Raw genomic sequence first — 226,020 nt, 5'->3', positions numbered from 1 at the left:
GACGATGGCACGTTCAGCGTGGTGCTGGACGAGCCCCAGCTCGACGGCGAGGCCCTTGGCGTCACGCAAACCGACACCTCGGATAACGAATCCGCGCCGGCAAATGCCACGGCACCCGATGCTACCGCCCCGGCAGTGGGGCTTGAACCGATCACCACTAACGATGCTACCCCCGAGCTCACTGGCACCGTCGATGATCCCGACGCGACCATTACGATCAGGGCGGACGGCGTTGATTATGACGCGACCAACAATGGCGATGGCACCTGGACACTGGCGGACGACACGCTGGAGCCGCTAGTGGAAGGTGCGAACAACGTCACGATCACGGCCACGGATCCAGCGAATAACGTCACTAGTATCGATGCAGTTGTGAATGTCGATCTTACTGGCCCAGCCGACGGCGATGGCCTCAATAGCGTGGCTTTTGAGGATGGTGGCGATAATCAACTGAGCGCCGCTGAAGCAACCAGCGTCACCCTGAGCGGTGTGATCGAAGTGGGCAGCAGCATCGACAGCATCACCATCAGTGATGGTTCGACGCCGCTGGCCGTGAATTCGGCGGATATCACGGTGGGTCCGGACGGTGCTGTCACGGTCGTGGGCCAAGACCTCAGTGGTCTGGTCGACGGCGAGCTGACGGTGACCACCACGGTGACCGATGCCGCGGGTAACACCGGCACGATTACTGATACCACCACGCTGGATGCAACGGCCCCGACCGTGGCTTTGGACTCGGCCATCACCAACGACACCAGGCCGGCTCTGAGCGGTACCGTCGATGACCCCGGCGCGACCATTGTGGTCACGGTGGACGACGTTGATTACGACGCGACCAATAACGGCGATGGCACCTGGACGCTGGCGGATGACGCGGTGCCAGCGCTGGGAGAAGGTGATACCACCATTACAGTCCTGGCCACCGATGCGGCGGGGAATAGCCGCACTGTTACAGGTGTCATTGTTATTGATACCGTGCCTCCGGCGACAGATGACGGCTTCAATAGCATTTCCTTCAACGATGGCAATGGTGTTATCGACGGTACGGAAGCAGGAAGTGTTTCTCTCACCGGGAAGGTGGAGGCAGGGAGTTCCGTCGACAGTATTGTCATCAGCGACAGCGACGACGGCACTGCGGATATCGCGCTAGACCCGGCTGATATCACGATTGGTGCGGATGGCACCGTAACCGTGGGCGAGCAGGATCTTGGCAGTCTGACCGATGGCCCCATCACCGTCACTATGGGTGTAACGGACGAGGCTGGGAACTCGGGTAGCGTATCCGATACCACGACACTGAACGCTGTCGCCGATGATCCGATCGCTGTGTCGGCGGGTAGCTCGCTATTAGGCCTTGTTGGCCTGGAGGCCCTGGGGGTAATCGACCTGAATGATCAGGATCTGGCGGCCTATGATCAGGATGGCGATCTTCGCCAGGTCGTCGTGACCAATAGAGCACTCTTGGGTGTATCCCTCAGCGCTATTGGACTCGATTATTCGCAAGCCTTGGCTGGCGAATTGGGTCTCTCTGTTGTGCCTGGCTCAGACTCAGGGGGACTCGGATTACTTGGCCCTCGTTCTTGGTTGACCATTACGGCGACCGATGAAGGGGACATCGACAACCTGGCTATCAACGAATTCCTGGCCACGGTTCATTACGCTGACAGTGCTATCGACCTCTCTTTACTGGGAAGCACTACTGTAGAGGTGGAAGATAGCCGTGGGGCTGGAGATTCTGACAGCTCAGGAAACCTGTTAGGCCTATCGTTGTTGAGCCTGGACAATACGCCTGATTATATTCAGGAGGGTACTACTGGCGACGATACCCTGATCGGTGATGCAGGGCACGATCGGATCTATGGCTATGACGGCAATGATACTCTGATCGGCGGTGGGGGAAGTGACATCCTTCGTGGCGGTGCCGGTGATGACTTTATCCAGATCGGGGACGACGGCTTCGCTATGGTCGACGGGGGAGATGGCTTCGATACCCTGGAGCTCGATGGCGGCTTCGATCTAGATGTCACCCAGGTTCAAGGAGAGTTACGGAACCTGGAGAGTATTGACTTGGGTGACGGTGATGGAGGCTCAATGTTGACCCTTGATGAGTCCGAAATAATCGAGTTGACGGATAGCGATAACGAACTTCAGATTACGGGCGATGAGGCTGATACTCTGAACGTATCGGGAGCCGTCTCTACGGGAAATCAGCAGACCATAGATGGCTCCGTCTATGCTGAATATCAAATTGGTGATACGGCCTTTATGGTCGATGACTCAATTAAAGTGGAGGTTTCCTGATTCGCATTGTCCGGGCGTCGGTAAGGGCTAATGAATGCTCAATTAGCCGAATCGGCTTCCGGATTTTTACGGCACCATCACAAAAGGTCTTGGCGAGAATTAAAGTATTTACAGTGGCCTTGTGGATGCTGCCAGGAGTGTCATGTGCAATGACGTTGGCTGAGGCCGTTGGTCAAGGATTATCCGTCAGTCCAACCGTACTGGGCGCGGAAGCTGAGGTGCGTACATATGCCACAGAAGTGGAGATAGCAGAAGATAGCTACTGGCCGTCAGTCAGTATGTCTGCTGGGCCGGAAAACCAACTTTTTGGGGAACTTGGTTATGATATTACCGCTGCCCAGGTGTTGTATGATTGGGGCCGAATTGCCGCCCAGATAGATACATCATCGGCCGAGTATCGTCAAAGCCTTGCCGATCTAAAAGTGACAATTGATGAGGTGTCTCTCGAAATTATAGAGCTATACCTGGATGTGATTGCGGCACAGAGAAGAGTAGCTGTCGTAGAGGGTTATCTCGCCCGATTGGACGCTCTCACGGCGATGACGAAAGATCGGGATCTCAGCGGATACAGCGATCGCAGTGAGAGTGAACGCGCTAATCTTGACCTGGCTCGGGCGAAGGAGCAGTTATCCATCGAGCGGGGTGCGTTGAGTGATGCGCAGAGTCAGCTGACACTGCTATTGCAACGCGAGTTCTTGTCGATGCAAGAACCGTCACCACACGACTTTCTGTCGACGATTGCTTCGCCAGATGTTCTCAAGGGTGCTATCGATGAGGCTCCTGTGTTCGATAAGAGCCAAGCCGGGGTTGTAGCTGCCAAGGCACACCTGGATGAATCTCGTGCGGCGCTTCGACCCCAACTCAACCTGGAAGGGTCGTTGTTGCGACGTGAAATTGGTGGGCGGATTGAGGATGACCAGGTCATTGCACTGCGGCTGAGCATGGACCCGATACAAGGCCTGTCTAACTGGCGGCGGAGCAAGGCCGCATCACAGCGGTTGGAAGCCTCTCAGTCACGCCGAAGAGCCACACACCAGGAGCTGGAGCGATCGCTCAAGGGGTTGCTGGATCAGCGAGAGGTAACGGCGTGGCGCCTGGATGATCTGGAGCAGCAACTGCTCAGCGCCAGCGGCGTAGTGGAAACCTATCGAGAGCAGTTCGATGCCGGGTTACGCGATATTGCGGATCTGTTGAGTATCGAGAGAGAGCGGTTCGAGGTAGATCGTCGGCGGGTTGATATGAGAATTCAGCTGTACCGTTTTCAGTACCAGGCGGCTTCGCAGTTAGGCAGGCTCGACGCGGTGCTGTCTGGCCACTACTCGGGGCGCTATGCCATGGAGAACGATGATGGCCGCCCATAAGACGACCGCCAGAGATCCGCTTCGCGAAGGGCTAGTGTTGCTTTGTGAGCAATTGGGCCACCCCACCAACGTTGCCGAGTTGGGAGACGGCCTTCCTCTTCAGCACGGTCGGCTGCCCCTGACTCATATCCCACGTGCCATGCTTCGTGCTGAGATGAAGGCGCGCTTGATAGAGGCGTCGGTCGATACGCTGATCGATGACCTGCTGCCGATATTGGTGGAACTTGACGATGGGCGCTGGATAGTCGTCGCTTCTCGTACGAACGATCAATTTCTGATGTTAACTGTTGAAAGTGGTGGAGGGTCAGAGACATGGTCGGTCGCCAACCTTCTACGGCGCCATACCGGCCAAGTTGTGGTGGCACGCCCTCAATATAAGCCTGACGACCGCGCTGAGGGTTACGCTAGAGAGGCGAGTGAGCATTGGTTGAAAGGCCCAGTGAGGCAGCGCTGGGGGGCCTATACGGAAGTCGGAATAGCCGCGCTCATGGCCAATTTTCTGGCCATCTCTACGGCAATTTTTGCGATGCAAGTCTACGATCGTGTCGTTCCCAATGAAGCGTTCTCTACGTTGTGGATACTGGCCAGCGGCGTAGGCCTGGCGATTCTCATGGAGTTCTTGCTACGCAGTCTACGCGCGCACCTCCTCGATGCTACCGGGAAAGGATTGGATCTCGAGCTCTCGTCACGACTCTTTGACCAAGTTATGCAGCTCCGGCTCGCTGCCAAGCCAGGGTCTACTGGCGCTTTCAGCAGCCAGATTCGTGAGTTTGAGTCAGTCAGGGAATTCCTGACGTCCTCTACCATAGGAGCCATCAGTGACCTGCCCTTTGTCGTGCTTTTCCTGGGCGTCATCTTCTACATCGGCGGCCCGATGGTCTGGGTGCCCATCGTCGCCATTGCGCTGATGGTTGTTCCAGGACTCTTGGCCCAGCGGCGGCTGGCGACACTATCGCGCCAGAACTTGCGAGAAGGCGCCGTGCGCCAGGGCGTACTGCTGGAGACCATTGAGCATTTGGAAACCGTCAAGGCAACGCGCGCCGAAGGCCGCCATCTAAAGCTCTGGGACGACCTTTCTCGAAACCTTGCAGAAACCAGTGTGCGCCAACGCAGCTTATCGGCACGGCTCTCGTTCGGCGCCGCTAGCGTGAACCAGCTGGCGTACATTGGCGTGGTGATTGTCGGGGTCTACTTGATCGCGGCGGGCGAGCTTACCGTAGGCGCCCTGATTGCCTGTACGATCCTGACGTCGCGCACTGTCGCTCCCATGGCCCAGATAGCCAACCTGTTGGCCCGCTGGCAACACGTCAAGGTCGCCCTGGAAGGCCTGGACGCGTTGATGAAAGCGCCCGTGGAGCGACCGCCTGGACGCCACTTTGTGCGGAAACCGAGGCTTCAGGGAAATTATCGGCTGGAAGGCGTCTCGTTGTCGTATCACCAGGACTCGCCTGCTGCTCTGTCGCTTGACCGCCTGGAGGTTGAGGCCGGAGAACGCGTGGCGCTGCTTGGCGGTAATGGCTCAGGCAAGTCTTCTTTGCTACGCCTGATGGCTGGGCTGCTTGAACCTGGCGCAGGCAGTGTGATGATCGATGGCATTCGCATGGAGCAAGTTGACCCGACCGACCGTCGCAATGCTATCGGCTACCTGCCACAGGATATCGCTCTTTTTCATGGCACACTGCGGGATAACCTCACCCTGGATGGCGCCGCCCATGACGATGATGAATTACTCGAGGCACTTGGCAGTGTGGGCCTAGGAAGCTTCGTGGAGCGTCACGCCCTCGGCCTCGATATGCCCATCGCCGGAAGTGGGAGTCTGTCCGGCGGTCAGCGACAGGCCGTCGGGCTGGCTCGCTTGATCCTTCAGGACCCCCGAGTCGTCCTTATGGATGAGCCCACTTCTGCCTTTGATCAAACCAATGAGCAGCGGGTGGTGAGCTTCCTTGGGGCATGGCTCGCAGGACGAACCCTTGTTGTATCAACACATAAAAAATCGCTACTGGCGCTGGTAAGCCGAGCGGTGGTTCTAAGAGATGGGAAGCGGGTCATGGATGGCCCATTGGATTCGGTGGTTAGCGGAAATCGCGTGAAAGCACCTGTTCGACGCAACCATGGAGATCAAGCGGATGGCATCGAGAGTCGCACAGCAACGCCAAATTCTTGAACAACTGCGGACCAATGCCCGCCCGCACCGTGCGACCCACCCGGTACTTTGGGTCTGCGTACTGGTGATTATTGGCTTTCTCTTCTGGGCATCCTGGGCAACCATTGACGAGGTAACTCGTGGTGATGGAAAAGTGGTTCCAATGTCACGAATGCAAACCATCCAAAGCCTGGAGGGAGGGATACTCCATGAACTATTGGTTCGCCGGGGCGACCGAGTCGAGCAGGGGCAGGTGCTGCTACGTCTTGATGATACACGGTTTCGTAGCGCCTATTGGGAGACACAGAGTCAGATTCAGGTGTTGCGGGCAGCCATCGCCAGGTTGGAAGCCGAGGTGCTAGAAAAAGAAACTATCGAATATCCTGAAAGCATCGACGTTGAAGGAGAGCTAGCGCGGTCTGAACGCCGGCTATTCGATGCCAGGCGGAATCGATTGGTAGAGGCGGAAAATTCCATCGAGAGAGAAATGGCCATTACACGGCGCCAGATCGACATACTGGAACCGTTGGTTAAGCGTCGTTCAGTCAGCGAGATGGAGTCGCTAAAACTGCAGCAGAGCATTGCGTCACTGGCGGGAAAGTTGGCAGAAATGCGTAACACATATGTTCAGGATTCCTATGCCGAGCTCGCGGATAAGCAGGCAGAACTATCGACACTAGAGAAGACACTGTTGCAGCGCACTGATCAGTTGGATCGCACCGAGATCGTGTCGCCTGTCCATGGGAGAATCAACGACATAATGATAAACACAGTTGGTGGGGTTGTGCAGCCAGGTGAGCCTATAATGGACATTACTCCACTGGGCGACCAATTGCTGATTGAAGCCCGTATACGCCCAGAGGACGTGGCATTTGTTGCCCCTGGGATGTCGGCAAGTGTGAAACTTACAGCCTATGATTATACGATCTACGGCGATCTATCTGGCACCGTAGAACAGATAAGTGAGGACACTATCGAAGAAGACACGCCACAAGGAAAGAAGTCCTTCTACGAAGTGTTGATACGCACAGGCCAAGCACATCTCGAACGCCACGGCGAGCAGTTGGCGATACGCCCCGGGATGGTGGCACAAGTGGATATCCAGACTGGTGAACGGTCACTGCTTAGTTATCTGTTGAAGCCTCTTGTGAAGGCGAAGTTGTATTGAGCTGAAAAGGCGAGATGCCGGGAGAAAGGAAACGGCCCAATCGTGGCGATGATGGGCGAGAGGCTGATCTCTCCACGTAGCCGGTTCGTTGGCCGCGCCGGGCGAGATGAAACTGACCGGCGCACTGTTTTGGGGCAGCCTGGCCGAACAGGCCGAGACGCCTGATCGCTGAGCGTTGGATTAGACTAATTCAATGGAGGTAGTTTGCACCGACTTTTCAACGACAAACGTTGGGGGCTATTTTCTTATGCTTTTAATAGTCCCTTTTGCCATTCGTCCGCCTCAAGTTTGCCTAAACTGTGTCGATAAGACATATATTGATTACCGATACCTACCTCTTTGGATGTACACGATGGCAAAAGACGGTTCAGGTTCTGGCGCGCCGCCGACGCTGTCAGCGGCTTTGGGAATCGGCAAGGTCGCTCCGCACCCCGCCGTCGTGGCGGGACTGCTGCTCGACCGTGCGCCGGTGGGCCTGGCGTTGCTCGATAGCAACGATCGCATCCTGTGGTCCAATGAGGCCCTGACCTCGCTTGCCTGCCCTACTCGGGGCGATCTCGGCGGGCGTCGCGTGAACGAGCTGTTGCGCCCCTTCGGCCACATTCTCGGCGAGCGGGTGGGGTATAACACCTTGACCCTCGGGCCCGAGTGGCAGCAGGCCTGGCTGCTGGTGGACGATCGCGTCGGTTCGCGTCTGGGACTCGTTTCCCTGGTTCCCTTTGAGCCCGACCGGGATGCCGGAAAGACGTTGCTCACCTTCGTCGATCTCAATGCCGATTCCGAGGCGGTGGTGGACGGCCGCCAGTCCGATGTCGGGGGTATCGCCAGCGCCTGGATCTTCGAGGATCGCTTAAGCCACGCCTTCGAGCGTGCCGAGCGCCTCGGCCAGGGCCTGGCGGTGATGATGATTCAGTTGCATGGGCTCGCGCCGGTGGTCGCCGCCAGCGGCGCCGAGATCGCCAGTCGAGTGTCGCGTCGGGCCGGGCGTCGCCTGGCCAACACCCTGCGTCGGGAAGACAGCCTGATCCAGCTCGATCGCGACCGCTGGGGGGTGCTGCTCGAACACCCGATGAGCCCCGAGAACCTGCACGTGATCGCCGAGCGCTGTCAGGAAGCCCTGGAACCGCCCTTCACCTTAGCCGGCCATGCTCCGGTATTGATCGAACCACGCATTGGCATCGCCCTGTGTCCGGAAGACGGAGACGAGCCGGAGGTGCTGTTGATGCACGCCGAGCATGCGCTCGAAGAGGCCGCACCCGGCACCCATGCCTTCTTCGATGGCAGTCTGCAGCGCTGGATCACGGAGAAGCAGACGTTTCGTCATAGCCTGCAGGAAGCGCTGCTGTTTCCCGCTCAGCACTTTTCGCTGGTCTTCCAGCCCCAGTTCGACTTGGTATCGGGGCGCTGCTGTGGCCTCGAGGCCCTGGTGCGTTGGCGCCACCCCGAGCGCGGTGAGCTGGGGCCGGATGTGTTTCTGGCCTTGGCCGCGGAGATGCAACTGGCGGATCGGCTGGATCGCTGGGTGATTCAGCAGGTCATCGCCCAGCGCAGGCTTTGGGCCACGTCGGGATCCAGCCTTGCCGAGGTTGATATCGCGGTGAACGTGCATGTTCAGTTGCTGGATCAGGAGGCCTTCGACCGCCGAGCGCTCGACCTGTTCCTGCGCCAGCAGGGCGATGAGTCACTCAACTGGCTGAGCCTGGAGATACAGAGCTCCGGCCTGAGCGCGATCGGCGAACGTCACTCCCATTTGTTGCGACGCATCGTCGGCCTCGGTGTGCGGCTGACGGTCGATGGACTGGGGCGCTCACCGGTCGACCTGTTCGGCATGGCGGTGTTGCCGGTGTCGCTTGGCAAGATCGGTCGCGAACTGGTGCATGCGCTGAGCGAGGCGCGGCCTTCGTCACGCCAGAGTCTGGCGGCGCTGACGCAGTCGCTGCTGGCCCTGGAGCTCGACAGCGTGGTGGTGGGGGTGGAAACCGTCGAACAGCTGTCGACGGTGCGCGAGGTCGGGTTGCTGCGCGCCCAGGGCAACTTGCTTAGCCAGCCGCTGGCGCTCGATGCCCTGGAGGCCTGGGCCGCCGCCGGGAGTCATCCGTTCTCGCCGCTCTAATGTTTGGCAGGGCGTGCGTTTGACAGGGTCCTCCAGTGAAAAGACCGCGACGCGATGCCCTGGCATCGCGTCGCGGTCTTTTCGTTCGCTGCTAGGGTTTTGCGCCAGGGTTTGCGCCCTTGTGCTTCGCGGCGAGTCGGCGCCCGGTGGTGCCCTCAGGCCGAGGTGCTCAGGCGCGGCGATTGCAGCCGGGTCAGCCCATCGGCGCGATAGACGCCGGCGTCGGCGATCTTGTGGATATGGTCCAGCATGCGCTGGTTGTGGGCCATGCGCAGGCTCAGCAGCTCGCCGCAGCGCAGGTTGGCGCGGGCCACTTCTCGGGCAACAGCGAGGGTCGCCTGCCAGCGCTCTTCACAGCCCGCATCGATGGCGGCTTGGCGTGCGCCTTCGCGGGTGTCGCCGTAACCCAGCCGACACTGGACCTCGTGGCGACGCTCTTCGGTCTGGGCCAGCATGCGCTGCAACAGGGTCTTGTCGTTGGCGAGCGTGGTCAGCTTGTCGCCGTCGACCTGGCCCTTGATCAGGCACTCCTGTTCCTCGCCCAACAGCGCGAGCAACTGCATCAGCCGCTCGTGCTGTTCATCCAGCAGCTTTGTCAGACTCACGCCTTGCCTTCCTCATCGAGCATCTCGCGGACGCTCTTGAGCAGTCCCTCGGCGATGCGCTCGGGGTGAACTTCCAGGCGTCCATCGCGAATCGCATCGCGGATCTCGGCCACGCGAGCGGTGTCGATGTCGTGGCTGGCATCGCTGGCCGGCCGGCTCAGCTGGGTGGTGCTGGAGGGGCCGTCGCCCCCAGCCGCCGCCTTGTCAGCGGCGGCCTTGTCGCCGGCGGGCTTGGGGCCTTGCGCCGGGTCCGCGGTGGTGGGGCGTGTCAGCGGATGTTGGGAGTCGATTTTCATGGTCGGGGCCTCGTGACCAATGACGGTGTGACCAGGATGTGACCAAAAACGTTGTCACCAGGTGCGTTGTTCTCAGTATCGGCCAATGTCGGGTGGACTTTAATGCCGAGTCGCGGCCTTGTCTCGTCGATAGCGCTTTCAGTCTAGCGGATTCCACCTACCGGTTCAGAAGGTCACCGACAGCAGTCCCGGCCCGGCTACCCGGGCTTCCTGCACGTCGCGGTTGGCGAAGCGCACCCGCACGGTGTCCCCGGCGCCGCCTTCATCCAAGGCTTCACCCTGGCGGCGAATACGAAAGCCCTTGCCCTGCGCCTGGACGCTGACGGCCTGGCCGCGCTGTACCAGCCGCGGTGTTTCAAGGTGGTAGGCCGATAAGCTCTGGCCTTGGCGCATGCGTCGCTTCGCCTGCTGTCCGATGGCCGCCTGCAGGTCGGTCAGCGATTGGGGCGGCAGGCGGCCGAGGTCGACCCTTTCGCGGACCAGCATATCGGCGCTGATGCGCTCGCCTGGTTCGATGTCCCGGGCGGCGACCAGGTGGGTGCCGTAGACCGTGACCTCGGCCTGAAGGTAGCGCACGCGGCGGCCGTCGAGACCACAGCGCACGCCCACCGACACTCGACCGAGGGGGCGTGCATCGGGGCGCGGCAGAAACACCTCGGCGTCTTCGCAGGCCGGGAAGTGCGCGGCCGGCGGGAAGACCTCTATCTGGACGTCATCGCCGAAGGGCAGCGCATGCTGGTACAGGAAGCCTTGTACCTGCTGGATCAGGCTGTCTTGGGTGGCGGCGCCCGGATCGCGGGGGCTGGTGTGCTGACCTTGCGCCGGGGGCTGTGCCTGGGCGGCCGCGGCAAGCGTCGGCAGGGCCAGCAGGGTCAGCCACACCAGCCACACCGGCAGAACCCTCGCCATCGATCGTGTCGGCCGCGCTCTGGGGCCGGCCATGGACAAGACAGATCGTTGCGAAACACAAGGCACCATCGACGGCCTCACAGGCAGAAGGAACAAGGGCGCTCTGCCCCGAGTGTCCCACGAGTCTAGCGTCCAGGGCGGGTGGGCATCGCCCGAATTGGCGATGGGAAAGGGGGTTGTTCATGCCTTTGGCCTGACAACGCTGTCGCTATTCTCCATCGTCGACACCTTCCCTTCTGTGAAGGCGACCCGGATTGAGGAGTCAGCGGGATGATCGATCAGCTCGAGGCGTCGCTCGCCTTTCATCAGCAGGCCCTGTCGCTGCGTAACGAGCGCCAGAAGGTGTTGGCGAGCAATATCGCCAATGCCGACACGCCGGGCTACAAGGCGCGTGATCTGGACTTTGCCAAGGCGCTGGAAAGCGCCCAGCGCCAGTCGGGCAGCGATGGGCTTGCGCTTTCGCGCACCTCGGCCCACCACCTGTCAGGCCAGGGGCACGCCTCGCCCGCCGCCCGGGAGCTTTTGTATCGCGTGCCCGATCAGCCGAGCCTCGATGGCAACACCGTGGACATGGACCGTGAACGCAGCGCCTTCGCCGACAACACGGTGCGCTACCAGACGGCCTTGACCCTGATCAACAGTCGCATTCAAGGCCTCAAGCAGGCCATGCAGCCAGAACGCTAAGCCTTTCTCCCACAAGGAGCGTGACCGATGTCGATGTTCTCCGTGTTTGATATCGCCTCGTCGGCGATGAGCGCCCAGTCCCAGCGCATGAACGCCACCGCCAGCAACCTGGCCAACGCCGACAGCGTCAGCGGCCCCAACGGCGAGGCCTATCGCGCCCGCCAGGTGATGTTCGAATCCCAGACCGCCGGCGCCGCCGGTATCGGTGGCGTGCGGGTCAGCGAGGTCATCGAGGATCCCTCGCCGATGCGTCAGGAGTATCGGCCGGAGCATCCGCTGGCCGATGACGAGGGCTATGTGGCCATGCCCAACGTCGACCCGGTGGGCGAGATGGTCAACATGATCTCTGCCTCACGTTCCTATCAGGCCAACGTCGAGGTCATGAACACCAGCAAACAGCTGATGCTCAAGACGCTGACCCTGGGTGAGGGCTAAGACCGTGGCCAATACCATCGATGCAAGCATCTATAACGGCGTCAACGCCGCCGCGGCCAGCGCCAGTTCCAGCAAGGCCTCCGAAGAGCTCGGTGACAACTTCATGACCATGCTGGTCACCCAGCTGCAGAATCAGGACCCGCTCAACCCCATGGACAACAGCGAGATGACCTCGCAGTTGGCCCAGATCAACACCGTGTCGGGGATCGAGGATCTCAATGCGTCGCTCGCGGCCATCACCGGGCAGATCAACGCCGGCCAGGCGATGCAGGCGACCTCGCTGATCGGCAAGGGCGTGCTGGTCCCCGGCGATCGCTTGCTGCTGACCCAGGCCGAGGATGGCAGTCAGATCACCACGCCATTTGGCATCGAGCTCAATCAGCCCGCCGCCAACGTCAAGGTGACCATTACCAACCAGTCCGGGGAAGTCATCAACAGCTACGACATCGGCCCGGCATCCTCGGGCGTCGAGTCGTTCCAGTGGGATGGCCTGACCGATGACGGTGCGGCCACCGTAGAGGGCGCCTACCACGTTGCCGTGGAGGCGACCGGAGCCGATGGCGAAGCGCTCGAGGTCGGCACCCTGAACTACGCCATCGTCGGCGGTGTGACGCCGGCCGATGAAAACGGCCGGGTGGCTCTCGATCTGGGTGCCGTCTATGGCCAGGTGGGTCTTGGCGATGTTCGCCAGATCCTGTGACCGCGCCGAGCGATCGACGCTAGCAACGACGCCGAAAAAACGACGCTGGATGAGGTCGAGAACAGCGCAACCTACGCAGAGGAATGACCAATGGGATTTTCACAAGCGCTCAGCGGCCTGAATGCCGCCGCCAACAGCCTCGATGTGCTGGGTAACAACATCGCCAACTCGCAGACCGTGGGCTACAAGAGCGGCAGCGCCCAGTTTGCCGACGTCTTCGCCAACTCGCAGATCGGCCTCGGTACCCAGATGTCGGCCGTGCTGCAGGACTTCAGTGGCGGCAACCTGGAGTCCACCAACCGCCCGCTCGATCTTGGCATCAGCGGCGACGGCTTCTTTCGCATGGAGCAAAACGGCCAGGTCGTCTACTCGCGTAACGGCCAGCTGACCCTGACTCCGGAGGGCTATCTGCAGAACGCCCAGGGCGCTCGTATCATGGGGTACGGCGTCAATGCCGCGGGGGCGGTCCAGGTCGGCGGCCAGCCGGACATTCTGCAGGTCGGTGCCGAAGAGATGCCGGCCAGCGCTACCAACCGGGTGTCCTCGACCTTCAACCTCGATTCGCGCAAGGAGGCCGGCGTCGACCTGAATCAGGTCAGCCTGACGGACCCGGCCGGCAACAAGGTCGACGTGGATTATCACTACTCGAACAATTTCACCGCCTATGACTCGCTGGGCAATCCGCGCAACGTCACCGTCTACTACGAGAAGACCGGTGCCAATAGCTGGTCGGCCAAGACCGCCATGGACGGTAAGGTGCTGATGGACGGCGCCGCCCCCCAGAGCCTCGACATGACGTTTACCCAGAACGGCCAGCTGGCTACGCCCGACCCCGCCCAGTTCGCCATGACCTTTGCCAGCGACGACTTCCTCGATGGCGCCGCGGCAGACATGAACCTGACCTTCGACGTCGCCGGCTCCACCCAGTTCGGCAACGAATCGAGCACCACCGCGCTCAACCAGAACGGCTACACCTCCGGCGCCCTGGTCGGCATCACGATCCAGGACGATGGCACCGTGGTGCGCAACTACGCCAACGAGCAGTCCCGGGCCGCCGGCCAGATCGCCCTGGCCAACTTCCGCAACCCCGAGGGCCTGAAGCCCATGGGTGACAACGCCTGGGCGGCCACGGACGCCTCGGGTCAGGAGCTGGTGGGGGCCCCGGGCACGGGCCTGCTGGGCGGCATTCAGTCCGGTGCGGTGGAGACATCCAACGTCGACATGGCCCGCGAGCTGGTCAACATGATCGTCACCCAGCGCGCCTACCAGGCCAACTCCCAGACCATCAAGACCCAGGACGAGGTCCTGCAGACCGCCATCAACCTGCGCTAAGGAGCCCTGAGCCATGGATCGACTTCTGTATACCGCCATGAGCGGCGCCCGCCAGAGCATGGAACAGCAGGCGGTGGTCAGCCACAACCTGGCCAACGCCTCGACCACGGGCTTCCGGGCCCAGCTGCAGGCCATGCGAGCGGTGCCGGTGGAAGGCGACGGGCGCCTGGCGACCCGCGTCTCGGTGGCGGCTTCGACCCCTGGCTCGGACTTTTCCCCCGGCGCGATCACCCGTACCGGCCGGACCCTGGACGTGGCCATCGACGGCAGCGGTTTTCTGGCCGTGCAGGCCGCCGATGGCAGCGAAGCCTATACCCGACAGGGCGACCTGCAGGTCGACGGCAACGGCCTGTTGATGAGCATGGGACGCCCGGTGATCGGCGAGGGTGGCCCGATTCAGGTGCCGCTGGAAGCGGAGGTGTTTATCGGCGCCGACGGCACCCTCAGTGGCATCGGCATGGGCCAGGATCCTGACTCCCTGGCCGAGATGGGGCGCCTGAAGCTGGTCGATCCGGGCGAGGCGGGGCTTTTGCGTGGCGCCGATGGCCTGTTTCGTGCGCCCCCCGACGCCGCCGGCAATTCGGCGCCGTTGCCGGCCTCCGACGCCGTGACGGTGGTCAGCGGGGCGCTCGAGGGCAGCAACGTCAACCCGGTGGAATCCATGGTGGCGATGATCGATGTGGCGCGGCGCTATGAGCTGCAGACCAAGATGATCAGCACCGCCGACGAAAGCGCCCAGCGCGCCAATAGCCTGCTGTCGCTCAACGGCTGATGCCGATGAGCCACGCCAGGCCCGAGTGAATAGCCCCTCAAGGAACCCCCGATGATCAAGTCACTGTGGACGGCCAAGACCGGCCTCGAGTCTCAGCAGGTCAAGCTCGACGTCATCTCCAACAACCTGGCCAACGTCTCGACCAACGGCTTCAAGCAGTCCCGTGCCGTGTTCGAGGACCTGTTGTATCAGAACCTGCGCCAGCCCGGCGCCCAGAACAACGTTCAGGATCGCCTGCCCTCCGGCATGCAGGTGGGCAGCGGTGTGCGCCCCGTGGCCACGGAGCGGCTGCACACCCAGGGCGGCCTGGAGGCGACTCAGAACTCTCGCGATCTGGCCATCAACGGCAAGGGCTTCTTCCAGGTGCTGATGCCCGATGGCACCACCGCCTTTACCCGGGACGGCAGCTTCCAGCTCGACGAAAACGGCCAGATGGTGTCGGCCAATGGCTATCCGGTAGAGCCGGCGATCATCATCCCCGACAACGCCCTGTCGGTGTCGATCGGCGAGGACGGCATCGTCTCGGTGACTCAGCCCGGCACCAGCGAGTCCGACGAGATCGGCCAGATCACCCTGTCGACCTTCGTCAACGCCACCGGGCTGCAGTCGCTGGGCGGCAACCTCTACGCCGAGACCTCGTCCTCCGGGCCGCGCAACGAAGGCATCCCCGGCATGAACGGCGCCGGCCGCCTGCTGCAAGGCTATGTCGAGACCTCCAACGTCAACGTGGTCGAGGAAATGGTCAGCATGATCGAGACCCAGCGCGCCTATGAGATCAACAGCAAGGCCGTGCAGACCAGCGATGAAATGCTGGCGCGCCTGGCTCAGCTGTAAACCCGGGCGCACCTCGGCCCGCTAGCCATCACGTCAACCAGCCCCATCAATCGTCTCGCCCGGAGTTCGCCATGCGCCCCCGCTTCGTTTCCGCCACTTGCCTCACGCGCCCCTTGCTGGCGCTTGTCGCACTGGCCCTGCTCGTGCTGTCGGGCTGCGCCCAGATTCCCCATGCCTCGGTGGTAGGCGAGCAGGAACAGATCACCATTCCCGACCGGCCGCTGCCGGTGGCCAATGGTTCGATCTTCCAGAAGGCCCGGGGCTACCAGCCGCTGTTCGAAGATCGGCGTCCGCGCGCCATGGGTGACATTCTCACCATCGTGCTCGATGAAGAGGTCAGTGCGAGCAAGAATGCGCGCTCCAACGCCGACCGAGACGGCAGCTCCAACCTGACGTTCACGGCCGTGCCCGAGGGCCTCGAGGAGCTGATGGATTACGGCTTCGAGATCGATGGCAATTCGGATTTCGAGGGCGGCGGCGGGTCCGAGGCCAACAACTCCTTCACCGGCACCATCACCGTCTCGGTGGTCGAGGTGATGAACAACGGCAACCTCAGGGTGCGCGGCGAGAAGCAGATCGCGATCAACCAGGGCACCGAGTTCATCCGTTTCGGCGGGGTGGTCAATCCGCGCACGATCACCGCCCAGAACACCGTGCCGTCGACTGCCGTCGCCGATGCGCGCATCGAGTACGTCGGCAACGGCTACATCAACGAGGCGCAGTACATGGGCTGGATGCAGCGCTTCTTCCTCAACGTTTCGCCGTTCTAGGGGCTCGTCATGCGTAATCCTGTGACACGTCGCCCGACCCTGGTGCTGGGCTCGGTGATGCTGGTGCTGCTGGGGGGCCTGATGATGTTCTCCGCCGTGGCCAAGGCCGAGCGCATCCGCGAGCTGGCGTCCTTCGCCGGCGTGCGCGACAACCAGCTGGTCGGCTATGGCCTGGTGGTGGGGCTCGACGGCACCGGCGATCAGACCATGCAGGCGCCGTTTACCGGCCAGAGCCTGAACAACATGCTGTCTCAGCTTGGCATTACCGTGCCGCCGGGCACCAACATGCAGCTGCGCAACGTCGCCGCCGTCATGGTCACCGCCGACCTGCCACCGTTTGCGCGGCCCGGTCAGCGCCTCGATGTGGTGGCATCATCGGTCGGCAACGCCCGCAGCCTGCGCGGCGGCACCCTGCTGATGACCCCGCTCAAGGGCGCCGACGGCGACGTCTATGCGCTGGCCCAGGGTAACCTGCTGATCAACGGTGCCGGCGCCGAAGCCGCCGGCAGCAGCGTGCAGATCAGCCACCAGGCCGCCGGCCGCATCGCCGGCGGCGCCATGGTCGAGCAGGAAGTGCCACTGGCCCTCGGCGGCGCCGATGGCGTGCTGGAGCTGCACCTCAACGAGGCCGATTTCGGCACCGTGGAGCGCATGGTGACGGCCATCAACGGCGCCTTCGACTATCCGGTGGCCTCGGCCCGCAATGGGGGCGTGATTTCCCTCAATGGCCCCACCAACGCCAACTCGCGGGTCAACTTCATGGCCCGGGTCGAGAACGTGGAGGTCAACCCGATGCCGGCACCGGCCCGGGTGGTGTTGAATTCACGCACCGGCTCCATCGTGCTCAACGGTGCCGTGACGCTCAATCGTGCCGCCGTGGCTCACGGCAACCTGTCGATTGTCATCGACACCGCCTTCGGCGTCAGCCAGCCGGCGCCCTTCAGCGATGGTGGACAGACCGTGGTGGTGCCGGATGCCGACATCTCCATCGAGCAGGAGCCGGGCACCCTCAAGGTGGTCGAAGGCGCCAACCTGCTCGACGTGGTGGACGCCCTGAACGCCCTCGGCGCGACTCCCAATGACCTGATGGCGATTCTCGAAGCGCTGAAGGCGGCGGGCTCGCTCAGGGCCGAGCTGGAGATTATCTGATGAGTCTGTATTCGGCAGTCAACCCCCCGGCGGGTCTGGGCGGCGCAGGAGCGACCGGTGGCCTGTCGGCCTCGGGGCTGAGCGGCGCCAGCTTCGCCACCGGCGCTTCCGGCCAGGCCGGCTTCGCCCTGGACCTTCAGGGGCTGGAGCGGCTCAAGACCAGCGCACGCAACAACGAAGGCGCGGCCGCCGGTGAGGCGGCGCGTCAGTTCGAGGCGCTGTTCATCGACATGATGATGAAGAGCATGCGCGAGGCGATGCCGAGCTCGGGCCTGACCGATTCCAAGGAAACCGAGTTCTACCAGACGCTGCTCGACAAGCAGTGGTCCCAGACCATGGCCCGGCGCGGCATTGGCCTGGCCGATCAGCTGCTGTCGCAGTTGGGTGCGCCCCAGGCCAGTGAGCGCGGCGACCAGATCGAGCAGTTGATCGCCGGTATTCCCCGCGGTACGCCGCGGCCGCTGTCCAACGCCCTGCGCGAGGACGCCGTGGCAAGCGTGGAGGAAGTGCCGCAGCCACAGAGCTTCCTCGACGAGCTGGGCGCGGTGGAACAAGGCATGAGTGCGCCTCAGGCCCAGGCCAGCATCGCCGGGGTCGAGGCCCGCGACACCCCCGACCACGTGCAGGCCTTCCTCGACAAGCTGGCTGCTCCCGCCCAGGCCGCGAGCCGCGCCTCCGGGGTGCCTGCCGAGCTGATCCTGGCCCAGGCGGCGCTGGAAACCGGCTGGGGCCGCCACGAGATCGCGACCGGTAGTGGCGCCAACAGCTACAACCTGTTCGGCATCAAGGCCGGGTCGTCGTGGAACGGCGCCACCACGCGTATTACCACCCATGAGGTCGAGGGCGGCGAACGCCTCAAGATCCGCGACGACTTTCGCGTCTATGGCTCCTTCGAAGAAGCCTTCACCGACTACGCCAGGTTGATTTCGACCAACCCGCGCTACGCCGCCGTGGTCGATGCCCCGGACGCTGCCGGCGCGGCGATGGCGCTGCAACAGGGCGGCTACGCCACCGACCCGGCCTATGGCGCCAAGCTGATCGCCGTGATGCACAGCATGGGGCCGCTGGAAGCCGCACCGGGCGGCGGTGACAACATCCGCCTGGCGCGCTGGGCCGAGCGTGCACCTGAGCCCGCTCCAGCGCCTGCCAGGAGCCAGGCCGAGAGTGCCATTGCAGCCGCCGTTGGCGCCTCCCAGGGCACGTCGAACGGCTCTTCGACGAGCCCGTCCGGCAGTTCGGCTAGCACCCAGAGCGCCGATAGTGTCGATAGCGCGACCACCAGCGGCGCCGATGACTGGCTCGCCCAGGCCGATCTGATGACTCCGACGGCGGTGTTCTGAGGGAGCGGGGCACAATGACATTGGCGGTGCCGCCGACGGCGGCAGCGACGCTGGATTTTCCCTCAAGGATTGTCGGCCGCGGCCGATAACCGAGGCATAGGCGCAAGGAACCCAATCATGAGCATGTTCTCCATCGGCCTGAGTGGTCTCAATGCCGCTCAGAATGCCCTCGGCACCACCAGCAATAACATCAGCAACGTCTTCACGCCGGGCTACAATCGCGAGATCACCGTGCTTGGGCAAGGCGGAGCCACCAGTGGCGTTCAGGTCAACGATATTCAGCGCCAGTTCAATCAGTACGTGGCCGACCAGTTGAACGCCGCCAAGAGCGCCACCTCGGCGCTGGATGCCTACCAGACCCAGATCAACCAGATCGATAGCCTGCTGGCGGATCAGGACGCCGGCCTGGCGCCGCTGATGCAGGGCTTCTTCTCGTCCATGGAAGACCTGGCCGGTGCGCCATCCGACCCCGCCGCGCGCCAGGGCGTGCTGGGCGCGGCGGATACGCTCTCGGCTCAGTTTCGCGCCTTCGACGGCTATCTGCAGGACATGCAGCAGGGCATCAACGGCCAGATTCGTGACGAAGTCGGCCAGATCAACAACACCACCGAGCAGCTCGCCGGGCTCAACCGCGAGATAGCGCTGGCCCGTGCCAGGAGCGGTGAGGCGCCCAATGCCCTGCTCAACCAGCGTGATCAACTGGTCAGCGAGCTCAGCGAGCGGTTGGACGTGGAGCTGACGGTGCAGGACGGCAAGTCCTACCAGATCAGCCTGCCCGGTGGCCAGCCGCTGGTCTCCGGCACCCAGTCCTACAAGCTCGAGGCGGTGGCGTCGCCGAATGACCCGCAGCGTATCGTGGTCGGCTATCACGACCCGGGCGGCGGCACCCAGGCCCTCGATGAAGACGCGATTCAGGGCGGCAGCCTCGGCGGTTTGATGGCGTTTCGCGCCGAGACCCTCGACCGCACCCAGAACCAGATCGGCCAATTGGCGGTGTCCTTCGCCGTGGCCTTCAACGAGCAGCACGCCCAGGGCATGAACCTGGACGGCGAGCCGGGTGGCGATCTGTTCGACATCGGCTCCCCGCGGGTATTCTCCGATGCGGCCAACGCCGGTGGCGCCGAGATCACGGCGGTCTTTGACAACGCCAATATCGCTGCCCTCGAAGCCAACGACTTCACGGTCCGGGTGGTCGACGCCGCCGCCACGCCGCCGACCTTCGAGATCACGCGCAACGGCTCCGGCACGCCATTGGATGCCAGCGAAGTGAGCTATGACGCCGCCACCGGGGAGCTGGGCTTCGGCGGCGTGACGCTTACCATCGATGATCCGGCCAAGCTCGCCGATGGTGACAGCTTCGAGGTGCAGCCGGTGCGTCGCGCCGCCTCGGAGTTTGCCAACGCCATCGACGACCCCGACAAGATCGCGGCTGGCCTGTCTGACGCCAGCGGTGACAACGAGAACGCTCTGGCGATGCAGAAGTTGCAGGACCAGCTGCTGGTGGGCGGCAGCGCCACCTTCAGCCAGTCCTATGCCTCCATGGTCAGCGACGTGGGCAACCGTACCAATATCGTCCAGGTCAACCTGGCCGCCCAGCAGGGCCTGAGTGAGCAGCTCAGTGCGGTGCAGCAGTCCGAGTCCGGGGTCAACCTGGATGAAGAGGCCGCCAACCTGATCCGCTACCAGCAGTACTACCAGGCCAACGCCAAGGTCATCGACACGGCGACCTCGGTGGTGGACACCATCCTTGGCCTGCGGCCCTGATTTCGGAGATAGCCCATGCGCATCAGCACCGTGACCATGTACGAGCAGAGCGTCGGCTCGATGAATCGCCAGCAAGCGGACTTCATGCATCTGAGCCAGCAGCTGGCCTCGGGGCGTCGGGTGGTCAATCCGTCAGACGACCCTCAGGCGGCTTCGCGGGCCGTGGCCGTGGGCCAGTCCCAGGCGGTCAACCAGCAGTTCAGCGATGCCAGAGTCAGCGCGCGCAACGCCCTGTCTCAGGAAGAAAGCGTGCTCAACAGCGTCAGCGACGCCGTGGCCAGCGCCAAGGCGCTGGTCATCCAGGCCGCCAACGGGACCCTGAGCGACGCCGACCGTCAGTCGGTGGCAAGCGAGCTGCGCGGCATCTATGAAACCGTGCTCGGTCAGGCCAACGCCACCGATGGCAACGGTCACTACCTGTTCGGCGGCTACCAGGATTCCAGCGCGCCCTTCGTCTCCTCCGGCGGTAGTGTCGGCTATGAAGGGGCCGACCAGGTGCGCAAGCAGCGCGTCGATGCCTCTCGCGACATGCCGGTGGGCGATACCGGTCGCGATATCTTTCTTTCGGTACCGAGCGGATCTGGCTTCGTGGCGAGCCAGGGCGGCCCGGATAGCACCAGCGTCGACGGTGGCAACACCGGCAGCGTGACCTTCAAGGGCCCCGATGTGATCGATAGCGCCGTGGCTTCGGCCAGCGGCCGCTATCAGGTGGTGTTCTCGGAGTCTGGCGGTGACACCACCTACAGCGTGCTTGAGCAGGACGACAGCGGCACCTGGGTCAGCGCCGGCATCGATGGTGAGCCCTATGATGCCGCAGGCACCACCGTGGAAGTCGGTGGTCTGCGCATGGAGCTCAAGGGCCAGCCCGCGGATGGCGACAAGATCACCCTGGGCCCCGCCGATGAAATGAACACCGACCTGTTCAAGACCTTCGAGAAGGTCCTGTCGGTGCTCGAAAGCCCGGCCGAGACCGACGCCGAGCAGGCCACGCTGAGCAACACCCTGAACGTGGCCATGCGCGAGTTCGACGCCAGCCTCGACAACGTTCTGACCAAGCGTGCCTCCGTCGGTGCCCGCCTCAACGAGCTCGACGTCATCGACTCGGTCAGCGGCAATCGTGAGCTGAACTACGCCCAGACCATGTCGGACCTGGTGGACCTTGACTACAACCAGGCGATTGCCGAGTACAGCCTGCGCCAGGTAGGCATGCAGGCGGCCCAGCAGGCCTTTGTCGGCATGCGCGATTTGTCGTTGTTCAAGTATCTTTGAGTACGGCTTGACGCCGTATGATGCTCTCGCCGCCAGCCACTACCACGCCGTAATCTAGGCTGAAGGATTTGCCGTTTGGGCTTGGACGACAAGACTCGACGCCTAGGCAACTCGTAAGGCGGCGCCTCGTTATCGGGGCGCCGCCTTGTTGTTCCTGCCGGTGGGGGCCTTGTCTGGCTGGCCGCTTGATCAGAAGTGCAGGTCGACTCGGGCCCAGAACATGCGGCCCGGTTCATTGACCCGTTCGTTGGCGTCGAAGCCGAAGCCACCGTCGCCGGCGACGTTCAGGTGCTCGCTGTAGGTCTTGTCGAAGACGTTGTCGACGCCGGCGCTTAGCGTAAGCGCTTCGCTGACGTCGTAGGCGCCGTTGAACGCCAGGGTGCCGAAGCCGCTGGCGTCGCCAAAATCCTTGCCGGCGACGTTGCCCTTGCCCTCATCGGTGCGGTGCTGGGCCGCCACGACGCGCCACAGCGCACCCAGCGAGTAGTTGTCGCGGGCGTAGGTCAGGCCGAAGCGGGTTTCCAGCGGCGGTATCTGCGGCAGCGGCTCGTGATCCTCGACGTTGCGGGCCCAGGCGTAGGCCAGGTTGGCGTCGCCCGTCCAATGGTCGCTGATGGCGTAGCTGACGCCCATCTCGGCGCCGGCCAGCTGGGCATCGACGTTGTTGACCCGGGTGTCGTCGCCCATGGCGCCGCCGTTGTAGTCGAACAGGATGAAGTCTTCGACGTAGCCTGCGTAGGCGTTGGCCCAGGCATCGAAGCGCGCGCCCCGGTACTGGATGCCGAGATCGAGCTGGGTGGTCTTTTCCGGCTCGACGCCTTCGAAGGCGTTCTCGTCGCCGTTAGGGCCCAGGTTGTCGGGGTTGAGTTCCCACATGTCGGGGAACCGCTCGACGTGGCCGAGGCCGGCGTAGATCGTGGCCGGCATGGCCGACACGTCGTGCTCGTAGCGTAGGAAGCCACTCGGCAGGCGGTCGTGGCGCACGTCACCGGCGCTGTCGCTTTGCCCTTGGTCGTTCTCGTCCTCCACCCGGTAGTAGTCGTAGCGGGCGCCACCGATCAGGCGTTGCGCGTCTGTTGCGTACCAGGTCAGCTCGCTGAAGGCGCCGACCTGATCGCGAGTGTAGTCCTCGTCCCAGGCGAACCGACCGACACCCTGATAGTTACCGTGCATGTCGTAGCGTGAATCGCGGCGGCGATGGTCCTCGGTACGGCCGTCGACGCCGGCGATCCAGGTGACCGAATCCCAGTCCCAGGTCGAGGCGATGCGCCCACCACGAGCCCGACGGTCCAGCTCCTGAGCCATCTTGTCGCCCATGTTCATGGCGGTGGGCATAGCGTTCATGGCGCTCATGTTCATGGCCGAGCCCATGCCACCCATGTTCATGGCCGAGCCCATGCCGCCCATGCCACCCATGCCGCCCATGCCGCCCATGCCACCCATGCCGCCCATGCCGCCCATGCCGCCCATGCCGCCCATGCCGCCCATGCCGCCCATGCCGCCCATGCCGCCCATGCCGCCCATGCCGCCCATGCCACCCATGCCACCCATGTCCATGGGTGCCGGCTCGCGCAGGCTGAAGTTGTCCATCACGTGGTCGGTGTAGGCGTAGTTGAGCTGGGCCTCGAACTTGCGCCAGTGCTCCGTCATGTTGCGCTTCTCGAAGCGCAGGTCGATGGTTTCACGCAGGAACCTGGTGCCATCCATGCCGCGACCCGGAAAGGCCGCTTCACCGTCGCCGCGCCCCACCGAAAGCTCCAGCCAGGTATCGTCATCGGGCGTCCAGCCAAGCGCCACGTCGGCGTTCCACTTGTCGTCCCACTCCGAGTGGACGGTGTCGCCGTTGCCGTCCTGGTAGTCGTTGGCTTCGGATTCGTTGGCGATCACCCGCAGGTAGCCTTGCTCACCGCCAATGGCGCCATCGACCCGACGGTCGAAGCGCCCGTAAGTGCCGACGGTCGCGCCGGCATCCAGGCGCATGCCGTCATCGCCCAGCTGCTCCGGGCCGCGCTCGAAGCGCACTACGCCAGCGGAGGCACCGGGGCCGTAGAGTACCGACTGAGGCCCCTTGATCACGGTCAGCTCGTCATAGCTCTCCGGGGAGATGTACGAGGTCGGCGTATCCATCCGTCCGGAGCCTGCGCCCAACAGCCGGTTGCCATTGCTCAGGATCGCCAGGCGCGAGCCGAACATGCCACGAAATACCGTATCGCCATTGGTGCCGCCGGTGCGAACGGTGGCAAAGCCGGGGATGGTCTTCAGGTAGTCGGCGCCGTCGCTGGCCGGCACCGGCTGGCGCGGTACCCGCGGATCGGTGACCACGGTGACGGGGGAGCTCGGGGCGATGGCGGTGATGACCATGGTCGGCTCGCTTTGCGACGTCGCTTGCGTGGCGAAGGTCGTGTTGGGCGCGAAGGCCTCCGCGGCCCCGGGGCTTGGGGGGGTATCCTGGGCCAGGGTCGGGCTTGTCAATGCGGCCGATACCAGCGCGATGGCCAGAGGCAAAGGCTGTCGAGCCCGGAGCCGAGGCGACTGACTGGTGAGCGCTCGGGTCGCCGTCTCGGTGGCGAAGGGTGCGAGCGTGGGCAAGCTTGCCGAACAGACGAAAGGATTAGCGCGTGACAGCGGGGCATAAAGGCCGCGCGGTGAAAGATGACAGAAGGTCATGGGGTGCCTTGAACGCAAGGGAATGGTGCAACGGCTCCGTGGCCGTCCCGAGGTGGACGGCGGGCAGGTCGCGGTTGGCAGGTGGCGTGCAGCTAGCGTTCAAACGCGCGGGGGGGCTCGGGTCTGGGCGTTGGGGAAAACGGCGGGATCGCCGTGGCCGACCAACTGGCGCCGAGGCGTCGGAGCGCTGGTACGATCACGCACCGGCGCGACTCCGGGGAGCAGCGCGTATAGCACCGGTACCAGCTTGAACAGCGAGCAGTAGCCGCAGGCGTCGTGCAGACCCTGCGCTGCGTGGTCACTGCTACTGGTGCTGCCACGGTTGGCGGCATGGGGATGGATGTAGGGCGTGCCGGTGGGGGCGACTGATGACGCCGATATCGTCCGCGGGAGATCCTTGTGGGCCGCGTGAGGGTGGGAATGGCTCCCGAGTAGAGCCTCGCTCGCCTGGCCCGCCAGTGGCCCAAGCACCACCAAGAGCATCGCCATCAGCGCCCAGTGGTAGGCTCGGTTCGAGAATCGGCGACGAAGGGTGTAGGGCATCGAGAAGGCGAATCGGTGGCGGTCAGGAAACGGACCGCGCCAGTTTAGTCATTGGGAATGCACCTTGGGGCATGGCCAACGCGGTGCGATGTCGCAGTGACGTAACAACCGCAGCATTTCTTGCCCCCGGACAGGTAGCGTGGCACTCCCCGCTCATAACGGAGGACTATCGGCCGTCACGAACAAGGTGGCGTGTCTGGCGCTTGACGCCGGGCGATATATGTCTATATTCTCCGACATATGGAAATAAAGGTCGATACGATGCCTCATTTGCCCGCTGATCCCGCCGTCGATGCCTCGCTGGGTACCCAGGCGAGCCTCGATACCTTCGCGGCGCTGTCCCAGGCCACTCGCCTCGAGGCGTTTCGGCTATTGGTGCGCCATGAGCCCGAGGGCCTGGCGGCGGGTGAGATCGCCCGGCGCCTGGCGGTGCCTCACAACACCCTGTCTGCTCACCTCGGCGTGCTTAGCCGAGCCGGCCTGGTCAGCCAGCGTCGTGAGAGTCGTTCGCTGATCTACCGTGCCAACCTCGAGCACATGGTCGCCACCGTGGAGTTTTTGGTGCGTGATTGCTGCGGTGGCAACGCCGAGGTCTGTGACCCGCTGTTGAACGCGTTGCGAACGGCCTGCCCTTGAGCCTGTCTACGACTCACAGTTCGCTGCGTTGATGTTCGAATCCCGTTGTCCTTACGCCGACCCCGGAGTGCCCATGAAGCCGACGATCTATCACAATCCCGACTGCGGAACCTCGCGTAATACCCTGGCCATGCTCAAGGCCTCCGGCGAGGAGCCCGAGGTCATCGAGTACCTCCAGACGCCGCCGACCCGCGAACGCCTGGTCGAGCTGATCGCCACCATGGCGGTCGCGCCGCGGGACCTGTTGCGGCGCAAGGATACGCCCTACGATGATCTGGGACTCGATGATGCCTCGCTGAGCGACGAGGCTCTGATCGACGCCATGATGGCTAACCCCCTGCTGATCAACCGCCCGATCGTGGTCTCCGCCAAGGGGGCATGCCTGTGTCGCCCGTCGGAACGGGTGCTGGATCTGTTGGATGCGCCGCTATCGACGCTGGAGAGCGAGTATTTCATCAAGGAAGACGGTGAGGTCGTTGTGGTTCCACCGCGGGCAGGATCATGAATCGACTCGAGGTGTTGAAGGACCTGCCCAATATCGATCCAGAACACTGGCGGCCGATCGCCGTGGATGACCTGGTCGCCCCCAGTGTCCCCCGCCATCCGCTGCGCCTGCTGGTGCTGTATGGCTCGTTGCGCGAGCGTTCCTATTCGCGGTTTGCCGCACAAGAGGCGACGCGTCTGCTCCAGGCCTTCGGCGCCGAGGTGCGCACCTTCGATCCCACCGGCCTGCCGCTGCCCGATGGCGCCGATGCCGAGCACCCCAAGATCGCCGAGCTGCGTAAGCTAGCCGCCTGGAGCGAGGGCATGATGTGGGTCAGCCCCGAACGCCATGGGGCCATGAGCGCGGTGATGAAGGCTCAGATCGACTGGTTGCCGCTGTCGCTGGGTGGGGTGCGGCCGACCCAGGGCAAGACCCTGGCGCTGATCCAGGTCTGCGGTGGCAGCCAGAGCTTCAACGCGGTCAACCAGATGCGCCTACTCGGCCGCTGGATGCGCATGGCCACCATTCCCAATCAATCCTCGGTGCCCAAGGCCTTCAATGAGTTCGACGCCGCCGGCCGTATGCGCCTGTCGCCGCTGTATCTGCGCATCGTTGACGTCTGTGAAGAGCTTGCGAAGTTCACCTGGTTGATGCGCGGGCGCAGCGGCTATCTCACCCAGCGCTATTCCGAGCGGGTCGAGAGCGCCGCGGCACTGTCGCAGCGCGTCAATCAAGACGCGATCTAGCGTTGCGACGCGAGCCGCCTCAGTCGATACCGCAGCAACGCCCGAGGCGGCTAGTGATGCCTGCCATGGGCACGCTTTAGCTCGTCGTGGGGCTCGCTACCTCGCCATCTTCGTCGCGCTTGTGCGACCCCTGAAACAGGAGGCCTGACATGCTGGCCCTGGCCATCTTCGTTGTCACCCTGGTGCTGGTGATCTGGCAGCCCCGCGGGCTGGGCATCGGTTACAGCGCCCTCGGCGGTGCCCTGGTGGCGTTGATCACCGGGGTCGTTCATCTGGCCGATGTCGTGGTGGTGTGGGACATCGTCTGGGACGCCACCTTCACCTTCGTCGCGCTGATCATCATCTCGCTGATCCTCGATGAGGCGGGCTTCTTCGCCTGGGCGGCGCTGCACGTGGCGCGCTGGGGCGGCGGCAACGGCCGCCGGCTGTTTCCGCTGGTGGTGGTGCTGGGCGCGGTGATCGCGGCGTTCTTTGCCAACGACGGGGCGGCGCTACTGCTGACGCCCATCGTGATGGCCATCCTGATGCGGCTGGACTTCTCCCCGGCGGCGTCGCTGGCGTTTATCATCGCCACCGGCTTCGTCGCCGACACCACCAGCCTGCCGCTGATCATCTCCAACCTGGTCAATATCGTCAGCGCCAACTTCTTCGATGTGTCTTTCACCCGCTACGCCGCGGTCATGGTGCCGGTCAACCTGGTCTCCCTCGCCGCGACGCTCCTGGTGCTGTGGTTCGTCTATCGGCGTGCACTGCCCGAGCGCTATGACCTTACGCGTCTCGAGAAGCCGGAGTCGGCGATCCGCGACCGCCAGGTCTTCCGAGCGGCCTTCCCGTTGCTTGCCGTGCTGCTGGTGGCCTTCTTCGTGACCGCGCCGCTGGGCGTGCCGGTGGCCGCAGTGACCGGCAGCGGCGCCCTGGTGCTGCTCGCCGTGGCGGGGCGCTGGTACCGTGCGGGCGGCAGCACCGTGATCTCGATTCCCAGGGTGTTAAAGGGCGCACCCTGGCAGATCGTGCTGTTCTCCATCGGCATGTACCTGGTGGTCTACGGACTTGGCAACGCCGGCCTGACGCCGCGCGCGGCAGCGATACTCAGCTGGCTCGGCCAGCAGGGTACGCTGGTGGCGACGCTCGGCACCGGCGTGCTATCGGCGGCGCTGGCCTCGGTGATGAACAACATGCCGGCGACCCTGGTCGGGGCCTTGGCCATCGATCAAGCCCAGGTGCCTGAGCTGACCCGGGAACTGATGGTCTACGCCAACGTCATCGGTAACGACCTGGGGCCGAAGTTCACCCCGATCGGCAGCCTGGCGACGCTGTTGTGGCTACACGTCCTGGCCGCCAAGGGCACCCGCATCGGCTGGGGGCAGTACATGAAGGTCGGCCTGCTGCTGACGCCGCCGGTGCTGCTGGCGGCCTTGCTCGCCCTGTGGGTGTGGTTGCCGCTGGTGTCCCCGTGAGCCAGGGCGGGGCTTTGCCGTTGTCGCTCGCGGCGGAGCTTCCTCCTTCCTTGCTCGCCCGGTTGATCAGGACACGTTCATATGCAACCACGAAGAACCTAGTAAAGCGCTCTGTTTTCCTGCCCCTTGAGTCCAAAAGCCTCTCGACGCAGCGCTCACGGCTGCCACTGATGTTATCAACAAGACGGCGGAAGGCGGCGTTCAGCCACCGTTGTGCCAGGGCGTACAGGACATGATCCCGTCACCTTGACACCCTGATTATTGCTTGCGCCAACATGAAGGTTGCTGCGAGTGCATCGCTGGGATGGCTACTGCGCACTTGTCGGCTATGTGCCAGTCGAGTTTTCTAGTGGATGACAGGTTCCCCGTTACCAGAAGGGGAGTGAACGAACGGCCTGAGAGTCATCTCCGTCGCGGACATGGGGCGTGGTGATCGCGATTGAGTTTCCGTTGGTCAGACGTGCTGGGCTTCGCTTGTCTGAAGACTAAAGGCGACGCCCCTCGGGCGTCGTCTTCGATCACTTTTCCGGCTGTTGTCAGCGGTTGGATGCCTTAGAAGTTGTAGGACATGGTCGCATTGATAGAGTCGTATTCTGTGCTGCTGGAGCCCAGAGTGGTACGGCCGGCGATGGCGAAGTCCATGTGGGTACCGAGGCGGTGCGCGGCACCGAGTTCCAGCACGGTACGGTCGTCTTCCTCGTCGTCCAGGAAATCGGCGTCGCTGTCCACGTCGCTGGAGACGTCGTAGTGGTAGAGCAGGCTGCCGAATACTTCGCCGCTCAGGAAGTCTGCGCCGAACTTCACGCCACCGAACACTTCGCCTAGCTCGACGCCGTAGTCGTTGGTGCTGCCGAGGTACTTGCCGTCGAGGTCGTCTTCCATGTAGGTCCCGCCAGCAGTCAGGCCGGCGCGCAGGGAGCGATACTCGGGCAGAAAGTAGGTGCCGGAGCCTCGTGCGGCCCAGCGATCACCGTCGAGATCGATAGGCTCTGCCAGGTACCGGCCGCGAATGGAGCCGTCCAGCTCCTGGTACATGACGATGGTGTCCAGGACGATGGTGTTGTCGAGGAAGGACACGGCGCCATACGCGGAGATCATCTCGCCGTCGAGGTCCGTGCGGCCACCGCCGCCATGGTCCAGATCAATCTTGCTGTTTCCGGCGGCGATGCCGACCAGTAGATTCTCCTGCGTGAAGTCGATACCGAGCAGCGCCACCTTGCCATCGCCGGAGTAGCTGGAGTTGGCGACGTCGCCGTCGAAGTCGCTGACCTCGGTCGAGGCCCAGAGGTTGGTGCCGGACGGCCGGCCGTATTCGCCTTCGCCGCGCGGGAACATGGCCGAGTCTACCTGACGAATGATCGGGTTGAAGTTTTGTGCCAGCGCCTGCTTCTGGGCACCGCGCAGGGTCTGGTCGATATCCAGTGCGCCGATGCTGGCGGCCAGCGTCAGCGCCTCATCCCGGGTCAGTGAGTCGAAGCGGCCCGCGAACAGGACCTTGCCATCACCATCGCGCAGGGTGATGGGCGTGGTGCCACTGAAGTCGGCGAGGGTGGTACCGGCGGGGAGCTGCAGGGTGACCGGCTTGCCGTTCAGGCTGGCGTTCAGCGTGCTGGAGGTATTGATGGCATTCAGCGGGCCTTCCCACTGCAATGTCACCGGGCGACCTTCAACCAGGGCCGCCACGGTAAAGGTGGTGGCTTGGCCACTGTTGTCGTAGGCAGAATCCAGGCTCGAGGCGCTGGTGGATACCTTCACCGGGCTGCCGTTGACAAGCACCGTGCCGCTGTTGCCGGACAGTGCCTGCCTCAGGGTTGGGGTGCCGTTGGGGGCACTGAAGACCAGCGTGGACCCATCGTTCAGGGTGGCGGCACCACTCTTGCGATTCAGGGCGGACGGTCCACCGTCGAGGATGGTGCCGACCTGAGGTAGCGTGTGTCCGGTCTGGATCAGCTGATCCAGGCTGAGGCCGTTGGCGGCCGCAGTAATACTGCTGCCCAGCAGTCCCGCTGCGCTCACGACGGCAAGTAGTCCCTTCTTCATGATGTTACCTTTGCTCAATTGGGTGGTTCTGACCGGCGCTATTGCCGATGCAGTGGTTTGCCAGCGGCTGTTCCAGAGCCGCTGTGGACCTCGGCCGATCTTCTCAAGCCAACATCGTCGAAGGCTCCGCCCCCGCACAGTGGCGAGGCGCGCGATGGTTGCCGGCCTTTGAGGTGGTCATTTTCAATAGAGAGTGGCGGGTTCTATTACTGTATTCGTAATAACGGAGACTAATCGGTTCATCTCGATATGATGACGAATCCTCAGTCGTAGGTGTGATGCATCTTTGTAGAAGAGGGATGACCCTTTTTCAACGAATTTCGACAACTTTGCTGATGACTGCACTGTTATTGGTGTGATTGACGTTTCCGAGCATATTTAAGTAAAAGTATGCTTTTGTGTGCGTCCGCATTGCGGTCATGGCCCCCGATGGGGCGGACGTTATACGGTGAGATAATTCGGCTTTTCAGGGGCGTGGTAAAACGTTTTCGACGCGCCGTAGGGTGGCTATTCTGTCAGCCATTTCTGGTCAAATGAGGCCCATGTTTCAATCTGAAGCGTGGCTGGAGAGGCGTGGCTGGAGAGGCGAAAGGTGAAAGGCGAAAGGCGAAAGGTGAGAGCACAGCGGCAAGCGACGTCGCTACATCCCTCTTGGAGCACTGGGACAGCAGGCCCCGCTCGCACCGAGCTGGTAGCACGCCAACGGGTGACGCATTGGCCTTGCAACCGCGAGAGGCTCAGGAGGTGAAGCGTCGGGTTCGTCGGCCGGCGAAAGACAAGGCAACATGGCACAGGGTATCAATCTCTTGATGTCGGACTCACCGAGGAATTCTCGACAACAGTGTGAGTTGAACAAGGCCAACCGGTGCCGTCATTGTGTCAGCACTGGGCGGTATATCGTCGTCGCTATCGAGCTTGGAGTGACCGTGAAAAGGCGACCCAGAGGCGTCTACGGAATCTGCAAAGGTGGGTTGGGTCTCGTTGATTCAGCACTCGACTTCGGGGGAGTGAGGCCGTACTGACTCGTTTCCTCAGCGCTTGGTGTCCTGCCCTTGAAGATGCCCAAGATCAGAGCCGTCTGACGCTGTGCGGTCCATCGTTTGACGAGGCTTTCATCGCTCATCCTGCCCTTGCGCTATCGGCAAGGGAAACCTTGTTGTCGCGCGGTTCGGTGTTGGTGTCGTGGCCGAAGGCATCGAAGATCATGACGTTACAGCGTCAGCCAGGCCGCGGCGTGGAGCACGGGCCCGCTGGCGAGAAGCCGTAGCATCATCCTGCAGCGCCGCCGGGCATCCGCGCATGGATGACCCACGGTTTGCGTGGCGCTGCTGAGGAGCGGGCTTCGCACAAAAGGGGGCAGTAGCGTCATGGTTCTACTCCGTAGCCAGACCAGCGCACCAGGCGCTCCGACAGACATGCCGGCAACAGCGCGAGGCACTGGGTGCCCAGCGCCAGGGGCCAGGGGAAGCTGACGCGGGCACGATTGGCGGCGACCCCAGCCTGAATGCGCTTGGCGGCGCGTTCTGGACCGACCAGAAACGGCTTGGGACCGGGCATGGCTCGTGCCATGGATGACTCCACATAACCTGGCATGACCACCGTGACGCCGACACCATCGGCGGCCAGCAGCCCGCGCAGTGCCTCGCCGTAGGCCTTGATGCCGGCCTTGCTGGCGCTGTAGCTCGGGGTCACCGGCAGGCCGAACCAGGCGGCCAGGGAGCTGATGAACACCAATTGACCGCTGCCGCGAGCCTGCATGGCCGGTGCCAGGTGGCGGGCCATGTCGATGGGAATGCGCAGGTTGAGTTCGAGAAGCGCCCGGGCCTGGACGCCATCTTCACCATCGCGAGCGTGGGTAACGCCATGGTTCATCCCGGCGCACAGCAGCACCAGGTCGGGGGGGCGTGGCAGCGCATCGAGCCAGGCCTCGCGGGCGGGGTCGTCGTCGAGGGCTACCTGGCTAAGGCTGACGCTGGCCCCCTTGGCCTGGCACTCCTGGGCCAGCGCTTCGAGCACCTCCAGGCGACGACCGTGGAGCACCAGCTCGGTGTCGGCGGCGGCGTAGCGCCTTGCCAACTCGCCGCCGATGGCGCCGGTCGCCCCGGTAATCAGTATCAGGCGGCCTTGGGCAGGCATAGCAGCAACTCCTCCAGCGGGGTGAGGTCGGCGCTGAGACGCGGTACGCACTGGGCGACGGCGAGGTCGATCCCGCGGCGGCAATAGAAGCCACCATTGAGCTGCACGGTGTGCAAGAGAGTCTGGCGGAAGGCGTGGAACAGGTGCGGATCCGGGGCTTCGGGGTGGGTCCAGAATTCCGCCAGGCCGGGGGGCGAGACCAGCCCCGGCAGGGCGTAGACGGCTTGGCCCAGCAGCAAGGTCGGGCAGCCGTGTTCCATGGCCACCATGCCTGCTGTGCTGTTGACGGTCACCATGCCTTGAGCCTTCGGCAGCAGGCGGTTCAGGTCGCCGCTTTCCAGGTAATCGATACGATCGCCGATGGCAAACTCATCGGCCTTGCGCCGAACGTGTCGGGCGTAGTTCACCAGCCCCATGTCGAGCGGGTGGTTCTTGATCACCAGGCGGGCGTCGCCGGGTGCCTGACGGGCAAACGAGGACACTACCTTGTCGATGACCTCGAGCATGTTCGTATAGGGCGAGTGATGCTGGATCTGGGCATCGCCATTGAGCTGCAGTGGCAACACGAAATAGGGCGCCGATGACGCGGCCAGGGCCTCGATGCGCTTGGCATCGCGCGGCTTGTGATAGCGCAGCAGGGCGAAACGCTTCAGGTAGGCCGCGTACTCCAGCGGGGCCGTGACCGGCGCATGATTGCGATAGTGCGGAGCGAGCACCGGGTTGGCGGCGCCGGCCAGGTGAAACAGCACGTCGTGGGCCGCGCGGATGCGAAACGGGCTATGGAAGTGCTGGGGTGCCGGTGCCTCGCCGAGCCTTGAATAGGCCTCTCGGTACCAATCGGGGTTGCTGGGCAGGGTCGAGCGGGCGTTGACGCCTTCGGGCTCCATGGTGATCCAGTGTGGCCGAAAGTAGCCTTCCTCGAGCACCTGGGTGCGCACGCCGAAGGCCGGTGCCAGTGCCACCGCCGGGCGGTGGACCGGGCGCTGGTCACCAAACAGCACCTGGTCGGTGATGTTTTCATGCTCGTAGAGCCGTTGCAGAAACTCCGGCAGATCGCGCAACGACTGGCGATACAACCGGGTGCCGCTGCGACGCCGGTAGAGCAGGTCGCCGCCGTTGAAGTTGAGCAGATGCACGCGATGGCCATCGCCTGCCAGTCGGTCGGCCAGGCGGGCGGAAAAGGGGGAGCAGGGGCCCTGCAGCAGGAGAAAGGATTTACTGTGCGAGGTCATGTCATCGCCTGCCTTCAACGATGCGGCGGTAGAGGCGATAGGCTCGCTGCCACAGTCGCACCCTGGCGGCGCCCTGACGGCGGCGATCGAGCAGTGTAATGGCGGTTTCGACGTTGATCGGCTGGCCGGTGGCCGGATCGACGTAGTGCGGATAGAGAATCAGTGCTGCCGCGACCAGCTCATCGAGGGAAGCCCGCCGGCGGCGGCGGGCGGGGACAGTCGCGTGGTCCCGAGTCAGGCCCCAGCCAGCGTAGAAAGGCACGCCGTAGGTGGTCACTGGCTTGCCGCGCAGCAAGGCTTCGAACCCGGTCAGCGAGGTCATCGTATGGATCTCGTCGGCGTGTTCGATCAAGGCGGTGATATTGGCGTGGGGCAGGCAACGATCGTAGTTCTCGGCCGCGATGTCGTGGCCAAGACGCACCCCGCTGGTCACATCGGGGTGGGGCTTGTAGACGATGAAGGCATCCGGATTGAGCTCACGCACCCTGGCCAGCAGCGCCGCGTTGGTCGCGATCATCGTCGCGCCGGTGCGGATGGAGGCGTCGCTTTCGACCTGGCCGGGTACCAGCAGGATGCGCTGGTCAGGGGCGGCGGGAAACGACGTGAGCGCGTCGTGAACGAAGCTGTCGTTGTACTTGCTCAGCTTCAGGGTGACGAGGCGCTGGGTGATACGATGAGCGCGATTCACGAGGGTGGAGGAGAACTCGCCGCCCTCGATCAGCGCCTCAAGGTCGCTGGGTTGGCTCGGATCGTAGTAGATGCCGGAGCCATCGATGACCAGAGACAGCGGCCGATGCAGGTCGAGGCCGAGCCCGACCGAGCGCAGAAAGCCGTCTTCCATGGTCCAGCAGGCGATTGTCTGGTCGCCATCGCGGTCGGCACCTGAGCGTCTACTGGGATGTGCACGGGTGCCTGCAGTCTTGTCGCAACCGCTACCGACGCGAACCTGGTGGCCCCACACCAGACATCGCGAGGTGCCGGCAGCCTGCCCCGAGCCGGGGCTGGGCCGGATGGTGGCCGCTGGGTCGATGGAGGTGGGCGTGGCGTCGGCGCTTGCCAGGTGCTGAACACTGGCCTTGGGGCCGAGAAAGTCGCCCACGAAGCCACGCTTCCAGTGCGAGAACCCCAGTGCCCGCCAGGCGCCTGCGCCGCGCTCGATGTGCCGGCGTTGATCCGTCAGCAGGTCGAGGGTGGCCTCGAGATCGCTGAGTTGCCCGGTATAGGGGTTGGCGTAGCGGCAATAGCGCAGGTAGGCGGCGGCGAATACCCAGCCGAGGCTCGGGCGGCGCTGGCGTCGGGGGCAGGTCAGGCGGTCGTCCGTGAGGCCCCAGCCAGCATAGAAGGGCAAGCCGTGGCAGGTTACCGGGAGTCCGGCCAGCAGGGCCTCGAAGCCGAGTTGACTGGTCACGACGTGGACCGCATCGACGGCATCGAACAGCGCCCAGGGATTGATGTCGTCGGTCAGCAGGCGGCAGCGCGCGCGGTGGCCGGCCTGCATCAGGTGCCCAGCCTTGGTGCCTGCGACCACATCCGGATGGGCCTTGATCAGGATGTCGGCGTCCGGGTGGCGCGTGCAAGCGTGATCGAGCATGGCGTTGAAGCTTTGCTCGTCGGCCAGGCCATAGGCGATCGAGGCATCGCCACGGGTCTGGTCGACCACCAGAACGCGCTGGACACGGCTCGCCGGCAGGGCCATGTCGGGTGCGTGGTTGTACTTCGATAGGCGCTGCTCGCGCAGGCGAGCCATGGCGAGTTCGGCGCGATCGTGTTCACCGACGCGAAAGTCACCGTGCTCGATCATGGTTTCGAGATCCGATGGGCGCGATGCGTCGTAGTAGATGCCGCTATGGTCGACCACCAGGGAATGGCTGGCGTAGCCCTGGCTGGCGAGGCCCCAGGAGCGAACGAAGCCATCTTCGACGGCGACGTAGGGCAGGCCCTTGCGCTTGGCGAAACGGCGCGCCTTGTCCGCCGATGGCTTGTAGCCCCAGCCGACTACGGCCTGGTGCCGCCAGCGATGACGTTGGACCCAGGGACGTAACTTTTCGAATTCGTGCAGACAGGGGGCCAGCGCTGGTTGTTTGGCCATGGCGGCCGTAGCCAGGGTGGCATAGCGACGGGGGCACCCCACATCTGCGGATAGATTGACTCCCGGTCCCAAGGCTCACCTGATATGTAAGAAGTACAATAATTATGTAAGACGCCATGTTAGCAGAAGCCATGCTCGGGAAACTCTCACCATGTCAAAGGCGCCGCGGGTTGTGCGACATCAACGCCACAAGAGAGACGATATTGTAGGTCCGGCGGGCTTATCGTTAAGTAAAACAAACATGAGGTTTTTTTACTGGGATTTCTTTGCTGTTTCATGTCTTCTCGCGGTGTCGGCGCTCATTGGTGTCATCACGCCGTCGACGGCATACGAGGCAGCGCCCATGCATCTGACTAGCGGCGCTGATGGCGTGAATTGAGCGGGGCGTCGCTTTTGGTCTGATGGGGGGCAGGAAAAAGAGATCGGGACCGAGGAGAACGCACAACGCTGGGCCGTTTCGAGGAGTTTACCGTGCCGGTTTGGTCACGAAACCCAGGTCGCGACGCGATGCGCGCTATGCTCGTGCTTTCCTGCTGCAGGTCATCGGGTGCTGTGGTGTCGATCTGTTGTTGTCGATCTGTTGTTGTCGACCCGTTGTGGGCGATCGGGCCCACGTTGGATTTTCAAGGAGTGTTCCGTGAGCATTGTTCTTTCCCGCGCCAAACGCGATGCGCTGATTTCAGGCGTCGAGGATGCTGGCCAACTGGTACTGGCGATCTATCAGCGCGATTTCGATATCGAGCACAAGGCCGATGACAGCCCGCTGACCGAAGCCGACCTGGCCGCCCACCACGCCTTGATAGCGCTGCTCGAACGCCTGACCCCTGGTGTGCCGGTACTATCCGAGGAGTCCGAAGGCATCGATGCCAAGACGCGGCTGTCGTGGCACAGTTATTGGTTGATCGACCCCCTCGATGGGACCAAGGAGTTCATCAAGCGCAACGGCGAATTTACCCTCAACGTGGCGCTGGTGGAGAACGGCGTGCCGGTGCTCGGCGTGGTCCATGCGCCGGTGCTGGGAGTGACCTGGTTTGGGGTGGTGGGCGAGGGCGCCTGGCGCTACGAGGCGGGTCGGAGCGAGTCGATCAGGGTGCGGGCGCTGCCGGACCCGGCGGCGGCGCCCTGGGTGGTGGTCGGCAGTCGGCGCCACGGCGCACAGGCCTTCGAGGCCTTCTGCGAACGTCTGCCGGCTTATGAGTGCACGTCCATGGGTAGCTCGCTGAAACTGTGCCTGGTGGCCGAGGGCAAGGCGGATCTCTATCCGCGCCTGGCACCGACCTGCGAGTGGGATACGGCGGCCGCGCAGGCCGTGGTCAGCGCGGCCGGCGGCGAGGTGCTCGATGCCCAGAGCCTCGAGCCGCTGCGCTGCAACCAGGGCGAATCGCTGCTCAACCCGTTCTTCGTCGTCTGTGGCCAGCGTGACAAGCGTTGGGAGACGGCACTGAGCGCGGCGTTGGCAGAGTAGCCTTCGGCGAGAGGGCTGGAGGCCTACCCAGCCCGTGCTCCGCCTCTTTTCTGGCGCGAGAGATGCCTCCACGCGGGCTGTACCGCGAGTGTCGCGATGCCGTGTCTGGGGAGGAGATCGAACGTCAGGGCCAGGCGATGTTCGGCGTTCACGCGGTGGCCAGGGGGACGGCGCCTTCCCAGCGTTGAAGCCTGTCAGATCAGTGTCGCTCCAGTCGGTCGCTGGCACCGTGTGCCGAGAGCGACTCAATGTGATCGCCAACGTCGTCGAGAAGGCTCTGCATCAGAGCCTCCCGACGCTTGCCCTGGCGTCCCCTGGGCAACGGCAGTCGCTGCCCCACCCATGTCCCGCGACAAGGGGGCGATGATGACCCGGGTGCGAGAGGACGCGACATCGAACGACGATCTTCAGTCGCTGGCATGCAAGGCGTCGCGTATGCGCTGCGCAAACTGCGAGCGTGGGCGTCATCCATGTGCGGTCTGCCGCTTGGTGCCGATGATCTGCCGAGTGATCTCGGAGCACCATAGAGGGCGGGAAAAACAGTCATCCAGCAAAGGAAACCGTCCTGGCCGGGGAGTGGCGAGTGCCGGCCTCACCCGGCCAGCGGGGCCAGGGTCTCGACCAGGTGCTTGAGGAATTCGAGGCCGTGGTAGAAGTGGCGTTCGAGAAAGCGCCCGAGATCGGTCATCAGCACCATCAGCAGTGCCAGACCAACCGTCAGGGAGGTCGGGAAGCCGATGTTGAAGACCGTGAGCTGGGGGGCGGCGCGGTTCAAGATGCCGAGAGACAGGTTGATGATCAACAGCGATGCGACCAGCGGTAGGGCCAGCAGCAGGCCGGTGGCGAAGATGGTGCCGCCGTAGCGGGCCAGCAGGATGAAGGCCTCGGGGTTGAAGCGCTGGATGCCGATCGGCAGGGTATCGAAGCTTGAGATCAGGACCTCGAGTACGACCAGGTGGCCATTCACCGCGAGGAACATCAGCAGGGTGATCATGTACAGAAAGCGTGAGATGACCACCATGTTGGCGCCGCTGGAGGGGTCGAAGAAGGTAGCGAAGGCCAGGCCCATTTGCAGGCCGATGAAATCCCCGGTGGCCATCACCACCGACAGCATCACGCGTATCGTCAGGCCGATGGCGGTGCCGATGACGAGCTGCTCGACGACCAGGCCGAGGCCGGCCCAGGAGGCGACCGGAATATTCGGCAGAGGCGGCAGCGTCGGCGCGATCACGACGGTGATGGCGGCGGCGAGTCCGATCTTGGCCTGGGTCGGCACCGAGCTGTGGCCCCACAGCGGCGCGCTCAGCATCAATCCGGTGATGCGGATGAAGGGCCACAGGAAAGCGGATAGCCAGGCGTGCAGCTGGTCGAAGCTGACCTCGATCATGGGCGCCGGCCTAGGGGTTGGCATAAGGGCTGGCATAAGAGCTGGCCGTGGCCGTGATGGGCGAGCGAGTGGGGCACGAGGCGCGCTAGGACACGATGCTTGGGATGCTGGTGAAGAGCTCCCGGGTGAAGGTGATGATCAGCTGCAACAGCCACGGGCCCGCCAGCACGAGTACGGCGAACACGGCGAGGATCTTGGGGATGAACGACAGGGTCATCTCGTTGATCTGGGTGGCGGCCTGGAACAGGCTGACCAGCAGCCCGGTAAACAGGGCCGTCAGCAGCAGCGGGGCGCCCAGCAGCAGGGTGACTCGCATGCCCTGGTAGGCCATGCCCATGACGGTTTCGGGATGCATCGAGGGTCTCTCCCCGGGTCGGTGGCGCGAGGCGCTTGCCTGGCGGCCATGGTGGGTGGCAATGGGTATGCCTGGGTCGCCGACGACTAGACGTAGAAGCTCTCGGCCATGGAGCCGATGATCAGCTGCCAGCCATCGACCAGTACGAACAGCATCAGCTTGAACGGCAGCGAGATGGTGATCGGTGGCACCATCATCATGCCCAGCGACATCAGGGTGCTGGCGACCACCAGGTCGATGATCAGAAACGGAATGAAGATGGTGAAGCCGATCTGGAAGGCGGTCTTCAGCTCGCTGGTCACGAACGCCGGCACCAGCACTTGCATGGGGACGTCTTCGGGGCCGGCCATGGGGCCGATGTCGGCCAGGCGGGCGAACATCGCCAGGTCCGGTTCCCGGGTCTGGCCGAGCATGAACTCGCGAAACGGCTCTTGCGCACGCAGCACGAACTCGCCGAAGTCGATCTGGTCGGCGGACAGCGGCGCCCAGGCCTGTTGATACACCTCGGACAGCACCGGTGACATGATGAAGGCCGTCAGGAACAGGGCCAGGCCCAGCAGCACCTGATTGGGCGGCGTGGAGGCGGTGCCCATGGCGGTACGCAAGAGGCTCAGCACGATGATGATGCGGGTGAAGCTGGTCATCATCAGCAGCATCGTCGGCAGGAATGCCATGGCGCTGAGCAGCAGCAGCGTCTGCAGCGACAGCGACCACTTCTGGCCGCCACCGGCCATGGGCTCGGTGATGACGCCGGGGATCTGCTGGGCGAGGGCGGCGTCGCTGAAGCTGGCCAGCAGGGTCAGCGTCAGCACGGCGAGGGCGAAGGCCGACAGGCGCTGCACCCGGCGCGGTGCCCAGCGAGGCGATGCGCTGCCAGAGCTAGAGCCAGAGCCAGAGCCGGTGACGATGGCTAAGGCCGATGGCGTTGTCGCGATAGCCGTCATTGGTCGTGGCCTCTGCCGCCGAGGTTGGCCTTCATGGCCTGGGCAAAGCGCGCGCCAAAGCTTGCCTGGGGGTCGATGCCGGCGTCATGGCGGACGCGGCTTTCGCCGGCCGAGGCCTGGGCGTCCATGGTCGACTGCGGTGAGTCCGAGCCCGAGCCCGAATCTGAGCCGGCCCCCGCGGGAGCGCCGCGGGCCGGCAGGCTGTCCAGGGGGGTGATCTGGCCACCGCCGACACCGAGGACCAGCCACCGGTCTTCGACTTCCACCACCACCACCCGCTCGCGATTGCCCACGGCGGTGCTGCCGACCACCTGGAGGTGGGCACGATGGGCGGTACGCCCCAGGCCGCGGCGCTTGAGCAGCGCGGCAAGGCCGAGGATCACGATCACGATCAGCGCCAGGGCGCCGGCGGTCTTGCCGAGCATGGCGAGACCGAGTAGACCGTCGTCCGCGGACGACGGGGAGCTCTCGGTGGACGCGGCGACCGTTTCGCTCACCGAGCCGGGGCGGGTGAGATCGCCATCGACGGCCAGTGCGGCGCTGGCGTCGATCACGGCAGGGGAGGAGTCGGCGGTACTCATCGGTTGAGTTTCTGGACCCGCTCGGAGGGCGTGATGATCTCGGTGATGCGGATGCCGTAGCGGTCTTCGACCACGACGACTTCCCCCTGGGCGATCAGGTAGCCGTTGATCAGGATATCCATCGGCTCGCCGGCCAGGCCTTCGAGCTCCACCACCGAGCCCTGGGCAAGCTCCAGCAGCTGCTTGATGGTCAGGCGGGTGCGGCCGAGCTCGACGCTGAGCTTGACCGGGATGTCCATGATCATCTCGAGATCCCGGGCGGCACCGCTGTTGGCGCCTTCGCCGAGGGGACGAAAGACGCTGTCGCCGGCGGCCTTGGCAGGCGATGGCGCCGGGCTAGCCGCGGCGTCGGCCTGGCTGGCCGACGCCGGTGTCTGTTGGATCTGTTCGTGCTGGGCTTGTTCTTCCAGCGCTTCGGCCCAGGGATCCTCGTCCGGCGCGGCACCCTCGGCGTCGCCTTGTTCGTTCATGGCGGCGGCCCAGTCGTCGTCGCCAACCGGGTCGTTGGGCTTGTTGGGGTCAGTCATGGTGCGATTCCTTGGAAGGGGGCCGTGAGACTTTGACGAAGGCGTTGGCGGGGCTGTGGCCGGCGCCATGATCGAACATGCGCAGCACTCTCAGCGCGCGTTGCTCGTGCTGACTGCCGTACTCGCATTCCATGACCGGGACGCCGTCGACCCGGGCGGTTACCGTCTCGGGCAGCTCGAGGGGCAGGATGTCGCCGACCGTAAGGCTCATCACCTCGGAGATGCGCGAGGGCAGGTCGGCGAAGTCCGCCACCAGTTCCACCTGGGAATGGCGCAGCTCGCCGGCCATGCGTCGATGAAAGGCGCCGTCCTTGTCGCGGTTGCCGTCGCTCAACGGGTTGGTCAGCAGGTCCCGCAACGGCTCGATCATGGCGTAGGGGATGCAGATCTGGAAGCTCGAGGCCAGGTTGCCGACTTCCAGATGAAAGTCGGTGTTGACCACGATTTCGTTGGGCGAATTGGTGATGTTGGCGAATTTCGACTGCATCTCCGAGCGCAGGTAGGAGATGTCCAGCGGGTACACCGACTTCCACGCTTCGCTGTAGGCGTCGATGGCCAGTTGCAAGACCCGCTGGATGATGCGTTGTTCGGTATTGGTGAACTCGCGGCCTTCGGACTTGGTCAGAAAGCGCCCGTCGCCGCCGAACAGGTTATCGACCACCATGAACACCAGGCTCGGGGGAAACACGATCAGGGCGGAGCCCTTGAGCGGTTTCATGGCGATGATGTTGATGTTGGTCGGCACCGGCACGTTACGCGCGAACTGGCTGTAGCTCTGGTAGCGAACCGCCTCGACGGTGATGTCGGCGCTGCGTCGGAGCAAATTGAAGACGCCGGTGCGAAAGTGCCGGGCGAAGCGTTCGTTGATGATATCCAGCGCCTGGAGGCGCTCGCGGATGATGCGGTGCTGGGTGGCCGGGTCGAACGCGCGTATGCGGCCCTTGGGGCCGCTGGCCGCCGGGCTCACGGGCTCGTCGTCACCGCTGACGCCATTGAGCAAGGCGTCGATCTCTTCTTGAGAGAGCAGGTCGTCTTGGGACATGGAAATGGCCTGCCTATTGCACGATGAACTCGGTGAAGAGCACCTGGTCGATGTGAAGCTCGGTCTGGCCGCCGTCGAGGGCGTCGGACAGCCGCGCGACGATCTCATCGGCCAGGCGCTGCTTGCCTTCGGCATTGGAGATATCGCCAGGCGCCTTGCCCGACAGCAGCAGGACCAGACGATTGCGGACCTGGGGGCGATAGGTAGCCAGGGCCTCCTGGGTTGCCGCGTCTTTCACCTTGAGGGTGAGGCCGGCATAGAGCAGGCGGGGCCCATCGCCGTCTTCGGCCAGGTTGACGGTGAAGGGGTCGAGGCTGACATAGATCGGCGGCGCCGCCACGGCGGGGGCGACCGCCTGTTGCAGGGTCTCGCCGGCGTGGGCGAAGCCGTCATCGCCGCGGTCCTGGTAGAGCAGGTAGAAGGCGGCGGCCGCCGCGGAGGAGGCCAGCACGACGAGGATCACCAGTATCCAGGTCAGCGCACGAGATTTCGCCATGTCCTTGTGTTCCTCAATCAAAACGCCGGGCGCTGGCGCCAATGGAAGCGGTGGACCCCGTGACCGTGGTCGGGGCGCGGGGAGGTAGCTCAGTATGGCGCCGGAGAAGGATCGGCGATGGCTCGAACAGGCGTCGTCTTCACGCCTATCTTGAGAGTTTGTGACCGGCCTGGGCGGGTCCGTCCTTTGCCGCGCCGACGGGCTGTCGCTCAGCGCGGCTCGCGCCCTCAGGCGTAAAGGTCGACCCGGCCGTCGAGCGCCACCGCGGGCCGTGAATCGGTCGCACCACGCTCGGCGCCGACGTCAGCGCCGGGCTGGGAACTCGTGATCGGCCCGCCAGGGCCGCCGCTCTGGCGGGCCTCGGCGAAGCGCTCTTGCTGGCCCTGGCCATGGTCGCTGACCGAGGCTTCACCGAGGCTGATGCCTTGTTCTTCAAGGGCCTCACGCAGCTGCGGGATGGCTTGCTCCACGGCTTGGCGCACCGGCGCCTGGGCGGACAGGAACTGGGCGTGGGCGCCGTGCTCGCCAAGGCGCAGACTCACCGTGAGAGGGCCGAGTTCGGCGGGGTTCAGGCGCAGCTCGATGCGCTGCTCCCCGTGGCCGTCGGTGCGGCCGAGCCGCGCCATGACGCTGCCGAGCTGGGTGTTCCAGGCCTGGCTGGCGAGGGGGGCAGTCAGGGTGGCCTGAGCCAGCGTTGGGTTCGACGCCGTGGGATGGGCTGTGGCTGGTGAGGCGGCACCCGCCACCATCGTCTCCGCCCCGCGCGGCGTGCTCGCCTCGCCAAGGCCTCTGTCCATGGCCGCCGGGACGTCCAGGGTAGCGCCCTGGGTGCGTGGGGCGGAAGGCGCGAGGCTTGGCGTGGCATCGTCGGAGGCCAGGCTCTGGAGGGCGCCAGTGGCGGTGCCGGAAGTGTCTGGTGTGCCTGCCTGCCGTGCGACGGCCTGGGCCATAGGCGTGATGCCATTGGCCGATGCCCGCGTATCGTCGACCGGGGCCCCGGTGGGGGGGGGCGAGGCGCGAAGGCCCCGCGCCGCCGCCTGGAGGGCGGTGGTCAGGGGTGACGCCGAGGCGTCGATCATCGCCGGGGCATCGACCTTGAGGGGGGAAGCCGCGGTAGCGGTGGCGGTAGCGGTGGCGAGGCCGGCGGGGCGAGCGGCGACCTGAGCCATGACCGCCAGGCGCTCGCGGGCGTTGGCCACGGCGCTGGCCGCGTGTCCCGCGTCGGCGACCGTTGCCAGGCGCTGCCCCGCCTCGCCTGGCGTACCGCCGACGGTGACGGTAGCCGCGGCCTGGGGCTCGGCGGCGAGGGCGGCGAACCAGGGCGACAGCTCGCTGAGGGTCGTGGCGGTGGCGTTGCCATCGTCGCCCTGGGCTGAGTCGTTCAGGCCGTCACCGAGGCGGTCGTTGAGGTTCGGCGTCTCGTCGCCGGTGAGCGGGGCCTGGCTTCCGCCTTGGCCCTGGCCCTGGACCTGATTCTGGTTCTGGCTGGGCGGCGTAGCGGCCTGCTCGCCAGTAGGCGTCAGGCTGGCCAGGCGCTGGGCGAATTCGCCCGGGCTAGCCGCCGCGGTGCCGGTGGTGCCGCCTCGAGTGGCGGCGGGCCCGGCCGAGGGCGCGAGCAGCGAAATATCCATGGGCGAAACTCCTTCGGGTCAGAGGCCTTCGGGCAGGGCGGAGGCGCGCTGCAGGCGGCTGTTCACCATGTCATCGGTGGTGCGTTGTTCTTGACGTGCGGCCTTCACGACGCCTTCGGCGGCGCGGCGACTGGCCAAGGTGTCGTAGGCGTTCAGCCGTTGCTGTTCGCCCTGCCATTGCTGCTGGCTCTGGGAGACGCGCTGGCGCTGGCCGTCGAGGGCTTGGCGAGCACGGCCCAGGGCCTCGTCGAGGGAGGCCAGAAAGCGCTGGGTGTTGTGCAGGGTGGCCGGGTCGATACCGCGGCTCATGGAATCGGCGAGGCTGTCGGCGTACTCGCGGCGATAGGCGGTCAGTGATTCGAGCTGGGCCGCGACCTGCTGCTCCTTGCCGCGTTCGCCGGCCAGGCGTTGGCCGGCCTGGTCGCGGGCGTCCCGGGTCAGGTCGATCAGGGTGTCGAGTGGCGTGGTGCGGCTCATGGCGATCCTCCGAGGGTACGATCGAGCGCCTGACGGGCCTGGTCGAGGTCGGCGCACTCCTCGATGGGTTGCTGTAGAAAGGCTTCGAGATCGGGAAAGCGGCGCACCGCCTCGTCGAGTTCGGGGTCGTGGCCGGGCTGGTAGGCGCCGACGCTGATCAGGTCGCGGTTACGCTGGTAGCGCGAGAACAGACGCTTGAAGGCCTGGGCCCGCCGGCGCTGGTCGTCGCTGACGATGGCGGTCATGGCGCGGCTGATCGAGGCCTCGATATCGATGGCCGGGTAGTGGCCTGCCTCGGCCAGGGTGCGTGACAGCACGACGTGGCCATCGAGAATGGCCCGCGCCGAGTCGGCGATGGGGTCCTGCTGGTCATCGCCTTCGGTCAGTACCGTATAGAAGGCGGTGATGGAGCCACCGCCGGTCTCGGCGTTGCCGGCGCGCTCGACCAGGCTCGGCAGCTTGGCGAAGACCGAGGGCGGATAGCCCTTGGTCGCCGGTGGCTCGCCGATGGCGAGTGCGATCTCGCGCTGGGCCATGGCGTAGCGTGTCAGGGAGTCCATGATCAGCAGCACGTTCTTGCCGTCATCGCGAAAGCCCTCGGCCAGGCGAGTGGCGTAGGCGGCGCCCTGCAGGCGTTGCAGCGGTGAGGTATCGGCGGGGGCGGCCACCACCACCGCCCGGCGCCGGCCTTCGGCACCGAGAATATTGTCGATGAAGTCCTGCACCTCGCGGCCACGTTCGCCGATCAGGCCGACCACGATGACATCGGCGCGGGTATAGCGGGCCATCATCCCAAGCAGCACCGACTTGCCGACGCCGGACCCGGCGAACAGCCCCATGCGTTGGCCACGGCCGACGCTGAGCAGCGCGTTGATGGCGCGAATGCCGACGTCGATCTGGTCGGCGATGGGCGAGCGCGACAGGGGATTGAGCGGCGGCGTGGCCAGCGGCGCCCGGGGCGCTTCGCTGAGGTCTCCGAGGCCATCCAGCGGGGCGCCGGTACCATCGACCACGCGGCCGAGCAGTGCCTCACCCAGCGGAAAACGTCTGGCGCTGCCCGGCGCGCCCTCGCCGAGCGGCAGTACCCTGGCCCCGGGGGTGAGGCCGCTGATCTCCGCCAGTGGCATCAAGTACAGGCGGTCGCCGGCGAAGCCCACCACTTCGGCCTCGGCGTAGCGTTTTCCCGTGCTGGATTCATCGGGCAACTCGATGCGACAGCTGTTGCCCAGGGCCACCTGCAGGCCGACCGCTTCGATCACCATGCCGGTGGCACGCACGACTCGGCCACTGGCGCGCACCGGCGGCAACGGCTCGATGCGCGCGGTGACCGCCCGCAGGCTATGTTGCCAGTGCTGGTGGTGGGGCGAGGTGCTGGACGCATCGGGCATGGCGATCTCCGGACTAGTCGGCGGTGGGCGTGCGTGAACGGCGGCGAACCTGGGCGTTGACCGCGTCCCAACGACGCTCCCAGGTGGCATCGAGCTCGCCTTGCTCACCCGCCACGCGACAGCCACCGCGGTGCAGGCGCTCGTCGCCACGCAGCGACCAACCGGCCGCGGCCAGGGTCTCGCCCAGGTGGCGCTCGACCAGTTTCAGGTCCAGCGGGTGCAGCCACAGGCGCTGCTGGCCGACCAGCGGTGGGTCGGTGTGCAGCAGGCCCTGGACTAGCTCGACGACCTGGCGCGGGCGAGCCTTCAGGGCATCGCCGGCCAACTGGCGGCCGGTGGCCAGTGCCAGGTCCACCAGGTCGTCGGCGATGGCGTCGTCCAGTGCGGTGAGCTCGTGATGAAAGCTCTCGATCAGCGTGGCAAGCGGCGCCAGGGCTTCGCTGCTGCGCTGTTCGATGGCGTCCTGGATTTCCTGTTCGGCACGCCGGCGGCCTTCGGTAAGGCCCTGTTCGAGCCCGGCGCTGTAGCCGTCGGAAAAGCCTTGTTCGTGGCCCTGCTGGCGGCCGGCTTCGCGTCCTTCCGCCACGGCTTGTTGGTGCTGGGCGTCCAGCGCCTGGCGCCGCTCGGTCGCGGCGTCGGTACCGGTCCGCGCATCGGTCGGCACGGGCCTGGCGTCGGTCGGCTGCTCGGTCTCGCCGCGCAACTGGCCCATGTCCCAGCGCCGCCAGGTGCTGGCATCGAGTTTCGCCGGGGGCTCGTGGCGGTCGTGGGACGCGCTAGACATAGGCTTCGTCTCCGCCGCTGAGCACTATCTCGCCGCTGTCGGCCAAGCGCCTGACGATCTGCAGGATGGTCTTCTGTTCGGCTTCGACCTGGGACACGCGCACCGGGCCGCGCGCATCCATGTCTTCCTGGAGCAGGTCGGCGGCGCGCTGGGACATATTGAGCATGAACTTGGCCTTGAGCGCCTCGGGGGCTCCCTTGAGCGCGACCACCAGCGAGTTGGTGTCGATTTCCTTGAGCACGAGCTGAATGCTGCGGCTGTCCAGGTCGACCAGGTTCTCGAACAGGAACATTTCGTCGATGATGCGCTGGGCCAGGTCTTCGCTGTGGGCGCGAACGGTATCGATGGCAGCCTCTTCCTGGGAGGAGTTCATCAGGTTGAGGATCTCGGCGGCGGTGCGCACGCCGCCCATCTTGGCGCGCTTGAGGTTCTGGCCATCGAGCATGCTGGTGAGCACCTCGGTGAGTTCCTGCAGCGCCGCCGGCTGCACGCCACTGAAGGTGGCAACACGCAACACCACGTCGTTGCGCAGCTTGTCGTCGAATTGCTCGAGCACGTCGGCGGCCTGGGGCCGCTCCAGATGCACCAGAACCGTGGCGATGATCTGGGGGTGCTCGTCTCTGATCAGTTCGGCCACCGTCGAGGCTTCCATCAGGTTCAGGGCATCGATGCCGGAGCTCGGGCCGGTGGCTTCCAGTACGTCCTCGATCAGGCTCGAGGCGCGTTCGCTGCCGAGTGCCTTGGTCAACACCGAGCGGATGTGTTCGCTCGAGTTCATGTTCAGGCCGATGTATTCCTCGGTCTCGTCATGGAACGCCTGCAGGACCTTGCGCATTTCGTCATGGGAGACCTGGCCAAGCTGGGCCATCTCCCGGGACAGGTTCTGTATTTCACGGGCATTCAAGTACTTGAACACCTCGGCGGCGCTGTCCTCGTCGAGGGCAAGGAGCAGCACGGCGCTGCGGCGCAGGCCGCTTGGAGTCTCGATCCTAGTCATTCTCATTCATCCAGCTGCGCACGATCATGGCCACCATGCGGGGATCTTCCTGGGTCATTTCACGCAGGTCGTTGAGATTCTGCTCGTAGGCCGATGCCTTGCGTCGCCGCGGTGTTCGGGCATAGGGCTGAGTCTCGTCGTCGCCTTCCTCGTTGTCACTGGCACCGGAGACATCGTCGTCGTCATCGCCGACGCGGGCGCTGAACGGTGCCGTAGCCGGTGCCAGCGCCGGAGACGACTCGGTATAGCGGCGGATCAGCGGGCGCAAGATCAGCAGATAGAGCAGCAGCAGGGCCAGGCCGATCAGCAGGTAGCGGCCAAGGGCGAAGGCCAGGCGCTGAACGTCGGAGTCCTTCCACCAGGGCAGGGGGGCGCTGTCCGGTGCGGTGGTGAAGGGGCTGTTGACCACCGCCAGCTCGTCGCCGCGAGTATCGGAATAGCCCATGGCCTGTCGCACTAGGCGTTCGATCTGGTCGATCTGGGCGGCCTCCAGGGGCTCCTCGCTGGTCTCGCCCGCGTCATTGGTGGTGGCGCGATAGTTGACCACCACGGCGGCGGACAGCCGCTCGATGCGTCCTCTGCGGTACTGAACGTGGGAGACCTGGCGATCGACCTCGTAGTTGATGACGTCGTCGCGGCGTAGGCGCGAGGGGTCTCCGCCCTGATCGCCCGCCGCCGCAGCGGTCGGGTTCGGGTTGGCCTCGGCCTGGGCGTCGTTTTGACCCGCCGGGTCCTGGGGCGCCTCGATGGGCGAGGGGGCGGTTCCGGGCGGGGTGTTGCTCAGTGCGCCGGGGATACCGCTGGCCAGGTCGCCATCGCCGTTGACGTCGAGGCTGGTCTGTCGGCTGCGTACCGCCGCCGCGTTGGGCGGCTGGTTGGGGGAGTAGCGTTCGGCGGTCTCCTCGCGCCGAGCGAAATCGATCTGGGCAGTGACCTGGGCCTTGACGTTGGTTGGCCCGAGAATCGGCGCGAGGATGGCTTCGATACGGCGCTGGTAGGAGCGTTCGACGTCGGCGATATAGTCGAGCTGGGTGCCGTCGAGCCCGTTGCCATTGCTGGTCGGCGAAGACAGCAGGCGCCCCCCCTGGTCGACCACGGTCACGTCTTCGGCGATCAGGTCGGGCACGCTGGACGAGACCAGGTGCACCATGGCGGCGATCTGGCCTTCGCCGAGGCGACGGCCAGGCTCCAGGGTGACGACCACCGAGGCCTTGGCCGGCTGGCGCTCGCGCACGAACACCGAGTCCTTGGCGAGTGCCAGGTGGACGCGGGCCTCGGCGACCGGGCCGAGGGAGGCGATGGAGCGCGCCAGCTCGCCTTCCAGCCCGCGCTGATAGTTGATCTGTTCGGCAAACTGGCTGATGCCGAAGGCCTGGCTCTCCATCAGCTCAAGGCCGATATTGCCGCCGTGGGGCAGGCCCTGCTCGGCCAGCTGCAGGCGCAGGGTATTGACCTGCTCGCTCGGCACCAGCAGGGCCTGGCCGCCGGCGCTGAACTGGTAGGGGATGCCGCGGCTATCGAGCTCGTTGATGATGGCCCCGCCATCGGCCTCGGTGAGGTTGCTGAACAGCACGCGAAAGTCCGGGCGTGAGGCCCACATCACCAGTGCCACCAGGATGGCAATGGTCGCGGCAGCGCCAATCAGTAGCGCGATCAGCGGGCTACCCTTGAGCTTTGTTCTCAGGCCGGCGAGCCCTGGCGAGGGCGTCGCGGCGGCGTCGGCGGACGCAGCGCTCATGCGCGCCTCCTGCCGTGGAGAGCTTTGTGGGCCTTGGGGGACTGAGGTGACATGAGGCCGTCCGTTTCTCGGAGTGGTCCGCAGCCTGGGCGCGGTTCTGTGATGACAGCCATTATCCGTAGGCCGCGTCACCGCAAAGGTCGAAATAGCCGGTCTTTTGCACTCCATTTGCGTCAATGGCGACGTGACGCGACTTGATAGGCTTGGCAACGTCTTTCATCGACCAGGAATTCCGTTCATGGCCATACCCGCGATGCAGTCCGCCCTCGCCCAGATGACATCCATGGCTCAGCAGGCCGGTCAGGCCAACGATTCGCGTGGGTTGGCGGCAGGCGGTGCTGGCATGCAGGCCGATACCGGCTTCGCCGATGCGCTGAAGTCCTCGATCCAGCGCATCAACGAGCTCAAGCAGACCGCCGATACGCAGGCCAAGGCTTTTCAGGCCGGCACGCCCGGAGTGGAACTCAACGACGTGATGGTCGATATGCAGAAGGCCAGCGTGGCCTTTCAGATGGGGCAGCAGGTGCGTAATCGACTGGTCAGCGCCTACAAGGATGTGATGAACATGCAAGTGTGAGCGTGGGCGTCCGCCGCCGCTTCGTGTTTGTGCAGAAACGATAATGTAATGATTGTCTGATATTGATGTGTCCACCGGCCCGTCCAGAGGCAGGATTCAGCAAGGGACATATCAACAATGCGGCGCATCGAGCGCATGACCATTCGCACCAGCGGCGCGCTGGTGCTTCTCACCTTTACCTTGGTCTTGACCGTCCTCGGCGGCCTTGGCCTGTATGCCAATTTCCACGGCCAGACCGCCTTCGATAGCCTGCGTGAGACACAGGTCGAGCAGACTCGGTCACTCAATCGTGCCTATGTCGCGATGTTGCGCTCTCGCCTGACCATGGATCATGCGGCCGGTCTGATTCGCCGCCCGTCCTTCGACCGCCCCGGGCCGCTGATCGAGCAGACCGAGGCGCTACTGGCCGAAGCGCGTGGGGCCTTCGCGCGTTTCCTGGCGGTGCCGGCCCAGCAAGACGCCATCGATGCGCTGGAGTCGCGTTTTCGGTCGTTGCTTGGCACCGGCCTGGAGCTGCAGTTGATGGTGCTCAAGGAAGGCGACATCGGCGCCTACGACTCCGGCCAATCCCGGGTCAGCGCCATGAGTCAGGCGTTCATGGATGCCGCCGACGGCTATTTCGTGACCCTGGCGCAGCGTGGCGATCGCCAGGCGGGCGGTTTTCGTGACCTGGCGACGGGGCTCAATCTTGCCATGTTGCTGGCCCTTGGCCTCGCGGCCGCGATGGTGGTGATCGTGGTGTGGGGCGTGCGCGCGAATGTGCTGCGACCCCTCGCTCGCCTCGTCGATCATTTTCATGCCATGGCCGAGGGGGACCTGTCGCAATCGGTGGTTCAGGCGATGCCGTCCAGGCGGTCTTTCATGATCTCTTTCTGGCGTACGTGCACCACCGCTGTCCCGGGCTCTTCCACGACCCACGTGGCCGCGCGCGCCGCCCCGGACACCTGTAACGAGATCGAGAGCCTGTACGTGGCGCTCGATGCCATGCGCTTGGCGTTGGCGGCAAGCGTCGAGGATATGCGTCAAGGGAGCGACAGCGTAGATGAAAGTGCCCGGCGTCTGCGCGATGACCATGGTGAGCTGGCGATGCGTACCCGGCGGCAGGCGGCCAGCCTGGAGCAGACGGTGGCGAGCCTCGAGGAGTTGACCAGCAGCGCAGCCCAGAGTAGCGCACACCTTGGTGAGGCCAACCACCTGGCCGAGGACGTGACGCGCCGCGCCGCCGACGGTAGTCGAAGCGTGGCCGCCGTGGCCGCCACCATGGGAGACATTCAGCGCCGTTCCGCACGCATTCAGGAGATCGTCGGATTGATCGACGGGATCGCGTTTCAGACCAATATCCTGGCGTTGAACGCGTCGGTGGAGGCGGCCCGCGCTGGTGCGCAAGGCCGCGGCTTCGCCGTGGTGGCAGGAGAGGTCAGGAATCTGGCGACACGCAGTGCGGCGGCTGCCGGCGACATTCGCCGATTGATCGCCGACTCCCGGGCTAGCATCGAGGCCGGTGGGCGCCAATCCAGGGAGGCCGACGCGGCCAATCGGGCGATTGTTGCCGCGGTGCACGAGCTGGGGCAACGCATCGATGGTATCGACCGAGCTAGCGGGGAACAGCAACGGGGGCTGGAGCAGATTCGCTTGGCCGTGCGCGATATCGACCACGTCACCCAGCACAACGCTGCCATGGTCGAGCGAGCACAGACCACCACCGAGTCTCTGGCACAGGCAGCGGGCGCGCTGCTTGAGCGTGGCGGGCACATGCGCCTGCCGCCGCCCGGCCGTGCCAAACATGGCCTGGCTGGCGAGGCTAAACGAGGCGCAAAGAGGGAGACGATGACGCACAAGGCACGGGGGCATAAGCACAAGGCGGAGCCGCTCGACACCGAGTGGCTCGTCGGTGCCTCACGCCCATCGACAGGGCCTGCCGGGCGCGCTGTTTACGCTCCTGACTAAAGTTGCATGTCAGATGGTCGATATCCGCTCTCGAGAACCCGGGGCACCGGGGCAAGCCTGATCAACGAGAGCGATAATGATCCACTCCCTGAGAATTCGCATTTTGATCACCACGGTGGCGGTTATCGTCGCCGCGCTGGTGATCAACGGCGCCGTCAGCCTGACCATCCTCAACCATCACCAGGACCGTCAGGTCGCCACCGACCTGGCGGCCGTTGCCGAAGGCAATGGACGTGCCATCGATGAATGGGTTTCCGGGCACGTGCAGATGATCGAAGCACTGGCCCCGATGGCCACCGCCGAAGCCCCCCTGACAAGCCTGTTGCAACTGCAGCAAGGTGGCGGGTTCCTTACCACCTACATGGCCTATCCCGATACCTCCGACGCGGTGTTTTCCGATGGCTGGGAGGCACCGGCCGACTATGATCCGCGCGGACGCCCTTGGTTCAAGCAAGCCACGGCGGCCCAGCGGACAGTGGTGACCCGCCCTTATGTGGATGCCAACACCGGCGGGCTGGTGGTGACTTTCGCCACACCTTTCTATGATGGCGGTCGCCTGGTGGCGGTGGCCGGCGGTGATATCGCCATCGATAGTGTCGTCAGCACCGTCAACGCCATTGCGCCGACGCCGGACAGTTTCGCCTTTCTGGTCAGCGAAGATGGGACGCTGATCGCCCACCCCGACAGTACGCTGAGCCTGGCCCCTGCCACGGACCTGTCGGCATCGCTGCAGCCGGCTTTTCTGGCAACACTCGGGCAGTCTGGATCGCCTCCCGAGGTCGCTATCGACGACCGTGAACAGCGCCTGATCGGTTTTCCGATAGACAACACCGACTGGCAGTTGGTGGTGGCCATGGATGTGGCCGAAGCCGGTGCTGGCGTGCGCCAGGTTACCCAGGCATCGGTCATTACTCTCGTGGTCGTGGGGAGTGCCGCCGTACTGGTGCTGGGCGGCCTGCTGCGCATGGCCTTCCGTCGTCTCGATGTCGCCCGTGATGCCATGGTCAATGTCGCCAGCGGTAACGGCGACCTGACCCGTCGCTTGCCCGAAGAGGGCAAGGATGAGGTGGCGCAGATCGCCGCGGCCTTCAATCGTTTCGTGGCGCGAATGGAGTCGGCGATGCTGACGATCCGCGACAGCAGCGAATCGGTGCGGGTGGCCGCCGGTGAGATCGCCCTGGGGGGACAGGACTTGTCGCGTCGCAGCGAAAACGCCGCGGCCAGCCTGCAGCAAACCTCGGCATCCATCGAGGAGATCACCAGTACGGTGTCTCATACCGCCGATTCCTCGCGTCAGGCCAACGGCCTATCGCGTCAGGCCTCCGAGATGGCGGGTCGCAACGGCGAGGTGGTGACTCAAGTGGTCAGTACCATGGAGGGCATCACCCAGTCCTCCGAGCAGATCGCCGATATCGTCAAGGTCATGGATGGCATAGCCTTCCAGACCAACTTGCTGGCGCTCAATGCATCGGTCGAAGCCGCCCGGGCCGGCGAGCACGGGCGGGGGTTTGCCGTGGTCGCCGGGGAGGTGCGCCAGTTGGCCAATCGCTCTGCCGAGGCATCGCGGGAAATTCGCCAACTGATCGACACTTCCAGCGAACGCGTGAGTTCGGGCACCGATCTGGTACGCCAGGCCGGCGTCACCATGGAGGAGCTGGTGACCCAGGTCGGCCGAGTGGCCGAGAGCCTGGGGGAAATCAGCGTAGCGGCCGAAGAGCAAAGCGACGGCATTACCCAGATCAACGTTGCCGTGTCCGAGCTGGACCGCATGACGCAGCAGAACGCGGCGCTGGTGGAAGAGTCCACGGCCGCGGCCGAGCGGTTGAAGGAGCAGGCCGATCGCCTCTTCGCCGTGGTGGGAGGCTTCACCCTCGGCGGGGAGAGCCTCCAGGTGACGCCGCGAGACGCCAACGCCCTGCGCCAGCCGGGGCAGGCAGCGATGACGAACGTCTAGCCGGGCGTCGGTTGCGGGGGCGGATTCGCTAACTACAGCGGCTGTAGCGCTCAGTGACGGCGGCGTTCGTCCCTCATGGGCCAAGCGTTCGAGACCCCTGGTTGACACAAGGGAGGCAGGAGCCGTGCCTCCGGCCTCTCTTGTGGATTGCCTTTCGCCATTGTCCTTCGCCATCGACGCATTGGGGAGGCGGGCCAAGCGCCATGGCAGGCTCATTTTCCGCTGGAGCCTTCGATACGACGGACCACCAGTGTCGTGTTGCTGGATTGTAGATTTTGCCGATTCATCGAGGTTGGGTAACAAAGTGGGCTGAATCGCCGATGAGTCGGGGCGGACTCGCCCGAGCCCTTGTGCGACAACGGCTCTCTATCGGCAGGTTTTCACGCTTTCTCACGTTGTCTGCGACGCGTATCGCGCCGTTTTCCTTTGATCAAGCATAAAGGCGCGGCTTCCGGGGCCCCTGCGTCGAAATTTCGCTCCTGCTGCAAGTTTTGTTGGATCTGGGTGGCTGAGACTTAGTTGCCGAGATGTAAGTATGAAGAATCTCATTTTCTGGAATCGTACCCCTTGGGCCACCCCGGACCCCGCGAGGCAGTAAAACGGCGCCTTCGACATTGACCGGCTCATGGGCCGGTGGGACCGCCCAGCCTAGGCGTTCTCCAGTGTCAGGACCGGCATCGTTTGTTCTTCTCTCTTATCTCCCCCATCTGGCCTCTCTTGCCTCGCCCATGCCCCACCAGGGGTCTCGCCGGGTCGAGGTAGACCCGCCGCGATGATTGCTGGCAACCACCGAAGAGTGCTACCGCCATTGCCGGCAACTTTCGATAGATTCCGGTTCGGATAATCCTGGCCGACCCTTGTTAACGTCCGTGATGTTATTGCGGCATTCTTCTTTCCTTATTGTTAGTTGGTCGGGTGCATCTTTCAAATTTTTTGTAGCGTGCTCAAAACTGTGAAATTTTTCTGAATTTATTGAGACGTTTTCGTCTTCTTGGTGTAGGAGTAAGGCGTTTTTTTATGCTGTGACGCTATATCTGTGCCGCCAAGCGGTGTTTTTATAAGATGCTGTTTAGGTTGGTTTTTGCCATATTGTCGATTGGTTTTTTATGTGCATTTTTTGTTTTATTTAGATATCTGGTGTTCTTCTGTTGGTTGCGGTAATGCTTCAAAATAGCACAGTAAAAAGCCAATGGATTAGCAAGTATGCTTTATCCAGTTGCGCTGCTGTCTAATAACTTTGTTGGGGTGGAATGACGAACTTTCAGACATTAATCTCGAGAGCTGTGGCAGCGGTCGATTTTGTTACTTTGCCGTGCCTTGAATGACGAGAAAGAAAAAATGATGCCAAAACGGGACAGGGACAGCGCCCACTGAAACCCCGGGGCGGTAGCGTGCCTGAATGCGACCTTTACGTAGTCTGGTGCTGGCTTACGAGTTGCCTGCACTGCGAAGACGGGCCGTTTCAGCAAGGCGTTCAAGAGACCCCTGTGTCGGCGCCGGTCGTTACGTCCCGTGGGCGGTGCTGGTCGCCGAGAGCGGCCGGTAAGGCAACGGCAGGCATCCGGCAGATATTCGTCATGCATCAGCAAGAAGTAGTAGGCAGTAGCAGGCCCCTGATAGGTGGCAATGGCTGGCACCTGGCAGGTACCGCGAATCGACGGGAGGCAGGCACGGCGGTATCTCGGGGCGGCGGCGACAGCCGGCCCACCGTACGCGCTCTGTTCTCGTCTTTCCCCATTTCGTCCAGAGACTGTCGCCAGACACTCGGGACGCTTTCGATGCTGGAGTAAGGACCACTGTGGCCATGGACATTTCCCCCGACCGACAGACGCACTTGAAACAGCTCGAGGCCGAATCGATCCACATCATTCGCGAAGTCGCCGCCGAATTCCGCAACCCGGTGATGCTGTATTCCATCGGCAAGGACTCGTCGGTGATGCTGCACCTGGCGCGCAAGGCCTTCTATCCCGGGACGCCGCCGTTCCCTCTGATGCACGTCAACACCACCTGGAAGTTTCGCGAGATGATCGAGTTTCGCGATCGTATGGTGGAACAGGCCGGCATGCAGCTCATCGAACACATCAATGAGGAAGGCGTGGCGGCGAACATCAACCCGTTCGATCATGGCAGCGCCAAGTACACCGATGTGATGAAAACCGCTGGTCTCAAGCAGGCACTCGACAAGTACGGCTTCGATGCCGCCTTCGGTGGCGCGCGGCGCGATGAGGAAGCCAGTCGCGCCAAGGAGCGCGTGTTCTCCTTTCGCGATAAGCACCACCGCTGGGAGCCCAAGAGTCAGCGCCCGGAGCTGTGGAACATCTACAACGCCAAGGTCAACAAGGGCGAGTCCATTCGCGTGTTCCCGCTGTCCAACTGGACCGAGCTCGATATCTGGCAGTACATCTACCTGGAGGCCATTCCGATCGTGCCGCTCTACTACGCCGCCCCGCGCCCGGTGGTGGAACGCGATGGCATGCAGATCATGGTCGATGACGACCGCCTGCCCCTTGAGCCTGGGGAAGTCCCCGCAGAGAAGTGGGTGCGCTTTCGCACCCTGGGCTGCTACCCGCTGACCGGTGCCGTGGAGTCCGAGGCGGCCACGCTGCCCGAGATCATCCAGGAAATGCTGCTGACGCGGACCAGCGAGCGCAGTGGACGCGCCATCGACCATGATCAGGCCGGGTCGATGGAAAAGAAAAAGCGCGAAGGTTACTTCTAAGGGAGCGGGAACATGTCACATCAGTCAGAGCTTATTGCCGAAGATATCGAGCAGTATCTCAGGGAGCATGAGAACAAGGACCTGCTGCGCTTTATCACCTGCGGCAGCGTCGATGACGGCAAGTCGACCCTGATCGGACGGCTGCTGCATGACTCCAAGATGATCTATGAAGACCAGCTGGCGGCGATCACCCAGGCCTCGAAGACCAGCGGCACCACCGGCGAGGAGGTCGACCTGGCGTTGCTGGTCGATGGCCTGCAGTCCGAACGGGAGCAGGGCATCACCATCGATGTGGCCTATCGGTTCTTTTCTACCGACAAGCGCAAGTTCATCATCGCCGATACGCCGGGGCACGAGCAGTACACTCGCAACATGGCCACCGGCGCTTCCACCGCAAGCCTCGCGGTGATTCTGATCGATGCCCGCTACGGCGTGCAGACCCAGACCCGCCGCCACAGCTTCATCTGCGACCTGCTCGGCATCCAGCACCTGGTGGTGGCCATCAACAAGATGGACCTGGTCGAGTTCGCCGAGGCGCGTTACGAGGAAATCGTCGCCGAATACCAGCTGATCGCCGGCAAGCTCAACGCCCGGGATATCCAGTTCGTGCCGATGTCGGCACTCAAGGGCGACAACGTCGTCAACCCGAGCGAGTTGATGGATTGGTACCAAGGCCCAGCCATGCTGGAGCTGTTGGAAAACGTCGAGATCAGCCATGACCAGAACCTGCGCGACCTGCGTCTGCCGGTGCAGTACGTCAATCGGCCGAACCTGGATTTTCGTGGCTACTGCGGCACCCTGGCCGCCGGCGTGATGATGCCAGGCAAGGGGGTCAAGGCGCTGCCGTCGGGCAAGACGTCGGTCGTCGATCGCATCGTGACGTTCGATGGTGATCTCGATGCCGCTTATCCGGGGCAGGCGATCAGCGTCACGCTACGCGACGAGATCGATGTCTCGCGCGGTGACTGGTTGGTCGCCGCCGATGACGACGTGATGCTGGCGTCGAACTTCGAGGCCGATATTGTCTGGATGCATGAGGCCCCTCTCGAGCCTGGTCGCTTGTATGACCTCAAGCTAGCGACTCGTGACCTGGCGGGAAAAATAGCGGCCATCGACTACCAGGTGGATGTGAACACGCTGGAACAGCGCCATGCCGACAAGCTGGACCTGAACGCCATCGCTCGCTGCCAGGTAGAGTTGACCGCGCCGGTGCCGGTGGACGACTACCGCACCAACCCGGGTACTGGCAGCTTCATTGTCATCGACCGGCTTTCGAATATCACCGTGGGTGCCGGCATGATTCATCGTCCGCTGGACAGTGAGTTGCCCTACGAGTATCGCGACAACGACAGCAAGGCCAACGTGGTGTGGAATCGCACCAGCGTGACCCAGCAGATGCGCGAGCAGCTCAACGGCCATGGGGGGAAATGCGTGTGGTTCACGGGACTGTCGGGTTCCGGCAAGTCGACCCTGGCCAATGCCCTGGAAGTGGAGCTCAATCGGCGCGGCTATCACACCATGCTGCTGGATGGTGACAATATCCGTCATGGGTTGTGCAAGGATCTCGGCATGGGGGAGGCGGAACGCGGCGAGAACATCCGCCGAGTGGGCGAAGTGTCACGCTTGTTTGCTGAAGCCGGAGTGATCGTTATTACCGCCTTTATTTCGCCGTTTCGAGCAGATAGGGAGGCGGTAAGGGGATTGTTCAAGGACGGGTGTTTTGTCGAGGTCTTCGTCGATACGCCCTTGGATGTTTGCGAGGGAAGAGACCCTAAGGGATTGTATCAAAAGGCAAGAGAGGGAAAGATTCGAGATTTTACGGGCATTAACAGCCCCTATGAAGTCCCCGTGGAGGCCGAGGTGAAGGTCAATACCGATGTCCTGAGTCAACACGACATTATTGCGAAACTTCTAAAGCAGTTGTAACTATACGACAGCCCCGGTGGGGAGTTTATTAGCCTGGAATGTCGAGTCAATAAATGTCCAACTCTTGTGCATCTTTACGTGAATTTTCGGTTCCTGTCTCGCGTTCAGGGCGGGCTTCATTGCGCTGGGCGGCATGGGTGTGTCCGTTGCTGCTGGTGGGGTGTGTGAACACGATGCCAGTGGCGCCGCTTGCCTCGGGAACGATCGTTGGAGGAAGTCAGGGGACGGCGGTGGACCCGAGTCTCGGCGGCTTCTTCGCGTCGGCCCCCGCGGGAGCCGTCACCACCCTGGCATCGGGACCCTGGGGGGCGGGAGCGGAGGTGACGGTGGGGCCCTCCTATGGCGCTGCTAGCCAACGCGTCTGCCGTCACTTGGAAGTCAGGCGTGGCGCGATGGGGGCGCTACAGCATGCGGTGGCTTGCGAGGCGGGCGCCGGGTGGGTGACGCGGCGTCTGGTCACTGGTGTCTACAACGGTGAGGGTGCGCTGAAATGAATGTCAGAGCCATGATAGGTGCCAGTCTGCTGCTTGCTCTCCCGTCGCTGTCCTCGGCGCAGAGCCTCTCATTGCCCGGGGAAGTCCTGCCCGCCGCCTCCGCGCAGCAGCCGGTGTCGGCGGAGGTCGACGCCCCCCCTCGGGCCGATTGGAGCAACGATCGCTATGGCCCGGTGGCGCAAGCTCCGCGGGTGGATATCGACAGCTTGCCCCCGTTTGGCGCCAATCTTTTCGAAGGCGGCTTTCGCGGCACCATGGTCGATGGCCTGAATCAGGACTACCGCATCAAGCCGGGCGACCAGGTCACCTTGCGCGCCTGGGGCGCGGTCGAGTTTGATCGCGTCATGCCGGTGGATGCCCAGGGCAATATTTTCCTGCCCTCCATTGGCCCCCTCGATGTCCAGGGAGTGAGCAGCGCTCAGCTCGATGCCCGGGTGCGTCAAGCGATCCAGAGCGTCTACCCGGAGAACGTCCAGGTCTACACCAACCTGCAGGGTGTCCAGCCCGTCGGGGTGTTCGTCACCGGCTATGTGGAAAACCCCGGACGCTACGCGGGAACACCATCCGACTCGGTGCTGTATTTCCTGGACCAGGCCGGTGGCATCGACAATGCGCTTGGCAGCTATCGACGCATCCGCCTCATGCGCGGTGGCCAGGTCATGGCCAGCATCGATCTCTACGACTTCCTGTTGCGTGGCGACATACCTCGTCCGCAACTGCGCGACGGTGACACCATCGTGGTCGATGAGCGTGGTTCGTCCTTCGCGGTGACCGGCGACGTCGAGAGGGCCTATCGCTACGAATTGCGCGGCCAGAACCTGTTGGGCAGTGAACTGGTACAGCTGGCGCGACTGAAAAGCGGGGTCTCCCACGTGCTGCTGCGTGGTGATCGAGCCACTGGGCCGGTGGCGACGTACCTGTCACTGTCCGAGTTCCTCGACCGATCGATCCAGCGTGGGGACGAGGTTGTGTTCAGCGCTGACCAGCGCGAGGACAGCATCGTGGTGACGCTGGAAGGCAGCTTCTTCGGTGCGTCACGCTATGCCTTGCCGCGAGATGCCCGCCTTGGCGAGTTGCTCGACGCGGTCGCGGTGCCAGCGGACATGACCGCCGAGGAAAGTGTCTCGATCAAGCGGGAAAGCGTTGCGCGTCAGCAGCGCCAGGCTCTCCACGACAGTCTGCGGCGACTCGAAACCACCTACCTTGGCGCCTCCTCGGCGACCAATGAGGAAGCCCAGATCCGGGTGCGGGAAGCGGAGCTGATCCAGACCTTCGTCGAGCGCGCCAGGACACTAGAGCCGAGTGGTCGTCTGGTGGTGGCCCACGACGCCGGCATCAGTGATATTCGCCTGCAGGATGGTGACGTCATCACCTTGCCCGAGGTGACCGACTCGGTGTTGATCAGCGGCGAGGTCATCGTGCCTCAGGCGGCGGTATTTCGGCCGGGCATGAGCGTCTGGGACTACATCGATGGCGCCGGAGGCCTGACCCAGCGGGGCGATGAGGATCACATCCTGGTCGTGCGACAGAACGGGGCGGTGCGTGACGCCGATGACATCAGCCTGCGACCCGGTGACGAGGTGCTGGTGATGCCGGCGGTGCCGACCAAGAACCTGCAGCTGGCAACCAGTATCACTCAGATCCTCTATCAGATCGCCGTTGCCACCAAGGTCGCCATCGACCTCTGAGGTCCGGATCATGCTTACACGTGACGCTTCACCCGAACGCTCCCCCTGGGAGGTGACCCGCAGTGTGTGGTACGCCATGTTCATGCGCGAGGCTATCTCGCGCACCATGGCCGATCGCATGGGCTGGTTCTGGATGGTCGCCGAACCGATGATCTTCATCCTGATCATGGTCGCGATCCGAAGCTTCATTCGCAGTGATGGACTGATCGTCGGGGCACCGTTCATTCCCTGGATGGTCGTTGGACTGATGGGCTTCTTCCTGGTTCGCGAGGGCATGATGCGAGGGCTGGGAGCGGTCGACGCCAATCAGGCCCTGTACGCCTATCGTCAGGTCAGGCCGGTGGATCCGGTGCTGGTACGCAATTTCCTCGAGGGCATGCTGCGTTCGCTGATCTTTCTCCTGTTTATCGCCGGGGCAGCGATGCTTCAAGTGGATCTGGCACCCGACAACGCGCTGCTGGCGATGTCGATCTGGTTGTCTCTATGGTGCCTGGGGCTGGGGCTCGGCCTGATCGTCTCGGTGCTCGGCACCTTGATTCCCGAGGTGGGCATCATCCTGCGCATGATGATCATGCCGTTGCTGATTCTTTCTGGGGTGATCTTTCCCATCCACAACATGCCCCACTGGATGCTCGAGTATCTGCTGCTCAACCCTGCCGTACACGGTCTCGAGTTTCTGCGTCAGGGCTTCTTCGAGGGCTATCAGCGGGTGCCGGGCAGCAGCATGATTTATTTCTGGCTGGTGACGTTGGCCTGCCTGGCGCTCGGGCTGGCGCTGCACCTGCGCTTTCAGCAACGGTTGATTGCCCAATGATCGATATCCGTGGCCTCTACAAGCGCTACCACCAGCATTCGGCCGCCGATTGGGTGCTCAAGGACATCAATCTGACGTTGCCGGCGGGGGTGAGCGTTGGACTGCTGGGACGCAACGGCGCCGGAAAATCGACGCTACTGCGCTTGATTGCCGGCATGGATACGCCCGAACGAGGCGACATTCAGCGTCGCGCTCGGGTGTCCTGGCCAATGGGCCTGGCCGGTGGTTTCCAGGGCTCGATGACCGGGCGCCAGAACGTCAAGTTCGTGGCCCGGGTGCACGGGGGGCGGCGCAATGTTCAGTCGGTGATCGACAGCGTCGAGGCCTTCGCGGAACTGGGCAGCGCCTTCGATGAACCGATTCGCACCTACTCGTCGGGCATGCGAGCGCGCCTCAATTTTGGTCTGTCGCTGGCCTTCGACTTCGATGTGTACCTGTCCGATGAGGCCACCTCGGTGGGGGACAGAGCCTTCAAGGCCAAGGCCTCGAAGGCGTTCAAGGAAAGGGTCAACCGGGCCAGCCTGATCATGGTGTCGCACAGTGAAGGCATTCTGCTGGACCTGTGCCAGGCCGGAGTCTATCTCAAGGATGGCGGCGCGCTGTGGTTTGACGATATTCGCGAGGCCATTGCCGCTTACCACGCAGACAGTGATGCCGTGCTGTCGGGTCAGGGCATCTCGTCGGCCACGAGTTCGGCGGCGACGCGCGCGCGCCGAGCCCCCCCGGAGCGGGCTATTGCGGTTGCGCACCCGCCAGTGTCGACCTCGATGGCGCGAGCCTCGAACCCTTCTCCGACAAGCATCGCTGTCGATGGTGACGACCGGCCTGGCGCTCAGCGGTCTTCTGCTGAGGGCACCACGGATGATGCCCTGGAAGCCATGGATATGGCCGAGCTACGCCACGAATTGCGCTTGCGCAAAGCGGCGTTTGATGGTGCCAAGGCTACCGCAAAGCGGGCGTCTTCTGGTGACGCGCAGGACAGCACGGACAGGCAACAGGCCGCCGCGATTACCATCGCCCGCGACCGTCTCCACACCGCCCGTCGTCTACTTCAGGCCCGCAAGCGACAGGCCCCGCCCTCGGACTGAGGAGCACTTCCCCGGAGCGTCCCGGGTCGCCATAGGAACTTCTTGGGGGCCCTGACAGGCGCATTTCACGCCCTTTCTCGCCGGGTTTCTCGAACTCGCCACGCCTGACGATTGTCGCCGGGCAATGTGCATGTCGTCACCTTCGGATTCGGTGCCGGCGCCGCGCTGTTGGCGCATGATTCACCTTCTAGCAGGGATGCTTGACCATGACTGCGTTGTTATCGCGCTACCCCCACTGGGTGTTGGCGGGCCTGTCGATCCTGGGTGTCGGGTTCTATTGGACGCTTTGGGCCGAGGACCGCTACGTCTCGGAGGCCGTCGTGGTCCTCGAGAGCCCACAGATCGCGGCTCCCCAGATCAGTTTCTCGTCGATTCTGACGGGGGCCAATAGCGACAGCGACATGTTGCTGTTGCGCGAGTTTCTGCTGTCTGTGGACATGCTTCAGGCGATCCAACAGAAGCTCGACTTTCGTGCCCACTACAGCGAGCACGGCGACATCTTCGCCCGGCTGTGGCATGCCGATGCGCCGATAGAAGACCTTCATGAGTACTACCTGCGCAGGGTCCGCGTCGAATTGGATGACTATGCCGGTGTGTTGAAGCTCGAGGTGCAGGCCTACAGCCCTGAATTCGCGCAGGCCATGACGAAGCTGCTGCTCGAAGCCGGCGAGGCGCATATGAACGACATGGGCAAGCGCCTGGCCGAAGAGCAGGTCGGCTTCCTCGAGGTTCAGGTCGAGCGTCTGCGCGAGCGCCTGGATCACTCTCGAGCGGCCCTGCTGGCCTACCAGAACGCGCACGGGCTGGTGTCACCCACCGGCACCGTTGACAGCTTGAATCAGGTGGTGGCGGGGCTCGAGGGAGAGTTGGCCAGGCTCCAGGCGCGCCGCAGCGCACTGAGCAGCTTCTCCAGCGCCCGCTCCGCCGACATGGTTCGCGTCGAGAGCGAGATCGCCGCACTGCGAGCGCAGATCGGCAGTGAGCGTGATCGCCTGGCCCAGGCCGCCGGCAATTCACTCAACCGTATTTCGTCTGAGTACCAGAGCCTCGAGCTGAGTGCTCGCTTCGCCCAGGAGACCTACTCCAGCGCCCTGGCGGCATTGGAGAACACTCGTATCGAGGCCGCTCGTAAGCTCAAGCAGGTGAGCATCCTGCAGAGCCCGTTACTGCCCGAGTATCCGACCAAGCCCGAGCGTCTCTACAACACCACCGTGTTCATCATCGTGGCGCTGTTCCTCGCCTTCATCGCCAACATGCTGTGGTTGATCGTCCAGGACCATCGCGACTGAGCTCGACCTGTCGAGAGTGCCTTTTTTTGCTTGAGTTCTTCTTCGCTGGTTGCCGGCTTGCCCGCCCAGTTTCGCAACCCCTCAACAGGGACGTCCCATGACCAAGACCTTTCTCGTAACCGGAGGCGCCGGCTTCATCGGCTCTGCCGTGGTCAGAGAGCTGATCGCCACTTCCACCCATCGCGTCATCAATGTCGACAAGTTGACCTACGCGGGTAACCTGGGCTCCGTTGCGGTCGTGGCCGACGACCCGCGTTACGCCTTCGAGCGTGCCGATATCGGCGACGCGAACGCCATGCGCCGCATCCTTGAACGGTACCAGCCCGATGTCGTCATGCACCTCGCCGCCGAGAGCCATGTCGATCGTTCCATCGATGGCCCTTCGGCCTTTATCGCCACCAATGTCGTCGGCACCCTGGTGCTGCTCGAAGAAGTCCGTGGCTACTGGGAGGCCCTGAAGGAGGCGTCGCCGGAAAAAGCCGCGGCGTTTCGCTTTCACCATGTGTCTACCGACGAGGTGTATGGCGACCTCGAACCTGACGACGCGCCCTTTACCGAGCAGACCCCTTACGCACCGAGTTCCCCCTATTCTGCGAGCAAGGCCGGATCGGATCACCTGGTCAGGGCCTGGGCGCGTACCTACGGTCTGCCGACGCTGGTCACGAACTGCTCCAACAACTATGGCCCCTATCATTTTCCCGAGAAGCTGATTCCGCTGATGATCCTCAATGCCCTGCAGGGCAAGCCGCTGCCCATCTATGGTGACGGTGGGCAGGTGCGTGATTGGCTGTTCGTCGAGGACCATGCCCGGGCCTTGATTCGGGTGGCCGACCAAGGACGAGTGGGGGAGACCTACAACATCGGCGGCCACAACGAGAAGACCAACCTCGAGGTGGTGCATGCACTGTGCGAGCTCCTCGAACGCCTGGCGCCGAGCGAAGATGGCTATCGTCATCTGATCACCTACGTTGAGGATCGGCCCGGACACGACCAGCGCTATGCCATCGACGCCGGCAAGATGGAACGTGAGCTCGGCTGGCTGCCGCTGGAAAGCTTCGCCACCGGGCTCGAAAAGACCGTGCTCTGGTACCTGGCCAACGAGCCCTGGTGGCGGGCGGTGCTTGACGGCAGCTATCAGGGCGAGCGCCTGGGGGTCGGGGCATGAGCACCCTGTTGCTGGGAGTCAACGGCCAGGTAGGGCACGAACTCCGGCGCGCACTGGCGGTTCATGGTGCGCTGTTGGCGCCGCCTCGGACGCGGCTGGATCTCACCGATCTTGCTGCCGTCGATGACTTTCTCCACCAGCACCAACCCGACACCATCGTCAATGCGGCTGCCTACACGGCGGTGGACAAGGCCGAGTCAGAGACGGCGCTGGCGCGGCGCTTGAACACCGAGCTGCCCGATCTCCTGGCACGCTATAGCGCCGACCATGAGGCCGTCCTGGTCCACTATTCCAGCGATTACGTCTATCCGGGAGACGGTGATCAGCCGTGGCACGAAGACAGCCCCACCGGGCCGCTGTCGATCTACGGCCAGAGCAAGCTCGATGGCGACGAGGCCATTGCCCGTCGCGGGTGTTCTCACCTCATTTTCCGTACCAGTTGGGTCTACAGCGCCCGGGGGAGCAACTTCCTCAAGACCATGCTACGGCTCGGCGGCGAACGCGACAGCCTGGCCATTGTTGCCGATCAAGTCGGCGCGCCGACCCCGGCGCGGCTCATCGCCGACGCCAGTGTCCATGCGCTTCGCCGTTATCGTGAGGCCGCCGAACTTGGCGGTCTCTACCATCTGGCGCCACGCGGTGTCACCAGCTGGCATGGCTTCGCCTGCGAGATCTTTCGTCAGGCCAGGCATGCCGGGATGGCGCTGGCCATTGCCCCGGAACGGGTCTCGGCGATTGCCAGCGACGACTACCCGACCCCCGCAACACGTCCCTTGAACTCACGCCTGGAGCTGTCGCGACTGGAGAACGCCTTCGCACTAGAGCTTCCCGACTGGCAGTCCCAGCTGTCGCTGACCCTGCACGACCTGTTGCCGTAGTACCACGCCACAAACATGCCGCCGTCTCCGGTAAGGCATCGCCCCACATACGAGGGATAGTGTCATGAACCGTAAGGGAATCATCTTGGCCGGCGGGTCCGGCACGCGCCTTCATCCCATCACCCATGGAGTGTCCAAGCAGCTTCTGCCCGTCTACGACAAACCGATGATCTATTACCCGATATCGGTGCTCATGCTGGCGGGAATCCGCGACATTCTCGTTATTTCGACGCCTGAAGACTTGCCGATGTATCGACAGCTTCTGAAAAGTGGCGAGCAATTTGGTGTGCGGCTTTCCTACGCCGAACAACCGAAGCCAGAGGGACTTGCCCAGGCCTTTATTATTGGCGAAGACTTTATCGGTGACGATTCGGTGTGCCTGGTACTTGGAGACAATATTTTTCATGGTCAGCATTTCAGCGAGCAGCTGAGTCGAGCGTCGGCGCAGACCAGTGGGGCAACCGTTTTCGGATACTTCGTCAAGGACCCGGAGCGTTTCGGAGTCGTTGAATTCGATAGTGACGGCCAAGCTGTCTCGATCGAGGAGAAACCGTCGTCACCGAAGTCTTCCTATGCCGTCACCGGCCTCTATTTCTACGACAACGACGTTATCGATATCGCCAAGTCGGTAAAGCCATCGGAGCGAGGCGAGGTCGAGATCACCTCGGTGAACAACGAATACTTGCGTCGCGGTGATCTCAAAGTCGAGCGTCTTGGCCGAGGGTTCGCTTGGCTAGACACGGGGACCCACGACAGCTTGTTGGAGGCTGCACAGTATGTGCAGACGGTCGAGCACCGCCAGGGGCTGAAGATTGCTTGCCTTGAAGAGATCGCCTGGAACCAGGGATGGATAAGCGATGATTTCCTTCTTCACCAGGCCAACAGTTTAATAAAGACGGGTTATGGCCAATACTTGTATCAACTTATCGAGGTCAAGTCTGCCGTCAAATAATTCGACGTCATCGATGCCGTTAGCGAGCCGATAAATATGAAAATTGAAAGATTAGAAATAGAAGATGTTGTGCTTTTTACGCCGAAGATTTTTGGCGATGAACGCGGTTTCTTTATGGAAACGTTCCGGCAGGAGACCTTCGAGGAGTTCTGCGGAAATTACCAGTTTGTTCAAGATAACCATAGCAAATCGTCCAAAGGAATACTTAGAGGTCTGCACTATCAGTTGAAGAACCCCCAGGGAAAGCTCGTACGTGTTATCAAGGGAGAGGTGTTCGATGTCGCTGTTGATATGCGTTCGAAAAGCCCGACCTATGGTCGGTGGGTTGGTGCATACCTGAGTGATGAGAATCGCCGGATGCTGTGGGTGCCGCCGGGGTTTGCCCATGGGTTCTACGTCACCACTGACGAGGCCGAGTTCGTCTACAAGTGCACCGACTATTATTCGCCCGGTGATGAATACTCCGTGCATTGGGCCGATGCGGGATTGGCCATCGACTGGCCGATCGGCGACGTCCCGCCTCGCGTATCGGAAAAAGATGCGCAGGGCGCCACCTTTGGCGAGGCGCTTGGCTACTGAGCCGATGGCCACAGGAGTGACACGTGAGCGACAAAGACCCCAAAGGCGATGGCAAGAACACCCCCGTGGAACAGGCCAGTCTGCCCGTCGACAGGCATCTGGCGACCCTGGCGCTTTCCGCGCGCCTGCGACGCATGCAGACCTCTCTCAGCTGGCGGGCAACCAAGCCACTAAGGGACCTCGGAGGCCTCTATCACAAGTACATCATGAAGTGCACGCGGCTAGACCTGCTGCCGGTTCATGAGCTGGACCTTATTACCCGCAACAACAAGGTGATCTGGGTCTCCCGGGGAGGCGATCCGCAGTTTCTGCTGACCGCTCTCAACCCGGCCGTGATGAGTCAGGGGGGCTGGTTCTCCCTCGAGTTTGATTTCGCCTGTCGACAGCCCGCGGAACAGTGTCTGTATATCGACTATGGGGATGGCTTTCAGCCCGACATCGTGGTGACACACCATGTCGAGCGGCGTGGTGCCCAGGCGCTGGTCTTCTATCTACCGCGGGGAACCAAGGCGCTGCGCTTCGACCCCGCGACCCAGCCCGGCGAGTTTTCGCTCGAGCAGCCGGTATTGAGGAAGCTTGGCGCCGGTCCGACCCTGCAGGGCGTCAACGGTTTCCTCAAGTGCTGTGAGACGTCGGAGTTCACCTTCGTGGCCTCGCAACAGGTGGAGCGTCGCCTACAGGGAGAGTTCCACTATCGCTCCCAGGGGACGGACCCGGCCTTTGTCGTCAGACACCGCCATGGTCGAGAGCTGGGGCCCGGTTGGTGCCGCATCGATTTCACCATCGTCGGCGAGTATCAGCATCAGGTAGCCAAGCTCTATGTCGATTTTGGCGAAGGCTTCTCCGAACAGCACGCCTACCCCATTCCGTTCGAATCCGGCGTGCCGTCCAGTCGTGTCATCTGGTTGGAACGTGGCGTATCGACGCTGCGTTTTGACCCCTGGGAGCGGGAAGGGGTTTTTCGCGTCGAAGGGTTCTGCGTCGACAACATCACCGGCGTCCAGGCAGCGACAGCCATCGCCTCACGCCTGGTACAGCATAGCGAGGCTTATCGAGATACGGCACCGGCCGCTATTCTTGGCACCGATGGCAGCGTCGACGCGCTGGAGGATGGCGACGCCGAGCGCCGCGAGGCACTGTATGCCGACTATGCCGACACCTTCGTCATCAATGAATCCGAGCTCTCGTACCAGAAGTGGATCGATGAGGTGGAACGCAAGGCGCAGCCCACTGCGGAAACCGTCAGCAGTTTCGTGGCGGCTTTGTCGAATGCGCCGGTCATATCTGTCCTGGTCCCGGTCTACAACCCCGATGCGGCCTTGCTCAAGGCCTGCATTCAGTCAGTGATCGATCAGTCGTACCCGCACTGGGAGCTATGTCTCGCCGACGATGCCTCGCCCGACGCCCACGTGGTTGAGGTGCTGCGCCAGTTTGAGAAGCGGGATCCGCGCATCAAGGTTCATGTTCGCCCCGAGAACGGTCATATTTCGCGTACTACCAACGATGCCTTGGCCATGGCGAGCGGAGACTACATAGCGCTGCTCGACCACGATGATGTGCTGGCGCCTCACGCGTTTTACTTTGTCGCCAAGGAGCTGGCGAAGCGGCCCGGGTTGCAGCTGATCTACAGCGACGAAGACAAGATCGACATCCATGGCACACGCTGCGAGCCACACTTCAAGCCGGACTGGAACCTGGATCTCCTGTACTCGCAGAACTATGTGTCGCACCTGGGGGTATATCGCAAGCAGTTGGTCGATCGAATTGGCGGGTTTCGCGAGGGCGTGGAGGGATCCCAGGACTATGATCTGGTGTTGCGTTGCATTCCCCATCTGCACGACGACAAGATCGTCCATATTCCGCAGGTGCTGTATCACTGGCGGGCCATCGAGGGATCTACGGCGCTTGCCGAGGAGGGCAAGGACTACACCACCTCGGCCGGCATCCAGGCTCTCTGCCATCACTTCGAGGGGCTGGGGGTGACGGGCGTGGACGTCTCCCAAGGGCTGGTGGCCAATACCTACCGTGTGTCCTGGCCTATTCCGGACCCAGCGCCACTGGTCAGCATGCTGATTCCGACCCGCGACAAGAAGGAAGTGACCGAGCTTGCCGTACGCAGCATTCTCGATAAGTCCACCTACACCAACTTCGAAATCATCATCCTCGATAATGGCAGCGTAGAGCCGGAAACCCATGAGTTCTTCGATGCGATTCAAGATGAGGACGAGCGTATACGCGTCGTTCAATATGATCATCCGTTCAACTACTCTGCGATCAACAATTACGGCGCCCGCTTGGCGAATGGCAGCATCATCGGCCTGGTCAACAACGACGTGGAGGTCATCTCGCCAGAGTGGCTGACCGAAATGGTGTCCCACGTACTGCGAGACGACGTGGGCTGTGTTGGCGCCAAACTGTACTTCGGCAACGACACTATCCAGCATGCTGGCGTGGTGGTTGGCCTAGGGGGCGTCGCGGGCCATTCCCATAAGCATTTTCCGCGTACCGCTGGCGGATACTTCAATCGTCTCAAGGTGGTGCAATCGGTCTCTGCGGTGACGGCGGCTTGCCTGTTGGTGCGCAAGTCCGTTTATGACGAGGTCGGAGGGCTCAACGAAAATGACCTCAAGGTGGCGTTCAATGATGTGGACTTCTGCCTGAAGGTCCTATCGGCCGGCTACCGTAATATCTGGACGCCTTTCGCCGAGCTCTACCACCATGAATCAATCAGTCGAGGTGCCGAAGACAGCCCCGAGAAAGTGGCTCGTTTCAATACCGAAGTCGATTACATGAAGCGCACCTGGAGTCGCATCATAGATCATGATCCAAGCTATAGCCCCTGCCTGACGAAAAGCCGAGAAGACTTCTCCATTGGTAATCGATAGTCGTTGAAGCCCCACCCCGGTTATGTTGAATCCCTGTCGATATGCAGCGATGTTGCGCATTCTATTCGCGTCGCGTTCGGTGCGTACTCTTATGCTTTTTTATGGATAAAAGGTTGTACCAAGGAGAAGTTATGGCGAAACATGATGCTCTCATTAATAAAGGGATGGTTACCATCGGGGATAAGCCCGCTGACACCAAGACTCCTATTGTGGTGATCGGCACGGCGAGAGGGGGAACCTCGATGGTCGCCGGTGTGTTGGCAAAGCTGGGTGTCTTTATGGGGGACCGTGCGGTTCATCCCGTCTACGAGGATGTGCGGCTTTCCGAGATATTCGAGCAAGGTGATCTGGACCAGAGTGCACGGATCGTGGGTGAATACGGTGCGCGTCATGAGCGCTGGGGATGGAAGAGGCCATCGGTCATCGATCACCTAGATGCGGTGGACACGCTACTGCCGAATGCTCGCTATATCATCATCTACAAGGATGTACTGTCGATCGCTCAACGTAACTCGATATCGATGCTGGCCGAGATCACCGAAGGAATGGATCGTGCCTTGTCTCAGTACAAGAAGACGTTACGCTTCTTACGCCAGAAGAAACCTCGAGCGATGCTGGTTTCCTACGAGAAGGCCAGTGCCTACCCTGAGGCCTTTCTGACGGCACTGATCGACTTCTGCGACCTGGAGCCTAGCAAGGAGAGCTATCGGGCGGCGCGGACTTTTATCGATCCTGAGCCAGAGGACTATATCGAGGCCACTCGGATCACCAAGGCTCAAGGTCAGCTCGACGCCTTGGAGGGACGCCGTGTGAGTGGCTGGGCGCGTTTCGTGCACAAGAAACAGCACGCAACGGTAGAAATATTCCTCAATGACCGCTCCGTGGGGGTCGTAGTGGCGAACGAAGATTCGAGTCAGGTCGATGTGCCAAATGCCCAGACCTGCGGTTTCAGCTTCATGATCCCTGAGTCTGTCGAGCTATACCGTGGCGCCATGGTGCGGGCCAGAGTGGTCAACGATGTCGTCGATCTCAAGAACTCTCCGACCAAGGCCGATTGATCATGGCGCGCTTCTGTTTGGCTGCAATATTTCGTAACGAGGCCCGCTATATCATCGAGTGGCTGGCCTGGCATCGGTTGGCGGGATTCCAAAGCTTCGTCATCGCCGATAACGGCTCCGATGATGGAACCTTGGCGCTCCTCGAGGCGCTGATGGATATTGGACAGATACGTGTGATCCACCAGCCGGTGCTGGAGCGCCGGTCGCAGCACGTTGCCTATCGTCGAATCCTATCGCAGATCCTCGGCGAGAGTGATCATGTCATGTTTCTCGATGCCGATGAATTTCTGGTTCATGAGTCGCAGATATTGGGAGAGGAGTGTCGAGAGCTTGAGCGAATAATGTCCAGTGGTGACGTGGGGGCTATCAGTATTAACTGGCGGTGTTTTGGTTCGTCTGGACAAACTAAGGAGGGGAAGGAGCCCGTTGTTCGCCGCTTTACGCACTATGGAAATGACGGTGATGGTGGTGCCAACTGCCATTTGAAAACACTGGTAAGCATTCCTGATGTAAAGAAGATATTTTGCCATTCCTCTAGCGTATTTGGCTCGCTTAGATATGTCGACTCTGCCGGTGAAACCATCGATGATTTCGTCGGTTCTCGAGACGTTTCTGGCGAGTCTGATCCTAGGGGCGGGCGCACGGCCAGGGTTCGAGAAGGTCCGCTACGCGTCCATCATTACGCCATCAAATCGATGGCCGAGTACAACCGCAAGCGACGCAGAGGGAGCGCAACAAAGGGCGCCAAGTATGACAAGGGAAAAGCGTATTTCAGGCGCTTCGATTTTAGTGACCATACCTTTCATTTTTCCGACGAGAAGCTGGAGCGGCTCGACCGAGAGATCGCCGCGTTGAAGCAGCGACTCAAGCGCCACCCCTGCTACGGAAAAACGCTGCGTGGTGTCGTGGATAAATCGGACGCCGAGGGGGTGAGTGGCTGGCTCGCCGACCGCGACGGAGGCTCCTTCGGGATGTCGGTCAATATCTTCGTCAACGATGTTTACGTGGGCAACGCCAAGGCCGGCTTCCTGCGTCCCGACCTCAAGCGTCCTGGCCGCTCTCGGGATGGCCGCTGCGGGTTCCGCTGGTATCACCCCAAGCCCTTGTCGGAGGGAGATCGCGTCGAGGTCAAGGTGCATGCCAATGCCTCGGTATTGGCCGGCGATGTATCCGTGGTCATCGAGTAGCGCCCCGCGGAGCTTGGCGTCAGCCATCGGCTGACGTGGCGGCTCTCGTGGTCGCCCCGGGCCTCGGATGGGACCTATCCGACGTCATCTTTCCTGATCGCCGCCGTAACCGCGATGGCGACGGTTCATCTCTCATCGTGGAGGACGCTCGATGAAACCTCTGTTTTTCGTTCATGTACCCAAGACCGCCGGGACCAGCTTCAGGCATGGCATCGAGGCCTACTTCGGCAGCTCGAAGATTGTTTATGACTATGGCCCTGGTGCGGCTCAGACCAGTCCGCCGACCCGAGAGCTGGTGCATGTGCCCGTGCCGGATCTTTGGGCGTTCTATCGTCGCTGTCTGGCGCTGGACACTCGGTTGCTGGCGGGGCACGTACCTGTGAGCAAGTACGTGTCCCTGTGCGGAGCCTCGCAAACGGTCACCTTCTTGCGCGAGCCCCTGCAACGGGCAGCGTCGGAGTACTCTCATTTTCAGCGCCTGTTCAACTACAAGGGAACCTTTCGCGACTTTATTGGCATGCCGCTTCAGAGCAATCGGCAGGCGGCGATCATGCAGGGCACGGATCTCGAAGCGATGGGGGTGGTGGGGCTGACCGAGCACTACCTGGAAAGCCTGGAATTGATCAATGCGCGCTACGGCCTGGCCATTCAGCAACGCGAAGACAATCGTGCCAAGCCCACGGTAGGGGCTTCCCACGACATCAGTGCCGAGGACGAAGCCGAGTTTCGCAGGCTGAATGCCCTCGATATCACCTTGTACGAGCGTTGTCGGAAACTGTTCGAGACGCGCCTGCAACTGCATCGTGATGACCTGCCTTATGCCCACGCCAAGCTCACTCAGTTCGACACGCATCGGGTGAGCGGCTGGGCATTTTGGGAAGGCGAGGATGACGCACCGGTGGTCGTGGAGGTGTGGGTCAACGGCGACTTGAGAGGCACCGTCAGCGCCGTACACGCTCGCCCCAACATGTGTCGCCTTCAACCACCCCGCGGTGGGCACGTTGGCTTTATGCTGACGACGCCGTTGTCGGTAGGTGACGAGGTGCAGTGCCGTGTGGCCGATACCGGCCAGTGGTTTCCGTTCAAACCTCGCCGCGTATCGGCGTCGTCCGCCGCCTGATGGCGGCCGGTTTGCTGCGCGTGATGAGTTCGCGCTGGTGGGATCGTTGCCTGGAGGCGAGTCGGTTGGTGATCTGGCCACAGCGGCGCTGGCGGCCCAACGAGGCCATCGTCGAGCTCGATGAGCCCCGCGACTGGACCTGGCGCTCGACCGGCGATGATCCGCAGTTTCTGTTGCGCAAGGGGCTGCCACTGCCGGGGTGGCACATGCTTGAGCTTGAGTTGGCCCATGATCAGCCGAGCGTGGCGGTGCGGTTGTATTTCGATACCGGTGGAGGCTTCAGTGAAGAGCGTTCCTTGACCCTGCCGCTGAAAAGCGGTCGGGTCACCAAACGGCTGATCTTCGTCCGGCATCGGCTGAGGCGCATGCGCTTCGATCCGATGGAAGCGCCGGGACTTTTCGCGATACGCCACCTGCGCATTGTCTGGTTGAGCCCCTGGTTTGCCCACGATCGTCTCGCCCAGCGCCTGGTCAATATGCACCACCGGTGGCGCAATGTGGCGAAGCGCGAAGTGCTCGCCCATTTGAAGGAGCAGGCTCGCAGGCAGCAACGGCCATGGCGAGAAGTCGCCTTGGCGGACTATGAAGAGACCTTCGAGCGTTTGTGCTCGGGGCGTAGCTACAGTCAATGGCTCGTCGACCGGCCTCCGGTCTGCGCCGACGATGTGGCGAGAGATATCGAACGGCTTGCGTATTGCCCCCTGATCTCGGTGCTGGTGCCGGTGCACGACCCGCCACCCGAGTTGTTGCGTGAGTGCCTCGACTCGGTGCTGGCTCAACACTATCCGAACTGGCAGCTCTGCATTGCCGATGATGCTTCCCGCGATCCCGCCATCCAGCACTTGCTCACCGAGGTGTGCGCTTCTGATAGCCGAGTGACGCTCGTCCGACGCCCGCAGTGCGGGCATATCTGTGCTGCCAGCAATTCGGCCCTCGCAGTAGCCGATGGCGACTACGTCGCCCTGCTCGACCATGACGACCTGCTGACGCCCTGTGCTTTATGGCGAGTGGTGGCGGAGCTCCAGGTATCGCCGCGGCCGGTGCTGCTCTATAGCGATGAAGACAAGATCAACGAACGGGGTGAGCGCTTCGAGCCGCATTTCAAGCCGAACTTCAACCCTGACCTGCTGCTGGCTCAGAACTACTTGTCCCATCTGGGCGTGTACGAGACGGCTACGGTGAAACGTATCGGCGGCTTTCGCTCCGGGTTCGAAGGCAGTCAGGATCACGACTTGGCGCTGCGTGTCGCGCTGGAGGCGGCGCCCGGGCGAGTCGTGCACATCCCCCACGTGCTTTACCATTGGCGCGCCTGTGAGGGGTCCACTGCGCTGGCAGGAGCGCACAAGGACTACACAACGCGTGCCGGGGTCAAGGCCATCGACAGCTTTCTGAGCGCGCGATGCCCGGGTGCCGGTGTGGAACCGGGGGGCCTGCCAAATACCTACCGGGTACGCTGGCCGTTGCCCGATCCGGCGCCCATGGTGAGCCTGTTGATTCCGACCCGGGACCGGGTCGATATCCTGAAACCCTGCGTCGATGCGATTCTCGAGCGTACCCGATACCCCAATTTCGAGGTGCTGATTCTCGACAACGGCACCAGCTGCGAGGAGACCCTCGCCTACCTGGCTCGGGTCGGGGAGGGCGATCGTCGTGTGCGCATTCTGTCCTGGGACCATCCCTTCAACTATTCCGGGATCAACAATTTCGGGGCGAGTCGTGCCCGTGGCGATATTCTTGGCCTGATCAACAATGATATCGAGCCCATCGGTGCGGACTGGCTCGAAGAGATGGTACGCCAAGCCGTGCGTCCGGAGATCGGTTGCGTTGGTGCCAAGCTCTATTATCCCAACGACACCATCCAGCATGCCGGCGTGGTCCTGGGGATCGGCGGCGTGGCGGGGCATTCTCACAAGTACTTCAGCCGTCATTCACCCGGTTACTTTTCACGCCTGCTGTTGACCCAGAATTATTCGGCCGTGACCGGAGCCTGTCTGCTGGTACGCAAGCGTCTTTTCGAGGAGGTGGGTGGATTGAACGCCCGTGACTTGCCGGTGGCCTTCAATGATGTCGACCTGTGTCTCAAGATTCGAGCTGCCGGGTATCGCAACCTCTGGACCCCCTACGCCGAGCTCTACCACCACGAATCGATGTCTCGAGGGGCGGATGACAGTGCCAGAAAGCGCTCCAGGGCGAGCGGGGAGGTCGAGTACATGCGCCGAACCTGGGGCGAACAACTCGACTTCGATCCCGCCTACAACCCCAACCTGACCCTCGTCCACGAAGATTTTTCCCTGCGCTGATGGTGATACAGACGCTGCGATATGGCGCAGTGCCAAGGCGCGCGTGACCTGTCAAGCGGCCTGAAATAAGGCCTGAAATAAGGCCTGAAATGAGCCCTGAAATGAGGCTTGAGAACAGAGCCCTGAAACAGAGCCCTGAAACAGAGCCCTGAAACAGAGCCCTGAAACAGAGCCCTGAAACAGAGCCCTGAAACAGAGCCCTGAAACAGAGCCCTGAAACAGAGCCCTGAAAAGCGCCCCGACATGAATGCGGCCACCAGCACGTCATGACGCGAGCAAGGCGTGGCGCTGGAAAGCCACCGCGCGAGGACGCCATCAGCCCAGAAGGCCAACGGGATGGCGAGGTCTCGAATGCAGGCGCCCGGTTTCGATTGCCGAGCCGATGGTCCGCTGAGCGCGGGACACCGGGGACAATGGGTGGCATGGCGAGTGGCGAGTTGGCTAGTGACTAGTGATTAGTGGCTAATGGTGAGTCATGTCGGTTGGCCGGTCGAGTCTGGGTCGTCCTTTGCGTGCGGATGTTCCGAGGGGGTGCCATGTACCATGGACAGCGTCAGGCTAGCCGTTGGGTATTGCTCAGCGATGGTGCTCGGCCCACCGAAGACATCTACTTCATGTCGCCCGCGGCTCCCTGGTTGCGCTGCGGGGGCGGATCGGTAGTACGCCTGGATACCCGTCGTTGGCGCTCTCCGGCGCTTTGCTGGCCATGGCTGGGACGGCTGCTGCGCGGTGCTCAGGTGCTGGTCTGTCGGTCACTCTCGGAACCCTGGCTCGACGCCCTGGAAACGCGTCGGGTCGACGTCGCAAGCGTGCGTTACCTGATCGACGATGATATCGAGGCGGCGAGCCTCGATGACAGCTTGCCTGAGCAGTACCGCAAGCGAATGGCATGGATAGCCCGCGCCAGTCAGCCGCGCTTGCTGGCGCTGGCCGATGAGGTGATCGTGACCAGCGCAAGCCTCGCGGTGACGATGAGAGCGTGTCATCGCCGGGTGGTGGAGCTACCGCCGGTGCTGCTGGCGCCCCTGCCGAGCGGGGAGCATTTCGTCGCCGGGACACGCTGGCGACTCGGCTATCACGGCACTCGGGCCCATCGCTCGGATCTTGAACACATCGCGCCCGCCTTGTGCTCGGTACACGATGCCTATCCACGACTCGACCTGATCGTGATGCTCGGCCAAGCGACGCCAGAGGCGCTTGCCGAGCGCGGGCGGATCCAGACCCCGGGACCGCTGTCGTGGGATGCCTATCGCCAGCACCTGCGTCGACGACGGCTGCACATCGGTGTGGCGCCTCTGCTGCCGACACCGTTCAATGCCGGCAAGTCCCACCTCAAGTTCCTGGACATCGCGGCGATGGGCGGCGTCGGCGTCTACAGCCGGCGCTCCCCCTACGCAAACATCGTCAGCGATGGCGAGGACGGCCTGCTTGCCGACGATGATCCCGATGACTGGCGGCGTTGCCTGGTGCGCCTGCTCGAAACACCTGGCGAGACGCGGCGCATGGCGGCGAGAGCCGCCGACAAGGCGCGAGATATCGGCGACCCGGGACGGGCAAGACGCTTCTGGCTGCAACGACGGGGGGAGGGCTGATCCCGGGTTGCGTAGCGCCCCGATGGCACCTGCCCTGTTGCGGTGTTATGACGATTCTGAGCGCTACCGACAGTGGTGGCGTACTCGCGATCCAAGGACAGTGAGCAAGGACAGTGAGCAAGGACAGTGAGCAAGGATAGTGAGCAAGGACAGTGAGCAAGGACAGTGAGCAAGGACGACAGTGAGCAAGGAATGCGTGCAAGGAATGCGTGCAAGGACGGTGAGAAAGTCACCGAGATACCTCATGTCGCCGGCATCTCCAGAGCTTGTTTCCTTTCCGCCCTCTGCTTTCCACCCTCTGCTTTCCGCCCGGCGTGCACAGACGGCCATCGAACGGTTCTTAGGGGCTAACTAGATGAAGGCCATGGCAAGGCTGATCGCCGACCCGGCCAATCTGCACCGTCTGGTCACGAGGCGCGTTACTAGGGACCGAACGAAAGCTGAGGATATCAGGGGACTCATCACTTACGGTGCCGCCGCCTATTACGGCTCGGGCCTCGGCACGCTACCCGAGGGCTAGGTCAGCGGCCTAGTAGCCCTTGAGGCGGAGGTAAGCGGGCAGCATGGCGAGGGCAAAAATGAGCAGTAGCCCCCCGCCGATGGCAAGCCCGATTATAGTCACCTTGGCCCCGTCTTTATTCCACTGTTCCTTGTCGTATTCGGGCGAGCCGGCCCAGAGTACGAACACTATTCCCAGGAGGATAAGAATGCTCATGGAGCCTCCGGTTCTGGTTCTGGTTCTGGTAGATAAGGCGTGTTCACCGCCCTTGCCTTGTCCAATTGGGCGTTGCACTCGACTAGGGCGCTTTCGAGTGCCGCCGCCCATCGCCATGAATCGCCGTTAGTCGCGCCGCTGAGTCGAGGCGCCGGGCAGGGCGCCAGATAGCGGGCCGGTACCGGGGCAGAGACGGGCGGTGGCTTCACGGGTGAATACGCCCCGTTCGCACAGGCTGCCAACCAGGGGAGCAGGAGCGCGAGCATCGGCCCAGTCACGAACGTCCGGCATGTCATTCCGCAGCTCCTGTAGTTTAGCCGCCAGGCCGCGGTAGACCGTGCGTTGTTGTGCCCGAACCTCCGTCAGTTCGGTGTCCAGCCGGTCGATCCGGGCCTGTTGCCGCTGGATGCCGCTGGAGTTCGGAGAATCGTTCCGCCCAGCGCCGGTTATCTTGCTCGATGTTGTCGGTGCGGGCGCCCAGTTCTGCGTTGGCTGCGATCTGCCCTGCTCTCTGCTCTCCGCTCTCTGCTCTCTGCTCTCTGCTCTCTGCTCTCTCCGCCCTCCGCTCTCCGCTCTCCGCTCTCCGCTCTCTGCTCTCTGCTCTCTGCTCTCTGCTCTCTGCTCTCTGCTCTCTGCTCTCTGCTCTCTGCTCTCTGCTCTCTGCTCTCTGCTCTCTGCTCTCTGCTCTCTGCTCTCTGCTCTCTGCTCTCTGCTTTCCGCTCTCTGCTCTCCGCTCTTTGCTCTCCGCTCTCCGCTTTCCGCGCTCTCTCAGCTTTCTGCCCGCCGTTTGTACCTTAAGGCTATCCTCCTGCCGGTTCTTCCCGCTTTCCGACACCCTTCCGATCAAGATAATTGGGCCAGGTTCTCCGCGACGCGAGCAAGTGCGTTATCGACCTGACTTTCGCGGTGGTCGCAGTTGAGAAAGAAGCGCAGGCGAGCGCTGCGTTCTGCCACCGCGGGATGCAAGATGGGTTGGACATTGATGCCGTCTTCGAGCAGCGCCTGGGACAGTTGGGCCGCGCGGGCGGAGCTGCCGAGCACGATCGGTGTCACCGCGTGGCCCTGGCTCAGGCCGGTATCGAGACCGAGAGCCCGGGCGGCCTTGAGAAAGTAACGCGAGATATGCCGTAGGCGATGGACCCTCTCGGGCTCTGCATGCAGCAGGGCCAGGGCGGTCAGCGCCGGTACGGCGAGCTGGGCCGGTAGCCCGACGCTGTAGAGAAAGCCCGGAGCCAGGTGGCGTAACGTGTCGATGAGCGGAGCATTGCCGGCAATAAAACCGCCACAGGATGCCAGCGACTTGCTCAGCGTCCCCATCCAGATGTCGACGTCGCAGGGGTTGGTCCCACAATGTTCGGAGAGTCCCATGCCGTGATCCCCCAGCACGCCCAGGGAATGGGCCTCGTCGACCATGAGCCAGGCCCGGTGGCGTTGTTTCACCGCGATGAAGGCCGCCAGGTCGGGCACATCGCCATCCATGCTGTAGAGCCCCTCGATGACGATCAGGATGCGTCTGAAATAGGGACGCTGCTGTTGCAGCAGGTCATCCAGCGCCTTGGCATCGTTGTGGGCGAAGGGCATGCGCCGCGCGCCGGACAGCTGGGCACCGATGAGCACGCTGTTGTGGATGAGGGCATCGTGGACGATCAGGTCGCCGGGGCCGAGCAGCATCCCTATCGTTGAGACATTGGTGGCGTGTCCACTGACGAAGGTCAGGGCGTCATCAGAGCCGTAGACCGCGGCCAGCGACCTCTCAAGCTCGGCATGAAAGGGCCTTTCCCCAGAGACGATGCGGCTCGCCGATACGGACGTGCCATAGCGGCCGATGGCGTCGATGGTCGCCTGGTTGACCCGAGGGTCGCCGGCGAGGCCGACATAGTTATAGCTGGCGAAGTTGATGACCTCGCGGCCCGCGATGCGACTGGTCGGCCCGGCGCTGCCGTCGTGGCAGCGAAAGAAGGGGCTGGTGATGCCCTGGGCGGCCCCCAGTTCCTGCAGCAGCTGAATTTGCCGATGGCCCTCCAGGTGAGTGAAGTCGGTGGGGTCGGAATGGCCACCCAGACGCGGCTCCGGCGGCTGGCGATTGGGGGGCTCGACGGCAACAGCCGTGGGCGATGAACGGCCGTGACGGCTTTTTTGCGACGCTAACAGCAGCTTGCGCTTGAGGGTTTCGCGGCGGTTGTCGGGAGAGGGATCATCGGCGCTGTTGCCAGGGCCATGTCGAAAGGTATCGGTCATTCCGGGATCTCCGAGGTGTCGGCCGTGGTGATGGCGGTCTCGCTGCCATGCCGGTGAGCGATGGTGTGGCGCTCGGCGTGAGCGTTATGCTCGTCACCGGCGTCCGTGTGGTCGAGGCGCTCGAGGACAAGCCGGGCGATGCGTGTCAGGGTCGCCGCCTCTGCCAGCGCCATGGCCGGGACCTTGACGGCCAGGCGGGCGTCGATGGCGGTGACCAGCTCCACGCCCATCAGTGAATCGAAGCCCAGCTCGTAGACACTGCGATGGGCATCGATGGCGTCGGCGTCGACCATCAGAATGGCGGCCAGCTCGACGCTCAGCACCGTCACCACGCAGGCCAGCCTGTCGGCCTCGTTCATGGTGGCGAGCCTGGTCCGTAGCGCCTGCTCTCCGCCGTCGTTGCTGGTGGCCGTTGCCAGCCCCGCCAGTTCGCTGAAGCGTGGCCGGCTCCAGGTCGGCAATGCGCGGGCCAGCGCATTGTCGTCCAGTGTCAATACCGCGCCATCCGGCCAGCCTTGCAGCAGATGCTGCTCGAGCAGGGCGTGGGCGCCGTGGGCCGACAGACCGACGCTGCCGAGGCGCTTCTGGAGGGCGTGACGGGTCGCCGTATGGCGGGCGAGAAAGCCGACGTCCTCGATGATGCCCCAGGCGATGCACAGCGCCGGCTGGCCGTGCTGGCGTCGCCGCCGGGCCAGTCCCTCCAGGCCCAGGTTGGCGGCCACATAGGCCGCTTGGCCGGGGTTGCCGAACAAGGTGGTGGCCGACGAAAACAGCACGAACATGTCCAGGGTCAGGTGGCGGGTCAGGCGCTCAAGGAGTTCGGCGCCGACCAGTTTCGGCCACAGCACGCGGCGTATCTGCTGTGTGTCGAGGTGGGCGATCAGGGCGTCATCGATGACCGCCGCCGCATGGATCACGCCCTTGAGCGGTGGCAGAGTTCGACCGCAGTCACCGATGACGGCACCAAGCGCTTCGGCATCGGTGATGTCACAGGGCGGCGCGTGGACCTTGGTCCCCAACGCCTCGATGGCCTGGATAGCGGTGATGGCTTCGTCGCTGACCGGGCCGCGGCGGCTCAGCAGGATCAGCTGGCGGGCGCCGCGTGTGGCCAGCCAGGTCGCGGTGGCCAGGCCGAAACCCGACGAACCACCGGTGATCAGATAGGCGCCATCGGGGTCGAGAGCCAAGGAAGGGCGCAACGCTGTGGGAGGCTTTTCAACCGCACTGGGGGTGATGCTGCGGGTATCTTCCACGACCAGCACCTTGCCGATCTGTCGCGACTGCTGCATGTAGCGGAAGGCGTCGATCACCCGCGAGCGAGAGAACGCGGTGTAGGGAAGGACGAAGAAACTGCCATCCGTGAACCGCGCCATGACCTCCTGGAACAGCTGGTGGGTCAGCGCCGGGCGGTGCTTCATGATCTGGTCGGAGTCGATGCCGAAGTAGCTCAGATTGTGGCGAAACGGGCGTAGCCCCATGTCCGTGTCGCTGTAGAAGTCGCGCTTGCCGAGCTCGAGGAAGCGTCCGAAGGGCGACAGGATTCTCAGGTTCTGGTGAATGGCTTCGCCGGACAGGCAGTTGAGCACCACGTCGACGCCGCGGTTGTCGGTGACATCGAGGATGCGCTCGGCGAAGTCCAACCCGCGTGAGTCGTACCGGTGCTCGACTCCCAGCAAACGCAACAGGTCACGTTTTTCCGCGGTTCCGGCGGTGGCATGGATGTCGGCGCCACACCATTGAGCGACCTGGATGGCGGCCAGGCCAACGCCGCCCACGGCGCCATGAATCAACACCCGTTCGCCGGGCTGTAACCGGGCAACATGGACGAGGGCGTAGTAGACCGTAAAGAAGGCGGTCGGGATCGTCGCTGCGGCGAGCACGTCGATACCCTGGGGCACCGGAGCCACGCTGTGGCGTGGGGCGATCAGTCGATTGCTGAAGCTAGCGGGGCCGAAACCGGCCACCGCCTGCCCCACCGACAGGGTGGTCACCGCTGAGCCACAACGCTCGACGATGCCCGAGAATTCGAGCCCGAGGGTCGCCCCGGCGAAGCCGTTCTCCAGCGCCTCGTCGCTGAGTAGCCCGAGGGTATACATGACGTCGCGGAAGTTGAGTCCGGTCGCCAGCACTCGCACCTCGACGTCATCGGGGCCGAGGGGGGCCAGTGGCTTAGGCTCCCAGTTCAGGCGCTTGAGCTGGCCGGGCTGGTCGATCGTCAGGGATAGCGCCGAGGCATCGTCGCAAGCCCCCGGCGTGGCGCTGGTCGGTGCTTCGGGGCAGAAGCTGCGCAGGCGTGTGGCCCAGCGCCTGCCGTAGTGATCCAGCACCACTTCGCTCTCGGCGTCGGCCGTCTCGAGCTGTCGGACCAGGGCATCGATCACGCCGTCTGAAACGGTGTCGTCACCGGTATCGATGGCGCCGAAGGGGAGGTCGATCAGGCCGACGTCGGTGCCGGGTAGCTCGTTGGCCAGCGACCGCGCGAAGCCCCAGGCGACGACATCGGACAGCGGTGCGGGCTGGGGGCTGGCACGATCGCTGCCGGGGGCTGTTCCGGGGTCATGCTCGCCCGCTGCAAGCTTGCCGTCGCCGTCGAGGCTGAGCGCCGCACCGCGGGTCACGATACGCAGCGCCAGCGTCGGAGAGGAGGCCGAGGAGGGGGCGGATGAGTGAACCAGGCGCGCCAGGCGCTGCGGCCATTGCGTGAGTTGCTCACAGCGATCGAGTGCGGCCGTGGCACAGTGCTGCGCTGGGTGGGTGTCGTTGGCGGCGGCGTGCTCGTTGGTGGAGGACCCGGTGGCCATACCGCGCAGGTCGATCACCTCCCACGACTGGGCGGCGCAGGTGCGCTCGATATCGGCCAGTCGGTCGGTCAGGGTCGCCTCATCTGTGCACACCCAGGTGTCTTTGCCGAGGCGCGCCTGAAGGCGTTCGGCCAGCGCTCGCGAGCCGGGGTCGGCGGCCAGCACCCGGCAGGGCTGCGGTCTCCCATGAGACGGCGATGCGTTGACCCCGGACAGATGGAGGAGCCGAGCCCCGTAGGGCCCTTCCTCCAGGCTAACCGTCGTGACCGTCGCCGTGTGGTTGGCCTGTAGGTGCTCACGCAGGGCCTCTGGGGTGCACAGGGTCGACGCGGAAGGCAGGCCAGGGGTTGCCGCCAGTGCCGCCCACCAGCGACTCGGCGGCACAACGAGTATCACCACGGTGCCCCCGGGTGCCATGCGGGCCAGGACGGTATCGATCATGGCGAGGCTGGCCGCGAGGTCATGACAAGCGGGCACCACCCAGGCCAGCTGTGCCCGCGGCGGCAGGTCGGCCCAGGCCCCGGGACTCGCCGGTTGAACCGGGCCCGTGTCAGCAGCGGGGAGCGCCGAAGTGGAAAGCGAGGATTGGGGGGCCGCCGTCGAGAACTGGCGCGGGTCCTGGGTGATACGGGGATGACGTTTCACCAGCTGCTTGGCCCGCTGGCAGGCCTCGGCGCCGAGCGGCATCACGTGCAGGTCGATGCGGTCGGGATCCAGTCCGTGGGCTAGCGCTTCGCCGAGCCTTGGCCCGGCGACGCCAGCCTCGATGATCCCCAGCCGCTGGCCCGGCGGGAGGGTCGCCAGGCTTTGCTCCAGCGCCGCGACCAGCGCCGACATCAGGCACTGCCAACCGTGTTCTCCGATCAGGCAGGGCACCAGGCCGGCGAGGGCATCGTCATGGATGCCGAGGGCCTCGCCCTCGAGGCTTCCTTCCAGCAGGTCGGCCAGGTGCAGGCCATGGCGTCCGATCAGGTGGAGAGCCGCGGTCTGCTCCGGTGCCTCGGCGAACAGCAGTTGCCAGACCGCCTCCGCCGATACGGCATCTTCCTCGCGTGAGCGCGTCCAGCCATGGGCGGCGAGTGTGAGGGACTCGCTGCACAGAAGCTGGGAGACCAGCTCTCGCCAGGCCCCATGTCGGTTGCCTCGGACGGGGAGCGCGGTCTCCGGCAGTTCCGGGTAGAAGCCGAGCCGGTCGAGCGCCGCCTCGGCGAAGGCGTCGCTCAAGCGGTCGAGCAAGGGGCCGATCTCCTGGCCATAGTGCTGACCGGATGCCGCGCGGTAGGCCTTGGCCAGACGCTCGAGGCTCGCCGAGTCGCCCAGCGGGGCGGCAGGGGCGGTGAACACCGATTGCGGAGCCGGCGTCAGTACGGTCCTGATATGACGCTGGCGGGGCGCCTCGCCGCCGCCCAGGGGGGCGGCCTTGAAGCGCACGTCGCCGAGGGCCGCGACACAGCGGTCGTTGCCATCGTACAGCCACAGATCGGCGCAGAACGAGTGCGGTGAGCGCTGGCGCAACACCGCACGGGCCCACCTCGGGCGTCCTGCGTTGGCACTGAATTGGAGCCTGCCGATGCGGACCGGCAGAAAGCCCATGTCCGGGAGCGTGGTGGCGCTATCGTCTTCGAGTAACTGCAGAAAGAGCTGGAGCGCTGCATCCAGGGCGCCGGGCGGCAAGTGGACACCGAGGTCGTCGGCCGGCGGCGGTGTCAGTTCGGCGATGACCTCGCCATCCACTCGCCAGCCGCCGGCGAGCCACTGGAAGGCGGGGCCGTAGTCGAGTCCGCGGCGGCGTGCGGCGGCCAGGTGACGATCCAGAGTGATCTGCGGGGATCCGGCGGGACGTTCAGGCGCGCTGACGTTCAACATCAAGCCCAGCGGTGCCGGGGCGAGGCGAGCCTGGACATGCGCTTGCCAGGCCTCTGGCTGGTCGAGATCGCGGGCGTCGATGAATACCCGTCGTTGATCATCCACTCGCAGTCGCGTCTGACGTCCGAAAGGGGCGTCCAGCAGCAGCGGAGCGAGGATCTCCATGTCGTTGATCTCGACGACGGATGCCGGGTGCCGCAGTAGCGCGGCGGCCAGAACCTGTTCGACGTAGGCCGCGGCCGGAAACACGGGGATGCCGCCGACGCGATGGTCGGCGAGCCACGGCTGCCGGGTGGTGTCGAGGCGTTGGGTCCAGCAGTCGGGTTCCTGACGCCGACGGTGGCCGAGCAGGGGATGTTCGTCGCGACGCTCCAGTAGCCCCTGTCCCAAGCCGCTGGGGGCGAGCCAGAGCGGCTGTCGTTGCCACGGATAGGTGGGCAGGTCGAGCCGTCGACCGGGGTGCGGAAAGGTGGACGTCAGGGGTGCCCGCGCGCCATGAAGCCAGAGGCGTGCCTGGGCGGCCTCCAGCTCCTGGAGGCCGTTGCCATGACGGCTCTGGGTGGTGATGATGCGCGCGTCGTGCTCCTTCGCCTGGCACTGCTCGTCCAGGTAGCGTCGTAGTACCGGGTGGGCGCCGATTTCGACGAAGACGTTGTGGCCTGCGTCGATCGCCGTGTCCACGGCTTCGGCGAAGCGCACCGGGTAGCGCACGTTGCGCCACCAATAGTCGGCGTCCATTGCCGGGCCGTCGATGACCGAGGCGGTTACTGTCGAGAACAGCGGGAGCCGAGACTCGCCCGGCGCGAGGCTCGATAGCGAGGCAACCAGTGACTCTCGTATGTGGTCCATGGCGGGACTGTGGAAGGGGTAGTCGAGGTCGAGGCGAAAGCTGGCAATGCCGTCATCGGCCAGGGCGCGCTCGAGACCGTCGAGGTCCGCGGCGGGGCCGGCCAGGGTGATTCCGCGGTGGCTATTGTGACCGGCCAGGCAGATCGCGGCGTAGGCCGGGCGCTCAAGCCAGGGCAGGATCTCCTCGGCGCCACAGGCGACCGCCGTCATCGTGCCGAGGCCGTGGGTCAAGCCTTGCGCCTGGCTACGCCGGGCGATCACCGTCACCGCATCCTCGAGGCCCAAGGCCCCACAGGCCCAGGCCGCCGCGACCTCGCCGACGCTGTGGCCGATGACGGCGCTGGGTGTGACGCCGGCCTGGCGCAGGACCTCGGTGAGGCCGACCTGGACGGCAAAGAGCGCCGGTTGTGCGATTTCGGTGATGGCATAGCCATCGCCGGTGTCGTCGTCGGCGCGCGCCAGGGTCGCGCGCAGCGAGAAGCCGCCAAGAGGCATAAACAGCGCATCGAGGCGGTCGATGGTGGCGGCGAACAGCGAATGGTCGGCGAGCAGGGTGCGACCCATGCCGATCCACTGACAGCCATTGCCGGTGTAGACGAAGACGGGGCCTTGCGGCGCGTCCAGGCGTCGATCGGTGACCATGGCCGTCGCATCGCCAGCGGCCAGGCCGCGCAGCGTTGCCAAGGCGTCATCGGCGTTGGCGACGAAGGCGAGCGCCTGATCGGTCAAGGCATCCCGGCGGTGGCACAGGGTATAGGCGAGATCGTACAAGGCCTCGGGCTGTTCCTGGTACCTGTCAGGGTGCTGTGCCAGGTGCTCGGCCAGGCATTCGGCCTGCGCCAGCAGGGCATTGCGACCCCGGGCCGATAGCAGCAGCGGAAGGCGTGCCGCGGTGTTACGCCGGGGGCCTGGCGCGGTGCGTGGCTGGCACAGTGCGTCGGGTGCCGACGTCAGAATGACGTGGGCGTTGGCGCCACCGAAGCCGAAGCTGTTGATGCCGATGACCAGACGCTTGGCGGCGGGCAGGGAGCGGGCCTGGGTGACGATATCGAGATTTGCGTGATTCAGCTCGAGGCGGGGGTTCAAGGCGGTGATGCCGATAGTCGCGGGGATACGGCGCCGATTCAGGCAATACAGTGCCTTGCTCAGGCCGGCGGTCCCGGCAGCGGTCTCCAGGTGTCCGACGTTGCTCTTGACCGACCCGATCGGTAGTGGTGTCCGGCGATGGCGGCCCAGGGCCTCGCCGATGGCGCGGGTTTCGATGGGATCGCCCACCGGTGTGCCAGTGCCGTGCGCCTCCAGGTAATCGATCTCCTCGGCGGTCAGCCCGGCGCCGGCATAGACCTCGCGCAGCAGGGAGGCCTGGGCGTCAGCGCTGGGCACCGTCAGGCCGGCCTTGTGGCCATCGGTATTGATCGCCGATCCGGCGACTTCGGCCAAGATGCAGTCCCCATCGGCGAGTGCCTGGTCCAGCGCCTTGAGCAGGAAGAGCCCGGCGCCTTCGGAGCGCACGTAGCCGTCGCCGTCGGCATCGAAGGGCCGGCAGCGACCACCGGAGGAGAGCATCTTGGCTTTGGAAAAGACGACGAAACCAAAGGGGTGAAGGTGCAGACTGACACCGCCGGTCAAGGCCATTTCGCACTCGCCATGGCGAATCGCCTGGCAGGCTTGGTGAAAGGCCACCAGTGATGATGAGCAGGCCGTATCGAGGGCCATGCTCGGGCCCTTGAAATCGAACACGTAAGACAGCCGATTGGCCGCGATGCTGAAGGTATTGCCGGTGGCGGAGGTGCTATCCAGCGCCTCGAGATCGTCGGTATGGCGATAGGCATAGTCGATGCTGGAAATGCCGATATAGACGCCGGTACGGCTGCCCCTCAGCGTGGAAGGCGGCACCCCGGCGTGCTCCATGGCCTCCCAGGCGAGTTCGAGCAGAAGACGTTGCTGGGGGTCGATGTTGGCGGCTTCACGGGGGGAGATACCGAAAAATTCGGCATCGAAACCACGTACGTCACCGAGGCTACCGGCGGCGAAGGTGACGCTGGTGCCTGGCGAGCGGCGGTCCGGATGGCGGTAGAGGTCCGTGTCCCAGCGCGAGGGGTCGACTTCGCTGACCAGGTCGCGCTGTGCTTCCAGGCTTTCCCAGAACGATTCTCCGGCCACTGAGGGAAAGCGAGTGGCGGCTCCGATGATAGCGATGCGCCGGGTCATGGCGATTCCTTGCTTGGCGGTGAGGGGGAGACGTCGCCTGTCGAGAGCACGGCATCGAGCACGGCTTCGCCTAGCGCGTCGAGGCGCAGCGGACGACAGGGCGAGGCAGCCCTGCTGCCCTCGGTGGACCACAGCAGGTAGTCGGTCTGGCCCAGCGGCTCACCGAAGTGCCGATAGCTGGGGCCGAGGGGAGGGACATGATCGCCATAGGCACACAGCACGCCGGGGCGAGACGCGGCGCTCAGCAGGGCGGCGAGTCTGCCGATCATGGCGTCGGTGTTGGCCAGATGTCGCAGGTAGACAGAGAGCTCGTGGTCGACATCCGCGGGTAGCGGGCCGGTCGACGCGGTGGACGCGGTGACGGAGGCGGTCGGCGGGAGCGGCGACGTTTCGAGGTGGAACGGCCCATGGCTTTCCATGGTAATGATGAACACCAGCAGCGGACGTGGGTCTTCGTCGGCCAGCAGTCCGGCGACACGGGAGGCCAGCGCGGCATCGCCAATGAAGGGGCCATCCCGGTCGCGGGTGGGATCGAAGCTCTCGATATCGTCGAAACGCTCGAAGCCCAACCTTGGCATCACCAGGTGGCGAGCGTAGAAGCGGGCCGGGTAGGGATGAAGCACCACCGTACGGTAGCCCAGGGACTTGAGCGTGTGGGCCAGACTCGGCACGCTCTGGCGGGACAGCTGGCGGTAGGGCATGAAGCGGTGCATGCCGAGTGCCATTGGGCCGAGTCCGGTGAGAAACGCACACTCGCTGCGAATCGTGTTGGCACCCCAGGCCGGCACCTTGAGCGGACCGTAGGCCATGGCATCGCGGCAGAGGGTATCCCACTGCGTCAGCAGCGGCGTATCGAGGCCGGGCGTCCAGCGTCGCGGATCGAAGAAGGACTCGCCCTGGACCACCACCAGGTGAGGACGCGTCGAGGGCGAGCCGATCGCCCCGGGAGAGATGGAGAAGCGCCGGGGCGACAAGCGGGTATCGATCGGTGCGGCCGGGTAGCGGGCGTAGGCCCAGAAGGTGCTCCAAAGTCCCAGGCGTGCGACGTCGCGCCGGGGACACAGGCTGATGCCGGGCAGTCGATGGATGCCCCAGGCCAACGCTGTCGCCGCTGTCAGGGCGAAGGAAGTGACGGTCAGGGCGAAGGGGGTGACGCCTATGGCGTCGGGCAGCCATGGGTCCCAGTGGAAAAATGCCACGATCGCTGCGATCGCCATCGTGCTGGCACCGATCGCGAGCCAGATGCCAAAGAAGGGCAGGTACAGGCGTGGATGGCGGATGGCGTCGATGAAGTACTCGAAGTCCTGGACCAGGAAGGGCTCCTTGAGGCTAGCCTGCTTGGCGCGGTGACTCTGCAGGACGACCCATTGCAAGGTGGTCGTCAGGGCCGCGGCGAACCATCCTCGCTGGAGGAGGGCCAGGGCGATGACGAAGGCCAGCAGCCAAGTGCCCGAGTGCACCATGAAGGCCGCGGGCGTGCGCCGCCAGGCAGGCAAGGACGAGGGTAGCTCGAAGGTGGTGAGCCACAGGCTCAGGCCCATCCCCCCCAGTAGCGGCAGCCCGAGCACGGCGACAAGTGTGGTCGCCATGGACAGTCCGGTAGCGGAGCTCATGGGGTGGCTCCGCCGCCGTACCAGTACCACGCAGTCCGTCGCGGCACCGCTGCGCAAGTGGATGGCACAGGCCGATGAGCGCCGTCGCCGACGGCGGTAGCGGCGGGGCAGAGCAAGGGCGTCAAGCCGCGCGGGGCAACCATGTCAGGAGCTTCTCCAGGGGTAAGGCATCGGCACTCAAGCGCTGGACGCATTGCTCGACGGCAAGACGCCTGCCGCGGCGACAGTAGCATCCTTCGTTGATCTGCACGGTGTGCAGCAGAGTGTGCAGAAAGTTGGTGCACAGGTCGTGAAACAGCCGCCGCTCCGAGGGCAGCGGCTCAGCCCAGAAGGCATCTAGCCGGCTGCTGTCGCCGTCGGCGCGGTGGGTGAGGCCGGCGTGATATAGCACGGCTTCACCACACACATCGATCAGGTGCGTCCCATGGCCGTCGTTGAGCAGGGCTCGGGCGCGTTCGGCGACAAGCGGCGAGCACGGCCCCTGCAGCAGCAGGAATGGGCGCGGCCGGCTCATGCCTGACCGATCAGGGTGTGGCGATACCACCGGTGCAGGCGTCGATGGAGCGACAGCGACGACCTGCGGCGAGGCGCAGCCGGGCGGCCAGATTGGTGGGAGCGGCGTGTCACCACGGCAATGACGGTTTCGGTGTTGACCGGCTGGCCCGAAGCCGGGTCCACAGGGCACGGATAGACCCTCAGCGTGATGGCGATCAGCGCCTTGGGGGCGACGATGGCAGTCTGGACATCCGGCACCGATGCTGCGCCAGGTAAGGGGGCGCTATTCATGGTGCTCCATCATTGTCCTGAGTCTTTCGGGTCATTCATAAGCACTAGCATCCTGAGGACGGTGAGGCGCCTCGAACATACCATGGGATCCGTCGATGGCTCGGTCGAGGCTGCGCAGCAGCGAGCCTGTGGCGATGGCGGAGGGGCCCTGCATCGCGAGTGCGACCGAGAAAGCACAGTGGATCCTGGCTGCGGTACCACTCTGTCCACAGTCTATGTGTCGCAGTGTGCGGCGCTGCACACCCTCCCAGGCGGGGGTTTCCTCAAGGTATAGACAGCTTGTCCACCGATATTGACGGTGATTGTCCACCGATGTATCCACAGCCGGGTCGCCCCTCACCACGAGTGCCGTCGTGGCCGTGCATGGCTGGGCGCTTTTCGAGTGTCGTGCCGGTCGACTGGCGTCGGTGACGAAGCGTCATCGATGCCTTGCGGTCACGAGGCCTAGGTGTCACGAGGCCTAGGCGTCATGGACCATGGGAGGAGGCGTCATGGGGCATGGCTTATCGCGCCTGGCTTATCGCGCCTGGCCAAGGCGCGATCGGCCGGGGGGCGATCGGCCGGGGGGCAAGGCCAAGTCTGTATCTAGAGCGTGAAACTAGAACGTGAAACTAGAGCGTGAAACCTGGGCGTGAAACTAGAGAGTGCTCGAACGTGTCGTTCAGGGGTGGTTCAGGGGTGGTTCAGGGGTGGTTCAGGGGTGGTTCAGGGGTGGTTCAGGGCGTGACGAGAGGCTTCACATCGGCCGGTACCAGCGCGATCTGATCGCGGTGGCTGGCCAGGTCGCGTCCGGCGGCGGCGGTCAACAGAATCTGCAGCGGATCGCCGTGGCCGACGAGCAAGATGGTGGCACCGTCGAGCTCGTTCTCCAGGTCCTCGATCAGGCGTGTCAGGCGCTCGGCCACGGCCCGAACGCTTTCGACACCACCGCCCTGGTGGCTGGCATCGCTAGCGTCTTCTGCCCATACCGCGGCGTAGGCGTGGTCGGGTCCGAGGTCGAAATTGCCGAAGAAACGTTCGCGCAAACGTAGCTCGGCACGCGCGGTGAGCCCGAAATGTGCGGCTACATGGGCGGCGGTTTCCGTGGTGCGCAGGAAGTCGGAGTGCAGCAGGTGGGTCGGTGGCGCTAAATGCCATTCGTCGAGGCGCCTGGCCAGTTGCTCGTGTCCCTTCGGCGACAGGCCGTAGCCGGCGAGCCCCTCCTGCGGCGACGACACGATCAAACCCATGGCGTTGGCCTGGCTGTGGCCGTGGCGCATGACCAGGTAATGGTTGTGACAGCGTGAAAAATCAAAGGGTCGTGGGTTTGACATTGGAGAGCCACCTCCTAGATTGAGGTTATGGGTATTCGATATCGCTCATAAATACCGGGTGGATGTTCGTCTGTGAACCCTTGGGGAGCATCGAGCCCCTGACGGAGAGCCGAGCGCTGCGGTTGCCTTGGTCACTCGGAAGTAGGTGAGGCCAATGTCGGTACGAGCCGCAATGAAGGGCCGAAGCCATCCAACGGCGCCGTCCGTGAACGTCTGTGCGAACGTCTACGGCCGCGGGCTAACCATAATCACAATACAGCACACCAAAGGTGGGGCACGCCATGCGATATGTTTCTCAGTCAGGCGCCGTGTGGGGCCTGCGGGCTGGACTCCTGGTTTCCTTGAGCCTGCTGGCCGCCGGGGCGGCGGCCCAGGATTGCGAACGCGGTGATCTGGACACCCTCTATTGCGATCGTGACGGCGACCTGGTGGCCGATCCGCCCGAAGATACGGCCGAGCTTGCCGATCCCGATACGCTGATCTTCGCCTACACGCCGGTCGAGGATCCTGCTATCTACGCCGACATCTGGGACCCCTTCATCGATCATCTCAAGGAGGTCACCGGGAAAGACGTGCGTTTCTTCGCCGTGCAGTCGAACTCGGCCCAGGTCGAGGCGATGCGCAGTGGCCGGCTGCATATTGCGGGGTTCTCGACCGGGCCGACGCCGTTCGCCGTCAATCTGGCTGGGGCCGTGCCCTTCGCCTTGATGGGCTCAGACGACGGGCGCTTCGGCTACACGCTGCAGGTCTACACCCAGGCCGACTCGGGTATCCAGGCCCTGCCGGATCTGAAGGGCAAGCGCGTGGCGCACACCTCGCCGACGTCCAACTCCGGCAACCAGGCGCCACGGGCGCTGTTTCCGGAACAGGGGGTGGTTCCCGACGAGGACTATGAAGTGGTCTATTCGGGGAGCCATGATCAGTCGATGCTAGGCGTGGTCGCCGGCGACTACGATGCCGCTCCGGTGGCGTCGGAAGTGGTCGAGCGCATGGCCGCCCGGGGGCTCTACGATGAGGACAGCGTGCGCATGATCTTCGAGTCGGAGCCGTTCCCGACCACGTCCTATACCTATGCCCATGACCTTGATCCCGAGCTCGTCGACAAGATCAAGGAGGCCTTCTTCAGCTTCGACTTCGCCGGTACCGCGCTGGGGGAGGAATTCGAGGGCGTCGAGAAGTTCATTCCGATCACCTATCAGGAGCAGTGGAAAGTCATTCGTACCATCCAGGCCTCCAACGGTGTGAGCTACACCGCGGACAACCTGGAATAAGGCAGCCTGAAAAGCGTTGTCGGTAGGCGGACCATGGCCTTTCGGGCATGACCGCCGAGGTGGCGGCGCCGGGGCCCATGCCCCGGCGTCGCGGACTCATTTTCAGGGTGTTGCGATGCTCGAGATTTCTCAGTTGGTCAAGCGCTACGGACGTCATGAACCGGTTCTCAAGGAACTCGACCTGAGCGTCGAGGGCAACTCTGTGGTATCCATCGTCGGCGCCTCTGGCGCCGGCAAGAGCACCTTGCTGCGCTGCATTAATCGCCTGATCGAGCCCACCTCGGGGTCGATCAAGCTCAATGGCTGCGAGCTGTCGACCCTTCGCGGCCAGGCATTGCGCCAGTCGCGGCGGCGTATCGGCATGGTGTTTCAGGGCTTCAACCTGATCGACCGCCTGACGGTAATGGAAAACGTGTTGGCGGGTCGGCTAGGCTACGTGTCGTTCTATCAGGCCTGGCGGCGTCGCTTCCCTCAGGCCGACATCGAGCGCGCGTTCGAGTTGATGGAGCGGGTCGGCATCGCCCACTATGCCAACAAGCGGGCCGACGAACTGTCCGGCGGCGAGCGTCAACGCGTCGGTGTGGTGCGAGCGCTGATGCAAGAGCCCGATATTCTGCTGGCCGACGAGCCCACGGCCTCGCTCGACCCCGTGACCAGCGAACAGATCATGAAGCTGATGCAGACCTTGGCCAGTGAATTGTCGTTGCCGGTGCTGATCAATATCCACAATGTGGCCCAGGCCCGGGCCTACACCGAGCGTATCGTCGGCCTGCGCCACGGGCGGATGATCTTCGATGGCCCCCCCGAGCGCTTCGACAAGGCCGCCCTCGAGGAAGTCTATGGCGGCATCGAGGCGCCGGATGAAAGCGTGGCGCCCAGCGTGGGCGAGGAGCAGGCCTGATGGCGACCGGACCCGCTCGTACCTGGCGCAAGCCTCCGTTCATCGCCAGCCCCTGGCTGCGTTTTGCCCTGACCGTCGCCGTGCTTGGCTACCTTGGCTGGGCGCTGGCCACGCTTCCCTTCGATTGGGGGCGGATCAGCGAAGGGCTACCGCGGGCGGCACGCATCTTCGGTGGCGGTTTTCCACCCAGCTTCGAACGCCTGGAGCTCCTTGCCACGGGCTTCAAGGAGAGTTTCCAGATCGCGCTGCTGGCGACCTTGCTTGGCGTACTGTTGTCGATCCCCTTCGCGGTAATGGCGGCGCGCAATATCTCGCCGCGACCGGTCTACCTGGTGGGGCGCGCCGTGATCATCGTGTCGCGCAGCTTCCATCCGGTGATCGTCGCCATCCTGTTCGTCAAGGCGGTGGGCTTCGGGCCCTTGGCCGGGATCTTGACCCTGACGCTCTACTCGATCGGCTTCGTCGGCAAGCTGCTCGCCGAGGAAATCGAGGAGATCGACTGGGGCCAGGTGGAGGCCATGCGCTCGGTGGGGGCAGGCTTTCTCGCGACCCTGACCTACGCCGTCTTCCCGCAGATTCTGCCACGCCAGATCGGCCTGTCGATGTACCAGCTCGATAGCAATCTACGTGCTTCGGCGGTGGTGGGCATCGTCGGTGCCGGCGGTATCGGGAGCACCCTGATGAACGCCTTCGGCCGCTATGACTATGACTTCGCCTTCGCCATCCTGCTGGTGATCATCGCGGTGATCCTGGCCAGTGAAGGCGTCAGCGGCTGGGTAAGGAAGCGCGTATGGTGACCTCGAAAGAGCCGGTGGCCAGTCGTGTCTGGGTACGCTACGACAGTCGCGAGCGCTGGACGCGACTGGCGGTGCTGCTGCTGGTGACGGCGGTGCTGGTGTGGGCGGCCCGCGACGTGGACATCTTCTGGCCCTGGGTGTGGGATGCTCCCGCTCAGATTCACAGTCTCGGCGAGCGCATGTGGCCCCCCGACCCCAGTCGCCTCGGCGAGATCGTCGACGCCATGATCGAGACGGTGCATATCGCCACCCTGGCGACCTTCCTGACCGTGTTCGCGGCGCTGCCCGTGTCCTACATCTCGGCCCAGAACACTACGCCGAATCGTGCCTGCCTCTGGCTTGGGCGTTTCATTCTGGTGGCCAGCCGCTCGGTCAACACGATCATCTGGGCACTGCTGTTCGTGGCCATCTTCGGTCCCGGGGTGCTGGCCGGCATTCTGGCGATCATGTGCCGCTCGATTGGCTTCGTCGGCAAGCTGATGGGCGAGGCCATCGAGGAGATCGATCGGCGTCCGGTGGAGGCCATGGAGGCCACCGGCGCCAGTCGCCCCAAGGTGATCCTCTACGCCGTGGTGCCTCAGGTGATGCCGGCATTCTTCGCCGTGGTCATTCTGCGTTGGGACATCAATATCCGCGAATCCACCGTGCTTGGCCTGGTCGGTGCCGGCGGTATCGGTGTCATCCTGCAGGGGGCCATCGATACCTTCGCCTGGCCGACGGTCGCGACCATTTTGTGCGCCATCATCCTGCTCGTGGTGCTCGGCGAAGCCATCACGGGAGTGCTGCGTCGTCGTGTGCTGTGAGCGGGAGCCTGCGTCGGCGAGGCAGCGTAAGGGGCCACCCCCCGCCGATTTGGCACATGAGCTATGATCGATAAGGGACCCTGGCCACAGAGAGACGTCCGGAGAATGCTTCGATCATGAAGATGGATGCCCGCAGGGCCTTCCAGCTGCTCGCCGATGGTCTCTCGCGGAACGGGGGCGATGATTTTTATCCGTATCTGGTCCGCCTGTTGTCGACGATCCTTGACGCCGACGTCGTCCTTGTGGGGCGCGTGGTATCCGGGACCGAGCGGATTCGGACGCTCGCCGTGTGCGTTGACGGCGAGCTAGCGGACGACTTTGAGTACGGCCTGGCCGGAACGCCCTGCGGACGGGTACTGGATCGCGAGGCGTGCATCTTTCGCGAGAGCGTCGCCGAGACGTTTCCCGACGATGAGATGCTGTCCCGGTTGGGCGCGGAGGCCTATCTCGGGGTACCGATGATAGGACCCGACGACAGCATGATCGGGATCGTCGCCGCGATCTATCGCCATTCCGTCCATCGCGTCCACCTGGCCCAGGAGGTGCTGAGAATCACGGCGGCCAGGGCCGGTGCGGAGCTGGTGGGGCGCAAGGCGGAATATGCGCTGGCCAGAACCGCCTCCCAGATGGCTCGACTCAATCATCAGCTGGATGGCACTCATCGCGCGCTGACGCTGTTGCGACTGGTCAACCGGGCGGTCATCCGCCTCCAGGATGAGACGGCCCTGCTTCAGGAAGTCTGTCGCCTGGCGGTGGAGGACGGCGGCTATCGCCTGGCCTGGACGGGGTTGGCCCCGGAGGGTGATGGGCAGTGCATTATCCCTCAGGCCTCGGCGGGTCGTGATGCCCACCTGCTGGCTGACTGCCGGCTGCGCTGGTCCGATGAGGCCCCCGCAGGGCTGGTGTCGCAGGGACGATGTCTGGATGACAGTCAAGCACTGGCATTTTCGTCACGCATCTCCGGTGCCGTCTGCGCGACCCTGGCCAAGACGCCTGCGCTTGCCGGGGAGGTGGCGTTGCCACTCGAGTTCGGCGATGGTCTCACCGGTGTGCTGGTGCTGATGCAGGAACAGGCGTTTCGTATCAGCGATGATGAGCTTGAGCTGCTCGGCGAGCTGGCCGGCAACCTGTCCTTTGGCCTCCAGACACTGCGCGCGCGGCGTCATCAGGAGCGCACCCAACGTGCGGTGCTCGACGTGGCCGAGGCCGTGTCTGCGCGTAGCGACGATGCCTTCTTTGGCCAGCTCGCCAGGCGGCTGGTGGATGCCCTCGGCGCCGATGCCGTCTTCATTTCACGCATCGACGATAGCGTGCCGCTGGAGGCCACTCTGCTGGCTGGCCTCGTCAACGGCGCCCCGGCGGCCGAGTTTCGCTACGGGTTTTCCGGACTGCCGTGCGAACAGACGTTTCGCCACTCCGAACACCTCATCGCCCGAGGCGTCAAAGAGCAGTATCCCCGTGCCGCCGAACTGGTCGATATGCCTATCGAGGCGTACGTCGGGCGTCGGCTGGAAGACGCCAGCGGCGATGCCATCGGGATGATCTTCGTGCTGTTTCGTACGCCGCTGCTGGACCCTGAACCGGTCAGCTATTTGCTGCGCATCTTTGCCGCCGGTGCCTCGGCGGAGCTCGAACGCCGTCGTAGCGATGCCCATATCCGTCATCTGGCCTACAACGACCCCGGCACCGGGTTGCCCAATCGCGTCTATTTCATGGACCGGCTACAGACGGCCATCGGCGAAGCAGACCGCTGTCAGAGTCGTCTCGCATTGATGTTTCTCGATCTCAATCGTTTCAAGGAGATCAACGACAGCCAGGGACATGACGTCGGCGACCGGGTCCTCAGCGAAGTCGCCACTCGGTTCCGTAACTGTCTGGGCAATACGGAGAGTCTTGCTCGCCTTGGTGGCGACGAGTTTGTGGTCATGGTCGAGAAGGCCGACGAGATTCGTGCCGCTCAGGTGGTCGGGAAGCTCCTCAGTGCACTGTCGGCGCCGGTGGCATTCGATGGGCATCGGTTCAACGTCGAAGTCAGTATTGGGGTAGCCTTCTACCCCGAGGACGGCGATGGCCCTCGGGAGTTGCTCAAGCACACCGATATCGCCATGTATCACGCCAAGGAAAGCGGTAGTGGCTATCGCTTCTATGCGGCGGAAATGGGCCGCGATCTCCGCCGCCGCCTGGTGCTGGCCACACGCCTCAACGAGGCGCTGGCACAGGGCGCGTTACAGCTGTGTTATCAGCCCTGCGTGTTGCTGGAGGACGGCTCGCTGATGGCGGCAGAGGTGCTTTGCCGATGGTACGACCCGGGACTCGGTTGGGTCAGTCCCAGCGAGTTCATCGCCGTGGCGGAGGAGCGTGGCATGGTCGGTGCGCTCGGCGAATGGGTGCTGCGTGAGGCCTGCCGCCAGCTGCGACGCTGGCGTGACCAGGGCCTGGCGGCCATGCCCGGTCGTCTATACGTCAACCTGGCCGCCGCTCAGTTCGAAGATCCGGGCCTCGCCGGCCTGCTGTGCAATATCGTCGATGATGCCGGTCTCTCGCCCCACGATATCGGACTTGAACTCACCGAGAGTGGCTTCATGGCGGACCCCGAGCAGGCGATTCGCATCACCAATCACCTGCGCAAGGCGGGATTCGCGCTGTCGATCGACGACTTCGGTACCGGCTATTCGTCACTCGCCTACCTCAAGCGTTTCGCGGTGCAGTCGGTGAAGATCGACATGTCGTTTGTCAGCGAGATGCTCAGCGACAGCAACGACCATGCCATTGTCGCCACCATCATCGCCATGGCCGACCGTCTCGGCATGCAGGCGGTGGCCGAGGGCGTCGAGACCGTCGCTCAGGTCCGCGCACTACGCGACATGGGCTGTCGCCTGGGACAGGGCTACTTGTACTCCCGGCCGCTGTCCGGAGACGATTTCGCGCAGCGCTGGTTGACGCCCAGGGAGGCGTCGCAGAGGTTACCGGTGGCGGCGCAGCTGGACCCGTTGCCGAAGTCGTCCTAGGCGCCGCCAGCCTGGCGGGAACACAGCACTGCCAGGCGCTCGAGGGCCTCACCGGCGCCATCCAGGGAAAATGCCATGAACCAGTAATCCGCCACGCTGTCGCTCATGCGGATACGCAGGTTCAGTGTGGTGCCGGTGGTCATCTGGCGCTGAAGAGCGGCCACATCGAGCTCGTCAAAGCGCAGATAGAGGCCATCATCGCCGCGTTCCGTGGTCAGCACGGCGCGACCGGTCAGGGCGCGGTGATCGTCAACCAGTACATCGACCGGAACCGCGTTGACCACTTCGCTGTGGGGTTGCTGTGCGCCCAGCGCCGAGCGTAGTTCGAGCCAGGGGCTCAGGCAGGCCCCAGGGGTGGCATTGACGCTGAGCATGGCGTCGGTATAACTCGCGCGCTGTACGGCTCGCACATGGCGCTCGGCGCCTAGTGCAACCGACAGGGACTGCCAGTCGCCGTGGTGCTCGAGTCCCTGGGTGTTGTAGTTCTCCGCCAGGGTGGCGGCGGAGATAGACATCGCCGCCAGTGCCACCAGTAACGGGGCGCCGAGACGGCGAAGGGGGGAACGGCAGGGCATGATGATTCCTCGCAGGCGTAACGAGAGCGAGGCTATCACGGCCTAGGGCGCGCGTCCCAATGCCGCGACGAGGCGGTTGGGGCGCGCTGGCTCAAGCCGTTTCGCAGCACAATTCGATCAGCTTCAATTCCTTTAGGCGGGAGCGGCACTCAGGGTGCATCAGGTCCTCCAGGGTGTAGCGGTCGAGCACCGCAAGAAAGGCTATCAGGCCCTCATTGGCGATCTGTCGAAAACGGCACACCGGGGCCATGAAGCAGGCGTCTTCATCGCCGTCGCACTCGATCAACGACAGGCTATGCTCGGTGTCCTGAATCAGCTCTCCCAGGCGGATGCTGTCCGGCGCACGTTTAAGCGACAGTCCGCCGTGCTTCCCCCGTACCGCGGAGACGTAGCCGAGGCGACTGAGTTCCTGCACGACCTTCATCAGATGATTGCGAGAGACCGAGAAGCGTGAGGCGATCTCGGCGATGGTGGTGCGTTCATTGCCGGCATCGGCAAGGTACATCAGAACGCGCAGGGAGTAATCGGTGAAACGTGTAAGATGCATCGGCGTGGTCCGGACGCCGTCATGGCGTCATTGTCAGGTAAAGACGAGTCAGGACTCTATCATTATGAGAATAGTCGTAATCCAGATCTGGCGCATGATGAGCAAAACTCCCACGTGAACCTAGAATATTACTGACCCATATCATCGCTTAACTTCTGCGGCATAGTGGTTTTCAACTGTTCGGCACAATAGGTATGAGGTATCAGGAGCCTGGCTGCGCGCCAGGGGTGCGCATTTCCTGCCCCTGTCTTTCACCGCGAACTTTATTTTTTTATTTGGTTTTACAATGAGATGTTCATCTTGTTCTGGGCTGGGTCGGTATTTGTTCGAGAGTGGTGGCGGCGATTGTTTTAGGCAGCGTGTCGATAGCCCGCTGCAGTGGCGAGGGGTATTTAGGCGTATATATTATGGCTATTTGGAGTTATGGGGGCGTGGTTCGTGCATTAGCGCCGTCAGCGTCGCCAATTGGATATCATCGAATCGCTTCAGGTCTCCGGCATAGGTGCGCTGGAATGTCTCGGCGTCGGCGCGGGTAGCGAAGGATGCCAGGGTGTGGCCCATGCTGCCGCGGCGCCGGTGGCCTACCACATACCAGGCATCGCGAGCGCGGGTGAAGGCATCGTTGGCCGGATGATCCCAGTCGGTGTGCCCCATGTCGTGAACCCAGGCGTGGGACAGTTGTGCTGCGTTGTCGGGTTGGCGCAGGAAGATGAACATTTCCAGCGTCGAACAGAACTTGCGCGCCTGCTGGTCATGGTTGAGATAGACCTCGCCCTTGGGGCCAGGCTGGTTGGCGACCAGCATGCCGCACACGTGGCAGATGTCGGCGTCGGTGATCGGTTCAGGGCCGGCGAGGGCGGCCGGCGATGAGGAGGCGTCGCAGCCGGCCAGCAGGGCGGCGGCCAGCGCCAGGGAGGCGAGTGGCTTGAGGCGGTTGGGCATCATGATGTCTCGTCGAGAGGGTCAGTGAGGGCGGCGCTGGAAGCGCCGGATGGCAAGCGACAGCGGGACGATGATCCAGGCGGCTAGCGTCGCCGCCAGCAGCGGCGTGGAGAAGCCACCGGCCTGGCCCAGGACGGTAAGCCCCACCTCATGGCCGTTGTCTACCCCGCCGAGCATCAGCAGGCGAAAGCACTCCACGGGGTTGGCCAACATCAACCAGGGCAACCAGTCGCCGCCTTGGCGTATGCCGACGAGCAGGGCCAGCAGCCCCAGGTCGAACACCAGCACGAAGAAGAACCAGGTGATCAGGGCAAGCCCCGCGGCCCTGGCCTTTTCCTGAACGCTCGTACTGATCAGGTAGGCCATGGCGAGAAATGCCCAACCCAGCAGGCAGGCCGCGCCGATCAGGCGGCCCATGCCGGCGAACAGCGCCGTTATCGAGGCGTCGTCCTGGGCCACCGCAATGACCGCCGTGGCCACGCCAAAGCCGATCAGCGTGGCGGTCCCCAGTACCGTGGCATGACCAAGAAACTTGCCGAGCAGCAGCCTCGAACGAGGCAGGGGATAGGTCAGCAGCAGCAACAGGGTGCCGTTCTCCTGTTCGCCGACGATGGCGTCGTAGGCCAGCATCAAGGCGATCAGCGGAATCAGGACCACCGCCAGGGTGGTCAGGCTGGCCAGGGTCGTGGATAGGGCGGTGAAGCCGAGGCCGCCGCTGGCGACGGCGCCGAAGGCGGCGATACCGGTGGCGAAAAGCGCCAGAATCAACGCGATGGCGACCACCCAGCGGTGGCGTAGTCCATCGCGAAATTCCTTTGCCGCGATGATGATGACGGGCGGCATTAGCGCATCTCCTCGACCGGATCACGGCGGGGCGTCGACGACGTCGGTCGTGCACCGACGCCGGTCGGACCGACGGTGATATGGCGGTACACGTCTTCCAGGGTGGGCATGGACAGGTCCAGGTCTCTCAGGCCGGGCAGGGCGCTGAGCATATTGAGGGCCGCCAGCTTGGCCGCGGGCGCCAGGGTGACGAGGGTGATGCCGTCTGCCGCTGGGGTGACCCCTGCATCGATACCGGCCCGGCACAGGCGCAGTGACAGGTCCTGGGGGGCACCCGTCAGGCGAATGGTCAGCGGCAGGTCGGCGTGGCGGCGCAGGCCCGCGAGATCGCCAATGGCCAACGGGTGGCCGCGGCACAGAATCAAGGCGCGATCGAGACACGACTCCACGCCTGGCAGCAGGTGCGAAGACAGCAGCACCGTGGTGCCCCCGGCGCGCAGTTCGGCCACGCTGTCGTACACCTCAGCGGTGGCGACGGGGTCGAGCCCCGTGGTCGGCTCGTCGAGCAGTAGCAGGCGGGGGCCACCGAGCAGCGCCTGGGCCAGTCCCAGACGTTGGCGCATGCCTTTGGAGTAGGTCTTGACCCGCTGTGAGGCGGCGTCCACCAGGCCAACGCGCTCGAGGAGCGTCATCACCTCGCTGGACGGACGCCGCTTGAGACGGGCGAAGTAGGTCAGCGTCTCCAGGCCGCTCAGGTGGTCATAGAAGCGTACGTTCTCGGGCAGGTAGCCGAGTGTGCGCCGCCGGCTGAAGGCGCCGGCGGCGTCGGGGGCCTGACCCAGCACCGCGACCCGCCCCTGGCTCGGCGACAGCAACCCGAGCGCCAACTTCATGGTGGTGGTCTTGCCGGCACCGTTGTGGCCGAGCAGCGCCAGTACCTCGCCTTCAGCCACCTGAAGATCGAGATGCGACAGGCGCCGCTGGGCGCCCTGGTGCAGGCTGACATTGTCGAACATCACAACGGCGGTCATGACGCTGTCCTCTTCGTCATGGCAGGCTTGGGGGCCTGCATCAACGGGGCGCTGTCTCTGACGCCCTGGGGGCGAAACACGGGAAACGCCCGCTGCACCCAGCGCAGCGCAAGCACCGCGGGACTATCCATCAGCACCCGCGCCGAAGGGTGGCGCCACAGCAGTCGATCCATGGCATCGTTGGGCTCGTAGGCACGATCGCCGATGCCATCCTCCTCCAGGTCCCAGCCAAGATAGTCGCTCCAGTAGTTGCCGCGTCCATCGACAGACCACTCCTGGGCGCGGGTGGCGACGTACTTGACCTGACGGCGGTTGGCGACGAAGGCGTTTCCAACGACGCGATTGTCCTCCGATCCTGCGGTCAGGTGGATCCCGATATCGCTGTCCTCGAGGCGGTTGCCTTCGATGCGGTTGAACTGGGCGTTGTAGATAAATATCGCCTTGCCGTCGCCACCGTTGACGTCCCCCTCTCCTCGCTCGTCGCGGGGTTGGCGGACACCGGCGATGGTGTTATCGAGGATCTGGCTATCGGTGATGTTGTTCATCAGGATGCCGTAGTTGCGATCCTGGAGAGATCGATTGCCCACGACGGTGAGTCCTCTCGATTGCATCAGTGCGTAGCCGGTGCGGGTATGTCGGGTCACATTGCCCCTGAGCGTGTTGTCATGGGCGTACATGTAGTGGACGCCGTAGCGCAGGTCTTCGAGACGGTTGTTCTCGAGCAGGCTGTCATGACTGGTATCGATGTAGATGCCATCGCGGACGTCGCGGATGTCGTTGCCGACCACGTGGGCGTTGTCGACGTTGAACAGGTGAATGCCATTCCCACGGTCCTGAGAGCGCAGCGAAGGCTCGCCTCGCAGGCGGTTGTCGGTGACGCTGGCGTCGCTGACGCCGTCGAGCCAGATGCCGAAGCCTGGGCCCTTGAGATCGCAGTGACGGATGAGCGCGCCGCTGGCCTCGCGGCGTACCGCGATGCCGGCATCCATGGTCGTCAGATCCGCCCCCCAGCGTTCGATGTGCAGCCCATCGAGTGTGACGGCGGGAGCCACCACCGTGATGGCGGTGCCATGGCCGCCGGCGTCGATGATGGCCGGTGCAGTGCCTGTCGGGCCCACGAGCACCAGCGGCTTGTCGATGCGAATCGCACCGCGATAGCGCCCCGCGGACAGGTGCAGTTCATCGCCGGGGGCGGCGGCGTCGATCGAGGCCTGGAGTGGCTGGCCGGAGTCGATGATCAGGCTAGCGGCGCCGGCGGGCGCGGCGAGGCCGACGACCATCAGCGCAGCACAGAAGGCGTGAATGATGTGGTGATGATAGAGAGAGCGGTAGGCTGCCGGCCATACCTCGGCACGGCCACGAGAACGTCGCGAAAGGAGCAGTGTCATGGGGCCTCCTGGCGGGCGCCGAGATTCGGCGCCCGCTGTCGTACCGGCTATCAGGCTTTTTCGACCAGCATGCGACCGAACATTTCCATGTGCATGGCGTGGCAGAACCAGTTGCAGTAGTACCAGTGCACGCCGGGGCGATCGGCGACGAAGGTGACGCTGGCGGTCTGCTGCGGCCCGATTTCCATGGACACGCCGTGGTTGACCATGCAGAAGCCGTGGGTCAGGTCTTCGACCTGGTCGAGGTTGGTGACCACTACCGTGACCTCATCACCCTGCTTGACGGTGAATTCGGTGATGCCGTATTGGGGCGCCACCGAGGTCATGTAGACGCGTACCTGGTTGCCGTCGCGAATGACCTTGTTGTCGCTTTCCAGGGTGATGCCATCGGCCTCGGCCATGGCCCGGGTCGGGGCGAAGAACGGATCTTGGCGGTCCCAGACCTGGATCGGGTTGACCTGGTCGGCGCGCAGCATGATGGCGTCATGGGGCTCGGCATAGGTCGGGCCGTCATGGACGAGCTTCATGGTGTCGCCGGAGATGTCGATCAGCTGATCGTTCTCCGGGTGCAGCGGGCCCACCGGCAGGAAGCGGTCCTTGGAGAACTTGCACAGCACCACCAGCCACTTGCCATCGGCGTCGCGGGTCTCGGTGAGGCTGGCGTGGTTGTGGCCTGGCTGATAGTGCACGTCGAGCTTCTGGGTGATGTAGGTCACGTCCTCGCCGTTGTAGGCGCGGATGGCATCCTCGATGTTCCACTTCGCCACCTGGCTGTCGATAAACAGCGTGGTGTAGGCGAAGCCGCGGCCATCGAAGGTGGTGTGCAATGGCCCCAGGCCCAGTTCCGGCTCCGCGACCACGGCATCACGCGGCTCGATCGTGCCGTCGAACACCTCGGGGAGCTTGTCGATGGCGATGATCGACACCGTCGGCGAGAGCTTGCCGTTGGCCACGAAGTACTTGCCATCTGGCGAGGTGTTGACCCCATGGGGGTTCTTCGGCACCGGAATGTAACGCGTCAGGGACGAGCCGTGACGCCCGTCGAGTACCGGGACGCTGGAGTCGCCAATGGTCTCGAACTGGCCCGCCTTCACCGCCGCCTCGATCGCCTCGACGTCGAAGACCACCACCCAGTCGCGTTCGGCACGCATGCTCTCGGCGAGGGTGATGCCTTTCTCGGAGTTGTAGCAGCTCGATGCGACGAAGCGGCCGGTGTAGTCGGCGTCGGTATTGTCCAGGTTGCCGTCGACGATCACCTGCCAGGCGACCTCCATGCTCTCGGCGTCGATGGCATTGAACATGGTGAAGTAGTTCGCGGAGTCGGTCAGGCCGCGGCCATCGTTGGGCTGAGGAATCGGGAACTCGGCGTTGGCGAACACGTACTTGGTGTAGGGCACCTTCTGCAGGCGCAGGCCGTGGATGGCCTGGACGTTGGGCACGGTGGTGACCTTGTCGGTCTTCATGATGTCGAGGCGGATCCGCGCCACTCGGGTATTGGCCTTGTCGTTGATGAACAGGTACTTGCCGTCGTAGCTGCCATCAGTCATCGAGGCGTGGGGGTGATGGGCGTCGCCGTTGTGAAAGCGGCTCGACTCGCCGAGGATGTGCTTGGATTCGTTGGTGATGCCCCAGCCGGTAGCGCTGTCGGTGTTGAACACCGGGATGCGCATCAGTTCGCGCATCGACGGAATGCCCAGTATCCGCACCTCACCGGAGTGACCGCCGCTCCAGAAACCGTAGTACTCGTCCAGGTCACCCGGTGCCACGAAGGCATCGCCATCCGCTGCCTTGGCGCTCGGGCTTGCCAACAGTGCGCTGGCGCCGACGCCTCCCACGACACCGCTGGCGAGACCCGCACCGGCCACGCCGGTGACGGCGCTGTTGCGCAGGAAATGGCGACGGGCCAGGTTCTGGATGCTGCTGTTGTCTTCACTCATCTTTTAGTGCTCCTGTTGGCAGGGAATACGTCGCGGGTCAGCCAGGTGGCGCTGGGCTCCGCGGGGTGCTGCGTCAACTGTGGCGTCCGCGCCTGCGTGGCTGGTGTCCCGGGTGATGCGCTTGCGGCGTTTGACTCGGGGCGGACAGCGCTGGTCATCGTCGAAGGTGATCTGGCAGTCCAGGCAGTAGTGGCATTCGCTGGCATCGATGCGCCCATCGGGATGGATCGCCGCCACTTCGCAGTCGTGGGCGCAGATCTGGCAGGGCGTGCCGCAGTGACCGCGATGACGCCGGAGCCAGTCGAACAGGCGCAGGCGGCCACCGATGGCGAGTCCGGCGCCCAGTGGGCAGACGTAGCGGCAGTAGGCCTTGTGGGTGAATGCCGAGGCGACGATCAGCGCCAAGGCGTAGGCAACGAAGCCCCAGTCGCGCATGAAGTGCAGGGTGATGGCGGTCTTGAATGGCTCGATCTCGGCCAGCCGCTCGGCATCGCCGAGCGAGTAGAAGGACACCCCGACCAGGGCGAACAGCACCAGATATTTGATGACCCACAGGCGTTGGTGGAGAGCGAAGGAGGGCTCGAATTGAGGCACCTTCAGGTAGCGAGCCACACGGTTGACCAGATCCTGCAGCGCACCGAACGGGCACAGCCAGCCGCAATAGACGCCGCGACCCCACAGCACCAGCGTCATGGCGACGAAGGTCCACATCACGAACATCAAAGGGTCGATCAGGAAGGCGGACCACTGGAACTGATGCGTCAGCGAATGGACCAGGGCGAGCAGGTTGACGATGGACAGTTGTACCAGGGCGATCCAGCCGACGAACACCAGGGTGTAGATCAAGAAGGCGGTACGCAGGGGGCGCAGCAGCCGCGGGCGACGGGCCAGCGCATCCTGGAAGGCCAGGATCAGCGTCAGCGTAACGAGGCCGATGCCCAGGCCGATGACCTCCGGCGTCTTGTCTTGCCAGACCTTCATCCACAGTGGCGTCGGCGTGACAGGCTGGGGCCGTTCCAGGTAGGCCTCGGGCAGGGCATAGTCGGCCTCGAACCGGGTAAATTCATTGCTCAGCGGGCCGGAGGCGCGGCGTACCAGCAGGTTGAGCTGCCACGGGCTGCCCGGATCGAAGTCTGCCGCCTCACGGATGATGAAGATGTCGCGCTCACTAAAGGCGGGCATATCGTCCAGGGCGAAGCGATTGACGCGTTTCTGGTCGCGGTCGTGGAAGCTGATGGTGGCGTTATTCTGCACCAGTTCAATACGATCGAAGATGCCGCCGCGCACGTAACCCGAGCCCTTGTAGGAATAGTCACCGGAGGCCATCACCACGACCGCGTGCTCGCCGGGCTCAAGGCCTTTCATCAGCGCCGCAAAGCCGCGCTCACCGAGCAGGTTGCGACCGATGGTCGGGGCATCGAGGTAGGCGAAGTAGAGATCGATGAACGTCGCGTCGCGGGGGCCCTTTGCGTTGTTCAGATAGTGCTCGGCGGGGGTGCCGATAAAGGCGTCATCTACCGTGCCGTTGGTCAGGCGCAGGTGGCCGATGCTGCCGTCGGCGGTGAGCGTAGCCCAGCTCTCGGCGCTGAAGACCTCGGGGCTGACCGTGGCCCGGGGAGCGGCGCTGGGATCGGCGATCAGACCGACCGCGGCGGCGACCTGGCGGGCCGCCCGCAAAATGGTGTCGTTGACCACGATGACCGTGACCGTGGCGCCTGAGATCGCATCGAGCCCTTCGCCCACCGCTAAGCGATCGGTGACCCGGGCACCGACATGGGCGCCAGCGAAGTCATCGAGCTTCTGCTGAGGAATGCCCACCAGCATGATCGGCTCGGCATGATTGAGGACCTTGGCTTGCGTGATCTTGGCATCCAGGTCGATGCCGATGAGCAGATTGACCGGCTTGCCGGAGTAAGCGGGTATCGGCGTGACCTGAGCGCTCTCGAAGGCGTAGCCGAGCAGTTCGTCGTCGTGATAGACCGCGCTGACCGGCCACTCGAGGTCCGGTGTCTCGGCATCGGCTATCCGATTGGCGCCGGGAAAAGCGGGCGTGAGCAGGGCGAGATCGAGCCGGGCGCTGCCGAGCTCCCCGGGGTACTGATCGAACTCCAGGGCCTGGGTCGACGTGGCGCCCAGCAGCCAGATCAGTAATCCGGCCAGGAGCAGCGGCAGGTGGTGCAACCGGGTTGGCGAACGGGAGCGCGAGGCGCGCGAGTGTCCGTCGCCTCTCGGGGGAGGTGAGCGCATGGATAGCCCTCGTGATGGAGCCTATGCCAACAAGTGGCGAAGGGTGCCCCGGCGTGAGCCGGGGCGCTAGCCGGAGTGCTGGGCTAGCCGTCGTTCAGGGGGTGAGACTCGCGAAGTAGGCCGCGATATCGGCGATGTCCTGGTCGGACAAGGCGGTAGCCTGGGGCGCCATGATGGCGGACATGCCGCCGCCGCGCTGACCTTCGCGGTACGCCTTGAGCGCGCCTTCCAGGTAAGGCGCGTGCTGGCCGGCGAGGTTCGGGTAGATCGGAGCGGTGGATATACCATCGCTGCCGTGACAGGCGGCGCAGGCGGCGATCTTGCCTTCCCCAGCAGCGGCATCGCCGGCGGCTTGGGCGTCGGCGGTGACGGCCAAGGCGAAGACGCTTGCGCCGAGTAGTGCAGCCAGTGACAGCCTTTTCATCGTGGTTCTCCTCATGCGGTGTAGGCGCTCGCCAGTCGCTGTTGCGTCGACCTCGAGCGATTGCGGGGCCTGTCCGGAGACGCATCCCGACGCATAGATGGGCTCCTGCGTGCAAAGGAGTATGAGCAAGGAACTATCAGGAGGAGTTGATCCGCATCAAGATGCCGCCCTGTGCCAGCCGGGAGCGGGGCTCGGCCTGACCGGTGTCATGAAGTCGAGCATGCGCGCACCCTGGCACAGGCGGTGGCCAGTCTGGACGCGGCGCCGGGCGCTCACGCAGCCGGGAGCGGTGGAGCCGGGCCGGGCCATCGATAGCCCCGCGTCGTGAGGAATTGATGCAGATCATGTCGGGGTTCATCGTTGGCCGAGATATGCACAGGCCCGTGAGATAATGGCGCCACCAGGCGGGGGCAGGGTCCGCTGTGTGGCGCGGGTTGGCGCTGGACAGCGGGACGTCGACCTTCCGCCTCTCGTTGTCACAGAGGCTCCGCCCGATGTCCAATCATCTGCCGTTTCAGCGCTCCCTCGTCGAAAAGTACGATCGCCCTGGCCCGCGTTACACCTCCTACCCGACCGCGCCGCACTTCAGCGATGGCTTCGGTATCGCGGACTATCGCGCGGCGGTGGATGCCAGCCAGGCGGTGGCCGAGCCGCGCCCGCTGTCGGTGTACGTGCACGTGCCGTTCTGCGAGAGCCTGTGCTACTACTGCGCCTGCGCCAAGATCATCACCCACAACCGCGAGCGGGCCGCCGAGTACCTGGCGTATCTGAAGCGCGAGATTGCGCTCCAGGCGCGGCTGTTCGATGACGGTCGCGAGCTGACTCAGCTGCACCTGGGCGGCGGCACGCCGACGTTCCTGACCAACGCCCAACTGCGTGAATTGATCGACGCCCTCGGCCAGGCCTTCCGTTTCGCCCCCGAGGCCGAGCGCGAGTTTTCCCTGGAGGTCGATCCGCGCACTGTCACCCCCGAGCAGATCCATGAGCTCAAGGCCATGGGCTTCAACCGCTTGAGCTTCGGCCTTCAGGATTTCGATGCCAAGGTGCAGAAAGCCGTCAACCGGATCCAGAGCGAAGAGCAGGTCGCCGCCCTGATGGACGCCGCGCGCGAGGCAGGGTTTGCCTCGATCTCGGTGGACCTGATCTACGGCTTGCCGCTGCAGACCGTGGACAGCTTCGCTGCGACCCTGGCCAAGGTGATCGCGCTCAAACCCGATCGTATCGCTGCCTACAGCTATGCCCACCTGCCGAGCCTGTTCAAGGCCCAGCGACTCATTCGCGACGAAGACATGCCGCCGCCGGGGCGCAAGCTCGAGCTGCTGGAGCTGACCATCGCGCGGCTGACCGGGGCGGGCTACGTGTACATCGGCATGGACCATTTCGCGCTGCCGGACGACGAGCTGTCCCTGGCGCGCCTGGACGGCTCCTTGCAGCGCAACTTCCAGGGCTACTCGACCCGCGCCGAGTGCGACATGATCGGCCTCGGCGTCACCTCCATCGGCCGGGTGGGCGAGGCCTATAGCCAGAACGTCAAGACCACCCAGGAGTACCAGGCGTGCCTGGACGCCGGCGAGTTGCCGGTGCTGCGCGGCTATCGCCTGAGCGACGAGGACCGCCTGCGTGCCGACGTCATCACCCAGCTGATGTGCCACGGCGAGGTGAGCTTCACCGAGATCGAGGCGCGCCATCGCATCGATTTTTCCCACCACTTCGCCGGCTCGCTGGCGAGCCTCGCTGAGCTTCAAGAGGATCGCCTGATCGAAATCAAGAACGACAGGATTCGAGTGCTCGAGGCCGGGCGGCTGATGCTGCGCAACGTGGCCATGGCCTTCGACGCCTATCTCGCTGCGACCCCCGGTCGCTACTCGCGCACGGTCTAGGGCGAGGCAGAACGCCGCCACGCCCGTGGCGTCGGGGTTTGTCGAGCGCTCGCCAAATATCAGCGATTCGTTAATTGAAATTCGGGTCTTCCATGGCCCGATTTTTCCTTTATATTGTGCCGCCTGGCAAATTTTTTACTATATATGGTGGTGGCGGCTTGGCTTTGCCCAAGCGCGCTTCGCGCCGTTATTGACCTTTTTCCGCCGGGAATGATCGGAGTATTACGCATGACCACATCTGCCAAGGCCGCTGCGCTGTCGCAGGAGGTACCCATGCAGGGCCCCTCGTATGACATTTGGGATTCCAAGTACCGCTTGAAGGACCGTCACGGCGAGGCCGTCGACGGCGACCTGAAGGCGACCTGGGAGCGAGTGGCCAAGGCCTTGGCCGCGGTCGAAGGCGACAACGCCAAGCATTGGTTGCCCAAGTTCCGTTGGGCCCTGGAGCAGGGCGCGGTGCCGGCCGGGCGGATCATGTCCAACGCCGGTGCCGAGGGCTACAAGCCCGCGGTCAGCCTGATCAACTGCACCGTGTCACGCACCATCCGCGACTCCATGCACGATATCCTCGACAGCGTCGTGGATGCCGGCATGACCCTCAAGGCCGGCTGCGGTATCGGCTATGAGTTCTCGACCCTGCGCCACAAGGGTGCCTTCGTGTTCGGCGCCGGTGCCGGCACCAACGGCCCCCTGGCGTTCATGGATATCTACGACAAGATGTGCTTCACGGTGGCCTCCGCCGGCGGCCGTCGTGGCGCCCAGATGGGCACCTTCGACGTCGGCCACCCGGATGTACGCGACTTCATCGAGGCCAAGCGCGAGGCCGGGCGCCTGCGTCAGTTCAACCTGAGTCTGTTGATCACCGACGAGTTCATGGAAGCGGTCAAGCACGACGCCGACTGGCCCCTGGCGTTCCCCCTTCACGGCGGCGAGAAGGACGACGTGAAGCAAGACGAGTTGATCTACCGCGACTGGCCGGTGATCGAGGACGGTTATACGGTGGATGGCGAGGGGCGCGTGGCCTGTCGCGTGGTGGAAGTGATCAAGGCGCGTGAGCTGTGGGATACGATCATGAGCTCCACCTACGACTACGCCGAGCCGGGTTTTATCCTGATCGACCAGGTCAATCGCATGAACAACAACTGGTTCTGCGAGGAAATCCGCGCCACCAACCCTTGTGGCGAGCAGCCGCTGCCGCCGGAAGGCGCCTGCCTGCTGGGCTCGGTCAACCTGACGCGTTTCGTGATCGAGCCCTTCGGCAACAAGCCGCGCTTCGACTGGGATCGTTACCGGGAGGTGGTGGCGATCTTCACTCGTATGCTCGATAACGTGGTCGAGATCAGTGGCTTGCCGCTGGATGGCCAGCGCAAGGAAATCGAGGCCAAGCGCCGCCACGGCATGGGGTTTCTGGGCTTGGGCTCGACCATGACCATGCTCAAGATGCCTTATGGCTCACCGGAGTCCTTGGCCTTCACCGAGCAGGTCAGCCGGGTACTGGCCGTCGAGGGCTGGAAGCAGGCCCTCGAGCTTGCCAAGGAAAAGGGCATGGCCCCGATCCTCGAGCAGGAATTCGAGCTGACGCCGAAGATGCTGCGCAGCCGTCCCGAGCTTGCCCAGGATGGCTACGAGGCCGGTGACAAGGTGCCCGGGCGCATTCTGCACGCGCGCTACAGCCGCTACATGCAGAAGGTGGCCGAGGTCGAGCCCGGGCTCGTCGCCGAGCTCGCCGAGCACGGCGCGCGCTTCACCCACCACTCGTCCATCGCGCCCACCGGCACCATCAGCCTGTCGCTTGGCAACAACGCCTCCAACGGCATCGAGCCGTCGTTCTCGCACCGTTATTTCCGCAACGTCATCCAGGCCGGCAAGAAGACCAAGGAGCAGGTCGAGGTGGTGTCCTTCGAGCTGGCGGCCTTCCGCCACTTCATGCACGCCGATGCGGTGGAGAGCGATTTGCCCGAGTACTTCATCACCGCCGACTCGGTGACACCGACCCAGCACGTCGCGGTGCAGGCCGCGGCCCAGGCCTGGGTCGACTCGGCGATCTCCAAGACCGTCAACGTGCCCACCGACTTTCCCTTCGCGGCGTTCAAGGACCTGTACCTGGATGCCTACCAGAGCCGGCTCAAGGGCTGCACCACCTTCCGCTTCAACCCCGAGGCCTTCCAGGGTGTGCTGGTGCGTGAAGATGACCTGAAGAACACCACCTACGTGTTCGAGCTGGACAACGGCGAGAGCCTCGAGCTCAAGGGCGATGAAACGGTGATCTACGACGGTGAAGAGCATAACGCCGCCAACCTGTACGACGCCTTGAAGGAGGGCACCTATGGCAAATGGTAAGCGCCTCGTGGCGTCAATCACTCAACACCTTCACCTTCGTTCAGGAGCCCTGTAATGGCCGTCGAAATCAACGCGAAAATCGTGGGCTACCGGGTCAAGAGCGCGGAGCCGGCCCCGGCCCCGGCGCCCGCTCCCGCCGCCCTGCCCGAGGAAAATCCGCTGACCATGCGCATCGCCTCGCGTCCGGAAGGCACGCTCGAGGCGGTCTCGGAGAAGATCTCCTACGTCGGCGCCGAAGGCCGCAAGAAGGTCTATCTGCTGGTGTCGTTCATGCCGGTGGAAGGGGTGCTCAATGGTCAGCGGGTGATCATCGAGCGTCCGGTGGAGTTCTTCTTCCCCTCCGGGCAGCTGTCCAGCGAGCACCAGTGGATCACCGCCACCATGCGCAGCCTGTCGCTGGCGGCGCGCGGTGGCTACGTCACCCAGGCGGTGGCCGACCTGCGCAAGGTGGCCTGGGACAAGGGCCTGGTGCGCTGCGGCATGAACCGCTGGGGCAAGCCGATGTTCCATGACTCCGAGGTCGCCGCCATCGCCTGGTCGATCCAGCAGATCCTCTATCGTCGCGGCTTCCTCGATATCGACGGCAACCAGGTCGCGGTCGAAGACCTGGTCAGCCGCTTCGCCAAGCGTCAGGCCTCGGGCCATGGCTGGTTCCCGGCCGACGTCGAGGAAGAGAGCGCCGCCGGCGGCGCCGTCGAGCCCCTGGGGGGGACGTCCTCGGCGCTCGCCTCTGGCTCAAACGGCGACAAAGACGCGGCCCAGGGCGCGGGCCCTGCTGTGGTTGGCCACTGCCCGGAGTGTCGCGGCGAGCTGATCATGATGGACGGCTGCCCGACCTGCTACGCCGGCTGCGGCTGGTCGAAGTGCGGCTGACGAAGTGCGGCTGAACAGCGCCGAACCTCGACAGCGACGACCGAACACTGGGCCCCGATGGGGCCCAGTGTCGTAGGGGCGCCATCAATAATGGCTAGCGGCGTGGCGGTAGCCCGGAGCCCCGAAAAGGCCGGGGGTCGCCGGCGTCTGAGCCGGTCAGATGATAGATCGGGCTGCCGCAAGGGCAGCACCGCTGTATGAACTGAGAAAAAAAGCGCGTGCATGCCCTTGCGGTGTAGCAGACTTCGAGGGTGGGCTCGGCGGCGGGTGTGCCAGCCCATTCAGGCGAGGGCGGCCGGGGGCTCGCTCTGCAGTGGTGGTATCGGTTAGTCGAGGGCGGCAAGGGCCGGCGGTGAAAAGATGCAGGCTCGTTACCAAGCAGAGCCCGTCTGACTTGATGGATATCATGAACCTACACTCGGTGCGTCGTTAGCATAGTCCTGCGGTACTCCATCACCTCGCCCAGGACTGCTCATGTCGCTCTCTCCGCTTGCCTCCTTGTCTGTGCCATCGCTGCCGTCGGCCGGCGCGGCCTCGCTGATCCGCCTGCCCCACCGCCTGCACCTGTCGTTGATGCGACGCCTCGGCCCGCTGCCCTTGCCGCTGCTGCGGGCGAGCCTCGAGCCGTGGCTGAATCGCACCCTGGCCGAGCCCTTGGCCGAGGGCGAGTTCGATGTGTTGGAGGGGCGCCGGGTGTGCCTGGAGATCGATGATCTGGCCCTCGCCGTCACGCTGACGCTGGACGCCGGGCGCCTGCACGCCACTCACTTGCCGTGGGAGGCCAAGGTGAAGGGCGGCTGGCGGGAATTCGTCTGCCTGGCCAATCGCGAAGAAGATCCCGACAGCCTGTTCTTCCAGCGTCGCCTGTGTCTGGAGGGCGACACGGAGCTTGGGTTGACGCTGAAGAACCTGCTCGATGGGCAGGAGATGGCGTTGCTGCACCCCCGGCTGGCCGAGGCCCTGACCGGCCTCCAGCGCTGGACCTCTGGCTCGCGCTGAGCCGATCGACGGGAGAAGGAGGCAGGCCACGGTGCCGGAGCGGCTGGCAGCGAGTTAGATACCGGCCGCCGGCGCCAGGTCCATGCCGGCTTGGCCGTGCCAGTAGCCGTTGCACAGCTCGGCGTCGACCAGACTCAGCGGTGACGGCGATGCCAGGTGGCCATGGCGGGCGCGATCGAAGGCGTCGACAATCTCGTCCATGGCCGTCGCACGGGGGCTCAGTCGCGCCGTGGTGACGCCCATCTCTGCCATGGCGCCAAGCTCGTGACGCAGATCCTGACAGGCCCCCGACAGCGTCTGGATGCCGTTCAAGGTAAACAGACGACGGCTGTCGTCCTGAGTGGCGAGCGACAGACCTTCGGGGTAGCGCTGACACACGAACTGACAGCGGTCCTTCGGGTATTGATGATGGCGCGCGGTAAAGCAGCGCGACGACCAGGCCAGCGGCAGGTGGCCGTAGGCCAGCACCTCGCACTCCAGAGCGAGTCCGGCCTGGCGCGCCGCACCGAGCAGCGTCGCTAGATCGGCGCCGGGCAACTCCACCGGTGCCACGAAGCGGGACATGCCCGAGCGCTGGAGTATTGCCAGGGTCGGTACGTTGTAGAGGTTCAGCGCCAGGCCGCCGACGAACGGCAGGCCCGCCGCCGAGAGCCGCTGCACGGCGCTCATGTCGTTGGCTTCGACCATGAAGTCGCCGTTGTCGCATAGCTTGGCAAGATCACGCAGGTCGGCGTTGGACTCGATCAGGGTCTGGGAGCCGAGGGTCACCTGCTTACCGGCGGCGGCCAGGTGGCGGCCGATCGCCAGCCAGTCGGCGAGCTTCATGTCGCGACGCCGGGAGCACACGGTCTCGCCCAGGGTCACGCCGGCCACCGGCCAGGCGGCGACGCGTTCGTAGAAGTCGAAGTACTGCTCCCGGGTCCAGTAGAAGGCTACCGGAGCGAGGCTCAAGGAAAGTGAAGGCGTGGTCATGCCGAGTCCTATTTCCAGTCGCGCTCGTAGGCGCCGAGGGTGTGGGTGGAGCCTTCGGCCAGGGGCGCTAGCGCCCGCGTCCAATCGGCCTGGGGGCGGTAGTCCTGACCGCTGGCGGCAAGGTGATCCAGCGCCTGGCGCCACACCTTGGTGACGCTCGCCACGTAGGCAGGGCTGCGCTGGCGCCCCTCGATCTTGACCGCCTTGATGCCGAGCTCGTCGAGCTCGGCCAGCAGGTCCAGGGTATTGAGGCTGGTCGGCGCCTCGATCGCGTGGCCGACCTTGCCGTCTACCTCGAAGCGGCCCTTGCACAGGGTCGGGTAGCCGGCCTGTTCATCGGGCCGGTAGCGGTCGATCAGCACACCGTTGAGGCGCGATTCGCGGCCCTGATCGGTCTCTTCCCAGCGCACATGGGCGGCGGGTGAGCACACGCCGTGGGTGTTGGGCGACTCGCCGGTGAGATAGGACGATAGATAGCAGCGTCCCTCGGCCATGATGCACAGGCTGCCGAAGGCGAATACCTCGAGCTCCACCGGCGAATGGCGGGCCAGATCGCGCACCTGATGGATCGACAACACGCGAGGCAGCACCGCCCGGCGAATGCCGAACTCGCGGTGATAGAAGCGTAGCGCCTCGTGACTGGTGGCCGAGCCCTGCACGGATAGATGGCGGGCGATATCGGGGTGGCGGTCGGCGGCGTGCGCCAACAGGCCCGGGTCGGCCAGGATCAGGGCGTCGACCTTGAGCGATGCGGCCTGGTCCACCGCGCTTTGCCACTGCACCAGTTGCTGCTGCTGGGGGTAAGTGTTGATGGCGCAAAACACCCGACAACCGCGGGATTGGGCGTACTCGATGCCTTCCCGAGCGCGCTTCTCGGTGAAGTTGAGTCCGGCGAACTGACGCGCATTGGTGGCATTCTGGAAGCCGAAATAGACCGCGTTGGCCCCTTCATCCACGGCCCGTTTCATGGCGGGCAGGCTACCCGCGGGACACACCAGTTCCATGACGAACTCCAACAGAAGGATGGCGTCATGCTAGCGCCGACACGCAGGCGGGGGCTTGATGCGTATCAGGTTCCCCGTATGGGAGCGGTATTGTGAGCCTTGATGCCCCGACTAAGGCGGCGATGCGGTGTGGGCAAGCCTGTGAACAACCTGGTGGCGGCCTGTGACGCGTCGGTGGATAGGGGGTGGATAGGCCGTGAATAGAAGGTGGATAGGAGGTGGATAGGAGGTGGACAGGAGGCTAGCGCAGGGGCGATCCGGTCCTTGGCGGTGAGGCTATTCATGCAACGGGCCCCGTGGGGGCCCGTTGGTGTTTCGGCAAGAATTACCACTGCCGGACGATCAATGCCCGCCGGAGGGGAAGTGGAACTCGGCTTGGGTGGTCTCGAAGGGTGAGGGCCAGCGCTGGGAGATCGCCTTGCGCCGGGTGTAGAAGCGCACCGCGTCGGGGCCGTAGGCGTGCAGGTCGCCGAACAGCGAGCGCTTCCAGCCGCCGAAGCTGTGGCTCGCCACCGGCACCGGCAGGGGCACGTTGATGCCGACCATGCCGACTTCGATGGCATCGGCGAAGCGCCGCGCGGCTTCACCGTCGCGGGTGAACAGGCAAGTGCCGTTGCCGTATTCGTGGGCGTTGGTCAGGGCGATAGCCTCATCGAGGCTCGCAACGCGCACCACGCACAGCACCGGGCCGAAGATCTCCTCGCGGTAGATGGTCATCTCCGGGGTCACCCGGTCGAACAGGCAGCCGCCGACGAAGAAGCCATTTTCATGGCCCGGCACCTTGAGCTCGCGCCCATCGGCGACGAGTTCGGCACCTTCCTGAACGCCCTTCTCGACGTAGCCGAGCACCTTGTCGCGGTGCTCCGCGGTGACCAGTGCGCCCATGTCCAGGCCCTTGTCGGTGCCCGGGCCGATCTTCAGTGCATCGATCTTGGGGCGCATGACCTCGATCAGACGGTCGGCCGTGTCGTCACCGACACAGACCGCCACCGAGATCGCCATGCAGCGCTCGCCGGCGCTGCCGTAGGCGGCGCCCATCAGGGTATTGGCGGCATTCTCGATGTCGGCGTCGGCCAGCACCACGGCGTGGTTCTTGGCCCCACCGAGGGCCTGGACACGCTTGCCGGCGGCGGCGCCGCGGGCATAGAGGCTCTCGGCGATGGGGGTGGAGCCGACGAACGAGATCGCCTTGACCTCGGGCGCATCGAGCAGCGCCTCGACGGTGATGCGTCCGCCCTGGACCACGCTCATGATGCCCTTGGGCAGGCCCGCTTCCTCGAGCAGTTCGGCGACCGCCAAGGCGGCGGTGGGGTCCTTTTCCGACGGCTTGAGAATGAAGGCGTTGCCGCAGGCGATCGCCATCGGGTACATCCACAGCGGCACCATGGCCGGGAAGTTGAACGGCGTGATGCCAGCCACCACGCCCAGCGGCTGGAAGTTGGACCAGGCGTCGATGGCGGGGCCGGCGTTGTGAGAGTACTCGCCCTTGAGCAGCTCCGGCACGCCGCAGGCGTACTCGACGTTCTCGATGCCGCGCCTAAGCTCGCCCATGGCGTCTTCGACGGTCTTGCCGTGCTCTTCGCTGATCAGCTGGACCAGGCGCTCGGCGTCGCGCTCGAGCAGCGCCTTGAAGCGGTACATCACCTGGGCGCGCTTGGCCGGCGGCGTATCACGCCAGGCCGGGAAGGCGGCCTGGCCGGCCTCGATGGCGGCCTTGACGGTCGCGGCACTGCCGTCGGCCAGGGTACGAATGGTCTTGCCGGTGGCGGGGTTCGAGATCTCGAGACGACCGTCGCCGGCCAGGTGCTCGCCGTTGATCCAGTGGCTTACGTGCTGCATTAGGGAATCCTCCAGAAGAATCTTGGGGCCGCCGCGGCGGCCACATGACGAAGTGGTATGCCTGTGGCGAGTCTACGCGACTGAGCGCGTCATCGGCCGGGTGCTGCGCGCTTGTGGATAACCCTGTGGATGGCCGGTATAAGAACTGTCGACAGGCTGTCGAAAAACGGTGGAAAACGCCCCGAGGGGGCGTTTTCCGTGGCTCTCAGGTGAGCCCGTCCAGGGTCGTGGCGACGGCGTCGAACAGCCGTTCGAGCTCTTCCTCGGTGGTGCCGAAGGGCGGGCCGAACTGCAGGGTATCGCCGCCGAAGCGCACGTAGAAGCCGGCTTCCCACAGGGCCAGGTGGGCATCGCGTGGGCGGATCGACGGATCGCCATCGCGGGGGGCGAGCTGAATGGCACCGGCCAGGCCGAAGTTGCGAATGTCCACCACATGGGCATGGCTCTTGAGCGCGTGCAGCTTGGTCTCGAAGGCCGGGGAAATGCCCCGCACCTGGGCCGGGAAGTCCTCGCGCTCGAACATCTCGAGGGCGGCGAGTCCCGCCGCGCAGGCCACCGGGTGGCCGCTGTAGGTGTAGCCGTGGGGGAACTCGATCGCATGCTCGGGGCCGCCGCCGTGCATGAAGGTGTCGAAGACGTCGCCTGAGGCGATGACCGCGCCGAGGGGTACCGCGCCATTGGTGATCTGCTTGGCCACGGTCATGATGTCCGGCGTCACGCCGAAGGCCTCGGCGCCGGTACGGGCACCGCTGCGGCCGAAGGCGGTGATGACCTCATCGAAGATCAGCAGGATATCGTGGGCATCGCAGATCGCCCGCAGGCGATCGAGGTAGCCCTTGGGCGGCACGATGACCCCGGCGGAGCCGGACATCGGCTCGACGATGACCGCGGCGATGGTCGAGGCGTCGTGCACGGCGATCTGCTCGAGCAGGGCGTCGGCGAGCTCGGCCCCGGTCTCGGCCTGGCCGCGGGTGAAGGCCAGGCTCGGCTGCAGGGTGTGGGGCAGGTGGCTCGAATCGAGCAGTTGACCGTAGTGCTTGCGGTTGCCGCCGATGCCCCCGAGGCTGGTGCCGCCGATGTTGACCCCGTGGTAGCCCTTGGCGCGGCCGATCAGGCGAGTCTTCTCCGGGCGGCCCTTGAGCCGCCAGTAGGCCTTGGCCATCTTCAGCGCGGTATCGGCGGCTTCCGACCCCGAGTCGGTGAAAAAGACGTGATCGAGCCCCTTGGGCGTGATGCCGGCAACCTTCTCGGCCAGCTGGAAGGCCAGTGGGTGGGAGACCTGAAAGCTCGGCGCGTAGTCCAGGCTGCCGAGCTGACGCGAGACGGCGTCGCGGATTTCCTCGCGATTATGACCCGCGCCGCAGGTCCACAGCCCCGACAGCGAGTCGAACAGGCGGCGCCCCTTGTCGTCGATGAAGTAGCGACCGTCGGCGCGCTCGATCATTCGCGGATTGGCGTGGAAATCGCGGTTGCCGGTAAACGGCATCCAGAAGTGGTGGTTGAGCGCGCCGCTGGCCTGGCCCTGGGGGCGGGCATCGGTACTTGCGGCGGAGTGGGGCGCGTCGAAGGCCAGCATGGCGAGTCTCCCTCTGGTGGGTTGAGTGGGCAGTCGCTGCCTGGACTGAGCATGGTCTCGCTTTAGGGTTGGTAAAATTAAACTTTGTTGTCGTTCACGTGAGGAAAACCGAACGTGATTAGGCGGTGTGGGAGGTCCGCTGCGGGAGCGCCGCTGTGTGGGGGCCGCTGTGAGAGATCCGCTGCGGGAGGGCCGCTGGCCGACGTTGCCGGGGAATCCTTGACCAATTCGTTCCTGGAGGCTAATTGTTATATTTATTCGAATAAATAGCCGAGGCGATCCGTGTCGACACCCTTCCCCCAGCGACGGCAGAAGCTTGCAGATCTGATCTGCGAGGACATCAAGCAGAAGATCGTGATGGAAAACCTGTCACCGGGAGATCGCCTGCCGAACGAGAAGGCACTGATGGAGCGCTACGAATGCGCCAAGGGAACGATTCGCGAGGCGTTGCGTGTTCTCGAGGTAGAAGGGCTGGTGATCTTGAAAACAGGCCCGGGAGGCGGCGCGATCATCCGGGAGGTGACGATCGATCCGGCCTGTCGTGCGCTGCGCAACTTTCTGCACTTTCAGCACGTGGATGGCAGCCAGGTCTATCAGCTACGACGCCTGGTCGAGGTCGAAGTCGCGGTGACGGCCATGGACTACTTGGACGAAGGCGGGCGTGCCAGGCTCAAGGACAACATCGCCCAGTGCCAACGGCCTCATGACGACGAGTTGAGCCAGCGTCAGCACCGCATGCTCGAGCTGGAATTCCACAACCTCTTGGCCGAGTACTGCCCGAATCCGCTGCTGCGCTTCATGAGCACCTTCCTCAACGACCTGCTTCGCGATCTGGTCGTGATCAAGAAGGCCTACAAGCCGGAACGTCACGCCTTCGATGAAGCCAATATCCGCTACCACATCGCCTTGATGGATGCCTTCGAGGCCGGCGATCGGGAGGCGGTGCGGCACCTGATGTTCGAGCACATGTGTGATGCCGAGCACCATATGTCGGCGCTGGAAGGGGAAATGACCGACCAGTTTCTGGTATCGCCGGACTCGCTCAAGGAGGCCGGTATCTGAGACGGGACCCAAGGCCAGCGAGAGGAGTTCCGTCGACGTCAGCAAGGCCCATAACAACAACATCGTGTCATCACGCCAGCGCAAACCCACCCGACGCCAATGAAGGGTGCACCACTCGTGAAAGAGGAATAACAATGACTGCGCGTAGCAAGACTCCCCTTATGCTCTCTGCTCTGACCCTCGGCCTGCTGGCCCAACCGGCGCTGGCCCAGGACCAGGAGCCACTGACCTTCTATGGCGTGAAATCGCTGTCCGGTGCCTTCGCCAGCTACGGCAAGTACGCCGAAATGGGCTCCGAGCTTGCCGTCGAGGAAATGCGGGAAAGCCTCGGCCGCGATATCGACTACGTCAGCCTCGACACCGAGGGCAATGCCGGTCGCGCCATTCGCAAGGTGCAAGAGGCGATCAACCAGGACGGTGCGCGGCTGTTCAACGGTGCCACCCTGTCCTCGACCGCGTTGGCGGTGGGCAAGGAGGTGGCCGGTGCCGAAGGGGTGTTCATGACTCCGGCGGGGGCCGATGAGCTGACCGGCAGCGAGTGCAACGCCTCCACCTTCCGCTGGTCGGTGCCGACCTACGGGGCCATCCGCGAGACCCTGGTGCCGCTGATCGAAGCGCTGCCCGACGCCAAGCGCTGGTACACGATTACGCCGGAGTACGTCTTCGGTGAAGCCCTTCTCGACAATGCCAAGGCGGTGTTCGACGAGGCCGGCGTCGAGCACGTGGGCAACAGCTATCACTCCCTGCAGGAGCAGGAGTTCTCTGGCTATCTGACCAACGCGATGTCCGCCTCACCAGACGTGCTGGTGTTGCTGAACTTCGGTTCTCAGTCGTCCAACGCCCTGCGCCAGGCGCGCAACTTCGGCCTCAACGAACAGATGGATATCGTCATGGTGTGGTCGGCCGGCCTCGACCAGTTCCAGGAGCTGGGACCGGCCAACGTCGATGGCATCTATTTTGGCGCCCAGTACTGGCACGAGGTCGATACGCCGTTCAACCAGCACCTGGTCGAGCAGGTGCGCAATGCCTATGACATCACCCCGACCTATCCGCTGGCGGCGGACTACACGATGACCCGGATCATGCTCGAGGTCGCCGATGCGTCTGGCGTCAGCGAGGGCCCTGCGCTGATCGACGCCCTCGAGGGCTACACCTATCAGGGGCCCACCGGGGAAGAGACCATTCGTGCCTCCGACCATCAGGTGATCAAGGACTACTACCTGTTGCTGGGCAAGGGCGAGTCCGCCATGGACAACGCCGACGACTACGCCGACGTGATCAGCGCCGGACAGTCCTTCGTCGCCCCCGACGACTCGCCCTGCCAGCTGTAAGGCGGCTACCGCGTCACTAGGCCGGGGGTGCCAACCCCCGGCGTAACAGGAGTCGGGACCATGCTAAACGTCTATCTGTTCCAGGTCCTCAATGGCCTGGGACTCGGGATGATCTATTTCCTGATATCGGTGGGTCTGACGCTGATCTTCGGGTTGTTGAACTTCGTCAACTTCGCCCACGGGGCCTTCTTTCTCGTGGGCTCGTACCTCTGCTACACCCTGGTCACGCTGACCGGCAATTTCTGGCTGGCGCTGATCGCCGGCCCTCTGCTGGTGGCTCTGCTGGCCTGGGCGCTGGAGCGCAGCCTGATCCGGCGCATCTACCATCTGCCCCATACCTTTCAGATTCTGGTCACCCTGGGGATCGCGCTGATCATCCAGGAGCTGTCGATCATGATCTGGGGGCCGGTGGGCAAGAGCATTCCCACGCCGGAGCTGCTGCAGGGCGTGGTACGTGTCGGCAACTTCGCCTACCCCTACTATCGGCTGTTTCTGATCGGTTTCAGTGCCCTGGTCGCGGTGGTGCTGTGGCTGCTGCTCGAGCGCACCCGCTTCGGTGCTCTGGTGCGAGCGGGCAGCGAGTCCACCGAAATGGTGTCGCTGCTTGGCTCCAACATCTTTCGCCTGTTTTCCATCACTTTCGCCCTGGGGGTCGGGCTCGCCGGCCTGGCCGGCGTGCTGTCGGCCCCCTTGCGCGGTGCCCATCCGTTCATCGGCCCGGAGGTGCTCGGGCTGGCCTTCGTGGTGGTGGTGATCGGTGGCATGGGGTCCTTCGGTGGCGCCTTGGTGGCGGGGCTGATCGTAGGGGTAGTGCAGAGCTTGATGGCCACGCTGTGGCCGCAAGGCGCGAGTCTGATGATCTATGCCGCGATGGCGGTGGTCATTCTGCTGCGTCCTCATGGACTCTTCGGGAGAGCGTGATATGACGACCAAGACCCTAGCTGCATCGCGTTCTACTCCCCGGGGCGGGCGTCTGAAAGGGCGCCTCGGTGCCGGGACGACCCTGGCCATGCTGGCGGTGATGGTGGTACTGCCGTCGGCGACTCTGGCGACCGAGATCCTCATCTTTGCCATGGCGGCCCTGGCCTGCAATCTGCTGCTCGGCTATACGGGGCTCTTGTCCTTCGGCCAGGCGATCTTCTTCGGCGCCGGCGCCTACTGCAGCGCCTTGGCCATGATCCATCTCGATGCCGGCCTGATCACGGCCCTGGTCATCGCCGTGGTAGTGGGGGCGGGGCTGGCCTTCGCCGTCGGCATGTTGTGCATCCGTCGCAAGGGTATCTACTTCGTGATGCTGACGCTGGCCTTGACCCAGATGGCGTATTTTCTCGCCTATACCCTGAGCGACTGGACCGGGGGCGACAACGGCTTGCTCGATGTGCCACGCCCGCCGCTGGCCGTGGGTGACACCACCTTGCTGAGCTTCGCCTCACCGTTGGCCTTCTACGCGTTGGTCGCGACGCTGTTCGCCGTCATCTACGTGGTGGCGCGGCGGATTACCGATTCGCCCTTCGGCAGCACCCTGCTCGCCATTCGCGAAAACGAGCAGCGCGCCTCGGCGCTCGGCTACGACACTCGGCTGTTCAAGATCGTGGTGTTCGTGCTGTCCGGCGGCATCACGGCGTTGGCAGGGGCCCTGTACGGCATGCTCCTGAACTTCGTGCCACTGTCGAATATCGAGCTGCTGATGTCCGAACAGATCCTGATCATGACCATCATCGGCGGCACCGGATCGTTGTTCGGTTCGTTGCTGGGCGCCGGCACCATCGTTCTGCTCGGGGACCTGCTGTCGTCGATCTGGCCGCGCTGGATGCTGTTGCTGGGCGTTGCGCTTATCGCGGTGGTGATCTTCATGCGTGGCGGCCTGTGGGGCGGGTTGAACAGCCTGTTGTCACGCCGGCGTGACGGCGACGCCACGAAAGCCCCCCAGCACCCTTCGCAGGAGCGCGGCGATGAGCACTGACATCTTGCTTCAGACCCAGGGCTTAGCGCTGGCCTATGGCGCCTTTCGTGCGGTCGATGGGGTCGACCTGAGCATTCGCCGGGGCGCCATTCACACCGTCATCGGTCCTAACGGGGCCGGCAAGACCAGTCTCTTCCACTGTCTGACCGGGGAGCGCCGGCCGAGCGCCGGTCGCATCCTGCTGGCGGACAGGGACATCACCCAGCAGCCGGCCCATGGTCGGGTCAAGCTCGGCATGGCCCGCTCCTTCCAGGTCACGAGCCTGTTTCAGGAGCTCAGCGTGCGCGAAAACCTGCGTCTGGCGGCCCAGGGCTGCGATGGCTGGCGGGCGCTCAACTTCTGGCAGCGCCTGAACAAGCGTCGTGAGCATCTGGATCGCGCCGACGAGATCCTCGAGCGCTTGGGCCTTTCCTCCCGGGCGGAGGTGGACGCGGGCGAACTGTCCCACGGTCAGCAGCGCATCCTCGAGGTCGGCATGGCCATCTGCCCGCGGCCCAGGCTCTTGCTGCTCGATGAACCGACCTCGGGCATGGGCATCGACGATATCCCCAGCATGACCTCGTTGATTGGTGAGCTGGGCAAGGATCACAGCATCCTGCTCATCGAACACAACATGAGCATCGTGATGTCGATCAGCGACACCATCACGGTGATGAACCGCGGCCAGATTCTGGTGGAGGGGGAGCCCGACGTGGTGCGCAACGACGCCCGAGTAAGGGACGCATATCTGGGGGAGGCCGCCTGATGCTCGACGTGAACAATATCCACAGCTACTACGGCAAGAGTCACGTGCTTGAAGGCGTGTCGCTCCGCGTCGGGGAAGGCGAGCTCGTCACGCTGCTGGGCCGCAACGGCGCCGGCAAGACCACCACGCTCAAGAGCATCATGGGGCTGGTCGACACCCGGGCCGGCAGCATCAGCCTGAATGGCGCACCACTGCTCGGGCAGGAGAGCTTTCGTATCGCCCGCCAGGGCGTGGCGCTGGTGCCGGAGCATCGCGGCATCTTCAGCATCCTGAGCGTCGAGGAGAACCTGCGCATTGCGGTCCGCGCGGGTAGCCGGTGGCAGATGGAGGATGTCTATCGCTGGTTTCCGCGGCTCAAGGAGCGGCGGCGCAATCGCGGCAACGCCCTGTCCGGCGGCGAGCAGCAGATGCTGGCCATCGCTCGGGCGCTGCTGAATGACCCTCGGGTGCTACTGCTAGATGAGCCCACCGAGGGGCTGGCGCCGGTCATCGTCGATGAGATCGTCAAGATCCTCGCGGCGATCCGTGGCGAGGGGCTGGCGGTGTTGCTGGTCGAGCAGAACCTGCGCGTCTGCGAGGCGGTGGCCGATCGCCACTACATCCTCGAGCAGGGTCAGATCGTCTATACCGGCAGCGCCGACGCCTTCCGTGAGGATCCGACCATCCGCGATCGCTATCTGGCGCTGAGCGCCTGAGGCAGCGCCGACATCGCTAGCGTCACCGACAAGGATATTTCGCCATGAACCACCCGATTGTACCCCCGGCCTCCACCGCGACGCCCCCGACCACCGACAGGGAGCGCCTGTGGCAGGCGCTGATGGAACTCGCCCGGTTGGGCGCGACCCCCAAGGGTGGCGTCAATCGCCAGGCCATGACCGATCTCGACCGCCAGGCGCGGGATCTCTTTATCGCATGGTGCCGCGCCGAAGGCTGCCAGATTCGTATCGACGCCATCGGCAACATCTTCGCCCGCCGCCCGGGCAGCGACGCGAGCCTGCCTGTGGTGATGACCGGCAGCCATATTGATACCCAGCCGACCGGGGGCAAGTACGATGGCTGCTTCGGCGTGCTGGCTGGGCTCGAGGTGATCCGTACCTTGAATCAGCACGCTATCGTCACCCGGGCCCCCATCGAGGTGGTGGCCTGGACCAACGAGGAGGGCTGTCGCTTCCCACCGTGCATGATGGGGTCCGGCGTCTATGCCGGGCAGCTAGGCCTTGACGACATGCTGGCACGCTGCGACGACACCGGTGTGAGCGTCGGGGAGGCGCTGGATGCCATCGGCTATCGCGGCTCCGACAGCGTCGTTCCGGGTGACGTGAAGGCCTACTTCGAGGCGCACATCGAACAGGGGCCGCTGCTGGAGGACACCGATACCACTCTCGGCGTGGTGATCGGTGCCCTCGGCCAGAAGTGGTTCGACCTGACCCTGACTGGCGTCGAGGCCCACGCCGGGCCGACGCCCATGCACTTGCGCAAGGATGCCCTGGTCGGTGCCGGCGAAATCGCCGTGGCCGTGAACCGGATGGCCACCGATGCGGCTCCCCATGGCCGTGGCACCGTCGGCGTGATGACCCTGCACCCGGGCTCGCGCAACGTGATTCCCGGCCAGGTACAGATGACCATCGATCTGCGCCACCTCGAGCCCGAGGCGTTGGACGCCATGGTGGAAGGGCTACGTCGGGCGATCGATGAGACCTGTGCGCGGCATGGGCTCGGCGCAGCGCTCGAAGCGACGGCAGACTTTCCGCCGGAAGCCTTCGACGAGGCTTGTGTTCAAGCGGTGAGAGCGGGGGCTGAAGCATTGGGGCTTTCGCATATGGATATCGTCAGCGGCGCTGGTCACGACGCCATCTTTGTCAATCGTGTGGCGCCGGCGGCGATGATCTTTGTGCCCTGTGAGGGCGGAATCAGTCATAACGAAATCGAGTACGCGACGCCCGATGACCTGCACGCGGGGTGCAATGTGCTGCTGCGCGCGATACTCCAGTCCGCCGAGGTCGAGCGTAGCGGCGATCACCGCAAGGAGCCGGCATGAAGACGGTCGACAACACGGCGCCGAGTTCCTGCGCGGTGGCCGAACTCGCCGAGCTGGGGGCGTGCCAGGCACTCGAGGCGTATCGCCAGCGCCGTCTTTCGCCGAGCCAGGTGATCGAGGATTGCCTGGAGCGCATCGCGCGTGATAATCCGCGGGTCAATGCGTTTTCCCATGTTGGCGCAGATGAGGTCTTGGAGGCCGCCGAGGCATCCACCCGGCGCTGGCGAGCGGGGGCCCCCAAGGGCCCGCTGGATGGCGTGCCGGTCACCATCAAGGACCTGACCCTGACACGAGGCATGCCGACCCGCCTGGGGTCGCGCACCACCGACCCCAATGCGAGCGCCGAGGTGGATGCGCCGATCAGTCAGTGGCTTCGCGATGCCGGGGCCATCGTTGTCGGCAAGACCCTGTCGCCCGAGTTTGGGTGGAAGGGCGTGACCGACAACCCACTGCACGGTATCGCCCGCAATCCCTGGGACACCGAGCTGACCCCCGGCGGTTCGTCGGGCGGTGCCGGCGCGGCGGCGGCATTGAACCTCGGCATGCTGCACCAGGGCAGCGATGCCGGGGGGTCGATCCGCATTCCCTGCAGTTTCACCGGAACCTTCGGCATCAAGCCGACCTTCGGTTGGGTCCCGCAGTGGCCGGCGAGTGCCATGAGCACGTTGTCTCATCTGGGCCCGATGACCCGTAGCGTCGAAGACAGTGCGCTGATGATGAGCGTACTGGCCCAACCTGATGGCCGCGACGGCTACCTGGGGGCGCCCTGTCGGCTCGATTGGCGCGCGCCGGCGCCGGCGAATCTCGAAGGCTGGCGAATCGCCGTGAGTCTGGACCTGGGCTACGTGGAGGTTGCCCCCGACATCCGCGCCCGCGTGGTGGAGGCCGCAGCACAGCTGGAGGCCCTTGGCGCCCGTATCGACTGGGTGGACCCCGGGTTCAGCGATCCGCTGGAGACGTTCAACACGCTGTGGTTTGCCGGGGCGTCCCAGGTGGTGGAGGGACTCGATGAAGAACAGCAGGCCGCGCTGGATCCCGGCTTTCTGGATATCGCCAGGCGTGGGGCGGAGGTCTCGCTCAGTGCGTACCTGGCGGCCAGGCGTCATCGTGCCGAGCTGACCGCGTCCATGGCCGAGTTTCATCGGCGCTACGACCTGTTGATCACCCCGACGCTGCCGATCGGTCCCTTCGCCGTCGGCCACAACGTGCCGCCTGGCGGGCCTTATCGTGAGTGGATGGAATGGACACCGTTCAGCTACCCCTTCAACCTCACTCAACAGCCGGCGGCTTCGCTGCCGTGCGGCTTGGATGACAGAGGGTTACCGGTGGGCCTGCACCTGGTAGGGCCAAAATTTCGCGACGACAAGGTGATGCAGGCGGCCCAGCTGCTGCAAGCGCGGCTGCCGCGACTGACGCCGCCGGCGATGACCTAGCCGTTGGCCGCCTTTCGCTGTATTGCCAGCAGGGCATCGCCTTGCTGATCTCACTGTCTATGGTTCGGTGCATGGTGGCCACAACGCCGTGTCGCGAATCGGCGCATGCGGTGGGCGATGGCGGGTGACGTCGGCGCATCCATAGCGGTCGACGGCGCGTATACCCTGGGCAATACGAGGTTGTCGATGCCGCCAAACGGGGAGCCGTCATGCGCTTGGTCCTGGGACTGCTGGTCGTGTTGTTTACGCTGGGTGGCTGCGCTAGCCACCTCGATGCGCCTTCCCGACAGGCGTCGCCCGGTTGGCCGGATGACGCCGATTTCGTCCTGCGGGAAGACCTGCGCTACTCACCGGATGACTGGCCCGAGTCGCTACGGGCCGATGTCTATCTGCCCGATACGCCGGGGCTTCGGCCTGCGGCGCTGGTGGTTCACGGCGGTGGTTGGGAGGGGCGCAGTCGGACCGACATGGCCGCGGTCGCCGAGCGCCTGGCGAGTCATGGCTTCGTCGCCATCAATGTCGACTACCGCTTCGCACCGGAGTACCGCTTCCCGGCTCGCATTCAGGACCTGCAGCAGGCGATGCACTGGATCCATCGCCATGCCGAGCCGTGGCGCATCGATACCTCGCGCATCGCCGGGGTGGGGTACTCCTCGGGCGCCCACTCGGTCAGCCTGCTGGCGCTGATCGCCGGGCAAGGCGAGGAATTGGATCGCCCCTATGGTGGCGACGATACGCGTCTGGCGGCGGTCGTTGCCGGCGGCACGCCCACCGACCTGATGAAGTTCGACGATGGCCGGTTGGTGAAGCAACTGCTGGGCGGCACCCGGGCCCAGGTGCCCGATCGGTACCGGCTGGCGTCGCCGGTGAATCACGTCCATCCCGGGGCCCCGCCGTTCTTCCTGTTTCATGGTGGCTGGGACTCGCTGGTGCCGCTGGATCACGCCGAAGACTTCTATGCCGAGCTCAAGGCGCAAGGCGTCGACAGCGAGCTCTATGTGCAGCGCTTGCGTGGCCATATTACGGCGTTTCTGACCCGCGCAGGGGCCATGGACGCCGCTACCGACTTCCTCGAGCGCCAATTGGCGCCTCGCATTACGGCGCCTTGACCCGCCTCGTATTACGGCGCCTTGACCCGCCTCATATCACGGCGCCTTGACTCGCCTCGTCGGCCTTTCGGCGCCGTCGGTGGCGTTGCGGTGGTGCCTCAAGCTTCTTGCTCCAGGCGCAGCCGCGGGGCGAGCGCCTCGCGGTCGATGCGTAGCTCGATGATCGCCGGTGTGCCGGCCCGACGAGCCTGCGCGAGGGCCTCGGGAAACTCGTCATCCCGGGTGACGACGGCACCGAAGGCGCCATAGGCGCGGGCCAGGGCGGCGAAGTCAGGGTTGACCATGTCGGTGGCCGAGGGACGCTGCGGATACTTGCGCTGCTGGTGCATGCGGATGGTGCCGTACATGCCGTTGTTGGAGATCAGCACGATCAGGTTGGCGCCGTACTGGCAGGCGGTGCCGAACTCCTGGGACACCATCTGGAAGCAGCCGTCGCCGGCCAGGCAAATCACCTCACGCTGGGGGTAGCGCAGCTTGGCGGCCACGGCCGCGGGCAGGCCATAGCCCATGGAGCCGGAGGTCGGGGCGAGCTGGGTGCGCCAGCCCCGGTAGCGGTAGTAGCGGTGCAGCCAGGCCGAGTAGTTTCCGGCACCGTTGGTCAGGATGGCGTCATCGGGCAGCGCCTGGTTGAGATGGTTGACGACATTTTCCATGCGCAGCGCCCCTGGCGTGGCTTCGAGCTGCTGCCAGGTATCGAAGTCTGCACGCGCCTTGGCGACCCAGTCGCGGCGTGCCACGCGAGGAGCCTCGGCGCGACTCGCCAGCTGCTTGACCAGGACACCGGCCCGGGCCACCACTGCAAGCTCAGGGCGATAGACCCGGCCGATTTCGCTGGGGTCGGCATGCACGTGGATCAGGCATTGCTCCGGCACTGGTGGGGTGAGCAGGGTATAGCCGCTGGTCGTCATCTCGCCAAGGCGCGCGCCGAGGGCGAGGATGACATCGGCGTCGCGAACCCGTTGCGCCAGTGCCGGGTTGATGCCAATGCCGATGTCGCCGACGTAGTTGGGATGGCGATTGTCGAGGTAGTCCTGACAGCGAAACGAGGCCCCGACCGGCACCTCGCAGATCTCGGCGAAGCGCGCCAGCGCCTGGCAGGCTTCGGCCGACCAACCGCCGCCGCCGACGATGACCAGAGGGCGCTCGGCCTGGGACAGGCGCGTGATGATGGCGCCGACGTCGCCGCTTGATGCCTCGCCGCTGGGCACGACCGCCTGGGCCACCGGCCGGGCAGAGCAGGGCGAGGACAGCATGTCTTCCGGCAGGGCCAGCACCACCGGCCCCGGACGCCCGCTCTGCGCCACGTGGAAGGCGTGGCTGACGTATTCGGGAATGCGTTCGACGCGATCGATGGTCGCCACCCACTTTGCCAGGGGCGCGAACATGGCGCCGTAGTCCACTTCCTGAAAGGCTTCGCGGTCGCGCTGGTCGCGGGCGACCTGGCCAACGAACAGGATCATCGGCGTGGAGTCCTGGAAGGCGACGTGGACGCCGCTCGAGGCATTGGTGGCGCCGGGACCACGGGTGACGAAGGCGATGCCGGGGCGGCCGGTGAGCTTGGCGTCGGCTTCGGCCATCATCGCGGCGCCGCCTTCGTGACGGGCGACAATGGTCTCGATGTCCGAGTCGTACAGGCCATCTAGGGCAGCGAGAAAGCTCTCGCCGGGAATGCAGAAGGCGCGATCGACGCCTTGGGCCTTCAGCGAAGCGACCAGAACCTGGCCGCCGTGTTGGTGGGTCTCGTCTGTCATGGAGTGCTCTTCCTGGAACATGAATTCGATGGCCGTGGGCGCGATCGGCAGAGACGACTTGCAGCGGTGAGAAGCGTATCGAGCGAATGGGCTTGTTGGGCTGGTGTTGCACGTTGCCCGCCTCGGCACTCTCCTTACGATAGGCGATCCAGCCGGGGGCCTGTTCCATCGTTGTGCGGTACCGCTCGCGGCCGGCGGCAGTCTTGTCGCCCGGTAGGTGAATAACCGAGGGGCGTGTGCCTGGTGCGGCGACGCCATGGCCGATCGGCTCACCGACAGGCTTCTGGTGGGTCGGCCGGCGCTCGCAGAGCGCGAGGACGGCATTTCCGCGGTCGAGCGCCATGGTGCCGGTGCGTAGATCAACCCGCATTAGGGGCTCCTGAATGGCGGTCGCCGCGGCCCGGTCGCAAAGGAGCCGGCATGGCGAGCCGGGCGTCGGGGCCAATCTATTTGTAGTACGTAATACAAATTGAGCGTTATGCGACTTTGGTGGCGGGGGCGCTGCGCCGGCGGCCGGTGACCCCACTAAAGTTCAATATCACGTTCTTCACCCGAGGCCTACTCTTGATCCCACTAGCTATTTGTATGATGTATTACCTACTCGCGTCCTCCCGGCCAAGCTGCCTGCTAGCAGCGCCCGGCATGCGCCACCTGGTGCCCCCGCGGTCATCACGCGCCGACCATGCTGCCGCTGCCGTCGGTCGCAGGAAGGCGCACACCAGCAACCACTTATTTCGCCGATGAGAGGCCCCATGCCCGCTATCGCCTTTGTCGACCTTGTCGCCACGTTGGAGCAGGCCCTGCTGAAAGCGGGGCTGGCGGCCAAGGATGCCGAACAGTGCGCTCGCGTCCATGCCGAGAGCACGCGGGATGGCGTCGCCTCTCACGGCATCGGGCGTATCGCCAGGTTCGTCGACTACGTGACCCGGGGCTGGGTGGATATCCATGCGACGCTGGTGCCGGTGACGGCGCTGGGGGCGCTCGAGGTCTATGACGGCGGCTGTGGCATCGGGGTGAAGAATGCGGTGGCCGCCACCGACCGGGCCATGGCACTGGCGCGGGAGCATGGCATGGGGCTGGTGGCGGTGCGTAATACCACCCATTGGATGCGTGGGGGGGACCTACGGATGGCAAGCCGCCGAACGAGGCTTCGCCGCCATCCTGTGGACCAACACCGAATCCTGCATGCCGGCCTGGGGGGCGGCCCAGCAGAGCATCGGCAACAACCCTCTGGTCATGGCCGTGCCGTCGCTCCAGACGCCGCTGGTGCTGGACATGGCCATGTCCCAGTTCTCCTACGGACGGCTGACCACGGCGCAGCAGCGTGGCGAAGCGCTGCCGGTGGATGGTGGCTTCGACGAGCATGGCCAGCTGTCTCGTGACCCTGCCGCCATCGCCGCGACGCGGCGCTTGCTGCCCACCGGCTACTGGAAAGGCTCAGGCCTGTCGATCCTGCTCGATGCCCTCGCGGCCCTGTTGTCACAAGGACGGACCAGCACTCGTATCGACCGGGTCCAGCGTGGCAGCGGTACCGGCTGCAGCCAAGTGTTTATGGTCTTCGACCCCGATCACCTCGGCGGCCAAGACGCCTGTGAAGCGATGCTCGCCGAGCTGACCGACCACCTGGCCGCCGCTCGGCCAGACGAGCGAGGACAGGCCGTTCGCTGGCCAGGAAAATCGACCTTCGAGCACCGCCGACTGGACGCAAGCGGCGTTGTCGAGGTGGACGATGCCACCTGGAAAGAGGTCGTGGCCCTGGCCGAGCGCTAGGCACTCGGTCGGCGTCCATTGCGCCGGAAAGTGAACGACGATCACCACAACTACAGCGTAACCAAGGTTGTCCCTATCGCCTGTGCCACGGCTCGGGCGATGCCCTAAAACAACGCTAAGCGGGAGTATCACCATGTTGAAGACTCAAGCGAACATCTCGGCCAAGGCCGTCGCCAGCACTACCTTGAAGACCACCCTGGGCGCCGTCGGTGCGCTGGTCGTGGCGGTGAATACGGCAAGCGCGGCGGACTATCCGGCCCAGGATATCCGCATGATCGTACCCTGGGGTGCCGGTGGTGGCACCGACGGCATCGTGCGCAAGATTTCGAATCTGGCAGAGGACGCCCTGCCCGGCACGATCTACGTCGAGAACATCGAAGGCGGCATGAGTGCCAACGGTCTGGTGCAGCTGATGGGCGCCCGCCCGGATGGCTACAACCTGGTCGCCCTGACCTACGACAGCGTGGTGACCGTGCCTTGGCAAGGCATGCTGTCGGGTTACGATATCGACAAGCTGTCGCTGATCGCGCGAATCACCAGCGAGCCGGATTCCGTGGTGGTGCCCGACGATTCACCCTATCAGAGCTATGAAGACCTGATCGCGGCGGCCAAGGCCGAGCCTGGCAGCATCCGTGCCGGGATCCAGAACATGGGGTCGCGCACCCACCTGACGCTGCTCCAGCTCCAGGACCAGGCCGATGTCGAGTTCAAGGTCGTGTCCTATCCCGGCGGCGCTGCACCGCAGAAAGAGGCGCTGCTCAATGGCGAAGTCGACTTTGCCCTGACCAGCCTCGGCGACTTCGAGTCACTGATCTCCGCCGGCGATGCCAGGGGGCTGATCGAGTTCACCGATACCCAGAGCGCCTCCTTCCCCGACGTGCCGCCGGCAAGCGCAAAGGACCTCGATATCGAGATGGGCAGTTTCGTGGTCCTGGCGGGTCCCAAGGGGCTGCCCCAGGACGTGGTCGACAAGCTCGAGCAGGCCTATCAGCAAGCGTACGAGAGCGAGGAGTTCCAGGACTGGCTGGTTCAGGTGGGCGTGACGCCGAACTGGCTGGGCGCCGAGGAGGTGACCCAGTGGGCCGAACAGACCCAGGAAGGCCTGTTCGCGCGGATGGATGATCTGAAGGACGAGGGCGTGCTTCAGTGATCCGCACTCCGCCGCCGCTCGGCGGCGGGGTCTCTCCCTTTTTTCAGGAGGTAAAGCCATGAAAATACTGTCTTTACTCGGAGGGAAGTGGCTCGTCCCTGGCCTGCTGGCCGCGATCACGACCGTCTACCTGTGGCAGGCGCTGGCCATCGGCGCACCGATCAGTCGGGGTAGCGTGACCGCATCCTTCTTTCCTCTGCTGCTGTGCGTGGTGATGTATGCCGCGCTCGGTTGCGCCGTGCTGCGCGACCTGCGCGGCGGTGAGGCTGTCGAGCGCGACGCGGAAGAAGGCGAACCGGCCGCGGGCAACGCGGGTGTCTCGGCGTTTGGGCCCTTCGCCATTGTGGTACTCACCGCGGGGTACATTGCGGCTTTCTCGTCGCTCGGCTATTCGCTATCGACGCTGGTCTACGCCTATCTCGTGATGATGGTGTTCGGGCGGTCGAGCCGGGGTGCCAAGGCACACCTGGCCCGATTGGCCATTGCCGTCGCGATAACCGTGCTGGGATATGGGCTCTTCGAGCTGGTGTTCCAGGTTCGTCTGCCGACCCCCTGGATGTGACGCCATGGAATACTTCTCCGACCTGATGGGTGGCTTCGCCGCCTTGGCACAGCCGGAAATCTTCGCCTATATGATCGGTGGCTACTTGATCGGTACCTTCTTCGGCGCCGTGCCGGGGTTGACCTCGATGCTGGCCATCGCGCTGTTGCTGCCCATGACCTATAGCCTGGACGTGACCGCCGCCCTGGTAGCCTGTGCCAGCATCTTCATGGCCGGGATGTGCAGTGGCAGTATCACCGCCACCACCATCAACATACCCGGGGCGCCGGCGTCGATGATGACGGCCATCGAAGGCTATCCCATGCAGCAGCGTGGCGAGGGCGCCAAGGCCTTGGGCCATGCGGCGCTGGCGTCGATGATCGGTGGTGCGATCGGTGCCCTCCTGCTGATGGTGATGGCGCCGCTGGCCACCGACGCGGCGCTATTGATCCGAACGCCAGGCAAGTTCTCGTTGATCGCCTTCGCCCTGATCGTGATCGTCATCTCCCAGCGGGATTCCATCCCCAAGGGACTGGTGGCGACGACGCTCGGGATCATGGTTGCCACGGTAGGCATCGACGTGATGCAGCCCATCACGCGCTTCACCTTCGGCACCGGCGTGCTGATGCAGGGCATCGATATCATGCCCTTGGTCATCGGCGCCTTCGCCGTCAGCGAATTGCTGGTGCAGGCTCAGAACAAGGCCGACCGCACCGTGGATCGTGACGACATCAAGGCCGCGGCCATTCGCCGCCGGGACTTCATTCCGCCGCTTTCCGAGATTCGCGAGATCGGTGTCTATCGCTACATCAAGACGGCGATGATCGGCTACGCCGTGGGCGTGCTGCCCGGGGCCGGCGGTTCCATGGCGGCCTTCGTCGCCTACGCCGAATCGATGCGCAGCTCCAAGCATCCGGAACGCTACGGCAAGGGCTCGGTGGAAGGCATCGCCGCCGCAGAGGGCGCCAACAACGCCATGTGCAGCGGTGCCTTCGTGCCGATGCTGTCGTTCGGGATTCCCGGGGACCCGACCACCGCGATCGTCCTCGGCGTGCTGGTGATCAATGGCCTGCAGCCGGGTCCTCAGTTCCTCGATACCCAGATGGCGCTGGTGGCGCCGATGTTTGCGGCCTTGATGGTCAGCGCCTTGATACTGGTGCCGTTGACGCTATACCTGCTGGGGCCGTACTTCGTGCGGATCGTGTCGATCCGTCGCGACGTTCTCTATGCGAGTATCGCCGTGGTGGCCCTGGTGGGCTGTTACGTCGCCACCTACTCGATCTTCCAGATGGCCTTGGCGCTGCTGTTCGGGGTGCTGGCGTTTGCCATGCGGCGCAACGGCTATCCGATCGCCTGCTTGCTGCTGGGCTTCGTGCTCGGGCCTAGCCTTGAAGAGTATTGTCGGCGCTCGCTGTCGATCTCCGATGGCAGCCCGATGATCTTCTTCACCAGCTTCGACAGCCTGTTCTTTATCGCTCTCACGGCGGTGTTCTACTACTTCATGGTGATCCGCAAGCCCCAGGCGCAACAGCCCGCGTGACCGTCCTGGGCCGGGAACCTCGCGCCTGAGTTTCCCGTCATGAACTTCGCTGCAGCCAGGCGTGACAACGCCTGGCTGCGTATCGAGGAATCGCACCCAACGACAACACCTGGCTGCGTATCGAGGGGGCGCTCCCAATGACAACACCTGGCTGCGTATCGAGGGGGCGCTCCCAACGACAACACCTGACTGCGTATCGAGGAATCGCACCCAACGACAACACCTGGCTGCGTATCGAGGGGGCGCTCCCAATGACAACACCTGGCTGCGTATCGAGGGGGCGCTCCCAACGACAACACCTGACTGCGTATCGAGGGGGCGCTCCCAACGACAACACCTGGCTGCACGTTGGGGAATAGCGTCCAACGACAAGGCCCTGCGTCGCTGACGACGCAGGGCCTTGTCATTTTTAGGTGATAGCAGGGTTTGGCATCAGGCCCTTACCGCTCCTCGCTATTGAGGCACGGGGCGAGCGCAGGTGAGCCGACGGGGAGTCAGGCGGCGTCCAGCGGACGCGACGGCCCGAAGTGCTCGAAGCGGCGGTGACTCTCGGGAACCCCCAGCTCGCTCAGGCAGCGGTTGACCGCGCTCATGAACGGCTGAGGGCCGACGAAGTAGCACTGGGCGTCGCGGTCCGGCAGCAGACGGGCCAGCAGGTCGCGCTCCAGGCGCCCCTGAACGTCGCCTCCCTCGCCCCGCTCGTAGGCGCAGACCTTGGTCAGGCGGTCGGGGTACTCGGCGAGCAAGGCGCTGAGCTCGCCGACGAAGGCGTGGTGCTGGGCGTCGCGGGCGGCGTGAACGTAGCACACCCGGCGACCCTGCTTGAGCGCCTGGCGCGCCAGCGGCAGCATCGGTGTCTGGCCGACCCCGCCGCTGATCAGCATCACCGGCGCATCGCTTTGGTCGAGCACCAGTTCGCCGGCCGGGGGCAGCAGCTCCAGGGTATCGCCGAGGCGAGCGCGCTGGTGCAGATAGTTGCTGACCACGCCGCCGGCCTCCTGCTTGACCGAGATGCGGTAGCCGCGACCGTTGGGGCTACCCGACAGGCTGTAGTGGCGATGGACGACGTCGCCGTCGATGGTCAGGCGCAGGCCGATGTACTGGCCGGGCAGGGCGTCGGCGACCGGGGCGCCGTCCACCGGCTCGAGATAGAAGGAGCGAATGACCTCACACTCGCGTTCCATGGCGGCGATGCGAAACTCGCGCAGGCCCTCCCAGCCACCGGGGCGCTGGGCAAATTCCTGATAGCGCTCGGCCTCGGCGGCGATCAGCAGTGCCGCCAGATCGTTGTAGAGCGCGCCCCAGGCGTCGGCGATCTCGGCGGTGACCGCATCGCCCAGGACTTCGCCGATGGCGGCCATCAGGCACTCGCCGACGATCGGGTACTGGCTCGGCTGGATGCCGAGGGACACATGCTTGCTGATCACCGAGGCCATGGCAGTTTGCACATCGTGAGGCTTGCCGCGCAGGCCGACATAGGCGAGGACGCCACGGGCCAGGGCCTTGGGCTGGCCACCATCGGCCTGGTGGGCCTGATTGAACACGGCGCGCACCTCGGGGTAGCGCTCGAACATCAGCGGATAGAAGCGTGCGGTGATGGCATCGAGGTGCTCGGCGACGATCGGAGCGGTGGCGTCGATGATGGCGTCTTGTGCGCTAGTGGTCATGGTGACTCCTGTCAGGGGTGTCAACGTGGCGGCGTCTTGTCGACGCCTGCCGGGTACCTTCCTAAAAGGCAATTCCCATGCCCTTTTACGGGGGGTGCGCCATCCTGCCGCAGTCTCGGGGCAGGAGCGCCCAGGCGACGCGCCTGATCGTGGCGGGCGCTGCGCGGATGGCGGGAGGCAGCATGCCGAGAAAGACGCTGGTAGTGTCCAAATGACTGCGAGCTTGGTGTCATAATGACCCTTATGGTGTCATGATGACACTGGCGCGGATCGGTGAGCCGGCGCCGATACCGGCACCGCCGCGGGTCGGTGCCGCCGCCACTCACCGCACAGCAACCGGATGGAGCACGCCGATGGTGACTTTCCTCAACAGCCTGCGCGACGTCCTCGCCGGGCTCGATGGCGATGCCACGGGCCTCAACGAGGCCTGGACTCGCCTGTTGACCGCGCTGCTCAGGGGCACGCCGGCGGATGCCAGTACCCTGATGGTGGCCGACGGTGACGCCTTGCGTCCGGTGGCGGCCCTGGGTCTGCCGGACGGGATTCGCGGACGCCGCTTCGCGTTGGCCGAGCACCCCCGCCTGGCGGCTATCGCCGAGCACCCCGGTGTGTGTCGCTTCGCTGCCGATAGCGATCTGCCGGATCCCTTCGATGGCCTGCTCGACGACAGCATGAGTCACGTCCATGACTGCCTGGGTGTCGCGCTGCGCGACGACCAGCGGCTGGTCGGGCTGGTGACGCTGGATGCCGTGACGCCGGGCAGCTTCGGTGCCCTCGATGACACCGAACTGCTGGCCGCCGCCAACCTGCTGGGAACCTGCCTGCGCCTCGCGGAACGGCTGAGCCAGACCCGCTCGCAGCTCAGCGAAGTGTTGGTCGACTCGCGTCGACGCGCGCCCATCGAGCACTGGAACAGTGTCGCCATGCGCCGCTTGATGGCGTCGGTGGCGCTGGTGGCACCCACCGACATGAGCGTGCTCGTGCATGGAGAGACAGGCGTCGGCAAAGAGGCCGTCGCGAGGGCGCTGCACCGAGCGTCACCACGTGCCAGCGGCGCCCTGGTGGAGGTGAACTGCGCCGCCTTGCCGGAGTCGCTGATCGAGAGCGCCCTGTTCGGCCATCGGCGTGGGGCCTTCTCCGGGGCGGTGGCCGATCATCGCGGGCATTTCGCCATGGCCGACGGCGGTACCCTGGTGCTGGATGAGATCGGCGAGATGCCGCTGGCGCTGCAGCCCAAACTGCTGCGCGTCTTGCAGGACGGTGAGGTGCAGGCGCTGGGGAGTGAGCGGCCGACCCGGGTCGACGTGCGCATCGTCGCCGTGACCAATCGTGATCTCGCCGCAGAAGTCGCCGCCGGGCGCTTTCGTGAAGATCTTTACCATCGCCTGGGGGCTTTCCTGCTCAGAGTGCCGCCGTTGCGTGACCGTCCCGAGGATATCCCGCTGCTGGTGGGGCACTTTCTCGAGCAGACCCGTCGCCGGCTCGGGGTGGCCAACCTGCGCCTGGCGCGAGGAGCCGAAGTGGCCTTGTCACAGTGGCCGTGGCCCGGCAATGCTCGCGAGCTCGAGCACGTGATCTCACGGGGGGCGCTGCTGGCGCTGGGCGAGCATGGTGGAACCTCGCCACGCCGCTTGATCCTGAATTTGCGCCATGACCATCTGCAGTTGGCGCCGGTGGTGGCGCCTGATCCTCAGGTGTCGACCCTACCGGCCTGGCCAGGTGGCGATTCAGGCGCCGACGATGGAGGGCTGCGAGAGGCCACCGATGCTTTCCAGCGCGAGCACATCCAGCGCGCGCTGGACCGGGAAGGCAGTTGGGCCGGGGCGGCCCGGGCGCTGGGCCTGGACCCGGCCAACCTGCATCGGCTCGCCAAGCGTCTCGGCCTCAAGGCGCGGGAGCTGGACTAGCGCCGGCGTTGGCGAGCCAACGCCGGTTCGAGCACGGCGACGGGGCTGTCCTGGACACCAAACGGAAATGGCGCATTGCCGGTACCTTTGATATGGGTCATGGTGATTGGCGCTGCATAGCGCCACACTGTGGATAACCTAGCGCTGCACTCGGGTACTGCCATGGCCTTCGAAGACTCCTCCTCGCTTTCCCGCGCGGTGCCGCTGACGCGGCTCGCCTTTCGTCCGTTGTTTCTGCTGGCGTCGGCCTTCAGCGTCCTCGCCCTGCTGGTCTGGCTGGGCTTCTGGCATGGTGTCTTCGTCCTCGAGCCCCACGCGGGCATGCTGTGGTGGCATCAGCACGAGATGCTGTTCGGGGTAGTGGTCGCGGTGATCGCCGGTTTCCTGCTGACCGCGGTACAGACCTGGACCGGGCACCGAGGCCTGCACGGCTGGCCGCTGGTGGCATTGGTCGGCCTGTGGCTCGCGGCACGCCTGTTGCTGGCGTTTCCCGTGGCCCCCACCGGACTGGTGGCGGCGTTGGATGTCGCCTTCCTGGTCGCGGTCTGCGGCGTCATGGCGCGCATGATCATCGCCGCCAAGCGCTGGCGCAACCTGGTCTTCCTGCCGGTGCTGGCGGGGCTCGCCGGGGCCAATCTGGGGAGCCACCTGGGGGTGCTCAACGGGGACCCTGAGTTGGTCCGTCAGTCGTCGTATTTTGCCGTGTTGCTGGTTGTCACCGTGATGGCGGTGCTCGGTGGACGCGTGATCCCGATGTTCACCGCCAATCGTCTTGGCCTGACCCGCAAGCCGCCTTGCCGCGTGGCGGAGGGGCTGGCCATGGGCAGCTTGGCGCTGGCGGTGCTGGTCCAGCTCGGTGTGGTCCTGGGGGGCGCGCTGCCGTCCTGGTTGCTGGCGACGCTGCTGGGCGTCGCCGCGCTCTCGCACCCTCTGCGCCTGGCGCGGTGGCAGGGGCTCGCGGCCCGTCGTGAACCGCTGCTGTGGAGCCTGCACCTGAGCTACGCCTTCATTCCCGTGGGCCTGGCGCTGTGGGCGCTCTCGCTGGTCGGGGTGGGACGAACCGAGCTGGGGATCCATGCCCTCACGGTGGGGGCCATGGGGACCATGATGCTGTCGATGATGGCGCGGGTGTCGCTTGGCCACAGCGGCCGTCCGATGCGCTGCCTGCCCGGTATCGGGATAGCGCTGGCGCTGCTGGTAGCGGCCGGCGTGATGCGCTCCGTGATCCTGGCGCTGTGGCCGTCCATCACCCACTGGACCTACACCCTGAGCATACTCGCCTGGTGTGCGGGCTACACCCTGTTCGTGGTGCGCTACGCCGGCCTGCTGGCCTCCGCCCGACCCGACGGTCAAGCAGGCTAGGCCATGTGGGACTATGCCTTGGTCAAATCGCTGCATGTCGGTCTGGCGCTGGCCAGTGTTGGCTTGTTCGCCCTGCGCGCCGGGGTGTCGGTGGTCGCGGCCAGCCCTTTGCAGTGGCGCTGGCTGACATGGCTGCCGCACCTGATCGATACCCTGCTGCTGGCACTCGGCGTGACGCTGGTAGCGATCACCGCCCAGTGGCCGCACCAGACGCCGTGGCTGGCGGCCAAGCTGCTGGCCTTGCTGGTCTATATCGGCCTTGGCAGCATCGCCATACGCCGCGGCAAGACGCCGGCCACCAGAGCCATGGCAGCACTGGCGGCGCTAGCCACCTTCGTCTACATGGCGGGGGCCGCCGTTCACCATAGCCCGCTGTCCTGGTGGGCATAGGAATGGCTTAGGCCAGGCGCGCGCGCCCACACACACAAGGACGATGCCGCCTGGTGGCAACGCAAACCGCGTCCCTTCCGTTCGTTTCTGCCGGTGGCTTACTGGCTGTCTTGCGGCCGCCTCGGTCGGTTTTCTTCTCCTCCGTGCGTCGCCATCAAATGCTTTCTTTAGGCAAGAAGTGACGCACATCATATTCCGAGTGTTTGGGTCAGGTATTCGCCGTTTGTCGCTCTTACAATAGACGCTGGCGCCCCATTCGTGGTGCCGATGGGCCGGATATCGAGGAGGGGAGGATCATGGCCGAGGGGCTGACAAAATCCGCAGCACGCAACATCTTCTATGGTGGGTCGCTGTTCTTTTTCCTGATTTTTGTGGCGCTTACCGCCCATAGTCATTGGTACATGGCGACGACATCGACCGTCGACAAGCCGCTGACTGACTCGGTGCGCGCGGGCAAGGAAGTGTGGGAAAAGAACATGTGCATCAATTGCCACACCATCATGGGTGAGGGGGCTTACTTTGCGCCCGAACTCTCCAATGTCTGGACGCGCTATCACGGACGCGAGAATCCCGAGGCCGCGCGGGCGGGCCTGGCGGCATGGATTCGCGCTCAGCCGCTGGCGGTGCCGGGACGGCGCAAGATGCCGCACTTCGACCTCAGCGATGAAGAGATGACGCATCTCATCGACTTCCTGAGCTGGGTGGACGCCATCGACGATCAAAACTGGCCGCCTCACGTCTCGGGTTGAACGCAATGATTCGATGCCACGGCGGTTGGGTCACGACGTTCACGTCGGACCGGCTTTGTGGGTAAAGGGTCGAGGAGAAATAGAGAAATGAAATACGAAACACAGAAGATCGCTCTGGCGTTTTTTGCGGTGGCGATGGGGCTGTTTGCGCTGCAAATAGTCTTTGGAATCATGGCGGCACTGGTCTATGTGATGCCAGATTTTCTATCGCAGTTCATGCCCTTCAATGTCATTCGCGTGAGCCATACGAACCTGCTGATCGTCTGGCTGTTGATTGGGTTTATGGGGTGCACCTACTACCTGATGCCGGAAGAGGCCGAGTGCGAGATTCACAGCCCCATGATCGCCTATCTGCAGCTGGGCATCTTCGTGATTGCCGGGGTGTCGGCGCTGGTCTGCTATCAGCTTGGGATCTATGAAGGGCGCGAATTCCTGGAGCAGCCGTTCTTCGTCAAGGTGTTGATCACCGTGTCGTTCTTGATGTTCCTTTTCAATACCAGCATGACGCTGATCAAGGGCCGCAAGACCACCATCAACCTGGTGCTGATGCTGGGTCTGTGGCTGGCCGCGGTGTTCTGGCTGTTCGCCTTCTACAACCCCGGCAACCTGGCGGTGGACAAGCTCTACTGGTGGTGGGTCGTGCACCTGTGGGTGGAAGGCGTGTGGGAGCTGATCATGGCCTCGCTGCTTGGCTACCTGCTGATCAAGATGTCCGGTGTCGATCGCGAGATCATCGAGAAGTGGCTGTACGTGATCGTCGGCCTGTCGCTGTTCTCGGGCCTGCTCGGAACCGGCCACCACTACTACTGGATCGGCGCGCCGAAGTACTGGCAGGCGATCGGCAGCATCTTCTCGACCCTCGAGGTGATTCCGTTCTTCGCCATGGTGGTATTCGCCTTCGTGATGTTCTGGAAGGGCTCGCGCAACCATCCCAACAAGGCGGCGATGCTGTGGACCCTGGGCTGCCCGACGGTGGCGTTTTTCGGGGCCGGGGTGTGGGGCTTCATGCACACCCTGTCGTTTATCAACTACTACTCCCACGGCACCCAGGTCACCGCGGCCCATGGCCACCTGGCCTTCTACGGCGCCTATGTGATGTGCATCCTCGGCGTGATCAGCTATGCCATGCCGCATCTGCGTCGCAGCCTGCCGTATAACCAGGTGCTCAACATGTGGGCGTTCTGGATCATGACCGCGTCGATGTGCTTCATGACCTTCACCCTGACCTTCGCCGGTGCGGTACAGACGCATCTGCAACGGGTCATGGGCATGAACTACATGGAAGTGCAGGACCAGCTGGGTCTGTTCTATGCCATGCGTCTGGGTACCGGCGTGGCCGTCGCCATCGCCGCGGGGCTGTTGCTGTACGCCTTCTTCGGACCGACGCGTAATACGCAAACCGCCGGTAGCGCCACGGCCAATGCGAGCGCCCACTAGGTCGCTAGCCATGTCGGGGCCGTCGATCGGCGGCCCCTTCCCGCTTCCTGCCGGACCCATCGCGGTCCGGCGCCTGAAGACCAAACCGCTGCACCGTCTGTTCCCACGCGAGCCAAGAGGCCTTTGCCATGACGACATCCACTGTCTCGACGCTGGCGCCCGCGGCGTCGATTCCTTTCTATGAGAGCGTCGGCCGCGAGTGCGAGCTGTTCGAACACGCCTATCGCCAGCGTCTACCGCTGCTGTTGAAGGGGCCGACGGGCTGCGGCAAGACGCGTTTCGTCGCCCATATGGCGGCGAAGCTGGGGTTGCCACTGCATACCGTGTCCTGCCACGACGACCTGACGGCCTCGGATCTGACTGGCCGCTATCTGCTCAAGGGCGGGGAGACCCAGTGGGTCGACGGTCCGCTGACCCGAGCGGTACGCGAAGGCGGCATCTGCTATCTCGACGAGGTGGTCGAGGCGCGCAAGGACGTCACCGTGGTGCTGCATCCGTTGACCGACGATCGCCGCATGCTGCCGCTGGAGCGCACCGGCGAGACCCTCGAGGCGCCCGATAATTTCATGCTGGTGGTGTCGTACAACCCCGGCTACCAACATATTCTCAAGACGCTCAAGCCGAGTACCCGACAGCGCTTCGTGGCGCTGTCCTTCGACTTTCCTCCGTTTGACGCCGAGTGCGATATCGTCGCCCGGGAAAGTGGCCTGCCGCGTGAGCGCTGCCAGGCGCTGGTGAGCCTGGCGGCGCGGCTGCGCGCCATGAAGGGTCAGGATCTGGAAGAGGGCGTTTCGACGCGCCTGCTGATCTACTGCGCTAGTCTGATCGCCGCCGGCATGCCGGTGATGGACGCCGCTCGCGCCACGCTGCTGGAGCCGTTGTCGGACGACCCGGACGTGCTTTGCGGCATCGAAGAAGTGGTGCTCGCCACCTTCGGTTGAGTCTTGTCGCGCCGGCAGCGACTGTCGCCCCGGCGCGTTCTGCCCCCCTGTTGCCGATGCCCGCGGGTGCCGGCTCATGCGCCTCAGGACCCATCATGCTGGAATTTCTCGAAGTCGAAGAGTTTGTCGGCCGCCGCTGGCATCGCTGGGCCTCCCGGGCGGTCAGCTATCCCGACCACGCCGATGCCGCCTGCGAGCTCGAGGCGCTCAAGGGCACCCTGGGCGTGATGTTTCGTGCCAGCGGCGGCGAGCCCGGAGTGACCCTCGGCGCGATAGGGGCCCGAGCGTCGCGCCACCGGCTGTCGCTGCGACAGCGCCTGGGCTTCGATGAGGAGCTCTTGGCGACCTCGCGGCTGGACGAAGAACAGCTGCTGCTCCCCGAACGCTTGGCGGTGCTGCCAAGCCATGACGCCAATCGCGATCTGCTGCTGTGGCTTGCCATGTCGCTGCCACGGACCCGTTGCCGGGCGACGCCGCAAGATCCGCTGCTGGCGGATCTGACCTTCCTGGCCGAGGCGCGTCGAGCGACGCTGGACACGCTGACGGCCTGGCCGGGCTTTGTGGCGCGTCATGCCGCCCTGTGCCGTGGGCTTCTGGCGGTGCGCCCGGTGCGCAAGCTGCCGCCGGTCGAGAGTCAGGTCGAGGCGTTGGTGCGCTGGCTGCTGGGCGATCCGGCGCCGCTGGGTGAGTCGGCGAAGGCCCTACGCCAAGTGATGGAGGCGCTGGCGTCGGGCGTTGGCGGCGCGCCTGCCTCAAGCGCCGCGCCGCGAGACTATCGGCCCTTTCTGCCGGTGCCGCTGTGGGGCCGAGTGACGACGCTCGGCACCGTGAGCGCCGAGCATGACGACGAGGATGACGCCGAGGATAACGACGAAGACGGCGCCGCTCAGGCCCAGGAAGTGGCCGGCGCCAAGCGCCAGGCCGAGAGGCGCTATCAGGATCAGGCCGAGCGTGACGATCCGCTGATGCTCAACGCCTCGGAGAAGATGCTGTCCTGGGCCGAAATGGTCAACGTCAACCGTCACGTCGACGACGAGGAGGAGGACGCCGCGCGCCAGGCCGCCGATCAGATCGAGGAGATCGTCCTCAGTCGCCACCACAAGCGCGCAGCATCCAGGCTCAAGCTGGAGCTGGATCTGGCACCGGGCTCGGTTGTCGGCGATGCGCTGGTCGGCGAGCACACCTATCCCGAGTGGGATTACCGCAAGGGCATTCTGCGCCGCGACCACTGCCGAGTGATCCATGAGGCCGCGGCCGATACAGAGCGGGGCGATGCGGCTGCCTGGCAGCCCGACGAGGCCTCGCGTCGACGCATACAGCGGGTCAGACGCCAGTTCGAGGCGCTGCGCCCCAGGCGCGAAATCCTGCGTGCCCAGCCCGACGGCGACGAGCTGGATCTCGATGCGCTGATCCGCACTCGCTGCGACCTGGCGGCCACCGGCGACAGCCGCGGGCGCTGTTTCCTCGATACGCGTGCGCGCTCGCGGGACATGGCGGTCTCGATCCTGGTCGATGTCTCGCTGTCCACGGATGCCTGGCTCGAACAGCGCCGGGTGCTGGATGTGTCCCGCGAGGCGCTGCAGGTGCTGGGGCACGGCCTGGCGGCCTGTGGCGACGACACCGCCATCCACAGCTTTACCTCCCAGCGTCGCCACAAGGTCTGGGTGCGCTCGCTGAAGACCTTCGATGAGCCGATGGGAGAGGCCGTCACGCGGCGCATCGGCGCCCTGGAGCCGGGGCACTATACCCGCATGGGGCCGGCGATTCGCCACCTGACCAAGTCCTTGGCCGAGCGTCCCAATCGTCATCGACTGTTGCTGGTGCTGACCGATGGCAAGCCCAATGACACCGATTACTACGAGGGGCGTTACGCCATCGAGGACACGCGCCATGCGGTGCGTGAGGCCGGGCGCCAGGGGATCAAGGTGTTTGCCGTGACCATCGATCGCGAGGCCAATCGCTATGTCGGACGGATCTTCGGCCGCGGTGGTTTCACCATCGTGCCGCGCCCGGAACATCTGGCGCTGGCGCTGCCGGCGATCTATCGCCAGCTCGTGGCCGACTGATGGGGGCGGTTTATCCGCCACAGCGCCAGCACTGGGCTATCGGAACGAGCTATCGGAACCGGAATGACCTACCGGAACGACCTATCGGAATGACCAGGAGAGCCTATGTTCGCCACACGAATGCCCGCCGCACTCGCCGTTAGCATCGCGCTGGCCGCGGCCTTCGCCGTCTTTACCCCGCTGGCCTGGCTGATCCATCACCGCGACTGGGGCATCGCGCTGATGCCCCTGGTGCCGCTGCTGGTGTGGGCCATGATGCGGCTATGGCGGCGCCTTGCCGGCTAGGTGGGAGCCGGCGCTCATGCGATTCAGACGCTCATGCGATCCAGGCAGGCAGCACGACGGCGGCGCCCATGGCGCCGATCATGACCATGACCAGGGCCGTAAACAGGCCGCGCCAGGAGGCCGGCGCGGCGCGCAGGTCGAGGTAGTCGGCGAGGATGCGGTGGGCCTTGATGCCCGAGGCGAGCAGGATCAGCACGACCGCCACGGGCGAGAGCCCCGCGGCAAGGTCGCTGGCGTCAGCGGAATGATTGGCTGAAGGATGAAGGCCGGATGCCCCCATGGACACCAGCGTCAGGGCCATGAGCATGGCCCAGGCGATCCATAGGCGGCGGGCGGGGGGCGGGGTCATCGGCTTGGCTCCTGGGGCTTGTGTCGGGTGATCAAGGCCCGATGGTTGCGGCTCTCTTGCGGCTCGCTCGATGCCGGTCGATCACAGTGCGTCGTTAGCGCAATAGATACAGTAGCGGATAGAGCAGCACCCAAATCAGATCGACCATGTGCCAGAAGGCACAGACGGTGACGACGGTATCGCGCTGCGGGCGCCAGGCGGCAATTCCGAGTAGGCAGAGTCCGAACACCACGTGGGCGGCGTGAAAGCCGGTCAGGCCGAAGTAGAAGGTGAAAAAGGTTGTCGACTCGGGGGTCAGGCCATGGGCGAACTTGCCGCCGTATTCGATGCCCTTGATGACGCAAAAGGTGGCGCCCAGCGCCATGGCGATCAGCAGCCAGCGGCGGGTCGCTGCACGGTGCGCGAGCTGGCATTCGCGCACCGCCATCGCTGCCGCCAGGCCACTGGTGACCAGCACCAGGGTGTTGACGCCGCCCCATAGCGCGCTCAATTCGCGCTGGCCTGCGATAAAGGCCTGGGGCTCGAGGGCTCGCTGCCAGGCGTAGAGGCCGAAAAAGGCGGCGAAGACCAGCAGCTCGCTTAAGATCAGCACCCACATCAGCGGGTTGCCGGGCAGCGCCGAGAGCGGGCCCCAGCCGGGATTGGGGAGGCCGGGGTCACCGTCAACGGCGACACCTTGCCTCGCCTCGGGGTCGGGCATGGTCATGACGAGGCGCTATTGGCGGGGGCCGAATCTGCGGGGGCCGAATCTGCGAGGGCCGAATCTGCGGGGGCCGAATCTGCGAGGGCCGAATCTGCGGGGGCCGAATCTGCGAGGGCCGAATCTGCGGGGGCCGAATCTGCGAGGACAGAGTGCGGCGCGCCGAGCGCCCCCCGGAAGGGCGAACGTCGCTCCATCAGGCGGTGAATGCCGAAGCCGCAGCGTCCCACCGTCCACACCAGGGTGGCGGTGAAGGCGAGATAGCCGAAGGTCCAGGAGGTTAGGGCAGGGAGCCCGATAGCCCCGAACAGCCACCACAGGCCGAGCCCGGCCAGCGTCCCCAGGACGCTGTACCAGAAGGTGCGGGTGAGAAAGCGCAGATGATCGCGGATCCAGTCGGGGTAGCGCTGTCGGCGCTGCACGGCATGGGCGATGAGCACCGCAATGGGCGCGGTGACCACGGCCATCACAGCACCCAGATACAGGCCATACAGCACCATGGCGAGATGAAACCCCGGCGCAACCGCCGCCGGTGGCGTCGTTGTGCTCGGCTGAAGGCCGGCGGCGGCAAGGGTCGCCGCGGGGGAACCGTGGTGCCTGCTCAGGCTGGATGACGGCATGAGGGTCTCCTTTCGTGTCACAGACCGATGCGGTGAGCGCGATCGGTAAAGAAGATGCCGCTCGGCGATTCGGCGTCGAGTTCGGCCAGTTTTTCGAAGGTGGCGGTGTCGTAGACCACCACTCGGTTGCTGTCTCGGGCCGAGATCCACACCTCCTCGCCGCGCGGAGAGAATTCCATGTGCAGCACGGCCTCGCCGGGGCTCAGGGTACGCAGGATCTCGTGGCTCTCGGTGTCGATGACCTGGACTCGATCGTTGTCGGGATGGGCGAAGTTGACCCACACCTGGCGCTGATCGGGACGGCTCATCACGAACACCGGCTGGCCGTGGACCTCGATGCGATCCTCCAGCGTCCAGTCGTTGCGGTTGGCCACCAGGATCTCATGGCGACCGATGGCCGGTAGCCAGGCCTGATCGCCGGTCATCGTCCAGCCCTCGAGATGCGGCATCTTGAACACCGGCAAGCGCTCGTCGCCCTGGCGGTAGCCCTCAAGAATTCGCTCGACGCCGAGCTCGGGGTGCCACAGATCGAGTAGGGCCAGGCCCTCATCACCAAACAGGCCGGCGACGTAGTAGCGCCCGCTGGGGTCGATCAGGGCGTCGTAGGGCTCGCGGCCGATGTCCTCGAAGCGGGTGACGCTGGGCGGCTGGTCGTCGGTCATGGTGGTCATGTCGATCACCTGAATCTGGCCGGCGTCCCACAGGCTATAGACGAATCGATTGCCGGGAGCATCCACCAGCCCGACCACCTTGGAGCGCGCCTCGCTGCCGTCGGCGCGGCGATAGCTCGCGGGAATGTCGGCCACCGGCGCCAGGCTGTCGGCATCGAACACCCTCACGCCGCCGGGTTCGTAGTTGGCGACCGCCACGTAGCGACCGTCCTGGGAGATCGCCCCGCCGATGCTGTTGCCGGACTGCATGACGCGGCCTGTGATCTTGCCGCACAGCAAATCAACCTTGGTCAGGCCGCCATCGCGGCCAAACACGAAGGCGTAGCGCTCGTCGCTCGAGAACTTGACCGAGGCATGGGACAAATCGCCCAGGCCATCGATATGCGTAAGGACGCTGTGATGGCGCCGATCGACCACGGCGAGCCGGCCACTGGCCCGCTCCACCACCACGCCCAGCCCCCCGGTGGCACGCAGCGGGCAGGCCGCGTCCTGGGGCGCAGCCGATGCCGGGGCGCCGGCCGCGGCAGACGGGCCTGACGCGATGGTGCCCACGGCCAGGATCAGGCCGGCGAGAAAGGCGCCGGCATGAAAGGGGCGCAGCCTTTGAACGGCCAATGTCATGGGCGCTGTCTCCTGTCGGGTGTCGTGGTATCGGCTGTCGTTGTTGTATCGGTTGTCGTGGTATCGGGCGCTGTCGCGTCGGGGGCGTTGCGCTGCAGCTCGTCGGCCAGCCACAGGGCTTCGTCGTCGTTCAGCAGCGTCGCCCAGGGTGGCATCGGGGTGTCGGGGATGCCGCTGAGAATCAACCCGGCAAGGGCGTTGCGGTCGTAGGCGTTCATTCGCTGGCGGGTCAGGGCGGGGCCAAGTCCGCCCTTGAGTGTCATGCCATGACAGGACCCGCAGTCCTGATACAGCAAGGAGCGCAGCGATGCCTGGTGATCGGCGCTCAAGGCATCCGCGTGGACGCTTCCCGCGAGGCCTAGAAGGGCCCACAGAAAGGGGGCGAAAGAAAGGACGCGCATGGCGATATTCCCCCGAATGGCGAGCATGGGTGTGGCCTAGGATTGTCGATGATTCATGATAGATATTCCTTGATGTAGGTCGTGTTTTATTCGCTGTCGGTGGTTTTTGGAGGCGAGCGTGAAAGAGGCGAAGCGAGCATGGCGACAGAGAATGCTGTTATGCCGGTTCGATGATGTAGGTCAATGACGTCATGACATATTCACTGGCTATCGTGATATCTCTTCTGGGTGCGTTTTAATTTCTTAGTTAAATCAATATCTTGTCTTGTATTTTCTAATAAAAGAATGCAACTGTTGGAAAGTTGATGCCGATCAAAAGGCGGCTGAAGACCGAGTGCATCAGTCGGAATTACGCGCTTTGATTAGAACGTGGTGGAATTGGCGCTGAGTCTGTCGTCAAGGAATGGTTTTATCGAAATTCTCGATAATGGCAAGGCGTTGTTTTGTTAAATGATGTAGGTGGCAAGACGATAATAACGACCGGAAAATCCTGGCGATGTCACATCAAAGTGGATCATGACTCGAGGTGAAAAGATGACCAGAAGCGTCACGACTCTCAGACCCATCGCCGCGGCCGTTGCACTCGCCATCGTCGGTATGGGAAGTGCCTGGGCAGGCGATGGAAATGCGACTCCGGCCGAGGCGGCCTATCAGGCCAGCCCTTCCGGTATCGATGCTGCCAAGGTAATGATGCCGGATGAAGAAGGCGCGCCGGCGATGACCCGGGAGGAATTCGACCAGGCCAAGGAGATCTACTTCGAACGCTGTGCGGGGTGTCATGGGGTGTTGCGCAAAGGCGCCACGGGCAAGCCGTTGACCACCGATATCACCCGTGAGCGGGGAATGGACTACCTCAAGACCTTCATCACCTACGGCTCCCCCGCCGGCATGCCCAACTGGGGCACGTCCGGTCAGCTGACCGACGACCAGATCGACATGATGGCGCGCTACGTCATGCACGAGCCGCCGGTGCCGCCGGAGTTCGGCCTGGCCGACATGAAGGACACCTGGGAAGTGTTCGTGGCGCCGGAAGACCGCCCCACCGAGCAGTTGAACGACCTGGACCTGGACAACCTGTTCTCGGTGACCCTGCGTGATGCCGGTCAGATCGCCCTGATCGATGGCGACAGCAAGGAAATCGTCAAGGTGCTCGACACCGGCTATGCGGTGCACATCTCGCGGATCTCCGCCTCCGGTCGTTATCTGTTCGTCATCGGTCGCGATGCCCGGGTCGACATGATCGACCTGTGGATGGAGGAGCCCACTACCGTCGCCGAGATCAAGGTCGGTCTCGAGGCGCGCTCGGTGGAGACCTCCAAGTTCGAAGGCTTCGAGGACGACTTCGCCATCGCCGGCACCTACTGGCCGCCGCAGTACGTGATCATGGACGGTGAGACCCTGGAGCCGCTGAAGATCGCCAGCACCCGGGGCATGACGGTTGGCACCCAGGAATACCACCCGGAGCCGCGGGTCGCCGCCATCGTCGCTTCCCATCAGCACCCGGAGTTCATCGTCAACGTCAAGGAGACCGGCAAGGTTCGCCTGGTCAACTACGAGAACCTCGATGCGCTCTCCACCGTCGAGATCGATACCTCGCGCTTCCTTCACGATGGCGGTTGGGACTCCAGCGGCCGTTACTTCATGACCGCGGCCAACCAGTCCAACCAGATCGTGGTCATCGACGCCCAGGATCGTGATCTCGAGGCCATCATCGATGTCGGCAAGACGCCCCATCCGGGCCGCGGCGCCAACTTCGTCGACCCCGAGTTCGGGCCGGTGTGGGCGACCAGCCACCTGGGCGATAACACCATCTCGCTGATCGGGACCGATCCCGAGGGGCATCCGGATCAGGCCTGGACCGTCGTGCGCACCCTGGAAGGGCAAGGTGGCGGGTCGCTGTTCATCAAGACCCACCCGGAGTCCGAGCATGTCTACGTCGATACCGCTCTGAATCCCGATGCGGCGATCAGCCAGAGCGTGGCGGTCTACAACGTCGACGACCTGGAGGCCGACTATCAGGTTCTGCCGATCGCCGATTGGGCGGAGCTCGGCGAAGGACCCAAGCGGGTCGTGCAGCCCGAGTTCAACCAGGCCGGCGACGAGGTGTGGTTCTCGGTGTGGAACACCATGGATCAGAGTTCCGCGATCGTGGTGGTCGACGACAAGACCCTTGAGCTCAAGGCCGTCATCCGGGACGAGCGACTGGTCACCCCGACCGGCAAGTTCAACCTGTTCAACACCCAGCACGACATCTACTGAGGAGACCCCGCGTCGCAACGGCGCGGGGCTGACTGAGACGATGGGCCGCCTCGGCGGTCCGTCGGTTACCCACCCCGTTTTGTCGACGTTGTTCGTCATGTGAGTTGCCGATGCGCCAGCCGTTACCCGTCATCGCCCCCGTTCCCGATCGCCAGGCGGAGCCGGTGCGACTCGATAGCGTCGATCGCCGTCTTATCGACCTTTACCAGCGCGGTCTGCCGCTGACCGAACGTCCCTATGCCAGCATGGCCAAGACCCTTGGCATCAGCGAGGGCGACCTGATTTACCGCCTCGAACGCCTGTGTGAGCTCGACGTCATCGGTCGGGTCGGGGCGGTGTTCGACCATCGCCGTGCCGGCGCCAGCGAGCTGGTGGCGGTGGCGGTACCCGAGAGAGATCGCGACGCCTATGCCGCGGTCATCAATCGCTGCCCGGGGGTGAATCACAACTATGCCCGGGAACATGAATTCAATCTGTGGTTCGTGATGACGGCACCCGACGAGACCTGTCTTGAACTGCGCCTGACGCGGCTCGAACAGGAGCTCAAGCAGCCACTGCTGCGTCTGCCCATGGTCGAGGGGTACCACATCGACCTGGCCTTCGCGATCCCCTGGGACAGCCTGGAGGCATCATGAACCACTTTCCTGCAGCACTCGCCGGCGGCCTGTCGCTGGCCCCGGTGTCCGCACCGGCCGGGGCCGCCCCGATCGATCCTCGCGATGCCGAGAACCGACTCAGGGCCTGCCTGGAGCAGGGCCTGCCGCTGGTGCCAGACCCTTGGAGCGAGGTGGCAAGGCAATGCGGGCTCAGCCGTGACGAGGTGCTGGCGCTGGTTCGTCGCTGGTGCGAGGACGGCCTGATCAAGCGCCTTGGCCTGGTGGTGCACCATCGGCGTCTTGGGCTCACCGCCAATGCCATGGTGGTGTGGCAGCTACCCGAGGAGGAGATTGATCGCGTCGGCCGAGTGCTGGCGGCGGAGCCGGCCGTCACCCTGTGCTACCGCCGCGTGCCGCGGCCGCCGCGCTGGCCCTACAACTTGTTTTGCATGATCCATGGGGCGCGCCGCGAGGCCGTGCTCGAGCAGCTCGGCACCATCTCCCGCCGCCACGGCCTCGAGTCGACTCCCCACCGCGTGCTGTTCAGTCATCGTGCCTATCGCCAGTGCGGCGGGCGCTATAGCCAGGGAGGCCCCGCATGACGCCAACCATGCCCGAACCGGCCACGCTGGATGCCCTCGACCGTGTGCTGATCAACCGCCTGCAGCACGGCATTCCGATGACACCACGCCCTTACCAGGACCTGGCCGACGAGCTGGGCCTCGATGAGCCGAGCGTGCTTGCGCGGCTCGCGGATCTGCTCGAGCGCGGCGTGCTCAGTCGTCTGGGGCCGATGTATCACGCCGAGCGCCTCGGTGGTGGCCTGACCCTGGCCGCCATGGCGGTCCCGGAGGACGATTTCGAACGCGTGGTCGAACGGGTCAATGGTTACGCCGAGGTCGCCCATAACTACCGTCGCGAACATCACCTGAACATGTGGTTCGTGATCGCCACCGACCGAGTGCAGCGCGTCCAGGAGGTGATCGACGCCATCACCAGAGACTGCGGGTATGCGGTGGTCAACCTGCCCAAGGAGGAGGAATACCATGTCCGGCTCCACCTATCCGTCTGACGATGAAGGGTTCGGCCGCTGGCCCGATGCCGCCATCGATCCGTGCGCTGGCGTCCCGACCGATGCCGATGAGCGCGGCGTTATCGACGCCCGCGACCGGGCGATTATCGCGGCCACCCAGGGCGGCCTGCCGCTGGTCTCCGATCCCTGGCGCGCGGTGGGAGAGCCGCTTGGCATGTGTGGTGAGGAGGTCCTGGCGCGGATGCAGCACCTGCGTCTGACTGGCGTGATTCGCCGCGTCGCGGCGGTACCGAACCATTACCGATTAGGGTACGTCGCCAATGGCATGACGGTATGGGACGTGGCCGACGAGGAGATCGACCGCCTCGGCGCCGAGATCGCGACCGTCGCGGGCGTTAGTCACTGCTATCGCCGTCCGCGCCACCTGCCCGAATGGCCCTACAACCTGTTCGTCATGCTTCACGGTCGTCGGCGCGAGGATGTGGAAACTCAGGCCGAGCATCTGCGCGGCCTGCTGGCCGATGCCTGCAGCGGTTATCGCATCCTCTACAGCAGCCGCATCCTCAAGAAGACTGGGCTGCGCATCGCCAGCCCCGCGAGTTCGCCACGGAGGCCGCCATGTTCCGCGTGACCCGCTATCTCAAGACCCTGCTCGAACCGGCGCCGATCGCTCCAGCGCGGCGTCCGCCAGGGCCCGTGGTGATCTGGAACCTGATCCGGCGCTGCAACCTGACCTGTCATCACTGCTACACGGTGTCGGCGGATATCGACTTCAAGGGCGAGCTGTCGACGCCGGAGGCGATGGCGGTGCTCGATGACCTCAAGGCGTTTCGCGTGCCGGCGCTGATCCTGTCCGGCGGCGAGCCGCTGATGCGACCGGATATCTTCGATCTGTCCCGGCGTGCCAAGGCCCTGGGGCTCTATACCGGGCTCTCGACCAACGGCACCTTGATCGATGCCTCGAACATCGATGAGATCGCCGATTGCGGCTACGACTATGTCGGCATCAGCATCGATGGCCTCGAGGCCACCCACGACAAGATTCGCCAGCGCCAGGGTGCCTTTCGCGAGTCCATGCGTGCCGTCAGGCTGTGCAAGGCGCGCGGCATCAAGGTCGGCCTGCGCTTCACCCTGACCCGCGACAACTACGCCCAGTTCGACGACATCCTGGCGCTGACCGCCGAGCATGAGGTCGACAAGTTCTACCTGTCACACCTGAATTATGGTGGTCGCGGTCACCGCCATCGCAAGCACGATGCCTGGCACCAGATGACCCGCGATGCCATGACCCGCCTGTTCGACCACTGCCGCGCCGAGCTCGAAAGAGGGATCGAGCGCGAGTACGTCACCGGCAACAATGATGCCGATGGCCCCTATCTGCTGCACTGGGCGGCCCGTCATTTTCCTGCCGAGGTGCCGGCCCTGCGCCAGCGTCTGTTGAACTGGGGGGGCAATGCCTCCGGTGAGTTCATTGCCAACATCGACAACCTCGGCAATGTGCACCCGGACTCGTTCTGGTGGGACCACAGCCTCGGCAACGTTCGTGAGCGGCCGTTCTCCGAGATCTGGCGTGACGCTGAGGATCCGCTGATGACGGGGTTTCGTCGCCATCCGCGGCCGCTCAAGGGGCGCTGCGGCAACTGCGGCTACCTGGCGATGTGCAACGGCAATACCCGAGTCCGAGCGTGGAAGACGACGGGAGACGCCTGGGCAGAGGATCCGGGCTGTTATCTCGATGACGAGGAGATAGGCGTGGCCCCATCTCGCTCATCGGACCTGATTTTGACTACCGGCTGAACAGGAGTTCGCCATGACTATTGACGCGCTTGGCCGCGATCTCGGCGAGCCCGCTCTGGGCCCGGGCGAGGTCGCCATCGTTGGCGCTGGCCCCGGCGATCCTGGCCTGCTGACCTTGCGGGCCCTTGACCTGATCCAGCAGGCCGATTGCCTGGTCTATGACCGTCTGGTGTCTGCCGAGGTACTGGCGCTGGCACCGCGGGCGGCCCAGCGGTTTTACGTCGGCAAGGCGGCTCGCTGCCATGCCCTGACCCAGGACCAGACCAACCAGTTGCTCGTGCGCCTGGCGGTAGAGGGCAAGCGGGTGGTGCGGCTCAAGGGCGGCGACCCGTACATCTTCGGTCGCGGTGGCGAGGAAGCGGAGATGCTGGTCGACAACGGCATCAACTTTCGCGTCGTCCCGGGCATCACCTCGGCCCAGGGCTGTGCGAGCTACGCCGGCTTTCCGCTGACCCATCGCGACTATGTGCAAGGCGTGACCTTTGTCACCGGCCATGCCCGTGCCGATGGCAGCCTGGACCTGGACTGGAGCGCACTGGCCAGCCGGCGTCATACGCTGGTGTTCTACATGGGGTTGTCCAACGCCGGCCTGATCAGCCGCGAACTGAGCACCCGGGGGCTGCCGAGCAGCCACCCGGTGGCCCTGATCGAGCGCGGCACGACCCCGCAGCAGCGTCAGGTGGTGACTAGCCTAGGGCAGCTTGAGCAGACCATCGCCCGCGAGCGTCTGGCGTCGCCTACGCTGATTGTGGTCGGCGAGGTGGTCGGCCTGATCGATCGACTGGTCCAGGAACCGCCGGCGATCGCGGCCTGGTGTGAGGCGGCGCTGTGAACGGCCAGCGCCGAGTCGCCGCCCTGGGCCTGGCCTTGCTGGCGGTCCCCTGGTCGCCGGCGAGTCGTGCCGAGGAGGTCGCGGCGGCCGCTGGCCCGCCGCCAGCCACGCTCTATGCCGAGCACTGCGCGGCTTGTCACGGCGAGGATCGCCTGGGCGGCATGGGGCCGGCGCTGCTGCCTCAGAACCTGGGCCGGATCCAGGCCGATGAGGTACGCCGCGTGATCGCCGATGGCCGGGTGTCGACCCAGATGCCAGGCTTTCGCGATGCGCTGGGGGAGGACGGTGCAAGGCGCCTTGCCGACTGGGTACTCCGCGAGCCGCCGGTCACCCCGACATGGACCATGGCAGACGTGCGCGCAAGCCAGGTGATCAGCCATCCGGATGGCAGTCTGTCGGGCGAGCCCGAATTCGACGCCGATCCGCAGAACCTGTTCGTGGTGGTGGAAACCGGTGATCATCACGCCAGCGTCCTGGACGGCGACACCTTCGAGCGCCTGGCGCGCTTTCCCACTCGCTTCGCCCTGCACGGCGGGCCCAAGTACAGCCCCGACGGGCGCTACGTCTATTTCGGCTCTCGCGACGGCTGGATCACCAAGGTCGATCTTTACCACTTCGCCGTGGTTGCCGAGGTGCGCGCCGGGATCAATATGCGCAATATCGCCGTGTCGGCGGATGGCCGCTATGTGATGGCCGCCAATACGCTGCCCGGCAACCTGGTGCTGTTCGACGCTCACAACCTCGACCCGATGCGTATCTATCCGGTGGCCGATGAGGCCGGCAACGTGTCCCGGGTCAGTGCCGTCTACGCCGCGCCGCCGCGGGGGAGCTTTATCGCCGCGCTCAAGGACGTCAAGGAAGTCTGGGAGATTCCCTGGCCGACGCCCCAGGAGCCGGTGGTCGCCACCGGCCATATGCCGACGCCGCTGGCGCGCGGCCATCATCCGGATACCGCCAGCTTCGAGGTGCGTCGCATCGCCGTGCCGGACTACCTCGATGACTTCTTCTTCGATCCCGAGTATCGCCACCTGATCGGCGCCTCTCGCGGGGCCGGGCGTGGCAGCGGCGGCGAAGCGAGTGACGGCGAAGGGAGTGACGGCGAAGGGAGTGGCGAAGGGAGTGGCGAAGGGAGTGGCGTCGGCGAGCCACAGAAAAGCGCTGCCATGGTCATCGATCTCGACAGCGGCGCCAAGATCGCCGACCTGCCGTTGGCCGGCATGCCGCATCTGGGGTCGGGCATTACCTGGGAGCGCAACGGTCACCGCGTAATGGCGATCCCGCACCTGGCCAAGGCCGAAGTCTCGATCATCGATATGGACGACTACTCGCTGATCACGACCATCGCCACCGACGGCCCGGGCTTTTTCATGCGCAGCCACGCCAACTCACGCTATGCCTGGACCGACGTGTTCTTCGGCCCCCACCGGGATCGTATGCATGTGATCGACAAGCAGACGCTTGAGATCGTCGCCACCCTAACGCCAGAGCCGGGCCAGACATCGGCCCACGTCGAGTTCGACCGCACGGGCGAGCACGCCCTGGTCAGCCTGTGGGAGCGCGACGGCGCGGTGATCGTGTATGACGCCGAGACCCTCGAGGAGCTTGAGCGTATCCCTATGGACAAGCCGTCCGGCAAGTACAACGTGTGGAACAAGACCCACTATGAGGAGGGCACCTCGCACTGAGAATCGTGCCTGTCGTGGGTGTAGGCGCCGCGGCTGGACTGGGTGTAGGCGCCGCGGCTGGGCTGAGTGTAGGCGCCGCGGCTGGGCTGGGTATAGGCGCCGCGGCTGGGCTGGGTATAAGCGCCGCGGCTGGGCTGGGTATAAGCGCCGCGGCTGGGTCGGGTATAAGCGCCGTGGCTGGGCTGGATAAAGGCGCCGCGGCTGGGCTGGGTGTAGGCGCCGCGGCTGGGTTGTGCACAAGGCTCTGTGCAAGGCCCCCAGGGTTGCCGGCTGCGCCGCGCTGGGCCATGAACGATGTGCAACACGGCACCGACAAAGCCGAGATGTTTTCAAGCTAGCGTTTAAAACCGCCGTTGACCCCTCCCGTCTTGGCTCGGATAGTGAAGGAGCGTTACCCCGCTTCCTCATTCTTTCGGAGCTGATCGGACTATGCGTCACAACAACAAAACGCTACTGACCTTCTCCGTCGCTGCCCTTACCCTGGGCATGGCGACGGCTGCCTCGGCCGCTACCCTGGACGAGGTCAAACAACGCGGGAACCTGAGCTGCGGCGTCAACGTCGGCCTGTCCGGCTTCTCGTCGCCGGATGAAAACGGCGACTGGCAGGGCCTGGATGTCGAGACCTGTCGGGCGGTGTCGGCGGCCATCTTCGGCGATCCGGACAAGGTGGTGTTCACCCCGCTGACCGCCAAGGAGCGTTTCACCGCGCTGCAATCCGGCGAGATCGACGTGCTGTCGCGCAACACCACCTGGACCGCGACCCGCGACAACTCGCTCGGGCTCAACTTCACCGATACCACCTTCTACGATGGCCAGGGCTTCATGGTGGCCAAGGACCTTGGCATCGAGGGCCTTGAAGATCTTGACGGCGCCTCGATCTGTATCCAGTCAGGTACCACCCACGAGCTCAACCTGGCGGACTATTTCCCGTCCCGCGGCATCGACATCAATACCGTCACCTTCGACACCCCAGACCAGACGGCGTCCGGCTTCGCCAGCGGTCGCTGCGACGTGCTCACCTCCGACACCTCCCAGCTGAGCGCGTTGCGCCTGCAGCTGCCGGAGCCCGACAGCGTCGAGATCCTGACCCAGCTGATCTCCAAAGAGCCGCTCGGCCCGGTGGTGCGTCAGGGCGACGACCAGTGGCTCGACATCATCAAGTGGACGGTCTACGCGATGATCAACGCCGAGGAACTGGGCGTGACCAGCGACAACGTCGAGGCGATGAAGAACGATCCGCCCAATCCCCAGGTGGCGCGCCTGTTGGGTGGCGACGGCAACTACGGCGAGCAGATGGGGCTGGGCAACGATTGGGCCTTCAACATCATCGCCCAGGTCGGCAACTACGGCGAAGTCTTCGCCAGCACCGTGGGTGAAGACTCTCCGCTCGGCATCAGCCGTGGCATGAACGCGCTGTGGAACGAAGGCGGCATTCTCTACGCTCCGCCGATCCGCTAAGCCTTCTGGCACCGGACGTCCTCGCGAAAGCGGGGACGATTCCCTTTCCTGACGGCGCCCGGCGCGACGAGTGGTAGCGTCGCCCCGGACGCCCTGTGTTCGAGGCTCGTCATGCCCACCACCCCCCTCGACCGGGTGCCGCTGTGGCGGCGCCCGGCCTTGCGTGCCCTGATCTTCCAGGCGCTGCTGCTGGCAGGCCTGGTCGCCCTGATCGGGATGATGATCAACAACGCCCTGACCAACCTGGAGTCCCGCGGCATCACCACGGGGCTTGGCTTTCTGACCGAGCGCGCCGGGTTCTCGATTCCCCAGACTCTGATCGACTATTCCGGCGACAGCACCTACGGCCGTACCTTCTTCGTCGGTTTGCTCAATACCTTGCTGGTGTCGGCGCTGGGGATCGTCGCCGCCACCATCATCGGTTTCGCCGTCGGCATCGCGCGGTTGTCGCCCAACTGGCTGCTGGCGCGCCTGGCGACCACCTTCGTCGAGATCTTTCGCAATATTCCGTTGCTGGTACAGATCCTGTTCTGGTATTTCGCCGTGCTCCAGGCGCTGCCGAGTCCGCGCCAGAGCCTGTCGCTGTTCGAGGCCTTTTTCTTGAACGTGCGCGGCATCACCGTGCCGGCGCCGGTGGCCCAGCCGGGCTTCGGCTTCACCCAGCTGGCGCTGGCCCTGGCCATCGTCGTGGTGGTGGCGCTGACGCTTTTCGCCCGTCGTCGCCAGGTGCGCACCGGAAAGGCGCTGCCGGTCTATCGTCTCGGCGCGGCCATCCTTATCGGCCTGCCGCTGGCGGTGTTCGTCGCCAGCGGCGCGCCGCTGAGCTGGGATGTGCCGGCGCTGAAGGGCTTTAACTTCGCCGGTGGCATCACCGTGATACCGGAGCTGATGGCGCTGTGGCTGGCGCTGTCGATCTACACCGCGGCCTTCATCGCCGAGATCGTGCGCTCGGGTATCCAGTCGGTACCCCAGGGCCAGATCGAGGCGGCCCGGGCGATCAGCCTGCCGGGGGACATCACCTTGCGTAAGGTCGTGATTCCCCAGGCCATGCGGGTGATCGTGCCGCAGCTCACCAGTCAGTACCTCAACCTGATCAAGAACTCGTCGCTGGCCACCGCCATTGGCTATCCGGATCTGGTGGCGGTTTTCGCCGGCACGACCCTCAACCAGACCGGCCAGGCCATCGAGATCATCGCCATGACCATGGCGGTGTATCTGACCATAAGCCTGGTCGTATCGGCGCTGATGAACGTCTACAACGCCCGCACCCTGTTGAAGGAGCGCTGAGATGAGTGAGCGCATCGACCCTCCCGCCAATCCGCCGGTAAATCCGCCGAGCGAAGGCCATCTGGTGCCACGCGCCGTGGCGACCCGCACCGAAATGCTCGACCCGCGTCCGGCGCCGGACATGCGTCACGGCGTCGTCGGCTGGCTGCGCACCCGGCTGTTCAATGGCCCGGTCAATTCCGTCGTCTCGCTGGTCGTGCTGGCCGTGCTGGTGTGGGGCCTGACGCCGTTGGTGCAGTGGGCCCTGATCGACGCCGACTGGATCGGCACGACCCGCGATGCCTGCAGCGGTGAAGGCGCCTGCTGGGTCTTCATCAGCGCCCGCTTCGAGACCATCGTCTACGGCTTCTACCCGGACGCGGCGCGCTTTCGCGTCGATATCACCCTGGCGCTGCTGGCGGTCCTCATCGCCTGGCTGGTGATCCCCCGATTGCCGGCCAAGCCGTGGGTCGGCGCTTTCGCCCTGGTCGGCTTTCCGATCATCGCTTACGTGCTGCTGCTCGGCGGGCACTTCGGCCTGGCTTACGTGCCGACGCGAGAATGGGGCGGCCTGATGCTGACCCTGACGGTGGCGACGGTGGGCATCGTCGGCTCGTTGCCGCTGGGGGTAATCCTGGCCCTGGGGCGGCGCTCGAAGATGCCGCTGGTGAAGAGCCTGAGCGTCGTGTTTATCGAGTTCTGGCGCGGCGTGCCGCTGATCACGGTGCTGTTCATGGCCTCGGTGATGCTGCCGTTGTTCGTGCCTGACGAGGTGGAGTTCGACAAGCTGCTGCGGGCGCTGATCGGGATCATGTTCTTCTGGAGCGCCTACATGGCCGAGGTGGTTCGCGGTGGGCTCCAGGCGATTCCCAAGGGCCAGGAAGAGGCGGCCAAGGCGCTCGGACTCGGCTATTGGCGGCGCATGGGGCTGATCGTGCTGCCCCAGGCGCTGAAGCTGGTCATCCCGGGCATCGTCAACACCTTCATCGCGCTGTTCAAGGACACCTCGCTGGTGCTGATCATCGGCCTGTTCGACCTGCTGGCGATCATCCGCTCGGGGCTGACCGACACCAACTGGCTGGGCTTCGCCACCGAGGGCTATGTCTTCGCCGCGCTGATGTTCTGGGTGTTCTGCTTCAGCATGTCGCGCTACAGCCAGGTGCTGGAGCGCAAGCTGCATCGTGGCCACTGAGCGCAGCGGGTGGCACCTAGCCGCCTAGACCGCAGTGACCGAAAACGGCGACCAACGAACAACACTGCTTCAGGGAGAGACCCCCATGTCTACCCATAGCTCCACCGGTAGCGCCGCTCATGCGGCAACCGCGGCCACCGCGTCGGCGGCCCAGGCGTCACCGATGATCGAGGTCCAGGGCCTCAACAAGTGGTACGGCGACTTCCATGTGCTGCGTGACATCGACCTCGGCGTCGGGCGCGGTGAGCGTATCGTCATCTGCGGGCCCTCGGGCTCCGGCAAGTCGACCCTGATTCGCTGCCTGAACCACCTCGAGGAACATCAGCAGGGGCGCATCGAGGTCGATGGCGTGACCATGACCCAGGACGTCAAGCGCATCGAGCAGATCCGCCGCAACGTCGGCATGGTGTTCCAGCACTTCAATCTGTTCCCGCATCTGTCGGTGCTCGAAAACTGCTGCATCGCTCAGACCTGGGTGCAGAAGAAGCCGCGGCGCGAGGCCGAGGCCACCGCCATGGAGTATCTGGAGCGGGTACGCATCGCCGATCAGGCGCTAAAGTACCCGGGCCAGCTGTCCGGCGGCCAGCAGCAGCGTGTGGCGATCGCTCGGGCGCTGTGCATGAAGCCCGAGGTGATGCTGTTCGACGAGCCGACCTCGGCGCTCGACCCGGAGATGATCAAGGAGGTGCTCGATGTCATGGTCGAGCTTGCCCAGGACGGCATGACCATGCTCTGCGTGACCCACGAGATGGGCTTTGCCAAGACCGTAGCCGATCGGGTGATCTTCATGGACCAGGGCCAGATCATCGAGCAGGCACCGCCGGAGACCTTCTTCAATCACCCGGAGTCCGAGCGCACCCAGCTGTTCTTGAGCCAGATCCTGGGTCACTGAGCCAGTCCCACTGAACCAGGCCTACTGAGCCAGGCCCACTGAGCCGGGTTCTTTTTTCCCGCCGGGCAGACACGCCGCTGCGGCCCACGGCAAGCGCCGCCAAGGCCGCGGTGGTGTTTGGCACGGCGGCGTACCCGCCTCACGCGGGTCGGGGCGGCACCCGACACCGAACCCCGCGACAACTAGCCCGTGGCACCATCGCGCCCCGCGCAGGCCAGCAGGTGATCGCAGAAGCCACGTACCTTGGAGAGCTCACCTAAGGGTTCCGGCGTGACCAGATAGTACGCATCGGGGCCCGTCAGTACGTGGGGGGATGCCGAGACCAGGTCGCCGTCGGCGAGTTCCTGGTGGATCAGGAAGCGCGGAATCAGGGCCAGTCCACCGTCGGCCATGGCCAATCGAATCAGGGTGTGAAAGGTCTCTACTCGGGTACCGTGGTAGCTGCTCTCGCTGTGGATGTCGTGGGCGGCGAACCAGCGGTGCCAGGCGTCGGGTCGGGTCGACAGGTGCAGCAGGCGTGCAGCGGTCAGCCGCTCGGCGTGTGCGGCGTGCGTTGCGAGGTGTTGTGCCGCCAGGTGATGGCGCCCGACGTAACGGGGCGAGCCCACCGCCAGCACCTGTTCGTCGAACAGCTTGTGGCAGTCGAGGTTGGGCCAGTTGCCGTGGCCGTGGAAGATCGCCACGTCGATGCCTTCGCGGGTGAGGTCGAAGGTCTCGACCCGTTCGCTCAGGTCCAGCGTCAGGTGGGGCCTGGCGTCGAGGAAGGCCGGCAGGTGGCGGGCCAGCCAGCGGGTGCCGAAGGTCGGCAGGGTGGCGACGCGAAGCACGTCGCTGTGGCCGCTGTAGGTCAGGATGGTGCTGGTCGACATCGCGATCTGTGCCAGAATCTTGCGCACCTCGCTCACGTACAGCGAGCCTTCCGGGGTCAGCACCAGGCTGCGGCGCAGGCGGCGAAACAGCTTGTGCTGCAACAGCGTCTCGAGCTGGGCCACCTGCTTGCTGATGGCGCTCTGGGTCAGGCTCAGCTCCTCGGCGGCTCGGGTGAAGCTCAAGTGGCGCGCGGCGGCCTCGAAGCACTGCAGGGTGATCGTGGAGGGCAGCTGACGCTGGGGCATGGCGAGGAGCTCCGGGACGACGGGGGCGGTGGTGTGCCATTCTCGCTGTTCCTGACTCACGTTATGCGGTGGCGTCGGGAACGCTATGGAATAGGCGGCGTGGCTTCTGAGGCAACACGGTACTGAGTGTATTGTGCCATTCCTTAAAGGAATGCGAAGCGTGCTTTTTTTCGTTTGTCGCGGCCCGTGCGGTCTGCTTCCATGGACGCCTTCGCATCCTCGCTCGGCGATCGTTCGCCGATGGTCCCCCAGGGTGCCCCTGTCACCGTCTGCCCGATAGGCCCGCCATGAGCTCCTCTTCCTTCGTTAGTTCCGACGATATTCGTGACCGCTTTTCGCGCGCCATGTCCGACATGTACCGCGCCGAGGTTCCCCAGTACGGCACCCTGCTGGCGCTGGTCGAAACGGTGAATCACGAGACCCTGGTGGCACGCCCGGCGCTTGCCGCTCGCCTCACCGCCCGCGGCGAAATGGCGCGCCTGGGCGTCGAGCGCCACGGCGCCATTCGCGTCGGCACCGCCCAGGAACTCGCGACCCTGCGGCGCCTGTTCGCGGTGATGGGAATGTTCCCGGTGGGCTATTACGACCTGTCCGAGGCCGGCGTGCCGGTGCATTCCACCGCCTTCCGACCGGTCGAGGACGCGGCACTGTCGCGCAATCCCTTCCGCCTGTTTACCTCGCTGCTGCGCCTCGAGCTGATCGAGGACGAGACGCTGCGTGCCAAGGCCGCGGCGATTCTCGAGCGCCGCGATATCTTCACCCCGGCGGTGCGCGAACTGATCGCCACCTTCGAGGCCGAGGGCGGTCTTGACGATGCGCAGGCCGATCGCTTCGTGGCCGAGGCCATCGAGACCTTTCGCTGGCATCACGACGCCACCGTGGACCTGGCCACCTATGAAGAGCTGCACGCGGCCCATCGTCTGATCGCCGACGTGGTGTGCTTTCGTGGCCCTCACATCAATCATCTGACGCCGCGTACGCTGGACATCGACGAGGTGCAGCGGCGCATGCCCGAGGCCGGGATGTCGCCCAAGGCGGTGATCGAGGGGCCGCCCCGGCGTGACTGTCCGATCCTGCTGCGCCAGACCAGCTTCAAGGCGCTGGAGGAAACCACGCGCTTCAGCGGCGCCGGGGAGGGCACCCACAGCGCGCGCTTCGGCGAGATCGAACAGCGCGGTGCGGCACTGACGCCGAGCGGCCGTGAGCGCTATGACCAGCTGCTCAACGAGGCACGTCGGGCCGCGGAAGGCCTCGACAACGCGGCGCACCAGGCGCGTCTCGGCGAGGTGTTCACAGCCTTCCCCGATGACGAGACGACGCTGCGCCGCGAGGGTCTGGCGTACTTCGACTATCGTCTGGCGGACGGCGCCGAACTACCACCGGCGAGCCTCGCTGGCGGTGCGGTGGAGCTGGAGGCCCTCATCGCCGAGGGCAGGGTCATCGCCGAGCCGATCACCTATGAGGACTTCTTGCCGGTCTCCGCGGCGGGCATCTTCCAGTCCAATCTCGGGGGTGAAGAGAGCTCGGTGGGCCACGGCAATGCCAATCGCCAGGCCTTCGAGGCGGCGCTCGGGGCGCCGGTTACCGACGAGCTGGCGCTGTACGCCGAGCGCCAGGCCGCGTCGCTGGTGGCGCTCGGGCTCGAGCCGCGGTGACCGGCGCAAGGGCAAAGGCAGCCCGAGAAGGGACGCCGAATAGCGGGACAGGGAACGATCCCGCACGGAGCCTGAGGGCAGGCTAGGCAGGCTAGGCAGGCTAGGCCGGCTCGGGCGCCTTCGTTATGCTGTGGCTCCTTCATTTGTGCTGGATACGTGCCCATGGATTGGCTCGGTGGCCTCGCCCCAATACCTGCCTCGGTCAGTGCGTTGCTGATCGCGCTTTCCACCCTGACGTCGATGATCAGCGCCAGCATGGGTGTCGGTGGCGGCACCCTGTTGATCATGACCATGGCCCAGGTGATGCCGGCCGCGGCCTTGATACCGGTGCAGGGATTAGGTGTCGGGTCCCGCGTGATTAATGACTCGTCTATGAAAAAGCTCAGGGCGCATTTTTTGCCAATTTTTCATCGCCGCTATCGGTGGCTGGTGGTGTAGCGCTTTCTGCTGGATGCAGTGATTGTAGAGCCAACAGTAACGCTTGAGCGTTTGCTCGAGATCCTCCCTGGATTCGTACCGCCGAGTGGCCAGTATATCGCTGATGCGGCCGTTGAAACGCTCGACCATCCCGTTTGTCTGGGGGTGTCCCGGACGAATGAGTCGGTGCTCCACATGATGCTGCTCACAGGCTTTGTCGAAGAGATGCTGTCCTGTTGGCTTGCGTTCACCGCCCGATGTGAAGCGATCAGTAAAGCACTTCCCGTTGTCTGTCAGCACCTTTTGGACCTTGAACGGGGCCTTGTCGATAACGCTATGGAAGAATGCCTCTGCATCCTTCTCTGACTGGCTGGAGCGTACTTCAAGATAGACCCAGCGGGTTGCGCGGTCGATGGCCACAAACAGGTATCGTCGTTGGGTCTCATCGGGCATCTGCGGAAGGTACTTGATGTCGATGTGCAGGTAGCCTGCTTGTTGTCCTCTCGGTCTTGGCGTGCCAATTCAGCAAGCGTTGGCACCTGGCGTCTTTTGAGCATCCGGTGCAAGGCCACACGGGAAAGGGTCGGATGAAGAAACTCACGGGCCACCACGAGGAGATCATCCAGCCTCAGGCGAAGGAACGTTCTGGCGGCGATGAGCACTTCTTCCTGCTCCCTGTTGAGGGTGGCTAGGAGGTTATGACGCGTGTGAGGACGATCATAGACGTCGTCTCGGTGTCGCCACCGGCGGATGGTCATATCGCTGACCCCAAAGCGCTCCGCCAGTGCCGTGTTCGGGATGTGGGCAGGGGCGGCCTGGATCTCAGCACGAATTTTGGGTGTTATCGTCGCTTGCTTATGCAGTTTGATGTCCATCTCGGTGTTCCTGGACGAACTGACGAAGAAGGCTTCTGGCAGCAATCAAAGGATAGCCCCTCTTCGTCAATTGAATATCCGAGACCCTACATATAGCTTGCAGGGAAGAAACACGATGTATCGTTCTTTAATCTGGCGATATATATAAAGATAGGGAATGCGGTCTGGTAACACTGCGTTGTCGTAAAATAAGTCGTGGTGAGCCATTGTCATGCAGAAGACACGGCGGCCAGCGAAGTTTGGTGCCGTTGATCTTTCAGGGGCATATGGAGATTTCCCAGTGTTCGAGGAGCATGTCGATAAATAACTGGGCTGTGCTGGATATACTGTGTGAATTACTTCTCACCAGACCGATGGTGCGCTGAATGCGAGGTTCAGGAAGCTCACGTGAACAGAGCGTATCATGGCCCGAACCTGGCATTGTCATTTTGGGCAGGATCGCCACTCCGAGACCAGATTCGACAAGGCCAAGCGAGGTGGACAGGTGCTGGACTTCGTAGAAGCTATTCAACCGAATGCCCTCAGCCGAGAGGGTATTGTCCAGCAGCATCCGGTTGCCACTGTCTCGGCTCACGGTGATCAACCTGACCTGTTCGAGGTCCGACCACTCGATGCGGTCTTTATCCGCCAGAGGGTGGTCGGAACGTAATGCCAAGACAAAGGGGTCTCGCAATAATGGTGTAAAGGAGACCTCCGGACTCTGAGCGCTGAACATATTGATACCGAAGTTGGCCTCGCCGCTGATTACCTTTTCCAAACCTTCCTTGGCGCTCACATCGAGGATCCTGATGCGGATCCCTGGCCATGCCTCGCTGAACCCGCGGATCACACTAGGCAGGAAATAGAAAGCCGCGGTGGGAATGCAGGCAATGGTGACCGTCCCCTTCTGGTGCGTGGCCAATTCGCGGATCCCTAGGATCGACGATTCGTACTCCTCGATCATGCGTCTCGCTCGGGGAAGGAAGTCCGTGCCGATGGGGGTCAGCCGTGTCCGCCGGGTGGTTCGTTCCAGCAGCTCGACCTCTAGGAGTTCCTCGAGCTTCTGAATGCGGCGAGAAAGAGCTGGCTGAGAGAGGTGCAGACGTTGCGCAGCCTCGTGGAATGAGCCCAGCTCTGCGACCTGAATAAATGCTTGCAGATCAAGAAATTCTAGACGATGTTGCATATCCTAACTCTTGCATAGAATAGTGATGATTAATAACCATAACACATTAATGTGTTATTCGTATTGATTAGAGTGTTTTTTTGCATTTGAAGCATCGGAATCCCCCTGACATGCTCATAACACAACTTTCAGACGCGATATGGCATGACGATGATGAACAGCATTCCCTGCATGATCATGCGCGGTGGCACCTCCCGAGGCCCTTTCTTGCGCATGAGAGATCTTCCCGACAGCCAAGAAGCGCAAGCCGAGATCCTGCTTAGCCTCATGGGGTCGGGTCACGCTCTTCAGATTGATGGCATCGGAGGGGGGGATCCGCTGACCAGTAAGGTAGCCATCGTGGAGCGCTCCTCCCACCCCGAGGCTGATGTCGACTACCTGTTCGCGCAGGTCGATGTACTCAACCGGCGCGTCGACTTCAATCCAAACTGCGGCAATATGCTGTCCGCCGTGGGGCCTTATGCCATCGAGACGGGGCTGGTGGAGCCCCAGGAAGGGACCACTATCGTCCGTGTACGCAACCTCAACACCCAGCGGCTGATTGAGTGTCACGTACCGACACCAGGGCGCCAGATATCCTACGAGGGCGATACGGCGATCAGCGGCGTACCAGGGCGTGCCGCCGGTATTCAACTCAGCTTCCTGGATGTCATCGGCACCAAGACCGGCGCACTGCTGCCGACCGGGCAGGCTATCGACACGATTGAAGATATCGAGGTCACCTGCCTCGATGCCGCCACTCCCATCCTGATGGTCAATGCCTTCGATCTGGGCCTCAGCGGCCGGGAGTCCGCGTCGGAGTTAGACGCTAATCCCGCGATGCTCGAGCGGTTGGAGATGATTCGTCGCCAGGCCGGACTACGAATGGGGCTGGGGGATGTTAGCCAGAGTGTCTTGCCCAAGCCGGTGCTGGTGTCAGCACCGTCCGACAACACCAGCACGCTTTGTACCCGTTACTTCGTGCCTCATCGCTGTCATAAGGCTATTGCCGTTACGGGCGCCATCGCGGTGGCCACGGCCGTCAGTGTCTCTGGCACAGTGGCAAACCGAATCGCGCTTGAGGCAGGAAAATTGGAGGCCGATGGTCAGTTGTCGCAGGTAAGACTGGAACATCCCTCTGGATTCATTGATTTGGATGTCGAGCACCGCAATGGAAATCCCGTCGATATTGCCCGTGTTTCTCTTATCCGTACCGCCAGGAAGATCATGAATGGGACCATCTTCTACTCACTTACCTCTGCTCCCAGTCAGCATGTGCTGACATCAAAAGCCAGTTGAATTTTTGATATCCGATGGGACTCCCATAATCAACCATGACAGCGACAACACAAGAGTAATGCCATGATGATTAAAAAGACTGCAACTTCTTCCTTTCCGCTCGGACGGCTCAAGAAAGCCGCGCTGCTCGGGATTGCGATCTCCGGACTGAGCCTGACAGCTTCTGCGCATGCTCAAGACGTCGATGTGCCCGGTAACATCAAATGGACCATCCCTTTTGGTGTCGGCGGTGGTACGGATGTCTGGGCACGCTTCTTCTCTCCTTGGCTAAGCGAGTCTCTGCCGGGGGAGCCGACCATCATGATCGACAATGTTCCCGGTGGCGGCTCCATCAATGGAGCCAACATCTTCGCCCTGCGTGCCAAGACGGATGGCAGCGACTGGCTGGGAACCTCAGCCTCAACTCAGTATCCGGCAATGCTGGATGATCCACGCGTCCGCTATGACTACAGCGACTGGACCCCCATCCTAGCCACACCAACGGGAGGGGTGGTTTATGCCCAACCCAGTCTCGGTGAAACGGCCGAGACTGCGCTGGACGCCCTGCTGGAACAGTCGGTCAAACTGGCGGCGCAGAACCCTACCGGCGTCGAGCTGCCGGTTTTGATCGCCCTGGACATGCTGGGCGCCGACGTGCAGGCCGTGTTCGGCATGCGTAGCCGGGGGGAAGGTCGCCTGGCATTCGAGCGTGGTGAAGCCGACATCGACTTCCAGACCACCTCTGCCTACCTGAGCAACGTAGAGCCGCTGGTGGAGGCCGGCAAGGCGGTGCCGCTATTCACGCTCGGGATGTTGAACGACGAAGGAAAGGTCGTCCGCGACCCGGCTTTCCCTGATCTGCCTACCTTCAACGAGGTCTACCAGGCCCGGCATGGCGAGGCGCCGTCGGGCAACGCCTACGAGGCATTTCGCAAGTTCTTTGCTTCCGGCTATGCCTTGCAGAAGCTGATCATGGTGCCGAAGGACACCCCGCAGGCCCTGATCGACACCTATCGTCAGGCAGCTCGCGACTTCGTGAACACCGCGGCGTTCAAGGAGGCGGCCGCTACCCAGCTGGGGCCGTACACGCCGGTTATCGGCGACACCGTCCAGCGCTACCTTGATGATGCCATGTCCATCGATGACGCCACTCTTGACTGGCTGGCCGACTGGCTGCAGTCGGAGCATGGCGCCAAGATCTAATGCGCAGAGGGATGTGCCGGTCCATGGGGCCGGCAGCCCCGGCTCCTCCTGATCACACAATATAAGAGCCACACGCCATGCTCGATATTTTTCTCTCCAGCCTGGGACAGCTATTCACGGTGTCCCATCTGCTCTTCATGGTGCTGGGTGTGCTAGTCGGCCTCGTGGTCGGCATCATTCCCGGCCTCGGGGGTATCGCAGGGATGTCGCTGCTGCTGCCCTTCCTCTATGGCATGGAACCCACCGTGGCCCTTGGCATGCTGATGGGCCTGGTTGCCGTGATTCCCACCGGCGATACCTTCGCCTCGGTGCTGTTGGGTATACCCGGCTCCAGCGCTTCCCAGGCAACCGTCATCGATGGCTTCGCCCTGGCCAAGCGCGGGCAGGCGGCACGCGCACTATCCAGCGCCTTCCTGTCTTCGATGATCGGGGGGCTCATCGGTGCCGTCGTACTCACCGGTTTTATCCTGATCGCCCGTCCGCTAGTGCTGTCGTTCTCTTCTTCCGAGCTCTTCATGCTGACCCTCCTCGGCCTATCGATGGTGGCTGTGCTCTCCGGGCGCGATCTCTTCAAGGGGCTGGCCGCCTGTGGCTTGGGCCTGTTGGTAGGTGCCATCGGCATGGCACCGGCCACCGGCGAGTTCCGCATGAATTTCGGACTCGACTATCTCTACGATGGCCTGCCGTTGGTGGTGGTGGGTCTAGGGATATTCGCACTCCCGGAGATTATCGATCTGCTGGTCAAACGAGGGACCATCGCCGAAGAGTCATGCACGCTTGGTGAGGGCTGGCGGCAAGGCATCCGGGATGTCCGTGAACAACGTGGTCTCGTCGCGCGCTGTGCTGCTATTGGTAGCCTGATCGGCACCATCCCCGGCCTGGCCGGCTCCGTGGTCGACTGGCTCACCTACGGCCATGCGGTGCAGAGCGCGAAAGACAAGTCCGAGTTCGGCAAGGGCGATATCCGCGGCGTGATCGCCCCGGAATCCGCCAACAATGCCTGCGCCTGCGGCGCCATGGTCCCGACCCTACTGTTCGGCGTTCCCGGCTCGGGCACGGCCGCGGTTTTCCTGGGTGGACTCCTGCTGCTCGGCCTGCAGCCCGGCGTCGGCATGATCGAGACCCACCTGGATCTGACCTACACCATTATCTGGTCGCTCGCCCTGGCCAATATCCTGGGGGCCGCACTGTGCCTGGCTCTCGCTCGCCCGGTAGCCAGCTTGACCCGGGTGCCCTTTGTCACCCTGGCGCCGTTGATCACGGTGCTGATCATGTTTGCCGCCTTTCAGGCTTCGCGCGCCACGGGGGACCTGCTTGCCCTCGGTGCGGTCGGCATCCTGGGGTTACTGTTCAAGCAGGCGAATTGGTCACGTCCGGCGTTCCTGATCGGCTTCGTACTGGCCCCGGGTGCCGAGTCCTACTTCTACCAGGCGGCCCAGTTCCAGGGCACGGACGCCTTCTTGCGTCCCGGTGTGCTGATCATCGGTGGCCTGATCCTCGGCGCCATGTTCATTCCCATGCTGCGTTCGCTGTGGGCCAAGCGCCGCCAGGCCTCCTCCGTCGGGGCCGCTGCAACGGTGCCCGCCGAGCCCCCTACCCTGGGTATCATCGATGTAGTGCTTTTCGTCGGGCTGCTTGGCACCGCCGTCGTCGCCTGGGTGGATGTCGCCGACCTGTCCTTGATCGGGGGCATCATGCCCTGGCTGGCCATCGCAATCCTTGCCGTTTCCTGCTTGCTGGAGATTGCACGGTGCCTGATGCATCGCCCTCAGTGGCAAAACCAAGCTATGCGTCAGCAGGGACTCTGGCTGGGCGGCTTCTTCGCACTGGTGGCGGCAATGGTGATGCTCGGTTTCATCACCGCGGCCACGCTGTTCTGCCTCGCCTTCCTGCTGGTCATTGCACGCCTCAAGCCTTGGATTGCAGCTGTCATGGCGCTTGGGGTCACGGCCTTTTTGGTTGGCATGGCCGAGTTCCTGACCCTGACCTACCCGAGCGGACTGATCGATCCCTGGCTGTTCGGCTGAATCAGTCCTGTCATACACGTTCACCGCGGGCCGGCGACCATTCGCGTCACAGGCCCGCGCAACGAAAGGAGACACCATGAGCACTTCGTCCCTACCGGAGACGCTGCAGACCCTCGACGCCGCCGGCACCATCTTCCACTACCATAGCCTGCCCAAGGCCGCCGACGCGTTGGGCAACATCGACCGACTGCCCTAGACCCTGAAGATCCTGCTGGAAAACCAGCTGCGCTTCGCCGATGACGAGAGTGTCTCCCGCGAGGCCCCGGCGCGTATCAATCCATTGTCGCCAGCGGACCTGGTCATCGACCACTCGGTGATGGTCGACAAGGTTGGGAACCCGCGGCGTTTAAGGACAATGTGGCCATCGAGATGGAGCGCAGCCACGAGCGCTACGAGTTCCTGCGCTGGGCAGCAGGCCTTCGACAACTTCCGCGTGGTGCCGTCTGGCACTGGCATCTGTCACTAGGTCAACCTCGAATACCTGGCAAGACCGTCTGGACGAAGGAGCAGGACGGCAGGACCCTGGTCTACCCCGGCACCCAGGTCGGCACCGACTCCCACACCACCATGATCAACGGCCTGGCGTACTTCGACTATCGTCTGGCGGACGGCGCCGAACTACCAACGGCGAGCCTCGCTGGCGGTGCGGTGGAGCTGGAGGCCCTCATCGCCGCGGGCAAGGTCATCGCCGAGCCGATCACCTATGAGGACTTCCTGCCGGTCTCCGCGGCGGGCATCTTCCAGTCCAACCTCGGGGGTGAAGAGAGCTCGGTGGGCCACGGCAATGCCAATCGCGAGGCCTTCGAGGCGGCGCTCGGGGCGCCGGTTACCGACGAGTTGACGCTGTACGCCGAGCGCCAGGCCGCATCGCTTGTGGCGCTGGGGCTCGAGCCGCGGTGACCGGCGCAAGGGCAAAGGCAGCCCGAGAAGGGACGCCGAATAGCGGGACAGGGAACGATCCCGCACGGAGCCTGAGGGCAGGCTAGGCAGGCTAGGCCGGCTCGAGCGCCTTCGCTATGCTGTGGCTCCTTCATTTGTGCTGGATACGTGCCCATGGATTGGCTCGGTGGCCTCGCCCCAATACCTGCCTCGGTCAGTGCGTTGCTGATCGCGCTTTCCACCCTGACCTCGATGATCAGCGCCAGCATGGGTGTCGGTGGCGGCACCCTGTTGATCATGACCATGGCCCAGGTGATGCCGGCCGCGGCCTTGATACCGGTGCACGGCATGGTCCAGCTCGGCTCCAACGGTGGGCGCCTGGTGATGACGCTGCGCCACGTCGAGTGGCGGGCGCTGGCGACCTTCGTTCCCGGCGCCGTGGTCGGTGCACTGGTGGCCAGTTGGTTGTTGATTCGTCTGCCCGCCGGCGGGCTGGAGCTGACCATCGCCGCCTTCGTGTTGTTCACCACCTGGGGGCCGGGGTTGCCCAAGCGGGCCCTCGGCCGGCTCGGGACCTTCCTCGCCGGGGCCGTGACCACCCTGCTGTCGAGCCTGGTGGGGGCGAGCGGTCCCATGGTGGCGGCCTTCATCAAGCAACGTGGGCAGGGCCGTGAGGCGACGGTGGCGACCTTCGCCGCCTGCATGACGCTGCAGCATCTGACCAAGGCCTTCGTCTTCGGCGTGGCCGGTTTCGTGTTCCATGACTGGCTGGGGCTGATCGCCTTGATGGTCGTCTCCGGGGTGGTCGGTACCTGGCTCGGCCTGCGGCTTTTGACGCGACTGTCCGAGCACCGCTTCGATGCCGGCTTTCGCATCGTGCTGACGGTGCTTGCCCTGCGTCTTGTCTGGCTGGGCGTGGACCGGCTGCTGGTATGAGGTCTTGGGTCAGGCTTCCGCGGGGGTGTGGCTGGGTCATCAGACCGATGGGACGGACGCCCTACCTCCGGTGAGGTAGCCCGATCGCCGCCCTGGCTGGCGTTTCTGGCATAGAGTAGAAGGGTCGATGCGGTGCACGTGTCGCTGTCTTCCTTTGCGAGAATCGCCATGGTCCTTCGCCTGCCCCGGGAACTGCCGATCCAATGGCTTATCGGCGCCTCGATCGTTGGCATGATGCTGATGATGGCGGGGGTGCTGTTGCTACAATCATGGCTGCAGGTGCAGCAGTCCTTGACCCTGTCGCTGGCGCAGTCCAGCCGCCAGCTCTCGACCACCGTAGAGGCTCGTTCCGAAGCGCTGATTTCCAACTCTCGGGCGATGTTGCAAGTGATCGCCAGCAACCCCGACATGGGCCGTCCGCCCCATGAGGTAAGGCCTGAGTACCTGGCGCCACTGGCGGCCGTGCTGGTGGCGGAGGACGTCGTCGGAGGGGTCTACGTCGGCTATGCCAACGGCGATCTGTTGATGCTGGGGCTCGTGTCACGCCTATCGCCCGGGGCCCTGCCCGAACAGCAGTGGACCGAGGGCGGCGAGTACTTCGCCCTGCGCGTGGTCGGCGACCGGGGCGCCGGCATCGAGTCCGAGATGCTGCTCTACGATGAGACGCTGACGCTGCTGAAGCGGCGCGACAATCCCGGCTTCGACTACGATCCGCGCCTGCGTCCCTGGTACATCGCGGCCTTGAGAACCGTCGGCACTTCGATGTCCGAACCCTATCCGTTCTACACCAATGGCGAGATGGGCATGACGCTATCGCGTCGCATCATCGGCGACTTTGGGGTGGCCGGCATCGACCTGACCTCGGGCGATCTTGGCCGGCAGATTGACGCCTTCGATCTCCCGCCGGGCGCGCGCCTGGCTATCCTCGCCCCCGATGGTGAAGTGATGGCGCAGGCCAAGTCCCAGGGTGGGCCCGATGCCGGGGGCACGCTGGTCGAGCGTGGCGAGCCGGAACTGGCCAAGCTGGCCGCCATCGGGACCCCGACGCCACAGCGTTTCCTCCACAACGACAAGGCCTGGTGGGGGATGGCGCTGCCGTTCAAGGTGGATGGCAACAGCCTCGCGTCGGTGCTGATCGCGCTGCCCGAGGCGGAACTAATGGCCGATGAGCTGCGCCTGCTGTGGGAGCATCTGTTTCTGGCCGTGGTGCTGATCGTCCTGATGTTGCCCTTCGGCATTCTCCTGGGGCGACGGCTGGGCCGCCCATTGCGCGATCTGGGCGACCAGCTACGCGACCTGTCGCGCTTCGACTTTGTCGCCTATCGTGGCGTTGACTCCCGTGTCGGGGAGGTGCGGAGGCTCAGTGAGGCGCTGGACACCATGGTCGGCCGCATCGGCGACTTTCGGCGGATCAACCTGGTGCTCGGTAGCGAACCGCGACTCGACGTCATGCTCGACAAGATCCTGGCGGAGCTTTTGCATGTCACCGGCAGCTGCCATGGGATCATCTATCTGGCCGACGAGGACATCGACGGACGTTTTACGGCATTCGCTGAGGCCGGCGGTGTGACGCCGCAACGGGCAGGCGCCGACGACACGGGACCTCCCGATGTGATTTGCCTGCCGGATTCGGGCAGGGGCCCGTTGACCGAGCTGCGTGAGCGTCTCGAAACCCAGGGCTACCTGGTGCAGTCGCTTCGCGATCGCGCCGGGATGCGTAGCGGCATCCTGCTGCTGGCCAGGCAGCGAGAGGCGGACGAGGTCGACGACCGGCCCTGGCGCATCTTCGTTGCCGAGGTGTCGGCGGCGGCAGCGGTGGCCGTCGATCTGCGTCGCCTGCTGGAGGGAGAAGCTCGGCTGCTGGAGGCCCTGATCCAGTTGGTCGCCAAGGCCACTGACGCCAAGTCGCCGCATACCGGTGGCCACTGTTCGAGAGTGCCGGCACTGGCTGAGATGCTGATGGATCGGGTCGACCGCACCCGCCACGGCCCCTTCGCCAGCGTGACGTTCGATCGCGATCAGCGCGAGGCTTTCCACCTGGCGGCCTGGCTGCACGATTGCGGTAAGCTCGCGACCCCCGATGAAATCATGGAAAAGGCGACCAAGCTGGAAACCCGCTACAACCGTCTGCACGAGATCAGGACCCGCTTCGAGGTGCTGTGGCGAGACGCCGACATCGACTACTGGCGTGGCCGCGTCGACGGCGGCGACGAGGGGCGGCTGGACGCACAGCGCGCATCGCGTCAGACAGCGCTGACCGAGGCCTTCGGCTGGGTGGCCGAGGCCAATCTGGGCAGCGAGAAGATGAGCGAGGCGTTAGAGGCGCGTCTTAACCGCATCGCCGAGTGGCGCTGGTGGCGCCACTTCGACGATCGTATCGGCCTGTCCCGGGCCGAGCTCAAGCGCCTGGAGGCCGAACCGGTGCGAGCACTGCCGGCCGAAGAGCGGCTGTTGGCCGACTTGCCGCGCCACCATATTGCCTGGCACCGGCCTTGCCCGCCGGTGCGTGCCGGCGATACGGCCAACGTGTGGGGATTCGACATGAGCCCGCCTGCGTTGGCCGATCATCAGGGCGAGCGTTATAACCTGTCCATTTCCCGCGGCACGCTCAATGACATCGAGCGCTTTCGCATCCAGGAGCATGTGGTCCAGACCATCATCATGCTCGAATCCCTGCCGTGGCCTGCGCGTCTCAAGCGGGTGCCACAGATCGCCGGTAACCATCACGAGCGCATGGATGGCAAGGGGTACCCCAGGGGCATTCGCCTCAGTGAGGCGAGTCTCGAAGAGCGGGTGATGGCCCTGGCCGATGTCTTCGAGGCGCTGACCGCCTCGGATCGGCCCTACAAGACAGGCATGCCCCTGTCACGGGCACTGCAGGTGCTGGCCGATATGGTGCGCGACGGACACCTCGATCCGATGCTGTTTCAACTGATGTTGGAAGAGGGCGTCTGGCAGGACTACGCCGAGCGCTTCGTGGCTCCGGCCCAGTGCGATGCGGTCGATATCGCGGCTGTCGCCGTGCGGGCCGGACTGAACCATGGCGCAGCCAGGAGCGGGCAGGAGGCGATGACCCGGGCCTTGGGAGGGTGATTCATGCCGGGGGAGGGTGATCCCCGCCGGGGCAGGGGGTGCCAGCCAGGTCGCCTGCCGAGGTGCGCGCCCCCCTCCGGGCGAACTGTCGTTGATCTAGCGTGAAGCCAGAACGGGAGTGCCGCCGCTAGTTGCATATATTTGGCATATATTGGTATGAGAACTCGTCGAATATTTGCCAAGCCGGCATTTTCTGAGGCTGCTCATGCGTCAGCCACGTTTCGTGTTACCTATCCAGCTGCTGATCGGCGGTGCCATCGTGACGATGATGCTGCTGATGGCCGGCGTGCTGCTGTGGTATTCCTGGTATCAGTCCGAGCGGGCGCTTGGTAAGGCCATGCAGGAGTCCAGTGTGCAGCTGTCGGCGACGGTGGAAGCCCGATCCCGAGCCCTGGTCTCCCCGGCCAGGGTGGTGGCCGAGATGCTGGCGAGTGCCGATGTCGTGGAGGCACCGACCTTCGAGAAGCGCCTGGCGTCGCTTCCGATCCTGGCGGCCGCGCTCAATGCCCATGAGCTGATCGATGCGGTCTACATCGGTTACCCCAGCGGGGATTTCTTGATGCTGCGCTCCGTGGCGCGGATGCCGCCGGCCCTCAGGCCCAAGCTCGAACATATCGCGGCAGGGGAGTACCTGTTGATGAGCGTGCAGCAGCGACTGGGCGCCACGCCGGTCAGTCACTGGAGCCTCTACGACGCGGATCTGACGCTGCTGGAGCGCCAGACCCTCGACAACTACTATTTCGATCCGCGCACTCGGCCCTGGTTCACGCGTGCCCTGCGCCAGGCCGGCAATACCCTGACGGCGCCCTATGCCTTCTTCAACACCGGTGAGCTGGGCGTCACCCTGGCGCGTCGCGCCAGGGATGGGCAGGCGGTCGTCGGCCTGGACGTCGCCTCCGGGGATCTGGGGGCCCAGGTTGCCACGCTCTACCCGGCCCAGGGGGCGCGCATTGCGATCGTGGCGCTCAATGGTCAGGTGCTGGCCCACGCCGGGGAAGGCGGCGCCGAGCCGGGGGCGACGCGGCTTGCCACCCTGGCCGAGCTCGACGAACCGGCACTGGCGACGCTTGCGCGAATCGGCTCGCCGGAGACACCGGTTCACTTCGACGAGCAGGGCGCCGCCTGGTGGGGGTTGACCTTGCCGTTTGCGACCCTCGGCGATGATCAGGCCCGCATGCTGGTGGCGGTGCCTGAAGCGTCCCTGATGGCGGATATGCGGGCGATGCTGTGGCAGCGCTCATTGGTCGCGGGTGGCCTGGTGGTGGCGCTGCTGGTGCTCGGGGTGTGGCTGGGGCGGCGCCTCGGTCGCACCCTGTATGTGCTCTCCGAACAGGTCCAGGCGTTGGCGCGGTTCGACTTCGCCGCGTGCCGTGGGGTGCCTTCTCGGATCAAGGAGGTGCGCCGGTTGAGCATCGCGATTCGGCGCCTGGCCTCGGGCATCGATGACTTTCGCCGGATTACCCGAGTCCTGGGTAGCGAGCCACACCTGGATCGTATGCTGGCGCGCATTCTCGGCGATCTGCTGCACGGCTCCGACAGTCGTCATGGCGCCATCTACCTGGTCGATGAACAAGACCCGTGGGTGTTCTTGCGCAGCACCGAAGCCGGTCGCGTCGGCGCTGATTCGCCGGTGGTAGAGCGCCTGACCCTGGCGGAGGGGGAGGGCCTCGAGGCGCTGATAGCCGCCTTCGGCGAACGCGGCTATCTGCTGCAGCCGCTGTGCAATCGCGACGGGGGACGCCTTGGCTTGCTGGCGATCGCCTTTCGTCGTCCAGGCGGTGACGAGGAGGCCTGGCGCGACTTCATCGCCGAGATATCGACGGCGGCGGCGGTGGCCATTGACCTGCGCCGCTTGCTCAAGGACGAGGAGCGCCTGCTGCAGGCCATCGTTCAATTGGTGGCGCGGGCTACCGATGCCAAGTCGCCGCATACCGGTAGTCATTGTTCGCGGGTGCCTGCGCTGGCCGAGATGATCCTCGAGGGAGTCGGTCGTACTCGCCACGGCGCCTATGGCGACGTCAGCATCGATGAGCAACGCCGTCAGGCCTTTCATCTTGCGGCCTGGCTGCACGACTGCGGCAAGTTGGCCACGCCCGACGAGATCATGGAAAAGGCCACCAAGCTTGAGACGCGCTACAACCGCATCCACGAGATCCGCACGCGCTTCGAGGTCCTGTGGCGGGATGCCGATGTGCGCTATTGGCAGGGCCGGGCCCACGGTGGCGATTCGGTTGTGCTCGAGCGGCACCGGCGCGCTCGGCAGCAGGAACTGAGCGCCGCCTTCGACTGCGTGGCAGAAGCCAATCGCGGCGGCGAGTCGATGAGCGACGCCCTGGTCGAGCGCCTCGAGAGCATCGCCGAGTGGCGCTGGAAGCGGCACTTCGATGATCGCCTGGGGCTGTCTCGCGCCGAGCTCGATCGTGTGGCCAAGGAACCTCAGCAGGCCCTGCCCGCCGAGGAGCGGCTGCTGGCGGATCTTCCGCGCCACCAGATCGACTGGTACCGGCCGTGCCCGGCGGTCGGGCGCAGCGACCCGGCGAACCAGTGGGGCTTCGACATGTCACCGCCGGAGCTCGCCGGGCACCAAGGGGAGCTCTTTAATCTGCGGATCGCCCGGGGCACGCTCAATGAGGTGGAACGTTTCCGTATTCAGGAGCATGTGATTCAGACCATCATCATGCTCGAGTCGCTGCCGTGGCCGGCGCACCTGAAGCGCGTGCCCAGCATCGCCGGTAACCATCATGAACGAGTGGATGGCAAGGGGTACCCGCGGGGGCTGATGCTCGGCGAGGCGAGCGTCGAGGAAAAGATCATGGCGATGGCCGACGTGTTCGAGGCACTGACCGCCGTCGACCGTCCTTACAAGGCCGCGATGACGCTGTCCAGGGCGCTCGCGGTACTGGCCGATATGGTCAACGAGGGGCACCTCGACGCCGAGCTGTATCGCCTGCTGCTGGAGGAAGACATCTGGCGCGACTACGCCGAGCGCTTTCTGACGGAACATCAGATCGATGACGTCGACGTGACCGCATTGCTCAAAAGGGCAAATTTAGCACCGATGCCCGGTGATAATGACGGAAAAAGCCATTATCCGCCCTGTACAGCGGGGCCAACTGGGTCATAATGCCACCATGCATTGTACATTCGCAGGGGAACAATAATGGTGTCCGCAAGGAGTCCAAGGTGGCGCGCGGTCGTCGCACTGACGCTGCTGCTCGTATCCTGTCTGGTGGTCGGCCTGGCTCAGGCCGCAGGCAACCCGCGCTATGCGGGCATCGTGGTCGATGCCGAGAGCCACGAGATCCTTTATGCCGAACATGCCGACGAGCAGCGCTACCCGGCCTCGTTGACCAAGATGATGACGCTGTATCTGTTGTTCGAGTCCCTCGAAGGACGAACCATGAGCCTGGGTCAGCCCTTGGCGGTGTCGTCCCATGCCGCTTCCATGCCGGCGACCAAGCTGTGGTTGAAGCGCGGTGACACCATCCCCGTGGAGAAGGCGATCCAGGCGCTGGTCGTGCGCTCGGCAAACGACGTGGCGGTGGTGGTGGCCGAATCGCTCGGAGGCAGCGAGTCCCACTTCGCCAGCATGATGACGCGCAAGGCCCGGGACCTGGGCATGGCCAACACGACCTTTCGCAACGCCTCAGGCTTGCCGGACGCCGGCCAGGTCACCACGGCTCGCGACATGGCGGTACTGGCGCGTCGCCTGATGCTCGACTTCCCGCAGTACTATCCCTATTTCGCCCTGCAGGAGTTCACCTGGCGTGGCACCCGCCATACGGGCCATAACCGCCTGTTGAAGAATTACCCGGGTACCGACGGGCTCAAGACCGGCTTTATTCGAGCCTCGGGGTTCAACGTGGCGACGTCTGCGACGCGCAACGGGCGCCGGATGGTCGCCGTGGTGATGGGCGGCTATACCGCCGCCTCACGGGACGAACAGATGGTGAGCCTGCTCGATCGGGGCTTCCTGCGTGCGTCACTGACCGATGGTCGCGGCTTTCTGGCCAATACCGACATTTCCGGCGGTGAGTTGATGGCGGCGCCCCGCGGATTGATGTCGGCGCCGAGTCGCGGTCAGCAAGTGGCCGTGGCATCTCGCCCATCCTCCGCCGTGACGCCGTCTCGGGTCGAGACCATCGTGCGGCCGGCGGCAGGGGTGTCCAGTGGGGTATCGGTGGCGTCCTCGGTGCCGTCCTACTCCTACGAATCCAATGCGACCCGCGGGTCCCAGGTGCGCTTTGACTCCCAGGCGCCGGTGATCAACCCGACCCACCGGCGTGAGGTGCAACCGGCGGTAGCTTCTGTGCCGACGCCGACCGCGCGCCCATCGCCCGCCGCCGATCCGCTGCGTGCGATGATCGAGCAGCCCTCGTCGCTGGCGGCTTCCGCCCCCGCCCCCGCCCCCGCTTCGCGTCCCGTCGCCGTGGCGTCTGCTGCCCCGGTCGGCTCGTCGGGGCAGGCGAGCGTGGCGTCTGCCGGCGACCCGTCCCCGTCATCGGCCGTCGGCGCCGGAGAGTGGGGGGTGCAGGTCGGTGCCTTCAGCGATGCCGGTCGTGCGCGTTCCCAGGCCAGCCAGGCCGCGGACCGTCTGGTCGGTGAAATGGCCCATGCCCGGGTCGCGGTGGCCCGTGCCGGCAACGCCGATGTCTATCGTGCCCAGGTCGTCGATCTTCAGGAAGGCCAGGCGCGCCAGGCCTGCCAGAGCCTGATGCGTCAGGGCATGGACTGCATGGTGGTGCAGGCCAGCCTGTAAGGCGGCAAGCCGCGGCGGCTGTTCCCGGGGCGACCTCGGTATGCCCAGGCCAGGCATTCGAGCCGCCTCCCACTTGCCCTTTCGTGGTGCAAGTTCTAACGTAAAGCCTTTCACCCCGTCGACCTTGCGGTCGGCGGGGTGTTGTTTTGCGCCGAGCCGGACGCCGACGAACGCCGGCCGCGTGCCTGGGCAGGAGCGCTCCGATGTCGTCGTCGATCAAGGGAATCCTGTACATGTGCCTCGGAGTCGCCTGCCTCGCCTTCGGCGATGCGGTGTCCAAGTGGCTTGGCGAGGTGCACTCCCCGGTACAGATCATCTTCTTTCGCACCCTGGTGTCGCTGCCGCTGATCCTGCTGCTGGCCCATCTGGGTGGCGGCTTGCGTGTGCTGAAGACGAGTCGCCCTGGTGTCCACTTGCTGCGTGGATTGATCTACACCGGCACCATGGGCTGCTTCGTGCTGGGGCTGACTCTGATGCCGCTGGCCGAAGGCACCGCCATTGCCTTTGCCGCGCCCCTGTTCGTCAGTCTGCTGTCGGTGCCGCTGCTGGGAGAGCGCGTCGGTAAACCGGTGTTGGCCGCGTCCGTGGTGGGGTTCATCGGCGTGATCGTGGTGGTCCGCCCCAGCGTCGATGGGGTGTCTCTGGGGGCGCTGTCGATGATTGGCGCCGCGGTCTTCTATGCCTTGATGATGATCACTGCACGCCGCTACGGCGGCCAGGAGCATCTCTGGGCCATGGTCTTCTACATGACCCTGGTGCCGTTTCTGATCACCGCGGCGGTCCTGCCCTGGGTGTGGCACACGCCTTTGCCGTGGCACTGGCCGGCCTTTCTGCTGGCCGGTGTGCTCGGCGTCGGCGCTACCGCCTTCATTACCTTGGCCTTTCGTCATGCGCCAGCAGCCATTGCCGCTCCCTTCGACTACACCGCGATGGTGTGGGCGGTGCTGTTGGGCTGGTGGATCTGGGGCGAGGTGCCGGATCTTGGCGTACTGATCGGAGGTGCACTGATCATCGGCAGTGGCCTGGCGATCGCCTACCAGGAAGGACGCACCTCCCTGAAGCGCCGCCCGTCGGCCTGACTTGGCCATGGTGGGCGGCCAAGCATGACGCAGCACAAGGTCGCGCACGATCAGTGTTGTCTCCTAAGTCTTCCCTAAGATTCATCGAGGACCCTGGCTCTTGGCGCCGATGGGGCGTCGATCAATCGTTTCGAGGAGAGTCGAGATGGCAGGGGAGCCGAAGTTGGTGGAGGGCAAGGCAGGCAGCGCGAGTGCCGGCGACGAGGATGGGCGGCGCGTGACGGTGGTCTGGGATCCGCTGGTGAGATCCTTTCACTGGCTACTGGTGGTGGGGTTCGCGCTCAACTACCTGGAAATCGGACCGCACCGTTGGATCGGGTATGCGCTGATGGGGCTGATTGCGATCCGGGGGATGTGGGGGTTCATCGGCCCCTGGTCGGCGCGCTGGACGAGTTTCTGGCCGACGCCGAGGCGCCTGCGTGCGGCTTTCGGCGGCGCTGCGCCTGATGCCCGGCGCATCACCCACACGCCCCTGGGGGCGGCGATGATGGTGCTGCTGCTCGCCCTGATGCTGGCGCTGGGTACCACGGGCATGCTGATGGTGCACACCGAGCATTTTCACGAATTGAAATGGATGGAAGAGCTCCACGAAGGCCTGGCAACGGCGATACTCTGCCTGATTCCATTGCACGTGCTTGGCGCGATCAAGGAGGGGCGTCGGCGCAAGGACAACCTGATCGCCGCCATGATTCATGGTCGCCGCCGCGTCGACGACTAGTGCGTAGAAGCATTGCCCCGCCCGGCCTGCGGCACCGAGGCGGGTGCGAAATAGGCGTCAGCGGGTGGTCTCAGGCGTCGGTCTCAGGCGTCCTCAGCCGCCAGGCGGCAACGATCGTCTGGCTGGCCGTTTCAGGGTCACTCTGGCCGCATATCGCCGAGACCACGGCGAGTCCGTTGGCGCCGGCGGCTCTGGTGGCCGCGGCATGGGCCGCCTTGAGCCCACCGATGGCAACGCTAGGCAGCGGGCTCGCCGCCGTCAGCGTGGCCAGTCCCCCGAAGCCGAGAGGCTCGGCGTGGTCGCCCTTGGTGGCGGTGGCGAACACCGGTCCCAGGCCGAGGTAGTCCAGCGCTTCTACGTCGAGGGTGGCGAGCTGCGCCGGGTTCTGGACCGACAGGCCGATGATGGCGCCCGGCCCCAGCAGGCGGCGCGCTTCGGCCACCTCGCTATCGCCTTGGCCGAGGTGCACACCGTCGGCGCCTGCGGCCTGCGCCACCGCCACCCGGTCATTGATGATCAGGGGGACGCCGCTACCTGCCAGCGCGGCCTTGAGCTGCCGGGCCTGGTCGATCAAGGTGGCGTCGTCGGCGTGCTTGTCGCGCAGTTGGACGAGGGTCACGCCGCCGCGAACGGCGGCCTCGACGGTTTTCACCAGGCCGTGCGCCGCGCAAAGGTGCGGGTCGGTGACCAGGTAGACGGCGAGCTGGTCAGGGTGGAAGCCGCTCTCCAGGGGGCAGGGGCGAGATTCAAGGGACATGCGCTATCTCCAGCGGGGCTAGGCCGATCAGGGCGTCGGCGTCGATTCGATAGAGTTCATCGAGAAAGGCGCTGGCGAAGCTGCCAGGCCCATGGGCGTCACGGCCGGCGCGGCGTCCGGCCTCGCCATAGCAGGCGAGTGCGCCGATGCAGTCTTCGAAGGCATCGGCGCCGCTGGCGACGAAGGCGGCGACCACGCCGCTCAGCGCGCAGCCGAGTGTCGTCACCCGCGGCATCAGCGCATGGCCGCCGGACACCCGAGCCAGGCGCTGGCCATCGGTGACCAGATCGACTTCGCCGGTCACCGCCACCACCGCGTTGGCGTTACGGGCCAGGGCGACGGCAGCCGCGAGGGCCTCGTCGCTGGCCACAGTGGAATCCACGCCGCGCCCGCCGGTGCTGGCGCCGTGCAGCGCGATGATTTCCGAGGCGTTGCCACGAATGACCGTGGGCCGGCAGGCGAGCAGGCGGCCGGCTACCTCGCGGCGATAGGCGGTAGCCCCGACGGCGACGGGGTCGAGGACCCAGGGTTTGGCGTGGGCCCGGGCGCTGGTGGCCGCCTCGACCATGGCCTCGACCCAGGCCGGCGACAGCGTGCCGATATTGACGCTGAGCGCATCGGCCAGGGACGCGAACTCGGCGGCCTCTTGCCTGGCATGGACCATCGCCGGTGAGGCGCCAAGGGCCAGCAGCACGTTGGCGGCACTGTTCATGGCGACGTAGTTGGTGATGTGGTGTATCAGTGGTGTGGCCTGGCGCATTCGCGTCAGGCGAGCGCCAAGCTCGGCGCCGGTGAGAGAAGCTGTCATGCTCGCCTCCAGGCGGAGGCGCGCCGGGACGGCGCGGACGGCCGCCGCGACTCCCTCCGCCGGTATGATCCGGGTCAGGTTCCAAGGGTGCCTCTCAGCCGCGCACGACGGCCTGAGCCATGCACGCGGCGCCCCTGTCGTGGACAAGTGGCAGTGGTTGCCAAGCGCCTACTATCACCACTCGAGAGCGAGCTGTAAAGCCGATTACCCCAGCAACTGCAATGCCACCAGGGTACCCAGGGAGGCCAGGGTCAGGTGACGCAGCGTGGTGCCAAGGGGGGCGCTGTCCTGGCCTTGGTCGAGATCGAGGTCGTCATCGACGTCCTTGGCGCTCCCATCGCCGTCATCGTGCCACAGGGCCATGCTGCCCAGTGCCAGGCTCAACAGCCCTAGCGGGACGCTGCAGGTGGACCAGCAGGCCATCAGGGCGATGCCGGTGAGCAATGCGGCGCCGGACAGGGCGAGCCCCCCGGCAGACAGGCGCAGGGCGAGGGGGCGAGGACGAATATCGAAAGCGAGGGGCGACATGGCAAGATCGACTCCGAAGACGGTCAGGGAAAGGGGACCCATGACACCTTACACGCTATGCCTTAACGCGCGCTTAACGTTCGATGTCGAAATTGTGACAGGGTGGCGCGACAGCCGTTCACTTGCGTGGTGCCGGTGGGGGGGGCCCAGGGGCTGGCATCAGGCGCGAACATAGGCCCAGCCAGCGGCCTGGTTTTTGGCCAGGGTGACCTCCGAGGCGTCGACCTCGGTGAGTCCTCTGTCGTTACGAGGCCTTGCGCCTTCGGCGAATTCCGGCACAGGCGTAGGGCGTTATCGGTGGCGTCGGGTGTCTTCAGGGCCGCCGCGTTCGCCGTGCCATTGGCCACGATGATGGCGCTGGCACGCGGTCGTGCTGCCTTCAGGTTGGGCAGGTTGGGCAGATTGAGCAGGTAGCGCCGGGCCCGAGCCAGGCTCTCGGCATATAGCCGACCTCGAGGCGCGTCGTCTCCTGGGCCGAGGCGCTTAGGCCGAGGTGCTCAGGGCGAGGGCCGCCAACCCGGCAACAAGGTGTCATCATCTGGAGGGCAAGGGGCGCTCCTGGCAAGAGGGGATGAGACAGCGAGTGGGATGATATCGGGTGCGGCGAGCGCGTGACATGCCAGCCCCCCATTGTTCCGCTATAGGCTAAGGCTCGCGATCGGGCAGCGGCCCTGCTCAACAACGCACGCGGCCGCCAGTGGGCGGCCGCGTGTACCGGGTAGGCAGGTGGCCTGAGATCAGGACTTGCCGGGTTGCTTGACGTAGCGCAGATAGGGTCGCTGTTCGTCCCAGCCCTCGGGGAATAGCTTGCTGGCCTCGTCGTTGCTGACCGCCGGCACGATGATGCAGCGCTGGCCCGGCGTCCAGTTGACCGGCGTGGCCACCTTGTAGCCATCGGTCAGCTGCAGGCTATCCAGCACGCGCAGTATCTCGTCGAAGTTGCGGCCGGTACTGGCCGGATAGGTCAGCGTCAGGCGGACCTTCTTGTTGGGGTCGATGATGAAGACGCTGCGCACCGTCAGGGTGTCGTTGGCGTTGGGATGGATCATGTCGTAGAGGTCACTGACCTTGCGATCATGGTCCGCCAGCAGCGGGAAGTTGAGTCCATGGCCCTGGGTGTCTTCGATGTCGCCGGCCCAGGCGTGGTGGTCCTCGATAGGATCGACCGACAGGCCGATGGCCTTGGTGTTGCGCTTGTCGAACTCGCCTTTCAGGCGCGATACCTCGCCGAGCTCAGTAGTGCATACCGGCGTGAAGTCCTTGGGGTGGGAGAACAGGATCACCCAGCTGTCGCCGGCCCAGTCGTGGAACTGGATGGTGCCGGCGGTGCTTTCCTGGGTGAAATCCGGGGCGGTGTCGCCGAGTCGCAGAGTCATGTCAGCCTCCTGTGGGTGGTTTGCCGAAGTGCAGTGACCAAGTGGGAGTGCGCCCAGCTTGGCATGTTCATGGGCACTACCCCAAGCCTTTGGGGGAACTCAGATGAAGCTTAGTGCACAGTGGCCCCGACGGCAGGTCGTCACCTTGACGCGGGTGTGGACGCCGGTCATCAAGGGCGGGCGAGGCGCGGCCACCTGCCGTCAGCGCCGTGTCGTCCTCGGCGATGCCTTAAGGCGCGGGAGCTGCGGCGCCGACGAAACGGTCCTGCCAGTAGTCGATGGCCAACGAGGATGTGGTCACGCTGCGCCCACTGCCGGGGGCGTGGATCATGCTGTCGTTACCCAGGTAGATGCCCACATGACTCACCCCCGGGCCCTTGCCGGTGGCGAAGAACAGCAGATCGCCGGGGCGAGCGCGATCGATCCGCGGCAAGCCGTCGTACTGGGCCTGGGACGAGCGTGGCAGGGCGATGCCGGCCCTGGAGTAGGCCATCTGTGTCAGGCCCGAGCAGTCGAGGCCACGCGGCGATGTGCCGCCGAACCGGTAGGGCGTGCCGAGTGCGTCGCGGGCCTCGGCGAGGATCAGCGCACGCTCCATCGAGAGTCCCTGCGCCGAACTCTCGGTCTTGAGCTCGGGGCCGGCGCAGCCGGTCAGCAGCAGGGCCAGGGCAAGCCAGATCATCAGGCGCGATGCGGGGCGGGAGGGGGTGGCGGGTCTCATTCAGGCGGTCCTTGCGACGGCGGTGAAGATCCAAGATAGCGCCCCCGTCGGTCGAGGGCCATGGCGCGGCCAGGGGCTGTCGCTGGGGACGGTCAGCGGAAGGACAGCCGCGTGCCATGGGCGAGCATCTCCTCCGGGGTCATGGCCTTGCCCGCCACCCCGATCATTTCGTCGCCACATTGATCGCTCCAGGTCAGTACGCCGTGGGTCAGGCCGACGCCGCCGAGCAGTTCGCGGATCTCGCCGGTGCCAAGAAAGGTGCGCGTCTTGCCGGCGGTGTCACACAGCGCCGAGATGCCGTTGGCGTGATGGAAACGCACGGTATAGATGCCGTCCATGGACTCGACCTCGACGATGGGCGAAAACCCATGTGACAGGGCGCTGGCGAGTGTCTTGATGGTGATCTGACTATCCAGGGTGTAGTCGACCTGGGCCATGGGGGCCTCCTGCGCGAGTGGCGGGCACGGCACATAGAGTGCCTCTCTTAGACTGGTTCACGCGGGCTCACCTGGCAACCTCGGCGCAGCCGGTGGCAGTGAGGCGCAGCCGGTGGCAGTGAGGCGCAGCCGGTGGCAGCGAGGCGAAGCCGGTGGCAGCGAGGCGTCGCCAGGGTCGGGCGTGCAGAGGGGGGCGTTGACGGATGCCCCTTGAGCCCAGGACTGGGGCGGGTATGGTAGAGATCTCCCAAGCCATGAGAAGGACCCAAGATGTCCCCTACCGCCCCTATTCGCTCCCTCACCCTTGCCGTTGCCGTTGCCGCTGGCGTTGGCCTCGGCCTTGCCGCGCCGGCGTTCGCCCAGGACCAGGAAGATGCCCAGGTCCGTTTTTCGGTACCCGCCTGGCCGGGTGTGACCGTCAAGACGGCCCTGGCGTCCACCCTGCTCGAGGCATTGGGCTACGAGCCGACCAGCGACGAGCTCGGGGCCACCATTACCTATCAGGCGCTGCGTCAGGGTGAGCTGGATGTCTTCCTCGCGGGCTGGCTGCCGGCGCAGCAGGCGATGTACGACGCCAGCTTCGAAGAGGGCCAAGCCAAGCTTGTCGACCTCGGCAACAACGTCGATGGTGCGCGCCTCGGCTTCGCCGTTCCGACCTACGTCTATGAGGCGGGGCTGACCTCGGCTGCAGACCTGGACGACGCAGAGTTCGCCGACAAGCTCGAGCGCACGATCTACTCCATCGAGGTGGGCACGGGGATGAGCGACTCGCTCAATGCCGCGGTGGACAACGACACCTACGGGCTCGGCGACTGGACCCTGTCGGAGACGTCCACGCCGGGCATGCTCAGTGCGGTCGATGCCGCCCTCAACCGCGAGGAGTGGATCGTCTTCGCCGGCTGGACGCCGCACTGGATGAACATCGAGTTCGACGTGCGCTATCTCGATGACCCCGAAGATCTGTGGGGCCCAGAGGGTGGCCGCAGCGATGTGCGCACCCTGGTGCGTTCCGAGTTCGCCGACAGCCATCCCAATGCCACCCTGCTGCTCGATCAGCTGGTGTTCTCCGCCGACGAGCAGAGCGACATGATTCGTGGCTTCAGCTACGAAGAACAAGCGCCGGAAGACGTCGCCCTGGACTGGATGCGGGAGCATCCGGCCAAGGTCGAAGGCTATCTCGAGGGCGTCACCACACGAGACGGCGATGAGGCCTGGCCGGTGGTCCGCGATACGCTCGAGATTCCCGCGACCTGAAACCGGACTCCTCGGGCGCTCGGCCTGCACTCCAGAGCTTTGAGCCGTCTCGAGTCCACGTACATTGAGGCCGCCCCACTGGGGCGGCCTCAATGATATCTGATGGGGGAGCCGTGGCGGCGGAGAGGGGGCTCGGCCCGCCGCGGCTCAGCTACGAGTGGTCGTGGCCATGCTCGTGTTCATGATCATGGTCGTGGTCGTGGTCGTGGTCGTGGTCGTGGTCGTGATCGTGATCGTGGTCGTGGTCGTGGTCGTGTGCCGGGTCGGAATCCGCCGGCGCCGGGGCGTCACCATTCGGTGTCGCGTGTTCCACCGCCCCCCGCGACAGGCCGGCGTGAAGCACTTCGGCATTGTGCAGCACCATTCCCAGATAGTGGGACGCGGTACCGCTTTCGGCCAGGGCGCCGGTATAGAGGGTGCCGGCGATGGGCACACCGGTTTCCTCGGCGAGTTGTTCCATCAGCGCCGGGCTCGACATGTTCTCCAGGTAGAGTGCCGGAATCTGGCGTGTCTTGATGGTATCGATCAGCGTGGCGAGGTCGGCAGCAGACGGTTCGGCTTCGGTGGATACCCCCACCGGCGACAGGAAGTGCACCCCGTAGGCCCGGGCAAAGTGGCCGAAGGCGTCGTGGCCGACGATCACCTGAGCGCCTTGGGGCAGGTCCTCGAACAAGGCATGGATCTCTGCGTCGGCGGCCGCCAGTTCGGCGATGTAGCCATCGGCCTGGGCGCGATACTCCGCCGCGTGGTCCGGATCGGCTTCGATCAAGGCGTCGCGAACATTGGCGGCATACTGCTGACCCGCGGCGAGATCGAGCCAGGCGTGGGGGTCGAGCGCGCCGTGATCGTGGCCTTCGTGACCGTCGGCGACCTCGGGCGACGGTTCGTGGCCATGGTCATGGTCGTGGTCATGGTCATGGTCATCATGTGCCGCCTGAGCTTCCCCGTTGTCGTGGTCGGCATGGGCGTGGTCGAGCGACCTGCCACGGTAGGGTAGCGGCTCGGTGCCGAGGCTTGCCTCGAGGGTGGCGCCCTGATATCCGCTGGCGTCGAGCAACCGGGTCATCCAGCCCTCGAACTGCAGGCCGTTGAAGACCACCAGGTCGGCTTCGGCCAGGGCGCGAACATCGCCGGGACGCGGCGAGTAGACGTGAGGATCGCTGTCCGGCCCGACCAGGGAGGTGACCTCGATCCGATCGCCACCGACGTTTTCGACGATGTCCGCGAGCACGCTGAAGCTGGTGACCACCTGAATCTTGTCGCTGGCCAGGGCCGCGGTTGCGCTGCCCAGTGCAGGCATCAGGGCCAACGCCAGATACCAGGCGCGAAAGCGGGGGCCGCGGCGAGAGGGCGCCGGGCAGGGCAAGTTGGGCAGGGGCATGGTGAACTCCGAGTGGATGAGGGTCAGGGGCATTCGTTGCGGCTGGCCGCCAGCGGAGCGGCGCGGCGACGCAGGCGTGCGGTCAGGCTGTGGTGGCGTCCGAACAGGGCGGAGAGCAGGTATGCCAGGCCGGCCAACAGGATGATCGAGGGCCCGGATGGCAGGCCCAGGTGATACGACAGCAGCAGGCCGCCGGTGCTTGCCACCAGTGCGATCACCACCGCCAGCACGATCAGGCCTTCCAGGCGCTTGCTCCAGAAGCGTGCGGTCGTCGCGGGCAGCATCATCAGCCCCACCGCCATCAGGGTGCCGAGGGTCTGAAAGCCGGCGGTCAGGTTGAGCACTACCAGGCCGAGAAAGACGCCGTGGATCAGTCCGCCGCGCACGCCTTGCCCACGCAGAAACAGCGGGTCGAGACACTCCACCACCAGGGCACGGAAGATCACCGCCAGGGTCACCACGATCAGGCTGCTGATGGCGGCAATCAGCAGCAGGGCGGTGGAGTCCACCGCCAGGATCGAACCGAACAGCACATGGGTGAGGTCGACGCTGCTGCCGCCGAGTGACACCAGCATCACCCCCGCCGCCAGTGAGATCAGAAAGAAGCTCGCCATGGCCGAGTCTTCCCGGTGGCCGGTCAGTTGCGACACGCTACCGGCGAGAATGGCGACGGTGAGCCCGGAGAGCATGCCGCCGAGGCTCATGGCCGGTAGCGAGAATCCGGCCATCAGGAAACCGAGGGCGACCCCGGGAAGAATGGCGTGGGACATGGCGTCGCCGATCAGGCTCATGCCGCGCAGCATCAAGAAAACCCCGAGCGGCGGGGCGGCCAACGATAGCGCCATGCCGGCCACCAGGGCGCGCGTCATGAAGGCGTAGTCGAAGGGCGCGATCAACCAGGCGTGCAGGATGGCGGTGAGGGAATCGATCATTCAGACGGATCCGGGAAAGGTCAGAGGGAGACGCGGGGGGCGCGACAAATGGCCGGTGTGGCGCTCGAGCAGCGCCTCGGGAGTCGCCCAGCGGCCGTGGCCTTGCGCCAGAATCAGCACATCGTCGGCGAGGCGTCCCAGCTGGTCCATGTCGTGGAGCACCACCAGGATAGTCGCCCCCTGGTTCGCCATTTCGCGCAGGACGTCCATCAACACCTCGATGGTGTCGGCGTCGACGTTGGCGAAGGGTTCATCGAGCAGCAGCATTTCCGCTTCCTGCATCAGGGTCCGGCCGAACAGGGCGCGCTGGCGCTGGCCGCCCGACAGCTCGCCCAGCGGCCGATGGGCCAGGTGCGAGATGCCAAGGCGTGCCATGATTTCCCGGCCGCGGCGGTAGTGAGCCGCGCAGTAGCCCTTGAGTGCCCCATGGCTCGGCCAGGTGCCGGTCATGATCAACTCTTCGACGCTCATCGGAAAGGTCAGGTCCAGCGCCAGCTGCTGGGGCAGCCAGGCGCGCCGTGCCGGCGGCACCTGACAGGCCACTCGGCCTGTCACCGGTGTCAGGGTACCCATGATGGCCTGGATGAGGGTGCTCTTGCCGGCGCCATTGGCACCGATCAGGGCGGTGATGGCGCCATCCTGAAAGCTGCCCTCCAGGTGTTCCAGTACGGTGTGCCCGCCCCGGGCGAGCTGCAGGTCCTTGAGCTCCAGGCGCGACATCAGGCCCACCACCCGGCGGACCAGGACACCGCCAGCCATAGCGCGGCCAGTGGACCGGCGACCCAGGCCAGGCGACGCCACACGGAGAGCGACATCAAGGAAAAGTGGCAAGGCCCTTCGGGGCGATGTTGGTGACGGTGTGACATGGAACCGGACTCCGAGCTGATGCGCTGAAGGTTATAACATAACAATTCCGTGTTCGGCCAGCTCCGATCGCCCGGGGGTCGGGGCGTCCGGGCATGCCACGAACACCGGAGAACCGCCCGTGCAGCGTCAAGCGGGGGCAGTGGCAGCGCCATCGGCGGTGACGCAAAAGAGGTAGGTGAGGCGCACTGTAAGGATCGACAGCAAGATCGACACTGCAAAATGTTCGATCCCGCGATAGACTGAAGAACGAAGGGCGAGTTCCTTTTCTGCATAGGACGAAAAAAGTCATACGGAGAACGTGTCATGTCATCGAAGTTGGGTCGTGCGACGTTGCTGGCGCTTGGGCTGAGTGCCACGCTGCTGGCGCTGTCTTCTCACTGCATCGCAGGCGGTAGCACCGGGTTGTATCTCGGCGCCGGCGCCGGTCAGCTGCAGGGCGATCACGACTTCGACGACGAGACCGGAATGGCCAAGATCTTCGCCGGCTACAACTTCGGTTGGCTGCCCTTTCTGGATGTTGGTGCCGAGCTGTCTTACCTCAACGGCGGCGAGCTGGATGGCGATGTGGACGGCAAGTCGGCATCGCTGGAGATCGAAAGCTTGCAGGCCATGGGCATCGCCGGATTCAGCTTCGGCCCGCTGGGGATCTACGGCAAGGCCGGGGTGGCGGATTGGGATGCCGAGCGTCGCGGCAGCGGTCTGGACAAGGACTATAGCGGTACCGACCCGGTCTATGGGATCGGTGCTCGGATGCAACTGTTCGATGTCACCGGGCGCCTGGAAGTGGAGCGCATCGATGCCGACAGAATCGGTAATGTCGATAGCCTGACCGGCAGCGTGGTCTATACCTTTTAGACGGGCATGGTCTGTTCGTTCGATGGCAGCCAAAGGGGCCGTCGCTTTCGCGACGGCCCCTTTGGCGTTTTATCGCCGGAAGGCGTCGACTTGACGTCGCCGCGCCATCGGCTTTCACCGCAATCGGTGCGAGCGATAGCGTCAATCATCCCCCCAAAGGGCATGTTTTGCTGATCTAGATCAAAAATCGGTTTACGCCGGCCGCCGAGGCATACTTAGTCGGGATGGCTGCGGGGGAACTGGCGCAGGATAAAGGAACGCATCCTTATCCTCTGCGAGGTGGATATGTCTCCATCGTTCGGCCAGTCCCTTCATTCCCCGCACCACAGGCGTCGACGGAACCGTCGACGCCTGTGGTGCGGGGGACTTGCCTGCTTCGCCCTGGCTGCCACGGTCGTGGGCATGCATCCTGGCGCGCTGGGCCTGCTGGCTCTGGTGCTTGCAGCCCTCAATACCTTGATGCTACCGATGATCCAGTCGGCGTTGCAGGGCATCAGTGAGCTGATCGCTCCCTGGTCTATCCTGCTGGGGCAACAGTGGACACATTCACTGATCAAGGCCGCCCTTCTGGCGGTGTGCTGGCTGTTTGCCATCTTCATCGTGCCCCCGAGCCTGGTCTGTCTCTATCTGTGCCGTCGTCCCGACCGTCATGGTGTTGGCTACTGAAACAGCCTCTCGAGGCCCAATCGATCGCAGGTAATGTCTTCCAGGAGCGCGACAACGGGTACCATGGGTGTCGACAACCCCGTTTCACCTACCACGACGCTCAAGGAGACCCGATGACCCGCCCGAAAGACCCCGCCCGGGATGTCCCATCGTCCCCCGCCAAGGCCCGTGAGGCCCTGGCGGAAAGCCCCTATGACAGGACCCTGGTCGCCCTCGACGCCTGGCATGCCGAGGATCCGCGTTCGGTAACGGTGGACGGCCACCGCATGCCGATGGAGCTATGGCACGCCGGGCGCATGAGCGCCTGGCTCGAGCGCCTCGATCAAACGCCGAGCGAGCCGGTTCGCCTTGCCGTGCGCGGCCAGCACCTGAAGCGCTGGGAGGTGTCACGGAAGGACTACCCCGAAGGCCGGGTGGGGTATCTGACCTGGCGGCGTGACCAGGGCAAGCGAGCCGGTGCACTGGTCGCCGGCGCCATGCGCGAGGCGGGGTTCGCCGATGACGCCGCCGATGCCGCCGCACGCATGATCCGCAAGCAAGGCCTGGGACGAGACGCCGGGACCCAGGCGGTGGAAGACTGCGCCTGCCTGGTCTTCCTGGAGAACTACTTCGGCGACTTCTCGCGTCAGGTCGAGCACGACCACCTGATCCGCATCGTCCAGAAGACCTGGGCCAAGATGTCGCCCCAGGCTCACCAGCTTGCCCTGGCCCTGCCCATGAGCGACGAAGCCCGTGGCCTGGTGGAAGAGGCCCTGGCGGGCGCTTAGCTTGGTGCAGGAAGCCACGAGATAACCCGAGGAGCGGGGCACCAGCGCGGGCCGTCACCGCAGCCCAGGCGGAGGGGCCATATCATTGGCAGCGCAACGCTTGGCGAAGGCCCGTTACGCTGTCAGGGAATGTTCGTTCGCCGTGTCACTGGGGATGTAGCCACTGCCGGCAGCGTCGACACCTGGCATGAATGAACGCGTCCGTTCCCCGTGCCCGCGGGATCAACCTCGTTACCCGAGCCGTTCGGCCATAACGCCGCCCCGCCCCTCGAAGGGATACGCCGTCGAGCGTTGAGTTCCAATCCTAACGCCTCAGCGCCAGCCAGTGGCCTTGGGCGTGGACGATGTCGTCGAGCTCGACGCGGTAGATCTGGCTTAGCCGTTCGGCCTTTAGCACCTCGGCGGGTGGGCCTTCGGCCAGGCGTTTTCCGTTGTCCAGCAGCCAGACCCTGTCGGCGAAGCTGGCGGCCAGGTTGAGGTCGTGAAGGACGCAGACGACGGCGAGGGACTGGTGGCGAACCAGGCGCCTGAGCAGGCGCATCAGGCTCTGCTGCTGGCCGATATCGAGGGCGCTGGTGGGTTCGTCGAGCAGTAGCAGGCGGTGGCTGTTCTCGGGGCCGCCTAGCTGGCACAGGGCTCGGGCGATCATCACCCGCTGCAGCTCGCCCCCCGACAGGGTCAGGACGCTGCGGCCGGCCAGGTGGGCCAGGTCCAGCTCACGCAGCCAGTAAGTGACCTCGTCGTCATCGCCGCTCGCCCCCAGGGCGGCGAGCTCCTCGACCCGCCAGGCGAACACCGGCCGATCTTGCTGGGTGACCACCGCACGGCGTCTGGCCAGGGCCTCCTTCGACCAGTCGCTCAAGGGGCGCTGGTCGAGGGTCACCTGGCCGAGCTGCGGGGCACGAAAGCCCGACAACAGATTCAACAAAGTGCTCTTGCCGGCGCCGTTGGGACCGACGATGGCCAGCAGCTCGCCGCTGTGCACGCTGTCGCTGAAGGCGTCGATTCGGGGTGGGCTTCGGTAGCCGGCGTTATCCAGCGTCAGCATGAGAGGCCTCTCGCGTAGCGGGCGTTGCACAATGACCCACGGCCAGAGCATGAGCGGTCTCTCGCCTGGCAGTCGTGGCGTTATGGTTCAGTGTCAGCATGGCGGCCTCTCGCGTAGCAGCAGCCACAGAAAATAGGGCCCGCCGATCAGGCTGGTAAGGAGCCCGACGGGGATCTCGGCGGGGTTGGCCAGGGTGCGGGCCAGGCCGTCGGCGACGATCAGCAGCACGGCGCCACCGAGCATCGAGGCCGGCAGCAGGCGGCGATGGCTCGGGCCGAGCCACAGCCGCAGGCAGTGGGGAATCAATAGGCCGAGAAAGCCGATGATGCCGGCCAGCGCCACGCTGACGCCGACGCCCAGGGCCGTTGCCAGGACCACCCGGCGGCGCAGCCTCGGGGCATCGAGCCCGGCGCCGTGGGCGGTGACGTCACCGAGCTGTAGCAGGTCCAGCTCGTGACGACTGCGGTATAGCCCCCACAGGGCGACGGGGGCGGCGATCCATAGGCCGATCACCGCCGGCCACAGCGCGTTGGCCAGGCTACCCATGCCCCACAGGCTGAGCTGGCGAAGCTCCTGGTCATCGGCGATGAAGGCCAGCACGCCGCCGCCGGCGGCGGCCAGGGTATTGATGGCGAGCCCCGCCAGCAGCAGGGTGAAGAGCGCGCCGCCGGCAGCCCCGGTGGCGCCGCGAGCCCCGATGGCGAAGACCACCAGGCCGACGCTGAAGGCGCCGACAAAGCCCGCCACGAATTGACCATAGAGCCCCAGCGCGCCCCCGGCGCCATCCAGCATCACGATCCAGGCGGCCACCGCGAGCCCTGCGCCGCTGGCCATGCCGAGCAGCGTCGGGTCGGCCAGGGGGTTGCGAAACAGGCCCTGCATGGCGGCGCCGCTGCCGGCCAGCAGCATGCCGACGGCGAGCCCCAGCGCCAGCCGCGGCACGCGCAATTGCCACCAGATACTCAAGGCCCGGTCGCTGGCGTCGCCGCTGAGCATGGCCCATGACAGCCCCAGGGGGCCGCTGGTGGCCGACCAGCCAAGCGCCAGGGCCAGGGCGACGCCGAGCCCTAGCAGTGGACTCGGACGGCGAACCCGCAAGGCCGTGTGACGCGGGTGTCTGGGCGGGGCCTGGGCCTTCATGGTGCGGCGGCCTGGGCGGGGCCGGCGGCCAATCGCCGGTGCAGGTCGATCAGCGCCTGGGGGGTGCGCGGCCCCAGGTTCATCAGCGCCACGCTATCCACCGGGACCACCCAGCGGGTCTCTGCGGCGGGCGTCTGGGCGAGTCCCGGCAGGCGCCACAGCCCTGGCTCACCCCCGAGCGCTGCGAGCCCATCCTCGGGCACGATGACGACCTCGGGCGCGGCGGGCACCAGGCCTTCGGCGGAGACGGGCTTGTAGCCCTGCATCTCGGCGAAGGCGTTGTCGGCGCCGAGGGCGTCGATGAGCTGCTGGGCGATGGTGGCGCGCCCGCCGATCATCGGCGTCATGCCGCCGTGGTGGAGCATGAACATCACCTTCAGGCCGGTGAGCGGCGCTAGCCGGTCGAGGCGTGCCAGGCGGTCATCGATCTCGGTGGCCAGTGCCTCGCCCGCGGCGTCGCGACCGACGGCGCGGGCGATCAGGCGTACCTTGTCGTTAATCGCCTCTAGGCGCGGCGGCGTCTGCACCTCGACCAGGGTCACGCCGCTGGCGGCGATCTGAGCCAGCACCTCCCTGGGCCCGGCGGCGTCGCTGGCGATCACCCAGTCCGGGGCCAGGCCCAGTACGCTTTCGCCGGAGAGCCGGCGTAGATACCCCACCGAGGGCAGCTCGGCGAGTTCGGGCGGATAGGTGACGGTGTCGTCGCGGGCGATCAGCCGATCCGCCAGCCCGAGGCGGGCGAGGATCTCGGCCACGTCGCCGCCGAGCGCCAGCATTCTGGCCGCAGGCTCTTGTGCCTGGCTGACGGCCGACGAGCAGGCGATCAGCACGATGGCCAGGGAGGCGGCGCGCGCCCGGGAGGTGAGTCGGCGCGCCAGGCCCGCCGTGAGAGAGTGTCGCGGTTGCATGATCAGCGCCTCACGCCGCTGTGCCGGTGAGCTCGAGAGACGCCAGCAGGGCTCGCCAGGCCGGTGCTTCCGGGGCCCCTTCGCGGCGTTCGCCGTAGATCTGCAGCACCAGGTCACCGCTCGTATCGAAGGCCTCTAGGCTGGTCACGCCGCCGTCGGCGTTGGGCTTGAGTACCGCCCATACGCGATCGATGGCGGCATCCTCCAGGTGCAGGGTGGCGTCGTCGGCAAACAGGTTCAGCCAGCCGCGTCTGCGCTCAGGCTGGGGCACGCAGCCGGTTCGGATCTGCACGCAGCCTGGGCTTGCCACGAACAGCATCAGCGGCTGGCCTTGGGTGGCGGCGCCACGCAACAGTTGCTCGACGCTGCCACTTGGCAGGGGGCGGGTGAAGCGCCCTTGCATCAGCATATTGGCGTCGCGACGGCTCAGCTGGTAGCGGCGCAGCAGGCCGAAGAACTGGTGCACGTCGGTCATCGCCGCCCAGTCGTCGCCGAGGCCCGGGGGCGGCGTTGTTGGAGTCGGCGCGCCTGCCGGGCTCGCCTGGCCGACGAAACAGGGCTCGTCCGTGCTGGCCGCTTGCCACAGCTGCTCCCACGCCTCGGGGGACGTCGGCTGCTCGCAGAAGACCTTGTGCAGGGCGCGGCCGTGACGATCGAAGATCTGCAGGCTCAGGCGCTCACCGCTGGGTAGCGCATCGCGAATCAGGCAGGCCCAGTACCACTGGCCGAACAGCAGGCGCAGGTCGAGCCCCCCGGGTGCCAGCAGCAGGCCGGCGTGGGCACCGCCGGAAAGCGGGGGATACTCGCCGCGCTGCTCGAGCACCGCGTGGCGGGAGCGGGTCAGCGCCTTGACCGGTCCGAGGCTTTTAAAGCGTGCGGCGAGCTCGCGGGGGGCGAGGTCGATGGTCATCACGTCTTCGCCGATGCGTGCCGCCTGGAGCGCGCCCTCGCTGATGTCCAGGCGCTCTGCCAGCACGATGGCCGGGGTGTGGGGATCGTTCTTACGCAGGGCGCGAAAGGCGTCGAGGATGGCGGTGCGTGTGTCATCGCTCATGGCGTGTCTCCTACCATTGGTAGCTTAGGTTGGCGAGCAGGCTGCGACCGTCGCCGAGGCTGCCGTCGGGGCGATACCACTCTTGATCGGCGAGGTTAGCCAGGCGCAGCGAGGCGCTCAGCGGTGCGCTCGCCTGCCAGCTCAGCTGCAGGTCGTTCAGCCCGTAGCCGGGCAGACGAGTGCCATCGCCGGTGTCGTCGAAGTCGCGGGCGAAGCGTCCGCGCCAGGCAAGGGTCAGTGCCGCATCGGCGAAGTGCCAGTCGGCGCCGAGGGTCGCCTCCAGCGGGGTCTGGCGCTCGAGGTCGGCGCCGCTGTCGCGATCGCGCCCCGAGACCCGAGACAGCGCGACGAAGGTGTCCAGCGGCGGCAGCGCCCCCGGCTGCCAGCCGAGGCGGGCGTCATAGCCCCACAGGTGGGCGCGCGCGACGTTCACCGCCTGAGTGGTGCCGGCGATGATGTCCACCGAGGAGTCGATGAAGTCGTCTGCCTTGGTATCGAAGTAGCTGGCGCGGAGCGACCAGTCGCCTTGTTGCCAGCCGAAGCCGCTCTCCCAAGTCTTGCTGGTCTCCGGGTCGAGGTCGGGATTGGGGATCCAGAAGTTGTCGGGGACGCAGAAGAATGGCCCGGCGCAGAAGCCGGCGAAATGGCGGTCGTTGGCGTATAGCTCGGTCAGGGTCGGGGCGCGGAAGGCCTCGGCGTAGCCGCTGTAGATCACCCAGGCGTCACTCGGGCGCCATGACAGACGCACCTTGGGCGAGATCTGGTCCTCGTCGCTGTCGCGACCCGCATCGTCGTCGGCGCGATAGGTGTCGTAGCGCGCGCCGAGGCCAAGATCGAACTCGCCGATGCCGCCATCGTCGACGTAGCGGCCGACCGTCAGGGTGTCGTCGACATACACTGATCCAGTGTCGATGTCGGCATCGGGGAAGCCGGAGGCGCCGCCGGAAGGGTCTTGGCTTGCGCGCTCGATCTCGGCGCCGAAGACCAGCGTCTGGTTGAGCCAGCCGTGGTCGAGGTGGTGGACGCCATCGCTCTGCAGGCCGTAGCGAGTCAGGGTGCGCGATGCCTCGTCGTCGATGTCCTGACGGCTTAGGCTCGCTCGCGTCTCGAGGCGCGTCGTGGCGCTGGGCGACCACAGGTGGGCGAGCTGGGCGTTGTCGCTGACCACTTCTCGATCCACCTCGGGGTTGCTGGCGCTGGCCTCGATCACCTGGGGATTGGCGGGCTGGCGGCTGTCTTCGTCGTAGTGCTGCCAGCTGGCGCTCAGGCGCTGGTTCTCGGCGATCTGCCAGCCGCCCTTGGCCAGCAGGCTGGTCAGGTCGGCGTCCTCTTCGGCGTCTTCTCCACCGGCGCGGCGGATGTCTCCGGAGTCGCTGTAGCCCAGCGATACCAGGCCATCGAGGGCGCCAACGCCCTGCCCCTGGCGGCCGAATAGGGTGATATGGGAGCCGATCTCGTCGGCGGCGGTCGCCCCGGAAACCGACAGGCGCACGCCACCGTCCTCGCCGCGGGCCAGCAGGTCATCGGCATCCACCGTGGTCAGGCTGACCACGCCCCCCATGGCGTTGCCGCCGTACAGGCTCGACAGGGCCCCCCGGGCGATCTGGACCTGCTTGATCAGGCCGGGGTCGGAGAAGAAGTTGCCAAGATGGCCGGTGTCGATGTCCTGGCGCACGCCATCCATGACGATCAGCACGCCGTTCTCGTCGAAGCCGCGCAGGGTCAGGAATTGCCCGTTGCGGCGTCCGCTGCCGCCGACGTGGACGCCGGGCTGCTGGGCGATGACGTCTTCCCAGCGCGTGGCGGTGGCGAGTGCCGGGTCGTCGCGCTCGATGACGTCGATGATCATCGGCGCGCGATGGACATCGCCGGGCAGGCGTGTGCCGGTGACCAGCAAGGGGGGCTCGAGCCGCACGCCGTCGGTGGCGGTGGCATAGGGGCCGGTGGCGCCATCGAGGCCATGGGCGGCGGTGTCGGGGGGGGCGGCCTGGGTCGCCGAGGCGCACAGCGCCAGGGCCAGCCAACCGCCACCGGAAATTACAGCTTTCATCGGTGAGGCTTCCACTGTGGGGACTTGGCTGGCTTGGGCAATGCCCTGGCTGGCGAGAAGACGGGGCGAATCGGTCGCCGACGTCGATGGTCAGGTGATGCACCTTGGTGGTGCGCGGCATGCGTTGCCGTGTTCACGCTTGCCAATTGCGCGCCGCTGGCGAGGCCGGCGGCGTGGGCGTTGGTCGCGTCAGGTGGTCAGAATCAACTTGTCGTTGCGCGTCCTGCGCAGGTGATAGCGCTGCCCGCGGTGTTCGATGATCAGGCGGCCTTGCTCCCCCAGCAGGGCGTCACTCGACACCCGTCGATCCCGAGACCCCTGGGGATCGATGACCCGGCGATGGGGCGCATCGCCAGCGCTGACGCCGGTGGAGGCGGTGGAAGCGGTGGGCAAGTTCGAGGGGGCTGACATGGTGAAGGCATCCGTAAGCGAAAGCGGCCCGATGGCCAGGGGTTAATGATAATTATTATCAAAAGATAACAGGATGCATTGTTGTTGAAAAGTCGAGGGCTTGCAAGGTGTGGCGTGTGGGCAGCACTGATGGTGGTGCCGCTGGGGAAGCACCCGCAAAGGGAAAGCGGCAGACGTGAGTGGCGTCGCTGCGTGACTTGACAGAAGCGCTAAACGCGACCACATTACAAACGACAATGATTCTCATTGTTTTATTCTATGATTCGTTCTTCAGGAGGTCGTCATGTCCTATCGCATCAAGACTGCGCTCCACGGTGCCAACCCGAGCCTCGAGATCTTCGACGTGAGCTCCGGCTCGATGCGGATGGCCTGGGAGTATCCGAAGGTCGCCACGAATACCGAGGAGACCGATCCGGAACTGCTTGCCATGCGCCGGGAAGAGGCGATCCATGATCTGTTTCGGCGCCTGTTTCTGCTGACCACCGAGCAGTACTTGAAGGGAGAGTTGGCGAACCCGCGGGCCGGGTCAGGTGCCGTCGAACGCCAGGCGCATTGAGCCCTGGGGATGGCAGGGTTTGCCGTGGCGCAGCCACAGCACGCCGGCGCTGAGGTCCATGACGACGCTGAACAGGGTCTCCATGCGCTCGTCCTCTGGTACCTCTGAGGCGAAGTGACGACACAGGGACTCCTGCCCCGGCTCGTGGTCACCGAGCAGGGCAAACAGGCGCTCGGGGCCGGGTGGCGCCTCTTGGTTCGGCGCTTCTCGTTGCCCGTCATGCTGGGGAAGATTGAGCTCGGCTTGGAGGCTCTCGAGCAGCGTGTCCAGGCGCGACAGGCGCGCCCAGGAATCGGGCTTGGGAAAGTCCTCGAGCCAATGCGTCGCGCTGTCGCTGACGAGGTGATTGGTGTGGCTGACCACGCCATGGCGTGGCGGCAGTCGGCCGGGCTGGCCGGCGTGGACCTCGTAGCCGCAGGCCTGGCCGCTGCCGTCGGCGATAAGAAAATGCGCCGGCGCGCAGACGCCGTGCATGGCCACGGCTTCGGCCTCTTCGGCGCTGTGGCTCTCGAGGATCTTGCGCAGGGCGACGTGGATCGGCAGGCCCTCGCCGCAGGTCGCCGAGCGAATGGCGTTGAGCGCGACGCCGACGCCGCGATCGTTCAGGCCCACCTTGGCCACCATGCCGGCCTCGCCAACGCTGATCAGGCTAGGGGCGCCCGGGGCGTGGATACGCAGCGCCACGAGGTGTTCGCCCTGGTCGGCGCGCCAGTCCCAGTTCTGGGCCAGCCACTGGTGGCCCTGGTGGGCGAGAGAAAACGCCGAGCAGCCGCCGCTGGCGCGGGTCAGCGAGATCTCGCTGCGACAGTTCAGCGTCAGGATATCGGACAGGTCGCCGTCGATGCCCTGGGCCATGCCGTCCATTTCCTCGATGATGTCGGGGAAGCGCTGCTCGATCATCGGCAGAAAGCGCTCGGCATCGCGCCGCGCCTCATGCCAGCGTAGCCCGACCATGGCGTGAAACATGCGGTCGTAGACGTCGATGCTGGCGATGATCGCCGCCTTGTGCAGGCGGCCATGGGTCAGGCCGATATCGAAGCGGCTGCCGGAGAGTTCGGTGAGTTGCATGTGGGCCTCGCTGGGGGATGTCCTGCGGCGGCGTGTCCTGAATTTACTCTAGCAGGTCAGATGGCGCTGGGGGCTATCCAGGTCACCGGCAGGTGCCGGTAAAATGTTTGTTCGAGCGGGCTGCGTCGACTCGTCGCGGCGAGTCGACGCGATTCCTTGTCCCACGGCAGCTTTCGTACAAGTGGGCATGAAAAGCCCACAAAGAGGCGCAGGACACTGACGAACCCTGGCATTTTGCTAGCGTGCTTGCGGGTATGCTCGAGGGGTGGTCCATGCAGGGCCCTAGTCACGAGGATACGTCCATGAAAGCAAAGATTGCGCTCTCCATCCTGGCACTTGCCATCCTGCCACTGAGTGCCCAGGCGGGCATCGTCGATGGTCGCATCGCCAAGTACGCAACGGAGCCAATGGTGCCTGCGACTTCTCCTTGCTCCAACCACCGCTCCACCCACTGCGGTGAAGCGGCCCAGCAGGCGTCACACCAGGCCGGTGTCGACCAGAAGGCCGCGCAGTCCGCTGACCATGAGGCCGACTCGGTAGCTCGCTGAATCCAGGCCACTCGCTGTACCCGACCTCGCGCCGTCCATGGGACGGCGCGCTGCATTGGTGACTAGGGTGGCATCACCCCTTGTGCCGAGCGTTGTAGACGGTTTCGTCGAGTTCGCCTTCGCTCTTGCCGACCAGGGTGGTGACCATCAGGTCACCCGCCACGTTGACGCTGGTACGGGCCATGTCGAGGATACGGTCGACGCCGGCGATGACCGCCAGGGCCTCCAGCGGCAGGCCGATCTGGGCCATGACGATAGACAGCATGACCAGGCCTGCGCCGGGCACGCCCGCGGTGCCGATCGATGCCAGGGTGCCGGTCAGCACGATCATGCCGTAGTCGGCCATGGACAGGTCGACGCCGATCAGCTGGGCGATGAACACCGCCACGACCCCTTGATAGATGGCGGTGCCGTCCATGTTGATGGTGGCGCCTACCGGCAGTACGAAGCCTGCCACACCGTCGGACACGCCGAGGTTCTTGGTCGCGCAACGCAGTGACACCGGCAGAGTGCCGGAGGAGGACGCCGAGGAGTAGGCCACCACGAGGGCGTCGAGAATGCCCTGCAGGTAGCGCATGGGGTTGAGACGCCCGAGCAGCGCCAGCAGCCCCGAGTAGACCACCAGCACGTGAACGATGCTGGCGAGATACGCCACCCCGATGACCTTGGCGAGCGGCAGCAGGACCTCGGCGCCGTAGCTGCCGGCGACGTGGGCGATCAGGCCGAAGACGCCGATCGGGGCAAACGCCATGACGATGGCGGTCAGCTTGACCATGGCCTCGGCGAAGCCCTCGAAGACCCGCACCACGGGCTCGCCCTTGTCGCCGATCAAGGTCAGCGAGATGCCCAGGCCGATGGCAAACACGATAATCTGCAGGATATTCCCGCTGGCCAGCGCCTCGATCGGGTTTTGCGGCACCAGGCCGACCAGGATGTCGATCAGGCTCGGGGCTTGCTGGGTGTCGCCCGCGCCGGTCTCGAAGCTCATCGTTAGGCCGACGCCGGGCTCGAACAGCCACGAAGCGGCGAGGCCGATGGTGATGGCGAAGGCGGTGGTGAGGAGATACAGCGCGATGGTGCGCGCACCGATGCGGCCCATCTTCTTCGGGTCGCGCATGCCGGTGATGCCGACCACCAGCGTCGAGAACACCAGCGGGACGATCAGCATCTTGATCGCGCTGATGAAGATGTCGCCGAGGGGTTTGAACAGGCTGGCGTCCTCGCCCATCACGACGCCGGCGAGCACGCCGAGGGCGAGGCCAGCGAGAATTTTCTGCCACAGCGGAATGCGTCGCCACAGGCTCGTACGCGACGCCTGTGAGTCGTCTGGGGTGTCTCCTGGCATGGGGAGCTCCTGAAGGGCGCTGGGCCCGGGAAAAGCGGATGGCACTGTCGCCCGTTGTCGCGGCGTGCCGAGTGGCAGGCCGCGATGGCGTGAAACGTGCCGTGGGAATTCAGGCGATCAGCATGGCGAAGCGTGATTCTACAGAAGGATCCGCCAGGACACTTTCAGAAATACTCCATGTGTTCTATTGGTTGCGACGTCAATAGAGTAAAGATCGCGCCGTTTCATCCCTCGCTGCCGGTGCCTGTGGCGTTGCTGGGGGAAGCCCCCTCGAGGGTCCGCTCGAGCAATTCGTGGAAGGCCGACCACGAGGCCTGGTCGGCGCGCTCGCGGTAGCGATCGCTGCCGAACACGGTGAAGGCGTGGGGGGCGCCGGAATAGACCTGGATTTCATAGGGCACCGCGGCGCCTTCGAGCTCTTCCGAGAGCGCCGCGACCTCGCTCATCGGCACCGAGGTGTCGGCGCCGCCGTGGGCGATCAGGATCGGTGGCGTATCGGCGCCGTAGCCTTGGCCGCCTGGCGTTGCTAGACCGCCGTGGAAGCTGGCATAGCCTTGCACGTCCTGGGCGGCGCCGGAACGGGCCAACTCCAGTACCACCGCGCCTCCGAAACAGTACCCCATGACCACGGTCTGCTGGCTGGCGCCCTGTTCCCTGGCCTGGTCCAGGCCCGCCAGGGTCAGTTGGCGCATGCGCTCGCGGTCCTCGTAGAGCGCGGCGGTGGCCGCCTTCTTGGCCTCGGTTTCCGCGGGGCGATTGCCGGTCCCGTAGAGATCGACGGCGAAGGCATCGAAGCCGGCCTTGGCCAGCATCTCGGCGCGTTGGCGTTCGTAGTCGGTCAGCCCATCCCAGTCGTGAATGATCAGCACGCTGCCGCGGGGCTCGCCCTCGGCCTTGGCCAGGTACCCCTGGAAGCTTTCGCCATTGACCTGGTAGTCGACGCTGTCACCGGCAAGCGCCAGGTTGCCGCTGGCCAGGGTCAGGGCGGCGGTGCAGGCGAGACTCGACAGGGCGTTAAACGGGAGACGAGGGGGCATCGGAAGGCTCCTTGTGTGGGTCCAGGGACGCAGGGGGCGGCCCAGCCGTGGCGCGATAACCAGAGATGCCGCCACCTACGGCTCCGCGCGGGTTGGCCACGGCCTGGCATCATCGTTCTCCTGCAGTATAGGCAGCCCGCGTGGCGACGCGGCTAGCGTTGGCAGTGTGTACTTGAGTTTTGTTCGCCCCCCTTCCAGATTGAAGGGGTGAGGACACTCCGCACCTTTTTTCAGTACAACTACAGCGAGACGAACAATCATGAAAAAGCGCGTACTGGCGACGGCGGTGGCCGCGACCACCCTGGCCATCGGCTCCATGGCCCAGGCCGACGTCAAGATCGGTTTTCTCGGGGGCTTCACGGGTGGCATCGAGAGTCTGACTCCGCCGATCTTCGATGGCGCTCAGTTGGCCGTCACCCATATCAACAACCAGGGCGGCATCCTCGATGGTCAGAATGTGGTGATGCCGACCGGTGACACGACCTGTTCCGATGCGTCCGCCGCCTCCAACTCGGCCGACCGCATGGTCAATACCGAAAAGGTCACCGCCATCGTCGGCGCCCTGTGTACTGGGGCCACCATCGCGTCGGCCAATAACGCGGCCATTCCGGGCGGGGTGACCATGGTCTCGCCGGCCTCCACGGCGCCAGCGGTCACCGATCTCGACGACAACGACCTGGTGTTCCGTACGGTGCCGTCCGATGCCTTCCAGGGCGAGATGCTGGCCAAGCTGCTGCTATCCAAGGACATCGACGAGGTCGCCGTCACCTACGTCAATAATGACTATGGTCGCGGCCTGTCCGATGCCTTCGCTACTGCCTTCGAGAATGGTGGTGGTAGCGTGACGGAGAACCTCGCCCACGAGGACAATCGCGCCGACTATCGCAGTGAACTCGGCACCCTGTCGGCGACCGGTGCACAGGCGCTGGTGGTGCTGGCCTACGCCGACACCTCGGGCCAGACGGTGCTACGTCAGGCGTATGAGAGCGGCATGTTCACCCAGTACGTGGGGGCCGACGGCATGGTCGGTGACAGCCTGATCGAGGCCATCGGCGCCGATGTGCTCGATGGCATGATCGCGACTCGTCCCGGTAGTCCGGATCTGCCCGGCACCGAGATCTTCAAGGAGCTGGCCGACAACGCCGACGTGGACCCGAGTGCGGTGTTCGCCGCCCAGGCCTATGACGCCGCCTTCCTGCTGGGGCTGGCCATCGAACAGAACGGCAGCGATGAGCGCGAGGGGGTCTCGGAGGCCCTGCGCAGCGTCTCTTCGCCCCCCGGTGAGGTCATCCTGCCCGGCGAGTGGGAGAAGGCCCTGGGCCTGATCGCCGACGGCAAGGAGATCAACTACGAAGGCGCCTCCGGTACCCAGGACTTCGACGACAACGGCGACGTACCCGGCGTGGTCCAGGAGATGGTGGTGAAGGATGGCACCTTCACCGGCCTGGGCTTTGTTGAATAAGGTTTTGTCGAGTAAGGCCCTGGCGCCTCACGCGACCCAGTCACGGGCGGCATAGCCGTCCAGCCAAAGCGCCAATGCTCGCACCATGTGGCGCTCCACCAAGGCCCCCGGCTCACGCCGGGGGCCTTGTTCATTGTGGGGCGGGGTGTTGATCGTAGCGGCGCTAGCCAGCCTGGGCCGGCAGCGGCGACCGTGCGATGACATCCTGCCAACGACAAGGCCCCAGACCGATGTCTGAGGCCCTGGTGTCACGTCGATTGATGTCAGTGGATGAGTGTCAGTGGGTTGATGTCACGTGGATTGGGCGCTAACGCTTAGTCGTGGTGCTTGACCTTCTCCGGCAGCAGGCCCTTGGGGGCGAAGCGCAGCACGACGGTGATCAGCAGGCCGATGACGAAGACCCGGGCTTGCAGCGCTCGGCTCTCGAGGTTGGTCGGTATCTCCCAGTCGAAGTTGGCCTGGCCGAAGTGGGCGGCGAGTTCCATCACATAGAGTGCCAATGGCTCGGACATGATCCAGATGATGTACACCGCCACGGCGCCGAAGATGGTGCCGAGGTTATTGCCGGGGCCGCCGAGGATGACCATCACCAGCACCAGAAAGGTGTGGTTCAGCGGCAGGTAGCCCTGGGGGTCGAAGATACCGTTGAAGCTGCCGAGCACGGCGCCACCGATGCCCATCAGGATGCAGCCGAGTACGAAGATTTCCAGGCGGCGGCGATTGATGTCCTTGCCCATCGCCGCCGACGACTCTTCGTTATCGCGAATGGCGCGGATCATCCGCCCCCAGGGGGCGTTGTAGGCGCGGTGCAGGAGCAGGAAGATCACCGCGATGATGACCGCCGTGATCGACAGGTACAGGGCACGAGACAGGGTGAAGCCGACCTCGGCGGGACCCGGCACCGGCCAGGGTAGCGGCGAGACCGTGGCGGTGCCCCGGGTCAGCCAGTCGGAGTTCTTGAGAAACGCCTTGATGATTTCGGCGATGCCGAGGGTGGCGATGGCCAGGTAGTCACTGCGCAGCCCCAGGCAGACGTGACCGATGAAGTAGCCGATGACGCCGGCCAGCAGACCGCCGACGATCCAGCCGGTCCAGGTCGGCAGGCCCAGGCCGCCGACGAACTCGACCTGATCCTCGATCCGCTCGGTCACCTCGCGAAACTGGCTGATCACCACCATGTAGAGCACCAGGGCGGCTAGCACGGTGACGATGGTGCGCAGCGTCCTGGGCAGGCCGACGCGGTCGAGCCGAGACGCGGCGAACACGATCAGGCCGGCGCCGAGGATGTAGATCAGCACCAGCCCCAGTTCGCCCGGCAGGGAGCTGGCCCAGAAGGCCTCATTGACCGGCACGCTGAAGGACATGGCGGCGAAGCCGCCGAGGGCGACGAAGCCCATGACGCCGGCATTGAACTGCCCCGCATAGCCCCACTGGATGGTCAGGCCGAGGGCCAGGATGGCGTAGCAGGCGGCTTCGACCAGCATGCGGGTCGAGTAGGCGGCGCCCATCGCCAGGTAGACCCCGGCCACGGCCACGGCCAGCAACACCAGAAGCGTCAGCTCCCGGGCCGGGAAGGTGCTGACGACAGCGCTCGTGTCGTCGCGGCGGTGCGGGTTGTTGGAATTCGTGTTCATCAGATCACCTTGCCCTTGAAGATGCCGGTGGGGCGCCATACCAGGATGGCGACCAGGATGAAGAACGGCACCACGATCTTGTATTCGGTACCGACTAGCGCCAGGTTGCTCGGCAGGTCGAGCCAGTCGGGCAGGCTGTCGCGTATCGGCCGCAGCAGCACGCTCCAGTTGAACACCGCCAGGGTTTCGGCGAAGCCGACCACGAAGCCGCCGGCGACGGCGCCATAGGGGTGGCCGACGCCGCCGACGATGGCGGCGGCGAAGATCGGCAGCAGAAGGAAGAAGCTCAGGTCGGGTTTGAAGGTCACGTCCATGGACAGCAGGGTACCGGCGATGGCGGCAAGGCCTCCGGCGATCACCCAAGTCACCGCGACGATGGTGTTGGTATTGATGCCCGAGGCCTTGGCCAGGTCAGGGTTGTCGGACATGGCGCGCATGGCCTTGCCGAGCCGTGAGCGCGACAGGAACAGGTGCAGCCCGACGACGGCCACCAGCGTCAGCACGAACAGGTACAGTTGGGGCTCGGTGATCACCACCGGCACCCGGACGCCTTCGATGGGCAGGGCCAGGCGGAAGATCTCCTTGCGATCGTCGACATACAGGCTCTGACCACCGGTGCCGGCGAACAGGCGAATCAGTCCCTGCAGCATCAGGGTCACGCCCAGCGATCCGATGACCATGACGATGGGCTTGACGCCGTGGGCCCTGAGCGGCTTGTAGAAGGCCTTGTCGATGCCTACCGCGAGCAGCGCCGTCAGGGCCATGGCCAGCGGCAGCATGACAATCGCCGTCGGCACGCCGATGGCATCACCGGCGCCGGGGAACAGGGTCACCAGCAGCAGCACCATGAAGGCGCCGAAGGTCATCATGTCGGCGTGGGCGAAGTGGGCGAAGCGCATGATGCTGAACACCAGGGTCACGCCGACCGCCCCGATCGCGTAGATCGAACCGGTCACGCTGCCGGCGATCAGCACGTTGTTGATGAAGAATACGAACTCGTTCAAGGCAATATCTCCGCGGAAATCGAGGACGGCTAGCCGCCGAGGAAGCTCTTGGCGACGTCAGGATCGGCCAGCAGCGCCTGCCCGGTGTCGGTGAAGCGGTTCTGGCCGGCGGCCAGCACGAAGCCCTTGTCGGCGATGGCGAGCGCCTGCTTGGCGTTCTGCTCCACCATCAGGATGCCGACCCCCGCCGCGTTGACCTCCTTCACGCGGTCGAAGATTTCCTGCACGTACTTGGGCGAGAGACCCGCGGTGGGCTCATCGAGCAGCAGAAGCTTGGGTTCTGCCATCAGCGCTCGGCCCATGGCCACCATCTGGCGCTGGCCGCCGGAAAGCTCGCCGGCACTCTGGTGGCGCTTGTCGTGCAGCGGCGGGAAGAACTCGTAGACCTTGGCCAGCATGCGCTTGATGTTGTCGGGCTTGAGATAGGCGCCCATCTCGAGATTTTCCTTCACCGTCATGCTCGGGAAGATATTGTGTTCCTGGGGCACGAAGCCCATGCCGAGCTCCACCAGGCGGTTGGTGGGCAGGTTCTGGATCGGCTCACCACGCAGCAGAATATCGCCCTGGGTGACGTTCAACAGGCCGAAGACGGCCTTCAGCATGGTGGACTTGCCGGCGCCATTGGGACCGACGATGACGCCGATCTCATCGGCTTCGATGGCCATGTCCACCCCGTTGAGGATGTTCATGCCGCCGTAGCCTCCGTACACACTGCGTGCGTCGAGTAGTGGCATAGGGTGTGGTTCTCTGCGTTCAGCCGCTTGTGGCGCCTGCCCCTGGACGGGGATGTTGTTATTGGGCTCCGCCGATCGGGGCGGGCGAGTCATGGTCGAACGGTATTAGGCCGCACCGGCACCGAAGTACGCCTCGATGACCTCGGGGTTGTTCTGGATCTCTTCGATCGATCCCTCGACCATCACCGAACCCTGTGCCAGCACGATGACCGGGTCGCACAGCCGCGCGATCATGTCCATGTCGTGCTCGATGACCAGGAAGGTGTAGCCGAGTTCGCGATTGAGCCGCTCGATGTTGCCCATCAGGTCGCCGAGCAGGGTACGGTTGACACCGGCGGCGATTTCGTCGAGCAGCACCACTCGGGCGTCGGTCATCATCGTGCGGCCGAGCTCCAGCAGCTTCTTCTGGCCACCGGACAGGTTGCCGGCCAGCTCATTGCGCACGTGATTCAGGCCGATGAACTCGATGACCTCCTGGGCGCGCTGCTTGACCTCGGCCTCACCCTTGCGCACCAGCGCCGGCGATAGCCAGGCCTTGGCCAGGGATTCGCCGGCCTGGTTCGGCGGCACCATCATCAGGTTCTCCAGTGCGGTCATGTTGGAGAACTCGTGGGCGATCTGGAAAGTGCGCAACAGGCCCTTGTGAAACAGCTCGTTGGCGGGACGGTTGGTGATGTCTTCGCCGTCGAGCAGCACCTGGCCGGCATCCAGTGGCAGGGCGCCGGCGATGATATTGAACAGGGTCGACTTGCCCGCGCCGTTAGGGCCGATCAGTCCGGTGACCGAACCTTCCTCGACCTGGATCGAGCAGTCATTGATCACGCGCAGGCCGCCGAAGGCCTTGTTGACGTGACGCACATCGATGATGGCTGCCATGGGTTGTCCTGTGAGTTGTTGTTGTCTGTCGTTGTTGTCTGTCGTTGTTGTCTGTCGTTGTTGTCTGTCGTTGTGGTCGGTGGTTGTCGATCGTGGCGGGTTGTCGCCGTGGCCCAGGGGAACGCGCTATTGCCTGGTGCCCTTCAGGCTCGCGGTCATGGCGAGGCGAGGCGGGGCATCGCCGTCGAGTTCCCGCCAGGCGAGCATTCATCGTGGGGCGTCGCGCTGCCTGCCCAGGAGGCGACTGGCGGCGACGGCGCCAACGATGACGGCAGCGCCGACCGCCGGCAGCGTGTAGCCTTCGATATACGGCAGCGCACGCAGAAACACGAAGGCCACACCGGTCGGCGCGACGAATCGCACCAGAAAGCGCCACAGCTTGAGCCAGGGTTCGCGGGAATGCATTTCCTTCATCGATTCGGTGCGGGTCAGGGCCCAGCCGGCGAACAGGGCCACCAGCAGGCCTCCGAGGGGCAGCGTGACGTAGGTGATAAGCTCGATCACCTCGAAGCCGCTACGGCCGAAGAGGTCGTGGAACGGACTTTGGCTCGACCACAGGTTGAAGCTCACTACCGTGATCAGTCCCAAGGTCCAGGCCAAGGCGACCACCAGTGCGACCGCGGCCGCACGGCTCAGCGGGAAGCGCTCCACCAGGTAGGCGGCCACCGGCTCGATCAGCGAAATGGCGGAGCTTGCCGCCGCGCCCAGGACCAGCACGAAGAAGATGGCGCCGACCAGTGATCCCGCCGGCATGGCGGCGAAGGCCAGCGGCAGCGAGACGAACATCAGCCCCGGCCCTTCGTCGGGGGCGAGGCCGGCACCGAACACCAGGGCGAAGATCGCGAGCCCTGCCAGCAGTGCGACGCTGGTATCGACCAGGGCGATGGTGAAGGCGGTGGTGGTCAGCGATGTCTCGCCGGACATGTAGGCGCCGTAGGCCATGATGGCCCCCATGCCGAGGCTCAGCGTGAAGAATGACTGACCCAAGGCCGCCAGCCAGCCCGCCAGACTCAGATCGCTCAGCTGGAAGCGGAACAGGAAGTCGGCAGCCGCGCTCATATCGCCTACGGACGCGGCGTAGAACAGCACCACCAGCAGAATCACGAGCAGTGAGGGCATCAGCAGGCGCAGGCCGTTTTCCAGGCCGCGATGGATGCCGAGGCCGACGAGCAGGCCGCAGCCGCCGAGAAACAGGCTGTGGTAGACCGTCATGGTAATCGGCGCCGCCAGCAGTGCCGCGTACTCCTGCTCGAGCCGCACCGGACCGGCTGCCTTGAGGGCGCCGGTCAGCATTTGGCCCAGGTAGTGCAGCGCCCAGCCGCTGATCACCGAGTAAAAGCTCAAGATGAGCAGCGCCGAGATAGCGCCTAGCCAGCCGATCGCCTCCCAGGCACGGGAGGCGTTATGACAACGCGTCAGAAAGCGCATGCCCATGATCGGGCTGCGCCGGCTGTTGCGGCCGAGCATGATCTCGGCGATGAGAATCGGGATGCCCACCGCGAAGACGCTGATGGCATAGACGATCAGAAAGGCACCGCCGCCATTTTCGCCGACCAGGTAAGGGAACCGCCACAGGTTGCCGAGCCCTACCGCGGAGCCGACGGCGGCGAGCAGGAAGGTACCCTTGTGTGTCCAGATGTTGTCGGTGTTCATGGGGCGGGTCCGCTGGCGTCTCGACCGAGGGGCGCCGCGGCGATGTCGCACGGCGCCCCTCGGCGCTTGGGGGCCCGGTAGGACGCCCTGTTACGCCAACTGTGCGACACAATCGCGTCGCCTGACTAGAGGCCTTGCGTTTAGCAGCCGTTGGCGGCGACGGTTGGTATCCGCCGCCATGGCGAGGCCGGTTGCCTCAGTCTCGCGCGTGGGGTGCCAGGGCACGGTGGTCATCGGGGAGACGCACGGTGTCACCGATGGACAGGTCGCCGATGCCCTGGGTGCGCTCACCAGTACGCACCGAGATCAGGGCAACCACGTTACCGATACTGACGTCATCGATGCGGGCTTCCACCTTCACGCGCACCGAGTAGCCGTGGTAGCGGCCGGAGATGATGCTGCCGATGTGAGCGGTCGGGTATTCGTCAGGCTTGTCGGCGAAGTAGTTCTCGACGCTGTCAGCGCCCGGATTGTCCCATTCCACATGCTTGTGCATTCGCATAGCTCCTTATCGCACACTCTTCATTGGAGGCGCATATCGGTCGCAAGGTTCCCGTGACGCTGGAGCCAGCCCGGGCGGCTCGCCCCAGCGGGGGGGTTGGTTCAAGGACGGCTAGTATCGCCGCGCGACAGTTCCATGATCAAGCGTGTCGCGAGATACAGACGCGGAACGACGCTCGAAAGCTCCACGAATTCCTCGTCGCTGTGGTAGCGGCCCCCGGCAAGCCCCAGGGATTCCAGCACCGCTGGAGTGCCGGTCTCGGGGTCGTAGGCGTAGCCGGCGTCGGTGCCGCCGCCTATTTCGGCGGTGGTCAGGGCCAGGCCCAGTTCGTCTTGGTAGATGCCTTGGGCGAGGCTCGCGAGGTCGTTGGTTCGGGCGTTGTCGGGCAGCGGTGGGCGTCCGCGCTCGAGGCGGAAATTCACCTCGGTGTCATCGATCAGACGCTCGGCGATGATCGCGTTGGCGTCTTGCATGACGCGGTCGTACTCGGTGTGGTCGAAGTAGCGCATATCGCCCTCGGCGTGGGCCTCGGCGGGAATGATATTGCGCTTGGTACCGCCCGCGACGATGGTCCAGTTGAGCGTGGTGGCCTTGTCAGGGTCTCCGAGCTCATCCAGCTGAAGGAGCTGGTGCGCCAGTTCGAGCACCGCGTTGCGGCCTTCATCGGGGGCGCTGCCAGCGTGGGCGGCACGTCCCGTCACGTCGAGGAAGGCGTAGTTGATGCCCTTGGTGACCGTGGTCACCGACGACTCGCCGGCGTTACCCAGCGTCGGTTCGAAGGACAGCACGCTGTCCTGGTCCCTGGCGAGCTCGGCGATGAGCTCACGGGAGCCAAACGAGCCCTTCTCCTCATCGGGGTTGAACACCACGGTCAGGCTGGCATAGGGGGCGCTGTCGAGCGCCTTGAGCATATCGAGGGCATGCAGGATCACCGCCACGCCGCCCTTGGCATCACCGACGCCGGGGCCGTAGGCGCGCTCGCCATCTTCGCGATAGGGGCGTTCGGCGACGGTGCCGCGGCCAAAGACGGTGTCATAGTGAATCATCAGCATCAGGTTGCCTTCGCCGTTCCCTGCGTGGCGGCCAACCAGCGTGGTGCCGCCGAAGGCCTCGGCCGGGTGGCGCTCCAGGCTGAAGCCGAGGGCCTCCAGGCGGCTCGCCAGCAGCGCTTCGACCTTGGCCAGGTCATCGACGTCACCGGTGCCGGAGTCCATGTTGACGAGCGTTTCCAGGGTCTCCAGGAAGGGCGCCCTCTCGGCCTCGGCCAAGGCCATGATGGCCTCATCGGGGGCGGCATGGGTCGCCCCTGAGACGCCCAGCATGGCCAGCATCAGCGTAGGCGCTGCATAGCGTGACGCGGTGTGGCGCAGGGTGTTGAACAGCCAAGCGAGGCGGGGTGGCCGGGTGTTGCGCGAACGCGACGTGCCGAGTGGCTTGGGGCAAGCGCTGGAGCGGGGCGCGGCCTGCGTCCTGAGTCCTGTGTTAACTCCCGTGCTGTCGCCCGTAGTGCCGCGAGTAGTGCCGCGAGTAGTGCCGCCAGTAGTGCCGCCAGTAGTGTCTTGCATGACCATGATGCCTCCTTGCTGGGGTAAGGTGGCCCGGAGCTTGGCGTGATGTCATCTCGAGCCGACCCTGAGTCGCTGTGGAAGTGCCTGGAGTCGCCCCGGGGTCTAGTGACGCAGCGTAAGGGGCTCCCCTTGGGTAGCGTAGCTCAGGCCCGGCCCCGACAGGCTGGAGCAGAAGGCAAAAGGCAGAAGGCCGGATCAGAAGGCTGGAGCAGAAGACTAGAGCAGAAGGCCGGATCAGAAGGCTAGAGCAGAAGGCTGGAGCAGAAGACTAGAGCAGAAGGCTAGAGCAGAAGGCTAGAGCAGAAGGCCGGATCAGACGGCTGGATCAGACGGCTGGAGCAGAAGGCTGGAGCAGAAGGCTGGAGCAGAAGGCTAGAGCAGAAGGCCGGATCAGACGGCTGGAGCAGAAGGCTGGAGCAGAAGGCTGGAGCAGAAGGCTGGAGCAGAAGGCTGGAGCAGAAGGACAGCGCGCCAGGACGAACCGTGCGTCAGGACACACCTTGCCCATGCCGACCGTCGGCACCGGTCCCGGTGGCCGGGTAGCCGATACGCCACTGCCCGCCGAGGCGGGCAGTGGCGTGGTGGACCGGACGGGTGCGGCAGACCCCGGGGACCGGACGGTCCGCGGGGCGGCGCGTGCTCGGGCCTTTACTTCTTGCCGGCGCGCTTGCGCTCGTTCTCGGTCAGGAACTTCTTGCGCAGGCGGATATGGGCCGGCGTGATCTCGACCAGCTCGTCATCGTCGAGGAACTCGATGGCCTGCTCGAGGGTAAAGCGGACCGGCGGGGTCAGGACGATGTTCTCGTCGTTGCCCGAGGCGCGCATGTTGTCGAGCTTCTTGCCCTTGGTCGGGTTGACCACCATGTCGTTGGCACGGTTATTGATGCCGACCAGCATGCCTTCATAGACCTCGGTGCCGTGGTCGATGATCAGCTTGCCGCGCTCCTGGAGGGCGTACAGGGCGTAGGCCAGGGCCTTGCCGGGCACCATGGAGACCAGCACGCCATTGCGACGCTCGATGGAGGCGTCGGGCTTCAGGTCGCCGTAGTGATCGAAACGGCTGGTCAGGATGCCGGTGCCGGAGGTCAGGGTCAGGAACTGGCCGCGGAAACCGATCAGGCCGCGGGCGGGGATGATGAAGTCCAGGCGCACCCGGCCCTTGCCGTCGGGGTTCATGTTCTTCAGCTCGCCCTTGCGGTAGCCGAGCTCTTCCATGATGGAGCCCTGATGCTGCTCCTCACAGTCGATGATGACCTCTTCGTAAGGCTCCTGCTTGACGCCGTCGATCTCGCGGATGATGACCTCGGGGCGGCCCACGGCCACCTCGAACCCTTCGCGACGCATGCTTTCGATCAGCACCGACAGGTGTAGCTCGCCGCGGCCGGAGACGATGAACTTCTCCGGTGATTCGCCTTGCTCGACGCGCAGCGCCACGTTGTGGATCAGCTCCTGGTCGAGACGGTCCTTGATGTTGCGGCTGGTGACGAACTTGCCGTCCTTGCCGGCGAAGGGCGAGTCGTTGACCTGGAAGGTCATGGACACCGTGGGCTCGTCGACGGTCAGGGCCGGCAGCGCCTCGACGGCGGCCGGGTCACAGATGGTGTCGGAGATGGCCAGGCTGTCGACGCCAGTGATGCAGACGATGTCGCCGGCGGTGGCCTTGTCGGTCTGGACGCGCTCGAGGCCCATGTGGGTCATGACCTGGCCGATCTTGCCGCGGCGGGTCTGGCCTTCCTTGCTGATGACCGTGACCTGCTGGTTCGGCGATACGGAGCCGCGGGTAATGCGGCCAAGGCCGATGACGCCGACGTAGCTGGAGTAGTCCAGTGCGGAGATCTGCATCTGCAGCGGGCCATCGAGTTCGACCTTGGGCGGCTCGACGATGTCGACGATGGACTGGAACATCGGCGTCATGTCCTCGGCCAGCTGGTCGGGCTCAGGCCCGGCGATGCCGTTGAGGGCAGAGCAGTAGATGATCGGGAAGTCGAGCTGCTCGTCGCTGGCGCCGAGGTTGTCGAACAGGTCGAAGATCTGGTCGATGACCCAGTCCGGACGCGCGCCGGGGCGGTCGATCTTGTTGACCACGACGATCGGGCGCAGGCCTTGGTCGAAGGCCTTCTGGGTCACGAAGCGGGTCTGCGGCATGGGGCCATCGACGGCGTCCACCAACAGCAGGACCGAGTCGACCATGGACATGACGCGCTCGACTTCACCGCCGAAGTCGGCGTGTCCAGGGGTGTCCACGATATTGATGTGGTAGTTCTGGTCGTCGGGAGAAGTCCAGCGGATCGCCGTGTTCTTGGCCAGGATGGTGATGCCGCGTTCCTTCTCCTGGTCGTTGGAGTCCATGATGCGTTCCTGGCCCTCGGCCTTGCGGTCCAGAGTGCCGGACTGGCTGAGTAGCTTGTCGACCAGGGTGGTCTTGCCGTGGTCGACGTGAGCGATGATGGCAATGTTGCGAAGATTCTCGATCACGACGGGATCCTGCTGGAAAAAGTGGGGCAGCATTATAGGGCCAGGGCCGCGACGGCTACCAGCGTTGTCCGCAGTTATCTCGACCTTGTTCGGCAAGATCGCCAAGTTTCAAGCACCTGCGAGCAGGTGCGCACGGCGTACATGGGGACGTTGGCGCCAGTTTCGACCTTTTCAGGCCCGTTGGGTAATGATTTCGGCGCGACAGGCCTTGAGCCGCACGGCCAGATCCTCGATGGCGCGTTGATCCAGCGCGGGATCGAAGCCACCGAGGCGGTCGAACCAGGTGCGCTCGACGCCCAGTCCACGAGTGTCTCGCCGCTGCCAGCGTGCCCAGCTGAGCATGCAGGTGCGTGGCGGCCTTACCACCGAGCTGGTGCCCTGCTTGGCCGCCATCAGCATGCGCTCGATCCAGGCGTTGTCGAGGCTGCCCTGGCAGAAGCCGAGCATGCGCCCATGGCTGTGGGAAGCGGCCATGTTCAGGCGCCGGCCAAGGGGGGCCGGCAGGCAGCCGACGACGCGGGCCAGGTGAGAGGGAATATCGATATCCAGAAGCGCGACGGCGTCATCGTCGGCGACCAATATTTCGCAGTGGCCGGCGTACGACGACGTCAACCGTCGGGCCTGCACGAGCAGTCGAGGCAGTCCCTTGCCGGCGGATCTGGCATCAATGATCAAGCTGATGTACACGACGACACTCCATGGCGGGTGGCGCCGGCCACTGGGCGGTGGTCGGAGGCAACGTAATAAAGTGTATCTTTACGTTGCATTTGGTTCCAGTTCGGCATGCGGTCGGCGCCCTATTTGGGGGAGTCATCCTGAAACGCAGCAGATTGCACTGTTTTTGTGCACAATAAGTGATCTCGCACCATGAAAGAGCAAAACAAGTGCCTCGTGCCCGTCAAAATGTGCCGCTGCTAGCAGTATGGTTCATCATGGCGCATCCTTTGAAAAATATATTGGTCTATAAATCAACAGCCTGAATTTGTTTTTTGCCAGCTTGGTGCAGGCATGGCACGCAAGCTGCATTTGACGTGACTAGAGTCATCTTGCCGCGCACGCTGCCATGGGCAGTCGCCGGGCGGCGTGCTACAACAGATCGCGGTAACCCTTTTGTGCCGAGGGTCATCCCTCTATTGGCGTCGGTGGCCGTGGGTCGCCGAGCCGTCGAAGACTCGAGTCACGCAACAAGCTCAACGTGGAGGACCACATGTCAGACAAGACACTCGCCCTGATTGAAGAACATGATGTGAAGTGGATCGACCTGCGCTTCACCGACACCGCCGGCAAGGAGCAACACGTCACCATTCCTGCGCGTGATGTGGACGAAGAGTTTTTTGAAAACGGTCAGATGTTTGATGGCTCCTCCATTTCCGGCTGGAAAGGCATCAACGAGTCCGACATGATCCTGCGTCCGGAAGACGGCACCGCCTTCCTTGACCCGTTCACCGAAGACACGACCCTGATTCTGCGCTGCGACATCATCGAACCGGCCACCATGCAGGGTTACGAGCGTGATCCGCGCTCCATCGCCAAGCGTGCCGAGGCCTATCTGCAGTCCACCGGCCTGGGTGATACCGCCTTCTTCGGTCCGGAGCCCGAGTTCTTCATCTTCGATGAGGTGCATTGGAAGTCAGATATCGAAGGCTCGATGTACAAGATCAGCTCCGAAGAGGGCGCCTGGTCTACCGATCGCGCCGTGGAAGGCGGCAACCTGGGCCACCGTCCGCGGGTCAAGGGTGGCTACTTCCCGGTGCCCCCGGTCGACAGCTTCCATGACATTCGTGGCGCCATGTGCAACACCCTCGAGGCCATCGGCCAGAGCGTCGAAGTGCACCACCACGAAGTGTCCAACGCCGGCCAGAACGAAATCGGGGTCAAGTTCAACACCCTGGTCAAGAAGGCCGACGAAGTGCAGGAAATGAAGTACGTGATCCACAACGTGGCCCACGCCTACGGCAAGACCGCGACCTTCATGCCCAAACCGCTGGTCGGCGACAACGGCAGTGGCATGCACGTTCACCAGTCTTTCTGGAAAGATGGCACCAACCAGTTCGCCGGTGATGAATATGCCGGTCTGTCCGAGATGGCGTTGTTCTACATCGGCGGCATCATCAAGCATGCGCGTGCCCTGAATGCCTTCACCAATGCCTCGACCAACTCGTACAAGCGTCTGGTGCCGGGCTTCGAAGCACCGGTCATGCTGGCCTACAGCGCCCGTAACCGTTCCGCGTCCATCCGTATTCCGTACACCGCAAGCCCCAAGGGCAAGCGCGTCGAAGTCCGCTTCCCGGACCCGACCGCCAACCCTTACCTGAGCTTCGCGGCGCTGCTGATGGCGGGCATCGACGGCATCAAGAACAAGATTCACCCTGGCGACGCCATGGACAAGAATCTGTATGACCTGCCGCCGGAAGAAGGCAAGGCCATCCCGACCGTGGCCGAGAGCCTCGACCAGGCCCTGGCAGCCCTCGACGAAGATCGCACCTTCCTGACCGAAGGGGGCGTCTTCACCGACGACATGATCGATGCCTACATCGAGCTCAAGTCCGAGGACGTCGAGCGGATTCGCATGACGACTCACCCGATCGAGTTCGATATGTACTACAGCTGCTGATCACGGCAAACAGGGGCGTCGCCCCAGACGGATCGGTGCTGCCACCGATCCGATGACAGGCCCCGCCGATGCGGGGCCTGTTCGTGTCTGGATGTCATCGGGACCGTGCGCGAGCCGCGCCTTGGCCGGCTCGAGGCGCGGCAACCTGCCATCTTGGCCGGCCGAGGCCACCGCGGCATGCTGACGAGATCGTCTTCTCGGATATCCCGATGACCTGCCTGTCTGTGTGTTCGTCCTGTTCCGCTCCCGCACGTCGGCGCCAGATGCTTTGCGTCTGGTTCCTCGTCGCGACGATCGTCCTGCCTGTCGACGTCAGCGCGCAGACGGTCTATCGAACCCGCGCTGCCGATGGCAGCGTGTTGTACACCGATGATCCCGACAAGGGAGGCCAAGCGGTGAACCTGGCGCCGGTGACGATAGTGCCGCTTCGCGGTGCCGCCGACGCGGGGCTGGGCATCCCCGCCGAGCAGGTGACGTCTTCCCCGTCGATGACGCGGCCGCCATCGGTGGGCGTGCCCTACGACATCGTGGCGATCACCGCGCCGGCGGATGGCAGCGTGCTGCCCACCGGCGCGGCCGGCGAGGTCAGCGTGCGTGTCGCCGTGGAGCCCCCGCTGGCGCCTCGTCATCGTTTGCGCTTGCTGATCGATGATCGACCGATGTCTGATACGCCAGGCGGCGTCGAGCCGCGTCAGCTCAGTGGGCTTTCCCGCGGCGAGCATCGCTTGAAGCTGGTGCTGACCGACGCCGATGGCCGCCTGCTTCAGCAAAGCGACGAGATTCGCCTGCATGTCCAGCGTGCCAGCCGCCTGCTGCCCGCCAACCCCTTGCGCCCCGCCCCCCCAACGATCCCTAGTCTGCCCGGCGTGCCCTGACATCGGGCGTTCGTCTCTCGTCCGCGGCGCATGTTGAGGCAATTGGCCTAGGGCTGCACCATTGCGGTGCACTATGATGGTGCAATGACACCGCCGGCGTGGCCGTGCGGCGGTCTGGTCGCCTGGCCCGCTTCTTGCAGCATACTGCGGCGAGTGTGTCTGATTCAGGCCGCCACGCGGGCCACGGTATCTAGCTGCCGGCTGCGTCCTCTGGGTGCCGGTCATCGCCTACGGGGTTGGTTTTTCTTTCTTTGGGTCCACGCCATGACGCCAGGCATCATCGAACATCTCACCACCGCCGTACTGTTGCTGGACGGCGAGTTGCGCATCAGCTGGATGAATCCGGCCGCCGAGTCGCTGCTGGCGATCAGTCTCAGTCGCGTTCAGGACCAGCCGCTGCCGCCGCTGGTGGCTGGCGAAGAGGACATCGCGGAGGTGCTGTCCAAGGCCCGTGATGCCCTGCATCCTTATACCCAGCGAGAGGCCAGGCTGGTGGTCGGCGGCGGTGAGGCGCTGACCGTGGACTACACCGTGACGCCGTTGTCCGCGGATGAGCTGTTGCTGGAAATGGAGCCGCGTGACCGGCTGCTGCGCATCTCTCGTGAAGAAGCCCTGCAGACCCGCCAGGAGACCATCAAGGTGTTGGCCCGGGGCCTCGCCCATGAGGTCAAGAACCCGCTGGGGGGGATCCGCGGCGCGGCCCAGTTGCTGGAGCGCGATCTCGGCGACCCCGGGCTCAAGGAATTCACCCGGATCATCATCGAGGAGGTCGATCGCCTGCGTGATCTGGTCGACTCGATGTTGGGACCCAACCGGATCAGCCGTAACGAGCCGCTCAATGTGCACAGGGTGCTCGAGCGCGTGCGTTCGCTGCTGCTGGTCGAGCAGCCCGGCGTCACCATCGAGCGTGACTACGATCCCAGCCTGCCGGATGTCCACGGAGACGAGTCGCAGCTGATCCAGGCGGTGCTCAATGTGGCACGCAATGCCGTGGAGGCGATGGTCGAGTCCGATACACCGGCGCCCACCTTGACGCTCAGGACCCGGGCTCGGCGCCAGTTCACGCTCGGCGCCTGTCGTCACCGGCTGGTGTGTGACCTCAGCCTGACCGACAACGGCCCGGGCATCCCCGAGGAGCTGCGCGACACCCTGTTCTACCCCATGGTGTCTGGGCGCGCCGAGGGCAGCGGCCTGGGCCTGTCCATCGCCCAGTCCATCCTCCACCAACACCACGGGCTGATCGAATGCGATTCGCAGCCCGGATGCACCGAATTCCGATTGCTGATTCCTCTGGAGAAGCGTGATGACTGATGCCGCACGGGTCATGATCGTCGATGACGATCGCGCCATTCGCTGGGTGCTGGAGCGCGCCCTGGCTCAGCCCGACCTGGTGGTCGAGGCCGTCGAGCGTGCCGATCGCGTTCTGGATCGCCTGCTGGCGTCGCCACCCGATGTGCTGGTGACCGATATCCGTATGCCGGGCATGGACGGCCTCGACCTGATGGCCAAGGTGCGTGAGGCACACCCGGAGCTTCCCGTGATCGTGATGACAGCCCACTCGGATCTCGATAGCGCCGTGGCGTCCTACCAGGGCGGGGCCTTCGAGTATCTGCCCAAGCCGTTCGACGTGGACGAAGCCCTGGCCCTGGTTCGCCGGGCGGTGGCCCATGCTCGGGAGCGCCAGCGTCCCGTCAGCGTCCCGGAAGGCCTGGATGCCGAGATCATCGGCGAGGCGCCGGCGATGCAAGAAGTCTTCCGAGCCATCGGCCGCTTGGCCCATTCCCACATCACCGTGCTGATCAACGGGGAGTCGGGAACCGGCAAGGAGCGGGTCGCCCAAGCGCTGCATCAGCACAGTCCGCGCTCGGCGCACCCGTTCATCGCTCTCAACATGGCCGCCATTCCCAAGGACTTGATCGAATCCGAGCTGTTTGGCCATGAGAAGGGCGCCTTCACCGGTGCCACCGCCCAGCGCCAGGGGCGCTTCGAGCAGGCCAACGGCGGGACCCTGTTTCTCGACGAGATTGGCGACATGCCCGCCGAGACCCAGACGCGGTTGCTCAGGGTGCTGGCCGACGGCGAGTTTTACCGCGTCGGTGGCCATACCTCGGTCAAGGTGGACGTGCGCATCATCGCCGCGACCCACCAGAACCTGGAAACTCTGGTCGCCGACGGACGCTTTCGGGAGGACCTGTTCCATCGCCTCAACGTCATTCGCGTGCACCTGCCAAGGCTCGCCCAGCGGCGCGAGGACATTCCGCGCCTGGCCCGCCACTTCCTGGCCGAAGCCGCCAAGGAACTCGCCACCGACGTCAAGGTGCTGACCGCGGACGCCGAGGCCCATCTCACGCGTCTCGACTGGCCTGGCAACGTTCGCCAGCTGGAGAACACCTGCCGCTGGCTCACGGTCATGGCGTCCGGGCGCGAAGTGCTGGTCGAAGACCTGCCGCCGGAACTGCGTGAGAGCGACGCTGGCGGCGCTTCGGGGGACTGGCGAGAAGCCTTTCGCGAGTGGGCCGACCGTGCACTGGCAGCGGGCCATACCCACCTGCTGGAAGAGGCGGTGCCGGATTTTGAGCGAATCCTGATCGAAACGTCGCTCAAGCACACCGGGGGCCGCAAGGGCGAAGCCGCGGAGCTTTTGGGATGGGGGCGCAATACGCTGACCCGCAAGCTCAAGGTACTGCTGCCGTCCCTTGCCGATGACTGAGGTCGGTGCCTGAACCGGGGAACCGAGGCAAAAACGCGAGCGGGGCGGGGCAGGGCGTGGAAGAGGCGGTGCCGCTTTCCACAA

At 64.6% G+C, this 226,020-nt stretch carries 185 protein-coding genes, 4 pseudogenes and 1 riboswitch; of the genes and pseudogenes, 107 read left to right on the top strand and 82 right to left on the bottom strand.

Annotation, left to right across the window (positions count from 1 at the left end; all coding sequences use genetic code 11):
* The 5 genes from ACUN9Y_RS15325 to ACUN9Y_RS15305 form a co-directional block, all read left to right on the top strand.
* Nucleotides 1–2,301 (top strand): Ig-like domain-containing protein (locus ACUN9Y_RS15325; RefSeq protein WP_445461587.1); only part of this gene is annotated, 2,301 nt, incomplete at its 5' end.
* A gap of 149 nt (nt 2,302–2,450) precedes the next feature.
* Entirely contained in the window at nt 2,451–3,662 is a 1,212-nt protein-coding gene (locus ACUN9Y_RS15320; protein ID WP_445461586.1) for a TolC family protein, read from the top strand.
* Nucleotides 3,631–5,826, top strand: coding sequence for a type I secretion system permease/ATPase (locus tag ACUN9Y_RS15315; protein ID WP_445461585.1), 2,196 nt, complete (start codon nt 3,631–3,633; stop codon nt 5,824–5,826). Before ACUN9Y_RS15320 ends, ACUN9Y_RS15315 begins: the two co-directional genes overlap by 32 nt.
* Nucleotides 5,789–6,973, top strand: coding sequence for an HlyD family type I secretion periplasmic adaptor subunit (locus tag ACUN9Y_RS15310; RefSeq protein ID WP_445461584.1), 1,185 nt, complete (start codon nt 5,789–5,791; stop codon nt 6,971–6,973). The genes ACUN9Y_RS15315 and ACUN9Y_RS15310 overlap by 38 nt, the downstream gene beginning before the upstream one ends.
* A 352-nt stretch (nt 6,974–7,325) precedes the next feature.
* Nucleotides 7,326–9,086: an EAL domain-containing protein gene (locus tag ACUN9Y_RS15305; RefSeq protein WP_445461583.1), complete on the top strand. Its 1,761-nt coding sequence runs from the start codon at nt 7,326–7,328 to the stop codon at nt 9,084–9,086.
* Between the two features lie 155 nt (nt 9,087–9,241).
* On the opposite strand, the gene ACUN9Y_RS15300 is transcribed toward ACUN9Y_RS15305, so the two are convergent.
* The 3 genes from ACUN9Y_RS15300 to flgA form a co-directional block, all read right to left on the bottom strand.
* The gene (locus tag ACUN9Y_RS15300; RefSeq protein ID WP_445461582.1) at nt 9,242–9,691 is read right to left on the bottom strand and encodes a flagella synthesis protein FlgN; all 450 of its coding nucleotides are present in this window, start codon (nt 9,689–9,691) and stop codon (nt 9,242–9,244) included.
* A complete protein-coding gene (gene flgM, locus ACUN9Y_RS15295) occupies nt 9,688–9,987 on the bottom strand; it encodes a flagellar biosynthesis anti-sigma factor FlgM (protein WP_445461581.1) in 300 nt (99 codons plus the stop codon). Before flgM ends, ACUN9Y_RS15300 begins: the two co-directional genes overlap by 4 nt.
* Nucleotides 9,988–10,152: 165 nt before the next feature.
* Complete coding sequence (flgA, locus tag ACUN9Y_RS15290; RefSeq protein ID WP_445461580.1) at nt 10,153–10,896, bottom strand: flagellar basal body P-ring formation chaperone FlgA; 744 nt, start codon at nt 10,894–10,896, stop codon at nt 10,153–10,155.
* 270 nt (nt 10,897–11,166) lie between these two features.
* Between flgA and flgB the strand changes: the two genes are divergently transcribed.
* From flgB to flgL, 11 genes are all read left to right on the top strand, one after another.
* Nucleotides 11,167–11,580, top strand: coding sequence for a flagellar basal body rod protein FlgB (flgB, locus tag ACUN9Y_RS15285; protein WP_445461579.1), 414 nt, complete (start codon nt 11,167–11,169; stop codon nt 11,578–11,580).
* Between the two features lie 27 nt (nt 11,581–11,607).
* Nucleotides 11,608–12,015 (top strand): flagellar basal body rod protein FlgC, encoded by a 408-nt coding sequence (gene flgC, locus ACUN9Y_RS15280; RefSeq protein WP_445461578.1) that lies wholly within the window; start codon nt 11,608–11,610, stop codon nt 12,013–12,015.
* 4 nt (nt 12,016–12,019) lie between these two features.
* Nucleotides 12,020–12,715, top strand: a complete 696-nt coding sequence (locus tag ACUN9Y_RS15275; RefSeq protein ID WP_445461577.1) for a flagellar hook assembly protein FlgD — start codon at nt 12,020–12,022, stop codon at nt 12,713–12,715.
* A gap of 90 nt (nt 12,716–12,805) precedes the next feature.
* On the top strand, nt 12,806–14,047 hold the full coding sequence (gene flgE, locus ACUN9Y_RS15270) for a flagellar hook protein FlgE (RefSeq protein ID WP_445461576.1): 1,242 nt from the start codon (nt 12,806–12,808) through the stop codon (nt 14,045–14,047).
* A gap of 13 nt (nt 14,048–14,060) precedes the next feature.
* The gene (locus tag ACUN9Y_RS15265; protein ID WP_445461575.1) at nt 14,061–14,819 is read left to right on the top strand and encodes a flagellar basal body rod protein FlgF; all 759 of its coding nucleotides are present in this window, start codon (nt 14,061–14,063) and stop codon (nt 14,817–14,819) included.
* A gap of 51 nt (nt 14,820–14,870) precedes the next feature.
* Complete coding sequence (gene flgG / locus ACUN9Y_RS15260) at nt 14,871–15,653, top strand: flagellar basal-body rod protein FlgG (RefSeq protein WP_445461574.1); 783 nt, start codon at nt 14,871–14,873, stop codon at nt 15,651–15,653.
* A gap of 71 nt (nt 15,654–15,724) precedes the next feature.
* Nucleotides 15,725–16,423 carry a flagellar basal body L-ring protein FlgH gene (locus ACUN9Y_RS15255; protein WP_445461573.1) on the top strand — a complete coding sequence of 233 codons (699 nt, stop codon included), beginning with the start codon at nt 15,725–15,727 and terminating at the stop codon, nt 16,421–16,423.
* 57 nt (nt 16,424–16,480) lie between these two features.
* Nucleotides 16,481–17,572 (top strand): flagellar basal body P-ring protein FlgI, encoded by a 1,092-nt coding sequence (locus ACUN9Y_RS15250; protein ID WP_445461594.1) that lies wholly within the window; start codon nt 16,481–16,483, stop codon nt 17,570–17,572.
* The gene (flgJ, locus tag ACUN9Y_RS15245) at nt 17,572–18,912 is read left to right on the top strand and encodes a flagellar assembly peptidoglycan hydrolase FlgJ (protein WP_445461572.1); all 1,341 of its coding nucleotides are present in this window, start codon (nt 17,572–17,574) and stop codon (nt 18,910–18,912) included. The genes ACUN9Y_RS15250 and flgJ overlap by 1 nt, the downstream gene beginning before the upstream one ends.
* A gap of 117 nt (nt 18,913–19,029) precedes the next feature.
* Complete coding sequence (flgK, locus tag ACUN9Y_RS15240; RefSeq protein WP_445461571.1) at nt 19,030–20,676, top strand: flagellar hook-associated protein FlgK; 1,647 nt, start codon at nt 19,030–19,032, stop codon at nt 20,674–20,676.
* Between the two features lie 15 nt (nt 20,677–20,691).
* Nucleotides 20,692–21,945: a flagellar hook-associated protein FlgL gene (gene flgL, locus ACUN9Y_RS15235; RefSeq protein ID WP_445461570.1), complete on the top strand. Its 1,254-nt coding sequence runs from the start codon at nt 20,692–20,694 to the stop codon at nt 21,943–21,945.
* 189 nt (nt 21,946–22,134) lie between these two features.
* Here the strand turns inward: flgL and ACUN9Y_RS15230 are convergent, their stop codons facing one another.
* Nucleotides 22,135–24,450, bottom strand: coding sequence for a TonB-dependent receptor domain-containing protein (locus tag ACUN9Y_RS15230; protein ID WP_445461569.1), 2,316 nt, complete (start codon nt 24,448–24,450; stop codon nt 22,135–22,137).
* A gap of 261 nt (nt 24,451–24,711) precedes the next feature.
* Nucleotides 24,712–25,155 (bottom strand): DUF2946 domain-containing protein, encoded by a 444-nt coding sequence (locus tag ACUN9Y_RS15225; RefSeq protein WP_445461568.1) that lies wholly within the window; start codon nt 25,153–25,155, stop codon nt 24,712–24,714.
* Nucleotides 25,156–25,416: 261 nt separating this feature from the next.
* Here ACUN9Y_RS15225 and ACUN9Y_RS15220 point away from each other — a divergent pair, with 261 nt between their 5' ends.
* The 4 genes from ACUN9Y_RS15220 to ACUN9Y_RS15205 all read left to right on the top strand — a co-directional run bounded on the left by ACUN9Y_RS15220 (nt 25,417) and on the right by ACUN9Y_RS15205 (nt 28,478).
* A complete protein-coding gene (locus ACUN9Y_RS15220; protein WP_445461567.1) occupies nt 25,417–25,791 on the top strand; it encodes an ArsR/SmtB family transcription factor in 375 nt (124 codons plus the stop codon).
* A 73-nt stretch (nt 25,792–25,864) separates the two neighbouring features.
* Nucleotides 25,865–26,296, top strand: a complete 432-nt coding sequence (gene arsC, locus ACUN9Y_RS15215; protein WP_445461566.1) for an arsenate reductase (glutaredoxin) — start codon at nt 25,865–25,867, stop codon at nt 26,294–26,296.
* Nucleotides 26,293–27,021: an arsenical resistance protein ArsH gene (gene arsH / locus ACUN9Y_RS15210; protein ID WP_445461565.1), complete on the top strand. Its 729-nt coding sequence runs from the start codon at nt 26,293–26,295 to the stop codon at nt 27,019–27,021. The genes arsC and arsH overlap by 4 nt, the downstream gene beginning before the upstream one ends.
* 149 nt (nt 27,022–27,170) lie before the next feature.
* Nucleotides 27,171–28,478: an arsenic transporter gene (locus tag ACUN9Y_RS15205; RefSeq protein ID WP_445461564.1), complete on the top strand. Its 1,308-nt coding sequence runs from the start codon at nt 27,171–27,173 to the stop codon at nt 28,476–28,478.
* A 552-nt stretch (nt 28,479–29,030) separates the two neighbouring features.
* On the opposite strand, the gene ACUN9Y_RS15200 is transcribed toward ACUN9Y_RS15205, so the two are convergent.
* The 4 genes from ACUN9Y_RS15200 to ACUN9Y_RS15185 all read right to left on the bottom strand — a co-directional run bounded on the left by ACUN9Y_RS15200 (nt 29,031) and on the right by ACUN9Y_RS15185 (nt 35,975).
* On the bottom strand, nt 29,031–30,518 hold the full coding sequence (locus ACUN9Y_RS15200; protein WP_445461563.1) for an autotransporter outer membrane beta-barrel domain-containing protein: 1,488 nt from the start codon (nt 30,516–30,518) through the stop codon (nt 29,031–29,033).
* A 1,365-nt stretch (nt 30,519–31,883) separates the two neighbouring features.
* Nucleotides 31,884–32,654: an SDR family NAD(P)-dependent oxidoreductase gene (locus ACUN9Y_RS15195; protein ID WP_445461562.1), complete on the bottom strand. Its 771-nt coding sequence runs from the start codon at nt 32,652–32,654 to the stop codon at nt 31,884–31,886.
* Nucleotides 32,633–33,886: a capsule biosynthesis protein gene (locus tag ACUN9Y_RS15190; RefSeq protein WP_445461561.1), complete on the bottom strand. Its 1,254-nt coding sequence runs from the start codon at nt 33,884–33,886 to the stop codon at nt 32,633–32,635. The genes ACUN9Y_RS15195 and ACUN9Y_RS15190 overlap by 22 nt, the downstream gene beginning before the upstream one ends.
* A gap of 1 nt (nt 33,887) precedes the next feature.
* Complete coding sequence (locus ACUN9Y_RS15185; RefSeq protein ID WP_445461560.1) at nt 33,888–35,975, bottom strand: capsular polysaccharide biosynthesis protein; 2,088 nt, start codon at nt 35,973–35,975, stop codon at nt 33,888–33,890.
* A 637-nt stretch (nt 35,976–36,612) separates the two neighbouring features.
* On the opposite strand from ACUN9Y_RS15185, the gene cysQ reads away from it, so the two are divergent.
* Nucleotides 36,613–37,440 carry a 3'(2'),5'-bisphosphate nucleotidase CysQ gene (cysQ, locus tag ACUN9Y_RS15180; RefSeq protein ID WP_445461559.1) on the top strand — a complete coding sequence of 276 codons (828 nt, stop codon included), beginning with the start codon at nt 36,613–36,615 and terminating at the stop codon, nt 37,438–37,440.
* Nucleotides 37,441–38,032: 592 nt separating this feature from the next.
* Here cysQ and fliR read toward each other — a convergent pair.
* The 13 genes from fliR to fliF form a co-directional block, all read right to left on the bottom strand.
* A complete protein-coding gene (gene fliR, locus ACUN9Y_RS15175; RefSeq protein ID WP_445461558.1) occupies nt 38,033–38,827 on the bottom strand; it encodes a flagellar biosynthetic protein FliR in 795 nt (264 codons plus the stop codon).
* 85 nt (nt 38,828–38,912) lie between these two features.
* Entirely contained in the window at nt 38,913–39,182 is a 270-nt protein-coding gene (fliQ, locus tag ACUN9Y_RS15170; protein WP_445461557.1) for a flagellar biosynthesis protein FliQ, read from the bottom strand.
* Between the two features lie 86 nt (nt 39,183–39,268).
* Complete coding sequence (gene fliP / locus ACUN9Y_RS15165; RefSeq protein ID WP_445461556.1) at nt 39,269–40,126, bottom strand: flagellar type III secretion system pore protein FliP; 858 nt, start codon at nt 40,124–40,126, stop codon at nt 39,269–39,271.
* Entirely contained in the window at nt 40,123–40,707 is a 585-nt protein-coding gene (gene fliO / locus ACUN9Y_RS15160; protein ID WP_445461555.1) for a flagellar biosynthetic protein FliO, read from the bottom strand. Before fliO ends, fliP begins: the two co-directional genes overlap by 4 nt.
* Nucleotides 40,704–41,234 carry a flagellar motor switch protein FliN gene (gene fliN, locus ACUN9Y_RS15155; RefSeq protein ID WP_445461554.1) on the bottom strand — a complete coding sequence of 177 codons (531 nt, stop codon included), beginning with the start codon at nt 41,232–41,234 and terminating at the stop codon, nt 40,704–40,706. The genes fliO and fliN overlap by 4 nt, the downstream gene beginning before the upstream one ends.
* Nucleotides 41,227–42,276, bottom strand: a complete 1,050-nt coding sequence (gene fliM / locus ACUN9Y_RS15150) for a flagellar motor switch protein FliM (RefSeq protein WP_445461553.1) — start codon at nt 42,274–42,276, stop codon at nt 41,227–41,229. Before fliM ends, fliN begins: the two co-directional genes overlap by 8 nt.
* A 13-nt stretch (nt 42,277–42,289) precedes the next feature.
* Nucleotides 42,290–42,772 carry a flagellar basal body-associated protein FliL gene (gene fliL, locus ACUN9Y_RS15145; RefSeq protein ID WP_445461552.1) on the bottom strand — a complete coding sequence of 161 codons (483 nt, stop codon included), beginning with the start codon at nt 42,770–42,772 and terminating at the stop codon, nt 42,290–42,292.
* 227 nt (nt 42,773–42,999) lie between these two features.
* Complete coding sequence (locus tag ACUN9Y_RS15140) at nt 43,000–44,403, bottom strand: flagellar hook-length control protein FliK (RefSeq protein ID WP_445461551.1); 1,404 nt, start codon at nt 44,401–44,403, stop codon at nt 43,000–43,002.
* An 18-nt stretch (nt 44,404–44,421) separates the two neighbouring features.
* Nucleotides 44,422–44,880, bottom strand: coding sequence for a flagellar export protein FliJ (gene fliJ, locus ACUN9Y_RS15135; RefSeq protein ID WP_445461550.1), 459 nt, complete (start codon nt 44,878–44,880; stop codon nt 44,422–44,424).
* Nucleotides 44,877–46,268, bottom strand: a complete 1,392-nt coding sequence (fliI, locus tag ACUN9Y_RS15130) for a flagellar protein export ATPase FliI (protein ID WP_445461549.1) — start codon at nt 46,266–46,268, stop codon at nt 44,877–44,879. The genes fliJ and fliI overlap by 4 nt, the downstream gene beginning before the upstream one ends.
* 13 nt (nt 46,269–46,281) lie before the next feature.
* Nucleotides 46,282–47,052, bottom strand: a complete 771-nt coding sequence (locus ACUN9Y_RS15125; protein ID WP_445461548.1) for a flagellar assembly protein FliH — start codon at nt 47,050–47,052, stop codon at nt 46,282–46,284.
* On the bottom strand, nt 47,045–48,049 hold the full coding sequence (gene fliG / locus ACUN9Y_RS15120; RefSeq protein ID WP_445461547.1) for a flagellar motor switch protein FliG: 1,005 nt from the start codon (nt 48,047–48,049) through the stop codon (nt 47,045–47,047). Before fliG ends, ACUN9Y_RS15125 begins: the two co-directional genes overlap by 8 nt.
* A complete protein-coding gene (fliF, locus tag ACUN9Y_RS15115; RefSeq protein ID WP_445461546.1) occupies nt 48,042–49,787 on the bottom strand; it encodes a flagellar basal-body MS-ring/collar protein FliF in 1,746 nt (581 codons plus the stop codon). The genes fliG and fliF overlap by 8 nt, the downstream gene beginning before the upstream one ends.
* A gap of 238 nt (nt 49,788–50,025) precedes the next feature.
* Here fliF and fliE point away from each other — a divergent pair, with 238 nt between their 5' ends.
* From fliE to ACUN9Y_RS15015, 20 genes are all read left to right on the top strand, one after another.
* A complete protein-coding gene (gene fliE, locus ACUN9Y_RS15110; protein WP_445461545.1) occupies nt 50,026–50,364 on the top strand; it encodes a flagellar hook-basal body complex protein FliE in 339 nt (112 codons plus the stop codon).
* Between the two features lie 117 nt (nt 50,365–50,481).
* Entirely contained in the window at nt 50,482–52,311 is a 1,830-nt protein-coding gene (locus tag ACUN9Y_RS15105) for a methyl-accepting chemotaxis protein (RefSeq protein ID WP_445461544.1), read from the top strand.
* A gap of 76 nt (nt 52,312–52,387) precedes the next feature.
* Nucleotides 52,388–54,265, top strand: a complete 1,878-nt coding sequence (locus ACUN9Y_RS15100) for a methyl-accepting chemotaxis protein (RefSeq protein ID WP_445461543.1) — start codon at nt 52,388–52,390, stop codon at nt 54,263–54,265.
* 1,804 nt (nt 54,266–56,069) lie between these two features.
* Entirely contained in the window at nt 56,070–56,984 is a 915-nt protein-coding gene (gene cysD, locus ACUN9Y_RS15095; RefSeq protein WP_445461542.1) for a sulfate adenylyltransferase subunit CysD, read from the top strand.
* A gap of 12 nt (nt 56,985–56,996) precedes the next feature.
* Nucleotides 56,997–58,910 carry a sulfate adenylyltransferase subunit CysN gene (cysN, locus tag ACUN9Y_RS15090; protein WP_445461541.1) on the top strand — a complete coding sequence of 638 codons (1,914 nt, stop codon included), beginning with the start codon at nt 56,997–56,999 and terminating at the stop codon, nt 58,908–58,910.
* 173 nt (nt 58,911–59,083) lie between these two features.
* Nucleotides 59,084–59,404 carry a DVU3141 family protein gene (locus tag ACUN9Y_RS15085; protein WP_445461593.1) on the top strand — a complete coding sequence of 107 codons (321 nt, stop codon included), beginning with the start codon at nt 59,084–59,086 and terminating at the stop codon, nt 59,402–59,404.
* An 11-nt stretch (nt 59,405–59,415) separates the two neighbouring features.
* Complete coding sequence (locus ACUN9Y_RS15080; RefSeq protein ID WP_445461540.1) at nt 59,416–61,092, top strand: polysaccharide biosynthesis/export family protein; 1,677 nt, start codon at nt 59,416–59,418, stop codon at nt 61,090–61,092.
* 10 nt (nt 61,093–61,102) lie between these two features.
* Entirely contained in the window at nt 61,103–61,906 is an 804-nt protein-coding gene (locus ACUN9Y_RS15075; RefSeq protein WP_445461539.1) for an ABC transporter permease, read from the top strand.
* Nucleotides 61,903–62,994, top strand: coding sequence for an ABC transporter ATP-binding protein (locus ACUN9Y_RS15070; RefSeq protein WP_445461538.1), 1,092 nt, complete (start codon nt 61,903–61,905; stop codon nt 62,992–62,994). The genes ACUN9Y_RS15075 and ACUN9Y_RS15070 overlap by 4 nt, the downstream gene beginning before the upstream one ends.
* A 206-nt stretch (nt 62,995–63,200) precedes the next feature.
* Nucleotides 63,201–64,283, top strand: coding sequence for a chain-length determining protein (locus ACUN9Y_RS15065; RefSeq protein WP_445461537.1), 1,083 nt, complete (start codon nt 63,201–63,203; stop codon nt 64,281–64,283).
* A gap of 97 nt (nt 64,284–64,380) precedes the next feature.
* Entirely contained in the window at nt 64,381–65,448 is a 1,068-nt protein-coding gene (gene rfbB, locus ACUN9Y_RS15060) for a dTDP-glucose 4,6-dehydratase (RefSeq protein ID WP_445461536.1), read from the top strand.
* Complete coding sequence (rfbD, locus tag ACUN9Y_RS15055) at nt 65,445–66,326, top strand: dTDP-4-dehydrorhamnose reductase (protein ID WP_445461535.1); 882 nt, start codon at nt 65,445–65,447, stop codon at nt 66,324–66,326. The genes rfbB and rfbD overlap by 4 nt, the downstream gene beginning before the upstream one ends.
* A gap of 64 nt (nt 66,327–66,390) precedes the next feature.
* Nucleotides 66,391–67,278, top strand: coding sequence for a glucose-1-phosphate thymidylyltransferase RfbA (gene rfbA / locus ACUN9Y_RS15050; protein WP_445461534.1), 888 nt, complete (start codon nt 66,391–66,393; stop codon nt 67,276–67,278).
* Between the two features lie 36 nt (nt 67,279–67,314).
* Nucleotides 67,315–67,857 carry a dTDP-4-dehydrorhamnose 3,5-epimerase gene (rfbC, locus tag ACUN9Y_RS15045; RefSeq protein WP_445461533.1) on the top strand — a complete coding sequence of 181 codons (543 nt, stop codon included), beginning with the start codon at nt 67,315–67,317 and terminating at the stop codon, nt 67,855–67,857.
* A 23-nt stretch (nt 67,858–67,880) separates the two neighbouring features.
* Nucleotides 67,881–70,742, top strand: coding sequence for a glycosyltransferase family 2 protein (locus ACUN9Y_RS15040; RefSeq protein WP_445461532.1), 2,862 nt, complete (start codon nt 67,881–67,883; stop codon nt 70,740–70,742).
* A 131-nt stretch (nt 70,743–70,873) separates the two neighbouring features.
* Nucleotides 70,874–71,800: a sulfotransferase gene (locus ACUN9Y_RS15035; protein ID WP_445461531.1), complete on the top strand. Its 927-nt coding sequence runs from the start codon at nt 70,874–70,876 to the stop codon at nt 71,798–71,800.
* 2 nt (nt 71,801–71,802) lie between these two features.
* Complete coding sequence (locus tag ACUN9Y_RS15030) at nt 71,803–72,987, top strand: glycosyltransferase family 2 protein (protein ID WP_445461530.1); 1,185 nt, start codon at nt 71,803–71,805, stop codon at nt 72,985–72,987.
* A 151-nt stretch (nt 72,988–73,138) separates the two neighbouring features.
* On the top strand, nt 73,139–74,107 hold the full coding sequence (locus tag ACUN9Y_RS15025) for a hypothetical protein (RefSeq protein WP_445461529.1): 969 nt from the start codon (nt 73,139–73,141) through the stop codon (nt 74,105–74,107).
* A complete protein-coding gene (locus ACUN9Y_RS15020) occupies nt 74,059–76,407 on the top strand; it encodes a glycosyltransferase family 2 protein (RefSeq protein ID WP_445461528.1) in 2,349 nt (782 codons plus the stop codon). Before ACUN9Y_RS15025 ends, ACUN9Y_RS15020 begins: the two co-directional genes overlap by 49 nt.
* A gap of 536 nt (nt 76,408–76,943) precedes the next feature.
* On the top strand, nt 76,944–77,999 hold the full coding sequence (locus ACUN9Y_RS15015) for a glycosyltransferase (protein ID WP_445461527.1): 1,056 nt from the start codon (nt 76,944–76,946) through the stop codon (nt 77,997–77,999).
* Nucleotides 78,000–78,528: 529 nt separating this feature from the next.
* Here ACUN9Y_RS15015 and ACUN9Y_RS15010 read toward each other — a convergent pair.
* The 8 genes from ACUN9Y_RS15010 to ACUN9Y_RS14975 form a co-directional block, all read right to left on the bottom strand.
* Nucleotides 78,529–78,714, bottom strand: coding sequence for a hypothetical protein (locus tag ACUN9Y_RS15010; protein ID WP_445461526.1), 186 nt, complete (start codon nt 78,712–78,714; stop codon nt 78,529–78,531).
* Nucleotides 78,711–78,980: an Rz1-like lysis system protein LysC gene (gene lysC / locus ACUN9Y_RS15005; RefSeq protein ID WP_445461592.1), complete on the bottom strand. Its 270-nt coding sequence runs from the start codon at nt 78,978–78,980 to the stop codon at nt 78,711–78,713. The genes ACUN9Y_RS15010 and lysC overlap by 4 nt, the downstream gene beginning before the upstream one ends.
* Nucleotides 78,981–79,557: 577 nt before the next feature.
* Nucleotides 79,558–80,952, bottom strand: coding sequence for an aminotransferase class I/II-fold pyridoxal phosphate-dependent enzyme (locus ACUN9Y_RS15000; protein WP_445461525.1), 1,395 nt, complete (start codon nt 80,950–80,952; stop codon nt 79,558–79,560).
* Nucleotides 80,949–88,679: an SDR family NAD(P)-dependent oxidoreductase gene (locus tag ACUN9Y_RS14995; RefSeq protein WP_445461524.1), complete on the bottom strand. Its 7,731-nt coding sequence runs from the start codon at nt 88,677–88,679 to the stop codon at nt 80,949–80,951. Before ACUN9Y_RS14995 ends, ACUN9Y_RS15000 begins: the two co-directional genes overlap by 4 nt.
* Nucleotides 88,676–90,292 (bottom strand): LTA synthase family protein, encoded by a 1,617-nt coding sequence (locus ACUN9Y_RS14990; RefSeq protein ID WP_445461523.1) that lies wholly within the window; start codon nt 90,290–90,292, stop codon nt 88,676–88,678. The genes ACUN9Y_RS14995 and ACUN9Y_RS14990 overlap by 4 nt, the downstream gene beginning before the upstream one ends.
* 121 nt (nt 90,293–90,413) lie before the next feature.
* On the bottom strand, nt 90,414–90,806 hold the full coding sequence (locus ACUN9Y_RS14985; protein WP_445461522.1) for a hypothetical protein: 393 nt from the start codon (nt 90,804–90,806) through the stop codon (nt 90,414–90,416).
* On the bottom strand, nt 90,803–91,078 hold the full coding sequence (locus ACUN9Y_RS14980) for a hypothetical protein (RefSeq protein ID WP_445461521.1): 276 nt from the start codon (nt 91,076–91,078) through the stop codon (nt 90,803–90,805). Before ACUN9Y_RS14980 ends, ACUN9Y_RS14985 begins: the two co-directional genes overlap by 4 nt.
* Before the next feature lie 716 nt (nt 91,079–91,794).
* The gene (locus ACUN9Y_RS14975; RefSeq protein WP_445461520.1) at nt 91,795–92,391 is read right to left on the bottom strand and encodes a histidine phosphatase family protein; all 597 of its coding nucleotides are present in this window, start codon (nt 92,389–92,391) and stop codon (nt 91,795–91,797) included.
* A gap of 281 nt (nt 92,392–92,672) precedes the next feature.
* Here ACUN9Y_RS14975 and phnD point away from each other — a divergent pair, with 281 nt between their 5' ends.
* The 5 genes from phnD (at nt 92,673) to ACUN9Y_RS14950 (ending at nt 99,171) form a co-directional block, all read left to right on the top strand.
* Nucleotides 92,673–93,662 (top strand): phosphate/phosphite/phosphonate ABC transporter substrate-binding protein, encoded by a 990-nt coding sequence (gene phnD / locus ACUN9Y_RS14970; RefSeq protein WP_445461519.1) that lies wholly within the window; start codon nt 92,673–92,675, stop codon nt 93,660–93,662.
* A gap of 115 nt (nt 93,663–93,777) precedes the next feature.
* Nucleotides 93,778–94,563, top strand: a complete 786-nt coding sequence (gene phnC / locus ACUN9Y_RS14965; protein WP_445461518.1) for a phosphonate ABC transporter ATP-binding protein — start codon at nt 93,778–93,780, stop codon at nt 94,561–94,563.
* A complete protein-coding gene (phnE, locus tag ACUN9Y_RS14960; protein WP_445461517.1) occupies nt 94,563–95,360 on the top strand; it encodes a phosphonate ABC transporter, permease protein PhnE in 798 nt (265 codons plus the stop codon). The genes phnC and phnE (ACUN9Y_RS14960) overlap by 1 nt, the downstream gene beginning before the upstream one ends.
* Complete coding sequence (gene phnE / locus ACUN9Y_RS14955; RefSeq protein ID WP_445461516.1) at nt 95,354–96,163, top strand: phosphonate ABC transporter, permease protein PhnE; 810 nt, start codon at nt 95,354–95,356, stop codon at nt 96,161–96,163. Before phnE (ACUN9Y_RS14960) ends, phnE (ACUN9Y_RS14955) begins: the two co-directional genes overlap by 7 nt.
* A gap of 116 nt (nt 96,164–96,279) precedes the next feature.
* The gene (locus ACUN9Y_RS14950) at nt 96,280–99,171 is read left to right on the top strand and encodes a putative bifunctional diguanylate cyclase/phosphodiesterase (RefSeq protein ID WP_445461515.1); all 2,892 of its coding nucleotides are present in this window, start codon (nt 96,280–96,282) and stop codon (nt 99,169–99,171) included.
* Here the strand turns inward: ACUN9Y_RS14950 and ACUN9Y_RS14945 are convergent.
* The 9 genes from ACUN9Y_RS14945 to ACUN9Y_RS14905 all read right to left on the bottom strand — a co-directional run bounded on the left by ACUN9Y_RS14945 (nt 99,168) and on the right by ACUN9Y_RS14905 (nt 109,045).
* Nucleotides 99,168–99,746 (bottom strand): hypothetical protein, encoded by a 579-nt coding sequence (locus ACUN9Y_RS14945; RefSeq protein ID WP_445461514.1) that lies wholly within the window; start codon nt 99,744–99,746, stop codon nt 99,168–99,170. The genes ACUN9Y_RS14950 and ACUN9Y_RS14945 overlap by 4 nt on opposite strands.
* Nucleotides 99,747–99,837: 91 nt before the next feature.
* Complete coding sequence (locus tag ACUN9Y_RS14940; RefSeq protein ID WP_445461513.1) at nt 99,838–100,293, bottom strand: Rrf2 family transcriptional regulator; 456 nt, start codon at nt 100,291–100,293, stop codon at nt 99,838–99,840.
* A 411-nt stretch (nt 100,294–100,704) separates the two neighbouring features.
* Nucleotides 100,705–101,238 (bottom strand): nitrous oxide reductase accessory protein NosL, encoded by a 534-nt coding sequence (locus ACUN9Y_RS14935; protein WP_445461512.1) that lies wholly within the window; start codon nt 101,236–101,238, stop codon nt 100,705–100,707.
* Between the two features lie 18 nt (nt 101,239–101,256).
* Complete coding sequence (locus tag ACUN9Y_RS14930; protein ID WP_445461511.1) at nt 101,257–102,078, bottom strand: ABC transporter permease; 822 nt, start codon at nt 102,076–102,078, stop codon at nt 101,257–101,259.
* Nucleotides 102,078–103,049, bottom strand: a complete 972-nt coding sequence (locus tag ACUN9Y_RS14925) for an ABC transporter ATP-binding protein (protein ID WP_445461510.1) — start codon at nt 103,047–103,049, stop codon at nt 102,078–102,080. Before ACUN9Y_RS14925 ends, ACUN9Y_RS14930 begins: the two co-directional genes overlap by 1 nt.
* Entirely contained in the window at nt 103,046–104,437 is a 1,392-nt protein-coding gene (locus tag ACUN9Y_RS14920) for a nitrous oxide reductase family maturation protein NosD (protein ID WP_445461509.1), read from the bottom strand. Before ACUN9Y_RS14920 ends, ACUN9Y_RS14925 begins: the two co-directional genes overlap by 4 nt.
* A 50-nt stretch (nt 104,438–104,487) precedes the next feature.
* Nucleotides 104,488–106,374, bottom strand: coding sequence for a TAT-dependent nitrous-oxide reductase (nosZ, locus tag ACUN9Y_RS14915; protein ID WP_445461508.1), 1,887 nt, complete (start codon nt 106,372–106,374; stop codon nt 104,488–104,490).
* Between the two features lie 3 nt (nt 106,375–106,377).
* Nucleotides 106,378–108,621, bottom strand: a complete 2,244-nt coding sequence (locus ACUN9Y_RS14910) for a 4Fe-4S binding protein (RefSeq protein WP_445461507.1) — start codon at nt 108,619–108,621, stop codon at nt 106,378–106,380.
* Between the two features lie 94 nt (nt 108,622–108,715).
* The gene (locus tag ACUN9Y_RS14905; RefSeq protein ID WP_445461506.1) at nt 108,716–109,045 is read right to left on the bottom strand and encodes a c-type cytochrome; all 330 of its coding nucleotides are present in this window, start codon (nt 109,043–109,045) and stop codon (nt 108,716–108,718) included.
* 494 nt (nt 109,046–109,539) lie between these two features.
* On the opposite strand from ACUN9Y_RS14905, the gene hemN reads away from it, so the two are divergent.
* The 4 genes from hemN (at nt 109,540) to ubiT (ending at nt 115,137) form a co-directional block, all read left to right on the top strand.
* A complete protein-coding gene (hemN, locus tag ACUN9Y_RS14900) occupies nt 109,540–110,925 on the top strand; it encodes an oxygen-independent coproporphyrinogen III oxidase (RefSeq protein ID WP_445461505.1) in 1,386 nt (461 codons plus the stop codon).
* A 228-nt stretch (nt 110,926–111,153) separates the two neighbouring features.
* A complete protein-coding gene (locus ACUN9Y_RS14895; protein ID WP_445461504.1) occupies nt 111,154–113,265 on the top strand; it encodes an adenosylcobalamin-dependent ribonucleoside-diphosphate reductase in 2,112 nt (703 codons plus the stop codon).
* A gap of 54 nt (nt 113,266–113,319) precedes the next feature.
* The gene (locus ACUN9Y_RS14890) at nt 113,320–114,138 is read left to right on the top strand and encodes a ribonucleoside-diphosphate reductase (protein WP_445461503.1); all 819 of its coding nucleotides are present in this window, start codon (nt 113,320–113,322) and stop codon (nt 114,136–114,138) included.
* A gap of 474 nt (nt 114,139–114,612) precedes the next feature.
* Nucleotides 114,613–115,137, top strand: a complete 525-nt coding sequence (gene ubiT, locus ACUN9Y_RS14885; RefSeq protein ID WP_445461502.1) for a ubiquinone anaerobic biosynthesis accessory factor UbiT — start codon at nt 114,613–114,615, stop codon at nt 115,135–115,137.
* Nucleotides 115,138–115,191: 54 nt separating this feature from the next.
* On the opposite strand, the gene ACUN9Y_RS14880 is transcribed toward ubiT, so the two are convergent.
* The 4 genes from ACUN9Y_RS14880 to ACUN9Y_RS14865 form a co-directional block, all read right to left on the bottom strand.
* Nucleotides 115,192–116,109: a U32 family peptidase gene (locus ACUN9Y_RS14880; RefSeq protein WP_445461501.1), complete on the bottom strand. Its 918-nt coding sequence runs from the start codon at nt 116,107–116,109 to the stop codon at nt 115,192–115,194.
* Between the two features lie 8 nt (nt 116,110–116,117).
* The gene (ubiU, locus tag ACUN9Y_RS14875) at nt 116,118–117,113 is read right to left on the bottom strand and encodes a ubiquinone anaerobic biosynthesis protein UbiU (protein WP_445461500.1); all 996 of its coding nucleotides are present in this window, start codon (nt 117,111–117,113) and stop codon (nt 116,118–116,120) included.
* A gap of 342 nt (nt 117,114–117,455) precedes the next feature.
* Nucleotides 117,456–118,952 carry a CoA-acylating methylmalonate-semialdehyde dehydrogenase gene (locus tag ACUN9Y_RS14870; RefSeq protein WP_445461499.1) on the bottom strand — a complete coding sequence of 499 codons (1,497 nt, stop codon included), beginning with the start codon at nt 118,950–118,952 and terminating at the stop codon, nt 117,456–117,458.
* A 205-nt stretch (nt 118,953–119,157) separates the two neighbouring features.
* Nucleotides 119,158–120,438, bottom strand: a complete 1,281-nt coding sequence (locus ACUN9Y_RS14865) for an aminotransferase class III-fold pyridoxal phosphate-dependent enzyme (protein WP_445461591.1) — start codon at nt 120,436–120,438, stop codon at nt 119,158–119,160.
* 372 nt (nt 120,439–120,810) lie between these two features.
* Here ACUN9Y_RS14865 and ACUN9Y_RS14860 point away from each other — a divergent pair, with 372 nt between their 5' ends.
* From ACUN9Y_RS14860 to ACUN9Y_RS14820, 9 genes are all read left to right on the top strand, one after another.
* Nucleotides 120,811–121,590, top strand: coding sequence for a FadR/GntR family transcriptional regulator (locus ACUN9Y_RS14860; protein WP_445461498.1), 780 nt, complete (start codon nt 120,811–120,813; stop codon nt 121,588–121,590).
* A gap of 161 nt (nt 121,591–121,751) precedes the next feature.
* Nucleotides 121,752–122,921 (top strand): ABC transporter substrate-binding protein, encoded by a 1,170-nt coding sequence (locus tag ACUN9Y_RS14855; protein ID WP_445461497.1) that lies wholly within the window; start codon nt 121,752–121,754, stop codon nt 122,919–122,921.
* 60 nt (nt 122,922–122,981) lie between these two features.
* Nucleotides 122,982–123,842 carry a branched-chain amino acid ABC transporter permease gene (locus tag ACUN9Y_RS14850; protein ID WP_445461496.1) on the top strand — a complete coding sequence of 287 codons (861 nt, stop codon included), beginning with the start codon at nt 122,982–122,984 and terminating at the stop codon, nt 123,840–123,842.
* 1 nt (nt 123,843) lies between these two features.
* Nucleotides 123,844–124,884, top strand: coding sequence for a branched-chain amino acid ABC transporter permease (locus ACUN9Y_RS14845; RefSeq protein ID WP_445461495.1), 1,041 nt, complete (start codon nt 123,844–123,846; stop codon nt 124,882–124,884).
* Entirely contained in the window at nt 124,874–125,629 is a 756-nt protein-coding gene (locus ACUN9Y_RS14840; RefSeq protein WP_445461494.1) for an ABC transporter ATP-binding protein, read from the top strand. The genes ACUN9Y_RS14845 and ACUN9Y_RS14840 overlap by 11 nt, the downstream gene beginning before the upstream one ends.
* Nucleotides 125,629–126,324 carry an ABC transporter ATP-binding protein gene (locus ACUN9Y_RS14835; protein WP_445461493.1) on the top strand — a complete coding sequence of 232 codons (696 nt, stop codon included), beginning with the start codon at nt 125,629–125,631 and terminating at the stop codon, nt 126,322–126,324. Before ACUN9Y_RS14840 ends, ACUN9Y_RS14835 begins: the two co-directional genes overlap by 1 nt.
* A 44-nt stretch (nt 126,325–126,368) precedes the next feature.
* Complete coding sequence (locus ACUN9Y_RS14830; protein ID WP_445461492.1) at nt 126,369–127,667, top strand: Zn-dependent hydrolase; 1,299 nt, start codon at nt 126,369–126,371, stop codon at nt 127,665–127,667.
* Nucleotides 127,664–129,100, top strand: coding sequence for an amidase (locus ACUN9Y_RS14825; protein ID WP_445461491.1), 1,437 nt, complete (start codon nt 127,664–127,666; stop codon nt 129,098–129,100). The genes ACUN9Y_RS14830 and ACUN9Y_RS14825 overlap by 4 nt, the downstream gene beginning before the upstream one ends.
* Before the next feature lie 209 nt (nt 129,101–129,309).
* Nucleotides 129,310–130,209 carry an alpha/beta hydrolase fold domain-containing protein gene (locus tag ACUN9Y_RS14820; RefSeq protein WP_445461490.1) on the top strand — a complete coding sequence of 300 codons (900 nt, stop codon included), beginning with the start codon at nt 129,310–129,312 and terminating at the stop codon, nt 130,207–130,209.
* Between the two features lie 98 nt (nt 130,210–130,307).
* On the opposite strand, the gene ACUN9Y_RS14815 is transcribed toward ACUN9Y_RS14820, so the two are convergent.
* A complete protein-coding gene (locus tag ACUN9Y_RS14815; protein ID WP_445461489.1) occupies nt 130,308–131,960 on the bottom strand; it encodes a thiamine pyrophosphate-binding protein in 1,653 nt (550 codons plus the stop codon).
* A gap of 76 nt (nt 131,961–132,036) precedes the next feature.
* Nucleotides 132,037–132,330, bottom strand: a pseudogene (locus tag ACUN9Y_RS14810) (NIPSNAP family protein); the annotation flags it as partial.
* A 370-nt stretch (nt 132,331–132,700) separates the two neighbouring features.
* On the opposite strand from ACUN9Y_RS14810, the pseudogene ACUN9Y_RS14805 reads away from it, so the two are divergent.
* From ACUN9Y_RS14805 to ACUN9Y_RS14785, 5 genes and pseudogenes are all read left to right on the top strand, one after another.
* Nucleotides 132,701–133,021 (top strand): annotated as a pseudogene (locus tag ACUN9Y_RS14805) (Ldh family oxidoreductase); the annotation flags it as partial.
* A gap of 49 nt (nt 133,022–133,070) precedes the next feature.
* Nucleotides 133,071–133,730, top strand: coding sequence for an Ldh family oxidoreductase (locus tag ACUN9Y_RS14800; protein ID WP_445461488.1), 660 nt, complete (start codon nt 133,071–133,073; stop codon nt 133,728–133,730).
* 133 nt (nt 133,731–133,863) lie between these two features.
* Nucleotides 133,864–134,880 (top strand): Bug family tripartite tricarboxylate transporter substrate binding protein, encoded by a 1,017-nt coding sequence (locus ACUN9Y_RS14795; RefSeq protein WP_445461487.1) that lies wholly within the window; start codon nt 133,864–133,866, stop codon nt 134,878–134,880.
* A 58-nt stretch (nt 134,881–134,938) separates the two neighbouring features.
* The gene (locus tag ACUN9Y_RS14790; protein ID WP_445461486.1) at nt 134,939–135,442 is read left to right on the top strand and encodes a tripartite tricarboxylate transporter TctB family protein; all 504 of its coding nucleotides are present in this window, start codon (nt 134,939–134,941) and stop codon (nt 135,440–135,442) included.
* Nucleotides 135,443–135,446: 4 nt separating this feature from the next.
* On the top strand, nt 135,447–136,961 hold the full coding sequence (locus tag ACUN9Y_RS14785) for a tripartite tricarboxylate transporter permease (protein WP_445461485.1): 1,515 nt from the start codon (nt 135,447–135,449) through the stop codon (nt 136,959–136,961).
* Between the two features lie 494 nt (nt 136,962–137,455).
* Here the strand turns inward: ACUN9Y_RS14785 and hmpA are convergent, their stop codons facing one another.
* Entirely contained in the window at nt 137,456–138,628 is a 1,173-nt protein-coding gene (gene hmpA, locus ACUN9Y_RS14780; protein ID WP_445461484.1) for an NO-inducible flavohemoprotein, read from the bottom strand.
* Between the two features lie 353 nt (nt 138,629–138,981).
* On the opposite strand from hmpA, the gene norR reads away from it, so the two are divergent.
* The 8 genes from norR (at nt 138,982) to ACUN9Y_RS14740 (ending at nt 147,765) form a co-directional block, all read left to right on the top strand.
* A complete protein-coding gene (gene norR, locus ACUN9Y_RS14775) occupies nt 138,982–140,535 on the top strand; it encodes a nitric oxide reductase transcriptional regulator NorR (RefSeq protein ID WP_445461483.1) in 1,554 nt (517 codons plus the stop codon).
* Between the two features lie 162 nt (nt 140,536–140,697).
* Nucleotides 140,698–141,897, top strand: a complete 1,200-nt coding sequence (locus tag ACUN9Y_RS14770; protein ID WP_445461482.1) for an NnrS family protein — start codon at nt 140,698–140,700, stop codon at nt 141,895–141,897.
* Between the two features lie 3 nt (nt 141,898–141,900).
* Nucleotides 141,901–142,287: a SirB2 family protein gene (locus tag ACUN9Y_RS14765; RefSeq protein ID WP_445461481.1), complete on the top strand. Its 387-nt coding sequence runs from the start codon at nt 141,901–141,903 to the stop codon at nt 142,285–142,287.
* Between the two features lie 296 nt (nt 142,288–142,583).
* The gene (locus tag ACUN9Y_RS14760; RefSeq protein WP_445461480.1) at nt 142,584–143,036 is read left to right on the top strand and encodes a c-type cytochrome; all 453 of its coding nucleotides are present in this window, start codon (nt 142,584–142,586) and stop codon (nt 143,034–143,036) included.
* 87 nt (nt 143,037–143,123) lie between these two features.
* The gene (locus ACUN9Y_RS14755) at nt 143,124–144,473 is read left to right on the top strand and encodes a cbb3-type cytochrome c oxidase subunit I (RefSeq protein WP_445461479.1); all 1,350 of its coding nucleotides are present in this window, start codon (nt 143,124–143,126) and stop codon (nt 144,471–144,473) included.
* A gap of 128 nt (nt 144,474–144,601) precedes the next feature.
* Nucleotides 144,602–145,414: a CbbQ/NirQ/NorQ/GpvN family protein gene (locus tag ACUN9Y_RS14750; RefSeq protein ID WP_445461478.1), complete on the top strand. Its 813-nt coding sequence runs from the start codon at nt 144,602–144,604 to the stop codon at nt 145,412–145,414.
* 95 nt (nt 145,415–145,509) lie between these two features.
* Nucleotides 145,510–147,480, top strand: a complete 1,971-nt coding sequence (locus ACUN9Y_RS14745; RefSeq protein ID WP_445461477.1) for a nitric oxide reductase activation protein NorD — start codon at nt 145,510–145,512, stop codon at nt 147,478–147,480.
* Nucleotides 147,481–147,585: 105 nt separating this feature from the next.
* A complete protein-coding gene (locus tag ACUN9Y_RS14740; protein WP_445461476.1) occupies nt 147,586–147,765 on the top strand; it encodes a hypothetical protein in 180 nt (59 codons plus the stop codon).
* 31 nt (nt 147,766–147,796) lie between these two features.
* Here the strand turns inward: ACUN9Y_RS14740 and ACUN9Y_RS14735 are convergent, their stop codons facing one another.
* The 5 genes from ACUN9Y_RS14735 to ACUN9Y_RS14715 all read right to left on the bottom strand — a co-directional run bounded on the left by ACUN9Y_RS14735 (nt 147,797) and on the right by ACUN9Y_RS14715 (nt 151,127).
* Nucleotides 147,797–148,114: a cytochrome C oxidase subunit IV family protein gene (locus tag ACUN9Y_RS14735; protein ID WP_445461475.1), complete on the bottom strand. Its 318-nt coding sequence runs from the start codon at nt 148,112–148,114 to the stop codon at nt 147,797–147,799.
* A 94-nt stretch (nt 148,115–148,208) separates the two neighbouring features.
* Complete coding sequence (locus ACUN9Y_RS14730; RefSeq protein WP_445461474.1) at nt 148,209–148,820, bottom strand: cytochrome c oxidase subunit 3 family protein; 612 nt, start codon at nt 148,818–148,820, stop codon at nt 148,209–148,211.
* On the bottom strand, nt 148,817–149,434 hold the full coding sequence (locus tag ACUN9Y_RS14725) for a DUF4870 family protein (RefSeq protein ID WP_445461473.1): 618 nt from the start codon (nt 149,432–149,434) through the stop codon (nt 148,817–148,819). Before ACUN9Y_RS14725 ends, ACUN9Y_RS14730 begins: the two co-directional genes overlap by 4 nt.
* Before the next feature lie 17 nt (nt 149,435–149,451).
* Nucleotides 149,452–150,726: a cytochrome D1 domain-containing protein gene (locus ACUN9Y_RS14720; protein ID WP_445461472.1), complete on the bottom strand. Its 1,275-nt coding sequence runs from the start codon at nt 150,724–150,726 to the stop codon at nt 149,452–149,454.
* Nucleotides 150,723–151,127 carry a c-type cytochrome gene (locus ACUN9Y_RS14715; protein ID WP_445461471.1) on the bottom strand — a complete coding sequence of 135 codons (405 nt, stop codon included), beginning with the start codon at nt 151,125–151,127 and terminating at the stop codon, nt 150,723–150,725. The genes ACUN9Y_RS14720 and ACUN9Y_RS14715 overlap by 4 nt, the downstream gene beginning before the upstream one ends.
* A gap of 534 nt (nt 151,128–151,661) precedes the next feature.
* Between ACUN9Y_RS14715 and ACUN9Y_RS14710 the strand changes: the two genes are divergently transcribed.
* From ACUN9Y_RS14710 to ACUN9Y_RS14655, 12 genes are all read left to right on the top strand, one after another.
* A complete protein-coding gene (locus tag ACUN9Y_RS14710) occupies nt 151,662–153,386 on the top strand; it encodes a cytochrome D1 domain-containing protein (protein ID WP_445461470.1) in 1,725 nt (574 codons plus the stop codon).
* A gap of 110 nt (nt 153,387–153,496) precedes the next feature.
* Complete coding sequence (locus tag ACUN9Y_RS14705) at nt 153,497–154,021, top strand: Lrp/AsnC family transcriptional regulator (RefSeq protein ID WP_445461469.1); 525 nt, start codon at nt 153,497–153,499, stop codon at nt 154,019–154,021.
* The gene (gene ahbB, locus ACUN9Y_RS14700) at nt 154,018–154,584 is read left to right on the top strand and encodes a siroheme decarboxylase subunit beta (RefSeq protein WP_445461468.1); all 567 of its coding nucleotides are present in this window, start codon (nt 154,018–154,020) and stop codon (nt 154,582–154,584) included. Before ACUN9Y_RS14705 ends, ahbB (ACUN9Y_RS14700) begins: the two co-directional genes overlap by 4 nt.
* Complete coding sequence (locus ACUN9Y_RS14695) at nt 154,581–155,054, top strand: Lrp/AsnC family transcriptional regulator (RefSeq protein WP_445461467.1); 474 nt, start codon at nt 154,581–154,583, stop codon at nt 155,052–155,054. The genes ahbB (ACUN9Y_RS14700) and ACUN9Y_RS14695 overlap by 4 nt, the downstream gene beginning before the upstream one ends.
* Nucleotides 155,029–155,646 carry a siroheme decarboxylase subunit beta gene (gene ahbB, locus ACUN9Y_RS14690; RefSeq protein WP_445461466.1) on the top strand — a complete coding sequence of 206 codons (618 nt, stop codon included), beginning with the start codon at nt 155,029–155,031 and terminating at the stop codon, nt 155,644–155,646. Before ACUN9Y_RS14695 ends, ahbB (ACUN9Y_RS14690) begins: the two co-directional genes overlap by 26 nt.
* On the top strand, nt 155,634–156,812 hold the full coding sequence (gene nirJ / locus ACUN9Y_RS14685; RefSeq protein ID WP_445461465.1) for a heme d1 biosynthesis radical SAM protein NirJ: 1,179 nt from the start codon (nt 155,634–155,636) through the stop codon (nt 156,810–156,812). Before ahbB (ACUN9Y_RS14690) ends, nirJ begins: the two co-directional genes overlap by 13 nt.
* A 13-nt stretch (nt 156,813–156,825) precedes the next feature.
* A complete protein-coding gene (cobA, locus tag ACUN9Y_RS14680) occupies nt 156,826–157,644 on the top strand; it encodes a uroporphyrinogen-III C-methyltransferase (protein WP_445461464.1) in 819 nt (272 codons plus the stop codon).
* Nucleotides 157,641–159,329, top strand: a complete 1,689-nt coding sequence (locus tag ACUN9Y_RS14675; protein WP_445461463.1) for a cytochrome D1 domain-containing protein — start codon at nt 157,641–157,643, stop codon at nt 159,327–159,329. The genes cobA and ACUN9Y_RS14675 overlap by 4 nt, the downstream gene beginning before the upstream one ends.
* A 429-nt stretch (nt 159,330–159,758) precedes the next feature.
* Nucleotides 159,759–160,787: an amino acid ABC transporter substrate-binding protein gene (locus ACUN9Y_RS14670; protein WP_445461462.1), complete on the top strand. Its 1,029-nt coding sequence runs from the start codon at nt 159,759–159,761 to the stop codon at nt 160,785–160,787.
* Nucleotides 160,788–160,898: 111 nt separating this feature from the next.
* Nucleotides 160,899–162,074: an amino acid ABC transporter permease gene (locus ACUN9Y_RS14665; protein WP_445461461.1), complete on the top strand. Its 1,176-nt coding sequence runs from the start codon at nt 160,899–160,901 to the stop codon at nt 162,072–162,074.
* A gap of 94 nt (nt 162,075–162,168) precedes the next feature.
* The gene (locus ACUN9Y_RS14660; protein ID WP_445461590.1) at nt 162,169–163,245 is read left to right on the top strand and encodes an amino acid ABC transporter permease; all 1,077 of its coding nucleotides are present in this window, start codon (nt 162,169–162,171) and stop codon (nt 163,243–163,245) included.
* A 163-nt stretch (nt 163,246–163,408) separates the two neighbouring features.
* Entirely contained in the window at nt 163,409–164,137 is a 729-nt protein-coding gene (locus ACUN9Y_RS14655; RefSeq protein WP_445461589.1) for an amino acid ABC transporter ATP-binding protein, read from the top strand.
* A gap of 182 nt (nt 164,138–164,319) precedes the next feature.
* Here the strand turns inward: ACUN9Y_RS14655 and ACUN9Y_RS14650 are convergent, their stop codons facing one another.
* Entirely contained in the window at nt 164,320–165,252 is a 933-nt protein-coding gene (locus ACUN9Y_RS14650; RefSeq protein ID WP_445461460.1) for a LysR substrate-binding domain-containing protein, read from the bottom strand.
* 287 nt (nt 165,253–165,539) lie between these two features.
* Here ACUN9Y_RS14650 and hglS point away from each other — a divergent pair, with 287 nt between their 5' ends.
* Together hglS and ACUN9Y_RS14640 are read left to right on the top strand one after the other, a co-directional pair.
* Nucleotides 165,540–166,907 (top strand): 2-oxoadipate dioxygenase/decarboxylase HglS, encoded by a 1,368-nt coding sequence (gene hglS / locus ACUN9Y_RS14645; protein WP_445461459.1) that lies wholly within the window; start codon nt 165,540–165,542, stop codon nt 166,905–166,907.
* Nucleotides 166,908–167,069: 162 nt separating this feature from the next.
* The gene (locus ACUN9Y_RS14640; RefSeq protein WP_445461595.1) at nt 167,070–167,345 is read left to right on the top strand and encodes a hypothetical protein; all 276 of its coding nucleotides are present in this window, start codon (nt 167,070–167,072) and stop codon (nt 167,343–167,345) included.
* On the opposite strand, the pseudogene ACUN9Y_RS14635 reads toward ACUN9Y_RS14640, so the two are convergent.
* A pseudogene (locus ACUN9Y_RS14635) lies at nt 167,244–168,199 on the bottom strand (DDE-type integrase/transposase/recombinase). The gene ACUN9Y_RS14640 and the pseudogene ACUN9Y_RS14635 overlap by 102 nt on opposite strands.
* Before the next feature lie 256 nt (nt 168,200–168,455).
* The gene (locus ACUN9Y_RS14630; protein WP_445461458.1) at nt 168,456–169,364 is read right to left on the bottom strand and encodes a LysR substrate-binding domain-containing protein; all 909 of its coding nucleotides are present in this window, start codon (nt 169,362–169,364) and stop codon (nt 168,456–168,458) included.
* A gap of 144 nt (nt 169,365–169,508) precedes the next feature.
* On the opposite strand from ACUN9Y_RS14630, the gene ACUN9Y_RS14625 reads away from it, so the two are divergent.
* From ACUN9Y_RS14625 to ACUN9Y_RS14580, 10 genes and pseudogenes are all read left to right on the top strand, one after another.
* Nucleotides 169,509–170,642 carry a 4-oxalomesaconate tautomerase gene (locus tag ACUN9Y_RS14625; protein ID WP_445461457.1) on the top strand — a complete coding sequence of 378 codons (1,134 nt, stop codon included), beginning with the start codon at nt 169,509–169,511 and terminating at the stop codon, nt 170,640–170,642.
* Between the two features lie 63 nt (nt 170,643–170,705).
* Nucleotides 170,706–171,824, top strand: coding sequence for a Bug family tripartite tricarboxylate transporter substrate binding protein (locus ACUN9Y_RS14620; protein ID WP_445461456.1), 1,119 nt, complete (start codon nt 170,706–170,708; stop codon nt 171,822–171,824).
* Nucleotides 171,825–171,901: 77 nt separating this feature from the next.
* Nucleotides 171,902–173,851 (top strand): tripartite tricarboxylate transporter permease, encoded by a 1,950-nt coding sequence (locus ACUN9Y_RS14615; protein WP_445461455.1) that lies wholly within the window; start codon nt 171,902–171,904, stop codon nt 173,849–173,851.
* Nucleotides 173,852–173,927: 76 nt separating this feature from the next.
* Nucleotides 173,928–174,751 (top strand): annotated as a pseudogene (locus ACUN9Y_RS14610) (2-oxoadipate dioxygenase/decarboxylase family protein).
* Nucleotides 174,752–174,904: 153 nt separating this feature from the next.
* Nucleotides 174,905–175,666 (top strand): sulfite exporter TauE/SafE family protein, encoded by a 762-nt coding sequence (locus ACUN9Y_RS14605; RefSeq protein ID WP_445461454.1) that lies wholly within the window; start codon nt 174,905–174,907, stop codon nt 175,664–175,666.
* 168 nt (nt 175,667–175,834) lie between these two features.
* Nucleotides 175,835–178,759, top strand: coding sequence for an HD domain-containing phosphohydrolase (locus ACUN9Y_RS14600; protein ID WP_445461453.1), 2,925 nt, complete (start codon nt 175,835–175,837; stop codon nt 178,757–178,759).
* A 205-nt stretch (nt 178,760–178,964) separates the two neighbouring features.
* On the top strand, nt 178,965–181,883 hold the full coding sequence (locus ACUN9Y_RS14595) for an HD domain-containing phosphohydrolase (protein WP_445461452.1): 2,919 nt from the start codon (nt 178,965–178,967) through the stop codon (nt 181,881–181,883).
* A 36-nt stretch (nt 181,884–181,919) separates the two neighbouring features.
* Nucleotides 181,920–183,518 carry a D-alanyl-D-alanine carboxypeptidase gene (locus ACUN9Y_RS14590; protein WP_445461451.1) on the top strand — a complete coding sequence of 533 codons (1,599 nt, stop codon included), beginning with the start codon at nt 181,920–181,922 and terminating at the stop codon, nt 183,516–183,518.
* 203 nt (nt 183,519–183,721) lie between these two features.
* The gene (locus ACUN9Y_RS14585; RefSeq protein WP_445461450.1) at nt 183,722–184,597 is read left to right on the top strand and encodes a DMT family transporter; all 876 of its coding nucleotides are present in this window, start codon (nt 183,722–183,724) and stop codon (nt 184,595–184,597) included.
* Between the two features lie 145 nt (nt 184,598–184,742).
* The gene (locus tag ACUN9Y_RS14580) at nt 184,743–185,315 is read left to right on the top strand and encodes a cytochrome b/b6 domain-containing protein (RefSeq protein WP_445461449.1); all 573 of its coding nucleotides are present in this window, start codon (nt 184,743–184,745) and stop codon (nt 185,313–185,315) included.
* A gap of 70 nt (nt 185,316–185,385) precedes the next feature.
* Here ACUN9Y_RS14580 and thiE read toward each other — a convergent pair whose 3' ends face one another.
* The 6 genes from thiE to ACUN9Y_RS14550 all read right to left on the bottom strand — a co-directional run bounded on the left by thiE (nt 185,386) and on the right by ACUN9Y_RS14550 (nt 189,942).
* On the bottom strand, nt 185,386–186,072 hold the full coding sequence (gene thiE, locus ACUN9Y_RS14575; RefSeq protein WP_445461448.1) for a thiamine phosphate synthase: 687 nt from the start codon (nt 186,070–186,072) through the stop codon (nt 185,386–185,388).
* Nucleotides 186,062–186,880, bottom strand: coding sequence for a hydroxyethylthiazole kinase (gene thiM, locus ACUN9Y_RS14570; protein WP_445461447.1), 819 nt, complete (start codon nt 186,878–186,880; stop codon nt 186,062–186,064). Before thiM ends, thiE begins: the two co-directional genes overlap by 11 nt.
* A gap of 34 nt (nt 186,881–186,914) precedes the next feature.
* A riboswitch (TPP riboswitch) is annotated at nt 186,915–187,026 on the bottom strand.
* 58 nt (nt 187,027–187,084) lie between these two features.
* Complete coding sequence (locus ACUN9Y_RS14565; protein ID WP_445461446.1) at nt 187,085–187,408, bottom strand: hypothetical protein; 324 nt, start codon at nt 187,406–187,408, stop codon at nt 187,085–187,087.
* 737 nt (nt 187,409–188,145) lie between these two features.
* On the bottom strand, nt 188,146–188,784 hold the full coding sequence (locus ACUN9Y_RS14560) for a peroxiredoxin (protein WP_445461445.1): 639 nt from the start codon (nt 188,782–188,784) through the stop codon (nt 188,146–188,148).
* 229 nt (nt 188,785–189,013) lie between these two features.
* Nucleotides 189,014–189,505 carry a C40 family peptidase gene (locus tag ACUN9Y_RS14555; RefSeq protein WP_445461444.1) on the bottom strand — a complete coding sequence of 164 codons (492 nt, stop codon included), beginning with the start codon at nt 189,503–189,505 and terminating at the stop codon, nt 189,014–189,016.
* A 92-nt stretch (nt 189,506–189,597) separates the two neighbouring features.
* Nucleotides 189,598–189,942, bottom strand: coding sequence for a hypothetical protein (locus tag ACUN9Y_RS14550; RefSeq protein WP_445461443.1), 345 nt, complete (start codon nt 189,940–189,942; stop codon nt 189,598–189,600).
* A gap of 270 nt (nt 189,943–190,212) precedes the next feature.
* Here ACUN9Y_RS14550 and ACUN9Y_RS14545 point away from each other — a divergent pair, with 270 nt between their 5' ends.
* Nucleotides 190,213–191,196 carry an ABC transporter substrate-binding protein gene (locus ACUN9Y_RS14545; RefSeq protein ID WP_445461442.1) on the top strand — a complete coding sequence of 328 codons (984 nt, stop codon included), beginning with the start codon at nt 190,213–190,215 and terminating at the stop codon, nt 191,194–191,196.
* Nucleotides 191,197–191,347: 151 nt separating this feature from the next.
* Here ACUN9Y_RS14545 and ACUN9Y_RS14540 read toward each other — a convergent pair whose 3' ends face one another.
* From ACUN9Y_RS14540 to ACUN9Y_RS14525, 4 genes are read right to left on the bottom strand one after another with little or no spacing between them, the layout of a single operon-like run.
* A complete protein-coding gene (locus tag ACUN9Y_RS14540; RefSeq protein WP_445461441.1) occupies nt 191,348–192,577 on the bottom strand; it encodes a metal ABC transporter solute-binding protein, Zn/Mn family in 1,230 nt (409 codons plus the stop codon).
* A 23-nt stretch (nt 192,578–192,600) separates the two neighbouring features.
* Nucleotides 192,601–193,509, bottom strand: a complete 909-nt coding sequence (locus tag ACUN9Y_RS14535; protein ID WP_445461440.1) for a metal ABC transporter permease — start codon at nt 193,507–193,509, stop codon at nt 192,601–192,603.
* A complete protein-coding gene (locus ACUN9Y_RS14530) occupies nt 193,510–194,229 on the bottom strand; it encodes a metal ABC transporter ATP-binding protein (RefSeq protein WP_445461439.1) in 720 nt (239 codons plus the stop codon). It abuts the gene before it with no gap.
* The gene (locus tag ACUN9Y_RS14525; RefSeq protein ID WP_445461438.1) at nt 194,229–194,375 is read right to left on the bottom strand and encodes a hypothetical protein; all 147 of its coding nucleotides are present in this window, start codon (nt 194,373–194,375) and stop codon (nt 194,229–194,231) included. Before ACUN9Y_RS14525 ends, ACUN9Y_RS14530 begins: the two co-directional genes overlap by 1 nt.
* A 304-nt stretch (nt 194,376–194,679) precedes the next feature.
* On the opposite strand from ACUN9Y_RS14525, the gene ACUN9Y_RS14520 reads away from it, so the two are divergent.
* From ACUN9Y_RS14520 to ACUN9Y_RS14510, 3 genes are all read left to right on the top strand, one after another.
* Entirely contained in the window at nt 194,680–195,231 is a 552-nt protein-coding gene (locus ACUN9Y_RS14520) for an outer membrane beta-barrel protein (RefSeq protein ID WP_445461437.1), read from the top strand.
* Nucleotides 195,232–195,633: 402 nt separating this feature from the next.
* Complete coding sequence (locus tag ACUN9Y_RS14515) at nt 195,634–195,897, top strand: hypothetical protein (protein ID WP_445461436.1); 264 nt, start codon at nt 195,634–195,636, stop codon at nt 195,895–195,897.
* A 113-nt stretch (nt 195,898–196,010) separates the two neighbouring features.
* Nucleotides 196,011–196,664 carry a DUF4202 domain-containing protein gene (locus ACUN9Y_RS14510; protein WP_445461435.1) on the top strand — a complete coding sequence of 218 codons (654 nt, stop codon included), beginning with the start codon at nt 196,011–196,013 and terminating at the stop codon, nt 196,662–196,664.
* Between the two features lie 304 nt (nt 196,665–196,968).
* Here ACUN9Y_RS14510 and ACUN9Y_RS14505 read toward each other — a convergent pair whose 3' ends face one another.
* From ACUN9Y_RS14505 to hemP, 6 genes are all read right to left on the bottom strand, one after another.
* Nucleotides 196,969–197,712 carry an ATP-binding cassette domain-containing protein gene (locus ACUN9Y_RS14505; RefSeq protein WP_445461434.1) on the bottom strand — a complete coding sequence of 248 codons (744 nt, stop codon included), beginning with the start codon at nt 197,710–197,712 and terminating at the stop codon, nt 196,969–196,971.
* Between the two features lie 93 nt (nt 197,713–197,805).
* A complete protein-coding gene (locus tag ACUN9Y_RS14500) occupies nt 197,806–198,852 on the bottom strand; it encodes a FecCD family ABC transporter permease (RefSeq protein ID WP_445461433.1) in 1,047 nt (348 codons plus the stop codon).
* Complete coding sequence (locus ACUN9Y_RS14495) at nt 198,849–199,760, bottom strand: heme/hemin ABC transporter substrate-binding protein (protein WP_445461432.1); 912 nt, start codon at nt 199,758–199,760, stop codon at nt 198,849–198,851. Before ACUN9Y_RS14495 ends, ACUN9Y_RS14500 begins: the two co-directional genes overlap by 4 nt.
* Before the next feature lie 10 nt (nt 199,761–199,770).
* On the bottom strand, nt 199,771–200,814 hold the full coding sequence (locus ACUN9Y_RS14490) for a ChuX/HutX family heme-like substrate-binding protein (protein ID WP_445461431.1): 1,044 nt from the start codon (nt 200,812–200,814) through the stop codon (nt 199,771–199,773).
* Nucleotides 200,815–200,824: 10 nt separating this feature from the next.
* Nucleotides 200,825–202,864 carry a TonB-dependent receptor domain-containing protein gene (locus tag ACUN9Y_RS14485; RefSeq protein ID WP_445461430.1) on the bottom strand — a complete coding sequence of 680 codons (2,040 nt, stop codon included), beginning with the start codon at nt 202,862–202,864 and terminating at the stop codon, nt 200,825–200,827.
* 189 nt (nt 202,865–203,053) lie between these two features.
* The gene (gene hemP, locus ACUN9Y_RS14480; RefSeq protein WP_445461429.1) at nt 203,054–203,275 is read right to left on the bottom strand and encodes a hemin uptake protein HemP; all 222 of its coding nucleotides are present in this window, start codon (nt 203,273–203,275) and stop codon (nt 203,054–203,056) included.
* Between the two features lie 283 nt (nt 203,276–203,558).
* On the opposite strand from hemP, the gene ACUN9Y_RS14475 reads away from it, so the two are divergent.
* Nucleotides 203,559–203,831, top strand: coding sequence for a hypothetical protein (locus ACUN9Y_RS14475; RefSeq protein WP_445461428.1), 273 nt, complete (start codon nt 203,559–203,561; stop codon nt 203,829–203,831).
* Here ACUN9Y_RS14475 and ACUN9Y_RS14470 read toward each other — a convergent pair.
* Nucleotides 203,802–204,899: a C45 family autoproteolytic acyltransferase/hydolase gene (locus ACUN9Y_RS14470; protein ID WP_445461427.1), complete on the bottom strand. Its 1,098-nt coding sequence runs from the start codon at nt 204,897–204,899 to the stop codon at nt 203,802–203,804. The two genes, ACUN9Y_RS14475 and ACUN9Y_RS14470, sit on opposite strands and share 30 nt — an antisense overlap.
* Nucleotides 204,900–205,201: 302 nt before the next feature.
* On the opposite strand from ACUN9Y_RS14470, the gene ACUN9Y_RS14465 reads away from it, so the two are divergent.
* Complete coding sequence (locus ACUN9Y_RS14465) at nt 205,202–205,447, top strand: hypothetical protein (protein WP_445461426.1); 246 nt, start codon at nt 205,202–205,204, stop codon at nt 205,445–205,447.
* A 73-nt stretch (nt 205,448–205,520) separates the two neighbouring features.
* Here ACUN9Y_RS14465 and ACUN9Y_RS14460 read toward each other — a convergent pair whose 3' ends face one another.
* Nucleotides 205,521–206,792 (bottom strand): dicarboxylate/amino acid:cation symporter, encoded by a 1,272-nt coding sequence (locus tag ACUN9Y_RS14460; RefSeq protein ID WP_445461425.1) that lies wholly within the window; start codon nt 206,790–206,792, stop codon nt 205,521–205,523.
* Between the two features lie 224 nt (nt 206,793–207,016).
* Complete coding sequence (locus tag ACUN9Y_RS14455) at nt 207,017–207,829, bottom strand: dienelactone hydrolase family protein (protein ID WP_445461424.1); 813 nt, start codon at nt 207,827–207,829, stop codon at nt 207,017–207,019.
* A gap of 256 nt (nt 207,830–208,085) precedes the next feature.
* Between ACUN9Y_RS14455 and ACUN9Y_RS14450 the strand changes: the two genes are divergently transcribed.
* A complete protein-coding gene (locus ACUN9Y_RS14450) occupies nt 208,086–209,291 on the top strand; it encodes an ABC transporter substrate-binding protein (protein ID WP_445461588.1) in 1,206 nt (401 codons plus the stop codon).
* Between the two features lie 314 nt (nt 209,292–209,605).
* On the opposite strand, the gene ACUN9Y_RS14445 is transcribed toward ACUN9Y_RS14450, so the two are convergent.
* From ACUN9Y_RS14445 to ACUN9Y_RS14405, 9 genes are all read right to left on the bottom strand, one after another.
* On the bottom strand, nt 209,606–210,925 hold the full coding sequence (locus tag ACUN9Y_RS14445; protein WP_445461423.1) for a branched-chain amino acid ABC transporter permease: 1,320 nt from the start codon (nt 210,923–210,925) through the stop codon (nt 209,606–209,608).
* Nucleotides 210,925–211,929 (bottom strand): branched-chain amino acid ABC transporter permease, encoded by a 1,005-nt coding sequence (locus tag ACUN9Y_RS14440; RefSeq protein WP_445461422.1) that lies wholly within the window; start codon nt 211,927–211,929, stop codon nt 210,925–210,927. The genes ACUN9Y_RS14445 and ACUN9Y_RS14440 overlap by 1 nt, the downstream gene beginning before the upstream one ends.
* Before the next feature lie 29 nt (nt 211,930–211,958).
* The gene (locus ACUN9Y_RS14435; RefSeq protein WP_445461421.1) at nt 211,959–212,663 is read right to left on the bottom strand and encodes an ABC transporter ATP-binding protein; all 705 of its coding nucleotides are present in this window, start codon (nt 212,661–212,663) and stop codon (nt 211,959–211,961) included.
* A gap of 105 nt (nt 212,664–212,768) precedes the next feature.
* Nucleotides 212,769–213,539, bottom strand: coding sequence for an ABC transporter ATP-binding protein (locus ACUN9Y_RS14430; protein ID WP_445461420.1), 771 nt, complete (start codon nt 213,537–213,539; stop codon nt 212,769–212,771).
* A gap of 207 nt (nt 213,540–213,746) precedes the next feature.
* Nucleotides 213,747–215,192, bottom strand: coding sequence for a sodium-dependent transporter (locus ACUN9Y_RS14425; RefSeq protein WP_445461419.1), 1,446 nt, complete (start codon nt 215,190–215,192; stop codon nt 213,747–213,749).
* 196 nt (nt 215,193–215,388) lie between these two features.
* A complete protein-coding gene (locus tag ACUN9Y_RS14420; protein ID WP_445461418.1) occupies nt 215,389–215,688 on the bottom strand; it encodes a hypothetical protein in 300 nt (99 codons plus the stop codon).
* Nucleotides 215,689–215,795: 107 nt separating this feature from the next.
* Complete coding sequence (locus ACUN9Y_RS14415; RefSeq protein WP_445461417.1) at nt 215,796–217,265, bottom strand: glutamate carboxypeptidase; 1,470 nt, start codon at nt 217,263–217,265, stop codon at nt 215,796–215,798.
* A gap of 645 nt (nt 217,266–217,910) precedes the next feature.
* A complete protein-coding gene (typA, locus tag ACUN9Y_RS14410; RefSeq protein WP_445461416.1) occupies nt 217,911–219,737 on the bottom strand; it encodes a translational GTPase TypA in 1,827 nt (608 codons plus the stop codon).
* 171 nt (nt 219,738–219,908) lie between these two features.
* Nucleotides 219,909–220,424, bottom strand: a complete 516-nt coding sequence (locus ACUN9Y_RS14405; RefSeq protein ID WP_445461415.1) for a hypothetical protein — start codon at nt 220,422–220,424, stop codon at nt 219,909–219,911.
* Between the two features lie 520 nt (nt 220,425–220,944).
* Here ACUN9Y_RS14405 and glnA point away from each other — a divergent pair.
* The 4 genes from glnA to glnG all read left to right on the top strand — a co-directional run bounded on the left by glnA (nt 220,945) and on the right by glnG (nt 225,936).
* Nucleotides 220,945–222,351 carry a glutamate--ammonia ligase gene (glnA, locus tag ACUN9Y_RS14400; protein ID WP_445461414.1) on the top strand — a complete coding sequence of 469 codons (1,407 nt, stop codon included), beginning with the start codon at nt 220,945–220,947 and terminating at the stop codon, nt 222,349–222,351.
* Between the two features lie 209 nt (nt 222,352–222,560).
* Nucleotides 222,561–223,226, top strand: coding sequence for a DUF4124 domain-containing protein (locus tag ACUN9Y_RS14395; RefSeq protein ID WP_445461413.1), 666 nt, complete (start codon nt 222,561–222,563; stop codon nt 223,224–223,226).
* Nucleotides 223,227–223,490: 264 nt separating this feature from the next.
* Nucleotides 223,491–224,537 carry a nitrogen regulation protein NR(II) gene (glnL, locus tag ACUN9Y_RS14390; RefSeq protein ID WP_445461412.1) on the top strand — a complete coding sequence of 349 codons (1,047 nt, stop codon included), beginning with the start codon at nt 223,491–223,493 and terminating at the stop codon, nt 224,535–224,537.
* Nucleotides 224,530–225,936: a nitrogen regulation protein NR(I) gene (gene glnG / locus ACUN9Y_RS14385; protein ID WP_445461411.1), complete on the top strand. Its 1,407-nt coding sequence runs from the start codon at nt 224,530–224,532 to the stop codon at nt 225,934–225,936. The genes glnL and glnG overlap by 8 nt, the downstream gene beginning before the upstream one ends.
* Nucleotides 225,937–226,020: the final 84 nt, after the last annotated feature.

Source organism: Halomonas sp. V046 (genome assembly GCF_052645355.1).
The sequence above is the reverse complement of the archived record's forward strand: the minus strand, read 5'-3'. Positions and strand labels throughout refer to the sequence as shown.

Coding starts and splice junctions, on each gene's coding strand:
- ACUN9Y_RS15320 (WP_445461586.1), top strand. CDS start 2,451: ATGACGTTGGCTGAGGCCGTTGGTCAAGGATTATCCGTCAGTCCAACC.
- ACUN9Y_RS15315 (WP_445461585.1), top strand. CDS start 3,631: ATGCCATGGAGAACGATGATGGCCGCCCATAAGACGACCGCCAGAGAT.
- ACUN9Y_RS15310 (WP_445461584.1), top strand. CDS start 5,789: ATGGCATCGAGAGTCGCACAGCAACGCCAAATTCTTGAACAACTGCGG.
- ACUN9Y_RS15305 (WP_445461583.1), top strand. CDS start 7,326: ATGGCAAAAGACGGTTCAGGTTCTGGCGCGCCGCCGACGCTGTCAGCG.
- flgM (WP_445461581.1), bottom strand. CDS start 9,987: ATGAAAATCGACTCCCAACATCCGCTGACACGCCCCACCACCGCGGAC.
- flgA (WP_445461580.1), bottom strand. CDS start 10,896: ATGGCGAGGGTTCTGCCGGTGTGGCTGGTGTGGCTGACCCTGCTGGCC.
- flgB (WP_445461579.1), top strand. CDS start 11,167: ATGATCGATCAGCTCGAGGCGTCGCTCGCCTTTCATCAGCAGGCCCTG.
- flgC (WP_445461578.1), top strand. CDS start 11,608: ATGTCGATGTTCTCCGTGTTTGATATCGCCTCGTCGGCGATGAGCGCC.
- flgE (WP_445461576.1), top strand. CDS start 12,806: ATGGGATTTTCACAAGCGCTCAGCGGCCTGAATGCCGCCGCCAACAGC.
- ACUN9Y_RS15265 (WP_445461575.1), top strand. CDS start 14,061: ATGGATCGACTTCTGTATACCGCCATGAGCGGCGCCCGCCAGAGCATG.
- flgG (WP_445461574.1), top strand. CDS start 14,871: ATGATCAAGTCACTGTGGACGGCCAAGACCGGCCTCGAGTCTCAGCAG.
- ACUN9Y_RS15255 (WP_445461573.1), top strand. CDS start 15,725: ATGCGCCCCCGCTTCGTTTCCGCCACTTGCCTCACGCGCCCCTTGCTG.
- ACUN9Y_RS15250 (WP_445461594.1), top strand. CDS start 16,481: ATGCTGGTGCTGCTGGGGGGCCTGATGATGTTCTCCGCCGTGGCCAAG.
- flgJ (WP_445461572.1), top strand. CDS start 17,572: ATGAGTCTGTATTCGGCAGTCAACCCCCCGGCGGGTCTGGGCGGCGCA.
- flgK (WP_445461571.1), top strand. CDS start 19,030: ATGAGCATGTTCTCCATCGGCCTGAGTGGTCTCAATGCCGCTCAGAAT.
- flgL (WP_445461570.1), top strand. CDS start 20,692: ATGCGCATCAGCACCGTGACCATGTACGAGCAGAGCGTCGGCTCGATG.
- ACUN9Y_RS15225 (WP_445461568.1), bottom strand. CDS start 25,155: ATGCCCTACACCCTTCGTCGCCGATTCTCGAACCGAGCCTACCACTGG.
- ACUN9Y_RS15220 (WP_445461567.1), top strand. CDS start 25,417: ATGCCTCATTTGCCCGCTGATCCCGCCGTCGATGCCTCGCTGGGTACC.
- arsC (WP_445461566.1), top strand. CDS start 25,865: ATGAAGCCGACGATCTATCACAATCCCGACTGCGGAACCTCGCGTAAT.
- arsH (WP_445461565.1), top strand. CDS start 26,293: ATGAATCGACTCGAGGTGTTGAAGGACCTGCCCAATATCGATCCAGAA.
- ACUN9Y_RS15205 (WP_445461564.1), top strand. CDS start 27,171: ATGCTGGCCCTGGCCATCTTCGTTGTCACCCTGGTGCTGGTGATCTGG.
- ACUN9Y_RS15200 (WP_445461563.1), bottom strand. CDS start 30,518: ATGAAGAAGGGACTACTTGCCGTCGTGAGCGCAGCGGGACTGCTGGGC.
- ACUN9Y_RS15195 (WP_445461562.1), bottom strand. CDS start 32,654: ATGCCTGCCCAAGGCCGCCTGATACTGATTACCGGGGCGACCGGCGCC.
- ACUN9Y_RS15190 (WP_445461561.1), bottom strand. CDS start 33,886: ATGACCTCGCACAGTAAATCCTTTCTCCTGCTGCAGGGCCCCTGCTCC.
- ACUN9Y_RS15185 (WP_445461560.1), bottom strand. CDS start 35,975: ATGGCCAAACAACCAGCGCTGGCCCCCTGTCTGCACGAATTCGAAAAG.
- fliR (WP_445461558.1), bottom strand. CDS start 38,827: ATGATCGAGGTCAGCTTCGACCAGCTGCACGCCTGGCTATCCGCTTTC.
- fliQ (WP_445461557.1), bottom strand. CDS start 39,182: ATGCATCCCGAAACCGTCATGGGCATGGCCTACCAGGGCATGCGAGTC.
- fliP (WP_445461556.1), bottom strand. CDS start 40,126: ATGACGGCTATCGCGACAACGCCATCGGCCTTAGCCATCGTCACCGGC.
- fliO (WP_445461555.1), bottom strand. CDS start 40,707: ATGAGTACCGCCGACTCCTCCCCTGCCGTGATCGACGCCAGCGCCGCA.
- fliN (WP_445461554.1), bottom strand. CDS start 41,234: ATGACTGACCCCAACAAGCCCAACGACCCGGTTGGCGACGACGACTGG.
- fliM (WP_445461553.1), bottom strand. CDS start 42,276: ATGTCCCAAGACGACCTGCTCTCTCAAGAAGAGATCGACGCCTTGCTC.
- fliL (WP_445461552.1), bottom strand. CDS start 42,772: ATGGCGAAATCTCGTGCGCTGACCTGGATACTGGTGATCCTCGTCGTG.
- ACUN9Y_RS15140 (WP_445461551.1), bottom strand. CDS start 44,403: ATGGATATTTCGCTGCTCGCGCCCTCGGCCGGGCCCGCCGCCACTCGA.
- fliJ (WP_445461550.1), bottom strand. CDS start 44,880: ATGAGCCGCACCACGCCACTCGACACCCTGATCGACCTGACCCGGGAC.
- fliI (WP_445461549.1), bottom strand. CDS start 46,268: ATGCCCGATGCGTCCAGCACCTCGCCCCACCACCAGCACTGGCAACAT.
- ACUN9Y_RS15125 (WP_445461548.1), bottom strand. CDS start 47,052: ATGTCTAGCGCGTCCCACGACCGCCACGAGCCCCCGGCGAAACTCGAT.
- fliG (WP_445461547.1), bottom strand. CDS start 48,049: ATGACTAGGATCGAGACTCCAAGCGGCCTGCGCCGCAGCGCCGTGCTG.
- fliF (WP_445461546.1), bottom strand. CDS start 49,787: ATGAGCGCTGCGTCCGCCGACGCCGCCGCGACGCCCTCGCCAGGGCTC.
- fliE (WP_445461545.1), top strand. CDS start 50,026: ATGGCCATACCCGCGATGCAGTCCGCCCTCGCCCAGATGACATCCATG.
- ACUN9Y_RS15105 (WP_445461544.1), top strand. CDS start 50,482: ATGCGGCGCATCGAGCGCATGACCATTCGCACCAGCGGCGCGCTGGTG.
- ACUN9Y_RS15100 (WP_445461543.1), top strand. CDS start 52,388: ATGATCCACTCCCTGAGAATTCGCATTTTGATCACCACGGTGGCGGTT.
- cysD (WP_445461542.1), top strand. CDS start 56,070: ATGGACATTTCCCCCGACCGACAGACGCACTTGAAACAGCTCGAGGCC.
- cysN (WP_445461541.1), top strand. CDS start 56,997: ATGTCACATCAGTCAGAGCTTATTGCCGAAGATATCGAGCAGTATCTC.
- ACUN9Y_RS15085 (WP_445461593.1), top strand. CDS start 59,084: ATGCCAGTGGCGCCGCTTGCCTCGGGAACGATCGTTGGAGGAAGTCAG.
- ACUN9Y_RS15080 (WP_445461540.1), top strand. CDS start 59,416: ATGATAGGTGCCAGTCTGCTGCTTGCTCTCCCGTCGCTGTCCTCGGCG.
- ACUN9Y_RS15075 (WP_445461539.1), top strand. CDS start 61,103: ATGCTTACACGTGACGCTTCACCCGAACGCTCCCCCTGGGAGGTGACC.
- ACUN9Y_RS15070 (WP_445461538.1), top strand. CDS start 61,903: ATGATCGATATCCGTGGCCTCTACAAGCGCTACCACCAGCATTCGGCC.
- ACUN9Y_RS15065 (WP_445461537.1), top strand. CDS start 63,201: ATGACTGCGTTGTTATCGCGCTACCCCCACTGGGTGTTGGCGGGCCTG.
- rfbB (WP_445461536.1), top strand. CDS start 64,381: ATGACCAAGACCTTTCTCGTAACCGGAGGCGCCGGCTTCATCGGCTCT.
- rfbD (WP_445461535.1), top strand. CDS start 65,445: ATGAGCACCCTGTTGCTGGGAGTCAACGGCCAGGTAGGGCACGAACTC.
- rfbA (WP_445461534.1), top strand. CDS start 66,391: ATGAACCGTAAGGGAATCATCTTGGCCGGCGGGTCCGGCACGCGCCTT.
- rfbC (WP_445461533.1), top strand. CDS start 67,315: ATGAAAATTGAAAGATTAGAAATAGAAGATGTTGTGCTTTTTACGCCG.
- ACUN9Y_RS15035 (WP_445461531.1), top strand. CDS start 70,874: ATGGCGAAACATGATGCTCTCATTAATAAAGGGATGGTTACCATCGGG.
- ACUN9Y_RS15030 (WP_445461530.1), top strand. CDS start 71,803: ATGGCGCGCTTCTGTTTGGCTGCAATATTTCGTAACGAGGCCCGCTAT.
- ACUN9Y_RS15025 (WP_445461529.1), top strand. CDS start 73,139: ATGAAACCTCTGTTTTTCGTTCATGTACCCAAGACCGCCGGGACCAGC.
- ACUN9Y_RS15015 (WP_445461527.1), top strand. CDS start 76,944: ATGTACCATGGACAGCGTCAGGCTAGCCGTTGGGTATTGCTCAGCGAT.
- ACUN9Y_RS15010 (WP_445461526.1), bottom strand. CDS start 78,714: ATGAGCATTCTTATCCTCCTGGGAATAGTGTTCGTACTCTGGGCCGGC.
- lysC (WP_445461592.1), bottom strand. CDS start 78,980: ATGCTCGCGCTCCTGCTCCCCTGGTTGGCAGCCTGTGCGAACGGGGCG.
- ACUN9Y_RS15000 (WP_445461525.1), bottom strand. CDS start 80,952: ATGACCGATACCTTTCGACATGGCCCTGGCAACAGCGCCGATGATCCC.
- ACUN9Y_RS14995 (WP_445461524.1), bottom strand. CDS start 88,679: ATGACCCGGCGCATCGCTATCATCGGAGCCGCCACTCGCTTTCCCTCA.
- ACUN9Y_RS14990 (WP_445461523.1), bottom strand. CDS start 90,292: ATGAGCTCCGCTACCGGACTGTCCATGGCGACCACACTTGTCGCCGTG.
- ACUN9Y_RS14985 (WP_445461522.1), bottom strand. CDS start 90,806: ATGAGCCGGCCGCGCCCATTCCTGCTGCTGCAGGGGCCGTGCTCGCCG.
- ACUN9Y_RS14980 (WP_445461521.1), bottom strand. CDS start 91,078: ATGAATAGCGCCCCCTTACCTGGCGCAGCATCGGTGCCGGATGTCCAG.
- ACUN9Y_RS14975 (WP_445461520.1), bottom strand. CDS start 92,391: ATGTCAAACCCACGACCCTTTGATTTTTCACGCTGTCACAACCATTAC.
- phnD (WP_445461519.1), top strand. CDS start 92,673: ATGCGATATGTTTCTCAGTCAGGCGCCGTGTGGGGCCTGCGGGCTGGA.
- phnC (WP_445461518.1), top strand. CDS start 93,778: ATGCTCGAGATTTCTCAGTTGGTCAAGCGCTACGGACGTCATGAACCG.
- phnE (WP_445461517.1), top strand. CDS start 94,563: ATGGCGACCGGACCCGCTCGTACCTGGCGCAAGCCTCCGTTCATCGCC.
- phnE (WP_445461516.1), top strand. CDS start 95,354: ATGGTGACCTCGAAAGAGCCGGTGGCCAGTCGTGTCTGGGTACGCTAC.
- ACUN9Y_RS14950 (WP_445461515.1), top strand. CDS start 96,280: ATGAAGATGGATGCCCGCAGGGCCTTCCAGCTGCTCGCCGATGGTCTC.
- ACUN9Y_RS14945 (WP_445461514.1), bottom strand. CDS start 99,746: ATGCCCTGCCGTTCCCCCCTTCGCCGTCTCGGCGCCCCGTTACTGGTG.
- ACUN9Y_RS14940 (WP_445461513.1), bottom strand. CDS start 100,293: ATGCATCTTACACGTTTCACCGATTACTCCCTGCGCGTTCTGATGTAC.
- ACUN9Y_RS14935 (WP_445461512.1), bottom strand. CDS start 101,238: ATGATGCCCAACCGCCTCAAGCCACTCGCCTCCCTGGCGCTGGCCGCC.
- ACUN9Y_RS14930 (WP_445461511.1), bottom strand. CDS start 102,078: ATGCCGCCCGTCATCATCATCGCGGCAAAGGAATTTCGCGATGGACTA.
- ACUN9Y_RS14925 (WP_445461510.1), bottom strand. CDS start 103,049: ATGACCGCCGTTGTGATGTTCGACAATGTCAGCCTGCACCAGGGCGCC.
- ACUN9Y_RS14920 (WP_445461509.1), bottom strand. CDS start 104,437: ATGACACTGCTCCTTTCGCGACGTTCTCGTGGCCGTGCCGAGGTATGG.
- nosZ (WP_445461508.1), bottom strand. CDS start 106,374: ATGAGTGAAGACAACAGCAGCATCCAGAACCTGGCCCGTCGCCATTTC.
- ACUN9Y_RS14910 (WP_445461507.1), bottom strand. CDS start 108,621: ATGCGCTCACCTCCCCCGAGAGGCGACGGACACTCGCGCGCCTCGCGC.
- ACUN9Y_RS14905 (WP_445461506.1), bottom strand. CDS start 109,045: ATGAAAAGGCTGTCACTGGCTGCACTACTCGGCGCAAGCGTCTTCGCC.
- hemN (WP_445461505.1), top strand. CDS start 109,540: ATGTCCAATCATCTGCCGTTTCAGCGCTCCCTCGTCGAAAAGTACGAT.
- ACUN9Y_RS14895 (WP_445461504.1), top strand. CDS start 111,154: ATGACCACATCTGCCAAGGCCGCTGCGCTGTCGCAGGAGGTACCCATG.
- ACUN9Y_RS14890 (WP_445461503.1), top strand. CDS start 113,320: ATGGCCGTCGAAATCAACGCGAAAATCGTGGGCTACCGGGTCAAGAGC.
- ubiT (WP_445461502.1), top strand. CDS start 114,613: ATGTCGCTCTCTCCGCTTGCCTCCTTGTCTGTGCCATCGCTGCCGTCG.
- ACUN9Y_RS14880 (WP_445461501.1), bottom strand. CDS start 116,109: ATGACCACGCCTTCACTTTCCTTGAGCCTCGCTCCGGTAGCCTTCTAC.
- ubiU (WP_445461500.1), bottom strand. CDS start 117,113: ATGGAACTGGTGTGTCCCGCGGGTAGCCTGCCCGCCATGAAACGGGCC.
- ACUN9Y_RS14870 (WP_445461499.1), bottom strand. CDS start 118,952: ATGCAGCACGTAAGCCACTGGATCAACGGCGAGCACCTGGCCGGCGAC.
- ACUN9Y_RS14865 (WP_445461591.1), bottom strand. CDS start 120,438: ATGCCGTTTACCGGCAACCGCGATTTCCACGCCAATCCGCGAATGATC.
- ACUN9Y_RS14855 (WP_445461497.1), top strand. CDS start 121,752: ATGCTCTCTGCTCTGACCCTCGGCCTGCTGGCCCAACCGGCGCTGGCC.
- ACUN9Y_RS14850 (WP_445461496.1), top strand. CDS start 122,982: ATGCTAAACGTCTATCTGTTCCAGGTCCTCAATGGCCTGGGACTCGGG.
- ACUN9Y_RS14845 (WP_445461495.1), top strand. CDS start 123,844: ATGACGACCAAGACCCTAGCTGCATCGCGTTCTACTCCCCGGGGCGGG.
- ACUN9Y_RS14840 (WP_445461494.1), top strand. CDS start 124,874: ATGAGCACTGACATCTTGCTTCAGACCCAGGGCTTAGCGCTGGCCTAT.
- ACUN9Y_RS14835 (WP_445461493.1), top strand. CDS start 125,629: ATGCTCGACGTGAACAATATCCACAGCTACTACGGCAAGAGTCACGTG.
- ACUN9Y_RS14830 (WP_445461492.1), top strand. CDS start 126,369: ATGAACCACCCGATTGTACCCCCGGCCTCCACCGCGACGCCCCCGACC.
- ACUN9Y_RS14825 (WP_445461491.1), top strand. CDS start 127,664: ATGAAGACGGTCGACAACACGGCGCCGAGTTCCTGCGCGGTGGCCGAA.
- ACUN9Y_RS14820 (WP_445461490.1), top strand. CDS start 129,310: ATGCGCTTGGTCCTGGGACTGCTGGTCGTGTTGTTTACGCTGGGTGGC.
- ACUN9Y_RS14815 (WP_445461489.1), bottom strand. CDS start 131,960: ATGACAGACGAGACCCACCAACACGGCGGCCAGGTTCTGGTCGCTTCG.
- ACUN9Y_RS14795 (WP_445461487.1), top strand. CDS start 133,864: ATGTTGAAGACTCAAGCGAACATCTCGGCCAAGGCCGTCGCCAGCACT.
- ACUN9Y_RS14790 (WP_445461486.1), top strand. CDS start 134,939: ATGAAAATACTGTCTTTACTCGGAGGGAAGTGGCTCGTCCCTGGCCTG.
- ACUN9Y_RS14785 (WP_445461485.1), top strand. CDS start 135,447: ATGGAATACTTCTCCGACCTGATGGGTGGCTTCGCCGCCTTGGCACAG.
- hmpA (WP_445461484.1), bottom strand. CDS start 138,628: ATGACCACTAGCGCACAAGACGCCATCATCGACGCCACCGCTCCGATC.
- norR (WP_445461483.1), top strand. CDS start 138,982: ATGGTGACTTTCCTCAACAGCCTGCGCGACGTCCTCGCCGGGCTCGAT.
- ACUN9Y_RS14770 (WP_445461482.1), top strand. CDS start 140,698: ATGGCCTTCGAAGACTCCTCCTCGCTTTCCCGCGCGGTGCCGCTGACG.
- ACUN9Y_RS14765 (WP_445461481.1), top strand. CDS start 141,901: ATGTGGGACTATGCCTTGGTCAAATCGCTGCATGTCGGTCTGGCGCTG.
- ACUN9Y_RS14760 (WP_445461480.1), top strand. CDS start 142,584: ATGGCCGAGGGGCTGACAAAATCCGCAGCACGCAACATCTTCTATGGT.
- ACUN9Y_RS14755 (WP_445461479.1), top strand. CDS start 143,124: ATGAAATACGAAACACAGAAGATCGCTCTGGCGTTTTTTGCGGTGGCG.
- ACUN9Y_RS14750 (WP_445461478.1), top strand. CDS start 144,602: ATGACGACATCCACTGTCTCGACGCTGGCGCCCGCGGCGTCGATTCCT.
- ACUN9Y_RS14745 (WP_445461477.1), top strand. CDS start 145,510: ATGCTGGAATTTCTCGAAGTCGAAGAGTTTGTCGGCCGCCGCTGGCAT.
- ACUN9Y_RS14740 (WP_445461476.1), top strand. CDS start 147,586: ATGTTCGCCACACGAATGCCCGCCGCACTCGCCGTTAGCATCGCGCTG.
- ACUN9Y_RS14735 (WP_445461475.1), bottom strand. CDS start 148,114: ATGACCCCGCCCCCCGCCCGCCGCCTATGGATCGCCTGGGCCATGCTC.
- ACUN9Y_RS14730 (WP_445461474.1), bottom strand. CDS start 148,820: ATGACCATGCCCGACCCCGAGGCGAGGCAAGGTGTCGCCGTTGACGGT.
- ACUN9Y_RS14725 (WP_445461473.1), bottom strand. CDS start 149,434: ATGCCGTCATCCAGCCTGAGCAGGCACCACGGTTCCCCCGCGGCGACC.
- ACUN9Y_RS14720 (WP_445461472.1), bottom strand. CDS start 150,726: ATGACATTGGCCGTTCAAAGGCTGCGCCCCTTTCATGCCGGCGCCTTT.
- ACUN9Y_RS14715 (WP_445461471.1), bottom strand. CDS start 151,127: ATGCGCGTCCTTTCTTTCGCCCCCTTTCTGTGGGCCCTTCTAGGCCTC.
- ACUN9Y_RS14710 (WP_445461470.1), top strand. CDS start 151,662: ATGACCAGAAGCGTCACGACTCTCAGACCCATCGCCGCGGCCGTTGCA.
- ACUN9Y_RS14705 (WP_445461469.1), top strand. CDS start 153,497: ATGCGCCAGCCGTTACCCGTCATCGCCCCCGTTCCCGATCGCCAGGCG.
- ahbB (WP_445461468.1), top strand. CDS start 154,018: ATGAACCACTTTCCTGCAGCACTCGCCGGCGGCCTGTCGCTGGCCCCG.
- ACUN9Y_RS14695 (WP_445461467.1), top strand. CDS start 154,581: ATGACGCCAACCATGCCCGAACCGGCCACGCTGGATGCCCTCGACCGT.
- ahbB (WP_445461466.1), top strand. CDS start 155,029: ATGTCCGGCTCCACCTATCCGTCTGACGATGAAGGGTTCGGCCGCTGG.
- nirJ (WP_445461465.1), top strand. CDS start 155,634: ATGTTCCGCGTGACCCGCTATCTCAAGACCCTGCTCGAACCGGCGCCG.
- cobA (WP_445461464.1), top strand. CDS start 156,826: ATGACTATTGACGCGCTTGGCCGCGATCTCGGCGAGCCCGCTCTGGGC.
- ACUN9Y_RS14670 (WP_445461462.1), top strand. CDS start 159,759: ATGCGTCACAACAACAAAACGCTACTGACCTTCTCCGTCGCTGCCCTT.
- ACUN9Y_RS14665 (WP_445461461.1), top strand. CDS start 160,899: ATGCCCACCACCCCCCTCGACCGGGTGCCGCTGTGGCGGCGCCCGGCC.
- ACUN9Y_RS14660 (WP_445461590.1), top strand. CDS start 162,169: ATGCTCGACCCGCGTCCGGCGCCGGACATGCGTCACGGCGTCGTCGGC.
- ACUN9Y_RS14655 (WP_445461589.1), top strand. CDS start 163,409: ATGATCGAGGTCCAGGGCCTCAACAAGTGGTACGGCGACTTCCATGTG.
- ACUN9Y_RS14650 (WP_445461460.1), bottom strand. CDS start 165,252: ATGCCCCAGCGTCAGCTGCCCTCCACGATCACCCTGCAGTGCTTCGAG.
- hglS (WP_445461459.1), top strand. CDS start 165,540: ATGAGCTCCTCTTCCTTCGTTAGTTCCGACGATATTCGTGACCGCTTT.
- ACUN9Y_RS14640 (WP_445461595.1), top strand. CDS start 167,070: ATGGATTGGCTCGGTGGCCTCGCCCCAATACCTGCCTCGGTCAGTGCG.
- ACUN9Y_RS14630 (WP_445461458.1), bottom strand. CDS start 169,364: ATGCAACATCGTCTAGAATTTCTTGATCTGCAAGCATTTATTCAGGTC.
- ACUN9Y_RS14625 (WP_445461457.1), top strand. CDS start 169,509: ATGACGATGATGAACAGCATTCCCTGCATGATCATGCGCGGTGGCACC.
- ACUN9Y_RS14620 (WP_445461456.1), top strand. CDS start 170,706: ATGATGATTAAAAAGACTGCAACTTCTTCCTTTCCGCTCGGACGGCTC.
- ACUN9Y_RS14615 (WP_445461455.1), top strand. CDS start 171,902: ATGCTCGATATTTTTCTCTCCAGCCTGGGACAGCTATTCACGGTGTCC.
- ACUN9Y_RS14605 (WP_445461454.1), top strand. CDS start 174,905: ATGGATTGGCTCGGTGGCCTCGCCCCAATACCTGCCTCGGTCAGTGCG.
- ACUN9Y_RS14600 (WP_445461453.1), top strand. CDS start 175,835: ATGGTCCTTCGCCTGCCCCGGGAACTGCCGATCCAATGGCTTATCGGC.
- ACUN9Y_RS14595 (WP_445461452.1), top strand. CDS start 178,965: ATGCGTCAGCCACGTTTCGTGTTACCTATCCAGCTGCTGATCGGCGGT.
- ACUN9Y_RS14590 (WP_445461451.1), top strand. CDS start 181,920: ATGGTGTCCGCAAGGAGTCCAAGGTGGCGCGCGGTCGTCGCACTGACG.
- ACUN9Y_RS14585 (WP_445461450.1), top strand. CDS start 183,722: ATGTCGTCGTCGATCAAGGGAATCCTGTACATGTGCCTCGGAGTCGCC.
- ACUN9Y_RS14580 (WP_445461449.1), top strand. CDS start 184,743: ATGGCAGGGGAGCCGAAGTTGGTGGAGGGCAAGGCAGGCAGCGCGAGT.
- thiE (WP_445461448.1), bottom strand. CDS start 186,072: ATGTCCCTTGAATCTCGCCCCTGCCCCCTGGAGAGCGGCTTCCACCCT.
- thiM (WP_445461447.1), bottom strand. CDS start 186,880: ATGACAGCTTCTCTCACCGGCGCCGAGCTTGGCGCTCGCCTGACGCGA.
- ACUN9Y_RS14565 (WP_445461446.1), bottom strand. CDS start 187,408: ATGTCGCCCCTCGCTTTCGATATTCGTCCTCGCCCCCTCGCCCTGCGC.
- ACUN9Y_RS14560 (WP_445461445.1), bottom strand. CDS start 188,784: ATGACTCTGCGACTCGGCGACACCGCCCCGGATTTCACCCAGGAAAGC.
- ACUN9Y_RS14555 (WP_445461444.1), bottom strand. CDS start 189,505: ATGAGACCCGCCACCCCCTCCCGCCCCGCATCGCGCCTGATGATCTGG.
- ACUN9Y_RS14550 (WP_445461443.1), bottom strand. CDS start 189,942: ATGGCCCAGGTCGACTACACCCTGGATAGTCAGATCACCATCAAGACA.
- ACUN9Y_RS14545 (WP_445461442.1), top strand. CDS start 190,213: ATGTCCCCTACCGCCCCTATTCGCTCCCTCACCCTTGCCGTTGCCGTT.
- ACUN9Y_RS14540 (WP_445461441.1), bottom strand. CDS start 192,577: ATGCCCCTGCCCAACTTGCCCTGCCCGGCGCCCTCTCGCCGCGGCCCC.
- ACUN9Y_RS14535 (WP_445461440.1), bottom strand. CDS start 193,509: ATGATCGATTCCCTCACCGCCATCCTGCACGCCTGGTTGATCGCGCCC.
- ACUN9Y_RS14530 (WP_445461439.1), bottom strand. CDS start 194,229: ATGTCGCGCCTGGAGCTCAAGGACCTGCAGCTCGCCCGGGGCGGGCAC.
- ACUN9Y_RS14525 (WP_445461438.1), bottom strand. CDS start 194,375: ATGTCACACCGTCACCAACATCGCCCCGAAGGGCCTTGCCACTTTTCC.
- ACUN9Y_RS14520 (WP_445461437.1), top strand. CDS start 194,680: ATGTCATCGAAGTTGGGTCGTGCGACGTTGCTGGCGCTTGGGCTGAGT.
- ACUN9Y_RS14515 (WP_445461436.1), top strand. CDS start 195,634: ATGCATCCTGGCGCGCTGGGCCTGCTGGCTCTGGTGCTTGCAGCCCTC.
- ACUN9Y_RS14510 (WP_445461435.1), top strand. CDS start 196,011: ATGACCCGCCCGAAAGACCCCGCCCGGGATGTCCCATCGTCCCCCGCC.
- ACUN9Y_RS14505 (WP_445461434.1), bottom strand. CDS start 197,712: ATGCTGACGCTGGATAACGCCGGCTACCGAAGCCCACCCCGAATCGAC.
- ACUN9Y_RS14500 (WP_445461433.1), bottom strand. CDS start 198,852: ATGAAGGCCCAGGCCCCGCCCAGACACCCGCGTCACACGGCCTTGCGG.
- ACUN9Y_RS14495 (WP_445461432.1), bottom strand. CDS start 199,760: ATGCAACCGCGACACTCTCTCACGGCGGGCCTGGCGCGCCGACTCACC.
- ACUN9Y_RS14490 (WP_445461431.1), bottom strand. CDS start 200,814: ATGAGCGATGACACACGCACCGCCATCCTCGACGCCTTTCGCGCCCTG.
- ACUN9Y_RS14485 (WP_445461430.1), bottom strand. CDS start 202,864: ATGAAAGCTGTAATTTCCGGTGGCGGTTGGCTGGCCCTGGCGCTGTGC.
- hemP (WP_445461429.1), bottom strand. CDS start 203,275: ATGTCAGCCCCCTCGAACTTGCCCACCGCTTCCACCGCCTCCACCGGC.
- ACUN9Y_RS14475 (WP_445461428.1), top strand. CDS start 203,559: ATGTCCTATCGCATCAAGACTGCGCTCCACGGTGCCAACCCGAGCCTC.
- ACUN9Y_RS14470 (WP_445461427.1), bottom strand. CDS start 204,899: ATGCAACTCACCGAACTCTCCGGCAGCCGCTTCGATATCGGCCTGACC.
- ACUN9Y_RS14465 (WP_445461426.1), top strand. CDS start 205,202: ATGAAAGCAAAGATTGCGCTCTCCATCCTGGCACTTGCCATCCTGCCA.
- ACUN9Y_RS14460 (WP_445461425.1), bottom strand. CDS start 206,792: ATGCCAGGAGACACCCCAGACGACTCACAGGCGTCGCGTACGAGCCTG.
- ACUN9Y_RS14455 (WP_445461424.1), bottom strand. CDS start 207,829: ATGCCCCCTCGTCTCCCGTTTAACGCCCTGTCGAGTCTCGCCTGCACC.
- ACUN9Y_RS14445 (WP_445461423.1), bottom strand. CDS start 210,925: ATGAACACGAATTCCAACAACCCGCACCGCCGCGACGACACGAGCGCT.
- ACUN9Y_RS14435 (WP_445461421.1), bottom strand. CDS start 212,663: ATGCCACTACTCGACGCACGCAGTGTGTACGGAGGCTACGGCGGCATG.
- ACUN9Y_RS14430 (WP_445461420.1), bottom strand. CDS start 213,539: ATGGCAGCCATCATCGATGTGCGTCACGTCAACAAGGCCTTCGGCGGC.
- ACUN9Y_RS14425 (WP_445461419.1), bottom strand. CDS start 215,192: ATGAACACCGACAACATCTGGACACACAAGGGTACCTTCCTGCTCGCC.
- ACUN9Y_RS14420 (WP_445461418.1), bottom strand. CDS start 215,688: ATGCACAAGCATGTGGAATGGGACAATCCGGGCGCTGACAGCGTCGAG.
- ACUN9Y_RS14415 (WP_445461417.1), bottom strand. CDS start 217,265: ATGGTCATGCAAGACACTACTGGCGGCACTACTGGCGGCACTACTCGC.
- glnA (WP_445461414.1), top strand. CDS start 220,945: ATGTCAGACAAGACACTCGCCCTGATTGAAGAACATGATGTGAAGTGG.
- ACUN9Y_RS14395 (WP_445461413.1), top strand. CDS start 222,561: ATGACCTGCCTGTCTGTGTGTTCGTCCTGTTCCGCTCCCGCACGTCGG.
- glnL (WP_445461412.1), top strand. CDS start 223,491: ATGACGCCAGGCATCATCGAACATCTCACCACCGCCGTACTGTTGCTG.
- glnG (WP_445461411.1), top strand. CDS start 224,530: ATGACTGATGCCGCACGGGTCATGATCGTCGATGACGATCGCGCCATT.